203 protein-coding genes, 3 tRNA genes, 3 pseudogenes and 2 other annotated features (1 of these 211 only partly in view) are annotated in these 226,987 nt (G+C 48.2%); of the genes and pseudogenes, 114 read left to right on the forward strand and 95 right to left on the reverse strand.

Annotation, left to right across the window (positions count from 1 at the left end; translation table 11 throughout):
• Positions 1–1,316, forward strand: partial view of a sigma-54-dependent transcriptional regulator gene (locus tag Q365_RS0120030; protein ID WP_028025023.1) — the 3' portion only. The gene continues 76 nt to the left of window position 1, outside the view; only the last 1,316 of its 1,392 coding nucleotides appear in the window; its start codon lies beyond the left edge, outside the window; it ends in the stop codon at positions 1,314–1,316.
• A gap of 45 nt (positions 1,317–1,361) precedes the next feature.
• On the forward strand, positions 1,362–3,407 hold the full coding sequence (locus Q365_RS0120035) for a sensor histidine kinase (RefSeq protein WP_028025024.1): 2,046 nt from the start codon (positions 1,362–1,364) through the stop codon (positions 3,405–3,407).
• 13 nt (positions 3,408–3,420) lie between these two features.
• Here Q365_RS0120035 and Q365_RS0120040 read toward each other — a convergent pair whose 3' ends face one another.
• Entirely contained in the window at positions 3,421–4,320 is a 900-nt protein-coding gene (locus Q365_RS0120040) for a helix-turn-helix transcriptional regulator (RefSeq protein ID WP_028025025.1), read from the reverse strand.
• A complete protein-coding gene (locus tag Q365_RS0120045; RefSeq protein ID WP_028025026.1) occupies positions 4,313–5,143 on the reverse strand; it encodes a formate dehydrogenase accessory sulfurtransferase FdhD in 831 nt (276 codons plus the stop codon). The genes Q365_RS0120040 and Q365_RS0120045 overlap by 8 nt, the downstream gene beginning before the upstream one ends.
• Positions 5,144–5,342: 199 nt before the next feature.
• On the opposite strand from Q365_RS0120045, the gene Q365_RS0120050 reads away from it, so the two are divergent.
• The 9 genes from Q365_RS0120050 (at position 5,343) to Q365_RS0120090 (ending at position 14,800) form a co-directional block, all read left to right on the forward strand.
• On the forward strand, positions 5,343–5,795 hold the full coding sequence (locus Q365_RS0120050; protein WP_028025027.1) for a DUF3305 domain-containing protein: 453 nt from the start codon (positions 5,343–5,345) through the stop codon (positions 5,793–5,795).
• Positions 5,785–6,471 (forward strand): DUF3306 domain-containing protein, encoded by a 687-nt coding sequence (locus Q365_RS0120055; RefSeq protein WP_028025028.1) that lies wholly within the window; start codon positions 5,785–5,787, stop codon positions 6,469–6,471. Before Q365_RS0120050 ends, Q365_RS0120055 begins: the two co-directional genes overlap by 11 nt.
• 226 nt (positions 6,472–6,697) lie before the next feature.
• A complete protein-coding gene (locus tag Q365_RS0120060; protein ID WP_028025029.1) occupies positions 6,698–8,401 on the forward strand; it encodes a 4Fe-4S dicluster domain-containing protein in 1,704 nt (567 codons plus the stop codon).
• A 9-nt stretch (positions 8,402–8,410) separates the two neighbouring features.
• Positions 8,411–9,022 carry a TorD/DmsD family molecular chaperone gene (locus Q365_RS0120065; RefSeq protein WP_028025030.1) on the forward strand — a complete coding sequence of 204 codons (612 nt, stop codon included), beginning with the start codon at positions 8,411–8,413 and terminating at the stop codon, positions 9,020–9,022.
• A gap of 48 nt (positions 9,023–9,070) precedes the next feature.
• Entirely contained in the window at positions 9,071–9,280 is a 210-nt protein-coding gene (locus Q365_RS0120070) for a twin-arginine translocation signal domain-containing protein (RefSeq protein ID WP_028025031.1), read from the forward strand.
• 25 nt (positions 9,281–9,305) lie between these two features.
• The gene (locus tag Q365_RS0120075) at positions 9,306–12,161 is read left to right on the forward strand and encodes a formate dehydrogenase subunit alpha (protein ID WP_028025032.1); all 2,856 of its coding nucleotides are present in this window, start codon (positions 9,306–9,308) and stop codon (positions 12,159–12,161) included.
• A gap of 15 nt (positions 12,162–12,176) precedes the next feature.
• Entirely contained in the window at positions 12,177–12,782 is a 606-nt protein-coding gene (gene fdh3B, locus Q365_RS0120080; protein WP_028025033.1) for a formate dehydrogenase FDH3 subunit beta, read from the forward strand.
• Positions 12,783–12,829: 47 nt separating this feature from the next.
• Positions 12,830–13,831: a formate dehydrogenase subunit gamma gene (locus Q365_RS0120085; RefSeq protein ID WP_028025034.1), complete on the forward strand. Its 1,002-nt coding sequence runs from the start codon at positions 12,830–12,832 to the stop codon at positions 13,829–13,831.
• Between the two features lie 207 nt (positions 13,832–14,038).
• On the forward strand, positions 14,039–14,800 hold the full coding sequence (locus Q365_RS0120090; RefSeq protein WP_028025035.1) for a 5'-methylthioadenosine/adenosylhomocysteine nucleosidase: 762 nt from the start codon (positions 14,039–14,041) through the stop codon (positions 14,798–14,800).
• 59 nt (positions 14,801–14,859) lie between these two features.
• Here Q365_RS0120090 and pseI read toward each other — a convergent pair whose 3' ends face one another.
• From pseI to Q365_RS0120175, 17 genes are all read right to left on the reverse strand, one after another.
• Entirely contained in the window at positions 14,860–15,909 is a 1,050-nt protein-coding gene (pseI, locus tag Q365_RS0120095) for a pseudaminic acid synthase (protein WP_028025036.1), read from the reverse strand.
• Positions 15,906–16,478: a UDP-4-amino-4,6-dideoxy-N-acetyl-beta-L-altrosamine N-acetyltransferase gene (gene pseH / locus Q365_RS0120100; RefSeq protein WP_028025037.1), complete on the reverse strand. Its 573-nt coding sequence runs from the start codon at positions 16,476–16,478 to the stop codon at positions 15,906–15,908. Before pseH ends, pseI begins: the two co-directional genes overlap by 4 nt.
• A complete protein-coding gene (gene pseG / locus Q365_RS0120105; RefSeq protein ID WP_028025038.1) occupies positions 16,478–17,545 on the reverse strand; it encodes a UDP-2,4-diacetamido-2,4,6-trideoxy-beta-L-altropyranose hydrolase in 1,068 nt (355 codons plus the stop codon). Before pseG ends, pseH begins: the two co-directional genes overlap by 1 nt.
• Positions 17,542–18,243, reverse strand: coding sequence for a pseudaminic acid cytidylyltransferase (gene pseF, locus Q365_RS0120110; protein ID WP_028025039.1), 702 nt, complete (start codon positions 18,241–18,243; stop codon positions 17,542–17,544). Before pseF ends, pseG begins: the two co-directional genes overlap by 4 nt.
• A 9-nt stretch (positions 18,244–18,252) precedes the next feature.
• Positions 18,253–19,419 carry a UDP-4-amino-4,6-dideoxy-N-acetyl-beta-L-altrosamine transaminase gene (pseC, locus tag Q365_RS0120115; RefSeq protein ID WP_028025040.1) on the reverse strand — a complete coding sequence of 389 codons (1,167 nt, stop codon included), beginning with the start codon at positions 19,417–19,419 and terminating at the stop codon, positions 18,253–18,255.
• Positions 19,416–20,411 (reverse strand): UDP-N-acetylglucosamine 4,6-dehydratase (inverting), encoded by a 996-nt coding sequence (gene pseB, locus Q365_RS0120120; RefSeq protein ID WP_028025041.1) that lies wholly within the window; start codon positions 20,409–20,411, stop codon positions 19,416–19,418. The genes pseC and pseB overlap by 4 nt, the downstream gene beginning before the upstream one ends.
• A gap of 149 nt (positions 20,412–20,560) precedes the next feature.
• Positions 20,561–21,193 (reverse strand): bifunctional phosphoribosyl-AMP cyclohydrolase/phosphoribosyl-ATP diphosphatase HisIE, encoded by a 633-nt coding sequence (hisIE, locus tag Q365_RS0120125; protein WP_017008888.1) that lies wholly within the window; start codon positions 21,191–21,193, stop codon positions 20,561–20,563.
• The gene (gene hisF / locus Q365_RS0120130) at positions 21,190–21,963 is read right to left on the reverse strand and encodes an imidazole glycerol phosphate synthase subunit HisF (RefSeq protein ID WP_028025042.1); all 774 of its coding nucleotides are present in this window, start codon (positions 21,961–21,963) and stop codon (positions 21,190–21,192) included. The genes hisIE and hisF overlap by 4 nt, the downstream gene beginning before the upstream one ends.
• Positions 21,945–22,682: a 1-(5-phosphoribosyl)-5-[(5-phosphoribosylamino)methylideneamino]imidazole-4-carboxamide isomerase gene (hisA, locus tag Q365_RS0120135; protein WP_028025043.1), complete on the reverse strand. Its 738-nt coding sequence runs from the start codon at positions 22,680–22,682 to the stop codon at positions 21,945–21,947. The genes hisF and hisA overlap by 19 nt, the downstream gene beginning before the upstream one ends.
• A gap of 6 nt (positions 22,683–22,688) precedes the next feature.
• Positions 22,689–23,285, reverse strand: coding sequence for an imidazole glycerol phosphate synthase subunit HisH (hisH, locus tag Q365_RS0120140; protein ID WP_028025044.1), 597 nt, complete (start codon positions 23,283–23,285; stop codon positions 22,689–22,691).
• 10 nt (positions 23,286–23,295) lie between these two features.
• The gene (gene hisB, locus Q365_RS0120145) at positions 23,296–24,363 is read right to left on the reverse strand and encodes a bifunctional histidinol-phosphatase/imidazoleglycerol-phosphate dehydratase HisB (protein ID WP_028025045.1); all 1,068 of its coding nucleotides are present in this window, start codon (positions 24,361–24,363) and stop codon (positions 23,296–23,298) included.
• Positions 24,364–24,400: 37 nt separating this feature from the next.
• Positions 24,401–25,441 carry a histidinol-phosphate transaminase gene (gene hisC / locus Q365_RS0120150; RefSeq protein WP_028025046.1) on the reverse strand — a complete coding sequence of 347 codons (1,041 nt, stop codon included), beginning with the start codon at positions 25,439–25,441 and terminating at the stop codon, positions 24,401–24,403.
• A gap of 20 nt (positions 25,442–25,461) precedes the next feature.
• Positions 25,462–26,754: a histidinol dehydrogenase gene (gene hisD, locus Q365_RS0120155; protein WP_028025047.1), complete on the reverse strand. Its 1,293-nt coding sequence runs from the start codon at positions 26,752–26,754 to the stop codon at positions 25,462–25,464.
• A 3-nt stretch (positions 26,755–26,757) separates the two neighbouring features.
• Positions 26,758–27,654, reverse strand: a complete 897-nt coding sequence (hisG, locus tag Q365_RS0120160; RefSeq protein ID WP_028025048.1) for an ATP phosphoribosyltransferase — start codon at positions 27,652–27,654, stop codon at positions 26,758–26,760.
• 87 nt (positions 27,655–27,741) lie between these two features.
• Positions 27,742–27,881, reverse strand: a sequence feature (His leader region).
• A gap of 259 nt (positions 27,882–28,140) precedes the next feature.
• A complete protein-coding gene (locus Q365_RS0120165) occupies positions 28,141–28,329 on the reverse strand; it encodes a hypothetical protein (RefSeq protein WP_051563838.1) in 189 nt (62 codons plus the stop codon).
• A gap of 60 nt (positions 28,330–28,389) precedes the next feature.
• Positions 28,390–28,890, reverse strand: a complete 501-nt coding sequence (locus Q365_RS0120170) for a YchJ family metal-binding protein (RefSeq protein WP_051563839.1) — start codon at positions 28,888–28,890, stop codon at positions 28,390–28,392.
• A 109-nt stretch (positions 28,891–28,999) separates the two neighbouring features.
• Positions 29,000–30,409 carry a glutamine synthetase family protein gene (locus Q365_RS0120175; protein WP_245621582.1) on the reverse strand — a complete coding sequence of 470 codons (1,410 nt, stop codon included), beginning with the start codon at positions 30,407–30,409 and terminating at the stop codon, positions 29,000–29,002.
• 317 nt (positions 30,410–30,726) lie between these two features.
• On the opposite strand from Q365_RS0120175, the gene Q365_RS0120180 reads away from it, so the two are divergent.
• The 8 genes from Q365_RS0120180 (at position 30,727) to Q365_RS0120215 (ending at position 40,081) form a co-directional block, all read left to right on the forward strand.
• Entirely contained in the window at positions 30,727–31,506 is a 780-nt protein-coding gene (locus Q365_RS0120180) for a gamma-glutamyl-gamma-aminobutyrate hydrolase family protein (RefSeq protein WP_028025052.1), read from the forward strand.
• Positions 31,493–32,839: a glutamine synthetase family protein gene (locus Q365_RS0120185; RefSeq protein WP_028025053.1), complete on the forward strand. Its 1,347-nt coding sequence runs from the start codon at positions 31,493–31,495 to the stop codon at positions 32,837–32,839. Before Q365_RS0120180 ends, Q365_RS0120185 begins: the two co-directional genes overlap by 14 nt.
• 132 nt (positions 32,840–32,971) lie before the next feature.
• Positions 32,972–34,360: an aspartate aminotransferase family protein gene (locus Q365_RS0120190; protein WP_028025054.1), complete on the forward strand. Its 1,389-nt coding sequence runs from the start codon at positions 32,972–32,974 to the stop codon at positions 34,358–34,360.
• Between the two features lie 140 nt (positions 34,361–34,500).
• Positions 34,501–35,619, forward strand: a complete 1,119-nt coding sequence (locus Q365_RS0120195) for a polyamine ABC transporter substrate-binding protein (protein WP_028025055.1) — start codon at positions 34,501–34,503, stop codon at positions 35,617–35,619.
• Between the two features lie 182 nt (positions 35,620–35,801).
• On the forward strand, positions 35,802–36,953 hold the full coding sequence (gene potA, locus Q365_RS0120200; RefSeq protein WP_028025056.1) for a polyamine ABC transporter ATP-binding protein: 1,152 nt from the start codon (positions 35,802–35,804) through the stop codon (positions 36,951–36,953).
• Entirely contained in the window at positions 36,950–37,900 is a 951-nt protein-coding gene (locus Q365_RS0120205; RefSeq protein WP_035025417.1) for an ABC transporter permease subunit, read from the forward strand. The genes potA and Q365_RS0120205 overlap by 4 nt, the downstream gene beginning before the upstream one ends.
• Positions 37,897–38,739 carry an ABC transporter permease subunit gene (locus tag Q365_RS0120210; protein WP_028025058.1) on the forward strand — a complete coding sequence of 281 codons (843 nt, stop codon included), beginning with the start codon at positions 37,897–37,899 and terminating at the stop codon, positions 38,737–38,739. Before Q365_RS0120205 ends, Q365_RS0120210 begins: the two co-directional genes overlap by 4 nt.
• Before the next feature lie 13 nt (positions 38,740–38,752).
• A complete protein-coding gene (locus tag Q365_RS0120215; RefSeq protein WP_081796323.1) occupies positions 38,753–40,081 on the forward strand; it encodes an NAD(P)/FAD-dependent oxidoreductase in 1,329 nt (442 codons plus the stop codon).
• A gap of 63 nt (positions 40,082–40,144) precedes the next feature.
• On the opposite strand, the gene Q365_RS0120220 is transcribed toward Q365_RS0120215, so the two are convergent.
• The gene (locus Q365_RS0120220) at positions 40,145–40,693 is read right to left on the reverse strand and encodes a cupin domain-containing protein (protein WP_028025060.1); all 549 of its coding nucleotides are present in this window, start codon (positions 40,691–40,693) and stop codon (positions 40,145–40,147) included.
• A 334-nt stretch (positions 40,694–41,027) separates the two neighbouring features.
• Here Q365_RS0120220 and Q365_RS0120225 point away from each other — a divergent pair, with 334 nt between their 5' ends.
• Entirely contained in the window at positions 41,028–42,332 is a 1,305-nt protein-coding gene (locus Q365_RS0120225) for an NAD(P)/FAD-dependent oxidoreductase (protein ID WP_028025061.1), read from the forward strand.
• A gap of 509 nt (positions 42,333–42,841) precedes the next feature.
• Positions 42,842–44,059: a bifunctional alpha/beta hydrolase/OsmC family protein gene (locus Q365_RS0120230; protein ID WP_028025062.1), complete on the forward strand. Its 1,218-nt coding sequence runs from the start codon at positions 42,842–42,844 to the stop codon at positions 44,057–44,059.
• A gap of 157 nt (positions 44,060–44,216) precedes the next feature.
• Here the strand turns inward: Q365_RS0120230 and Q365_RS0120240 are convergent, their stop codons facing one another.
• Positions 44,217–45,713, reverse strand: a complete 1,497-nt coding sequence (locus tag Q365_RS0120240; RefSeq protein WP_028025063.1) for an aldehyde dehydrogenase — start codon at positions 45,711–45,713, stop codon at positions 44,217–44,219.
• Positions 45,714–45,914: 201 nt separating this feature from the next.
• Between Q365_RS0120240 and Q365_RS0120245 the strand changes: the two genes are divergently transcribed.
• Complete coding sequence (locus tag Q365_RS0120245; protein ID WP_028025064.1) at positions 45,915–47,249, forward strand: aspartate aminotransferase family protein; 1,335 nt, start codon at positions 45,915–45,917, stop codon at positions 47,247–47,249.
• Between the two features lie 22 nt (positions 47,250–47,271).
• A complete protein-coding gene (locus tag Q365_RS0120250) occupies positions 47,272–48,756 on the forward strand; it encodes a CoA-acylating methylmalonate-semialdehyde dehydrogenase (protein ID WP_028025065.1) in 1,485 nt (494 codons plus the stop codon).
• 141 nt (positions 48,757–48,897) lie between these two features.
• Here Q365_RS0120250 and Q365_RS0120255 read toward each other — a convergent pair whose 3' ends face one another.
• From Q365_RS0120255 to Q365_RS0120265, 3 genes are all read right to left on the reverse strand, one after another.
• The gene (locus Q365_RS0120255) at positions 48,898–49,506 is read right to left on the reverse strand and encodes an EAL and HDOD domain-containing protein (RefSeq protein WP_028025066.1); all 609 of its coding nucleotides are present in this window, start codon (positions 49,504–49,506) and stop codon (positions 48,898–48,900) included.
• A 173-nt stretch (positions 49,507–49,679) separates the two neighbouring features.
• A complete protein-coding gene (lpxH, locus tag Q365_RS0120260; RefSeq protein ID WP_028025067.1) occupies positions 49,680–50,408 on the reverse strand; it encodes a UDP-2,3-diacylglucosamine diphosphatase in 729 nt (242 codons plus the stop codon).
• Between the two features lie 41 nt (positions 50,409–50,449).
• Positions 50,450–50,947 carry a peptidylprolyl isomerase gene (locus tag Q365_RS0120265; protein WP_028025068.1) on the reverse strand — a complete coding sequence of 166 codons (498 nt, stop codon included), beginning with the start codon at positions 50,945–50,947 and terminating at the stop codon, positions 50,450–50,452.
• A gap of 236 nt (positions 50,948–51,183) precedes the next feature.
• On the opposite strand from Q365_RS0120265, the gene cysS reads away from it, so the two are divergent.
• Positions 51,184–52,569 carry a cysteine--tRNA ligase gene (cysS, locus tag Q365_RS0120270; protein WP_028025069.1) on the forward strand — a complete coding sequence of 462 codons (1,386 nt, stop codon included), beginning with the start codon at positions 51,184–51,186 and terminating at the stop codon, positions 52,567–52,569.
• Positions 52,570–53,247: 678 nt separating this feature from the next.
• Complete coding sequence (locus tag Q365_RS0120275) at positions 53,248–54,207, forward strand: porin (protein ID WP_028025070.1); 960 nt, start codon at positions 53,248–53,250, stop codon at positions 54,205–54,207.
• A 95-nt stretch (positions 54,208–54,302) separates the two neighbouring features.
• Here Q365_RS0120275 and Q365_RS0120280 read toward each other — a convergent pair whose 3' ends face one another.
• Positions 54,303–54,941, reverse strand: coding sequence for a YchE family NAAT transporter (locus Q365_RS0120280; protein WP_028025071.1), 639 nt, complete (start codon positions 54,939–54,941; stop codon positions 54,303–54,305).
• Between the two features lie 604 nt (positions 54,942–55,545).
• On the opposite strand from Q365_RS0120280, the gene adhE reads away from it, so the two are divergent.
• Positions 55,546–58,248: a bifunctional acetaldehyde-CoA/alcohol dehydrogenase gene (gene adhE / locus Q365_RS0120285; RefSeq protein ID WP_028025072.1), complete on the forward strand. Its 2,703-nt coding sequence runs from the start codon at positions 55,546–55,548 to the stop codon at positions 58,246–58,248.
• A gap of 167 nt (positions 58,249–58,415) precedes the next feature.
• On the opposite strand, the gene Q365_RS0120290 is transcribed toward adhE, so the two are convergent.
• The 5 genes from Q365_RS0120290 to Q365_RS0120310 form a co-directional block, all read right to left on the reverse strand.
• Positions 58,416–59,090, reverse strand: a complete 675-nt coding sequence (locus Q365_RS0120290) for an SDR family NAD(P)-dependent oxidoreductase (RefSeq protein WP_028025073.1) — start codon at positions 59,088–59,090, stop codon at positions 58,416–58,418.
• Positions 59,091–59,357: 267 nt separating this feature from the next.
• Entirely contained in the window at positions 59,358–59,867 is a 510-nt protein-coding gene (locus Q365_RS0120295; RefSeq protein WP_028025074.1) for a VC2046/SO_2500 family protein, read from the reverse strand.
• Between the two features lie 152 nt (positions 59,868–60,019).
• On the reverse strand, positions 60,020–61,288 hold the full coding sequence (locus tag Q365_RS0120300) for an O-acetylhomoserine aminocarboxypropyltransferase/cysteine synthase family protein (RefSeq protein WP_028025075.1): 1,269 nt from the start codon (positions 61,286–61,288) through the stop codon (positions 60,020–60,022).
• 209 nt (positions 61,289–61,497) lie between these two features.
• A complete protein-coding gene (locus tag Q365_RS0120305) occupies positions 61,498–62,169 on the reverse strand; it encodes a YoaK family protein (protein WP_028025076.1) in 672 nt (223 codons plus the stop codon).
• A 191-nt stretch (positions 62,170–62,360) separates the two neighbouring features.
• Positions 62,361–62,645 carry a 2Fe-2S iron-sulfur cluster-binding protein gene (locus Q365_RS0120310; protein WP_028025077.1) on the reverse strand — a complete coding sequence of 95 codons (285 nt, stop codon included), beginning with the start codon at positions 62,643–62,645 and terminating at the stop codon, positions 62,361–62,363.
• Between the two features lie 256 nt (positions 62,646–62,901).
• On the opposite strand from Q365_RS0120310, the gene Q365_RS0120315 reads away from it, so the two are divergent.
• Together Q365_RS0120315 and Q365_RS0120320 are read left to right on the forward strand one after the other, a co-directional pair.
• Positions 62,902–64,026 carry a GGDEF domain-containing protein gene (locus Q365_RS0120315; protein ID WP_028025078.1) on the forward strand — a complete coding sequence of 375 codons (1,125 nt, stop codon included), beginning with the start codon at positions 62,902–62,904 and terminating at the stop codon, positions 64,024–64,026.
• 80 nt (positions 64,027–64,106) lie between these two features.
• Positions 64,107–65,171: a sensor domain-containing diguanylate cyclase gene (locus Q365_RS0120320; RefSeq protein ID WP_245621584.1), complete on the forward strand. Its 1,065-nt coding sequence runs from the start codon at positions 64,107–64,109 to the stop codon at positions 65,169–65,171.
• Between the two features lie 22 nt (positions 65,172–65,193).
• Here the strand turns inward: Q365_RS0120320 and Q365_RS0120325 are convergent, their stop codons facing one another.
• Positions 65,194–65,706: a hypothetical protein gene (locus Q365_RS0120325; RefSeq protein ID WP_035025487.1), complete on the reverse strand. Its 513-nt coding sequence runs from the start codon at positions 65,704–65,706 to the stop codon at positions 65,194–65,196.
• A gap of 410 nt (positions 65,707–66,116) precedes the next feature.
• On the opposite strand from Q365_RS0120325, the gene Q365_RS0120335 reads away from it, so the two are divergent.
• The 5 genes from Q365_RS0120335 to Q365_RS27350 all read left to right on the forward strand — a co-directional run bounded on the left by Q365_RS0120335 (position 66,117) and on the right by Q365_RS27350 (position 71,100).
• Entirely contained in the window at positions 66,117–67,157 is a 1,041-nt protein-coding gene (locus Q365_RS0120335) for a substrate-binding domain-containing protein (protein WP_028025081.1), read from the forward strand.
• A 69-nt stretch (positions 67,158–67,226) separates the two neighbouring features.
• Positions 67,227–68,609, forward strand: a complete 1,383-nt coding sequence (pstC, locus tag Q365_RS0120340; protein ID WP_028025082.1) for a phosphate ABC transporter permease subunit PstC — start codon at positions 67,227–67,229, stop codon at positions 68,607–68,609.
• Positions 68,602–69,903: a phosphate ABC transporter permease PstA gene (gene pstA / locus Q365_RS0120345; RefSeq protein ID WP_028025083.1), complete on the forward strand. Its 1,302-nt coding sequence runs from the start codon at positions 68,602–68,604 to the stop codon at positions 69,901–69,903. The genes pstC and pstA overlap by 8 nt, the downstream gene beginning before the upstream one ends.
• A 139-nt stretch (positions 69,904–70,042) precedes the next feature.
• A complete protein-coding gene (pstB, locus tag Q365_RS0120350) occupies positions 70,043–70,795 on the forward strand; it encodes a phosphate ABC transporter ATP-binding protein PstB (RefSeq protein WP_245621593.1) in 753 nt (250 codons plus the stop codon).
• 173 nt (positions 70,796–70,968) lie between these two features.
• Positions 70,969–71,100: a hypothetical protein gene (locus Q365_RS27350; protein ID WP_281173702.1), complete on the forward strand. Its 132-nt coding sequence runs from the start codon at positions 70,969–70,971 to the stop codon at positions 71,098–71,100.
• A gap of 119 nt (positions 71,101–71,219) precedes the next feature.
• Here the strand turns inward: Q365_RS27350 and Q365_RS0120360 are convergent, their stop codons facing one another.
• The 7 genes from Q365_RS0120360 to Q365_RS0120390 form a co-directional block, all read right to left on the reverse strand.
• The gene (locus Q365_RS0120360) at positions 71,220–72,452 is read right to left on the reverse strand and encodes a carbohydrate porin (protein WP_245621585.1); all 1,233 of its coding nucleotides are present in this window, start codon (positions 72,450–72,452) and stop codon (positions 71,220–71,222) included.
• Between the two features lie 30 nt (positions 72,453–72,482).
• Positions 72,483–73,022 carry a hypothetical protein gene (locus Q365_RS0120365; RefSeq protein WP_155859029.1) on the reverse strand — a complete coding sequence of 180 codons (540 nt, stop codon included), beginning with the start codon at positions 73,020–73,022 and terminating at the stop codon, positions 72,483–72,485.
• A 672-nt stretch (positions 73,023–73,694) separates the two neighbouring features.
• Positions 73,695–74,258: a hypothetical protein gene (locus tag Q365_RS0120370; RefSeq protein WP_028025087.1), complete on the reverse strand. Its 564-nt coding sequence runs from the start codon at positions 74,256–74,258 to the stop codon at positions 73,695–73,697.
• On the reverse strand, positions 74,234–74,962 hold the full coding sequence (locus tag Q365_RS0120375; RefSeq protein ID WP_028025088.1) for a winged helix-turn-helix domain-containing protein: 729 nt from the start codon (positions 74,960–74,962) through the stop codon (positions 74,234–74,236). Before Q365_RS0120375 ends, Q365_RS0120370 begins: the two co-directional genes overlap by 25 nt.
• Before the next feature lie 47 nt (positions 74,963–75,009).
• Positions 75,010–75,189: a hypothetical protein gene (locus tag Q365_RS0120380; protein WP_028025089.1), complete on the reverse strand. Its 180-nt coding sequence runs from the start codon at positions 75,187–75,189 to the stop codon at positions 75,010–75,012.
• 96 nt (positions 75,190–75,285) lie between these two features.
• On the reverse strand, positions 75,286–76,248 hold the full coding sequence (locus tag Q365_RS0120385) for a hypothetical protein (RefSeq protein ID WP_155859030.1): 963 nt from the start codon (positions 76,246–76,248) through the stop codon (positions 75,286–75,288).
• 29 nt (positions 76,249–76,277) lie between these two features.
• Positions 76,278–76,508 (reverse strand): cold shock domain-containing protein, encoded by a 231-nt coding sequence (locus Q365_RS0120390; RefSeq protein WP_028025091.1) that lies wholly within the window; start codon positions 76,506–76,508, stop codon positions 76,278–76,280.
• 256 nt (positions 76,509–76,764) lie between these two features.
• Here Q365_RS0120390 and Q365_RS0120395 point away from each other — a divergent pair, with 256 nt between their 5' ends.
• The 7 genes from Q365_RS0120395 to Q365_RS0120425 all read left to right on the forward strand — a co-directional run bounded on the left by Q365_RS0120395 (position 76,765) and on the right by Q365_RS0120425 (position 85,465).
• Positions 76,765–78,123 carry a TolC family outer membrane protein gene (locus Q365_RS0120395; RefSeq protein WP_028025092.1) on the forward strand — a complete coding sequence of 453 codons (1,359 nt, stop codon included), beginning with the start codon at positions 76,765–76,767 and terminating at the stop codon, positions 78,121–78,123.
• A 62-nt stretch (positions 78,124–78,185) separates the two neighbouring features.
• Positions 78,186–79,265, forward strand: a complete 1,080-nt coding sequence (locus tag Q365_RS0120400; protein ID WP_028025093.1) for an efflux RND transporter periplasmic adaptor subunit — start codon at positions 78,186–78,188, stop codon at positions 79,263–79,265.
• Positions 79,266–79,271: 6 nt separating this feature from the next.
• A complete protein-coding gene (locus Q365_RS0120405; protein WP_028025094.1) occupies positions 79,272–82,391 on the forward strand; it encodes an efflux RND transporter permease subunit in 3,120 nt (1,039 codons plus the stop codon).
• Between the two features lie 178 nt (positions 82,392–82,569).
• A complete protein-coding gene (locus Q365_RS0120410; RefSeq protein WP_028025095.1) occupies positions 82,570–83,337 on the forward strand; it encodes a hypothetical protein in 768 nt (255 codons plus the stop codon).
• A 187-nt stretch (positions 83,338–83,524) separates the two neighbouring features.
• Positions 83,525–83,615 (forward strand) — tRNA-Ser (locus Q365_RS0120415).
• A 417-nt stretch (positions 83,616–84,032) separates the two neighbouring features.
• Positions 84,033–84,647, forward strand: a complete 615-nt coding sequence (locus Q365_RS0120420; protein WP_028025096.1) for a LysE family translocator — start codon at positions 84,033–84,035, stop codon at positions 84,645–84,647.
• 221 nt (positions 84,648–84,868) lie between these two features.
• Positions 84,869–85,465: a glutathione S-transferase family protein gene (locus Q365_RS0120425; RefSeq protein WP_028025097.1), complete on the forward strand. Its 597-nt coding sequence runs from the start codon at positions 84,869–84,871 to the stop codon at positions 85,463–85,465.
• 50 nt (positions 85,466–85,515) lie between these two features.
• Here Q365_RS0120425 and Q365_RS0120430 read toward each other — a convergent pair whose 3' ends face one another.
• From Q365_RS0120430 to Q365_RS0120440, 3 genes are all read right to left on the reverse strand, one after another.
• The gene (locus Q365_RS0120430; protein ID WP_028025098.1) at positions 85,516–85,851 is read right to left on the reverse strand and encodes a PepSY domain-containing protein; all 336 of its coding nucleotides are present in this window, start codon (positions 85,849–85,851) and stop codon (positions 85,516–85,518) included.
• A 203-nt stretch (positions 85,852–86,054) separates the two neighbouring features.
• On the reverse strand, positions 86,055–87,326 hold the full coding sequence (locus Q365_RS0120435; protein ID WP_028025099.1) for a sensor histidine kinase: 1,272 nt from the start codon (positions 87,324–87,326) through the stop codon (positions 86,055–86,057).
• Positions 87,323–88,009, reverse strand: a complete 687-nt coding sequence (locus Q365_RS0120440) for a response regulator transcription factor (protein WP_028025100.1) — start codon at positions 88,007–88,009, stop codon at positions 87,323–87,325. Before Q365_RS0120440 ends, Q365_RS0120435 begins: the two co-directional genes overlap by 4 nt.
• A 125-nt stretch (positions 88,010–88,134) precedes the next feature.
• Here Q365_RS0120440 and Q365_RS0120445 point away from each other — a divergent pair, with 125 nt between their 5' ends.
• Together Q365_RS0120445 and Q365_RS0120450 are read left to right on the forward strand one after the other, a co-directional pair.
• On the forward strand, positions 88,135–89,238 hold the full coding sequence (locus tag Q365_RS0120445) for a glycosyltransferase family 2 protein (RefSeq protein WP_028025101.1): 1,104 nt from the start codon (positions 88,135–88,137) through the stop codon (positions 89,236–89,238).
• The gene (locus Q365_RS0120450) at positions 89,235–90,680 is read left to right on the forward strand and encodes an ArnT family glycosyltransferase (RefSeq protein ID WP_028025102.1); all 1,446 of its coding nucleotides are present in this window, start codon (positions 89,235–89,237) and stop codon (positions 90,678–90,680) included. Before Q365_RS0120445 ends, Q365_RS0120450 begins: the two co-directional genes overlap by 4 nt.
• Before the next feature lie 184 nt (positions 90,681–90,864).
• Here the strand turns inward: Q365_RS0120450 and Q365_RS0120455 are convergent, their stop codons facing one another.
• Positions 90,865–91,854 (reverse strand): zinc-dependent alcohol dehydrogenase family protein, encoded by a 990-nt coding sequence (locus Q365_RS0120455; RefSeq protein ID WP_028025103.1) that lies wholly within the window; start codon positions 91,852–91,854, stop codon positions 90,865–90,867.
• A gap of 461 nt (positions 91,855–92,315) precedes the next feature.
• On the opposite strand from Q365_RS0120455, the gene Q365_RS0120460 reads away from it, so the two are divergent.
• Both Q365_RS0120460 and Q365_RS0120465 read left to right on the forward strand, forming a co-directional pair.
• A complete protein-coding gene (locus Q365_RS0120460) occupies positions 92,316–93,155 on the forward strand; it encodes a hypothetical protein (protein ID WP_028025104.1) in 840 nt (279 codons plus the stop codon).
• 99 nt (positions 93,156–93,254) lie between these two features.
• Entirely contained in the window at positions 93,255–93,605 is a 351-nt protein-coding gene (locus tag Q365_RS0120465) for a hypothetical protein (RefSeq protein ID WP_028025105.1), read from the forward strand.
• A gap of 119 nt (positions 93,606–93,724) precedes the next feature.
• Here the strand turns inward: Q365_RS0120465 and Q365_RS0120470 are convergent, their stop codons facing one another.
• From Q365_RS0120470 to Q365_RS0120480, 3 genes are all read right to left on the reverse strand, one after another.
• Positions 93,725–94,570, reverse strand: a complete 846-nt coding sequence (locus Q365_RS0120470) for an enoyl-CoA hydratase/isomerase family protein (protein WP_028025106.1) — start codon at positions 94,568–94,570, stop codon at positions 93,725–93,727.
• Between the two features lie 83 nt (positions 94,571–94,653).
• Positions 94,654–95,439 carry a CmcJ/NvfI family oxidoreductase gene (locus Q365_RS0120475; RefSeq protein ID WP_211254271.1) on the reverse strand — a complete coding sequence of 262 codons (786 nt, stop codon included), beginning with the start codon at positions 95,437–95,439 and terminating at the stop codon, positions 94,654–94,656.
• A gap of 345 nt (positions 95,440–95,784) precedes the next feature.
• Positions 95,785–96,702 (reverse strand): IS5 family transposase, encoded by a 918-nt coding sequence (locus tag Q365_RS0120480; protein ID WP_028025108.1) that lies wholly within the window; start codon positions 96,700–96,702, stop codon positions 95,785–95,787.
• A gap of 90 nt (positions 96,703–96,792) precedes the next feature.
• Here Q365_RS0120480 and Q365_RS25920 point away from each other — a divergent pair, with 90 nt between their 5' ends.
• Entirely contained in the window at positions 96,793–97,908 is a 1,116-nt protein-coding gene (locus Q365_RS25920) for a M24 family metallopeptidase (RefSeq protein ID WP_035025422.1), read from the forward strand.
• Positions 97,909–98,142: 234 nt separating this feature from the next.
• On the opposite strand, the pseudogene Q365_RS25925 reads toward Q365_RS25920, so the two are convergent.
• Positions 98,143–99,516: pseudogene (locus Q365_RS25925) on the reverse strand (MFS transporter); the annotation flags it as partial.
• On the opposite strand from Q365_RS25925, the pseudogene Q365_RS25930 reads away from it, so the two are divergent.
• Positions 99,503–99,939: pseudogene (locus tag Q365_RS25930) on the forward strand (MFS transporter); the annotation flags it as partial. The pseudogenes Q365_RS25925 and Q365_RS25930 sit on opposite strands and share 14 nt — an antisense overlap.
• Before the next feature lie 128 nt (positions 99,940–100,067).
• Here Q365_RS25930 and Q365_RS0120505 read toward each other — a convergent pair.
• The 3 genes from Q365_RS0120505 to Q365_RS0120515 all read right to left on the reverse strand — a co-directional run bounded on the left by Q365_RS0120505 (position 100,068) and on the right by Q365_RS0120515 (position 104,243).
• Complete coding sequence (locus Q365_RS0120505) at positions 100,068–102,398, reverse strand: calcium-binding protein (RefSeq protein WP_028025110.1); 2,331 nt, start codon at positions 102,396–102,398, stop codon at positions 100,068–100,070.
• A 249-nt stretch (positions 102,399–102,647) separates the two neighbouring features.
• A complete protein-coding gene (locus Q365_RS0120510) occupies positions 102,648–103,022 on the reverse strand; it encodes a zinc-binding dehydrogenase (RefSeq protein ID WP_028025111.1) in 375 nt (124 codons plus the stop codon).
• A gap of 321 nt (positions 103,023–103,343) precedes the next feature.
• Positions 103,344–104,243 (reverse strand): LysR family transcriptional regulator, encoded by a 900-nt coding sequence (locus tag Q365_RS0120515; RefSeq protein WP_028025112.1) that lies wholly within the window; start codon positions 104,241–104,243, stop codon positions 103,344–103,346.
• A gap of 174 nt (positions 104,244–104,417) precedes the next feature.
• Here Q365_RS0120515 and Q365_RS0120520 point away from each other — a divergent pair, with 174 nt between their 5' ends.
• A complete protein-coding gene (locus Q365_RS0120520; protein WP_028025113.1) occupies positions 104,418–104,843 on the forward strand; it encodes a PACE efflux transporter in 426 nt (141 codons plus the stop codon).
• Between the two features lie 144 nt (positions 104,844–104,987).
• On the opposite strand, the gene ppsA is transcribed toward Q365_RS0120520, so the two are convergent.
• On the reverse strand, positions 104,988–107,357 hold the full coding sequence (gene ppsA, locus Q365_RS0120525) for a phosphoenolpyruvate synthase (protein WP_028025114.1): 2,370 nt from the start codon (positions 107,355–107,357) through the stop codon (positions 104,988–104,990).
• A gap of 175 nt (positions 107,358–107,532) precedes the next feature.
• Between ppsA and ppsR the strand changes: the two genes are divergently transcribed.
• The 3 genes from ppsR (at position 107,533) to Q365_RS0120540 (ending at position 110,734) form a co-directional block, all read left to right on the forward strand.
• On the forward strand, positions 107,533–108,366 hold the full coding sequence (gene ppsR / locus Q365_RS0120530; RefSeq protein WP_028025115.1) for a posphoenolpyruvate synthetase regulatory kinase/phosphorylase PpsR: 834 nt from the start codon (positions 107,533–107,535) through the stop codon (positions 108,364–108,366).
• Positions 108,367–108,576: 210 nt separating this feature from the next.
• Positions 108,577–109,281, forward strand: a complete 705-nt coding sequence (locus Q365_RS0120535; RefSeq protein ID WP_028025116.1) for a VC0807 family protein — start codon at positions 108,577–108,579, stop codon at positions 109,279–109,281.
• A 559-nt stretch (positions 109,282–109,840) separates the two neighbouring features.
• Positions 109,841–110,734, forward strand: a complete 894-nt coding sequence (locus Q365_RS0120540) for a hypothetical protein (RefSeq protein ID WP_245621586.1) — start codon at positions 109,841–109,843, stop codon at positions 110,732–110,734.
• A gap of 695 nt (positions 110,735–111,429) precedes the next feature.
• On the opposite strand, the gene Q365_RS0120550 is transcribed toward Q365_RS0120540, so the two are convergent.
• Positions 111,430–111,897 carry a hypothetical protein gene (locus Q365_RS0120550; RefSeq protein WP_028025119.1) on the reverse strand — a complete coding sequence of 156 codons (468 nt, stop codon included), beginning with the start codon at positions 111,895–111,897 and terminating at the stop codon, positions 111,430–111,432.
• Positions 111,898–112,271: 374 nt separating this feature from the next.
• Here Q365_RS0120550 and Q365_RS0120555 point away from each other — a divergent pair, with 374 nt between their 5' ends.
• Both Q365_RS0120555 and galK read left to right on the forward strand, forming a co-directional pair.
• Positions 112,272–113,327: a UDP-glucose--hexose-1-phosphate uridylyltransferase gene (locus Q365_RS0120555; RefSeq protein WP_028025120.1), complete on the forward strand. Its 1,056-nt coding sequence runs from the start codon at positions 112,272–112,274 to the stop codon at positions 113,325–113,327.
• A gap of 83 nt (positions 113,328–113,410) precedes the next feature.
• Positions 113,411–114,571, forward strand: a complete 1,161-nt coding sequence (gene galK / locus Q365_RS0120560; protein ID WP_028025121.1) for a galactokinase — start codon at positions 113,411–113,413, stop codon at positions 114,569–114,571.
• 140 nt (positions 114,572–114,711) lie between these two features.
• Here the strand turns inward: galK and Q365_RS0120565 are convergent, their stop codons facing one another.
• The 5 genes from Q365_RS0120565 to Q365_RS0120585 form a co-directional block, all read right to left on the reverse strand.
• Positions 114,712–115,719 (reverse strand): substrate-binding domain-containing protein, encoded by a 1,008-nt coding sequence (locus Q365_RS0120565; protein WP_028025122.1) that lies wholly within the window; start codon positions 115,717–115,719, stop codon positions 114,712–114,714.
• 201 nt (positions 115,720–115,920) lie between these two features.
• On the reverse strand, positions 115,921–117,021 hold the full coding sequence (locus tag Q365_RS0120570; RefSeq protein WP_028025123.1) for an alkene reductase: 1,101 nt from the start codon (positions 117,019–117,021) through the stop codon (positions 115,921–115,923).
• Between the two features lie 293 nt (positions 117,022–117,314).
• Complete coding sequence (locus Q365_RS0120575; protein WP_028025124.1) at positions 117,315–120,755, reverse strand: M66 family metalloprotease; 3,441 nt, start codon at positions 120,753–120,755, stop codon at positions 117,315–117,317.
• 243 nt (positions 120,756–120,998) lie between these two features.
• On the reverse strand, positions 120,999–121,610 hold the full coding sequence (locus Q365_RS0120580) for a response regulator transcription factor (protein WP_028025125.1): 612 nt from the start codon (positions 121,608–121,610) through the stop codon (positions 120,999–121,001).
• The gene (locus Q365_RS0120585) at positions 121,610–123,313 is read right to left on the reverse strand and encodes a sensor histidine kinase (RefSeq protein WP_245621587.1); all 1,704 of its coding nucleotides are present in this window, start codon (positions 123,311–123,313) and stop codon (positions 121,610–121,612) included. Before Q365_RS0120585 ends, Q365_RS0120580 begins: the two co-directional genes overlap by 1 nt.
• 414 nt (positions 123,314–123,727) lie before the next feature.
• On the opposite strand from Q365_RS0120585, the gene Q365_RS0120590 reads away from it, so the two are divergent.
• The 9 genes from Q365_RS0120590 to trmY all read left to right on the forward strand — a co-directional run bounded on the left by Q365_RS0120590 (position 123,728) and on the right by trmY (position 133,290).
• Complete coding sequence (locus Q365_RS0120590) at positions 123,728–124,711, forward strand: sulfurtransferase (protein WP_028025127.1); 984 nt, start codon at positions 123,728–123,730, stop codon at positions 124,709–124,711.
• Between the two features lie 132 nt (positions 124,712–124,843).
• Positions 124,844–126,640, forward strand: a complete 1,797-nt coding sequence (locus tag Q365_RS0120595; protein ID WP_028025128.1) for an FAD-dependent oxidoreductase — start codon at positions 124,844–124,846, stop codon at positions 126,638–126,640.
• Complete coding sequence (locus tag Q365_RS0120600) at positions 126,637–127,407, forward strand: (Fe-S)-binding protein (RefSeq protein WP_028025129.1); 771 nt, start codon at positions 126,637–126,639, stop codon at positions 127,405–127,407. The genes Q365_RS0120595 and Q365_RS0120600 overlap by 4 nt, the downstream gene beginning before the upstream one ends.
• A 160-nt stretch (positions 127,408–127,567) precedes the next feature.
• Positions 127,568–128,245 carry a TVP38/TMEM64 family protein gene (locus Q365_RS0120605; RefSeq protein WP_028025130.1) on the forward strand — a complete coding sequence of 226 codons (678 nt, stop codon included), beginning with the start codon at positions 127,568–127,570 and terminating at the stop codon, positions 128,243–128,245.
• A gap of 169 nt (positions 128,246–128,414) precedes the next feature.
• Positions 128,415–129,599 carry an ABC transporter substrate-binding protein gene (locus Q365_RS0120610; protein WP_028025131.1) on the forward strand — a complete coding sequence of 395 codons (1,185 nt, stop codon included), beginning with the start codon at positions 128,415–128,417 and terminating at the stop codon, positions 129,597–129,599.
• Between the two features lie 5 nt (positions 129,600–129,604).
• Positions 129,605–131,314 carry an ABC transporter permease gene (locus Q365_RS0120615; RefSeq protein WP_028025132.1) on the forward strand — a complete coding sequence of 570 codons (1,710 nt, stop codon included), beginning with the start codon at positions 129,605–129,607 and terminating at the stop codon, positions 131,312–131,314.
• Positions 131,280–131,942 carry an ATP-binding cassette domain-containing protein gene (locus tag Q365_RS0120620; protein WP_028025133.1) on the forward strand — a complete coding sequence of 221 codons (663 nt, stop codon included), beginning with the start codon at positions 131,280–131,282 and terminating at the stop codon, positions 131,940–131,942. The genes Q365_RS0120615 and Q365_RS0120620 overlap by 35 nt, the downstream gene beginning before the upstream one ends.
• A complete protein-coding gene (locus tag Q365_RS0120625; protein ID WP_028025134.1) occupies positions 131,935–132,552 on the forward strand; it encodes a CDP-alcohol phosphatidyltransferase family protein in 618 nt (205 codons plus the stop codon). The genes Q365_RS0120620 and Q365_RS0120625 overlap by 8 nt, the downstream gene beginning before the upstream one ends.
• A gap of 141 nt (positions 132,553–132,693) precedes the next feature.
• The gene (trmY, locus tag Q365_RS0120630) at positions 132,694–133,290 is read left to right on the forward strand and encodes a tRNA (pseudouridine(54)-N(1))-methyltransferase TrmY (protein ID WP_028025135.1); all 597 of its coding nucleotides are present in this window, start codon (positions 132,694–132,696) and stop codon (positions 133,288–133,290) included.
• A 161-nt stretch (positions 133,291–133,451) separates the two neighbouring features.
• Here the strand turns inward: trmY and Q365_RS0120635 are convergent, their stop codons facing one another.
• Complete coding sequence (locus Q365_RS0120635) at positions 133,452–133,697, reverse strand: YdcH family protein (RefSeq protein ID WP_028025136.1); 246 nt, start codon at positions 133,695–133,697, stop codon at positions 133,452–133,454.
• Between the two features lie 240 nt (positions 133,698–133,937).
• Entirely contained in the window at positions 133,938–134,561 is a 624-nt protein-coding gene (locus tag Q365_RS0120640; protein WP_028025137.1) for a cytochrome b/b6 domain-containing protein, read from the reverse strand.
• A gap of 211 nt (positions 134,562–134,772) precedes the next feature.
• Between Q365_RS0120640 and Q365_RS0120645 the strand changes: the two genes are divergently transcribed.
• Positions 134,773–135,228 carry a c-type cytochrome gene (locus Q365_RS0120645; RefSeq protein ID WP_028025138.1) on the forward strand — a complete coding sequence of 152 codons (456 nt, stop codon included), beginning with the start codon at positions 134,773–134,775 and terminating at the stop codon, positions 135,226–135,228.
• 91 nt (positions 135,229–135,319) lie between these two features.
• Here the strand turns inward: Q365_RS0120645 and Q365_RS0120650 are convergent, their stop codons facing one another.
• The 8 genes from Q365_RS0120650 to cmoA all read right to left on the reverse strand — a co-directional run bounded on the left by Q365_RS0120650 (position 135,320) and on the right by cmoA (position 145,405).
• The gene (locus tag Q365_RS0120650) at positions 135,320–137,392 is read right to left on the reverse strand and encodes an EAL domain-containing protein (RefSeq protein ID WP_028025139.1); all 2,073 of its coding nucleotides are present in this window, start codon (positions 137,390–137,392) and stop codon (positions 135,320–135,322) included.
• The gene (locus tag Q365_RS0120655) at positions 137,389–138,693 is read right to left on the reverse strand and encodes a GGDEF domain-containing protein (protein ID WP_035025425.1); all 1,305 of its coding nucleotides are present in this window, start codon (positions 138,691–138,693) and stop codon (positions 137,389–137,391) included. The genes Q365_RS0120650 and Q365_RS0120655 overlap by 4 nt, the downstream gene beginning before the upstream one ends.
• Before the next feature lie 256 nt (positions 138,694–138,949).
• A complete protein-coding gene (locus tag Q365_RS0120665; protein WP_028025142.1) occupies positions 138,950–140,113 on the reverse strand; it encodes a MalY/PatB family protein in 1,164 nt (387 codons plus the stop codon).
• 128 nt (positions 140,114–140,241) lie between these two features.
• Positions 140,242–141,222 (reverse strand): alpha-L-glutamate ligase-like protein, encoded by a 981-nt coding sequence (locus tag Q365_RS0120670; protein WP_028025143.1) that lies wholly within the window; start codon positions 141,220–141,222, stop codon positions 140,242–140,244.
• Positions 141,223–141,226: 4 nt separating this feature from the next.
• Complete coding sequence (locus tag Q365_RS0120675) at positions 141,227–142,732, reverse strand: inactive transglutaminase family protein (protein WP_028025144.1); 1,506 nt, start codon at positions 142,730–142,732, stop codon at positions 141,227–141,229.
• Positions 142,733–142,774: 42 nt separating this feature from the next.
• The gene (locus tag Q365_RS0120680) at positions 142,775–143,536 is read right to left on the reverse strand and encodes an ATP-dependent zinc protease family protein (protein WP_028025145.1); all 762 of its coding nucleotides are present in this window, start codon (positions 143,534–143,536) and stop codon (positions 142,775–142,777) included.
• 92 nt (positions 143,537–143,628) lie between these two features.
• Positions 143,629–144,600: a tRNA 5-methoxyuridine(34)/uridine 5-oxyacetic acid(34) synthase CmoB gene (gene cmoB / locus Q365_RS0120685; protein WP_028025146.1), complete on the reverse strand. Its 972-nt coding sequence runs from the start codon at positions 144,598–144,600 to the stop codon at positions 143,629–143,631.
• 76 nt (positions 144,601–144,676) lie between these two features.
• Positions 144,677–145,405, reverse strand: coding sequence for a carboxy-S-adenosyl-L-methionine synthase CmoA (gene cmoA / locus Q365_RS0120690; RefSeq protein ID WP_028025147.1), 729 nt, complete (start codon positions 145,403–145,405; stop codon positions 144,677–144,679).
• 346 nt (positions 145,406–145,751) lie between these two features.
• Between cmoA and Q365_RS0120695 the strand changes: the two genes are divergently transcribed.
• The 10 genes from Q365_RS0120695 (at position 145,752) to Q365_RS0120740 (ending at position 156,659) form a co-directional block, all read left to right on the forward strand.
• The gene (locus tag Q365_RS0120695) at positions 145,752–146,768 is read left to right on the forward strand and encodes a polysaccharide deacetylase family protein (RefSeq protein ID WP_028025148.1); all 1,017 of its coding nucleotides are present in this window, start codon (positions 145,752–145,754) and stop codon (positions 146,766–146,768) included.
• Positions 146,769–146,800: 32 nt separating this feature from the next.
• Positions 146,801–148,600, forward strand: a complete 1,800-nt coding sequence (locus Q365_RS0120700) for an HAD-IIIC family phosphatase (protein ID WP_028025149.1) — start codon at positions 146,801–146,803, stop codon at positions 148,598–148,600.
• 120 nt (positions 148,601–148,720) lie between these two features.
• Positions 148,721–148,969, forward strand: a complete 249-nt coding sequence (locus tag Q365_RS0120705) for an acyl carrier protein (RefSeq protein WP_028025150.1) — start codon at positions 148,721–148,723, stop codon at positions 148,967–148,969.
• A gap of 14 nt (positions 148,970–148,983) precedes the next feature.
• Positions 148,984–149,406: a MaoC family dehydratase gene (locus Q365_RS0120710; RefSeq protein ID WP_028025151.1), complete on the forward strand. Its 423-nt coding sequence runs from the start codon at positions 148,984–148,986 to the stop codon at positions 149,404–149,406.
• Positions 149,407–149,409: 3 nt separating this feature from the next.
• Positions 149,410–150,141, forward strand: coding sequence for an SDR family NAD(P)-dependent oxidoreductase (locus tag Q365_RS0120715; RefSeq protein WP_028025152.1), 732 nt, complete (start codon positions 149,410–149,412; stop codon positions 150,139–150,141).
• On the forward strand, positions 150,138–151,121 hold the full coding sequence (locus tag Q365_RS25935) for a hypothetical protein (RefSeq protein ID WP_051563841.1): 984 nt from the start codon (positions 150,138–150,140) through the stop codon (positions 151,119–151,121). Before Q365_RS0120715 ends, Q365_RS25935 begins: the two co-directional genes overlap by 4 nt.
• Positions 151,122–151,295: 174 nt before the next feature.
• The gene (locus Q365_RS0120725; protein WP_028025153.1) at positions 151,296–152,066 is read left to right on the forward strand and encodes a TetR/AcrR family transcriptional regulator; all 771 of its coding nucleotides are present in this window, start codon (positions 151,296–151,298) and stop codon (positions 152,064–152,066) included.
• Positions 152,067–152,330: 264 nt separating this feature from the next.
• Positions 152,331–154,673, forward strand: coding sequence for an efflux RND transporter permease subunit (locus tag Q365_RS0120730; RefSeq protein ID WP_028025154.1), 2,343 nt, complete (start codon positions 152,331–152,333; stop codon positions 154,671–154,673).
• A gap of 19 nt (positions 154,674–154,692) precedes the next feature.
• Positions 154,693–155,487 carry an outer membrane lipoprotein-sorting protein gene (locus tag Q365_RS0120735; protein ID WP_028025155.1) on the forward strand — a complete coding sequence of 265 codons (795 nt, stop codon included), beginning with the start codon at positions 154,693–154,695 and terminating at the stop codon, positions 155,485–155,487.
• Positions 155,488–155,495: 8 nt separating this feature from the next.
• Positions 155,496–156,659: a hypothetical protein gene (locus Q365_RS0120740; RefSeq protein WP_028025156.1), complete on the forward strand. Its 1,164-nt coding sequence runs from the start codon at positions 155,496–155,498 to the stop codon at positions 156,657–156,659.
• Positions 156,660–156,706: 47 nt separating this feature from the next.
• On the opposite strand, the gene Q365_RS0120745 is transcribed toward Q365_RS0120740, so the two are convergent.
• Entirely contained in the window at positions 156,707–157,609 is a 903-nt protein-coding gene (locus tag Q365_RS0120745; RefSeq protein ID WP_035025427.1) for a DUF72 domain-containing protein, read from the reverse strand.
• 270 nt (positions 157,610–157,879) lie between these two features.
• On the opposite strand from Q365_RS0120745, the gene aspS reads away from it, so the two are divergent.
• The 3 genes from aspS to ruvC all read left to right on the forward strand — a co-directional run bounded on the left by aspS (position 157,880) and on the right by ruvC (position 161,130).
• A complete protein-coding gene (aspS, locus tag Q365_RS0120755; protein ID WP_028025158.1) occupies positions 157,880–159,667 on the forward strand; it encodes an aspartate--tRNA ligase in 1,788 nt (595 codons plus the stop codon).
• Between the two features lie 188 nt (positions 159,668–159,855).
• Positions 159,856–160,602, forward strand: a complete 747-nt coding sequence (locus Q365_RS0120760; protein ID WP_028025159.1) for a YebC/PmpR family DNA-binding transcriptional regulator — start codon at positions 159,856–159,858, stop codon at positions 160,600–160,602.
• Between the two features lie 6 nt (positions 160,603–160,608).
• Positions 160,609–161,130 (forward strand): crossover junction endodeoxyribonuclease RuvC, encoded by a 522-nt coding sequence (gene ruvC, locus Q365_RS0120765; protein WP_028025160.1) that lies wholly within the window; start codon positions 160,609–160,611, stop codon positions 161,128–161,130.
• A 52-nt stretch (positions 161,131–161,182) separates the two neighbouring features.
• Here the strand turns inward: ruvC and Q365_RS0120770 are convergent, their stop codons facing one another.
• A complete protein-coding gene (locus Q365_RS0120770; RefSeq protein WP_028025161.1) occupies positions 161,183–162,397 on the reverse strand; it encodes a leucine-rich repeat domain-containing protein in 1,215 nt (404 codons plus the stop codon).
• 237 nt (positions 162,398–162,634) lie between these two features.
• Here Q365_RS0120770 and Q365_RS0120775 point away from each other — a divergent pair, with 237 nt between their 5' ends.
• The 22 genes from Q365_RS0120775 (at position 162,635) to Q365_RS0120880 (ending at position 181,850) form a co-directional block, all read left to right on the forward strand.
• The gene (locus Q365_RS0120775) at positions 162,635–163,060 is read left to right on the forward strand and encodes a membrane protein (protein ID WP_028025162.1); all 426 of its coding nucleotides are present in this window, start codon (positions 162,635–162,637) and stop codon (positions 163,058–163,060) included.
• A gap of 141 nt (positions 163,061–163,201) precedes the next feature.
• The gene (locus Q365_RS0120780; RefSeq protein ID WP_028025163.1) at positions 163,202–163,645 is read left to right on the forward strand and encodes a hypothetical protein; all 444 of its coding nucleotides are present in this window, start codon (positions 163,202–163,204) and stop codon (positions 163,643–163,645) included.
• 127 nt (positions 163,646–163,772) lie between these two features.
• Positions 163,773–165,572 (forward strand): ABC transporter transmembrane domain-containing protein, encoded by a 1,800-nt coding sequence (locus tag Q365_RS0120785; protein ID WP_028025164.1) that lies wholly within the window; start codon positions 163,773–163,775, stop codon positions 165,570–165,572.
• A gap of 213 nt (positions 165,573–165,785) precedes the next feature.
• A complete protein-coding gene (locus Q365_RS26545) occupies positions 165,786–165,944 on the forward strand; it encodes a DUF3012 domain-containing protein (RefSeq protein ID WP_081796329.1) in 159 nt (52 codons plus the stop codon).
• A gap of 247 nt (positions 165,945–166,191) precedes the next feature.
• On the forward strand, positions 166,192–167,631 hold the full coding sequence (locus Q365_RS0120795) for a cytochrome ubiquinol oxidase subunit I (RefSeq protein WP_028025165.1): 1,440 nt from the start codon (positions 166,192–166,194) through the stop codon (positions 167,629–167,631).
• A complete protein-coding gene (cydB, locus tag Q365_RS0120800; protein ID WP_028025166.1) occupies positions 167,631–168,629 on the forward strand; it encodes a cytochrome d ubiquinol oxidase subunit II in 999 nt (332 codons plus the stop codon). Before Q365_RS0120795 ends, cydB (Q365_RS0120800) begins: the two co-directional genes overlap by 1 nt.
• Positions 168,622–168,741: a DUF2474 domain-containing protein gene (locus Q365_RS26775; RefSeq protein WP_155859031.1), complete on the forward strand. Its 120-nt coding sequence runs from the start codon at positions 168,622–168,624 to the stop codon at positions 168,739–168,741. Before cydB (Q365_RS0120800) ends, Q365_RS26775 begins: the two co-directional genes overlap by 8 nt.
• Positions 168,742–168,843: 102 nt before the next feature.
• Positions 168,844–169,473 carry a Holliday junction branch migration protein RuvA gene (gene ruvA, locus Q365_RS0120810; protein WP_028025167.1) on the forward strand — a complete coding sequence of 210 codons (630 nt, stop codon included), beginning with the start codon at positions 168,844–168,846 and terminating at the stop codon, positions 169,471–169,473.
• Positions 169,474–169,486: 13 nt separating this feature from the next.
• Positions 169,487–170,494, forward strand: coding sequence for a Holliday junction branch migration DNA helicase RuvB (gene ruvB, locus Q365_RS0120815; RefSeq protein ID WP_028025168.1), 1,008 nt, complete (start codon positions 169,487–169,489; stop codon positions 170,492–170,494).
• Between the two features lie 455 nt (positions 170,495–170,949).
• The gene (gene cydA / locus Q365_RS0120820; protein WP_028025169.1) at positions 170,950–172,536 is read left to right on the forward strand and encodes a cytochrome ubiquinol oxidase subunit I; all 1,587 of its coding nucleotides are present in this window, start codon (positions 170,950–170,952) and stop codon (positions 172,534–172,536) included.
• Positions 172,537–172,550: 14 nt separating this feature from the next.
• Positions 172,551–173,687 (forward strand): cytochrome d ubiquinol oxidase subunit II, encoded by a 1,137-nt coding sequence (gene cydB, locus Q365_RS0120825; RefSeq protein ID WP_028025170.1) that lies wholly within the window; start codon positions 172,551–172,553, stop codon positions 173,685–173,687.
• A 15-nt stretch (positions 173,688–173,702) separates the two neighbouring features.
• Positions 173,703–173,813 (forward strand): cytochrome bd-I oxidase subunit CydX, encoded by a 111-nt coding sequence (cydX, locus tag Q365_RS26550; protein ID WP_028025171.1) that lies wholly within the window; start codon positions 173,703–173,705, stop codon positions 173,811–173,813.
• Between the two features lie 10 nt (positions 173,814–173,823).
• Positions 173,824–174,108, forward strand: coding sequence for a cyd operon YbgE family protein (locus tag Q365_RS0120835; protein ID WP_028025172.1), 285 nt, complete (start codon positions 173,824–173,826; stop codon positions 174,106–174,108).
• 168 nt (positions 174,109–174,276) lie between these two features.
• Complete coding sequence (gene ybgC, locus Q365_RS0120840) at positions 174,277–174,690, forward strand: tol-pal system-associated acyl-CoA thioesterase (protein WP_035025429.1); 414 nt, start codon at positions 174,277–174,279, stop codon at positions 174,688–174,690.
• On the forward strand, positions 174,680–175,366 hold the full coding sequence (tolQ, locus tag Q365_RS0120845) for a protein TolQ (RefSeq protein WP_028025174.1): 687 nt from the start codon (positions 174,680–174,682) through the stop codon (positions 175,364–175,366). Before ybgC ends, tolQ begins: the two co-directional genes overlap by 11 nt.
• A gap of 3 nt (positions 175,367–175,369) precedes the next feature.
• Complete coding sequence (tolR, locus tag Q365_RS0120850) at positions 175,370–175,816, forward strand: protein TolR (RefSeq protein WP_028025175.1); 447 nt, start codon at positions 175,370–175,372, stop codon at positions 175,814–175,816.
• A 13-nt stretch (positions 175,817–175,829) separates the two neighbouring features.
• Positions 175,830–176,924, forward strand: coding sequence for a cell envelope integrity protein TolA (gene tolA, locus Q365_RS0120855; RefSeq protein ID WP_028025176.1), 1,095 nt, complete (start codon positions 175,830–175,832; stop codon positions 176,922–176,924).
• 12 nt (positions 176,925–176,936) lie between these two features.
• Positions 176,937–178,289, forward strand: a complete 1,353-nt coding sequence (tolB, locus tag Q365_RS0120860; protein ID WP_028025177.1) for a Tol-Pal system beta propeller repeat protein TolB — start codon at positions 176,937–176,939, stop codon at positions 178,287–178,289.
• A gap of 33 nt (positions 178,290–178,322) precedes the next feature.
• A complete protein-coding gene (gene pal, locus Q365_RS0120865) occupies positions 178,323–178,844 on the forward strand; it encodes a peptidoglycan-associated lipoprotein Pal (protein WP_028025178.1) in 522 nt (173 codons plus the stop codon).
• 16 nt (positions 178,845–178,860) lie between these two features.
• Complete coding sequence (gene ybgF, locus Q365_RS0120870; RefSeq protein ID WP_028025179.1) at positions 178,861–179,589, forward strand: tol-pal system protein YbgF; 729 nt, start codon at positions 178,861–178,863, stop codon at positions 179,587–179,589.
• Positions 179,590–179,843: 254 nt separating this feature from the next.
• Positions 179,844–180,905, forward strand: coding sequence for a quinolinate synthase NadA (nadA, locus tag Q365_RS0120875; protein ID WP_028025180.1), 1,062 nt, complete (start codon positions 179,844–179,846; stop codon positions 180,903–180,905).
• 90 nt (positions 180,906–180,995) lie between these two features.
• Complete coding sequence (locus Q365_RS0120880) at positions 180,996–181,850, forward strand: bile acid:sodium symporter family protein (protein ID WP_028025181.1); 855 nt, start codon at positions 180,996–180,998, stop codon at positions 181,848–181,850.
• A 74-nt stretch (positions 181,851–181,924) separates the two neighbouring features.
• On the opposite strand, the gene dbpA is transcribed toward Q365_RS0120880, so the two are convergent.
• Positions 181,925–183,310, reverse strand: a complete 1,386-nt coding sequence (gene dbpA, locus Q365_RS0120885) for an ATP-dependent RNA helicase DbpA (protein ID WP_028025182.1) — start codon at positions 183,308–183,310, stop codon at positions 181,925–181,927.
• A gap of 193 nt (positions 183,311–183,503) precedes the next feature.
• Positions 183,504–184,079 (reverse strand): UPF0149 family protein, encoded by a 576-nt coding sequence (locus Q365_RS0120890; protein WP_028025183.1) that lies wholly within the window; start codon positions 184,077–184,079, stop codon positions 183,504–183,506.
• 201 nt (positions 184,080–184,280) lie between these two features.
• Here Q365_RS0120890 and Q365_RS0120895 point away from each other — a divergent pair.
• Positions 184,281–184,368 (forward strand) — tRNA-Ser (locus tag Q365_RS0120895).
• Between the two features lie 245 nt (positions 184,369–184,613).
• Positions 184,614–184,701: transfer RNA gene (locus Q365_RS0120900), tRNA-Ser, on the forward strand.
• Between the two features lie 514 nt (positions 184,702–185,215).
• Here Q365_RS0120900 and Q365_RS0120905 read toward each other — a convergent pair.
• The 7 genes from Q365_RS0120905 to cls form a co-directional block, all read right to left on the reverse strand.
• Positions 185,216–186,136 carry a manganese-dependent inorganic pyrophosphatase gene (locus Q365_RS0120905; RefSeq protein WP_028025184.1) on the reverse strand — a complete coding sequence of 307 codons (921 nt, stop codon included), beginning with the start codon at positions 186,134–186,136 and terminating at the stop codon, positions 185,216–185,218.
• Between the two features lie 142 nt (positions 186,137–186,278).
• On the reverse strand, positions 186,279–186,770 hold the full coding sequence (locus Q365_RS0120910; protein WP_028025185.1) for a hypothetical protein: 492 nt from the start codon (positions 186,768–186,770) through the stop codon (positions 186,279–186,281).
• A 24-nt stretch (positions 186,771–186,794) separates the two neighbouring features.
• Complete coding sequence (locus Q365_RS0120915; protein WP_028025186.1) at positions 186,795–187,355, reverse strand: porin family protein; 561 nt, start codon at positions 187,353–187,355, stop codon at positions 186,795–186,797.
• A 390-nt stretch (positions 187,356–187,745) separates the two neighbouring features.
• Complete coding sequence (locus Q365_RS0120920; protein WP_028025187.1) at positions 187,746–188,672, reverse strand: LysR family transcriptional regulator; 927 nt, start codon at positions 188,670–188,672, stop codon at positions 187,746–187,748.
• A 128-nt stretch (positions 188,673–188,800) separates the two neighbouring features.
• Complete coding sequence (locus tag Q365_RS0120925; RefSeq protein WP_028025188.1) at positions 188,801–189,103, reverse strand: hypothetical protein; 303 nt, start codon at positions 189,101–189,103, stop codon at positions 188,801–188,803.
• 290 nt (positions 189,104–189,393) lie between these two features.
• Complete coding sequence (locus Q365_RS0120930; protein WP_028025189.1) at positions 189,394–189,822, reverse strand: MarR family winged helix-turn-helix transcriptional regulator; 429 nt, start codon at positions 189,820–189,822, stop codon at positions 189,394–189,396.
• 381 nt (positions 189,823–190,203) lie between these two features.
• The gene (gene cls, locus Q365_RS0120935) at positions 190,204–191,664 is read right to left on the reverse strand and encodes a cardiolipin synthase (RefSeq protein ID WP_028025190.1); all 1,461 of its coding nucleotides are present in this window, start codon (positions 191,662–191,664) and stop codon (positions 190,204–190,206) included.
• Positions 191,665–192,052: 388 nt separating this feature from the next.
• On the opposite strand from cls, the gene Q365_RS0120940 reads away from it, so the two are divergent.
• The 4 genes from Q365_RS0120940 to Q365_RS0120960 all read left to right on the forward strand — a co-directional run bounded on the left by Q365_RS0120940 (position 192,053) and on the right by Q365_RS0120960 (position 195,689).
• Entirely contained in the window at positions 192,053–193,399 is a 1,347-nt protein-coding gene (locus Q365_RS0120940) for a sodium-dependent transporter (RefSeq protein WP_028025191.1), read from the forward strand.
• Between the two features lie 145 nt (positions 193,400–193,544).
• On the forward strand, positions 193,545–194,216 hold the full coding sequence (locus tag Q365_RS0120945; RefSeq protein WP_028025192.1) for a TIGR01621 family pseudouridine synthase: 672 nt from the start codon (positions 193,545–193,547) through the stop codon (positions 194,214–194,216).
• Between the two features lie 261 nt (positions 194,217–194,477).
• The gene (locus Q365_RS0120955) at positions 194,478–195,422 is read left to right on the forward strand and encodes a class I SAM-dependent methyltransferase (RefSeq protein WP_407637605.1); all 945 of its coding nucleotides are present in this window, start codon (positions 194,478–194,480) and stop codon (positions 195,420–195,422) included.
• 15 nt (positions 195,423–195,437) lie between these two features.
• Entirely contained in the window at positions 195,438–195,689 is a 252-nt protein-coding gene (locus tag Q365_RS0120960; RefSeq protein ID WP_028025195.1) for a hypothetical protein, read from the forward strand.
• A 122-nt stretch (positions 195,690–195,811) separates the two neighbouring features.
• Here Q365_RS0120960 and gspS2 read toward each other — a convergent pair whose 3' ends face one another.
• The 11 genes from gspS2 to aroF form a co-directional block, all read right to left on the reverse strand.
• Positions 195,812–196,210, reverse strand: coding sequence for a type II secretion system pilot lipoprotein GspS-beta (gene gspS2 / locus Q365_RS0120965; protein ID WP_028025196.1), 399 nt, complete (start codon positions 196,208–196,210; stop codon positions 195,812–195,814).
• Positions 196,211–196,241: 31 nt separating this feature from the next.
• Positions 196,242–196,544, reverse strand: a complete 303-nt coding sequence (locus Q365_RS0120970; protein ID WP_028025197.1) for a YciI family protein — start codon at positions 196,542–196,544, stop codon at positions 196,242–196,244.
• Between the two features lie 87 nt (positions 196,545–196,631).
• A complete protein-coding gene (yciA, locus tag Q365_RS0120975; protein WP_028025198.1) occupies positions 196,632–197,030 on the reverse strand; it encodes an acyl-CoA thioester hydrolase YciA in 399 nt (132 codons plus the stop codon).
• A gap of 80 nt (positions 197,031–197,110) precedes the next feature.
• On the reverse strand, positions 197,111–197,650 hold the full coding sequence (locus Q365_RS0120980; protein ID WP_028025199.1) for a septation protein A: 540 nt from the start codon (positions 197,648–197,650) through the stop codon (positions 197,111–197,113).
• A gap of 214 nt (positions 197,651–197,864) precedes the next feature.
• Positions 197,865–198,686, reverse strand: coding sequence for a tryptophan synthase subunit alpha (trpA, locus tag Q365_RS0120985; protein ID WP_028025200.1), 822 nt, complete (start codon positions 198,684–198,686; stop codon positions 197,865–197,867).
• On the reverse strand, positions 198,686–199,876 hold the full coding sequence (trpB, locus tag Q365_RS0120990; RefSeq protein WP_028025201.1) for a tryptophan synthase subunit beta: 1,191 nt from the start codon (positions 199,874–199,876) through the stop codon (positions 198,686–198,688). The genes trpA and trpB overlap by 1 nt, the downstream gene beginning before the upstream one ends.
• 9 nt (positions 199,877–199,885) lie before the next feature.
• Positions 199,886–201,253 (reverse strand): bifunctional indole-3-glycerol-phosphate synthase TrpC/phosphoribosylanthranilate isomerase TrpF, encoded by a 1,368-nt coding sequence (trpCF, locus tag Q365_RS0120995; protein WP_028025202.1) that lies wholly within the window; start codon positions 201,251–201,253, stop codon positions 199,886–199,888.
• Positions 201,253–202,254: an anthranilate phosphoribosyltransferase gene (gene trpD, locus Q365_RS0121000; RefSeq protein WP_028025203.1), complete on the reverse strand. Its 1,002-nt coding sequence runs from the start codon at positions 202,252–202,254 to the stop codon at positions 201,253–201,255. The genes trpCF and trpD overlap by 1 nt, the downstream gene beginning before the upstream one ends.
• Positions 202,255–202,280: 26 nt before the next feature.
• Positions 202,281–202,880, reverse strand: a complete 600-nt coding sequence (locus tag Q365_RS0121005; RefSeq protein WP_028025204.1) for an aminodeoxychorismate/anthranilate synthase component II — start codon at positions 202,878–202,880, stop codon at positions 202,281–202,283.
• A complete protein-coding gene (locus Q365_RS0121010; protein ID WP_028025205.1) occupies positions 202,877–204,460 on the reverse strand; it encodes an anthranilate synthase component 1 in 1,584 nt (527 codons plus the stop codon). Before Q365_RS0121010 ends, Q365_RS0121005 begins: the two co-directional genes overlap by 4 nt.
• Positions 204,457–205,470, reverse strand: a complete 1,014-nt coding sequence (gene aroF / locus Q365_RS0121015; RefSeq protein WP_028025206.1) for a 3-deoxy-7-phosphoheptulonate synthase — start codon at positions 205,468–205,470, stop codon at positions 204,457–204,459. The genes Q365_RS0121010 and aroF overlap by 4 nt, the downstream gene beginning before the upstream one ends.
• Before the next feature lie 71 nt (positions 205,471–205,541).
• Positions 205,542–205,633: a sequence feature (Trp leader region), on the reverse strand.
• Between the two features lie 125 nt (positions 205,634–205,758).
• Here aroF and rnm point away from each other — a divergent pair.
• The 3 genes from rnm to rluB all read left to right on the forward strand — a co-directional run bounded on the left by rnm (position 205,759) and on the right by rluB (position 208,542).
• Positions 205,759–206,628 (forward strand): RNase RNM, encoded by an 870-nt coding sequence (gene rnm, locus Q365_RS0121020; RefSeq protein WP_028025207.1) that lies wholly within the window; start codon positions 205,759–205,761, stop codon positions 206,626–206,628.
• The gene (locus tag Q365_RS0121025; protein ID WP_028025208.1) at positions 206,625–207,248 is read left to right on the forward strand and encodes an L-threonylcarbamoyladenylate synthase; all 624 of its coding nucleotides are present in this window, start codon (positions 206,625–206,627) and stop codon (positions 207,246–207,248) included. Before rnm ends, Q365_RS0121025 begins: the two co-directional genes overlap by 4 nt.
• A 196-nt stretch (positions 207,249–207,444) precedes the next feature.
• The gene (gene rluB / locus Q365_RS0121030) at positions 207,445–208,542 is read left to right on the forward strand and encodes a 23S rRNA pseudouridine(2605) synthase RluB (RefSeq protein ID WP_028025209.1); all 1,098 of its coding nucleotides are present in this window, start codon (positions 207,445–207,447) and stop codon (positions 208,540–208,542) included.
• 74 nt (positions 208,543–208,616) lie between these two features.
• Here rluB and Q365_RS0121035 read toward each other — a convergent pair whose 3' ends face one another.
• Entirely contained in the window at positions 208,617–209,357 is a 741-nt protein-coding gene (locus Q365_RS0121035) for a YciK family oxidoreductase (protein WP_028025210.1), read from the reverse strand.
• Between the two features lie 217 nt (positions 209,358–209,574).
• Between Q365_RS0121035 and sohB the strand changes: the two genes are divergently transcribed.
• Entirely contained in the window at positions 209,575–210,633 is a 1,059-nt protein-coding gene (gene sohB, locus Q365_RS0121040; RefSeq protein WP_028025211.1) for a protease SohB, read from the forward strand.
• A gap of 8 nt (positions 210,634–210,641) precedes the next feature.
• Positions 210,642–211,058 carry a DUF805 domain-containing protein gene (locus Q365_RS0121045; RefSeq protein ID WP_028025212.1) on the forward strand — a complete coding sequence of 139 codons (417 nt, stop codon included), beginning with the start codon at positions 210,642–210,644 and terminating at the stop codon, positions 211,056–211,058.
• An 87-nt stretch (positions 211,059–211,145) separates the two neighbouring features.
• On the opposite strand, the gene Q365_RS0121050 is transcribed toward Q365_RS0121045, so the two are convergent.
• A complete protein-coding gene (locus Q365_RS0121050; protein ID WP_028025213.1) occupies positions 211,146–211,391 on the reverse strand; it encodes a YciN family protein in 246 nt (81 codons plus the stop codon).
• A 402-nt stretch (positions 211,392–211,793) separates the two neighbouring features.
• Here Q365_RS0121050 and topA point away from each other — a divergent pair, with 402 nt between their 5' ends.
• The gene (gene topA, locus Q365_RS0121055; RefSeq protein ID WP_028025214.1) at positions 211,794–214,415 is read left to right on the forward strand and encodes a type I DNA topoisomerase; all 2,622 of its coding nucleotides are present in this window, start codon (positions 211,794–211,796) and stop codon (positions 214,413–214,415) included.
• A 112-nt stretch (positions 214,416–214,527) separates the two neighbouring features.
• On the opposite strand, the gene Q365_RS0121060 is transcribed toward topA, so the two are convergent.
• Positions 214,528–217,248, reverse strand: a complete 2,721-nt coding sequence (locus Q365_RS0121060) for a nitrate reductase (RefSeq protein WP_051563842.1) — start codon at positions 217,246–217,248, stop codon at positions 214,528–214,530.
• A gap of 457 nt (positions 217,249–217,705) precedes the next feature.
• Between Q365_RS0121060 and cobA the strand changes: the two genes are divergently transcribed.
• From cobA to Q365_RS0121085, 5 genes are all read left to right on the forward strand, one after another.
• Complete coding sequence (gene cobA / locus Q365_RS0121065) at positions 217,706–218,638, forward strand: uroporphyrinogen-III C-methyltransferase (protein WP_028025216.1); 933 nt, start codon at positions 217,706–217,708, stop codon at positions 218,636–218,638.
• Between the two features lie 10 nt (positions 218,639–218,648).
• A complete protein-coding gene (gene nirB / locus Q365_RS0121070; protein ID WP_028025217.1) occupies positions 218,649–221,225 on the forward strand; it encodes a nitrite reductase large subunit NirB in 2,577 nt (858 codons plus the stop codon).
• Positions 221,226–221,235: 10 nt separating this feature from the next.
• On the forward strand, positions 221,236–221,574 hold the full coding sequence (gene nirD / locus Q365_RS0121075) for a nitrite reductase small subunit NirD (protein WP_028025218.1): 339 nt from the start codon (positions 221,236–221,238) through the stop codon (positions 221,572–221,574).
• A gap of 260 nt (positions 221,575–221,834) precedes the next feature.
• Positions 221,835–223,310: a NarK family nitrate/nitrite MFS transporter gene (locus tag Q365_RS0121080; protein ID WP_028025219.1), complete on the forward strand. Its 1,476-nt coding sequence runs from the start codon at positions 221,835–221,837 to the stop codon at positions 223,308–223,310.
• Positions 223,311–223,312: 2 nt separating this feature from the next.
• Positions 223,313–225,112, forward strand: coding sequence for a bifunctional protein-serine/threonine kinase/phosphatase (locus Q365_RS0121085; protein WP_028025220.1), 1,800 nt, complete (start codon positions 223,313–223,315; stop codon positions 225,110–225,112).
• Here the strand turns inward: Q365_RS0121085 and Q365_RS0121090 are convergent.
• The 4 genes and pseudogenes from Q365_RS0121090 to Q365_RS0121105 form a co-directional block, all read right to left on the reverse strand.
• Positions 225,109–225,729: a LysE family translocator gene (locus Q365_RS0121090; RefSeq protein ID WP_028025221.1), complete on the reverse strand. Its 621-nt coding sequence runs from the start codon at positions 225,727–225,729 to the stop codon at positions 225,109–225,111. The genes Q365_RS0121085 and Q365_RS0121090 overlap by 4 nt on opposite strands.
• A 121-nt stretch (positions 225,730–225,850) precedes the next feature.
• Complete coding sequence (locus tag Q365_RS0121095; protein ID WP_028025222.1) at positions 225,851–226,099, reverse strand: hypothetical protein; 249 nt, start codon at positions 226,097–226,099, stop codon at positions 225,851–225,853.
• Between the two features lie 222 nt (positions 226,100–226,321).
• Positions 226,322–226,585, reverse strand: coding sequence for a hypothetical protein (locus tag Q365_RS0121100; protein ID WP_028025223.1), 264 nt, complete (start codon positions 226,583–226,585; stop codon positions 226,322–226,324).
• 84 nt (positions 226,586–226,669) lie between these two features.
• Positions 226,670–226,987 (reverse strand): annotated as a pseudogene (locus Q365_RS0121105) (hypothetical protein); the annotation flags it as partial.

The following is a 226,987-nucleotide window of genomic DNA, read 5'->3' on the forward strand; positions in this document are numbered from 1 at the left end:
ACAAAGCGTTGTCGAAGAAGCTGACTCAGGTAGAAACTGCATCGTCTTTGGAAGAAGCAGAAGCCCTGCGCAAGCGGAATCATTTTGATTTGCTTATCGTCGATATTAATTTGCCCGGTCGGTCTGGCATTGATTGGCACGAAGCGTTTGACGACGATGAACGGCGCAGCGATATCATTTTCATGACAGGCTATGCCGAAATGGAAACCGCCATTAAGGCGCTTCGAGCAGGCGCCTCCGATTTCATCCTCAAGCCATTTAACCTCGAACAGATGCTTCAGTCGGTGCAACGTTGTCTCGATAAACGCATGATTGAGCGCCAAAATATCGCACTTCAACGTGACGTTGCCCGATCGTTTCCCATCGATATTATTGGCGAAGCCCCGAAAACACTCGCGATGCGCGAAGTTATTTCTCGTCTTGCACCGTCACCTGCCGCTGTATTAATTGAAGGTGAATCAGGTACAGGCAAAGAACTCGTTGCCCGCGCACTGCATGGTATGAGCGGCCGAACAGGGCCTTTTGTTCCCCTTAACTGCGGCGCGATTGCCCCTGAACTGTTAGAAAGTGAACTGTTTGGCCATGTGTCCGGCGCGTTTACTGGCGCGCGGAAAAACAAAGATGGCCTTTTTAGAGTCGCTGACAAAGGCACGCTGTTTCTTGATGAGATTGGCGAGATGCCGCTGGCGATGCAAGCTTCACTGCTGAGAACCTTAGAGCAAAAAACCATACGTCCTGTTGGTGCTGAGCGTGAAGTCAGCGTCGATGTGCGAATCGTGGCGGCGACCAATCGAAACCTGCACGATGAAGTTGGCGAGGGGCGTTTTCGAAAAGACCTTTTCTATCGTTTGAATGTACTGTCTGTGGAATTGCCACCACTGCGAGAGCGTGTTGATGATATCGGATTGCTTCTCAATCATTTCTCCGATGTTTTGGCTCGAGATTTAGGGCTAAAACCGGTTGTGTGGTCTGAACAAGAACTGGCAGCAATGCGATATTACGATTGGCCTGGCAACATTCGAGAACTGAAAAATACTGTGGAGCGGGCAATATTGCTGGGTAAGCCTGACCTTCGCCATTGGCAAGGTGAGTCGGCATTATCGTCATGTGAAAACACTGAGTCTGATCAAGCACACGCCAGTGATGAACGTCATGAAGACGGTTACCCGTTGGGTTGGCCTTTGAAAGACGTTGAACGGGCTCACATAGAGAAAGTGGTTGGTGCGCATGAAGGCAACAAATCTGCCGCAGCTAGGCAACTTGGCGTAGCGCGAAAAACCTTAGAACGAAAATTTAAAGAGTGGCTTGATGAATAGGGTTGTCCTTAATTTAGGGCGATGGGGTATCGAGGAGAGCCAGCCATGAGCCTGATTAACAAGTGGCGACAGCGTTTTCGCACCATGGTGCGCTACCGTCTGTTGGTGCTGACTTCCGTGCCTATCATCATTACCTTGCTTGCACTTATTGCGTTGACCATGTACTGGACGGTCGCCTATTCATGGACCAATGCCTTGTCTGGCGTAAAAGCAGACCTTGCGGTCGCCAGCAACAGTATGGAAGTGCTGCAACGAGAACAACGCAGCCAACTGCATGCCATTGCCGATTCTTATGACTTTCAAACGCAAATTACTCAAATTGCCGACGAACCAGAGAAGATATTGAGTTGGGCGCAATCGCGAGCGGATAAGTATGGAGTGGACTTTCTTGCTGTCTACCCCGCCAGTGATATTGACCGATTACCGCAAAGCTTGAGACAACGGATTTTGAACGGCAAAGAGCAGACATTTTTTCAAGTGATGTCAGCTATCGAACTGGATTCGATTTCTCCTGATATGTCTGCCCGCGCCGAAATTCCGCTTTTGCAGGAAAATATCAAGGAATCTCGCGGGTTAATCAGCCGTACTTTGCTGCCACTTTATGATGAAAACGGACGATTAGAATGGATTGTTGATGGGGGCTTACTTCTCAACAACAGCACTGTCTTGGTCGATAGGATCCGCGACCTTGTGTTTCCGCCCGGAAAACTGCCCGAAGCCAGCGTGGGAACTGTTACCCTGTTCATGGATGACATCCGTGTGAGTACCAATGTCCCGTTAGACAGCGACAATCGCTTTGGGCGGGCCATAGGCACGCGGGTATCAGACGAAGTGCGCAATACGGTGTTGTTAGACGGCGATGAGTGGGTTAACCGCGCTTACGTTTATGATGCGTGGTACATCTCTGCTTACAAGCCCATCCGAGACTTCAATAATACCGTCATTGGTATGCTCTATACGGGCTATCTTGAATGGCCGTTGATCAGCCGTTATCTCACCAACCTCATTGAACTTGGGATAGGCGTTTTGTTGACGCTTCTGCTCTCGGGGTTGCTGGTCTATCGTGGGGCGAAAGACTTGTTCCGACCGATCGAGCGCATACACCGTGTGGTTCACCTTATGCGATTCGAGCAAGATGCAAGGATCGGCAAATTGGGCTTAGATCCTCAGCACGAATTGGCGATTCTCGCTCGACAGTTCGATAGCATGCTCGATCAGTTAAAAAAGCAAAACGAGGCGATTCGACAAAGTGCGCTTGAGTTAGAAGATAAAGTCAAAGAGCGAACCGCCAGCTTGCATGAAAAAACGGAAGAGCTAGAGCTAAACATTAGCTTGTTAGAGCAAACCCGAAACAAACTCTTATTGAACGAAAAACTTGCCGCATTGGGAGAGCTTACGGCGGGTATTGCCCATGAAATTAACAACCCTACCGCGGTTATTTTAGGCAATATCGAGCTGATGGAATACGAACTTGGTAAGCACAGCGGCCTTGTTTCGGAGGAAATGAATACGGTGCTGGCGCAGATTGACCGTATTCGAAACATCACCCGTAGCTTGTTGCAATACAGCCGCCAAGGCGGCGTTCAAGATACTGTTACCTGGCAACATGTGAACCCCGTGATTGAAGAAAGTGTGGTGCTGGTAAGTTCGGGTACCAAGAAGCAAGACGTTGAAATCGAGACAGAACTCAATGCTAAGTGCTGTGTGGAAATCAACCGTCATCAGCTATTGCAAGTGTTGGTTAATTTACAAATGAATGGCATTCACGCCATGAACGACAAAGGTAAGCTCATTGTTCGCTCAGACGATTGGGTGGATGTTCATGGAGTTACACAGGGTGCGAAAATATCGGTTCAGGACTTTGGCTGCGGCATCGCTAATGAAAACATCACAAAAATCTTTGATCCCTTCTTTACCACGCGGCGCTCTGGCACAGGGCTCGGCTTGGCGGTGACACAAGGGATTGTTAGTGGTTTAGGTGGTGAAATCAAAGTGGATTCACGATTAGGAGAGGGCACGACATTCACGCTTTATTTGCGAGAGAAAATTCAGATGGATGATGAAATTACCTCGTTGAATGTTATTGAGTAAACCGCAGAGCGGTCTACTCTGACGCCCACATTTGCTTACCCGTTTGACTAAAATCATAACCGCCAAACTGTTCACTCTGCTTGAGCACAGCGGCGTCATCCAAGTGATGAACAAGCTGCTGAACCAATGCGCGAAAGTAAATGTTCTTTGGGATCACAAGCTCAAATGCCTCGTTAGCAATCGGGTGAAAGGCGAGACCAAATTCTCCAGCGCCACTTTGGCTTCCAAAGCCAATATCAGCCTCACCACGCGCGATGGCAGAGCCGAGTTCTCGTTCGCTCAAGCACTCAACCACTGTGTTTAATTGATCGCGAGTGGTGCCGTTTCGAAACAGCCATTCGTCCATTGCACGTGCGCTGCCAGCGCCATCTTGACGGCCTGCCCAACGCCATTGTTGGTCAATAAAGTGGTGTGGGTCTTCAAATTTCTCACGCAATTCAGGTCGCATGATCAATCCTTGCTGGCGTTCAAACGCATGTAGCAACACCCAATTGCGATGCCCAGAATACTGCTGGATCAGCGCGGGGTGGCGCAGTTTCGCTTCTTCGGCATTTCCCCAGTGAATCGCGCAGATATCAACGTGGCCTTTTTCTAGCATGGCGAGCCCTTGCTTTGTGCCGGTTGCGGTATAGCCAACCAGCGCCGTGCTGCCGAGTGCCGCGGCCATTTTGCTCACAATGTGTTGAAGCAAAGGATCGTCGGAACCCGCGATGAGCAATCGGTCGTTGAAGACACCATTGTGGCTAGATTCAATCAACCAGCGATCAAGGAGACTTTTGGGGAACAACCATTTTCCTGTGACCTTGGTGGCAGGTAACACACCATCGTTCGCCAAGCTGTAGACTTTCTTCTCGTTCAAATCGAGGTATTCCGCCACCTGACGTGCATTCATAAAGGCGGGAAACTCATCCATTACGCTCACCTTTCACATCAAACTCTATATTGTCGGCGCCATTGAACACTTGGAAGCGATGCCCTTTGGCGCGCGCGATCATGGTAATACCCAGCTGTTTGGCAAGGTCGAGACCCATCTGTGTCACACCAGAACGTGACAGCAACACGGGAATACCCATTTGCGCCACTTTGATGACCATCTCCGAGGTGAGTCTCCCCGTCGTATAAAAGACTTTGTCGTCCCCCGTTTCTCCTTCAAGCCACATTTCCCCCGTTAAGGTATCAACGGCGTTGTGTCGGCCTATGTCTTCGACAAATGAGAGGATCTCTGTGTTTCTGCACACGGCACAGCCATGCACGGCGCCCGCGGCTTTGTAGGTGTCATTGTGGTGAGTGAGGGCTTCGAGTAAGCCATACAACATAGATTGCTTGATGTGGGGGCGAGGAAGCTGGAGGTTTTCCAATTTCTTCATCACGTTACCAAACATGGTGCCTTGGCCACATCCTGAGGTAACTGTTTTCTTCGATAACGTTTCTCCTAAGTCTTCTTTCTGTTCTCTCGTGACCACAGCGGCAGATTGGGTTTGCCAATCGATAATGACGGAATCAAGCGCGCTGGCATCTTCAATCAACCCCTGATTTTTCAAATAGCCGAGCACCAACATGTCGGGGCGAGCGCCGAGCGTCATCAACGTCACTATCTCTCTCCAATTGAGATAAACCGTTAACGCCCGCTCGCATGCGATTTGCTTGGTCATGGTTTCCCCATACTCATCATGAACGGTGACATCGATGGTCTGGGGGATTTCAGATTGCGTGGTAATGATTTTTGGATGAGGCATCGAGCCGTGTTCCTTTTGCTGGATGGAGATAATGCTCGGCTTCATGCACCTAGTGCAAATGCCAGTGATAACTACGATTAGCAAAACCTGTTCCAATCCTTCTGACTGGTATGTGTTTTGCTTTATTGGGGGTAATCAAAATCGCAGCGTTGATAGAAATTCAATGGGAATGTGCTGCGTCGATGACAAGGAGTGATGTGTGCCTGCAACAATAAAAGACCCTCAATACTGGCTCATGCAATTTGATCTGGCATCGCAAGACGTTGATGTCGGCCGCTGGAAAACCAAGCGTTGGTCAGTCATCAATTTGCATCTTCCCCGTGAAGAAGCAGAACGAAAAGACGGTCAGATTTCTATGCCCTTAGAGCTTTTTAAGGACGAACGAACCGATTACCGATTCAACCTCAGTTCTCGTGATCCCCAGCTGTTTTTTATTTTTGAAGTTCAAGATGATGAATCCATTAAACCGCTAAAAGTGACGGCGGCGCAATCCAGTGCAGCCAGCTTTATGGACGGTGACTACTTGGTGTTATCTGAGCCTATGCCGTTACCCATTCAAGCTTGGATGGAAGCGTTTATTGGCCGTCACGGAGAGTTACTGGAAGTGCGGAAGAAGAAGCGTCGTGGCGCGGGGAGGGCGAGTGGCAACTGATTCCTTTTTGCACCGATGGAATAAGCGTAAGCAAGCCATTGCGGAGGACGAATCTCGTGAGCTCAATACCGACACAGCACTGAGTGACCATGCCTCCGTGAGTGGCGCTAACACTGACAATCTGCCAGCCAGTATTTCCGCTGAAGCCCTTGACGTTGATACGCATCATCATCCAATTGAAGAGCTTGGTGAAGGCCAAGAGGAAGCACAAGACGAAACGGTCATCATCCCTGATATGGAAGACGTTGCGCGTTTGAAGCAAGGGGATTCTGCTGCGTCTTTTCTGGTGAAAGGCGTGTCTGCCGAAATCAAGAAAGCCGCGCTGAGGAAGCTGTTTCACAGCGACGCCTACAACGTGCTTGATGGCATGAATGATTACGATCTTGATTACTCAAACAAAGCGTCGTTGAGCGCTGAAGTGGCGGCAAGCTTGCGTAAGTGGACGAAAGAGCAAGTCGACGATTTACCTGACGAAGCGCCAGAACAGCTCGATGCTGAACGTCATCCTCATCAAACAGTGATGGAGGAAGAGCAACAGCCTCAAGAAGACGCTGAGAAAACTTCCGCTGACGGTGAGACAAATAGTACCCATGGTGAAAATGGGGACAAATTGTCCAATGGCACGGGACAAAATGTCCCATTAAATAATGTGGATAATAATTCAGACGGATCCTGACTCCTTATTCGTCATTTTATTTCCTTCAAAACTGGTTCACTACTTGCTCTATCAATCAGGTCACAGGCAATGGATGTGCTAACCCCTTGTCTGACAACGCCTTACCACATTGGCAACGGCCTTAAGTTCGAAACGCATTGATACCGCCGATGTAGGAAATCAGTCCACGAGGTACTAACCAGGATGGTTAGTCACCATGGCATTCGAGACGATGGCTAAGAAGACAATGTCGACAGAAAATACTATAACAACATTGAATCAACTCGTTGAAATGACCGCGGATGCGAACGGACGTGCAAGGCAACGCGCACTGACGGCAACCGTGACCTTGGGTAACTTAATCCCTCCAACGGTTACATTTGTAAGCCAAGGCTTGGCCTTGGTTATTGGTGATGGTGCCGCAGTGGCAGCGTTCGCCAAGCAATTGTCCGCAAACTCTGCTGCTTTGGCGCTTACCGACCAAGTTGCAGACAAGGTGGTACTGGTTTGTACCGACGACACCTCTCCTGAACTTCCTGATGGGATGGCATTTTTCTATGCGCGAGAAGCCGAGATAAACGGCTTCTTGGGTGAGTTTGATGTGTCCATCACTCACACCATGACAAAGCAAAATCTCGCCAAAATCACAAGAGGTCGAGAGCATTTCGACTTGGTGATCGACGTGTCGCAGAGCGGATTCCATTTCGCAGAATTACCACCGTTGGGTTACTACGCAGTGGGGCGCGGTTTGTCGACGGCAGCGGAGGCCTGTGATGCGTTATCAGACATGGTGGGCACGTTTGATAAGCCTAAATTCTTTCGTTTAGACACAGACAAATGTGCACATTCCGCTCGTGGCCTAGAAGGATGCACGCGCTGTATCGAGGCATGTCCTGCCGATGCATTGAGTTCGGTGGAGCAAGCCATTGCCATCAATCCTTACCTTTGTCAGGGAATGGGTTCATGCGCGACGGCGTGTCCAACAGAAGCGATAAGCTATGCGTTACCCGACCCAGATAATACGCAACATTTTGTGTTCCAGCTCATCACTCAATATCGCGAGCAAGGCGGAAAGTCTCCCATCATTCTGTTTTATGCAGAAGCCACTGAAGCGGAACTTGCTCAGCAAATGGCAGTGCTTCCAAGCCGTGTGATCCCGGTTCGCTTGGAAGAATTAGCGTCTGTCGGGCTTGATACGTGGTTCAGCGCCTTGGCTTACGGTGCCTCTCAAGTGCTGCTTGTTTCTTCTCCGTCACTGCCCCCTAAAACTCAGGCTGTGCTAACGCAAGAAGTGGCAGTGGCATCTGCGTTTCTAAAAGCATTGAACCAAGGCGAAGAACGTATCGCGTTAACGCCGCTTGCATCCCTTACCCAACAACCTCTCCTTGATGATGCGCTGCTCGAACACAGCGAAAAGCTGTTAGGTACTAAGCGAGAGAAATTGGCGAAGGCTCTCGATCTGCTGGCAGCCAACGTCGTGACGGATTCAACCATGAGCGCGGTTCCCGATGGCGCACCGTATGGACGTATTGATGTGGCGACCTCTGATTGCACCTTGTGTATGGGCTGTGTCGCGGTGTGCCCAACCGACGCGTTGAAATCAATGGGAGATCGCCCTGGTATCACGTTTAGAGAACAAGATTGTGTGCAATGCGGTCTTTGTGAAAAAGCCTGTCCGGAATCGGTGATTTCGCTAAGCCCTGGCTACAACTGGGATACCGAAGCTCGCCAGCAACGCCAAGTTGTTCATGAAGAACCCGCGGCTGAGTGCATCAGCTGTGGTAAGGCTTATGCGCCTGTTTCCATGATCAATATGTTGATTGAGAAGCTACAAAATCATAGCCATTTTCAAGATGACGCCATCAAACGTTTGTCGATGTGCGAAGACTGCCGTGTTCGCGACATTGTCTCCGACATGATTGATAACCCAGACAAACAGATGAAGGTGTAGGAGGCAGATATGGCTATGCAAGATATCGCATTTGAAGACGTCACTAACGAAGAAAACCAAATCCGCCAAAGCATCTACAGCCTGTTGGCGCATCTATTTCGACAAGCACCGGATGAAGAATCGCTGCATTGGTTGTCCACGCTGGAAACCGAGGGGGATGAGCAATCAGCCGGCATGGCAGCGGCTTGGTCGGTGTTGAAGCTCACTGCTAGCAACACCACGCCCGTGCAAGCCGCTGATGAATATCAGCTGATGTTTATTGGTGTCGGCCGAGGTGAAGTGGTGCCGTTTGGTTCGTGGTACTTAACGGGCTCACTGATGGAATTGCCATTGGCGCTACTTCGTGAAGATCTGCGCCGACTCGGTTACGAGCGCCAAGAAGACATCAAGGAGCCGGAAGATCATTTTGCGGCTTTGCTTGAAGTGATGGCCATGTTGGTGGAAGAAGCCGACGAAGAACAGCAAGCCTATTTCTTTAATCGACACATCGCCGCCTGGTTTGAACGGCTGTGTGATGACACAAAACGCGCAGGTGCATCGGTATTTTATGCTGCTGTGGCTGAGCTCGCACAACGATTTCTCGTGATTGAAAAAACTCGTTTTACCCAACGTCCATGGTGATAGCCCTACATCAACCTGACGTGGCATAAAAAGAATAAGGAGCTAGCAATGTCTGAAAAGCAAAAAGATCCAGAACTGCAGATCACCAATCGGCGTCAGTTTCTCACTGGCTTAGGTGTGGCTGCCGCTGCGGGGGCTGTGGCAACCGTAGCCACGGGCGCAGCGCAAGCTGAGACGGTAGTAAAAACACCGGAGCAAGAAAAAGCATCAGGTTATCGCGAAACTCAACATATTCGTGATTACTACGATTCCCTATAACCCAGCGTGAAGATGGAGTTTGACAATGAAACTAACCAAACGCTCTGATTCGGTCATCAAGGATGAAAAGCAGCTGGGTGTGTCGCGCCGTACGTTTATGCGTAACACGTCTTTGGCTACTGCCGGTGGTATTGCCGCGGCGGGTATGTTTGCGCCGGGCATGATGAAAAAAGCGTCCGCAAAGGATGCGGACCCGAGTAAACCGGTTGAACAAAAACGTACCATTTGTTCACACTGTTCGGTCGGCTGTGGTGTCTATGCCGAAGTGCAAGATGGCGTATGGACAGGGCAAGAGCCTGCGTTCGATCACCCTTTCAACCTTGGCGGCCACTGCGCCAAAGGGGCCGCACTGCGCGAACATGGTCATGGCGAACGCCGTTTGAAATACCCGATGAAACTGGTCGATGGCAAATGGCAAAAAATAAGCTGGGATACCGCACTGAATGAAATCGGTGATCAGGTGCTTGATATCCGTGAGCAGTCTGGCCCTGATGCGGTGTACTTCTTAGGTTCAGCCAAGCACAGCAATGAACAAGCCTACATGTTCCGCAAGATGGCCTCGCTTTGGGGAACCAATAACGTTGACCACCAGGCGCGAATTTGTCACTCCACCACGGTAGCGGGGGTAGCCAATACATGGGGCTACGGGGCAATGACCAACTCCTTCAACGACATGCACAATTGTAGGTCGATCCTTTTTGTTGGCTCCAACCCTGCCGAAGCTCACCCTGTTGCGATGCAGCATATTCTCATCGCTAAAGAGAAAAACGGTTGTAAGATCGTGGTTGCAGACCCTCGCCGCACTCGTACCGCGGCAAAAGGAGACCACTATGTGTCGCTGCGTCCGGGGACTGACATAGCCTTTATCTGGGGGCTGTTGTGGCATATCTTCGACAACAAATGGGAAGACCAAGAATACATTAACCAGCGTGTGTTCGGTCTCGACGAAATTCGCGCAGAAGTGGCGAATTGGACACCAGAAGAAGTGGAGCGTGTCTCCGGTGTAGGTCGAGACGACATGTACCAAGCGGCGAAAATTCTCTCGGAAAACCGACCGGGCAGTGTGGTTTGGTGTATGGGCGGAACGCAGCACACCACAGGTAACAACAATACTCGTGCTTACTGTGTACTTGAGTTAGCGCTGGGTAATATTGGTAAATCTGGCGGTGGTGCGAATATCTTCCGTGGTCACGATAACGTGCAAGGCGCGACAGATTTAGGCGTGCTTTCCCACACTCTCCCTGGTTACTACGGTCTTTCTGACGGGGCATGGAAGCACTGGTCGAAAGTGTGGGATGTTGATCATCAGTGGATACAGAATCGCTTCGATCCGGCGGAATACAATGGTTCAAAACCGATCAATAGCAACGGTATTCCCGTGTCTCGTTGGATAGATGGCGTACTGGAAGACAAAGACAAGATTGCTCAGAAATCGAATATCCGTGCCATGTTCTACTGGGGACATGCGGTTAACTCGCAAACCCGCGGTCCAGAAATGCGCAAAGCGATGGAAAAATTGGATTTGATGGTCATCGTCGACCCATATCCAACCGTGGCTGCGGTCATGAACAATCGTCAAAATGGCGTTTACTTGCTTCCGGCGACGACCCAGTTTGAAACCACTGGGTCGGTGACGGCTTCAAACCGCTCTTTGCAGTGGCGTGACAAGGTGATTGAGCCGCTCTTTGACTCTAAACCTGATCACACCATCATGTACTTGTTGTCGAAAAAACTCGGATTTTCAGATCAATTGTTCAAACACATTGAAGTGAAAAACGATGAGCCAGTGGTCGAGGATATCACTCGCGAGTTCAACAAAGGCATGTGGACCATTGGTTACACAGGGCAAAGTCCAGAACGTATTAAAGAACACCAGAAGAACTGGCACACCTTTAACACCACCACACTCGAAGCACAGGGCGGTCCTGTTAATGGCGAGACCTACGGCCTGCCATGGCCGTGCTGGGGAACGCCAGAAATGAAGCACCCTGGTACGCATATCCTTTACGATACATCGAAAGAAGTGGCGCGTGGCGGGGGTAACTTCCGTGCTCGCTTTGGTGTGGAGTTTGAAGGTAAGAGCCTGTTGGCTGTTGATAGCTACTCGAAAGGGTGTGAGCTTGAAGATGGCTACCCTGAATTTACCGACAAGATGCTTAAGCAGCTTGGCTGGTGGGACGATCTGACAGCCGAAGAGAAAGCCGCTGCCGAAGGCAAAAACTGGAAAACCGACCTGTCTGGTGGTATTCAGCGCGTTGCCATCGATCATGGCTGTATGCCGTTCGGTAACGCGAAAGCCCGTGCGATCGTATGGACCTTCCCTGACCGTGTGCCCCTTCACCGCGAACCGCTTTATACACCACGCCGAGACCTGCTCCCTGAGTATGCAACGTGGGACGATAAAGAGGACATCTATCGTCTTCCTACGTTGTATAAATCCATTCAAGACGTTGATACCGCCAAAGACTACCCGATTGTTCTTACCTCAGGTCGTTTGGTCGAATATGAAGGGGGCGGTGAAGAGACGCGCTCAAATCCTTGGCTTGCCGTGCTTCAGCAAGAGATGTTTGTCGAAATCAACATTGTTGATGCCAACAACCTCGGCATTGTTGATGGGCAAGATGTGTGGGTAGAAGGCGCAGACAAGGGACGCGTGAAGGTCAAAGCCATGATCACGCCACGGGTTTACGCAGGGTTGGCGTTTATGCCATTCCACTTTGGTGGCGTGTACCAAGGGGAAAGCTTACTTGATAAGTACCCTGAAGGTGCAGACCCGTATGTGATCGGTGAGTCGGCCAACACGGCAACCACCTATGGTTATGACCCGGTAACTGTCATGCAGGAAACCAAAGTCACCCTTTGTAAGATCATTCCAGCGTAATAGGGAGCATACACGATGGCCGATATGAAATTTATGTGTGATACCAAACGCTGCATTGAGTGCAATGGGTGTGTCACCGCATGTAGTAACGCGAACTCCGAGGTGGTTACTTGGGGTATTCAACGTCGCCGAGTCGTCACATTAAATGACGGTGAGAAAGGCGAGAACTCAATCTCTGTATCTTGCATGCATTGCGCTGATGCGCCTTGCATGGCGGTATGCCCAGCAGATTGTTTTTACCGTACCGAAGATGGCATTGTCCTGCACAACAAAGAAACCTGTATTGGTTGCGGATATTGCCTGTTTGCCTGTCCATTTGGTGCACCCCAATTCCCGAAAACCGCTGCCTTTGGCGAGCGCGGGAAAATGGATAAATGTACCTTCTGTGCAGGTGGCCCTGAGCCTGATGGTTCCGCCAAAGAGCGAGAACTCTACGGTGCTAACCGCATCGCGGAAGGCAAGCTGCCTCTTTGCGCAGAAATGTGTTCAACCAAGGCATTGCTAGCGGGAGACGCAGAAAAAATATCTGCGGTTTTCCGTCAGCGTGTGGTTGAACGCGGTGCAAAAGGCGCAGGTTGGACAAACGGTAATGATTTGGCCTATGACGCATCAAAAAGCTGATGAGCATGGAAAGCTGCTGGAAATATCCAGCAGCATGAGGAGGGGATATGTTTAGAACATTGCTCGCCATGCTGATGGTGATCGCAGCCTTCGCCGTGCCTACATCGTTTGCGGAAACCGCTGAAAAAGCCGATCCGCAAAAAGAAATGGTGCAATTGGCTGGGCCAGAGTTTTGGCGAGAAGTACGGTCTGGCGAAAAAGGGTTTACGGTCGCTAACGGCACGGAAGCGGGTCAGCTCATCAATGTTGATGGACAGCGTTGGCGGGAAGTGCGGAACCAATGGATAAGTCCGATTGGCTTGATTTTCCTTGGGGCATCAGCGGGCAGTTTGCTGCTGTTCTACCTCTGGGCGGGACGTATCGAGTTAGCCAATAAGCGGTCTGGGAAGAAGGTCAAGCGATGGACGCCGTTTGAACGTGCCATGCATTGGTTTACTGCGATTAACTTTCTGATATTGGGCTTTTCGGGCATTGTCTTGCTCTACGGCCGACATTTCATTAAGCCGGTCGCACCCGATGCCATTTGGGGGAGCATCATTTACGCGGCGAAGGTGTCGCATAACTACTTGGGCCCTCTGTTTGTACTCGGTCTACTTTGCATGTTGGTGAAATGGTTCAAGAACAACATCATCAACAAAGTCGACATTGAATGGTTTAAGCAAGGCGGCGGTATTTTACCTAACGGTAAACACCCAGATGCGGGCTTTTGTAATGGCGGTGAGAAAATCTGGTTCTGGCTCCTAGCCACGGTTGGTGTGGTGGTTTGCGTGACAGGGCTAGTGATGGATTTTCCGATTTTCGGTCAAACTCGGGCAGATATGCAAATCGCTAACGTTATCCATGGCATCGCTTCGTTGGGCTTGCTGGCGGCCGCATTTGGTCATATTTATATCGGTACTGTGGGTACAGAAGGCGCACTTGAAGGCATGGCAACAGGCTATGTCGACGAGACGTGGGCCAAACAACACCACAAGCTTTGGCTAGATGAAGTCCAAAACGCACCGGAATCAGCAGCGAAAACATCGACCACGGACGAACAAAAAGCCTAGTGTGTTTGGCTTGGAAATCTCCAGTATTGTCGACATGTTGTTTATACAGTGTTACGAGTCAAAGGCTTGCTTCGGCAAGCCTTTTTATTTGGTGATGAATAAATCGCAGTGAGTCGGTTACTGTGTGCGCAAACGATTGCCTTGGTCTTTTCTTTCTCCGCGTTTTCGCTATGATGCGCGTCTCTCAACTGCTTGGAATGTTCCAATATGCGTAAGTTCTCCTTGGCGTGTTCGCTTTTCCTGTCCCTGATTTCGTTTAATGCTTTCGCAGCTCAACCCATTGCCATCATGGGCGCAATGGACGCTGAAATCGAAAAACTATTGCCTGAAATTCAGCACCGAAAGACGCACACTGTATCTGCCAATACGTATTACACTGGCGAAATTGCAGGAAAACCTGTGGTGGTAACTCGCTCTGGTGTGGGCAAAGTGAATGCTGCTATTACAACGTACGTGCTGATTAATCACTTTGACGCTGACCAAATCATTTTTACCGGCATTGCAGGTGCTGCCAGTCCTGAACTCAATGTGGCGGACGTCGTGGTTTCTTCGGCGTTAGTGCAGCACGACGTTGACCTTACGGTATTTGGTGCGCCAAAAGGCCAGCTAAGTGGTTACGATGACAGATTCTTTTATGCCGACCAAACGCTTCAGCAATTGGCACTAGACGCGGCGAAAGAGTCGATTGGCGAGAAGCGTGTACATTCTGGTGTCATTGCTACGGGTGATCAATTCATTGCTGACAAAGGCGTTGTGAAAATGCTGCGCGAAGAGTTTGATGCCATGGCGGTTGAAATGGAAGGTGCTGCCGTGGCGCAAGTCACCGACATGTTTGATATCCCGCTAGTGGTTATTCGCACCATCTCCGACAAGGCTGATGGCTCAGCACACATGGTGTATGCAGAGGCGAAGCAAGTGACTGCGGACAATTCTGTGGCGATTACGTTGAAGATGATGAATAAGCTGTAAGCACAAAAAAGCGCGGGGTTTCGCCCGCGCTGATTTCTCTGATTAAATGAATATAACAGCTAACCAATCAAATCCCAGTTAAGCGCGGTACCGAACGGAATGTCCGTTTTAGCTGTTTTGCCAATAACATCATCATAGAATTTCGGCGCGAGGCCAAATCCTGGTCTGACGCTGCGCACGTTATCCGCGGTGAAAGTGTCACCTGCTTTCATTGACTGGCTGACATACAGCGATCGTCGAAACTGCTTATTCCCTTTTTCGGCCTCTTTGAGCTGATACCCTGCGTGCCCCAGGGCTTGCCATGCGGTGTCAGTATCAAGGCATAGCGTCGCGAGTTCATCTGGCTCTAACGAGAAGGTTGAATCTGGCCCTGGGTCGTTTCGGCTCAAGGTGACATGCTTTTCGATCACCGACGCCCCAAGTGCAACGGCGGTGACAGACACGGTTGTGCCGAGCGTATGATCGGAAAGGCCAGTAATGACACCAAAGCGTTCTGCTAAATCTGGGATGGTGCGTAAATGGCTTTGCGAAGCAGGTGCAGGGTAGGCGCTGATGCAATGCAGCAACACCAATTCTTGGCATCCATTGTCTTTCGCGGCAGCAACGGCTTCAGCGATTTCTTCATCGTCTGCCATGCCCGTTGAAATGATCATGGGTTTGCCCGTCTGTGCCACGTAACGAATCAGCGGCAAATCAATGGCTTCGAAAGAGGCAATTTTATACGCAGGCGCGTTGAGGTCTTCGAGCAGATCAACGGCAGTAAAATCGAACGGCGAGGAAAACAGCGTAATGCCCAGTTCGCGTGCTTTATCAAACAGCGGTTTGTGCCAATCGAATGGGGTATGCGCTTCTTGGTACAAATCAAAAAGCGAGCGACCATCCCAGAGCCCGCCGTGAATTTGAAATTCGTCAGTGCTGCAATTCAAGGTAATGGTATCAGCGGTGTAAGACTGCATTTTTACCGCATCTGCCCCCGCGTGTTTCGCCATGGCTAAGGTTTCAAATGCGCGCTCCAGCGAGCCATTATGGTTCGCAGACATTTCAGCAATGATGTAAGGCTTATGGTCTGGGCCAATTTTGCGCCCTTCGATAGTGATAAATTGCGTCATAGTGTCTTGCTCTGCTGCGAGGAGGATTGGCGTTGTTCTTTGATGCTTGGCTCGCATGAATGCCAAGCGTCGATGGTTAACGCAAAATCGACGTAAGGGATGGCGTTCTCATCTGCGTCGTATGCAATGGCTTCGCCAACTTGGGTAAAGCCGAGTTTGTTGTGCAAGTGCAGCACTTTCGGATTGATGGCTAACACGCGGCTATCAACTTGCTTCAAACCCAGTGTGTCAAAGGCATGATTCAATGCGGCATGCAGCATGACAAGCCCTACGCCTGCAGGCGCATTAGGGGTTTTATAGAATCCCCATTCAGCGCGCCCGTTTTCTTGGTTTATGTCCGTGAACGACACCATGCCGATATCTTTACCTTCAATACTCACCACGTAAAAGCGCTTCGTTTTATCAAGCTGAACACGTTCAAACCAAGCTGCATGCTCGTCGGGTGTGATCTCGTGGGTGGTGAACATTTTCTCACGGGTTTCTGGGGCGTTTCGCCATTGACGCACAACATCGAGATCGTCTTTGGTCATGGGGCGGAGCGACACCGCCACTGAGGGATTTAGCTGCATTAGGACGCGGCCTCCATGGCATCAACAACGCGGTTCGCACCGTCACCATCAATGTCTGATTCGGGCAATCGCCAAGGCAAGGTGTCCCAATGTTCCGCAAGCCAAGCGAGCTCATTGGTGTAGTAAGCAGGCGTGGTTGCGTCGCTAACGCCGAGGTAGCGATAACGCCCAGATTTCGCAAGGTGCTCAGCCATTTCACGCTGGTTCTCTGCCACGGACACTAGCGTACTTGGCAATCGCAAACAGGTGCGTTCGATAGCACTGACCCCTGCGCCGCCAAAGGCATAGCGAGAGTGCGCCAGTTCAGCTTCAAATGCAGGCAAGCTTTTCACCAAGGTGACAAAGGCGGGTAACGGTTTTTCGAGCAATTGTGCTTCCCTTGGGTTCGACATGCCGTAAACCAGCACCATACGAAATGGCAAGCTCGGGATCTGTTGGCAAGCTGAGAGAAGTTTCAAACACTCGCCAGTGGGATCCGTGCCGCTGAAAAACGCGATGACTTGGTTCTTGATGTCTTCGTGGCGTGTTTCTCTGAGGGAGGCGAAGCTATCGCGCAGTAACGCGAACTTTGGGCCAAGCAATTGCAGACTCGATGCAGGCACCAGAGCGTGATAGCGATTTTCGAAATCAGGCCAAGGGTTGTGGTCGAAGAGAATGTCACAGTTATGCTCACGATTGGCGAGATCATCAATGGCGAAGATCTTTGCACCTTGGCGTTTCATCAACGATTGCCACTGGGTATCCAGCGCATAGTGATCGAACACAACCCAATCAAAAGGTGTGTCTTTTAGAGCAGCAAGGCACTGATTCGCGTCTTCCTCTTGGCTTACGCCCAACCAGTGTTGGTAGTCATTGCGGTCAGAGCTGTCTATATCTTCTATCGCGGGCAAGGCAATAACGGCGATGCCTTGTTGACGGCAATACTCAATCAGGTTGCCCGTTAATTCGCGACTCAACATGGTGACGGTGTGCTGGCGTTCAAGAAGTTTTTTTGCCAGCACCAAGCAGCGCATCACATGGCCTGTACCAATTTGGTTGGAGGCATCAACACGGATTACGACGTTCACAGCTCGCCTCGTTGCGAGAGAATTTCGTAAAGCATTTCGGCGCGCACCCAATCATCGGGCTCGTCGATATCTTGAACACGAAAGTGCGGGATCTGAACCGATTTAGAGTGCGGAGCAAAAATGGGTAACCCAGAGACAAAGGCGCTTGGTTTGCCCCAATAGAACATGCCCGCGTCATGGAACGCTGGCTCTAAATCCTGTGAGCGGGTGGAAAAATGCTCCGGCCAGAACATCTCGACATTGCCTTCTTGGTTCATGCGAATGCTGCGCTGAATTGGGAAGGAAAAGCGTGTACTGGCAAAGGTATATTGGGTGTCGTTTTCAGCCAGTAAGGCCAACCCTTCTTCAAGATCAGAAGGGCGTGTAAACGGCACGGTCGCATAAAGACAGCACACCGCACTGATGGCGCGCTCGTCATTGCCTTCCAGCCACTCAATCGCATGCTTAATAACGTCCAGCGTTGTGGCGTGGTCGTTGGCGATATCGGCTGGGCGAACGAAGGGGATTTCAGCGCCGTATTCTTGCGCGACGTTGGCGATTTCATCGCTGTCTGTCGAGACGATGATGCGATCGAATAGGCCCGATTTTTTAGCCACATCAATGGCATAAGCGATGATCGGCTGACCGATGAAGGTCTTCAGGTTTTTTCCTGGAATACGCTTGCTGCCACCGCGGGCAGGGATAATACAGACTTTCATATTGTCCTTTTAGCTGACATTCAGCGCCGACGAGATAGTGTCGGAAAGCGCTGCAACCACTTGATCTTGTTCGTCTTCCGTCATGTCGAAGAACAAAGGCAAACTGAGTGCGGCATGGTAATACGCTTCGGCGACGGGGAATTGCCCCCAATCGAATCCCAACGCTTGATAATACGGCTGGGTATGAACGGGAATGTAATGAACGTGCACACCAATGCCTTGTTCCCGCATCGCATCGAACACACGACGGCGGCAAGAAGGATCCTCAAGTTGAATCACATACAAATGCCATGCCGACTTACAATCGGTGAGCAATATCGGTGTGGTGAGCGCGAGAGACGCCAGTTTTTCGTTGTAGCGCTGGGCTAGCTGATTGCGCCGTTCAACAAACTCATCAAGGCGGGTTAATTGGGACACGCCTAGCGCGGCTTGCAGGTCTGTCATGCGATAGTTAAATCCAAGGGCGTGTTGCTCGTAATACCAAGCGCCTTGGTTAACGTCTTTCAACTCTGCGGGGTCGCGGGTGATCCCGTGGCTGCGCAGGTTTTCCATGGCTTTCGCCAATTTCGCATCGTTGGTCACCGCCATGCCACCTTCTGCGGTGGTGACGATTTTTACGGGGTGAAAGCTGAATACTGTGATGTCGCTGTATCGGCAATTACCGACATACTCACCGTGGTATTTTCCGCCAATGGCATGGGAGGCATCTTCAATCACGCGAAAGCCATATTGTTTGGCTAAGCGGCCAATGGCTGCCATGTCGCAGCTTTGCCCGCACATGTGCACGGCAACCAACACATCAGGAAGCTGGTTGTTGTGCTCGGCGGCGATCAGTTTCTCTTCGAGCTTATTTGGGCACAGGTTGTAAGTGGCAGGGTCGATATCGACGAAATCGACCTCAGCGCCACAGTACAAGCCACAATTCGCAGACGCGACAAAGGTATTTGGTGACGTCCATAAACGCTTGCCTGCGCTCAATCCCAGCGCGAGACACGCCAAATGCAGACTCGATGTGGCACTATTTGCCGCCACGCCAAATGCCGCGCCGACTTTGTTGGCAACCGCTTGTTCAAATTCACCGACCTTTGGGCCTTGGGTAATGAAGTCTGATGACAACGCATCAACAACGGCATCAATGTCGGCTTGGCTGATGGTTTGTTTACCGTAAGGGGTCATGATTGCTGCTCAAATTCCAAAATCTGTTCAACATTCAAAAACTCTGGGTTGCTGCCCGAATGGTATTCGAACCCTTCAGGCACAGGCGTGCCTGTTTCACCCAACGGATTGTGTGAATAGTCATAATCCGCCGAATAGAACTTAATGGTCGGGCGCATCACGTAGTGATCATCAAACTCTAGTGTGAGGTGAGAATCGTCACTCGGGCACATGATTTCATGCATTTTCTCGCCCGGGCGAATCCCGACTTCTTTAATCGGTAAGCCGTTACCATAAGCGGTGGCCAAATCGATGAGGCGAACCGATGGGATTTTCGGCACGAAGATTTCCCCGCCTTGCATGCGAGAGAAGTTCTTCAGGACGAAATCGACACCTTGCTGCAAGGTGATCCAGAAGCGCGTCATATCGGGATGCGTCACAGGCAGAGATTCTGCGCCTTCTGCCGCCAGCTTTTTGAAAAACGGCACGACTGAACCGCGAGAGCCGACGACGTTTCCATAACGCACAACCGCAAATTGGGTTTGGCTTTCACCGCGCATGTTATTGGCAGCCACAAAAAGCTTGTCTGAACAGAGCTTGGTCGCGCCATAGAGGTTATTGGGGCTGGCTGCTTTGTCAGTGGAAAGCGCAATGACTTTGGCTACGTTATTCGTAATGGCTGCTCGAATGATGTTTTCCGCACCATGAACGTTGGTCTTAATACACTCCATCGGATTGTATTCAGCCGCAGGCACCTGTTTTAACGCCGCAGCGTGAATGACGAAATCAACGCCGTTCATGGCCTGCATCATTCTGTCGCTGTCTCTCACATCGCCGATAAAATAGCGCATGCAGGGGTCATTAAACTCTTGCTGCATTTCAAATTGCTTGAGTTCATCGCGAGAGAGAATGATAAGACGCTTAGGCTTGTAACGAGCAAGGATAGTGCGGGTATATTTCTTTCCAAAGGATCCGGTTCCACCGGTGATCAAAATCGACTTGCCGTTAAACATTTCAATCCTTAAGCATTAGTCTCAGTATTTAAAGTAATTTTAACTGATAGCGTCGGATTTCGTTGGAGAAAAATGCATACACCGTGATTGTCAGGGTAAAAAAAAGGCAACCCACGTTGGATTGCCCTGATATTCGATGCGTTTGGTGCTTATTTGTGGCGTTCTTTCAGCTTATTCGCCACGTCTTCTAGCGAGAAACCTTGGTCTTGTAGAAGCACCATCAAGTGGTACATCAGGTCGGCGGATTCATTGATCAATTCCTCCTTATCGCCCGACGTCGCTGCAAGCGCGACTTCGACGCCTTCTTCGCCCACTTTCTGCGAAATACGCTTGGTACCCTTAGCGTAAAGTGACGCAGTGTAAGATGTAGAAGGATCGGATCCTCGACGGGATGCCAGCACTTGCTCCAATTGATGAAGGAACACCAAGGAAGGTTTGTTAGCGTCGTCTTCGCCGAAGCAGCTTTCTGTGCCAAGGTGGCAGGTTGGGCCGATAGGGTCGACTTGTACAAGCAAGGTGTCTTGGTCGCAATCAAGGTCGATGTGCTTGAGTTGCAGCACGTTGCCAGAGGTTTCGCCTTTGGTCCAAAGACGTTCCTTGGTGCGCGACCAGAATGTCACTTGCTCGGTTTCTAGGGTTTTTGCTAGGGCATCTTGGTTCATGTAGCCCAGCATGAGCATCTGTCCGCTTTTAGCATTTTGAACAACGGCAGGCACCAGCCCATCCACTTTGTCCCAATCAATGCGTTCAGCCAGTGCTGCGTTTCCTTCTGTCTGGCTCATAAGCGAATCTCCACATTTTGTTGTTTTAGGTATTGTTTCAAATCACCAATGTTGATGACTTGTTTATGGAAAACAGAGGCGGCCAAAGCACCGTCGACGTTGGCTTTTTCAAATGCATCTTTAAAGTGAATCATTTCACCGGCACCGCCAGAGGCAATCAGCGGCACGTGACACACTTCGCGAACCATGTTGAGTTGGTCGAGGTCGTAACCGTTACGTACGCCGTCTTGGTTCATCATGTTCAACACGATTTCGCCCGCACCACGTTTTTGCACTTCCTGCACCCAATCGCGGGTTTCCCATTTTGTCGCTTTGGTGCGTGCTTCATCGCCAGTGAATTGATACACCTGATACTTACCTGTTTCGCTGTCGAAATAGGAATCGACACCGACAACGATACATTGCACGCCAAATTTTTCGGCAAGCTCAGTGATCAGTTCAGGGTTGGCGAGAGCCGGGGAGTTGATGGAGATTTTATCCGCTCCGAACTCTAGAATGCGCTTGGCATCTTCTGCCGTTTTGATGCCGCCCGCGACACAGAAAGGAATGTCGATGACTTCTGCAACACGTGCGACCCAGCTTTTGTCGACAACACGGCCATCGCTTGATGCGGTGATATCGTAAAACACCAGTTCGTCTGCGCCTTCAGCCGCATAACGCGCGGCAAGCGGCACGATGTCGCCGATGATTTCGTGGTTACGGAATTGAACGCCTTTCACCACTTGACCATCACGAACATCAAGACACGGAATTATTCTTCTTGCCAGCATGCGAATGCCTCCTCAGCGGTGAACTTCTCGTCCAGCAGTGCACGACCGACGATAACACCCGCCACGCCAGAGCCTTTTAAGGCTTCAATGTCTGCCAGTGAACCGATACCACCGGATGATTGGAATTGAACGCTTGGGTAAGCCGCGCAAAGGTCTTTGTAGAGCTCAACGTTTGAACCTGCCAGTGTGCCGTCACGCGAAATGTCGGTGCACAGCACATGCTTTAAGCCAACCTTCAAGAAATCTTCAAGCAGCGCTTCGATGGTCACGCCTGAATCTTCTTGCCAGCCAGATACCGCGACGATGCGATTGCCTTTGTCATCGATGTTAATGTCCAGCGCCAACACAATTTGTTCTGGGCCGTATTTTTCCATCCAACTCTTCACGATTTCAGGCTGCTTCACGGCGGTTGAGCCGATAACAACGCGCTTTGCGCCTGCGCGAAGCAGTTCTACCACGTCGCTTTCTTTGCGAACGCCACCACCGATTTGAATGTTCGCGGGCGTGCTTTCAATCAAGCTGCTGATCATGGAGATTTGACGGGCAGAGGTATCTTTCGCACCGGTCAAATCAACAAGGTGAAGCCAGTTAGCACCTGCTTTGTGATAAAGCGCGAATTGCTCACTTGGGTTAACTTTGTATTCGGTAACTTGTCCGTAGTCACCTTGATAAAGACGAACCACTTGTCCGTCGATCAAATCTAACGCTGGAATAATCATCCCTAATTACATCTCCAAGAAGTTTTTGATTAACTGCGCACCGGCTTTGCTTGAACGCTCAGGGTGGAATTGCACACCATAGTAATTACCGCTTTGCACTGCGGCGCTGAATGTATGGCCGTAATCGCAACGGCCGATGGTGTAATCACCTTCCGGCATGGCGTAGCTGTGTACAAAGTAGAAATAGCTGTTTTCAGGAATGTCTTTAAACAGCGGGTGGTTATCAACAGGTGTCACTGTGTTCCAACCCATATGAGGCAAAGGCAAGTCGCCTGTGTCCATCAATGAGGTGCTGGCAGGAACGTGGCCGAGACAACTCACGTCAGACTTACCTTCTTGGGATGATGTACCCAGAAGTTGCATGCCGAGACAAATGCCAAGTAGAGGCTGTTTCACCTGCTGAACAAGCGCAATCAGGTCGCGCTCTTCTAGGTTTTTCATCGCCTCAGTTGCTGTGCCTACACCTGGCAAAAACAGCTTGTCTGCATCCAAGACAACCGCAGGATCACGACTGATGGTCACGTCGTAGCCCAAACGCTCAATGGCAAAACGCACTGAGCTTACGTTGGCGCATCCGGTATCGATAATGACAATTTTGCTCATATCTTTCTCCTTAGAGGACGCCTTTGCTGCTTGGCAGTTCATTGCCATCAACGCGGATAGCCTGACGCAAAGTACGACCGTAGGCTTTGAACAAGCTTTCCACGATGTGGTGCGTGTTCTCGCCATCTGAAGACAGGTGCAGCGTGCACGCCATGGTGTCAGTCAATGAACGGAAGAAGTGCTCGACCATTTCTGTTGAAAGATCACCGACTTTCTCTTGAGAGAAGCTGGCTTCAAATTTCAGGTAAGGACGGCCAGATAAATCCAACGCACATTGCGCAAGGCATTCATCCATTGGCAGGCTGAAACCGAAACGGCCAATGCCACGCTTGTTACCGAGCGCTTCTTTTAGCGCTTGGCCCAACGCCAATGCAGTGTCTTCAACCGTGTGGTGATCGTCGATGTGCAGATCGCCTTCCACCGCCACTTCCATACGGAAACCGCCGTGCGTCGCAATTTGATCCAGCATGTGGTCGAAGAAACCCAAACCGGTACTGATGCTATTGCCGCCAGTTTCATCCAAGTTCACCGTAATATTAATGTCGGTTTCTTTGGTGGTACGGGTCACGGAAGCGACACGCGGGCTGGTGGTCAAATCTTTCAGGATTTGCTTCCAACCCAAGGTTTCTGGGTTGTACTGAATACCACGGATTGCCATGTTCTCTGCCAGTTGGATGTCGGTTTGACGATCGCCAATCACTGCAGAGGTTTTGAAATCAACACGGCCTTGTTGAAGGTAGTCTTTCACCAAACCCAGTTTAGGTTTGCGGCAGCTACAGCCTTCGTGGTCGAAGTGCGGGCAAATCAGCACATCAGCAAACTTCACGCCTTGAGATTCGAAAATCTCCATCATCATGTTGTGTGGCGCATCGAAATCCGCTTGCGGATAGCTGTCAGTGCCTAAGCCGTCTTGGTTAGTCACCATCACCAGCTTATAGCCCGCGTCTTGCAGTGCAAGAAGTGCTGGGATCACGAAAGGTTCGAACTTGAGTTTGTCGAGGCGGTCGACTTGGAAGTCTACAGGCGGCTCAACAATCAAGGTGCCATCGCGGTCAATAAAGAGAATTTTTTCTTTCACATTGCTTTCCTTAACAATACGTCCTTTGCTTCCTGCTTCACGCCAATTGTTGGCGGATAAAGGTCAGGGTTTTTTCGCACTCTTCTCGGTTACCAACGCTAATGCGAATGCAGCCTTCAATTGGTGAGCGTCTTAGGATGATGCCGTTATCCCACAGGGCGGTAAACAGCAGTTCCGCGTCTTCAAATTTCACTAAAAGGTAGTTGCCGTAGCCATCAAACACCTGAACCCCCGGCAGCATAGAAAGGCCTGCTTGCAGGTATGCGCGGTTGGCGTTGAGATCAAGCACTTGGTATTTCATACGAGCAAGGCCCATTTCTGACAGTGCTTGGCAAGCAATCTCTGTCACAGGCACTGGCACAGGATAAGGCGCGATCACCTTCAACATCAGTTGGATAACTTGCGGATTTGCCAGCGTGTAGCCACAACGTAGACCCGCAAGGGCAAAGGCCTTCGACATGGTGCGCAAAATCGCGAGGTTCGGGTAACGAACCAGTAGATCGACCGTTGACGCTTCAGGGCAGAAATCGATATATGCTTCATCGACAACGACCAGCGCTTTACCTGCCGTCATCTCAAGCAATGCTTCGATGTCGTCGCGGTTCAGCAGGTTGCCGGTTGGGTTGTTTGGGCTACAAACGAACACCAATTTAACGCCATCAAGTTGCTTCGTGATTTCTGGCATATTGAGTTGCCAGTCTTCCGTCAGTGGCACGGTCTTACGCGCGATACCAAAGGTTTCGGCGCTGATGGCATACATGCCGTATGTCGGTGGACAATATAGAATCGAATCTTCACCCGCTTCACAGAAAGTGCGGATCAGCAGTTCAATACTTTCGTCGGCACCGCGTGAAGTCAGTACTTGGTCTGGTCGCACACCTGCATACTCTGCGTAAGCGCGAATCAAAGGTTCGGGCTGGCATTCGCTGTAGCGGTTTAGGCTATTTCCGTTGACCACATATTCATTGTTGAATGGTGATTCGTTGGCGTTAAGCCAAACGTCACCTTGTCCGCCCAAGCGGCGAGCAGACAGGTAAGGGGTCAATGCTTGAACGTCCTTACGGGCTAACTTCTCAATATCCATAACAACCCCTAAAATTAAGCTTTGTTGAGTTTTTCAACGCGAAGCGTGACAGCATTTCTGTGTGCGTCTAACCCTTCAGCGTTGGCCATGGCTACCACTGTCGGTGCCAGTGCTTGTAGGCCATCGGCTGACAACTCTTGCACGGTCATACGTTTGCTGAAATCCGCAAGTCCAAGACTTGAATAGGTACGCGTAAAACCATAGGTTGGCAGCACGTGGTTGGTGCCTGACGCATAATCGCCCACAGACTCTGGTGACCAAGCGCCAAGGAAAATCGAGCCAGCATTATCAAGCAGTGGCAGCGATTCACGTGGATTCTTGGTTTGCACGATTAAGTGCTCAGGGCCGTAGTTGTTCGAAATAGCAATACATTGCGGCAGACTGTCGGCAATGATAATCAGGCTAGAACCCAGGGCTTTGCTGGCGATGTCTGCGCGGCTCAAGGTTTCCAGTTGGCGCTGAACAGCGTCTGCCACTTTCTCTGCCAATACCGGAGAAGGTGTTACCAGAACGACTTGCGAATCAGGGCCGTGTTCTGCTTGGCTTAGCAAATCTGCTGCAACAAAATCTGCATCGGCTTCTTCATCTGCAATAACAAGCACTTCAGAAGGGCCTGCCGGCATATCAATGGCTGCGCCTTTGAAATCATTACTGACTTGGCGTTTTGCTTCGGTCACGAAGGCGTTGCCAGGGCCGAAAATCTTGTCCACTTTACTCACGGTTTCAGTGCCGTAAGCCATGGCAGCAACCGCTTGGGCACCGCCAAGGTTATAGACTTCGTCGATACCGCAAAGCTTGGCGACATAAAGGATTTCATCTGCAATGGGTGGTGGAGAACTCAACACCACTTTACGACAACCTGCGATTTGTGAAGGAACACCTAGCATCAATACGGTGGAAGGCAAGGGCGCACTGCCACCCGGGATGTACAAACCAACACGGTTGATAGGACGAGTAACCAATTCACAAACCACGCCCGGCATGGTTTCAACCGTCAGCGGTTGTGCTTTTTGCGCTTTGTGGAAACAGGCAATGTTTGCATAGGCTTGCTTCAGAGCTTGTTTGATTTCATCGCCTAAACGACCTTCTGCGCCATCAATGTCGCTTTGGCTAACACGGATGGACTCAGGCACAACTTTATCGAATTTTTCGGTAAGGGCTTTGAGTGCTGCATCGCCACCTTCGCGTACATCGCGAAGCACGCTAGTGACCGCATCGGTAATGGAAGCGCTGTCGCTGATTGCTGGGCGTTCCAGCAATGCATCGCGTTGTTCTTCGCTGAGAGATTTCCAAACCACCGTTTTCATGGCTTACTCCATCATTTTCTCAATTGGCAGCACCAGAATGGAGCTCGCACCCAAGTCCTTCAATTTTTCCATGGTTTCCCAGAACAGGTTTTCTGTGCTGACAAGATGTACCGCGACGCGTTGCTTGTCGTGCGCCAAAGGTAGGATGGTTGGATCTTCTGCACCCGGCAGAAGCTCAACGATTTTTTCCAACGTTTCGCTTGGTGCATGAAGCATGATGTATTTGGATTCTTTGGCTTTAATGACGCCGTTGATGCGGGTAAGAAGGCGCTCAATCAATGCCTCTTTGTCTGACGCAAAATCGCCAGTGCGTTGGATAAGCACGGCTTTTGAACGGAAGATAACTTCAGCTTCTTTCAGGCCGTTTGCTTCGAGGGTTGCGCCGGTTGATACCAGGTCACAGATCGCATCAGCAAGACCCGCACGCGGTGCAACTTCAACAGAGCCGTTGAGCATACAGGTGCTGAATTTAACGTCTTGCTTATCAAGGTATGATTTCAGGATGTTTGGATAGGTCGTCGCAATGCGTTTGCCAGCGAGATCTTGAGGGCCGTTGTAGTCTTGGTCTTTTTCGATAGCGACAGACAAACGACAGCCACCGAAGTCTAGGCGGCGCAATTTGTTGTATTCGCTAGGCTCGCCCACTTTAACGCGTTCTAGGCGAACTTCTTCCAGTTCGTTTTCACCGATAACACCAAGGTCAACCACACCATCCATGATGAGGCCTGGGATATCGTCATCGCGCACCAACAGTAGGTCGATAGGCATGTTTTCAGCGTGCGCCACGAGACGGTCGCCAGAAACATTAATTTTAACGCCACAACGTTTTAGCAGCTCAAAGCACTCTTTTGCTAGGCGGCCTTTCTTTTGTATTGCGATTCTTAAGCGTTCAGTTTGCATGATCTAATCCCTGTATCTGTAATGCGTTTGCCTGCAATCCTTGAGGGCTAACTTGCTGGCATCAGCATAAATTTTAAAATCCTAAAAAGTAAAAAACCCCCGGAAGGTTCGCTTCCGGAGGTCTGAATCTTGTATTCACTATAATGACCGTTGGAAGAACCTAAATCCTTGTCTTCCAGTCGAAACCAATCTACCCGAAAGACTACTCAGGATGATGATGGTGATGAATGGTCATTAGTGTATTTTGCATGGTCTATCTCAATTACCGTGTCTATCTCTGAAATATGTAAACGTTTTAACGTTTCCTTGGCATAAACACTAACAAAATGGATAAATAATGCAACTGATTATTTCAATGAAAAACGGTCTGATAATGAACGAAATACAATTGGCGAGAATTTAACAAAAGAAATTGGGCGGGGTGGAATGAACTTCATACATTGGCAGGGATAAAGAGGGTTTAGCTAACGCTGAACCAACAGGGAATTAGACGTAAAGGTCTAAAAGACTATCATTGTCTTTCTTCTTTTCGCTCGATGGTTCGTCAGTCTCTTTCTCTGTAGTATTTTGCCCTTCAATGCTGGGGTGTTTTTGTTGTTCGGTCGGATCTTGTTTCAAGATCGTAGCGACTTTCTTGAGTGGTGATTCTGTTAATTTGGGGAACCAAGTCATCATTCATCCTCATGATCTGCTCCCCCATGTTATCGGCGTTAATTTATTTGACTTGAGTGTTTTTTAACCGCAGCACTTTTTGTGTTTTTTGCCACTGCCACATGGGCAGGGATCATTTCGGCCCACTTTGTCTGCTTTTGGGTACTCACCGTCGATGTAATACCAAAGCGTTTTCCCGTCTTTATCTTCCGCAACAAAACGCGATTTTTCATGCAAGCAGAACGGCGTGCCATCTTCCACGTAATGCGCTTTGAACTCGACAAAGCCTTGTTGTCCATTGTCTTCCACTGAACTCGACAGAACTTGAAGCATTTGCCATTTGCTCTTCACTGAATTCGCAATGGCATCGCGATGCGATTCAGCGTGACAAGAGGCGTGATAGGTATCAACAACGAAGTCCACCAAGCCCACTACATGAGCGCTGTAACGAGCGCGCATGAGCTTTTCTGGGTGATCGGCTTTGCTGTGGTCACGGTGAATAGGCTCACAGCAATCACCATATGGCTGTTGGCTAGCACAAGGGCAAGGTGCGGTGGTGGAAAATGTAGAAAGCTTTGCTGTCATGAAAATGAACCGAATTAATGAAATCCGGCTCATTTTCGAAGGCTAATTGGAAAGAGTCAACATCGAAGATGGGTGAGTGACACAAAGCGAGTCTGGTTGCTGGCTAGAATCAAAAAGCGTGAAGGTACCAGTCATACTCCAAATTGGTGATATGTTGTTCAAACTCCTCCAGTTCTTTTTCTTTACAGGTGACAAACACATCAACGAAGTCAGTACCCAAAAACTGACGCATCACCTCAGAAGACGATAATGCTCTAAGCGCATCACGAAGATTGGTTGGTAAAGGCGTGGTATCCACATCATAGGCGTTGCCGACAATGGGCTCGCAAGGTTCTATCTTGTTATCAATGCCATGCATGATTGACGCGAGGAAGGCGCTCATCATCAAGTAAGGGTTCGCATCTGTCCCGGCAACGCGGTGCTCAATTCTCGTTGCTTCGGGCATATCACCAGGGATACGAAGGGCGGTAGTACGGTTTTCCAATCCCCATGTCGCGGCGTTGGGAACATAGAACTCAGGGCTAAAGCGACGGTACGAATTAATGTTCGGGCACAATATGGAAAAATACTGTGGCATCAATTCAAGTAGCCCACCGAGTGCATAGCGCATCGTATCGGTAACTTGACCCTCTTCTTCAGGTTGGAAAACGTTGTTCCCTTGTTCATCGAGCAAACTGATGTGCAGATGCATCCCATTGCCAGCTTGATCGGCGTATGGCTTGGCCATGAAAGTGATGTCGAGGTCGTGGTCATGAGCGACTTGCTTAATGACGCGCTTGAGCAATATGGAATGGTCACAAGCGGCAAGTGCATCATCGGTATGTTTTAGATTAATTTCAAACTGACCGGGGGCAGACTCGGCGACAATGGTGTCTGCGGGTAACCCTTGTTCTCGGGCCGCATCGATAATGTCGGTAAGAAGGTCAGCATATTCGTCGAGGTCGTCCAATGAATACACTTGGGTGTTTTCAGGACGTTTCCCCGTGATAGGTGAGATCGGCGGCTGCGGAGCTTTGTCTGGTGATTTGCTGTCGATGAGATAAAACTCAAGCTCGAACGCTGAGACCGGGTTGAATCCTCGTTCCTGCATCTGACGTAGCACGCGACGAAGAATCATACGCGGGTCACCAAAGAATGGCGTATCGCTCTTCTCATACATTTCAAGCATCACCTGAGCAATAGGACGTTTCTGCCAAGGCTGACGGGTGAGCGACCCTGTGACTGGAAAACAGATAGCATCAGATTCTCCTATCTCAAGTCCCAACCCAGTTTCTTCAACGGGGTTGCCTTTAATGTTCATCCCATAGATAGATATAGGTAAGGCGATACCTTGCTCGTAGGCTTTGGGTAGTTTGTCCTTTTCAATGCGCTTGCCACGCACAATGCCGTTCATATCAAGCAATAACAAATCAACAAATTCAATGTCGGGGTTGGCATTGAGGAACGCAATGGCTTCTTGCGCATCCGGCAGATTTGTATCTTTAGCCGTGAACATTTCCCTGTCTGTTTGATATCGCATTAAACACCTACCTGAGTGTAAATTATATTAACCACCTCCGTGGATATCTCTGAGTGAATAGTAAACACACACTAATGTCAACTACGTCGCATGTCACATAACGCTTATTATTCCTTCAAATCAATGCGATAAGGTTGGATAAATCAGTCGATTAGCTTTGTTATGGAAATGATAAATAAATCCTCAAATTTTGTTACCTTGGTCTCTTGCGTAATTTATTTTTAACGTGTAGCGTGTGAAAAAACGAACGGGTAAGTGGCAAATACGTCATCGAAGTCTCCCTCAGTATGGGCATAGCGAACGAGCAAAGGATGGTTATGCGTGGTTCAACAACTCCATTAGTCGGCGTCACCGCGTGCAGTACTCAGTTAGGATTGCATCCTTTCCATATTGCCGGTGAGAAGTACGTTAACGCAGTCGTTGATGGGGCGGGTTGCTGTCCACTTATTATTCCTGCCTTGGGCGACGCACTGCCAATGCGACAACTTCTTTCTTCTTTGGATGGCCTGATGTTCACAGGGTCTCCGTCAAACATTGAGCCTCACCATTATCAGGGCGATCCTAGTGATCTCGGTACCGATCACGATCCTAAACGCGATGCGACAACCTTGCCGCTAATGAAACTGGCGTTGGAAATGGGTGTGCCAGTACTGGCCATTTGTCGCGGATTTCAGGAAATGAATGTGGTGATGGGCGGCTCTTTGCATCAGAAATTGCACGAGGTGGGTGGTTTCATTGAACACCGTGAAGACAAGACCGCCAGTGTTGACATTCAATACGGCATTTCTCACACCGTGACCCTTGAACCTGGGGGCCTTCTCTGCGAGGCGTGGGGTCGCACCTCTGCCGATGTTAATTCTGTTCATACTCAAGGAATTAATCAGTTAGGTAAGGGCTTGCGACCAGAAGCGACTGCACCAGATGGGTTGATAGAGGCTTTCTCTGTCATTGATGCAAAAAATTTCGCATTAGGGGTTCAGTGGCATCCTGAGTGGATGGTCACAAAAAATCCTTTTTATTCAGCTATCTTCGAAGTATTCGGGGATGCCTGCAGAAGAAGAGCGAAATCGCGTGAGAAAGAATATGAGCAAGCTTAAAAAATGGTTAAAAGATAATGAAATCACAGAGGTAGAGTGTGTTGTCGGTGATCTTTCTGGTATTGCACGAGGAAAGATAGCGCCTGTCGATAAGTTCATCAACGAAGGTGAAATGCGCCTACCAGAGAGTGTATTGCTGCAAACTGTGACCGGTGACTATGTCGACGATGACATTTATTACGCGTTGTTGGATGAAGCGGATATCGACTTCATTTGTAAACCTGATGAAGACGCCGTGTATCTCCTACCATGGACGATAGAAAAAACCGCACAAATCATTCACGACACCTTCGACAAAATGGGAAACCCCATTGATTTGACGCCACGAAACGTGCTCAAAAAAGTCCTCAAGCTTTATGAGCAGCACGGCTGGCAGCCCGTCGTCGCGCCAGAGATGGAGTTTTATCTCACGGCTCGAAGTGCGGATCCTGATTTGCCGCTAGAGCCACCCATCGGGCGTTCTGGTCGTGTCGAAACCGGACGCCAGTCATTTTCTATTGATGCCGCCAACGAATTCGACCCACTTTTCGAAGACATGTATGACTGGTGTGAAACTCAAGGGTTGTCCATTGATACCTTGATCCATGAGGAAGGTGTTGCCCAGATGGAAATCAATTTCCGTCATGGCGATCCACTCGTTCTTGCAGACCAAGTATTTGTGTTTAAACGCACCTTGAGAGAGGCCGCGCTCAAGCACAATGTGGTCGCCACCTTTATGTCCAAGCCCATCACGGATGAACCCGGCAGTGCCATGCATTTGCACCAAAGTATTTTGGATGTGAAGACAGGCAAGAATGTGTTTACCAACGAAGACGGCACAAGCTCCTCGCTGTTTTATGGACACATCGCCGGATTACAACAGTTCATTCCTCAAATGTTGCCTTTGTTTGCGCCGAATGTGAATTCGTTCCGCCGTTTCTTACCTGATACCTCCGCACCAGTGAATGTGGAGTGGGGGGAAGAGAATCGTACATGTGGTTTACGAGTACCGAGTTGTTCACCGCAAAATCGCCGCGTTGAAAACCGCCTTCCGGGAGCGGATGCCAATAGCTATTTGGCGATTGCCGCGAGTCTGTTGTGTGGCTATATCGGTATGGTGAGAGAGCTAAAACCGACGCCACCTGCACAAGGCCGTGGTTACGAAATAAAAAGCCCAACACTGCCGTACACACTCGAAAGCGCATTGGAGTGCATGGAGAGCTGTGATGAGGTTTCGGAATATTTAAGCGAAGCGTTCGCCAAAGGCTACATCGCAGTGAAACGCAAAGAGCAAGAAAACTTCAAGCGAGTGATCAGCTCTTGGGAGCGAGAATTCTTGCTGCTAACGGTGTAAGTATTCCAATCATTAAAGCTAGCTATTAGCAGACTAAAGAAAAGCACGAGAGCAGCGATGATAAAGACGTGACAACCTGCGCGGTATAAACGCGGGTTGTCGATAATAAACCAACATGGATGTGGAGGTCGTATGACACACGCCGTGCAAAATCCAGATACACAAACCCTACAAGCATTAGACAACGCACATTATCTTCACCCTTTCAGCGATCACAAATCGCTCCGAGAGAAGGGCGCAAGAATGATAGTGCGTGCAGAGGGGGTATACATTTGGGATAGCGACGGAAACCGCATCCTCGACGGTATGGCGGGTCTTTGGTGTACCAATATTGGCTATGGCGAAAAGCGCTTGGCCGATGCTGCACAGCGTCAAATGCTCGAACTTCCTTACTACAACAGCTTTTTCCAATGCGCACATCCACCGGTGGTGGAGCTTGCCAAAGAGATTGCTGATCTTGCCCCTGACCACATGAATCAGGTGTTCTTTACAGGGTCGGGGTCGGAGTCTAACGACACGGTTCTGCGAATGGTGCGCCATTATTGGACACTGAAAGGACAACCTGAAAAATTCACCATTATTGGTCGTCACAACGGTTACCACGGCTCGACGGTTGCAGGTGCGAGTCTTGGTGGAATGAAAGCCATGCACAAGCAAGGTGGCTTACCTATCCCAGGTATTCATCACATTCCTCAGCCTTATTGGTATGGAGAAGGCGGAGACCTTTCTCCTGAAGCCTTCGGCATTCAAGTCGCACAAGAGCTTGAAAAAGCCATTCTTGAACTTGGCGAAGACAAGGTCGCGGCCTTTATTGCTGAACCATTCCAAGGTGCAGGTGGCGTGGTGATTCCCCCTTCTACCTATTGGCCGGAAATAAACCGAATTCTGGAGAAATACGACATTCTGATGATCGCTGACGAAGTGATCTGCGGTTTTGGTCGAACCGGCGAATGGTTCGGCAGTCAGCACTTTGGCATCAAGCCAGATTTCATGCCGATCGCCAAAGGAATGACCTCAGGTTACATCCCCATGGGCGGCGTGATTGTCAGCGACAGAGTGGCGAATACTTTTGAAGAAAAGGGCGGTGATTTTAACCATGGTTACACCTATTCGGGTCACCCTGTTTCTGCCGCTGTGGCGCTAGAAAATCTGCGCGTAATGAAAGAAAAGAATCTGGTTCAGTATGTCAAAGAAGACATCGGCCCTTATCTGCAAAGCCAATGGCAAACACTCGCAGACCACCCGCTGGTGGGAGAAGCTCGTGGCCTCGGACTTGTCGCCGCGATTGAACTGGTAAAAGACAAAACTACGCGATCGCGATTCGACGAATCTGTCGGCATTGGCGAAATATGTCGCGACCTAAGTGTCGATAATGGCCTAGTTATGCGGGCTTGCGGCGACACCATGATTATCAGCCCACCGCTTGTGATCACTCATTCGGAAGTGGATGAACTTGTTGAAAAAGCACGTTTAGCGTTGGATCTCACCTTCGAGCAACTTCAAGTGCTTGGCGCGGTGTAGCGTTAATAGTATGGGTGATTGAGATGCGTGTGCTTCGGCAGATGCATCCCGATCAGACCAGAAAGGAAATACGTGGCAGGGAGACAGGGATGTGGCAGTGCGCTCTCTCTCCTAAATAGAAAGGACCCTATGGAGAACACATGAAAATGGCTACTAGAAATAAGACCAAAGTAATGACCCTCGCGGGGCTATTGGCATCATCAGGATTAATGTTGTCGACCAGCGTTCAAGCGGAAGAAATTCTTCGTATCTACAACTGGAGCGATTACATCGCCGAAGACACGATAGAGAACTTCGAAAAAGAAACGGGCATCAAAGTCACCTACGACGTTTACGACAGTAATGACGTACTCGAAGCCAAATTGCTATCAGGCAATTCGGGCTATGACTTAGTGGTGCCTTCCAGTAACTTTTTGGCTAAGCAAATCCAAGCGGGTGCATTCCAGAAACTGGATAAAGCGCTGTTGACCAACAGTGGAAACTTAGATGCTGCGATGATGCAGCGCCTAGAAATGGCGGATCCTGGCAACCAATATGCGATCCCATACCTTTGGGGAACTAACGGAATTGGTTATAACGTCGAGAAAGTCAAAGCAGCGTTAGGTGGACCGTTACCAGAAAACAAATTGGATCTGTTATTGGATCCGAAATACGCAGCCAAACTCAAAGACTGTGGCATTGCAGTGGTGGACTCGGCAGACGAAGTCATGCCGCAAGTACTGCAATATTTGGGTAAAGATCCAAATTCAACCAACAAGAAAGATTACAAAGCAGTGGGTGAAGCGCTGGCAGAAATCCGCCCTTACGTGACGTATTTCCACTCTTCTCGTTACATCACCGACCTTGCGAATGGAGATATCTGTTTAGCTTACGGCTTCTCTGGCGATATTTTCCAAGCGGCAGACCGTGCAGATGAAGCAGGAAACGGACAAGTTATCGACTACGCCATTCCAAGCGAAGGTGCACAGCTTTGGTTCGATATGATGGCCATTCCTGCCGATGCAAAAAATGCCAAAAATGCACTGGCGTTTATGAACTACTTGCTGCGTCCTGAAGTGATCGCACCGATCACAGATTATGTGGTGTATGCGAACCCGAACCCTGCCTCCAATGATCTGATAGAGAAAGAGATCTTGGAGAACCCGTCGATCTACCCGACGCCAGAAGTGATGGATCGACTGTTCATTTCTGAAGTCCTCCCTCTGAAAATCAATCGCGTACGAACGCGCATTTGGACCCGCATGAAAACGGGGCAATAGCGACGCCTTGTCGCAGGTGTTACGCCGCGCTTATCCGCAGATTTAGCGCGGCGTGTTTCTATACCAAATGTATCGCTCGAAGGAGAGCCACTTAGTGAGATTAGCTGCCTAAGCATGTCGCATGTTAGGTGGTTGTCCTTCCAGAGCAGTGACCGCGATTGCAGCAGTAAGTAGGAGGTCTTATGACGACCAGTAATCCGCAACCCAGTGATTTGCACCGAGGCGCAGGGCAGGGCGCGGCGAAAAAAGAGCCGCTGTTAAAAATCGATCGTGTCAGCAAGTTATTTGGCGATGTACGTGCCGTTGATGATGTGTCGTTAACTATCGATCGCGGCGAGATATTCTCGTTACTTGGCGGTTCAGGTTCGGGTAAATCGACCTTGCTGCGCATGCTGGCCGGTTTCGAGAAACCGTCCAGCGGTCGCATTTATCTTGATGGGGAAGACATTACTGATATCCCTCCCTACGATCGACCGATCAACATGATGTTTCAGTCTTATGCATTGTTTCCCCATATGACTGTGGCACAGAACATTGCGTTTGGACTCAAGCAAGACAAGATGAAGAAAGACGAGATCAAACTTCACGTAGAAGAAATGCTACGTCTTGTTCGCATGGAAGCCTTTGCCAACCGTAAACCCCATCAGTTATCAGGCGGTCAACGCCAGCGTGTGGCCTTGGCGCGTTCACTCGCCAAACGGCCGAAGCTATTGCTTCTTGATGAGCCCATGGGCGCATTGGATAAAAAACTGCGGACGCAAATGCAGCTAGAAGTGGTGGAGATTCTGGAGCGTGTAGGTGTGACCTGCGTGATGGTAACCCACGACCAAGAAGAAGCCATGACCATGGCAGGGCGTATTTCGATCATGCATGAAGGGTGGATAGCGCAAACGGGCACGCCAACCGATATTTATGAAAGCCCGAACAGCCGAATGATTGCTGAATTTATTGGCTCGGTTAACTTGTTCGAAGGCGAGATTGTCACTGACGAAGCTGACCATTGCATTATTGAATCACAAGAAACGCCGCAGCCAATGTTCGTCGGTTACGGTGTCGCCACCAACCTTGAAGACAAGAAAGTGTGGCTAGCGGTTAGGCCAGAAAAAGCGCTGATTGGACGAGAGAAGCCGGATGATCAATACAACTGGGCAAAGGGCATCGTTCACGATATTGCGTATTTGGGTGGCACTTCAGTGTATTACGTCAAACTGCCATCTAACAAGATTGTTATGTGTAGCATGGCCAATATTACGCGTCGCCAAGACAGACCCACATGGGACGATGAAGTCTTCATCAGCTGGGAGGCCACCAGTGGTGTGGTGTTACGCGTATGACCCATTCAACTTCTGCCGCCAAACCGAGCGCCGGTGCAGCAGCCCCGCATAAATCACGGATCCTGTTTCCTAAAGGCCGATATGCCACCATGGGCTTTCCGTTTTTCTGGCTACTACTGTTCTTTGCGCTGCCGTTTGCCATCGTTTTAAAAATCAGTTTTTCAACGGCAGCCATTGCGATTCCGCCTTATGAAGCCATTGCGCAGTACGCGGATGAGGTGCTCGAGATTGTTATCAACCTAGAAAACTATATTCGTATTCTTGATGACGATTTGTATTACCTCGCGTATTTGAGTTCTCTCAAAATCGCGTTCTTCTCGACATTGGGCTGTTTGTTCTTAGGTTACCCGATGGCGTATGCCATTGCCCGTGCGCCGGCACGAATGCAAACCGTGCTGTTGTTGCTGATCATGCTGCCGTCATGGACGTCGTTTTTGATTCGGGTTTATGCATGGATGGGGCTGTTGAGTAACACCGGCATTATTAATAGTTCCTTGATATGGCTGGGGGTGATCACCGATCCCATTCAAATACTCAATACCAATGTCGCGGTGTATATCGGCATTGTTTATACCTATTTGCCGTTCATGGTACTGCCGCTTTATGCCACGTTAGTGAAGCTGGACGGGAGTTTGCTCGAAGCGGCGTCCGATCTCGGTTCACGTAACTTCAATACCTTTTGGAATGTAACCTTGCCGTTGTCAAAAGGCGGCATCATTGCTGGCTCCATGTTGGTGTTTATCCCAGTCGTGGGTGAGTTCGTGATCCCTGAACTGTTAGGCGGCCCTGAAACCTTGATGATAGGGAAAGTGCTGTGGCAGGAATTCTTTAACAACCGAGACTGGCCAGTTGCATCAGCATTGGCGATCGTGATGTTGTTGTTATTGATCATTCCGATCACCCTGTTCCATCACTATCAATCCAAAGACATGGAGGCTGACCGATGAAACGTTGGCAATTTTCTACCGTGATGCTCTGGGTCGGGTTGGTGTTTCTTTATCTGCCCATGTTGATCTTGGTGATCTACTCATTTAACGCGTCCAAGCTCGTGACCGTTTGGGGAGGTTTCTCTCCAAAGTGGTATGCCGAGCTGTTTAAAGATGAGCAGATCTTACAAGCGGTCTGGACGAGCCTACGCATCGCGTTCTATAGCTCCACCATGGCGGTAATTATCGGCACGCTGGCGGCATTTGTGATGACGCGATTCAAACGATCATGGGGACGACTTAGCTTGTCGAATATGATCACAGCGCCTCTGGTGATGCCTGATGTGATCATCGGTTTGTCGCTGTTGCTCTTGTTCGTGCAAATGGGCGAGCTGTTTGGCTGGCCAGCAGAGCGCGGCATGACAACGGTGTGGATCGCGCACTCGACGTTTTGTGCTGCTTATGTGGCGGTGGTGGTGTCATCGCGATTGCGGGAACTCGACTTTTCCATCGAAGAGGCGGGCATGGATTTAGGCGCGACGCCGCTGAAAGTCTTCTTTGTGATAACGGTACCTATGATATCTCCTGCGCTGGTGGCGGGTTGGCTGTTGAGTTTTAGTTTGTCGTTAGACGATTTGGTGATAGCGAGCTTTGTCTCTGGGCCGGGATCAACCACCTTACCCATGGTGGTGTTTTCTTCGGTGCGCCTTGGTGTGTCACCCAAGATCAATGCCCTCGCTACGTTGATTATTCTGGTTGTGTCTTTGTTTGCTTTCTTGTCTTGGTATGTCGCCCGTCGAGCGGATCGCAAGTCGCAAGAAGAGATGAAAAAACTCAGTTTGGAATCAGAGCAACATTAGGAAGCCGACCATCATGCAGGAACACGCAGGCTCACAAGGAGCGTCACAATCTATGCAAAATCCGCCGATAGAGCATGCTGCCTCTTATTACGCAGCATCAGCCAATGCGTCAGCACAAAGAGATGTGCTGAACGAAGATATTACCACTGACGTGTGTATTATCGGCGCGGGCTATACCGGTTTGTCCTCCGCGTTGCATCTGCTAGAAGCGGGATTCAACGTCATTGTGCTGGAAGCCGCAAAAGTGGGTTGGGGGGCGTCTGGTCGTAATGGCGGGCAGATAGTGAATAGCTACAGCCGTGATATCGACGTGATAGAGAAAACGGTCGGTGCAGAAAGCGCGAAGCTGTTTGGTGAAATGGCGTTTGAAGGCGGCAAGATCATTCGTGAACGTGTTGAAAAATACAACATTCAATGTGATTTGAAAAACGGTGGTGTATTCGCCGCGTTGAATGCGAAACAGATGCGAGAACTGGAGCATCAAAAGGCGTTGTGGGAACGCCATGGTAACAATCAACTGGAACTGTTGGATACGACTGAAGTTCGCAGTGTGGTTGATACCCAGAGTTATGTGGGTGGTCTGCTCGATAAGTCGGGTGGGCATATTCATCCGCTCAACTTGGCATTGGGCGAAGCGGCGGCAGTAGAGAGCTTGGGCGGAAAAATCTACGAGCATTCTGCCGCGATCCGTATTGAGCGTGGTGAACCTGTCAAAGTGTTTACCGATAAAGGCTCGGTAACGGCATCATTCTTGATTGTGGCAGGCAACGCCTATTTGGGTGGACTGATGCCAGAACTTCGCGCCAAATCGATGCCATGCGGGACACAAGTGATTGCTACTGAGCCATTGACCGACACTCAAGCCAAGAGCTTGTTACCACAAGATTACTGCGTAGAAGATTGTAACTACTTACTGGATTACTTCCGGTTATCTGGCGACAACCGCCTGATTTACGGTGGTGGTGTGGTTTATGGCGCAAGAGATCCCGCCGACATCGATGCGATTATACGTCCCAAAATGCTCCAAACGTTTCCTCAGTTGAGTCACGTTAAAGTTGATTATCGTTGGACGGGCAATTTCTTAATGACCTTGTCGCGACTACCGCAGATGGGACGGATTGGTAGCAACATCTACTACTCACAGGGGTGTAGCGGTCACGGTGTCACTTATACCCATTTGGCGGGACGGTTGATATCGGAAATGATGCGTGGTCAGGCCGAGCGTTTTGATGCATTTGCCAGCTTGCCTCACCTTCCGTTTCCTGGCGGACATAAACTGAGCGTGCCTTTCTCTGCGTTAGGCGCTTGGTATTACACAGTCAGAGATAAGTTTGGGATATAGCGATAGAAACACAAAGCGCCCATGTTGGGGCGCTTTACTGGTTCGAATGATATGTTTTTGTGCTTAGAAGTTTGCTGGTGTCGTTGCACTGAAGATTCGGCATTCCTCTTCGAATGGATTCGCAAAGCGGTGAGGGCGATTGCTGTCGAAGTAATAGCTATCTCCGACCTCTAACACATAAATATCATCGCCAACCGTGAGTTCCAGTTTTCCTTCAATCACAAGGCCAGCTTCTTCACCTTCATGCTGAAGCATGTCTTCACCTGAGTTTGTGCCTGATGGATAGATTTCAGACAAGATAGACAAGGCGCGATTGGGGAAGGCTTTGCCAACCACTTTCATTGAAACGCCATTAGAACCAATCTCAAGCAGATCTTCTTGTCGATAGATAACCGGTGTGGATTCGCTTTGGCTGATATCAGTAGAGAAAAACTCAACCAGAGACATTGGGATGCCAGACAGCACTTTTTTGAGAGAGCTTACGGATGGGCTGACACTGTTTTTCTCAATCATTGAAATAGTGCTGTTGGTTACGCCTGCACGTTTCGCTAACTCGCGCTGAGATAATCCTCGGTTTTTACGAACGGCCTTGAGGTTTGCACCAATATCCAATGTCCCACTCTCCTTTGACTCAGTAACACATTTTACTACTGTAATAGATTTTGAACGTGCGATCCTACTTGGTGGGCTGTGATAAGCAAGTATTTTGTGATGGTGTCGTCACAACGTAAAAAATATTCACCAAACTATGATAGAGGAGTTTGAGGTTTTAACGGGTTGCTGAGACGGAAAAACCCCTAATTTACGCCAGATTTCATATACACGTCATTGAGTGATCTGAGCCAGAAGATTATCAATCAAATGCTCAATATGTATATTTTTCGCTTCACCTCGCTGTGGTGAATACGTTAATCTTTGTTGATTATATTTTACACGGGTGCTGGTCATGAGTTCTACATCATCAAAACTTGCGCATACACAGTCCTATTACGCTGCGACGGCTAAATATAGCCAGCGTTACCCTGAACTGACAGAGTCGGTAACGACGGATGTCTGTATTATTGGCGGCGGATTTAGTGGGGTGAACAGTGCGATAGAACTTGCGTTGCGTGGGTATTCGGTGGTGTTGTTGGAAGCCAACAAAATTGGCTGGGGCGCATCGGGGCGAAACGGTGGAGAGCTTATTCGCGGTATTGGCCATGGTGTTGAGCAGTTCACCCAGCAGATTGGCAAAGAGGGCGTTGATGCGATAAACCGCATGGGCATAGAGGCGGTAGAGATCGTCAAAAATCGGGTCGAAACATTTAACATCGACTGTGATCTGACGATGGGTTACTGCGATCTCGCGCTAAAACCCGCGCACATGAAAGAGCTAGAGGAAGACTTCAGTGGTTTGAAACAAGCTGGCTATGAGCACGAAATCCGCATGCTAACGAAAGATTCGCTGACGGAAGTGATTGGTTCAGATCGCTACATTGGCGGCATGTTGGACATGGGAAGTGGGCATCTCCATCCCTTGAATCTCGCCACAGGCGAAGCGGCTGTGGCTGCCAGCCTTGGTGTTCAATTGTTCGAAGATAGCGCCGCGCTAGAAATTGTTAAGGGAAGTAAGCCTCTCGTAAAAACCGAGAGAGGGCAGGTGAGTTGTCAGTATGTTCTGTTGGCGGGCAATGCTTATATTGGTCACAAGTTAGAACCCTATGTTGGGGGTAAAGTCTTACCGGCAGGCAGTTACATTATTGCCACTGAGCCGTTAACGGATGCTCAGGTAGATAGCATTATTCCGAAAAACATGGCGTTTGCCGACCTGAGTATGGCGCTGGATTACTACCACCTTTCAGGTGATAACAGACTGCTGTTTGGTGGGCTTTGTACCTATTCAGGGAAAGATCCTAAAGATATCACAGCGGCATTGTTACCCAATTTGGAGCGTGTTTTCCCTCAACTCAAAGGGGTGAAAATTGATTTCGAATGGGGCGGGATGATAGGTATTGGTGCAAATCGCCTTCCGCAAATCGGCCGACTTCCGGATGCGCCGAATATCTTCTATGCACAGGCTTACTCAGGCCATGGCGTGAACGCGACGCACATGGCAGGAAAAGTCATTGCTGAAGCCATATCAGGCACCGCGGAACGTTTTGATGTATTTGCTAAAGTGAAACATATGACCTTCCCTGGTGGCCCATTGCTTCGTTCGCCTCTGCTCGCTATCGGCATGACCTATCATCGAATCAAAGAAGCACTTCAGTAACGCAAGTGCTTATACCCAAGCAACCTGAAGATGCTCGATTTCAGAGGCCATCAGAGTGTTCAATTCAAGGCAAATTCTTGTAGGGATAGTCACTCTATTTCAAGGGAATTTAACGATGAAGTGGACACTCTGAGGGCCTCCCTTCGGGCGAGTTTACTGACGCCATGCTCGGTGTTGTCCCTTTTTGATGGAACTCACTACATCGGCAAAGGGACGCCTTGATCATAACGTCAGTAAAGCTCGCTCAATCCTGCATCTTCAGGTTGCTTGGGTATACACAGCTCTTGATTTCTTTAAATAATAAATTCAGCCACTTAGCGTCTCAAAAATAAGCTTGAGGCGCGTTGTCATACTTTTCTAGTTTTCCGGTCTATTAACTATCCGAGTAATCTGAAAATACGCATGGTTAGATGTTGCTTTGATCACTCAAAGCTAGCTAACTCTGCAATACTTTTCTAATGCAACGAGGGAAGTGTCTTAACTGGGCGCTTGTTAATCAGGAGAAAGAAATGGCTGGAAAACGTAACAAAGTGACCTTCACGAGTGGCGGGCTAGAGTTGGCTGGGTTGCTGGAAACCCCAGAACAGAACGTTCGTGGCTATGCGTTGTTCGCTCACTGTTTTACCTGTGGCAAAGATGTGGCGGCGGCTTCGCGTATTTCTCGCGCCTTGGTCAATATTGGTTTCGCTGTTTTTCGATTCGATTTCACTGGCCTTGGTGGAAGTGACGGGGATTTCGAAAACACGAACTTTTCATCCAATGTTGACGATCTTGTTGCTGCGGCTGATTTCTTACGTGACAACTACGAAGCGCCATTACTCCTAATCGGTCATAGCCTTGGTGGTCGCGCCGTGTTGTCGGCATCACGTCGTATCCCTGAAGTGGCGGCCGTTGCGACAGTGGGTGCGCCTGCGGATGCCGATCATGTTTCTAAGCAGTTCGCAGCACACGTAGAAGATATTGATGCAAATGGGCAAGCGGAAGTGAGCCTCGCGGGTCGTCCGTTTACCATCAAAAAACAATTCCTTGATGACATTCGCGCCGAGAACGATGACATCGAAAACTTGCGTGTTCCGTTGTTGGTCATGCACTCGCCCATCGATAAAATTGTTCTGATCAAAGAAGCAGAGAAAATCTACACCCGCGCCAAGCACCCGAAAAGCTTCGTCACGTTAGATACAGCAGACCATTTGCTAACCAACAAAGACGACGCCCAATACGTGGCCGAATTGATTGCGGCTTGGTCTCAGCGCTATATCGACAAAGCCTCGCCAATCAAAGAGGCTGAAGTCGGTGTGACGCGTGGTGAAGTGCTGGTGAGTGAACACAACAAAGCCTTTACGCGCACTATTCAGACTGACCATCACCAATGGTTTGCTGATGAACCGATTGATTTCGGGGGTGACAACCTTGGCCCTGATCCTTATGAGCACTTGTTGGCTGGTTTAGGCGCATGTACGTCCATGACCATTCGTATGTATGCCAATCGAAAGAAGCTTGCCTTGGATGACGTAAAAGTCACGTTGTCGCATTCTCGCCAACATGGCGCAGATTGCGAGCATTGCGATGAAGAACATTCCAAAGTCGAAGTGCTTGCTCGTACGATCGAGTTGGTGGGGAATTTGACGGAAGAAGAACGCCAGCGCTTACTTGAAATCGCGGATAAGTGTCCGGTACACAAAACCTTGGAAAGCAAGATTGTGATCACCACGGCGTTGGCGGACTAAAAGATAGATCCTAGGGAGAGCAGGTCCTAGGAAGAGCAAAAGCATGACAGTGCTTCCTATCTTCAAAGAACCGTTGCAGTACCCAGTACCTTCTTCCCTCCAAACCAAAACGGGCAGTGAATATCACTGCCCGTTTTTTATTGAGATGTTGTTGACGTTATAACGCTATCCATGTCGCTTTCACTTCGGTGTATTTCTCAAACGCATGAAGTGATTTATCGCGGCCGTTGCCGGATTGTTTATAGCCACCAAACGGTGCGGTCATGTCGCCGCCGTCGTAGTGGTTAATCCATACCATGCCGGTGCGCAGCGCCTTCGCTGTTTTGTGTGCTTTGGAGATATCAGATGTCCATACCGCAGCAGCAAGGCCATAATCGGTATCATTGGCGATAGCGACCGCTTGCTCAGGTGTATCAAAGGTAATGACTGACAGCACGGGGCCGAAAATTTCTTCTCGGGCGATAGGCATTTCATTGTTCACATTATCAAACACCGTGGGCTCAACGAACAAACCGCCTGTCTCTGGCATGACTCGACGCCCTCCACAGACCATGGTTGCACCACTTTGTGCCCCTTTTTCGATATAACCCAATACGGTATCCAGTTGTTGCTTATCGACCACTGCGCCCACTTGCGTGTCTGGGTCTAGAGGATGACCGGGTTGCCAGTCCTTGAGATGTTCAACGACCTTCGCAACAAAAGCATCTTTGATTGACGCCTCAACTAACAAGCGAGAGCCTGCAGTACATACTTCCCCTTGGTTGAACGCAATCGCAGAGGCTGCAGATGCCGCTGCAGCATCAAGGTCGGGTGCATCAGCGAATACAATGTTTGGGCTTTTGCCGCCAGCTTCTAGCCAGACGCGTTTCATGTTGGATTCGCCCGCATAGATCATTAGCTGTTTAGCAATCTTGGTCGAGCCAGTAAAGACGAGGGTGTCTACATCCATATGAAGGGCGAGTGCTTTGCCGACGGTATGACCGTAACCGGGTAAGACGTTTAATACGCCTTTTGGCATACCCGCTTCAATGGCGAGCTCACCTAATCTGATTGCGGACAGCGGCGATTTTTCAGACGGTTTCAATATCACTGAATTGCCAGACGCTAAGGCTGGGCCCAGTTTCCAACACGCCATCAGCATCGGGAAGTTCCAAGGAACGATAGCAGCAACGACTCCAATAGGCTCGCGAGTGATCATCCCTATTTCATTATGCGGTGTTGGGGCGAGCTCATCATAGATTTTGTCGACGGCTTCACCCGACCAGCGAATGGCGCGGGCAGCACCGTTTACATCTACGGCTTTGGAATAACGAATGGGCTTGCCCATATCCAACGTTTCCAGAATGGCTAGCTCGTCACTGTTTTCTTCAATCAGCTCGGCAAAGCGAATGACGATTTTTTTACGTTCTGCAGGGGGTAAATGTGCCCACACACCGGATTCAAATGTTGCTCTGGCGTTGGCGACGGCCACGTTAGCATCTGCCAGATCGCAACTGGCTACCTCGGCCAATGCGCGTCCATCTATTGGGCTAATGCAAGAAAACGTAGCGCCGGAAGCGGCATCTTGGTGTTCGCCATTGATAAATGCTTGTCCTTTGATAACCAGTGAATCGGCGAACGATTCCCAGTCTTGACGTGACGTGCGAGATGTCATATCTGCCCCTTTAGTCCATGTGAAATGCTGATATTTTGCCACTGTGCCCTATTTCAAAATATTTTACAAATAGTGCTGTAAATTGTTTTTATATTGAACATAGGCCATTTACTGTTCGTTATATTTGACATAGTATTGCAAATATTGCTCAGCTAGCAACAACTCATTAACAACAATGACGGCATGGAAGGATACCTGACTATGGCAGTGCAAAAACCACACAATGAGGGCGTGACTCTAGATAATTTCTGGATGCCTTTCACCGCAAATCGCCAATACAAAGAAACGCCTCGTTTGCTCGCGAAAGCGAAAGGGATGTATTACGAGGACATTGACGGAAATCCTGTTCTTGATGCGACCGCGGGTCTTTGGTGTTGTAACGCTGGGCATAGTCGACGAGAAATTTCTGAGGCGGTGAGCCATCAAATTTGTGAATTGGATTATGCGCCGACGTTTCAGATGGGGCATCCATTGCCGTTTGAGTTAGCACAGCGCCTTGCTGAGATGGCACCTGGCGATCTCAACCGTGTCTTTTTTACCAATTCCGGATCGGAATCAGGCGATACGGCACTGAAAATTGCGCTGGCCTATCAGCGAGCGCGAGGTCACGCTAACCGCACCATGTTTATTGGTCGCGAATTGGGCTATCACGGTACAGGGTTCGGTGGTATTTCAGTGGGTGGCATGGTGAATAACCGTAAAGCGTTTAACGGTCAGCTTTTACCAAGTGTTGCGCATCTTCCTCATACCTTAGATATGGAACGAAATGCGTTTTCAAGAGGATTGCCAGAGCACGGTATTGAAAAAGCTGATGCCTTGGAGCAACTGATTGCTTTGCATGGCGCAGAGAATATTGCCGCTGTGATGGTCGAGCCAATGTCTGGCTCGGGCGGTGTAGTGTTACCGCCAGTGGGTTATCTGAAACGCCTTCGCGAAATTACCCTTAAGCATGACATCTTGTTGATTTTTGATGAAGTGATCACAGGTTTTGGTCGTGTCGGTGATGCCTTCGCCGCGCAACGTTGGGATGTGACGCCGGATATCATTACCACCGCAAAAGCGTTGACCAATGGTGCAATTCCAATGGGAGCCGTGTTGGCGAGCGAACGAATTTATGATGCTTGCATGCAAGCACCCGAAGATACCATCGAACTGTTCCATGGTTACACCTATTCAGGGCATCCGGTTGCGGCAGCAGCGGCATTGGCGTCGTTGAATATCTATCGTGATGAAAAACTGTTTGAGCATGCCCGAGAAATGGAAACCGAATGGCAAGACGCCGTGCATTCTCTGGCGAGCCACCCCAACGTGATTGATGTGAGAAACACAGGACTTATCGCGGGTATTCAACTTGCTCCAAGTGATAAAGGAGCAGGAAAGCGTGGTTATGATGTCTTTACTCGCTGTTTCCATGATGGGGTGCTGGTGCGAGGGTCAGGCGACATCATCGCTATGTCACCGCCGTTGATTTTGGAATCTACACATATTGATCAGATGGTGAGCACGCTGGAACGCGCCATCAAAAACGCGTTATGAGTTAATTAAGGAAGATATGGATATGTCTGTAACACACTACATTGATGGTAAATACACAGCGGCGAGTGAAAGAACGCAATCCTTGTTTAACCCAGCAACGGGAAAGGCATCTGGTGAAGTATCACTGGCGTCGGTGTCTGAAACCGAAGCTGCCATCGCATCGGCGAAAGCGGCGTTTCCAGCATGGTCTGAAACCTCACCGCTGCGTCGTGCGCGTGTGATGTTCAAGTTCAAAGCGCTCGTTGAAGAACACATTGACGAACTGGCTGCACTCATCACCAAAGAACACGGCAAAGTGCTGGATGATGCGAAAGGTGAGCTGACTCGTGGTTTAGAAGTGGTGGAATTCGCCTGTGGGATCCCACACCTATTAAAAGGTGAAATGACGGAGCAGATTGGCTCTGGCATTGATGCATGGTCGCTTAACCAGCCACTGGGCGTTGTTACAGGGATCTCGCCGTTTAACTTTCCCATTATGGTCCCCATGTGGATGTTCCCCATCGCGATTGCGTGTGGAAATACCTTCGTGATGAAACCCTCGGAGAAAGATCCTAGCTCGACGCTGCGTATTGCCGAACTGTTAACAGAAGCGGGGCTGCCAGATGGTGTGTTTAACGTTGTTAACGGTGATAAAGAAGCCGTCGACGTACTGTTGACTCATCCTGACGTGCAAGCTGTGAGCTTTGTGGGCTCAACACCCATCGCAGAATATATCTACAGCACCGCCTCGGCACACGGTAAACGTGTTCAAGCATTGGGTGGCGCAAAGAACCACATGGTGGTGATGCCAGATGCTGATCTTGACCAAGCCGTTGCTGCGTTAATGGGCGCTGCATATGGGTCGGCGGGCGAACGATGCATGGCGATTTCTGTTGCCGTTGCCGTGGGCAATGTCGCAGACACCTTGATCGAAAAGCTAACTCCGAAAGTCAAAGAGCTTCGGGTCGGAAATGGCGAGATTGAAGGCATGGAAATGGGCCCGTTGGTCACGGCTGAACACCTTAAGAAAGTAGAAGGTTATGTGGCGACAGGTGTCGCTGAAGGCGCAACGCTGGTGGTTGATGGTCGCGGCGTCACACCTGAAGGTGGTGATGGCTTCTTCTTAGGGGGATGCTTGTTCGACAACGTCACAGAAGACATGACCATTTATCGCGATGAGATCTTTGGCCCTGTACTGGCAATCGTACGTGTGCCAGATTACGCCACGGCAGTTCAACTCATCAATGACCATGAGTTTGGCAATGGCACAGCGATATTTACTCAAAACGGCGATGCCGCACGACAGTTCTGCCATGAAATACAAGTGGGTATGGTTGGCGTGAATGTTCCCATACCCGTGCCGATGGCTTTCCATAGTTTTGGTGGTTGGAAGCGTTCTCTGTTTGGACCTCTGCATATGCATGGCCCTGATGGTGTGCGTTTTTACACGCGTCGAAAAGCGATTACGGCGAGGTGGCCGACAGGTATTCGAGCAAATGCAGATTTTGTCATGCCAACCATGAAGTAGCGCTGATATTGCCCCTCAATGACGAAGGCACGTGTGCAGTGAGACAAAAACAAGAAGGAGCCGTTAGCGGCTCCTTCTTTTTTGTATGGTCAGTTTCACTGTTTGGCTTGTCAGATTCTTTCTGAGTTAGCCTCGCACAAGTTATGCGACGAATGGGTATTCGAGTCGTTCTGGCTTACTGAGTTGGTAGCCTTGGAAAAGATCAAAGCCTAGCTTGCGCGCAAAGAGATACTCTTCTTTGGTTTCGATTTTCTCAGCGAGGAGCTGAAAGTTGAAGGCTTGGCCATATTCCTGCACGAACTGGGTGATGGAATCTAACGACAGGGCACGAAAATCAATTTTGATGATATCGGCAAGTGCGAGAAAAGGGATCCAATCATTCGAAGGAACGAAGTCATCGAGGGCGATGCGGTATCCTTTACCTTTCAAATCAGCGAGTTTTTCATAAAGTGCTTTGTCAGCCGTACAGTCTTCAAGCACCTCTATAACAAGGTTTTCGGCAGGGTACTGCAGGGCGATATCACTGAGTAAACTGTCGTAGCAGAAATTCACAAAGCACGGCAGACCGTTAGAAATTGCTTCATCAGACAAATTTCCTTCCATAAAAAGGTCGTCGAGTATGCTTTGTGTGGCTATGTTGGCATCAATGCAAGGAAACGCGTCTCGAAGTCCATCTCGAAACAAAAACTCATATGCGACAAGATCTTTTTGCGCATCATAGATCGCTTGTCTTGCAAGGTTCAAACTCATAGAAAGACACAATACCTTCAACTAATGGGTGTAAAACTAAGTGTATATCACGTCTCAAATGTAAGAGAATGAGTTAAGACTGATATTTCGCGATGAGAAATAAAGAAGCGAACATGACTAACCAGATGCTGATAGCTCAGCATCACGTCAAAAAGTCATCAACGAGTTTTCGATTAGTTTTCGAATTTCCGAGTTTCTAGCGTGCAGCCCGTCGGGGTGCATGAAAGTACGGACCCTTGAGTGTACCAATCGCCAAGCACAATTCGTTGAGCAGGATCATTCTCGACAGACAAAGTATGGATCATCGGTCGATGCGTGTGCCCGTGAATAAGTTGTTTTACCCCATAGGCTTGCATGACTCGGATAACTTCGTCTGAGTCCACGTCCATGATGTCTTGAGGCTTTACTTGATTGTTTGATGTGCTGCTAGATCGGATCTTCAAACCAATCTTCTGGCGTGTCGACAAAGGCAATCGACGGAACAACCACTGAGCAAACTTGTTGTGAACTTTCTTGCGGTAGCGTTGGTAGCCTTCGTCCTGAATGCACAGGGTATCGCCATGCATGATCAGTGTCGGTTCGCCAAATAGGTCGATAACATGATGCTCGGGAAGCAGCGTCATGCCCGCGGATTTCGCGAAGCGCTTTCCAATCATGAAATCGCGGTTACCGTGAATGAAATAGATAGGTACACCTTTGTCATTCAACGTTTTGAAGGCATTGGCCACATCGCATTGTAGCGGCGTATTTTCATCGTCACCGATCCATGATTCAAACAAATCTCCAAGCACATAAAGCGCGCTGGCAGACGGCGCTTCTTGTTCCATAAAACGGAAGAAGCAAGCAGTAATGTCTGGATGAGTTGGACTGAGGTGGAGGTCTGCAATAAATAGTACGGTCATAAATAAAAGGGCAGTGGTTAAAACCACCGCCCATTGCCACCTTATTCTTCGATGGTTACGCTGTTGATCATCACTTCTTCAACAGGCACATCTTGGTGCACGTAGCCCCAATTGCCAGTTGCAACGTCTTTGATCTTGTTAACCACGTCCATGCCTTCAACTACTTCGCCGAATACACAGTAACCCCAACCGTCCATTGACTCAGATTTGTGGTCTAGGAAAGTGTTATTACCCACGTTGATGAAAAACTGTGAGCTTGCTGAATGCGGTTCCATAGTACGCGCCATTGCTAGCGTACCAATTTTGTTGCTAAGACCGTTGTTCGCTTCGTTTTTGATTGGCGAACGCGATTCTTTTTCTTCCATGCCAGAGGTCATGCCGCCGCCTTGGATCATGAAACCATCGATCACACGGTGGAACAGAGTGCCGTTGTAGAAACCGTCACGGCAGTATTGCAGGAAGTTTTCTGCCGTTGCCGGTGCTTTTTCTGCATTTAGTTGGATTTTGATGTCGCCAAAATTGGTATGAAGCGTAACCATGTTGTGTTCCTCAAAAGAGCATTTAGCTTTAGATAAATGATTCTATCCCAACGGGCGTCACATTCAACCGATTGCGACAGAAAAAACCTTAGAGTGAGGACAGGTGAGTGCATATTGTTCTGAATTCCAACATCCTTAAATCGCTTAGGTATATAGCCTTGCCTTAAATGAAAGGAAAAGGTGTAATATGCAGTTCTTGAATGACGTTAATTACTGGAATGGGTAACCCGACAGCCATGTTGAAAATTTACAACTCCCTCACGAAGAAAAAAGAAGAATTCAAACCAATTGAGCCAGGCAAAGTTGGCATGTATGTGTGTGGGGTTACCATCTACGATTTGTGTCACATCGGTCATGGTCGTACGTTTGTTTCCTTCGATGTTGTGTCGCGTTACTTACGCTTTTCGGGTTATGACCTGAAATTTGTCCGCAACATCACTGACATTGACGACAAGATCATTAAACGTGCCGCCGAAAATGGTGAGAGCTGTGATTCGCTGACCAATCGTTTGATCGGCGAAATGCATGCGGACTTTGATGCATTGAACATGAAGCGCCCAGATGTGGAACCTCGCGCGACAGAGTTCATTGCTGAAATCATCGAGTTGGTTGAACGTCTTATTGAACGTGGCTTTGCTTACGTGGCATCAAATGGTGACGTACTGTTCGAAGTGGCGAAGTTTGACGATTACGGCAAGCTTTCTCGTCAAGATTTGGATCAGCTTCAAGCCGGTGCTCGCGTTAATGTTGAAGAAGCGAAAAAGAGCCCGCTTGATTTCGTGCTTTGGAAAATGTCGAAGCCGGGTGAGCCTACGTGGGAATCACCATGGGGCGCAGGTCGTCCAGGTTGGCACATTGAGTGTTCTGCAATGAACTCAGCAATCTTGGGTAATCATTTTGATATTCATGGTGGTGGTTCAGATTTGACCTTCCCGCACCATGAAAACGAAATCGCGCAATCTTGCTGTGCGCATGATACCCAGTACGTGAATACGTGGATGCACAGCGGCATGGTAATGGTTGACCGTGAGAAGATGTCCAAATCACTGGGTAATTTCTTTACGATTCGCGATGTATTGGGTCATTACGACGCTGAAACGGTTCGCTACTTCTTGATGTCAGGCCACTACCGTAGCCAACTGAACTACAGTGAAGAAAACCTCAAACAGGCACGTTCTGCCGTTGAGCGTCTTTACACCTCACTGCGCGGTTTGGATTTGTCGGTTGCTGCTGAAGGCGGTGAAGCATTCGTTGAGCGTTTCAGAGCAGCAATGGATGATGACTTCAATACACCTGAAGCGTACTCAGTGTTGTTTGACATGGCGCGTGAAATTAACCGTCTAAAAGCAGAAGATGAGTCATCAGCTGCGAAGCTTGCCGCGTGTATGCGTGAACTTGCTGACGTGCTTGGTCTATTGGGCCAAGAGCCAGAAGCATTCTTGCAAGGTAATGCGCAGGGGGGTGATGACGAAGTGGCTGAAATTGAAGCGCTGATCAAAGCACGTAATGATGCACGCGCAAGCAAGGATTGGGCAGCAGCCGATGCTGCTCGTGATGCATTGGCAGCCTTGAATGTCGTACTGGAAGACGGTGCTGGTGGCACCACTTGGCGTCGTAAGTAAATACGACACCCAAACCATGAATAACTAGACGGAGCTTTGGCTCCGTTTTTTTTTTCTGAAGATGATGGAAAAGCAAGCCAATTGAAAAATATCAGTGTGGAAAGGGAAAAGTGAAACACACCAAGTAAAGGCTCATTAACAGATCACTATCGCCATTGAAGGGCATTTATTGGCGTTATAAAACGGATATCATTTCATGCCATCAGCGTTTTCGACTTTAACTCTATGAAAAATTTAGAATGACCAAATTTCTGTGCATTTTAAATACAGAAAACACGCCATTATCTTAAATTTAATACAAGAAAAATCCCTGTTTATTCCATGATGTCGGTAGACAACGTAAAAGGTTATGCGCCTCATTGAAGTGGCCAGATGGGGTTTAGTGGTGAAGCTGTACATGGACTTTTTATGTTGCTCTATAGGGTCTGTTGATCTTTGGTGGTTAAATTTTGTTCTAGTTAAAAGCATAAAACACTTTTGGCACGGGACGCGCAGTTGAACCCTTCGGGCAGCGTTTTTAGCGACTTTCTCCTGCGTTATCGACTTCTCATGTAGGCCAGCTACATATCGAAGTCTCTGCCTTGTATAAAGCCGCTACAAACAGCGGCAAAACACATCACCAAAGATCAACAGACCCTAGGAAAAGAGATTAACGATAAATATGTAAGGACAGCAGCAATGAACAAATTAATTTTTTCAACAACACTACTGAGCACGCTCATTTCTACTTCTTCAATTGCCTATGAGGTCTACTCCAACAACGATTCATCGCTTCTTCTTGGCGGCAGGATCGAACCCCGTTTTAATGTTTCCGATGCAAACGAAGTTAATCCCGGGGACAGTTCATTTGAAGATATTAGCCGAGCGCGCATCTATGTTGATGGCACTACCCGCGTTAATGACGATGTGTCTGTGTTTGGTTACTACAACGGAGAGTTTACTTCTGGCAGTTCTGACATCGAGAATCGCTATATGTACGCAGGTATAGCGACTGGCTTTGGCGCACTCTCATACGGTAAGCAAGATTCTTCACAGGTCATTCTGACCGACGTTACCGACATCATGGAAACGTTTGGTGGTAGCGCCGCAGATCTCGTGACGGGAAACGAAGATAAACGTGAAAACAACTTTGTTTACAAGCTAGAGATCCCATTTGGTGTGACGGCGACGGCTAACTATGTCGCGTCTGATCAAGAGGACAATGACAGCGCCGGTATCTCGCTCATGTATAACGACCCGATAGGATTCGCCTTTGGTGCGGGCTATGTGGGAGGCAAGCAAGGGGCTGTAGGGAGTCAGGTTGATGCTGACCAGATGAACTTCGTTGCCTCTTACACCTTGGGTGATTTCTACATTGGTGGTGTTTACGTGAACGGTGAAATCGACGACGTGGATGTAGACGGTTATGAGATCGCAGCGGCCTATACATTAGGTGATGCGATTTTCCGTTATGTATATAACAACCGCGACACTGACAATGATGCGAAGATCACTAACTATCTCGTTGATTACCATGCAATCGAAGGGGTTTATAACCTAACCACAAACTTTGTTGGCTACATGGGTTATGAGTTCAATCGTCTGGATGGCAAAGTCAATGATGACCAGTTGCAAGCTGGTATGCGTTATAGCTTCTAACGGTTAATCATCTAATAGATGAAATAGAAAAGGAGCCGTTCAGGCTCCTTTTCGTATTTTGGAAGGGACGAGTATCGCCCTGTCCCCGAAATTGCTTAGTTAAGACCAGGGAAGAGCGCACGCATACCGTTCGCGATGAACTCAATACCTAGCGCACCAAGGATAAGACCCATAATACGCGTGATGACGTTGATACCGGTTTGGCCAAGGAATTTCACGATGGCTGGCGCGAGACGAAACAGTCCCCAAATACCTGCGGTGAACACGCAAATCGTGATGATTAAGCCAACAGTATCGACAGACGTTGGGTAGCGGCTCGAATAAACAATGGTAGAGCTAATCGCACCAGGGCCAGCGAGAAGCGGCATAGCGAGAGGCACAACGCCGATTTGTTCACGGCTGATGGACTCAGACTGTTCTTGTTTGTTTTGTTTATCCTCGCCGAGCTTACCATTCATCATGGTAAAAGCGATGCTGACCAGCAGCATACCGCCCGCTACTCTGAACGAATCCAGCGAAATACTGAATACATCTAACAGCAGCTGGCCAGCAAGCAGAGACACCACAAGAATCGCTGCAACCGCAATACTGGCGGTGTAAGCGGTTTTGTTGCGCTCGGCACGGTCTAAGTGGGCGGTGAGTGAGACAAAGATAGGCATAATGCCAAGAGGGTTTACCGCAGCAAACAACCCAATGAAAAACTGAAAAAATATTACAAGCTCGATGCTATTCATTTCCAATCACTCGGTCGGTGAATAAGGGAGGTATGATATCGATCGCAAAATGGCGATCGCGGGCGCTAGTATAGCGTTGAAATAACAAATGCCAATCAGTAGATAACGACAAAGAACGTTGCACAGAAGTAAGAGGAATTGTTGGCGTTAAATTCACGTAAATTACGCTAAGTGTACTAAATGTAATCGGAAAATTTAGTGTGGCAACTTATCAATACGCATGTCGCTTAATTTGTATGTGTGATCGTGGTCACATATGAAAATCTTGCTCTCCTTTTACGATGAAAAGGCGTTATACATATGTGTGAGACACAATGCACATGTGTTACATTCACGTAGTTTGTTTGTGGAATTACGCTTTCAAAACAGCGATTGTAGAGTGTTTTGATTAGAAAGTGAGCGGAAAGTGAAAAACTTTATGAAAGTTTACTACACATGATCCGGATCAACTTTCTGCTTCTCTGAAAATCTATAATCAGTTTTGAAAGTTATTTACTAAATGCTTGCTAAGGCTCATAGGACGACGTGAGTTACTTAGTTCTCTAATCAAATGAGCATGTAGTTACTAAATAATTTTTGAACTTTAGGTATGTAGGAGACAACTATGCCTGTAACTAACGTAGCCGAACTCAATGCAATGGTTGAGCGTGTAAAGAAAGCGCAGAAAGAATTTGCCACTTACTCACAAGAGCAAGTAGACAAGATTTTCCGTGCTGCATCTCTGGCTGCTAACAATGCCCGAATTCCTCTAGCCCAGCAGGCTGTTGCCGAATCTGGTATGGGTATTGTCGAAGACAAAGTGATCAAGAACCACTTCGCTTCTGAATTTATCTACAACAAATACAAAGATGAAAAAACCTGCGGCATTTTGGAAGAGAACGACGAGTTCGGTACTTTCACTATCGCTGAGCCAGTGGGCATCATCTGCGGTATCGTCCCAACAACCAACCCAACTTCAACCGCTATCTTCAAATCTCTTATCTCTTTGAAGACGCGTAACGGTATTATCTTCTCGCCACACCCACGTGCTAAAAACTCAACGAACGACGCAGCTAAGCTGGTTCTTGATGCTGCAGTTGCAGCGGGCGCACCAAAAGACATCATCAGCTGGATTGATGAGCCATCTGTAGAACTATCTAACGCACTGATGAAGCACGACGACATCAACCTTATCCTTGCAACTGGTGGTCCAGGCATGGTTAAAGCGGCTTATTCTTCTGGTAAACCAGCAATCGGTGTAGGTGCGGGTAACGTTCCAGTTGTTATCGATGAAACCGCAGACATTAAGCGCGCAGTTGCTTCTATCCTGATGTCTAAAACATTCGATAACGGTGTTGTTTGTGCATCTGAGCAAGCGGCGATTGTTGTAGATTCAGTGTATGACGAAGTGAAAGAGCGTTTTGCTTCTCACAAAGCACATGTACTGAACAAAGCTGACGCGGTGAAAGTACGTAAAGTACTTTTGATTGACGGCGCACTAAACGCGAAAATCGTTGGTCAGCCAGCGGTTAAGATTGCTGAAATGGCAGGCGTTACCGTTCCTGCAGACACGAAAGTGCTTATCGGCGAAGGCCTAGGCAAAGTATCTTACGACGACGAGTTCGCTCACGAGAAACTGTCTCCAACACTGGGTCTGTTCCGCGCTGATGATTTCGAAGATGCTGTTGCACAAGCAGTTACCATGGTTGAAATCGGCGGTATCGGCCACACCTCTGGCCTGTACACTGACCAAGACGTAAACCAAGATCGCATCCGTTACTTCGGTGACAAGATGAAAACTGCACGTATTCTTATCAACATCCCAACCACTCACGGTGGTATCGGTGACCTGTACAACTTTAACGTTGCACCATCACTGACTCTGGGTTGTGGTTCTTGGGGCGGTAACTCAATCTCTGAGAACGTTGGTCCTAAGCACCTTATCAACAAGAAGACTGTAGCGAAGCGAGCTGAGAATATGCTGTGGCACAAACTACCTAAATCTATCTACTTCCGTCGTGGTAGCTTGCCAATCGCACTAAGCGATTTGGAAGGCAAAAAACGCGCGATGATCGTGACTGACCGCTTCCTGTTCAACAACGGTTACTCTGATGAAATCGTTGCGTTGCTTAAAGCACAAGGCATGGAAGTTCAAACGTTCTTCGAAGTAGAAGCAGACCCAACACTGTCTGTTGTAGAGAAAGGTGCTGCAGCAATGCAGAGCTTCCAACCTGACGTAATCATCGCACTAGGCGGCGGTTCACCGATGGATGCAGCGAAAATCATGTGGGTAATGTACGAGCACCCAGAAACGCATTTCGAAGAACTAGCAATGCGCTTCATGGACATCCGTAAACGTATCTACAAGTTCCCTAAAATGGGTAAAAAAGCCGAATTGGTATGTATCACTACCACGTCTGGTACGGGTTCAGAAGTGACACCTTTCGCGGTTGTTACTGACGACAAGACTGGCGCAAAATACCCACTGGCTGACTACGAATTGACACCACAAATGGCAATCGTAGATGCAAACCTAGTGATGAATATGCCTAAGTCGCTAACTGCTTTCGGTGGTTACGATGCAGTGACTCACGCACTAGAAGCTTACGTTTCTGTTCTTGCGAACGAGTACTCTGATGGTCAAGCGCTTCAAGCTCTGAAGATGCTGAAAGAATACCTACCATCAAGCTACGCGAACGGTGCAACTGACCCAATCGCTCGTGAGAAAGTGCACAATGCAGCGACCATCGCAGGTATCGCGTTTGCGAACGCATTCCTAGGTGTTTGTCACTCAATGGCACACAAAATTGGTGCTGAGTTCCACCTACCACACGGTTTGGCGAACGCACTACTGATTTCAAACGTTGTTCGTTACAACGCAAACGACAACCCAACGAAACAAACAGCTTTCTCTCAGTACGACCGCCCACAAGCACGTCGTCGCTATGCAGAAGTTGCTGAGCACTTGGGTCTTGCGAAACCAACTGACCGTACAGCTCAAAAAATTGAGCGTCTACTAGCTTGGTTGGAAGAACTGAAACTGAACCTAGATATCCCACTGTCTATCCAGGCGGCAGGTGTCTCTGAGAATGATTTCCTAGCGAAACTTGATGAGCTAGCGGTTGAAGCGTTCGATGACCAATGTACTGGTGCGAACCCACGTTACCCGCTTATCACTGAGCTGAAAGAAGTACTAGTGGCTTCTTACTACGGTACAGCGTTTGTTGAAGGTGAAACTTTCGAAGGTACGACTGTTATCAAGAAGAGAGAAGACCGCGACACTGCTAAGCCAGCTGAAAAAGCGAAGAAAGAATCAGCGAAAGCGTAATGATTTGAAGTAAAAAGAAAAAGCCCGCGAAAGCGGGCTTTTTTATTGGCAGTGGCAATACCCTTTGAACTAACAAAAGTCCGACAACGAACGTGAGTGCATTGCCTGATTTGGGTCATTTCAATGAAAAGGGCACAGAAGCGGCTACGGCGAAATTCACCTGCCGATTAACTTGCTGCTTCTAAGATCCGGCCGGTGAAACTGTCGTTTTCAACGATATATGCAGCGCCATCAATCATGTCGAAATTAATCGCAGGATGGTGGTGAACGCTACCATTGTCATAATGACGCATACGTGGCAATACCCCACCAACACGTATGTTTGCATGTTCTAATTCTTCCGCCCAGCTGCGGGTTAAGCCCCGGATGACAGCATTTGAACTGTCGAGACTTTGCTCTTTTCCTATTTCAGCTTGAACGCCGGGAATATTCACAATCACGCCTTTGCGACCTCTATCAAGCATGTTGAACGCCGCACCACGTCCAAATAAATACAGATTAGAGGCAATATCAGCAATAGTGTGGTCAACGGTATCGTTGCTCGCCAATAAGCTAGGAAGGCTGCTGGCTTGCCAGTAGTTGATTAACACGTCCACCGCACCCATCTCGCGATTAATCTCCTCAAACAGAAAGGAAATATTTTCAACGCTTCGATTGGCAAGGGAGAAGGAATAGCAAATACCACCCGTTCTCATGCACGAATCGTAGGTTGTCTGCAGCTTTTGGCGTTCAGTATCGACCAATGCAACACGTGCATTAAGCTTGCAGAAATATTCAGCCATTGCACGTCCTGTTGGCGTGCCTGCTGCAGTAATCACAATGACGGATTTTGCGATATCCATTGTTTGACCTTTCTCGATTAATGACGACTTATTCCATTGTTATACGACATTCATTAACAACTTATACCCAGCTTTTTCAGAGGTGGATAACAATCTTGGACCATGATCTGAGAAAGTGTTACTAAATTGTTTAAAAAAGGGTGTGCAAGCTGTGTGCAAAATGATTTTTTTAGTAAGTGATCACAGTTATGTTTTTTGAGGTGGAAGAAGTTGTCTTGGTGGGTTACTTGTGGTAGGCGTGTATTTATTTCTTTTTAAATCAGAAGGTTAAGCTTTTGCGTTGAGCTCTTGATAGCGTTTGGCGAGTACAAGCTGATTGTATAAGTTTACCGGATCGAGTTCGGTAGTTTTAGGATTTTCAGCAGCAAGCTGTCTTCTCTGGTGTCCCGAGAGATTATGATACACATCTTCGCCCAGATTGTGCGTTCCAGAGGCAGGAAAATGTAGTGCTGACGGGGTCACACAGTGATTGAACCTTGCGCTTGCTATGCCTGCCTTGTGGAATGCATCAGCTTGCGTTCCGCATAGCTCGTAATCTTTTTCTTCTGCCACCAAGCGAGTTGGCTCTGGTAAATTTAATGCATAACGAAGATCAGATTCCGTCGCTTTTTCTGGAAAAGGAGGATTGAGCGGTGTGGTTTCTGTGGCATCCCCAGAGAGCAATGCCAGCATCAATGCAAAATCCGAACGACGCCCCTGCGTAACAGCATGACTTAGGTGGTCACCTAGCTGTACATCAGTTATCAGTTGGGCTTTGTCGAGCGCGTGGATTTGCATCATTCTCTTTCGTTCTTCTGGGTACCTTCTGTTTATCGACAACAGAACGAAAAGCTTTAACTGTTTTTTTGTTTTTTATCCAAGTGTTAGAAACAAAAAAAGCCCGCCAAGGCGAGCTTTATAAAACGTCATTGTTGAGCAGGCGTTAGGCGTTAGGCGTTAAGTGCTTGTTCCAGATCGGCAATAATATCGTCAATATGCTCGATACCAACCGACAGCCGAATCATTTCTGGTGAAACGCCTGCTTGCGCCTGTTCATCTTCGCTCATCTGACGGTGCGTGGTTGAAGCGGGGTGACACGCCAGTGATTTCGCATCACCAATGTTAACCAAACGCTTGAACAAGGCCAACGCATCATAGAAACGCACACCCGCTTCATAACCGTCTTTCATGCCAAATGAAAGAATGGCAGAAGGCTGACCCTTCATGTATTTCTGCGCAAGTGCATGGTGCTCAGAATCTGGTAAACCTGCATAGCTCACCCAGCTGACTTTCTCATGCCCTTGTAGGTACTCAGCAACCTTCAAGGCATTTTCAACATGGCGTTCCATACGCAATGACAGCGTTTCCAATCCTTGCATCAACATGAAGGCATTCATTGGAGATAGTGCGGCACCTGTGTTCCTTAGCGGCACGGTACGGGCACGCCCTATGAAGGCCGCATCGCCAAATGCTTCGGTGTAGACTACGCCGTGGTAAGCCGCTTCCGGTTGGTTGAATACAGGGAATCGTGCTTTGTGCTGTGCCCAAGGGAACTTCCCTGAATCAACAATCACGCCACCCAAGGTAGTGCCATGCCCGCCAATGTATTTGGTTAGCGAGTGAACAACGATATCAGCACCATGCTCGATAGGTTTGCACAGCACAGGTGTAGCAACCGTGTTATCCACAATCACTGGCACGCCTTGCGCGTGGGCAAGCTCAGCCACTTTCGCTAAATCGACGATGTTACCCGCAGGGTTACCGATACTTTCGCAATAAACCGCTTTTGTTTTTTCATCAATCAAAGCCGCGAGGCTTTCAGGCTTGTCATCTTTTGCGAAGCGAACTTCAATGCCTTGCTTTGGCAGCATGTGCGCAAACAAGGTGTATGTGCCGCCGTAAAGCTGTGGTGTAGAGACAATATTGTCTCCAATTTCCGCCAAGGTTTGAATGGCGTAATTGATAGCCGCACTGCCTGCACTGACCACCAGACCAGCAATACCGCCTTCCAATGCTGCCATGCGTTGCTCAAGCACATCATTGGTTGGGTTCATAATGCGAGTATAAATGTTGCCAGGAACAGCCAGATTGAACAGGTCGGCACCGTGCTGGGCGCTATCAAATTCATAAGCAACAGTTTGGTAGATTGGGGTCGCAACAGATTTCGTGGTTGGGTCAGTTTCGTACCCAGCATGAATGGAAAGGGTTTCGTCTTTCATCGTTCTTCCTTGAAACAAACACAGATTCGGTAATATGACAGAAAGCCTAGGCGGTAAAGTTGCACCTGCTCAAGTTTTTCACCTGTGTTTTGAGGCAAGGGTTGGCAGTATCACTATTGAAATGTTTAGGACGAGGGGTAAATGGAGACACTGCGCCTGTTATCGACTCAGTGTCATGGGTGTCATCGTTTGGGCACGTAATGATTCGGCTAGCGAAGGCGAACGCTAATTTGTCTCATGTGTATGCGATAGATAATTGCAAGCAGTAAGCACACAGCTGCGGGCGCAGCGAAAGACCAAGCGCCGAGCAAAGGGAAAATGAACGCACTCACCGTTCCTCCCAATATGAAGCCGATAGCAATAACGCCAAAGAGAACCAACTTACGACGGTTAATAGGCTGCCCTCGTAACTTGGCGCCAAACATCAATCCCAAATCTGTAATGATGCCCGTGATGTGTGTGGTTCGAACAATGGCCCCGCTATAGCTTGTCACCAATCCATTTTGAATACCGCATGCAGCGGCGGCTAAGTAAAGTCCATAAACCGCGTTTTGTTGCATGGGATAGACAGCGCCAAACAGCAACGCAGCTTCGACCAGTAGAAGCACGTCGTAACGTCGACCTAGAGCCAGCGTGCCATCTTTCAAAATGAAACCTGAAAGCAACGCACCACCGAAGAAGCCAGCAAGAATACTGGATAAGTGAACAAGTTGGGCTGGGTGGCTGTTGATCAAATCCGTGCCGATCAATGTGGCGGTACCGGAGAGGTGAGAAATGGCTTGATGCTCAAATCCGAGCAATCCAATGCCATTAACGCAACCTGCAGTGAGGGCAAGAACAAATGCCCCATACTCAACCCATTTGGGAAGCTTGGATATCACGGGTGAACCTATATTAACGTGAGGAGTCGGAAGAGTTGCTCGGCATGAGGCCGATTAACAGAGGGAAGATTTTACATCAAACCGCGTGCGATCACGCGGTTTAGATCAAAAGCTCGAGCAGAAAGCGGTGAGAGGCTCAGGTGCAAGACAGCCACTCACACCAACAATGCACCAAAGCCAAAGAGGAACGATCAGTTAACCGGAATGATGGTGATGTCACCATACACGCTGCACTGGCACGCCAAGCGACGCTTGTCACCGTCCATGTCTAAGGTATCCAGCAGATCAATCTCTTCTTCGTTTTTTGGGCTTAGGTTATTCATACCGGACGTCACATCAATCGCACATGTTCCGCACGCCGCTGACCGACAACCAAAAGGCACTTCGCTTTGCCCAGCATCTTCTAAATCAATCAGCGAACCTCCGCTAGAAAGTTGTACTGAATGTCCTGTGTGACCGAATGTAACGGTTGGCATGGCGATACTCCTAAAGCATGGCAGAGACTGATTTGTGTAAAAAGTCGTTTAAAAAAAGCCGTTTAAAAAAGCTTAGTTGTTGAATGTAAAAATGTCTTGGTACTGATCACGCTCCATTCACACTAGAACACGTTCATGCGTTGTGCATTTATCGCTATAAAAGCTGATTTAGACGAGAAGATAGCAACTGAGAAAAACACGTCTCGAACTTCTGTGCTATTCCTCTTAATACACATATCTCAAAAAGGACACGCCTATGATCTCCGATATTGAACTGTCAGGTCGCAGAGCGCCGCTCGATACCTTGTTGACACATTTGCAGCAATTGAGCCGACGCCGTGATGTGACCTTCTCAGCGTGGGCGGCGGAATTGCTGGAGATCGGGGTGAGCTACTTTGCGGCAACGGCAGGGAAATTAACGCGCGTCGGAGATCAAGAATTGCAGGTTGTTGAGCGTTTTTTCAAGACAGAAGATCGCAGTGGGCGTTGCGCGATGTTCGAAGCGGGAGATACCGCGCCGCTATCGACCTCGTTTTGCGGCATCACAGTGGGCGAGAAAACCCCCATACTTGCGCCTGATACGCGCGTGCATGACAAGCTGAAGGGGCATCTATTTATTAAAAGTTTGCCCGTTGCATACTGGGGCGTCGCCATACACTTTAATGGCATCGTGTGGGGAACGTTGAGTTTTTGTGGCGAGGAAATAGGGGAGGCGCATCCGCTTGATGAAGAAGCCTTGTTGCTCATGGCTGGGCTACTCGAATTAAAGCTAGAAAACGAAGAGTACCGAGAGGAAGTGCGGGGAGCGCGCGAGTCTTATCAGGTGCTGAGTCAAAGACTAGAGAAAATTCAACATATAGATGCATTAACAGAGCTGCCGAATCGCGGCGCGTTGTTTGATTATTTACATCGCGAAGTGAACCAGCTTATTCGTCGAGATGGCGAGGGGGCGATTGCGTTAGTCGATATCGATTTTTTCCATATGTTTAACGAACAACATGGGCATGAAGAGGGCGACCGCATCCTCAAGGGCGTTTCGGTGGCGCTTAGACAAGCGGTGAGAAACTATGATTACGTCGCACGCTATAGTGGCGAACAATTTCTGGTGTGGTTCCCTGATACCTTGCAATCAGAGGTCGCCAAGGTATGTGAACGCATGGCTGAACATGTGGCACAGTGCGAAGTGGACGGGACGCCAGTGACCATCAGTGTCGGTTATTGCGCATTTCGCAGTGACAGCGAAGAGAAGATCCCTTTCTCCAAGGCGCTAGATAAGCTTATCAACCTCGCTCATAGCGCGTTGGTGGAAGCGAAAGGGAAAGGGCGTAACTGCGCAATGTCCGCATCGAAGCGCCCTGTGACCATTACATCATTGTCTTAACACTTTGGGCATCTTATAGAGTTATAAGTCAACAAGTTGTATATGATGATGTAAATGTCTCAATTTTGGGAATTGAAATCATGAGTATGTCTGAAAGTGAAAAAGTGATTCGCCGAATTTATGAGATAACGAATGACTACGAAAAAGGCTTGGACTATCAAATCGATGCGTTAATTCGTATGGGGCTTGAACGCTTCAACCTCGATATTGGCATCCTCTCCATTATTGATGGTGACCACTATGAAATTCGTCATGTGGTCTGCCCTGACGATATACCGATAAAACAAGGCGACTCTTTTCCATATGACATGTCGTATTGCTGGGTGACGTTAGAAGCAGACGGCCCGATAGCCATGGAGCAAGTCGGCAAAACCGATGTTCTCGGCAACCATCCGGCTTATCAAGCGTTTGGCCTTGAGTCGTATATCGGTATTCCCATTCGAGTCAACAACAAGGTGCAGGGCACACTGAATTTCACCAGTCCTAATCCTTATCCGCGCGAGTTTAAGGAAATTGATCTCGATTCACTGTGTTTGATGGCGACTTGGCTTGAAGTAGAGTACGCGCGTCGTTTGCAGCAAGACGAGTTGGAAAAACTCAATGCACGATTGGAGGAGTTAGTTCGGACTGATCCGCTGACAGGGCTTTCAAATCGTCGCCATATGTTTGATCAAATTGATGCCAGCATTAACATCATTAGACGTAAGAAATTGAATGGCGCCGTTATGCTTTTGGATTTGGACCATTTTAAACGGGTCAATGATCAGTTCGGCCATCAAAAGGGCGATGAAGTCCTGGTTGCCGTGTCAGATGCGTTGAAAAGTGCGCTGAGAAATTATGACTGCGTCGGTCGCTATGGAGGCGAAGAATTTATCATTTGGCTCGAAGATGTTGAGCTCTCGCAAGTTAACACTGTGTGCAAACGCATCCGAAAATCACTGTCAAAACTCTCCATTGATTCGCTCAAAGTCACCTGCAGTATTGGTGTTCATTACTTTACGCATGATGAGGTGATCCCGTTTGATAAGGAAAGCGTGATCAATAGGTTGATCAAGAAAGCCGACAGTGCGCTTTTTGAGTCTAAAAACTCCGGGCGAGACCGTGTCACGTTTTTTGATGATTCAGCAAAAATGACTATATCGTAAGCGTAGCGCTAACCATGCAGTGCTAACGATAAAGATACACAGACAGAAAGTAGTTAATTTGATCGTTGATGTATTTGATCGCGGTGTGTCTATCCGCACTATTTCTATCGACGCCAAAGCTGCTTGGAATTTCTCCGCCTTCCGTGACATCCCAAGGAATAAACTTTGCGTATTCGGGCAGAGGCTTGCCGGATTGCACGGAGGAAGGGGACAAAGCGATGAGGTAATCCACATACGTCGCTTTATAAGCTTCTATCTTCGATAAATATTGATCGCTACACGTGATGTTGTACTGGCGCAGCGCTTGGCATGCTGAGGCAACATTGCACGTGTTGCTGGTATACGCACTGAACCCTCTGAAGTAACTGTCCGCCTTATGCGTCAGTATCGACTGAGCAACCAACGAATACCCATCTTCACCATCACAAAGAAATAAAACACTGGGCTTTGCTTTATCACGGTCAGACAAGCCAATAGTCTCTTTTTCGGTCAACCCTTCTTCTCTGTATGAAGTGGATTCGCTTCCTCTCGTCATAAATTTCTTCCTGTTTCCCGTCAACTCAAAGTGAATCGAGTTGATTGCTGTCTTGTGCGCTTTTTGACTATCGCGACAAACAAACACAGCAATGAGAGGCACATGATTAGCCTTAAGATCGCGTGTTCTGCGAGAAAAAACGTAGATATCCCCAAACTGAATGGCGTTGAGTCGTGGTACTTCAATGAGGAATGGGGAAACAACCTAAGCGCGAAACATTTCAATCGTGTGAAGTATTGATTGAATAAATGTTTCACTGGGAATTCGTTGTCGCTGTAATGGAATGTTCACATTTCGTTAAGGTAAGCGTCACATTAGAGCTCTAACTTCTACATCAGTTTTAAACCGAAATCGAAAGCAGTTAGCCCTTTGCGCTGCTTCAACGAATAAATATCGACTTGGAGGTTGATGTGAAACTTAAGACTCTGATTGCGGCATCTACAGTATGCCTGTCAACGTTCGCAGCAGGTAACGCAGCGGCAGCAACACGTGACTACATTAGTATTGTTGGTTCTTCAACAGTGTATCCTTTTGCGACAGTCGTAGCGGAGCGCTTCGGTCGTACATCAGAATTTGCGGTACCAAAAATTGAATCTACCGGTTCAGGCGGCGGCTTGAAGCTGTTCTGTGCAGGTGTTGGCGAAAACACGCCAGACATTACTAACGCTTCTCGCAAAATCAAAAGTTCTGAAGTTGAGCTTTGTGCGAAGAACGGCGTGAAAGACATTGTTGAAGTGAAAGTGGGCTATGACGGCATCGCATTCGCAAACTCTAAGAAATCGCAGCAGTTCGACATCACTTTGAAAGACCTTTTCACTGCGCTCGCGAAAGTCGTGCCAGATGCAAACGGCAACCTTATCGAAAACCCGAACAAAACATGGAAAGACGTAAACGCGTCATTACCAGCAATGAAAATTGAAGTGCTTGGTCCACCACCAACGTCTGGTACTCGCGATGCATTCGTTGAGCTAGCAATGGAAGGCGGTTGTAAGCAGTACCCAGCATTGAAAGCGATGAAAAAAGCAGACAAGAAGAAGTACAAAGCAGTGTGTCACGGTATTCGTGAAGACGGTGCATTCATCGAAGCGGGCGAGAACGACAACCTGATCGTTCAGAAGCTAGACGCTAACCCAAATGCGTTCGGCATCTTCGGTTACAGCTTCCTTGAGCAAAACTCAGACAAAGTACAAGGCGCGAAAATTGCCGGCGTAGTACCAACATTCGATGCTATCGGTGACGGTTCTTACCCTGTTTCTCGTTCACTGTACTTCTACGTGAAAAAAGCGCACTCAGACGTAATCCCTGGCCTTCAAGAGTATGTTGCGGCATTTACATCTGAAGATGCGATTGGTGACGAAGGTTACCTGACTGATCGTGGTCTGATTCCACTATCAGCACGTGATTGGAAACTGGTTCGCAACAGTGCAGTAGATTTAACGCCAAATCTGTAAGTTGTAACCCTTGAGTGGTGGGCCGAAAGGCACACCACTTTTGCTGTATCAGGGATTTAAGGAATAGGGATGACGACATCCACATTGATGGTGATATTAGTGCTGCTTACGTTTAGCGCCTATCTCCTCGCCAAAAAACGCTCCCGAGATGTTGCTACCGTGAACGGTGGTTTGAATACGCTTCACTCTCGGCCTGTGTATTACGGCTCATTTGCTGCCATTCTTGCGGCAATTCCGAGTTTTATATTGCTGGTGATCTGGCAAGCCGTCGAGCCAAGTCTGGTTGAATCTTTGGTCATGGCGCAAGTGCCACAAGCGACCCTTGACTCGCACCAGAATATCCAACTGCTATATAGCCAAATTATCCATATTGCTAGCGGTGTTCTTCAAACAGAAGACCCAATCCTATTGGCAGCAGCAGGACACTATCAACACCTAGAAGGCATCGGCCAGACCTTGCGTTTTGTCGCCGTTGCAGCCTTATCTCTCATGGGGTTGGCATTGGGTTGGCGTATCGTTAAGCCGAAACTGAAAGCAAGACACTATGTGGAAAAATGCCTTCAAATTTTTCTCATGTTTTGTTCAACACTGGCGATTTTGACTACCTTAGGTATCGTCCTTTCCGTGTTGTTTGAAGCCATTCGCTTCTTCCAAATTATTCCAGTGACCGATTTTTTGTTCGGTACTGAATGGTCTCCTCAAATTGCGCTTCGTGCTGACCAGCAAGGTGCAAGTGGCGCATTCGGCGCAATTCCGCTCTTTACCGGTACATTGATGATCTCGTTGATCGCGATGTGTATCGCTGCCCCTATTGGCCTGATGAGTGCGATTTACTTGGCGGAATACGCGTCTCCACGAGTGCGTAATATCGTTAAGCCGATTTTGGAAATCCTCGCGGGTATCCCAACCGTGGTTTATGGCTTCTTTGCAGCATTAACTGCAGCGCCATTCATCCGCGACATCGCGCATTCTATTGGCCTGAGCGGTGCATCTTCAGAGAGCGCGCTTGCCGCGGGAGCCGTCATGGGCGTCATGATTATCCCGTTTGTGTCTTCACTGTCTGATGACGTGATCACCGCCGTTCCTCAAACGCTGCGCGATGGGTCGCTAGGCTTAGGCGCTACGCGTTCAGAAACCATTAAAAGTGTGGTTCTCCCAGCAGCGCTACCCGGCATTGTCGGTGGGTTGTTGCTCGCCGTTTCCCGCGCCATCGGTGAAACCATGATTGTTGTGATGGCCGCAGGCCTTTCAGCGAACCTCACCGCGAATCCACTCGATTCTGTTACCACAGTCACCGTTCAAATCGTGACCTTGCTGGTGGGCGACCAAGAGTTCGATAGCCCGAAAACACTTGCCGCATTCGCACTGGGTTTGACTTTGTTTGTCGTGACCTTAGCGCTTAACTTTGTCGCACTTCGAATCGTGAAGAAATATCGAGAGCAGTATGACTGATAGATTATTGAAAATCGCTGAAACCAAGCGAGCGAAAGTCAAAGCCGGCGTTGCACGTCGTCGCGCCAAAGAAAAGCGTTTCCGCTTTTATGGTGTTGCCTCCATTTCCATGGCCTTTGCTTTCTTGATCGTGTTGATGACGACCATTGTCTCTGACGGCTACACCGCTTTCTACACCACGGAAATCAAACTGACCGTGGATTTGTCTGAAAGCGCGTTAGGCATTGATGGGCAAGACATCAACAAAAAGACATTGATGAATGCCAGCTTCCGCAAAGTGGTACGCAAAGCCATTCTTCAAGAAATCCCTGTTGATGGTCGTAAGAACAAGCGTGCGCTGTATTCGTTTTTATCGAACGGTGCAGAATACGATTTACGCGACATGGTGATTGCCGACCCATCTTTAATTGGACAGAAGATCGAGTACTGGGCGCAAGCCGGCGATAACTTCAACCAATACAACAAGGGCAACATCAAAGCCAGCACCCCTGAAGATGGCCGTCAGTTCAAGAACCAACAAATTGAGTGGTATGACGAACTGGAGCGTGAAGGCAATGTGCGCACAGTCTTCAACAAGAACTTCTTCACCAATGGCGATAGCCGAGATGCAGAACTTGCGGGTATTTGGGGCGCAACCGTTGGCTCGTTTTATACCTTGTTAGTTACGCTAGCCTTGAGCTTCCCAATCGGTATTTCCGCAGCGATTTACCTCGAAGAGTTTGCGCCGCGCAATCGTGCGACTGAGCTGATTGAAATCAACATCAACAACCTCGCAGCGGTTCCTTCGATTGTGTTTGGTTTGTTGGGTTTGGCCGTGTTCTTGAATGTGGCGGATTTACCTCGCTCTGCGCCGGTCGTGGGTGGTTTGGTGCTGACATTGATGACACTGCCAACCATCATTATTTCAAGCCGCGCCGCGATCAAAGCCGTGCCGCCGTCAGTGCGTGATGCTGCATTGGGTGTAGGCGCATCAAAAATGCAAATGGTCATGCACCACGTATTGCCTTTGGCAATGCCGGGCATGCTAACAGGCACCATCATCGGCATGGCCCAAGCGTTGGGTGAAACCGCGCCGCTGCTGATGATTGGTATGGTTGCCTTCATCGTCGAAGTGCCTTCAGGCCCACTCGATGCGGCAACGGCGTTACCTGTACAAATTTATCTCTGGGCAGAAAACCCAGAAAAAGGTTTTGTTGAGAATACATCTGGCGCAATTATGGTGCTGCTAGCGTTCTTGGCATTTATGAACGCATGTGCCGTTATCATGCGTAAGCGCTTAGAGCGCAGATGGTAGGAGTATGGAAATGACAACCACGACCACAACTGCAATGACACACGTTGGCGAATTCCCGCAGAAAAAGAAAATGGACGCGGCTGAGCACACGGCAGCCCCGAAAGAAACCTGTGGTGTCCCGTTTGTAGACGCACCAAGAATGACTGCGAGAGACGTCAGCGTGAGCTACGAAGCGGGCGCAAAGTCAGCCATTCGTAACATCAATCTCGATATTGGTGAGAAGCAAGTACTTGCCATGATTGGCCCTTCAGGCTGTGGTAAATCCACGTTTCTGCGTTGCTTAAACCGCATGAACGACACGGTGCCTGGCTGTGAAGTGAAAGGTGAGATCTTGTTGGATGGCCATAATATCTATGCCAAAGAGCAAGAAATCGTTGAGCTGCGTTCACAAGTCGGCATGGTGTTCCAACGTCCGAACCCATTCCCGAAATCCATCTATGACAACGTGGCTTACGGCCCACGTATTCATGGCTTGGTTGATAGCAAAGACGAGCTAGACGGCGTGATTGAAGAATCACTGCGCCGCGCAGGTTTATGGGATGAAGTAGCATCGCGCTTGGACCAACCAGCAACCGGTTTGTCTGGCGGTCAGCAACAGCGCCTTTGTATTGCACGAAGCATCGCGATTGCACCGGAAGTTATTTTGATGGATGAGCCGTGTTCAGCGCTTGACCCAATCGCAACGGGCATCATTGAAGATCTTATCGAAGAGCTGAAAGAAAACTTTAGCATCGTGATGGTCACGCACTCAATGTCTCAAGCAAAGCGCGTCTCAGACCGCACTGCTTACTTCCACTTAGGCGACTTGGTGGAGTTGAACACCACAGATAACGTGTTTAACAACCCTGAGCACAAATTGACGCGTGATTACATTAGCGGTCGATTTGGTTAATCTTTGTTTCTAAAGAAAAAAGGCGGACATGATGTCCGCCTTTTTTGTGTCATCAGCACAGTCGTTATAACGTTGTTGACTCTATTGTCAGCGCTGGATGATAAGACGTTGACGTTGACGTTGACGTTGACGTTGATCGTTAAAGCGTAAAATAGTGGTATATCGTAAATGTGGTGATGCTGAAAGAACTGCCCAAAAGCAAAATGATTGGCTTGAATGTATTTTTCGCCATTGGAAAAGATAACCAAAAGGTGTTTGCCGACATCATTGATTGGTTTGTCGAAGAAGGCCAATTATTAGGATAAAAAGGGGCAAGCCGGAAGGAGAGAACACTTTGGGTATATTGGTGCAATCGGAGAAACATCAATATACCCATGGCTTGCCCAAAGGTGTGAAGCGTGTTTTGGAGAGATAAGCGGCTTAATTAAAAACGAATATTCGTTCTTAGCCCAAACAGCAGGGCTTTATCTTCTGTTGATACCATGGATTCCACATACTGAAGATCCGCAGTAAAGGTCAACCAAGGTGTCGCTTGATAGGCGTAATATGCTTCAACGCCTTGTTCATTCCTCATGCGAGCATCAAGAGGCAAATTGCCCACATCAAGAATGCCATTAACGGTATCTTTTAAATCGTTGGACAGGGTGAGGTGGTAGTAACCAAGCCCCCAGCTATCTTGTGGGCGATCAAAGAACAGTGCTTGGCCGCCTAAGCCACCAGCAAATGTTGCGTCCAGAATGTTTGGGTTACCATCGGCGACAGAACCACGTAGATAGAGCCCCCAAGCCTCTCGAGGATTTCCTTCATTTTCAGCAATGTTGTGCGTGAACTGCAATCGGGTGTTGTACTTGTACTTGGCGGTTTCAGGTGGCACTTCCCAGTTCATGCCTTCTTCCGTACTGTAGGTATATGAACCGCCTAAGGTTGTCATCCGCCCTGCCCATAGGGTGGTATACGTGGCTGAAACAGCTAAATTAATGCCATCTTCAAATGCATCATCGAGTCGTACTTTCTCGGTATAGCGATTTTTTGGATCGTATGCCATGCCAGTAAAACGCCAAGGTCCTTCAGTATGGTTGACGATAGCGCCTAGAAAAGCAGGGGGTGTGACGCCGCTTGGCGGTGCAGCAAAAGCGACATTCATAAATCCGTGACGTGTTGCGCCGCCGTAAAATGGCGCATGACGCAGTAATTCAAAGGCATCGATTTGACCAATGAGGGCATTGGTCGATGGCGAAAAGCGATGCATGTAATACAAGCCAGAGATAAAGGCGCGCTCGTCATCTTCGTAGCCATAAAACCCAGTGTTAGGCACAGAAAGGCCGTTGATGCCGAGGTTGTTTGCCTCGCCATCTCGGTAAATCAATTGGGTGTGGAAACTGCCACCTTGCCAGAGACCTAGCTTTTCAGTGTCAGCCCCCACGAGCAAATCTAGTCGGTGTGAAGTGTTGCTGGGGCTGCCGTCTACGCCAGATTGCGCAGACTGATAGGTGTTGGTGTATTCCCCTTCAAAGGTGAGGCCTGCATCTTGAATCGTAGAGCGTGCTCCTGCCCAATCGCCAGTGAGTGTGTCTTGCGTGTATACGCTTGTTGCTGCAAGTGCGGCTGGTGATGCCAACATGACAGCAATTGGGATGATTTTTAGTGTTGTTTTCATTATTTGTATGCTTCTTGTTGTTTGCCGTTTTTATGCGGCTTGTCCCTGAGTAAAGGCTCGAGCTTGTGCCAGATGACAAAGCTGGAGCTGACGTTGGCAGCGCATGGATGCAGAAATCGCATCGGAGGCTTCTGGCAACGTGAGATAGCCCCGCTTGAATGCATCAACAACGGTGGCGACATTGCCGGACTCCAGTTCTTGCCAGCTAGTGATGAGCCCTTTGTGTTTTAAGTAGAGATAAAACACGTGGGTGTCGCTGTGCTCTGAATGTTCGTTGGCCTGCAACAAACGCACTATCTCCGCTTTTGCTTTTTCAATGCTTTGCGCCAGAGCGTGGTAGCGCTCTAGATTGACGGACACTGCCATTCGAGAAAAACACGCCTGTAGCGATTGCAATGGGCCGTCTAGGTTTTCATCGTTAGCGATGGTGAAATCCAGCGCATTGATTGTTGTTAATATCGCGTTTCTCTCTGCGGGTAGAATCGCGATGTTGTCATCCATGACGAATGTTTTTACTTCCTTGCATCGCACCAGCAGCGATTGGCGTGCGTCGTGTATGCAGCTAAACATTGTCGTCACCTTTGTGATTCAGGCAGTACAAATACTAGGGATCAGAAGCTAAAAAGAACTAAAATCACCGAAAATCAAAAACCAACTAACTAGTTGTAAATAATGGTTTTTCATGTGAATTCATCGGTTATCACATAGGTTTCAGTGCTGCTTTGACGCCGGGGCTGAAGGTGATGAACGTTTTTCTGCATCGTCATCGATTGCTGTAGGGAGGAGAGTTTGTTTTTGGTGGAAATTGCTGGTGTCGATGTGGCTCGCTGCTGTGAATTTTGAAAGCGAAAGGCCAAGTCCTCTGCAGTTTTGCTGTCGTTTGATTGTCTGTCTGGGAACGGCTTTAACGCTTTGTCCTTCGCTGTCGCGATAGCGTAGCTTCTTAGCTTCTTAGCTTCTTAGCTTCTTAGCTTCTTAGCTTCTTAGCTTCTTAGCTTCTTAGCCCAAAGCCCAAAGCCCAAAGCCCAAAGCCCAAAGCCCAAAGCCCAAAGCACAAAGCCCAAAGCATAAGAAACGGTTTACTGGGTTTGTTTTGTGGTTGGCATGATCAAAGTGCCAAGGCAGAGATGACGGCTCTCATGATGGGAAGTATTGGATAAGCTCGGGAGGCGAGAGGTAAAAAGCAAGAAGCAAGAAGCCTACACCACGAGGCTATAGGCCAGATTAAAAACAGAGAGAAGATTAAAGGCTGGAATTGATGATTTTAGCCTCAGAGGTTGGATGCACCCTGACAATGCCCATGTAGGGGATTTCCATGATGGCTTCGGTGTTGGATATCGAAATGATATTTCGCTGACCTTGATACATATCATGCAGCAGATCGTCGAGATATGGCTGGAACGTCGCCAAATCAAATCCTTCCGAGTGCTCGGTGATGGCAGCGGTGCGTTTATCCACCTCGAGCTTCAAACGGTTACCGCCGTTCACTTGAATACCCGCATCAAATTGCAACGTCACGAAGCCCATTAATCCCTCCGAATCAAACAGCTTCATCCTGACGGCAATGGTGGCATCACCGCCTTCTTTCACTGCCGTTTCAATTTCAGATTCAACGACACGAAGTCCCCAATGATGGCTGAGAAAACCAAACTGGTTTGGGTAACCCCGATGCTTGAGATACCACACTTTATTTTCAGCCATGACTTCTGGATGATTAACGATGGAATGATGATGGTTAATGCCCCAAGCCCCCATCGCGGCAAGGAGTAATAGCGCCGTGATTACTCGGTGGAAGACAGATGGCATAGCAGCACCTTTTTGTTGTCGTCAGCCCACGTTAGGCTTGGCAGTCTTTGGGGGGGAGTCAGCGCCGAGACCTCAATCTGGTTGAGGCGATGTGTCGCTCGCGCATCAGAAAGCAGTGATTCACACGCGGTGTAATTCAGCGCATCTTGTCCGAGTGATCCTTTGATCACCATTGGCTGCCATTCTGTTGGTATTTCTCGTGTTGGCAGCCAGCTATCAAACATACCGTGCTGAAACATGGAAGAAAGGCTGAACAACAAACTCACTGCGCACACAACATTGATGGCGTAAAGCATCAGGGAACCACGGCGCTTCAAGCACCACTGAGCGGCCTTGGTTTGTGTGGAGCGGTGTTTTCGTAGTGTCGATTTAAGCTCGCTTTCATCAAGCAGCGCCACATCTGCAATCAAGGCATAGCCTTTCATGACCTGAGTTTGGATAAAACGTGGCGTATCCGCTGAGTCCCCCAGCAGTTTGCGCAGGTTTTTTATCGACGTGGCAACACTGGATTTCGCGCGTTTGCCGTCCCATACCGAATTGAGAATGTGGTCGGCAGAAATATCGATGCCCGGATTGGCAACGAACAAGTGCAGCAATTTCCATTCATTGGATTTAAGTTGCTGGGTTTCCTTTTGATGAACATGAACAATCTTCCCTGATGCGTTATCAAAAACAATGTCCTGGTTAATCAGGTAATAGGTCATATTTGAACGCTATGATTGCCAGTAATATTGAAATGACGCCGTGGGCGCTACTTCGGCGTGAGGATAAAATCGTAGAGGTTATTAACACCTTGCTGATGCAGAACGTCACTCTCATAAAGGTAGTGTTCAACCACTTGGTTGCTTTGCTGCAGTGAAGCGAAGGCAAACATCAGCATGAGGCTGACCGTTGCGGTTAAGATGATTGTTGCCAACATGTATTTGCTCATAAGTCACCTCCCGATCTTGAATATCACGGTATCAGTCGGCGATTATTTGCACCAATCAGTTATGTTAGGGAAAACCCATCAAACCGTGGAAAGGGGCTATGAATGCTGACGGAGTGTGTTTTCCAAAGTGGCGATTTTTTCCAACAAACGGGCTTTCTTTATTTCTAAAGGAATTGGCTTTCTTCCTCGTTGGTTTCTAAGGGTTGGTTCTTCTTGCGCACTTTGCGCATTGGTAAGCTTATCAAGCTCGCGCTTTGCGTGATTTAGTGCTTTTTGCCATTGCTGTACGTTACTCAGCGCAGGTCTTCCCGCCCGTTTTTGGTTGATGTTTTTCGCGTGCGTTTGCCACACCTTCTGTGGTGATGAGGTTTTGTATTGCGATGCCTTCCACCGTTCGCAAAGCTCAAAATAGGCGTCAATCATGGCTTGTTCTGCGCGAACAAACTGCACGGGTAACGGAATGGCAGGTCGCCCAGTTCGCGATTGTTGCTCCGGTGGGTAGACCAATGACATCCGGTAATGAATCACAAACAACATTGCCTGTCTGATGTTAGTTCTTAGCCCTTGAAGCCAAGCTTTGTTTGGGCTGATTGAAGTATCAAGTTGTGCCATCAGCTCGTCCGCCACTTGTTTGAGGCAAAGGGTTTGAGTGGAAATGTCAGCGTTGGCGAGCTGCGCAAAGTCAGCGTCAAAGTCTTGAATAAAAGAGACAGAGCGCGGGGTGAAATTTTGCGTCGAAAGGTAGAGCTGATAAAACCCAGAGAGCTGCCCAAGTAGCGCGTGAATGTGTTGCCCGTGTTCGGTAAAGGCGTTTGAGAAATTGGGGTTTCGCTGCACGCCTAGCAGCAGATTTTCAGCGTCTGCCCATAGCCGGAACTCTTCGCTGACCGCGAATAGCGTTTGGCTAAGTTGTGCTCGCTGGTGGTCGTCAAGAGAAGGGTGGAACGCCGTCATTGATGCCATAACCTGTTGATAGAGGATTCTTTTCTTTTCAAACAGGCGAGCAACCAAGCGTTCTTGGCGAAGGATGGGGCATTCAGTCGGACGTCCTCTTGGCATTATCTTTGTCTCAGGCTTTGGGTATATGTTTAGTCAAGTGGCAGAATATGAGTGGCTGAATAACCACCGCTGCTTTGCTGCGTGATTTCCATATAAACGCGTTGTTCGTGGCGAAGCGTAATCGGGTCATCACAATGGATTGAAGACAAGTCAAAAAGGACATCGACTCCCATGCCATCAGGCACCGCGAAACCAAACCCTTTCTCTGCGTTAAACCATTTTATGCTGCCTTTTAGGCATAGCGTTGTGTGTGATTTCACAGCCTTTTTCTCCATGTGGCACGAAGTCGCTTTATCCAAATCCTACCTCAATCATCGAATTAATAGGTAATAAATTAATTCGATAGTTTTCCTGAGTGACACCACAAAACCAGATCAAGATCACACCAAAAACTGATCTGGAACAAGAATGTTAACGCCTCTCCCTACTGTGTTTTTTCGAAGTTAAGTACAAAGCCCCTAAACCGTCCTGCCGCTTCAACGTGGCAGGTTGATTATTTATCAGCGGGCTTAAACCATGAAAAAAAAAATTTATATTCCAATGACTTTACTCGGCATGTTGATGAGCGCGGCTGTGGTGGCAAAACCTGTTTCGCTGGAAGCCTTGTATCACGACACCTTGAACAATAACCCCCAGCTTGCTTATTCACAGTTGGAAACCCAGCGTGCTGCGGAACAAAAAACACAAGCGAGCGCACTGTATCAACCTCAAATTGACGCGTCCGTTTCGTATGGCGCACTGCGTAATGATTGGACCACCCTAACGGAAACCGATGGGCAGGGGGCTGAGGCTAAATTGTCTGTCGGTCAGAATCTTTTTAGCCAAGAACTGAACGAAGCCAACAAATTGGCAGAACATCAGGTTGCGTTGTCATCAGTCACGCATCAAGTGGCGATTGAAGGGCTGACGCTGCAAGTTGCCAATCGCTATTTTTCTGCTTTGCGTATGCAAGAAGCCTTAAAGCAGACCGAAGCGACATTCAATGCCATCGCTGAGCACCTCAAACAAACACAGCACCGTTTCAATAACGGCTTGATCGCCGAGAACGATGTTAAGGAAACCCAAGCGCAATACGATTTGGCAAAGGCGGCGGTGATCTTTGCGCAAAATGATGTTGAGAAAGCGCTGGATGATCTTTATGCCTTATCGGGCAAGTCTTACACCGGCGTGCAGCCTTTTGACCTTTCTGCAGTAGAAGCCAATACGCCAACGCCAGCGGGCTTTTCATCATGGGAAGAAAAAGCGCAAACCCATAGTCCGCAAATGCGTGTTCAACAGCACGTCATCTCGCTTTCAAAAGCGCAAATCTCTCTGGCGGAAGCGGGACATTTACCCACTCTGGGGCTGTTGGCGGAATATCGATACGCCTTTGGAGCCAAATCTCGCATCAAACCTATGGTTGGTGACGCAGGCGCATGGGGCGATTTAGACAACAATGCCACCACTTTTGCCGGTGTTGCGATGACGCTGCCGCTTTATCGTGGCGGTGCAACAAACTCCAAGGTCGAACAGGCCAAAGTGCAATATCAGCAAGCGCTTGAATTACGCGAGCAAACTTGGCGCGACGTGACCCGCGATGTGCGAAGCACTGAGAAAAACTTGAGTGCGTTATCAAGCGCTAATCGTGCCTATCAACAAGCGGTTATCTCAGCAGAAGCGGCACTTGCTGCCACTGAACAAGGCTTTGACATCGGAAGTCGCACCATTGTCGATGTCCTCAATGCCACTCACCAACTTTATGCCGCTAGACAGCAACAGTCAGAAGCAGAAATCAATTACTTGCTGGCAGCGCTCAACCTCAAATTTCTCGGCGGCGAACTCTCCGAACACGACATCACAGCCATTAACAGCCTTTCCCTGCGAGGCGAAGGATGAATGTGCTCGGTTTGAAACCTCAAAACAGAATTCGTGACGACATAACCAGAAAGAGAACTGACATGAAAAAAGTATCGTTATCACTCGTGGCTTCAGCCCTATTGCTTGCAGGATGCAGTGCAGAAAAAGAGAACAATGCTTCTGCTGCGCCGGCGGCAACAGCAGTGACCGTGGCAGAAGCGGTGGAGGCAAATCACGCGCCTGTAAGCTTCTATGTTGGACGCATCCAAGCGATGGAATCTGCCAAGTTAACGCCGAGAACCACGGGCTATTTGTTGAGTAAGAATTTTGAAGATGGTGCACTCGTCGAGAAAGGCGATGTGCTGTTCGATATCGATCCTACCTCTTACCAAGCGGCCTTGGATGCCGCCGAAGCGCTGTTGGTTGAAGCGACATCGGCGCTTGAGTTGTCAACGCTAAACCACAATCGCAGCAAGAACATGCTGTCTACAGGTGGCCTTTCGCAAGCTCAGTTTGACCTTAGTCTCGCAGAGTTGACGATGGCGCAATCACGTGTTGAATCCGCCAAGGCGAACGTCACTGTTCAGCAAGATAACCTTGAACAGACCAAGGTGCGCGCGCCGTATTCAGGTCGTATAGGCAAAAGCAATTTCTCTATTGGCGATATGGTAGGACCAAGCTTTGGCGCCCTGACTGACATCATTCAAGTGTCTCCGATTGAGGCAAGCTTCTCGGTGAACGAGAACACGTTGGCGCAATACAACTTTGAGAAAAATAGCCAAACCCCTTTCACCCTCGAAATTAACGGACAAGCAACTGGCCACATTGGTTCGCTGTCATTCGTTGATAACAAAGTAAACGCAACGAGCGGCACCATCGCGATTGCGGCTGAATTTGATAACGCTGCGGGAGAGCTGATCCCGAATCAGTTCGTGCGTGTCGGCGTCACGAGCGGCGAACTGCAAGGTCAAATGATCCCTCACAAAGCGATTCATCAGGACGTCGATACCCACTATGTGATGACGATTGTTGATGGCGTTGCGACACGTAAAGACGTGGACGTTGCCTCACGGATTGGGCAAGACGTGTTTGTCACGGAAGGACTGGAATCAGGCGAGTCTGTGATTGTTGGCGGACTCCAACGCATCCGTGCGGGTGCACCTGTAGTTGCAGCGGAGTAACGAATTATGCTCAGTCAATTTTTTATCAGCCGACCTAAGTTTGCCTTTGTCATTTCTATCTTCCTGACGTTGATTGGCTTGATTGCGATTAAAACCATGCCGATCTCTGAATACCCTAGCATCACACCGCCGCAAGTACGGGTGGTGGCGTTTATGCCGGGCGCAAGTGCAGAGACCGTCAAAGAAGTAATTGGCAACCCGATTGAAACGGAAGTAAACGGTGTCGAAGGCATGGTGTACATGCAGTCACGCTCATCAAATGATGGCCGCTATTTCTTGAATATTACGTTTGAAAACGGTATCGACGCGGACATGGCAATGGTGAATGTCTCTAACCGTGTCGCGACTGCAGAAAACCTGTTGCCGTTTGAAGTACGCGCTCGCGGGGTGAGGATCCGTAAAGCGTCGCCGGACGATCTGATGGCGATAGCTTTCTATTCTCCGCAAGGCACCATGGATGAGTTGGCACTCAATAGCTGGGTGGAAGCCAACTTTATGGAGCGATTGGCACGTGTACCTGGGCTTGCGACCTCCGATTTGGTCGGTGCCACCTTCGGCATGCGCGTCTGGACAGATATCGATCGTATGGCGAGCTTGGGCGTGAGCACGCTAGATGTGAAAAATGCGATTCGCGAGCAGAACGCTGTTGTGCCAGCGGGCCGAATCGGGCAGGGGCCGAGTCGCGAAAATACCGCGATGCAGTATAACTTGATCACGCAAGGGCGATTAAGCAGTGCGGAAGAGTTTCAACAAATCATCGTTAAAACCAACGCTGACGGAAGCCAGATTTACCTTGGTGATGTCGCGAAAGTCGAGATTGAACGCCAGTTCTTTGATGCCTACGCGACCTACAATGGACAACCTGCGGCGCTGGTAACAACCTCACTGGCACCGGGTGCCAATGCGCTTGACGCTGGCGCAGCCACAATGGAAATCCTCAAAGAGATAGAAACGCTGCTGCCTGAAGGCGTGGTATACAGCGTGCCTTATGACACCACGGTGTCGGTAGAAGTCTCCATCAAAGAAATCGTGAAAACCCTCTTTGTCGCGGTGTTTTTGGTTGTTCTCGTGACATACCTGTTCTTGGGTAACCTTCGTTCTACATTAGCGCCAGTGGTCGCCATTCCCGTGTCCTTGATTGGTACGTTCGCTTTCATGCAAATGGGCGGCTTTACCATCAACACAGTCACGCTGTTTGGTCTGATCCTCGCGATAGGCATCGTGGTCGATAATGCCATTCTCGTGGTGGAAAACGTTGAGCGTATCCTGAATGAAAATGAAGAGATCTCCGCAACCGACGCCACCATTAAAGCCATGTCAGAAGTCACGGGTCCTATTGTTGCTTCCACCTTGGTCATGCTGGCGGTATTCATCCCTGTCGCCATGTTACCGGGCATTACTGGCCTCATGTTCGCGCAGTTCTCGATCACGATTTGTATCGCCTTAGTACTCTCTGCAATCAACGCACTGACCTTGTCTCCAGCGCTTTGCGCTTTGGTGATGAAACGTAACACTCAACCAGCCGCGTGGTTTGTGGCGTTCAATCGACTGTTCGACAAAGTCACGGCGGGCTACAGCAAGGTCGTGACCCTGTTCGTGCGCAAAACGGCGGTATTGCTGGTGGCGTTTGCCATCGCAATTGTGGCCATGGTTCAGATGGGTAACAAGGTTCCTACTGCCTTTGTGCCTTCAGAAGATAAGGGCGTGTTAGCTGTCGCGATGTTCTTGCCAGACAACGCATCGAAAGCCCGTACGCACGAAATTGTTTCTCAGGCAGAGGCGATTCTGGCGAAGGATCCCGCGATTGAAGACTTTGCTGCGGCTGTCGGTTTCAATGCCTTATCGGGTGGTTTGTCATCCAATGCAGCGGCATTGTTCGTGAACCTCAAAGACTGGGATGCACGCTTGGCAATGGACGGCGATCACTCTCAACAAGCGGTTGCTCAACGATTGAACATGCAACTTTATGGCATCGACAAAGCCATGAGTATTGCCATGGGCCTGCCGCCCATCCCAGGAATTGGTATTGGTGATGCGTTGGAAGTCATGGTGCAGGACAACGAAGGCCGCAGCGCCCAAGAGTTAGCGAGCGTCACGTATTCGTTGATGGCGGCCGCGAACAACGCGCCAGAAATCATCAATGCGATGACCACGTACCGCGCCAATGTTCCGCACTACAACGTCGAAATTGACCGCGAAAAAGCACGTCACTTGGGCGTGCCCGTGGGCGTGATTAATGATGCGCTGGCAACCCATTTAGCCTCGGCATACGTCAACGATTTCGCGATGGATGGACGTAGCTATCGCGTGTTTGTTCAAGCCAAAGGCGAGCAGCGTGACGATCTACAAGATGTGCTTCGCATTCATGTGCCGTCTGCAACAGGAGAGCAGGTTCCACTATCGGCGGTTGCCACTATCGAGCCAACCATGGAACCCGATATGGTCACCAGCTACAACATGCTCACGTCGGCGCGCCTGCAAATGAACCCAGCACCGGGCTATTCATCGGGTGAAGCGATTGCTGCATTGGAGCGAGTGGCGGCAGAGGTACTTACCGATGGCTACACCATTGACTGGACCAACATGGCCTATCAAGAAAAGTTGTCAGGCAATGCTGCGCAAATCGCGATGGCACTGGCGCTGGTCTTCATCTATCTGTTCTTGGTTGCTCAGTATGAATCATGGGCGCTGCCTGCTGCCATCATCATGGTTGCCCCGTTGGCTGCCGTCGGGACATTTGCGGCATTGCTGCTTGGCGGACAAGCGCTCTCGATTTACGGCCAGATTGGCATGATCTTACTGATATCCCTTGCAGCGAAAAACGCCATCCTGATGGTTGAGTTCTCTCGGATCAAACGCGAACAAGAAGGGCTACCCATCGAAGACGCTGCGATTCAAGGCGGCAAGATGCGCTTCCGCGCCGTCAATATGACGTCTTGGTCATTCATTCTTGGCATATTGCCTCTGGTCTTTGCAAGTGGTGCAGGTGCCGTTGCACAGAACACCACGGGCCTTGCACTGCTCGGTGGCATGTTAGTTGTGCTCTGCATCGGCGCCATGATGACCCCAGGTTTCTATGCGTTATTCCAGCGACTGCGTGAGAAGGTCAAAGCCACTGCGAACTAGCACCATCACCACCATGGGTGAGCCGTTATTTGGCTCACCCTAATGAACGGAAAACCCCCTCAAATGTGATTTTTTGAAACGCTATTGTCCGTCGATAATGGCGTTAATGATTATTGAATGACTTCGCCACCGGGAAGGGACGCTAGGCAGAGCGATGAACTTTAAAAAGGAAAACACCATGAAAAGAACACTTATTGCCAGCACTCTGATCGCCGCAACGTCTTTACCAACTTTCGCGGAAGAGAGCAAAGTGATTGACCCTTCAGACCTTACTCAAGTCTACACTCAGGCCGCCGTGTTTGTGACGTCAGATGCGGATGTGCGCGTGTCTGGTATGTTGACGGGTGCGTGGAATGAAAACACGCAATTTGCCGGTTTCCTTGAAGGTAACTTTGGCGACTCAGATGCCAAGCAGGGTAAAGATTCGATGGGGGCGGACTACCTAGGAAGCCGCGGTCAGTACTTTCAAGTGCATGCAATTGATAACGATTTGATGCCTCGTGTCGGCTTCATGACAGATATCATTCATCAAAAGAATGCTGGGCTAGATGACAACTTGCTGTTTTCAGCAGGCGCGATTGGGTTGATTAACCCTAAGTACACGGGCGGCGCGATGGTGTTCCCTAATGTGAACTATACGGTTGGCGAAGTGTTTGGAGAGTCTGCTGACGGTTACATGCTCAATCTGTTTACGACTGTGCCAGTGGGCGATTCCGGTGCTTTTTTTCAGGCGTGGCCGGAATACGTGAAAGTGACGGGCGATGTGGTCGAAATGGAATCGACGGCTTTTAACATGATGTTCAATGCGCCGATTAAAAGCGATCGCACACAGTGGCTAATGACTAAACTCGCCTACGCTTCGGCAGATGTGGTGCTGCCAAACGGCTGGGAAGTAGAAAATGAATATGAACTGAAAGCAGAAATCGGTGTGAAGTGGTTTTTCTAACCGCGCGTATCACCAGTTGATGTCCGCGTTTTGGAACGTATTCCATCTTTTATCCGTTTCTGTGCGATGAGAAAATCATCAAACTGACGAACAAACCCTCGAACTGTTTAAAGGCTGCGCAAACAAACAAGTTTCAGTAAATTCAGGCTTTACAAGCACGCGAGGGCTTTGTAATATTCGCGGCACTGGAGAGATGGCTGAGTGGTTTAAAGCACCGGTCTTGAAAACCGGCGTGGGTTTATAGCCCACCTAGGGTTCAAATCCCTATCTCTCCGCCAAATCAGATTAAGCCCGCTCAGTGAGCGGGCTTTTTCGTATTTAAATTATACATCCTGAGATAGGGTGCAGAAGCCTAGTCAGGGTTCAGCCGAGCGAAGCGAGACAACGTTGCCCCGACGTAGTCGGATTAGGCGACGGCCCGAAGGGCGTGAGCAAAGCGAACAGTAAATCCAGTTTTCGTTTTTCTCATGGCTCCGCCAAATTAGAAAAGCCCGCTTGCTCTTGTTAACAGGAGCGAGCGGGCTTTTTCGTATCTGGGATATGCTTTCTTCAACCGTATTAATTCCCCATATACTCAACCCATCAATGAGGTAGCCGACGCTCGGCATTCTTGGATCGCATGGGGTAAGTGTCTATAGTGGTTCAATTCATTAGCGATAATTGCTCGCAACCACGGCTTTGTGTAGGGAGATAACGTGGAAATTTGGACGCTGCTTTTCTTTATACCGGCATGCTTTGCGTTGAACATGACGCCGGGGCCGAATAATCTGCTTTCCATGAACAATGCGCGTTGCTATGGGTTTAAATCTGCGTTTATTGCTGGGTTAGGCCGTATTACCGCGTTTGCTGTCATGATTGCGTTGGCAGCGTCGGGCTTAGCTGTGGTGCTGTATGCGTCCGAAACGCTGTTCTTTGCGGTCAAACTGTTTGGTGCTCTTTACTTGCTTTGGATTGCCGTTAGCCTATGGCGTTCAGAATCAAGCCCTGTGTCTGAAATCGACACGAATCAAAGCCGATTTGGGCTTGCGAAGCAGGAATTCATTTTGGCGTCTGGTAACCCCAAAGCGATTTTGATCTTCACCGCTTTTCTTCCTCAATTTGTGGATGTTTCCGCAAACGTTCACCAGCAATTTTTCGTATTAGGTTGCACGTTCTTAGCACTAGAAATGACGGCAATATCTATCTATGCCGTGTTTGGCATCTACCTCAGGCAATGGTTCGCTAATCCCCGAATGGCAAAACGTTTCAATAAAGCATGTGCTGCCTTCTTAGCGTTTTCTGGTCTCAACCTCTTACTTAGTCGTCAGTAATTCAGCACGGTGTTTCTTTGGTCATTCTTGCTGAACTTGCCTTGAATTGAACGCACTGATGGCCTCTGAAAACGAGCACCTTCAGGTTGTTTGGGGACATATCAATGCCCGGTAGGCTGCATCTAGAGACACCTCGCAAGCTAAGGATCATAATTCACTGATTCATTCGCTATATATGGTAGGTTGCGTAGGTATAGACCTATTCGTCAAGGAGGGCGGAAATGAAAGTATATGGTGACCTGCAATCAGGCAACTGCTTAAAAGTGAAGATGTTACTGTCTTTTTTGGATATTAAACATGAGTGGATTCATGTGAACATTTTAGACGGTGAAACGAAAACAGATGAATTCTTATCTAAATACCCAAATGGGAAAATCCCGGCGGTAGAATTAGATGACGGTCGCTATCTAACTGAATCAAATGCCATTCTAGGGTACTTTTCAGAGAATACTGCATTCCTCCCAACAGACACTTACTTGAAAGCAAAAATGTATGAATGGCTATTCTTTGAGCAATACAGTCATGAGCCTTTTATTGCCGTGGCTCGCTTCATTCAAAAGTACTTAGGTATGCCAGAAGAAAGAGTTGCCGAGTATCATTCTCTTCAAGAAGGAGGCCATAAAGCCCTTCAGCTAATGGAAAGCCAGCTAACGAAGACGAAGTTTCTCGCTGGGAATGAAATGACGATTGCTGACATTTCACTTTATGCCTACACCCATGTTGCCGATGAAGGTGGTTTTGATTTAACGCGTTACTCAGCTATTCAAGATTGGTGTCATCGCATTCAATCAACGTCAGGTTATGTCGGTATGGCGTAAGTCGTATTGATGCCCACCCTGAGTCAAACTCTCAGGGTGGGTTAATAGAATCACTTATCAACGTCACCGATCACGCCTTCATGGGAAAGGTCGCCAGAAAGCTCAGCCTTAATTTCGGCAAGACTCTCTTCTTCAGCTGCAACGATTTTGCCGCTTACTGCATCGACTTCTACTTCATACGCTTTCTTTCCGGACTTAACGAACACATCCCACTGCGTGTCTGGTTCGTCAAAACGGATGCCAAGCACTTCGACACCGACTTCTGCAAGTGCCGCTTTGATTGCGTCTTGCTCGCTGATAATGTTGGCGTCCTTTGTTGCGAAGCTTGGAACACTGAATGTGCTTAACGCCGCCAATACAACACCACCTAGGATTAATTTTTTCATCTGTCTTTCCTTAACATCACTTTGTTTGCGTACATTGGAACGCTATAAACTCGATATGTATCGAGTCTAAGAGCGCTTTTGCTGTCAGTAGATGTAGCGTAAGAGACGGGATGTCGAAAAAATGTGAATAGGAAAATATTGGTCGGTTTACATATGAATTCACGCGAGTTAACCGAAAGATAGGTAGAAAAAATGTCGACGCGCTACTTGAGCCCTTCGTTATCTAACCCTGTGACGCTAGCCGTGCATCCTCCTGCTTCATTTGTGTTTAGGTCTATCTGCCAGCCATATTTTCGTGCAATGTCTTGTGCGATTACCAAGCCCAATCCATAGCCTTGATTCGCTTTACTGTCGTTCTCTAGGCCAACGCCGGTGTCTTCTATCACGACGGCATTTGAGGAAACATGAATAGAGATGTGACCTTGTTCGGTGTAAGCGAAGGCATTCTTAATCAGGTTACCAATTAAAATGCCAACAGCTTTGTGAGACACACGCAAGCACGGCGCGTGTTCAATGTTGACCGATACCTCAATGTTTTTTTCTTCCACCAACAGTTGAAAATGCGAAAGCAGGGTCTCGATTTCGGTGTTGTCTAACTTCCACGGTGTAACTGTCTCTTCTTTCTCTCGCGTCAGTGATAACAAGGTTTCGACATAGTCTTGCATCGCTTCCACTGCGGTTGTCATTCGCACCCGTTGCTTATCCACGAATTGAGGATCGTTCGAGTGTTCAAGCAGGGATAAACTGCCGCGCAATACCATAAGCGGTGTGCGTAATTCATGACTAGCAAAGCGGTTGAACGCACGCTCTCTTTCGAGCATGTCAGCGATTTGAGATTGATAGGTGTTGATGCTTTCAGTCAGGGTCACAAGCTCAACGGTTTTACCCGCCACTGGCAATGTTAGAGGCGATAAATCCCCTTTGGTTTTTGCACTCAATTGGTTTGCGAGTGATGCGTAAGGCTTGGTTAGCCTAGAGGCAATTTGCAGCACCACTAACAAACTCAAAATCAGCAAGCCGAAGGATAAAAGCAGTTGATTGGTCTGTGAATTCAGCGCTTGCTCTTCGCTTAATTCAAAGATGGGATCGTTGTTGACGATGAAGGCATCCAGCATTTGGCCGTTGACCATCACGGCAGTTTTCATCACAAAGTAATCTGTTTCTTGATCGACTCTCCCTGCCTTGTAGATTTCTACGACGCTATTGGGCGTGAGTTGGCGACTAATTTCTAGTGAGTCAGGTAAAGCATCATAGCCAATATAGGCGGTTGAAAAATTGTCGAGTACGACTTCATCGCTTTGAATATCAATGTTTTTTAAGCTGTTTGCCAACAGTTCTAAACGATGCTGAGCGGTGAAATGTTCGAGGTTTTCAACGGTGCTTTCCAATACCGAAAAGTGGATGGTGATAATGGCAAACGCCACGATCGAAAAATAGGTGAATGTCAGCTGTTTGGCGGACTTAATCTTACTCATTCTGCGCTACTCGGTTTATCGACCAATTGATAACCAATCTTCGGAACGGTGCGGATATACCCATACTCAAACGGTTTATCAATGAGGTTTCTGAGTTGATAGACGTGGCTGCGTAACACGTTTCCTTCGGGTTCATCATCGCCCCATAACGCAGTGGTCAGTTCTTCTTTTGTCACCACTTGCGGTGCACGTGCCATGAGCAATTTGAGCACAGTAAACAACGAAGGATTTAAGGTGAACTGGCATTCACGGCGCACCGCAGTGTGTGACGTCAAAGATAAACTCAACTCGCCGAAAGTCAGTTCGCGGACTGACACTTGCCCCGTTCGACGACGATTTAGCGCTGACACGCGTGCTTCAAGGATCTTCAAATCAAATGGCTTGACCAAGTAATCATCTGCGCCATGCTCAAAGCCAGACAGAATGTCTTCCCGTTCACCCATGGCTGTCAGCATGAGTACAGGGGTGTCTACGCCATTTTCACGCAGTTTTTTGCACACCGTCATCCCGTCCATTTTGGGTAACATGACGTCCAAAATGACGACGTCATAATGATTATCTTCCACCAAGTTTAGGGCTTGAGTGCCGGATAAAGCATGGTCCATGGTGTGACCAAGCAATTCAAAGTAATCGAAGATAACACCCGCAATATCTGCATGATCTTCAACGAGTAATATTTTCATTTTCACTAAACCTGACAGACGAACTCCTCTTTATTCTTGCACAGAAAACATAAAAAAAAAGTGAACGACCTTTCTTTCACTTCTCTCCTCGTAATGTGGCTCTCACTGACGTAGGAGGTCCCATTTTGACAGTGATTCGATATTTCCCAGTTCAGCCAACCTCGCACACCCCGCCGTACATTTCGGTGGTGGTGCCGTTTTATAACGAACAAGCCGTTCTCATGGCCTGTCATCAGCGCATTTTGTCTGTGCTCGATACGCTTAACGCCCGATGCGAAATTATCTATGTCGATGATGGTAGTAAGGACAACAGCGCCAATATCGCCAGTGAGTTTGATGCAGAGCACCATGATGTCACTTTGATTCGGCTCAGTCGGAATTTTGGCAAAGAGGCGGCCATGTCCGCAGGGCTTAAAGCCACGCGAGGTGACGCTGTCATATTGCTGGATGCCGACCTTCAAGACCCGCCCGAGCTTATGCCAGACATGATTGAAGCTTGGCGGTCAGGCTACGAGGTTGTGGACATGCAGCGGAAATCTCGCTTGGGCGAAAGTGCGTTCAAGCGGTTCACCGCGCGCATGTTTTATACCTTGTTGAACCGACTGAGTGACGTGCCGATTCCTGAAAACGTGGGGGATTTTCGGCTTTTGGACAAGCGGGTTGTTGAAACTGTCAATGCCCTTCCAGAACGCACGCGTTTTATGAAGGGCTTGTTTGCATGGCCTGGTTTTCAGCGCACCGTCCTTCAATTTGACCGTGACCCTCGCTTCGCGGGCACCACCAAATGGAATACGTCACAGCTGTTTAACCTTGCTGCGGAAGGCATTACCTCGTTCAGCACCAAGCCTCTTCGACTCGCGACGTATGCAGGACTATTAACGGGGATCAGCGCGCTGTGTATTGCAGTGGCTATCGTGTTTAAAACCCTGATATGGGGAGATCCGGTCGCGGGTTATCCCAGCTTGATGCTCACCGTGCTGACATTGGGCAGCGTCCAGTTGCTCTCCATTGGTTTGTTGGGGGAATACCTCGGTCGCTTGTTTATTGAAGCTAAACAACGCCCGCTCTTTTTGGTGAATACCACGCTCACCAAAGCGGCAAAAACGTCATCACTTCGACCCTCAACGTCGACAACAGCATCCGTATTAACATCCGCCAAAGCCAAAACCTGCGCCAAAACTTCCGTCAAAACGACAACTTCCGCTGTATCTGAGAACCCTACGCCATGAACCGTTTACGATCTTTCGTCTCACGCCTTTCGTTGACCCAATTAGCTCTTGCAACCTTGATTATATCGTTGGGCATTCGCCTTATCACTTTGCCGATGTATTCCCTCATGGACACGACAGAAGCTCGCTATGGTGAAATGGCGCGCATCATGTTCGAAACCCAAAACTGGATCACCCCGATGTTCGATTACGGTGTGCCTTTCTGGGGAAAACCGCCGTTGTTTGCTTGGTTAAGTGCAGGAGGGATTAGTGTGTTCGGCAATAATGAGTTTGCCGTTCGGGTACCGCATCTTTTTGTGGGCGTGCTTATCTTGACGATCACTTATCAGTTTTGTGTTCGCGCTGGGAAGTCGGTGCAAGAGGCCATGCTGTCAGTCGCGGTTTTGGCGACGAGCACTGCGTTCATTGTCATTTCTGGTGCCGTCATGACCGACACTGCGTTGGCTCTCGGAATCACGCTTAGCATGGCGAGTTTCTGGTTCGCGTTTCAGCATCAATCCAGATTGGCGGGCTACTTGTTTTTCGTCGGTCTTGGAATTGGCATACTCGCCAAAGGCCCTCTCACGCTGGTATTGATTGGCATCAGCCTCTTTTGCTGGATAGCGCTTGATGGTCGCTGGCGACGAGTGCTGCACGCGCTTCCTTGGGTGAGCGGTACCTTGCTGATGCTGGCTATTTCCCTGCCTTGGTACATGCTGGCAGAATTCAAAACCCCGGGGTTTCTGAACTATTTCTTGGTGGGTGAGCACTTTATGCGCTTTGTGGTTTCTGGCTGGGAAGGCGACTTGTATGGCACTGCGCACAATGAACCGCGCGGCACGATTTGGTTATATGCCGCGATCGCTGCACTGCCATGGACGCCATTGTTCTTCTGGCAATTGATCAAGCGCTTTCGACAAGGTAAAGAAAGTGTCACGAATGCGTACGCACAGTACCTGTGGTGCTGGATGCTGTCGCCTTTGGTGCTGTTTACCTTCGCAGGTAATATTCTCGCTAGTTACGTTTTACCCGGGCTACCGGCCTTTGCATTGCTGATTGCCTTGTATCAGTCAGAAAACCCACTCAACACTCGCGCCTATTTAACCGGTTTAACCACGCCCGTGCTGATCTTGTTTGCTGCGCTCGCCTTAAATTTTAACCTGACTGGGAAAACGGCGGAAAACGCGTTGCTGACACTTTGGGAGAAACAACCGGAAGCCCGTTTCGTTGATCTTTACTATGTAGGGAGTCGCCCGTTTTCCGCGCAATATTATTCGAATGGAAAAGCAAAACGCGTATCGACGGATCTGCAAAGTACGATCACAGACCTCGAACAGCCCGCGTTCATTGTTCACGCCCATGCGCACTCAGACGACAATGCTGATAGGTCGTTGGCGCAATGCCAGCAGAGAGCAGAGAGTAAAAAACGCGTGCTTCTGTATTGCGTGCCGAACCACGGATAATAACCTTGCTGGATTAGCAAAGGTGAAAAATGCAGGAAGCTGTGGGAATCAAGAAAACAAAGGGGAGTGTTGATTCTTGCGGCTGGAAATATCGGCCTCAAAGTCAGAGATTTTCGACATTAGCGGAAGCGAGTGGTATGTAGGCTTAAACCAACAATTAGGGTTTAAGCCTACACCGATGAAATTAATCTACTGAAACGACCACTTTGCCGATGGCTTGCCCACTTGCTAGGCGCTCATGCGCTTGGCTAACTTGAGACAGGTTGAAGTTGGTGTCATCCAAAATGGCTTTCAGGGCACCAGATTCTGCAATCTCCGCCATTTCTTTCAAAATAGCGCCATGCACTTCGCGGCCTTGGTTATGCAGCATAGGAATCAACATAAACACAACGTGCAGTGACAGGCCTTTAAAGTGAACCGTGCTCAAGTCGATCTCCAACAAAGACACTGTTGACGAGACGTGACCATTCAATGCGGCGGCTTCAAAAGAATTCAGCATGTTCATGCCACCCACCGTGTCAAAAACCATATCAAACCCACGACCATTGGTGTGTTGATTTACGTAATTTTCCACTGTCTCAGACGTGTAATCGATAGGTGTCGCGCCCAAGCTTTCAATCAACGCGAGTTTCGATTCGCCAGAGCCGGTTGAAAAGACATTGGCACCCAAATGGCGAGCCAATTGGATGGCAATATGACCCACGCCGCCAGCGCCGCCATGAATCAATACGTTTTGGCCTTCGCTAACATTGGCGCGCTTGAGCCCTTCATAGGCCGTAATGCCAACAAGCGGCAAGGCTGCGGCTTCTTCCATGGAGAAGTTTTTTGGCTTGAGGGCAATTAGGTTTGCGTCAGCGACCATATACTCGGCCAATGTGCCAGGCAGATCAGCAAGTCCGCCTGCACAGCCATATACTTCATCGCCCACGTTAAATGTGCCGACACCTTCACCGACTTCTTCGATGATGCCAGCGAAATCCATACCTAGAATGGCGGGCGCTGGGGGAGACAACGGTAAGTCAGGCCCCATTTGTCGGATCATGGTATCCACGGTGTTGACACTCGTTGCTGCGATTTTTACCAGCACATGGCCTTGCTTTACAGCGGGTTTCGCGACGTCCGATGCTTCAAATACCTCCGGCCCACCGAAGTTGTTCACAATCATTGCCTTCATAACTTTCTCCTTTCAGAACATGAGAAGAGTGTATTAGATGTTCTGTGGGAAATAATCAGGCTAAATTCGAATTCAGTTTTTAGATTGTGAAGATAATAAAAACCATTCAGATACTTGAAAGGACGGTGGAGTAGGCGCAGTGGCAGAGTGAAACGATAAATGGAGCCTATGAAACATAGACTCCATGGTCGAGATTGCCTTATCTGTAGAGCCATCTACTCAATGTGCTTTCGCTTTGTTAGTAAGGTAGTGCACGTTAATTCTCTTCAATGGTTTTGTCTTAAGGCTCGCAGTTGAATAGGAGAAATGAAGCGTTCATTTGTTGGTCGGCGCTAAAGCGACGATAGTATGAAAGTTAGGCGATTAATACATCCATCAATGAGATAGCTTACCAATTTCGATGTGTTCTTGGGTATAAGCGCAGCGCCCGTGGTTTCAACGTTAGCACTTAGGAGGATTCTTTGAAGTTTGCGAAATATTGGAAGAAGCATGATGTCACCGTCGATAGCGATATTTTTGGCCGTGAAAAGCTATCGATTTGGGGGGCATCAAATACCAGTGAAAATGACGCTGGGGTAAATGCAGAAAAACGTTTAGCCGCAATGCGCGCTTTTCTTCAAGGGAATTTTTCAAAGGAAGACGAGTACGAGTATTGGGTCGACTTTGTTAAAGAGGAAATACTCGAAGAAGTTAACGCGACAGACGGAGGCCTACTTGCAGTTCTTAGTCGCAATGGCTATGGCGCGAGGGTACTGAATACTGACCGTGTTGTGTTTGGCGACATTGATATCCAACCGGCGGGATTTCTTGAACGAATAATGCACCGGTTTGGTCGCCCAAAAAAGGATAAGCAGTTCGTCATCAAACAGATCGAGACCTATCAACGTCTTCATCCATCATTGTCTTTTCGTGTCTATGAAACGCACTCTGGTATCCGATTTATTCTGACAAACCAACATTATTCCCCTGGCGACGCAGATGTTGAGACGATTTTCCAAGCGCTAAATGTTGATCCGCTGTATACGACATTGTGTAAGCGCCAAGATTGCTTCAGGGCGCGTTTGACGCCTAAGCCTTGGAGAGTGGGCTTATCGAGGCCGAGCAGTCGTTACCCGCGTTCAACTGACGAAGAGCAGCACGAGTTTCAGCGATGGATTAGAGACTATGAATCGGCTTCTGCCCCTTATACGGCGACAAAGCATCTCGCGTCGTTTGGAGAGGCAAAAGTCAGTGCTGATATACAAAAAGTGATAGATATCCATGACGGACGTCATTCGAAGGCTTCAGCGAATCTCGCTTAAATCGAAATAGAGCGGAAACATCGCGCTTTGCGGAGTCGGGACTCGCAGAAAATGAACATAAAAGGGATTTTTTATTGGCACATTTAAAAGGAGATAATTGTGAATAAAATTGGGAAATATATAGGGATCGTATTGATAGCATTTGGGGTGATTACCCTCATGCAGTTGCTTTTCAACCTTCCTGACTATCTAAGGGATTTCCCGAATAACCCGATTTATGAGTACATTGTGGGCACTGACGAGAAGTCTTACTTTGCCACACTTGAAGGCTCCGAAGTGGTCATCTCCAATGACATCATGCGAATTGTTGCCCTGTTTTTTGGCTTTATGATTTTGAAAATATGGATAACAGTAGGCTCAACCTTGATCAATGCGGGTCGAAGTTTACTTATCGATGACATGGAAAACGTAAAAGGGCTTTTGAATACACTGATAAACAAAAAAGAGTAGCGTTGAGTTTATTGAGCTTAGATAGGACAAGCGGCTCATACCACACTTTAGCGAGGCTAGTGAAAAATGGAGCCTATGAAACATAGACTCCATGGCCGAGATTACCGTGTTCGTGCGGCTTATTTGATGTCTTGCACGTTCATCACCAGTTCATTCCACTTGCGCTGGTTTTCGATGTCATGCTGAAGGCCTTGGTCATCGGCAATGGTGAAGCGTTTTAGCGCAGGTGTTTTGCTGGTTGCTTGGTACAGCCAGTAAGCTTCTGCTTTAAGGGCTTCATCGATTGGCTTGTCGATAGACTCATAAACCGCCTGTTTACACGCATTGATCGATTCTGCAGGGAATTGCGCGATACGGTTCGCTAGGTTATCAACGTATTCACCGATCTCTTCAGGATCAAGCGCTAGGTTGATGGTGCCCATTCGTTCTGCTTCATCAGCATCAAAGTCACGTGCGCTAAGGATGATTTCCAATGCACGGCCAAGGCCAGTTTGACGAGCCATGCGTGACGCTCCGCCACCACAAGGCAAGATGCCCATACCCACTTCCATTTGCATGAACTTGAATTTGCCTCGTGCAGCGAAACGCATGTCCAGAGCAAGTGCCAACTCATGGCCGCCTCCACGAGCAAAACCTTCTAGCTTCGCGATGGTGGCTTGTGGAACCTTGCTGATGCGCTCACAAACTGATTGCAGGTCTAGAAGCTGAGCTTCGTCGCGAGACACTGCTTCATCAGACATGTCTTTGAGCAGTTCAGTATCATAGTGGCATACCCAAATTTCTGGATTTGCCGACTGAAACACGACGACTTTTGTGTTTCGGTCACGCTCTAGGCGCATTGCGAGGCTGTTAAGGTCCGCCAGCATTTCTTGCCCTTGAACGTTCACAGTGCCGAAGTCAAACGTGACGGTAAGAATGCCGTTGTTCTGCTCGGTGGTGAAGGTGGTAAAGCCTGCGTATTTCATAATTACATCCTTTTTATTAGCGTTATTGTTTTTGGTGTTACACCTAGTTGTGTTGAGCCACTTAGGTTTTCGTCGAGCGAAACTTACGCATATCTCACGAGGGTTCGGGTTTCTATGCTCATCCGCGGTGCGCTTACATCGGATTGACCGACAATATCTAGCGCACTGTGCGCAAGATAAGGGCGACCTTGATTGTCGTAAACGTTGAAAATCACCACCTCATCGGAACGCATGTTGGATTGATAAAACCACTCGTGCTTGGGGTTTGCAGCAACGCCGAGAATTTCACCTCGGCGGTCGGGATAGACTAAATCGATGGTCATCCAATCGTCGGTGTCCATGGATTTGGGATGGATAAAACCGAGGGGCGACGTTGTGATAACGGCACTTATCGGACGCCACACATTGATGAACGCAAACTCGCCTCGTTGAAATTCCTGCGCCCGTTGCTCGCCCACTAAGTTGACCAAGCGTTGGTTTGCGCCTTCAGGGCTGTAATCGTTGTGAACATTTCTAGCGGGTTGACGCGCTGAATTCTGGTCATCAATTCTGACGGTGTGGTCAAACACAATGACTTCCTGCGCATCTAATTGCTGTGTGAGCAGCGCTTGAATTTCTTGGTCATAAGCAGGTTGCCATGCACGGTCTTCGCCAAATTCAGTCACAGCAGAAGGAGTAGTCACAAACGTGATGCCGTCGTTGGCAAAGTTCACGTTGCTGGCGTCATCTCTGTTGTCTCTGACATTGACTTGCGTGGGCACCAACTCTGGCACGATTAAATTGCCAGTGATGCCATCGACATCAAACTGAAAGGCTTGCGCTTCGTCGCTTTGCACGTGGTAATTCACAGAGGCTTTGAGGGTCATCATTCAGGTCTCCACACCATGGTTATGCGGTAAAAATCCGTCGCCGCAAGGTATGGAATAAAGCTTAATCATTTAGCTAAGGCTAATAAATGACCAGTAAAATGAATCAGAATTCGGGTTTTAAATATAATCAAGTCAGATCAGAGTCAGCGTCGAGGCCGATGAGAGATCACTCGTGCTCTGTTGGTGCGTGTTCTGCTGATGCCCAGTGCTTTGTAAAAACACGATGGGCAAGGCTGGGCATTCTGATGTGGCAGGCAGGAGAGGTAGATAGGAGCATTAGCTAGGGGAGGCCTTGTTGATCAAATCGTTCAGCTAATGGATTGATCCTGTTTTAGTTTTAATGGCCTAACCCGTTGATTTTCTAGCAGGTATACCGAGTCTTATGATTTTGTTCATTGCCTTGACGTTCGCTAACGCTTCTCCGACTTGTGCGTTGTAATCTCTTAACGTCAGTTTTGGACTGAGTAGCTGCTTATAGCGGTACATCGCCGTTTCTGACAATGACCGTTTATGATAGCCACTGTCCTGTTTCCACGCGGTAAGTTCGCCCGATTTTAGCGCTCTTACCGCGGTGTTTCGAGGATGCCCTTCCTCCCAAAAACCTGCGTTACTTCTCGGAGGAATGGTGGGTGTTATCCCCTTATTTTTCAACACACAATGGCACGCTTTGGTATCATAAGCACCGTCAGCGCTCACTTGTTTAATCTTTCGACGAAGCGGGTTCAACAACGTCGGTAAGACTTCATTATCACCAACACTATCCAAGCTCACTTCAGCAGCGATGGTCTCGTGCGTAGCGGCATCAATAGCGAGATGCAACTTACGCCATACTCGGCGTTTTTCTTTACCATGCTTACGCATTTTCCATTCACCTTCCCCATACACTTTTAGACCAGTGGCATCGATGACGACATGAACGATAGGCCCGCGGCTTGGAGAACGGTAGTGAACTTCGACGGTTTTTGCTCGCTTGCTAATACAACTATAAGAAGGCGACTTCAGCGGTACATCCATGAGCATAAACAGCGAGTTAATAAATCCTTCGAGTGCGCGCAAAGGGAGCTTGAAAACCCCTTTAATCATCAATGCCGTCTCGATCGATACATCACTGAATTGAAAACCCCGACCGCGCTTCCCATGGTGTTTATTGCAGCGCCAAGATTTGATGGCAGCAGCATCAATCCAAAAAGTGACCGAGCCACGATTTTTCAGGGCTTGGTTGTATTCTTTCCAGTTGCTGATCTTGTGCTTGGATTTGCCCATCATCATCTACCTGTTTGAGGTCCTGATGATCTGATCGCTGCTATTAGGATTAGTTCAATGATTTAGGAAACAACGCCGATCAGAACTGTTATGGCAGCGCAAAAAGCCTCTGTCGCGGTATTGTTCAGCCCAGTCAGTATGCGCTATGCCGCGAATTTCGATGAATATCAGCTGTTCCAATCCCACATTCCCACAACCATGATGATTGTACCAATAGAAGGGCCCGTTGCAGTTTTCGGCGCAAGTCAGCGGCATCATCCAAATATCGACATCTATCAGCCCTCTCGAATGGCGACTCCTTTCGACGGTGGCCTCGATTTTACCGAGAGCTGTCGAGCCATTGTTGAAGACATTGAACAAACACTTAAACAAAACAACCTTTCGGATGCAGGCTTTCATATTGCACTAGAACGAACCTCACCAATACTTAGCCGCTTACTGATTGAAAAGGGCTACTCATTAATTGATGGCGAAGCCTTGGTTGAATCTGCGCGCATGATAAAGCACCCGACGGAAATACAATGCCTTCGACATACCATCGATGTTGCACAGCATGGAATGGATAAAATGCGGGAATATCTTCGACCGGGCCTCACTGAATTGCAGGTATGGTCGATATTACATCAGGTTAACATTGCGCATGGCGGTGATTGGATAGATGGCCGGATGCTCGCATCTGGCCCAAGAACCAATCCATGGCTTCAGGAGGCAACGCACCGCAAAATTGCGCCGGGAGATACCGTTGCTTTCGATTCAGATATGGTCGGACCGAATGGCTATCTTGCTGATATTTCGAGAACCTGGGTATGCGGCGGAGGGAATGGCAGCCAATCGCAAAGAGAAGCTTATCGACATTCATACGACGAAATTCATCACAACATGTCCTTGTTAAAACCAGGCGTGGGGTTTGCAGAGCTGACCGAGCGTGCCTTTAAAAGAGCCGAAAAGTTCAGAGATAGACGTTATGTCTGTGCATTTCATGGTGTCGGGTTGTGCGATGAATTTCCCAAGATCTACTACCCCGAAGATGCACGCTATAACAATTGCCCCGGTGAACTGCAGGAAAATATGGTTTTATCGGTAGAAAGTTACTCAGGCGCCGAAGGCGAGCCCGACGGCGTAAAATTGGAAGAAATGGTCTTGATAACGGCGACAGGTTTTGAGCGTTTGTCGACCTATCCATTCGAAACAGAGTTGTTAGCTTAATCCACCCCTTTACTACACCCTCATGCCCCAAGCTTTTTGTATACTCTCGCTTTAGGTTGTAAAGCAAACCCCAAACTCAAAAGACCGCCAACTCTTATACAAAGAGCCGACGGCCTTTGTCGTATCTAGAATCAGCTAGTTCAGCAACAATCCCTGCACCTGCGCTTTCGCCACATGGCGGTCTACCGTATCTGAGTTCATTGATTCACCAATATTCACTTCAAGTTTTGACCAAAAGCGCGCGGGGCGGTTAGAAGCGCCCATTATGATCAGCGCATCAACATAACTGACGTGGTTCGCGACAATCAGAGCGGCACCTTCTGTGGGAATGTGTTGGCGACCCTTTACGGATACGCGGTACATGCAATGGCTCAACAAGTAGCTGATAAAACGTTGCGTAAATTCGGGTACTTGGCGGTAAACAATCAAGGCGACGATAAAGTTGCCCACTGCCATGAAGGCAAACAACTCCACAATTGAAAAGCCCAATACGCTCAACACCAGAATAGAAACCACGGCAGAGGCCACCATAAACAGTGCATTCATGATGTTGTTTGCTGCGATAGATTGCGCGCATTCGCCTTCCGCAGAGCGTGATTGAATGAAAGCATACAAAGGCACAATAAACACACCGCCACTCACACCCACAAAGAACAGATCAATCATCACTCTGTGATGCATGGATTGCGCTAAGAACTCCTGAACATTGTAAAATTGAGCGGGAAACGATTCGATGCTCGGGACTGCCCACAACAAATCGCCTGTGAACAAGGTTAACCCTAAAATACCAAAGGGAAGCACACCCAGCTCGACTTGGTTGAACGACAACTTTTCACACAACCATGAACCAGATGCAACACCTATTGAGAACAGCGCCAGTAGCAATGAGACCACGGTGCTGTCTGCATGCAGATGTTCACGCGCAAAATTCGGGAACTGCGTTAAGTAGGTTGCGCCTATAAACCAGAACCAACTGATGGCGAGAATAGCCATCCAGATCCCACGCTGTTTGGTGGAAATCCTCAGTGTTTTCTTTAGCCCTGATATCGGATCGAAACTTACTGTTCTAGGCTGTTTACTTGCCATGGAAGGAATACGCAGGCTGCTTATTAATCCCAAAACAGAAAGCGCAATGACAATGCAAGAGGCGAAGAATACACCGTTGGGAACGGCAAGCAGAAGACCCGCACTCAGTGTGCCGATAAGAATAGAAAGGAACGTGCCCATCTCGACCCACGCATTGCCTTTTACTAGCTCGTCCGGTTTCAACGCTTGAGGCAGCAGTGCGTATTTTACGGGGCCAAAGTACGCGGATTGTGTGCCAGTCATGAATAGTAGGGCCAGCATAAGCAAGACACTCTGTGTCATGATCGCCACTGCCGCACACATCATAATAACCAACTCAACCATTTTCAAACGGCGTATGAGCGTGGCTTTGTCCATGCTGTCTGCCACGGCTCCTGCATGCGCAGAAAATAAAAAGAAAGGAAGAATGAAAAGGCCAGCGGCTAAGTTAATGAAGAGGTCAACAGGCATTGGCAGTGCGTCGATCTGGCTGTAGGTCACCATCAACAACAGCACGTTTTTGTAGATGTTGTCATTGAGTGCGGCCCAGTTTGGTTACAGCGGGGCAGTGTTGGGCGTGGGGACTTTGCTAGGTAGTGCCTTAAGTAAAATGTTGATCGCTCGCAACGTGTCGCAACTTTATCTGCTTTGGGGATCGGTATTGCTTTTAACGGCAGGCGCATTTGGAGTGCATGCTTTGCTGGATTCCATTTGGTTTTTGGCACCCATGACACTGGTTGTGATGGCTTTTGGCATCGCGATTCCAAACGTACTGAGTGTCGCTTTGATTGAGTATAAGCAACAGGCTGGCAGCGCGGGTGCTGTGTTTGGCTTGATGTTTACTTGATGATCGGCTGTGGTTTAGCGTTGGCAGGGGCAATCCAACACTTGGGCGCTGTGCTGATTGCATGCAGTATTATAGCGGTGTTCGTAACCTTGTCTTGTTGGAAAGGTGGCGAGCGCTGATGCTTTGAATCGAAAGGTCAAAGGCAGGCAATGTAGATATAGCCAATACATAGCGAGTGTAGGCCAAATTTGCCACCAAGCCAGAAGGCTTGGTGGGCGGTCTTCACGCAATGGGTAAAACGTTACCGTCAAACGAACGTGAAGTGGTCTTCTGTGATGTTTGCTGCGTCTGTGTTATTCAGTGTGATGGTAAACGGTCCTTCATCGAAAAAGGTGTTGCCTACAGTAGCTTCAATGACAGTATCGTCACCTTGTTGAGTGATTTGCAGCTGGCTGTAACTTAACGTCGCATCATGTAAGTTGAACGCAATCGTGTCATTGTTCACTTCGAAGTCTGTAATGGTGTCGTGCCCGAAGTCATTGTTGAGTCGTTCAGTATAGGTCCCACTCCAATCATAGAATTGGAACAAGAAGGTGTCACTGCCTTCACCGCCAGTCAAAGTGTCATTGCCTCTTTGTCCTTGGAGCGTATCGTTTCCTTTACCGCCGTCTAGCGCAATTCCATCGCTTTTCAGACCTTCGATATGGTCGTTGAAATCTGTGCCTACAACGTCTGCACCTTTCAGAATGAATTCTACATTTTCTGCATTGAACTCAGATGCCTCGGTATTTTTCAGCGTGAAAGTATGTGCGTCATCGATGCTAAGTACGACATTGGAACCAGACTGAGTAAATTGCAGCGATGACAGGTCAAGATCTTCGGAACCGAAGACTCGATGCGAAATGACGAGCGCATCTTCGGCGGCATTGAAATCTCGGATCGTATGGTCGTAATCACCAAAAACGGCGTTATTGTTGACGACAAGCTGTTCGTGATAAACGCCTTCGGTATAGGCAAACCAGTCACCGATGTAGAAGGTATCTGAACCTTGTCCACCAATTAACAGGTCGCTTCCTAACCCTGCGTAGAGTTGGTCGTCACCGTTACCACCATTCAATATGTCTTTGTTAAACTCATCGGCATCATCCTGCCCTGCGATAAGAATGTCGTTTCCATCTTCCCCTTTCAGAACATCCCCGTGTTCTCCCCCGATAAGTATGTCATCTCCTTTTCCGCCGCTGAGCTTGTCATTTCCTTTTCGGCCAATCAGAGTGTCATCACCATCTCCTCCAACGAACACTTCGTGATCGATATCTCGAAAGTTTGCAGTGTGTATGCTGAAGGAAATGTCGTTGGCAATTGAAATATCAGCCGCATTGACATCCAGCAGGATCATCGTGCGGCCATTGATGGTGACTATCGTATTATCACCGTCTTGGGCGATATCAACATCATATGCTGAGGCATCAATGTTTAGACCCTCGCGCGCTACTTCAACTGCAACCCTCAGATTGTCGACGCCGACTTGATAGTCGGTGATATACCGTGGGGTTGAGCCGTAAGTTTGAAAAACAAAAATGTCTTCGCCAGCACCGCCTGTGGAAACGCCCGTAACAATAACGGTGTCATCTCCGTCGCCGCCCCCTGTGTATTTAAATTCTCTGATCCCCCAGCTTTCGACGATCTGATCGTCGGCTGAGCTAAACCCGAGGCGTTTATCAATGGATTGAGGGGAGAAGCTAAACGAACTGCTGTGCTCGGTCGAGGCATCAAACGAAAAGTGCGCAGAGGTGAGAGAGGCAGCATCTGTGTTGTTCAGGGTGATGGTTGAATCTTCTGCGAGTGTTATGACCGTGGTACTGCCCACTTGCTCTATCGACAGTTCGCTGAAATTAGACGCAAGCCGCGTATCAATGCTTATCACATCGTTATCAAGTTCAAAATCAACTATGCGGTCGTGACCCGTCCTGACTGTTTCAACCAAATCTGAGTATCGGAATAGGACATTGGCGCCAAAGAAGAATGTATCACTTCCAGTGCCACCAAAGAGCATTTGATCGTTGTGGTTACCCGCCAGCAAGTCATTGCCATCGCCGCCCAACAAGCGAGTACCTTGGCCAAGGCTACCAACAACCACTAATGTGTCATCACCGACGCCACCTAACACGCTGTCATGGTTGCCGAGACTGATCAGCATGTCATTTCCCGAGCCGCCACGAAGCGTATCGTTTCCATACCCTTCGATCCAATCGTTGCCTTTTCCTCCAATCAGGGTGTATGTCGTATCGACATTGCCGATAAGGGTGTCATTACCCGCACCACCGACCGCTCTTTCACTGTTTGTAATGAAGTCGTTTCCGCTGCCGCCAAAGGCTTGGTCAACACCAGTGCCACCTTGGATCGTATCGTTCCCACTGCCACCAGATATAAAATCATTTCCGCCATTGCCATACAGCTTGTCGCTCCCGCCAAGTCCGTACAGAAAATCGTTGCCATCTGTACCTTCTAGCTTGTCGTAACCTTCTGTGCCAGTTTGGGTTAGTTCGGTTTCTGCTGAATAAAGAAATTGAGGTTGAGTCGGTAGTTCGGTGTCAATAGGGGATGAATCGTCCATAAAATGCGCATCATTTGATGACATGGCTTACTCCATAAATACTCTATTGTTGAGGGCAATACGAGCTGTTTTGCCTAGTGCTAGCAAACATTAAATCGTGCATAGGTAGGTAGCGTTGTCTCAAATTCTAGATATATAGAAGTTTGCTGAAACGCATGAGTAAATGACGAAAATGAGGACGAACAAAAACGGAGTCTAGGTGAGTAGACTCCGTCTTTTGAATGGCAGTGAGTTTGCGCTTAACACAACGCCTGCCAGTTTTGTTTGCTGTGCTTAATCGACGGTGACGACAACTTTTCCGATTGCCTTACCGCTGGCTAGGCGTTCATGCGCTTGGCCTACTTGAGAGAGGTTAAACGTACCATCGTCTAGAAGTGGCTTCAGGCCGCCAGACTCAGCAATCGCAGTCATCTCTTTCAAAATGTTGCCATGCACTTCTCGACCTTGATTGTGTAGCATCGGCAATAGCATAAACACGACGTGCAACGACAAGCCTTTAAAGTGCATAGTGGTGAGGTCAATTTCTAGCAGAGAAACTGTCGAAGATACATGCATTAAATTACCCGTGATGCCATCGACATCAAACTGAAAGGCTTGCGCTTCATCGCTTTGCACGTGGTAATTCACAGAGGCTTTGAGGGTCATCATTCAGGTCTCCACACCATGGTTATGCGGTAAAAATCCGTCGCCGCAAGGTATGGAATAAAGCTTAATCATTTAGCTAAGGCTAATAAATGATCAGTAAAATGAATCAGAATTCGGATTTTAAATATAATCAAGTCAGATCAGAGTCAGCGTCGAGGCCGATGAGAGATCACTCGTGCTCTGTTGATGCGTGTTCTGCTGATGCCCAGTGCTTTGTAAGAACACGATGCGCAAGGCTGAGCATTTTGACGTGGCAGGCAGAAGAGGTAGATAGGAGCAGTAGACAGGAGAAGCACTGACGAGAAATAGGCAGAAGAGCGCTACTCATTGCTCCCAATGATCATTGATAAAACTGGCACCTTGAAGCGATTGAATCACGGTTTCCAACACAGGGCCTACGGCGTGGCGACGGGAAACCAAGCAGCCTACCGAGGTCATCCAACCGCTGTATTCATGGGCAACGGGTAGGGCGATCACGTCGCCTTTTTCTATGAAGGATTTCGCCGAAAGCTCGGGCACGTTCGCCCATCCCACGCCTTTACTGACTAGCTCAACCAAGGTTTGGTGGGTATTGGCGTACCACATTTTTGAACTGATGCCGTAGCTGAACCAAAGCTCCTTGTGCTCTGCGCTGCGGTGCACGCATTGGCGATACCGCTTTAAATCTGCGTCATGAACAACAGGCAGTGTCGCCAATTCATGATGAGATGCTGCAATGGTCAAAAACCGCGCTTGTCCGAGCAAAAAGAAATCCATATCCACTTTCAATTCACCATCCGCGTAGATGATCCCCACATGAGCTTTGCCTTCTCGCACTAAGTCTTCCACATCAAACGTAGAGGCGGTGATGATATCGAAATGCGTGATAGGAAAGGCGTCTGACAGCGGCGCAAGAATGGCTAAGAGATTCGCGTCGATCAGGCTTTCATCAACGGCAATCACTACCTCATGCTCGTGTTCTTGGGTTAGGGATTCGACTTTCTGATCGAAGTACTTTTGTTGATGAAGAATGGATTGGGCGATGGGTAATAGCGCCTTGCCATTATCGGTCAGCACGGGGGTGTTTTTCTCGCGATTAAACAGCTCCTGATCAATGGCGATTTCAAGGTTCGCGATGGCTTGGCTCACACCAGATTGGGCGCGTTTCAATTTGCGAGCGGCGGCAGAGAAGGAGCCGCTTTCGCAGACCGTCACGAATATCTTTAATTGTTCGAAGCTGTACATGATGACACCACGGAAGAAGGCTATGCATTTTAACTAGGTAATGCATTCAAACTAAGTTCTCAAGCTAAGTACTCAAGCTATCACTAATCGTGATGGCTGTTAACTTTGTTTATTGTTTTTTCCTGCCATAATCGCCACCTCGCAATCTTGGCTATCTTTCTTTTTGAGTTACCTATGACCACCTTAGAACGCATTTTTCATTCTGTTTTATTCGAAGCACTCGCTATCACTTTCTCGGTGATTGGTTTGTCTATCTTTACCGATCACGATCTGAAAGCACTATCAGGAACCATGATAGTTGTGGCGACCATCGCCATGATTTGGAATTATTTCTTCAACCTGACGTTCGATCACTTCGTGAAAGGCGAGAAAACGGAACGCTCATTTGGCACTCGGGTTTCCCATGTCTTGCTGTTTGAAGGCGGGTTGTTGTTTTTCACCATCCCTGTGATGGCGTACTTGTTGAACGTGAACCTGTGGGATGCGTTCATCATGGACATTGTCGTGACCATCTTCATTACGATTTACGCGTTTTTGTTCAACCTGACTTATGACCATGCTCGTGTGTTCATTCTTCAGCAACGTCAAGTGAGCGTGTAACGTTTACGGACATTGAAACGAGAAAAAGCCCATCGCGTTGTTAACGGAAAATCGTTAACCAGCGGCGGGCTTTTTTGTCTTTGCTAGGCTCGTGACTGTTTTAGAAGACCAGTTCGAGAAAGACCAGCTAGCTACAGACCTTTATTACTTCGCGACTTTCCCGAGCTTCGTCCAGGTATCAACCACAGTATCTGGGTTCAACGATACAGAGCTAATGCCTTGCGCCATTAGCCACTCTGCTAGGTCGTCATGATCTGACGGGCCTTGACCGCAAATGCCGACGTATTTGCCAGCGCGTGTTGCCGCATCAATCGCCATTTTCAGCATGGCTTTCACTGCCGGGTTACGCTCATCAAACAAGTGCGCGACATCGCCTGAATCGCGATCCAAGCCCAGTGTTAGCTGTGTCATGTCGTTTGAACCAATCGAGAAGCCGTCAAAGTACTTCAAGAAGTCATCCGCCAGCACGGCGTTTGATGGCAGTTCACACATCATGATGACTTTCAGACCTTGTTCGCCACGGCGGAGATCGAACTTCGCCAGCAAGTCATTTACTTCTGCCGCTTCGCCCGTGGTGCGAACGAATGGGATCATGATTTCAACGTTCTTGAGTGCCATCTCATTGCGCACGCGCTTGATGGCTTGCGTTTCCAACTCGAAGCAATCTTCAAACACGGGCGAGATGTAACGCGACGCGCCGCGGAAGCCCAACATCGGGTTTTCTTCATGCGGTTCAAACTTACTGCCGCCAATAAGGTTGCTGTATTCGTTCGATTTGAAATCTGACATACGCACGATGACGCGCTTCGGCCAGAATGCGGCTGCGATGGTGGCGATCCCTTCCGTCAGTTTGCTCACGTAGAAATCGACAGGATCTTTGTAGCCGCGAATGCGTTCATTGATTTGCGCTTTCAGCTCGTCACTTTGCGCGTCAAAGTTCAACAGGGCTTTCGGGTGAATACCGATCATTTTGTTGATGATGAACTCTAAGCGCGCAAGGCCAACGCCTTCGTTTGGAATTTGCGCAAAGTCGAAGGCGCGGTCAGGATTACCAACATTCATCATCACTTTGGTGGGCAACAATGGCAGTTCATCAACCGCGGATTGACGCACCACGAAGTCGAGCTTGCCGTCGTAGACATAACCGGTTTCGCCTTCAGCACACGAAATGGTGACTTCCGCGCCGTCGCTCAGTTTGCTGGTGGCATCGCCACAACCCACGATGGCAGGAATGCCCAACTCACGAGCAATGATCGCAGCGTGACATGTGCGGCCGCCGCGATTGGTGACGATTGCTGCGGCTTTCTTCATCACAGGTTCCCAATCAGGGTCTGTCATGTCGGTGACGAGCACGTCGCCTTCTTCCACTAACGACATTTCATCCAGCGAGGCGACAACGCGCACGCCGCCACTGCCGATGCGTTGGCCAATGGCGCGGCCTTCAACTAGCACACCCGCTTTGTCGTTCAGCTCGTAGCGCTCGATGATGTTGCCGTTCTTTTGCGAACATACGGTTTCAGGGCGCGCTTGTACGATGTAAAGCTTGCCGTCGATGCCGTCTTTCGCCCACTCAATGTCCATCGCACGTTGGTAGTGCTTTTCGATGATCATGGCTTGTTTGGCAAGTTCTGCGATTTCATCGTCAGTGAGTGAGAATTGGTTTTGTTCTTCTGGAGAGGTATCAACGATCTCGACTTGCTTGCCAATTACCTGGCTGTCGGCATAAATCATCTTGATAAGTTTCGAGCCAAAAGTGCGCTTAACCACCGCGGGCGTGCCGGCTTCTAGCAGCGGCTTGTGCACGTAAAACTCATCAGGGTTCACTGCGCCTTGTACGACCATCTCGCCCAATCCCCATGACGAGGTAATGAACACCACTTGGTCGAAGCCCGATTCCGTATCTAGCGTGAACATCACGCCGGAAGAGGCTTGGTCAGAACGCACCATGCGTTGAATACCCGCAGAGAGCGAGATACCGCGGTGGTCAAACCCTTGGTGAACGCGATAAGAAATCGCGCGGTCATTAAACAGTGACGCGAAAACGTGTTTAGTGGCTTCCAGTACCGCATCAATGCCTTTCACATTGAGGAAGGTTTCTTGCTGGCCTGCGAAAGACGCATCTGGTAAATCTTCGGCGGTGGCAGAGGAACGTACAGCGACAGAAAGCTCCGAATTTCCATCAACTAACGTTTCATAGTTATCACGAATATCCTGCTCGAGATCCGCAGGGAAGGGGGCATCTAAAACCCATTGGCGAATAGTAGCGCCGGCTTTGCGCAGTGCATCGACGTCTTCAACATCGAGTTCATCAAGGATCTGATGAATGCGTTCGTCTAGCCCTTCAAAATCAAGAAACTGGTTAAACGCATACGAGGTGGTTGCATACCCGTTTGGCACAGATACGCCCGCGTTGGCGAGGTTTGACACCATTTCGCCGAGGGACGCATTCTTGCCGCCGACTTTGTCGACATCATCCATTGATAGGGAATCGAACCACAGGGTGTTCTTTTGCATTTCTTTCTCCAGAAATAGTGCAGCAATTGGGATTTTAGTGACAATCTTGGCCTCTCAAACAATAAAACCATGATGAGTTTTAAAAGCTGTGGAGAGGCACATAGCTTGCCGAGTGTCGTTATTGTTATCGTTGTGTTTATATCCTATGAAAAAATTGCGAGAAGATTAACCATCTATGCACAAAGAAATTCAAAGTCGAGACGTCTTCTATGTTTCGGATGGGACAGCCATCACATGTGAGACATTAGGGCATGTCGTTTTGGGGCAATTCGCGTTTAAGGCGAATGAACAAACCTTTCCGTTTGTGGAAACCGAAGACAAGGTGTGCGAACTGCTAAAACGCATTCAGCACTCTTACGAACGTGATGGAGTGAAGCCGCTGGTTTTCTTTTCGATGGTGATCCCAGAGATCCGCGAGCGCCTGATGGAGGCCCCTGCATTTTTCTATGATGTACTCGAAAGTATGGTGCAACGGGTCGCGGAAGATACGCAGTTAGAGCCAAAGCCAAAATTGCAGCGCTCTCGCAGTGTAGGAAAGGATTCAGATACCTATTTCGATCGTATTTCTGCCATTGAATACACCTTGGCGCATGATGACGGGGTGTCGCTGAGAGATCTCGAACATGCCGACATCATCTTACTGGGCGTGTCTCGCAGCGGGAAAACGCCCACCAGTTTGTACATGGCCATGCAGTTTGGCCTGCGGGTCGTGAATTACCCGTTTATTGCGGAAGACATGAAGTTACTGCGCTTGTTACCTGAATTTGAATTTCATCGACACAAGCTGTTTGGATTGACCATAGACGCAGAGCGATTGACTCAGATACGCGAGAACCGTCTGTCTGGCAGCGAATACGCCAGTACAGAACAGTGTGAGCAGGAAGTGAGTACCATTGAATCACTGTTTCGCCGCGAAGCAATTTCTTACATCAACACCACGGCGCTGTCGGTCGAAGAAATCACCACGCGTGTGCTGGAAAAAACAGGGCTGAAACGGCGCTTGTTCTGATGTATTGGTGCTTTAGTAAAGGCAATTTTCGGTGCTCACGCGGGGTGATTAAGTCTTTCGCTAGCCTTCTAACATGCGTCTACGCCATGGCTGAACATTGCATTCAGACACGTCTTCGTACAAAAAAAGGGGACGTAGAAACTACCCATTGAATTCTCCATTCGATAGTATTGATAAAGCATTCGAATATAGTCTGGAAACAACGTAATTATGAACAGTGCTCCAACACATAAACCACGCCCGATGGTCGACCTTGTCGTCAGCATCGTGATCCCTGCTTTTGTTCTCATGAAGATGAGTGGCGAAAATGAACTAGGTGCGAGCGGTGGTTTGATTTTAGCGCTTAGCTTCCCGCTAGGCTGGGGGCTTTTCGAGTTAGTAAAGTATAAGAAATTCAACTTCATCGCGTTATTGGGTTTGGCAAACGTTCTGCTGACTGGCGGTATTGGCTTACTTGAGCTTGATACCAAATGGTTAGCGATCAAAGAAGCGGCTATTCCCGCCGCCATTGGTCTTGCCGTGCTCGGTTCAACCTTTACATCTTCGCCACTGGTGAAGGCATTGCTTTTCAACCCAAGCGTGATGGACGTGGACAAAATCAATCAGCAATTGCAGCAGCGCAACAGCATGGCCGCGTTTGAACGCCGATTACTGAAAGCCACATATCTGGTAGCGTGCTCTTTTGCATTCTCTGCAACCATGAACTTTATCCTCGCCAAGTGGATTGTAACTAGCCCTGCAGGAACGCCAGAATTTAACGAGCAATTGGGCCAATTAACGCTTTATAGCTACCCGATGATTGCATTGCCATCTACCGTGATGATGATGGGTATCTTCTACTACCTATGGCGCACCATTCACGATCTGACAGGATTAAAACTGGAAGAAGTGTTAGCGAACAGTTCGTCGAAATAAGTCCTCAAAAGGCGAGGGGTCAAGTGCGGCCTCTCGCTTTCTAGTAACAACATTCATTACCTCAACGTCTTCGCTTTTTCCTGCATTCTTTCCTCCTATGAAACCGCACTAATAAAAAGCTGTATTTTAGTTCGTGATGTCCTCAATCAAAAAGCCACTTTGAAACATGATTAATGTGAATCTGTGGACGCAGGTTCATCAACGAGTGGTAATGATACAGCTATAGAAGGCCACGCTATTGGTGAGGGTTGAATGTAACGGAGTTGATTAACATCTAGCTCACTTTTGCCCCAAAACGTGTTAGTAAAAGAAAATAAGGAAACTCTCACATCGAGAGCTTTCGATGAAATTACTAATCCTAAATATGTGGTGTGCAGAAATTCCCATCTTGTCGTACTTTCTTGTTCGTTATTTCATGAAATGTGATTATAATCGTTTAAAAACATAAAGTTATTGAATAGTCTGGTGTTGTTAGATGTGTGCGGAATCCTAAAGAAGGGAAATTTACAACCCTACTTTGGGAGCTAATAAGTTGTTATAAATTTTAAAGGAGTCATGAGTGGCAAGCTCAGGAACATATTATTTAGGTCGAGTATTGAAACTTGGTACTCTCGATCAAGAAAAGTTAATGAATGCAATCAAAGAGCCAGTTTCCTTATCTTATAGAGGTTCATCTTGGACATTCATTGACGTCCGAGAAGTTAAAGGCAACGGGGAACATTATATTTTTGGTCGCCTAAGCAAATACAAGCCATTAGGTGAGGTTACTGTCGTAGATACTCATCGAAGAACAGAAGAAACACAAATTGAACCTAACTTGAAAGTTGCCTCTAGCCCCTTTGTGTATATCCCCTCCCACTCAGGCATTGCGTTTCTTAACACATATAATCACATAGAACAAAAAGCTTTTGTTAATCGTTTTTGTTCTATTATCGAGGAAACTTATCAACGTTTTTTCGTTGATTGTGACATTGAGTTGGTCTCAGACTTACGTTCTTTTGCTGCAAAAGTATCTTCATTGGATGGTATCTATCATGTTAATGCGAAAATATCTCCTCCAAACCCAATGTTTGGCTGCCTTTGGGCAGAGCTAAAAGACTACCTAATCAAGCGAAATACTGACCGTATGACTATCGTTGAAGATGCTCCAGAAAGTCAGCCACTAAATACAGATTTGCCATATCACATTGAAAGAGCAGCTAACCAGACGGCAGATGATCAGTATGTATCAGAAGAGCCTCTTCCGATCGGTGACGCTGCGATACTTATGGCAGCAGATGGCTATGGCCACGGAACAGTCAAAGGGAAAAGAGACAATGAAGTTATAACTATTAAAACATCCGAGACTGTAAAAAACTTTTCCTTCGATAAAAATCCAGAGCCCGAAGCCCTCTATCACAAAGCTCTTGAAATATTTGATGAAATCAAAGAAAAAAGGCACTTAGGTCACTGATGAATCGAATTCTAGATATTTTTCGCTTTACTATTATATCTCCAGAGTTTGTTGTTATTCTTTTGACGACCGTAATGACATATGGTTATCCGGAAGTATTTGTACTTATAGGTGGGAAAATTAAAGGCAATGCTGAACTTTGGAAGTTTATACCCTCACTCCCAGTCATCTTTACTGGCGTGACCTTTAAAGTAGCTCAAAAAGTCCATGCACCTTTAGAAAATACGTCCAACAAGCAACTTTACGAATGGACCTCGTTCAATAAGATCTCTGATCGTATAATGGCATCTTACTTGATTTGTATATTGTGTTGCGCTGCTAGTTTTACAATTTGGTTCTTTATGTCTGAGTTGAGTGAACTAATGTTAGGCTCAATTTTATTGAGCTCAATCCTCATCTCTGGATTAACTACGTTCCAAATTATCTTGGCAGCTCAAAAAATCAGGCAAGTCATAGAGCAATACACATAAAATTTATAACACATATGAGCCCTTCTCAGGTAAATAGGTAATAGCATTCTTTTGGCTGCGTTAGCAGCCGCTGCTCTCGAACAACTAAGCTCTCTACTCCACTTTCCCATATCTGAAGTTATCCGAACTGGGTGGTCACAAACGCAATTCCTAACTCGAAATTATCCAAAAATGCTTTAGGGCGTCACCCTAAACCACCTTCGTCTAAAAACACTTCATACCAATCTAAATCGCCGCCGCCCTCAACAGCTCTACGACACGATGATGTAAGCCCTCAGGTTTGGGAAATAGACGCTTTGAATACAGCCAGCTGGTGTGACTGCCAATGGAGATGAGGCCGCTGTTTATCTTGATGCCGGGGCTGACGTAAATGTCACCGTTTTGCAGTATGTTCCGCGCCATGTCGGGCGAAAGTGTCCAACGGTGACCACTGCGTTTGTTTGGGCGTCGGTCATCCAAATGGCACTCAATGCCGTTGACGGTTTTCTTTAACCATGTGGTTTGGTTGGTGGTTTCAAACAGCTTAATGTCTTCGACATTGGGGTCGATAGGCGCATTCTCGTCCACGACTTCTGATTCCTGATTATCTTCTTTTAAGAACGCTTGCCATGCCAGCCAAGCGCCAAACCCTGCGATGCCAGTTTGTGCGAGCTTGGAAAGTAGGTCGACGGTTTCCATTAACACTTGCCACATGATGTTGCTCCCTCATTCACAACGTTCCTACAAAAGATTGGATGAAAATCAGCGAGTAAGGTGTCCGTTAATTTAGACGCGATGCAGGAAGACAACGAAGTCGGGCTTTCTCACTATGAAGCACCTAGTGAGTCTGTTTGTCGTATGCGTGGTTTTTGGTTCAAACCGATAGGATGATGATGAAAAGGTCGCACGACTTGTTTCATGTATTATACTGCTAGTGGTGGAAACGTTTACATGACTGTATGTCTGCTCATGGAAGCAACGATAGATGGATTGCTAGACGGTTGTTTACGCGAGGAATCTAATCGATGAAATGCTGTCTAGGGTGGAGCAGTCTTGGTTGGGTATACATGGAATGATGAGTAACTAAGATGTCGAACGTTGAATTTAACCCAGTTGATCATGCGCACCGTCGTTATAACCCTCTGACGGGGCAATGGATATTGGTGTCCCCGCATCGTGCCAAACGACCGTGGAGTGGGCAGGATGAAAAGCCTGCTGCACAAACGTTACCGAGCTACGACAAGCAGTGTTTCTTGTGTCCGACCAACGAGCGCGTATCTGGCGATATCAATCCTGATTACCCCGGCACCTATGTTTTCAATAATGACTTTGCTGCGTTAATGGTGGAATCACCCAATGCGCCTGAATCGGACAATCCTTTGTTCAAAACGCAAGGCGTGCGTGGGTTAAGCCGCGTCATCTGCTTCTCGCCCGATCACAGCAAAACTTTGCCTGAACTGTCACTTGCGAGCATTCGTGGCGTGATTGATACATGGAATAGCCAAATTGAAGAACTCGGTAAAGATTACGTGTGGGTACAGGCTTTCGAAAACAAAGGCGAGACCATGGGGTGCTCACAGCCACACCCGCATGGGCAGATTTGGGCAAACAGCTTTTTGCCGAACGAGATAGCCCGTAAAGAAGATAACCTGCGGGCGTATTACCAACAGCAAGGCTCGAACTTGCTGGTGGATTATGTGAAGGCGGAGCTAAAAGACGGTTCGCGTGTGGTGGTGGATACCGAGCATTGGGTTGCGGTTGTCCCGTATTGGGCAGCATGGCCGTTTGAAACCATGTTGCTGCCGAAAACGCACATTCGCCGTATGAGCGAGTTGAGCGATGAACAGCGTGATGATTTGGCGATTGCCATTAAGAAACTGACCAGTCGCTACGACAATTTGTTCCAATGTTCGTTTCCCTATTCCATGGGCTGGCATTACGCACCGTTCTTTGAAGAAGGTACGGATATTGAACATTGGCAACTGCATGCGCTTTTCTACCCGCCACTGCTTCGCAGTGCGTCGGTACGCAAGTTTATGGTGGGTTATGAGATGTTGGCAGAGAGCCAGCGTGACTTAACTGCCGAACAAGCGGCGCAGCGTCTGCGAGAAGTCAGTGACGTTCACTACAAAGAAAACGTGTGAGCACAGTGCGAAAATGCATTCAGAAGCATGGCCTCACGGTGGCCATTTTTCTCCCGATTTGAATATAACCAAGAGCGATAGATATGTCTGATCTCATTCAAAATGTGAAAGCGTCTTTTGAGAAGGTATTTCACTACCCGCCCACGCACTTTGTGCAAGCACCGGGGCGCGTGAATTTGATTGGCGAGCATACAGATTACAACGATGGTTTTGTGCTGCCATGTGCCATTAACTATCAAACCATGATTGCAGCAGCAAAGCGTGATGACAATATAGTACGCGTGGTTTCGGTCGATTTTGGCAACGCCGTGGACGAGTTTGATCTTACCCAAGACATCACCTTTCAAGAAAAAAAAATGTGGGCGAACTACATTCGCGGCGTCGTGAAATGCTTGCTCGAACGCGGCTTTGTGTTCAAAGGCGCTGACATTTCAGTGAGCGGCAACGTGCCGCAAGGTGCGGGCTTGAGTTCTTCCGCCGCGCTAGAAGTGGTGGTCGGGCAAACGTTTAAAGAGTTATATCAGCTGGATATTTCTCAGGCTGAGATTGCGTTAAATGGTCAGCAGGCAGAAAACCAATTCGTGGGGTGTAATTGCGGCATTATGGACCAGATGATTTCTGCAGAAGGCCGAGAGAATAACGCCATGTTGCTAGATTGCCGCACGTTGGAAACCCAATTAGTCTCGATGCCAGAAGACGTGGCGGTGGTGATCATCAATTCCAATAAGAAACGCGGCTTGGTGGATAGCGAATACAACACGCGTCGTGAACAATGCGAAGAAGCGGCGCGTATTTTTGGTGTGAAAGCGCTGCGTGATGTGAGTATCGAGCAATTTAACGCTCGGGTCGGCGATCTTGATGAGCTCGTTGCTAAACGTGCTCGCCATGTGATCACCGAAAATGACCGAACGTTATCAGCGACGGATGCCCTTCGAAACGGTGATATGAAGCAATTGAGCGAGTTGATGGCCGCGTCTCATGCGTCAATGCGTGATGATTTTGAAATCACGGTGAAAGAAGTGAATGCTTTGGTGGATATTGTGCAAGGTGTGATTGGCGATCAAGGCGGCGTTCGTATGACGGGTGGCGGCTTTGGTGGCTGTATTGTTGCGCTAATCCCTCCGACGCTGGTCGATGACGTGAAAGCGGCGGTCGAGGCAAACTATGAAGCGCAGACGGGTCTGAAAGAATCTATTTACGTTTGCCAAGTGCATGACGGCGCGGGCTTGGTGAAAATGCCATAACCGCCGTTAAACACATAACCACTGTTAAACACATAGCCGCTGTTTAACGGCGGTGCTTTTTGAAACAGCCGTGCCTTTGGAAACAGCCGTGCCTCTAAGCCATTTCCTTTGGCATAAGCATTGGGTGTTGCTCATTGAACTTAGCGTTTGTTGGTGTGTGCCACAGAATTTCGATGCACAAGGGTCGGCGCGAAAATGGCGGATTCATTGTCAGCATGTTCTGAGCTAGCAAGTGCAAGAGCCAAACGCGCAGCTTTATCTGCCATGATTTGAATCGGGTAGCGCACCGTACTGAGGCGAGGGTAGATATATCGCGCGATTAACCCATCATCAAACCCCATTATCGATACCTGCTCAGGCACCTTAATGTTGTTTTCGTCTAGTACCGACAACGCACCCGCAGCCATGTAATCGTTGTAAGCAACGATACCTGTGGCATCAAGTGATTTCGTCAGAAGATTGGCCATGGCCAATTCGCCACCATCGCCGTTGGGTTCACCGTATTCGATATAGCTGTTTGGCAGCGAGATGTCATGGTCGCGCAGTGCAGCCAAGTAGCCTTCAATTCGCTGAGAAGCATCTTCGATCTTATGTGTTGAGGCAATGCACGCAATCTTGGTGTGGCCATGTTGGATAAGATATTCCGTCGCCAGATAGGCACCCTGATAGTTATCAAGCGAAATGCACCGTTCAGCCAACTCAGGAATGTATCGGTTGATGAGCACCATTCCTTTCACTTCCTTGGCAAAGCCGATCAGTTCTTCATCGGACAAGCCTTTTGAGTGGATAACCAGCGAATCACAACGGTTGTTGATCAGAAGTTCAATCGCATTGCGCTCTTCTTCCGCACGGTGATAACCATTGCCAATCAAGATGTGTTTGCCGTGTTCATGGGCCACGCTGTCCACGGCCTTCACCAAGGTTCCAAAGAAGGAATCAGACACATCGCTGACAAGCACCCCAATGGTATTGGTGTTTTGGCTGACTAACGCGCGTGCCGCGGCGTTCGGACGATAGCCCAGTTTGCTCATCGCGTGGGTGACAGCTTCAATCGATGAGTCGCTTGCCTTGGGCGATTTGTTAATCACTCGAGATACCGTCGCGACAGAGACACCTGCTACCTTTGCCACATCCTTGATTGTTGCCATGTATTACCTCTCAATTTTCTGACGTCATTTAACACCGATTACTTCATTGGCGCAATTGAGGGCCGGGTTTCATTGAGGTGGATGTGATGTTTACTGGCTGTTCAATCAATATTTGGGCGTATTTGGCGTCAACAAAAAGCCCGCGCTTATCGATGAAGATAAGCGCGGGCTGGTATTTGTATCCAATGAAACGGACGGCAATCAGCTAGCTTGGTACGCTGGATAATCCGTCAAGCCTTTCTCTTGACCACCGAACAGGGTGTTTGGATCGTGTTGTGCCATCGGATAACCATGACGCAAACGATCAGGTAAGTCTGGATTGGCAACAAATGGGCGTCCGAATGCAATCATATCGCCAAGCCCTTCATTGATGGCAATGTCTGCTTTGTCACTGTTGTAGCGTCCGGCATAAATGATCACGCCGTTGTACACTTCACGAAGCGCATGCTTGAACATGATTGGGGTGTCAGGTGCGTCGTCCCAATCTACTTCTGCGATGTGAATGTAAACAACGTTCAAGGTGTTCAACAGCGCTGCTGCCGCAACATAGGTTTCCACTGGCGAGCTATCGACCGTGCCATTCAGCGATGTAAAGGGTGCAAGGCGCACACCAACGCGATCTGCACCAATCGCATCCGTCATGGCTTCGATCACTTCTTTTAGGAAGCGCAAACGGTTTTCGATGCTGCCACCGTATTCGTCTGTGCGGTTGTTGGCTTCAGAGTCGATGAACTGATTCACCAAGTAGCCATTGGCAGCGTGAAGTTCAATGCCATCAAATCCGGCTTCTATTGCGTTCAGTGCCGCTTGTCGGTACTCCCCAATCACGTGCTTGATGTCGTCTTTCGACATTTCACGCGGTTCGACTACATCCACAAAACCCGTTGCGTCTGTACCGTTGTCGATGAACACTTTCACGTTTTCTGCTTTCAACGCAGAGGATGAAATCGGCTGCTTCCCGCCAATGTTATCAGGGTGCGTAACACGGCCTACATGCCAAACTTGCGCGAATATCACGCCGTCTTTCTCATGCACGGCATCGGTGACTTTTCGCCATCCTGCAATTTGTTCTTGGCTGTAAATGCCTGGTGTCCACGCATAGCCTTGACCCATTTCAGAAATTTGCGTGCCTTCGGCAACGATCAAACCGGCACTGGCACGCTGGGCGTAGTAGGTCGCCATGATGTCGTTTGCGGCATTGCCCGGTTGGCTAGCGCGTGAGCGAGTCATTGGAGGCATCACAATACGGTTTTTTAGAGAAAGCGAACCGAGTTGGATCGGTTGAAATAATGCATTGGTCATGTCGGACTCCTATAACTGAATGACAGTGAGAATACGCAGGATTGATGCTTGGTTGAAATTATCGATTTTTATGAAATGAATAATTTTATGTTATGAAGAAATGAAAAGCGTTGAGGTTTGAAGTAGTGAAGCAGAGTGAGAGAAAAAACGGGCGACCGTCGATTCGCTCAGAAGGAGAAACATCCCACCCACTGACACGGAAAGGTCTGTGGGTGGGATGCGTGTTTTTGCTTATTGTCGCTTATCGATAAAGCTTAGCGACAAAGATTAGCGACAAAGATTAGCGATAAACATTATTGGTAACTGTAAGAACCGTGTCGGCTTGAGAAAATCCATTGGTTGCCATTTGACCAATACACTTCAGGTTCTTGAACACATTGACCGCCTTCGTTCAAAAAGCCTGCGCCGTAGAACTCGCCGCCGCTGGTTAGGCTACATAGCACCGCATCGCTGCCAGCTTTGGCTTTGACGCGCTCACCAAGCTCAGCGGGGTTGTTCAATGATAGCCATTCAAACTGGTTAACGGTCGATAGAACCGGGCGCTCACCTTCTGAATCTCGTACCGTAATGTCATCCCCGCCTGTACATTGGAATTCACCATTGCCTAGGTCTTCAACATAACCGTGCAGCGTTTTTTCTGCGCCACTCACCGTCATTGGGAATCGACAAATATATGGATATTCATTACCCAAACGTAATGTCGCCAGATTGTTTAGGTCTGCTTTCGATAGATCTGCAGGTTTAAAGGTCTCCGTGTGTGCGAACCAGCTTGGTGGCATGGCAGTTTCAAAGTCCTCATAGCCATGTTCTTGACCGATGATTACTGGGCCTACCAAATCATTCACCGCTGGGTTGCGTGGCGTCTCTTGGCTATCCAAAATACTGATAGAACCATCTGCGCTTGAACAACTTAGGGTGATACGCTCTGGGTGGTTTTCCATTGGCAAGTTGATGTGGAACTTGTTGCTTTCACCGCTGTTATAGCGGGTGCTTGCAAGGGCAATACGCTGTACTGAGCCATTCTCGCCTTCAACCGTCAACTCACACTGTTTTTGGGACTGCAAAGTATATTGAGCAATGCCACCTTGGTGTGAGGCATATGACCATCTTGCGCCATTTACATGTTTGACGTTATCAATTTGCTGACATTTCCCGTCGGCAATAAATCCAGCGCCATCGTGAGAAGTGCCTGATTTGTCGAGGCTACATAGGGTTTGTTCACCCAAGGCAGCAGTAGGTGTGTAAGTGACGGCACCAAGGTGATCACCTTTGACCGATAGCAATTGATAATCCATTGACTGAGAAACAGGGTTCTCGCGCTGTCCGTTAACCGCCCAATACATTTCAGGCGCCGTGCGACACACGTTGTCATTGGCATCTTCATAACCGACGAAGTTGGCTTGCTCGCCGTTTGCGTTGGTATAACTGAACTGACAAACAGGCAACTGCGTGTTATCAATTTTCAGGGTTTGCCACTCTGTGCTCAGGCGATCAGATGCGCTTAGATCGCTCACCGATTGCCAGCCTTCTAATTGCGTTTCGATATAGCTCGGCGCAGGAAGGTCGTACAGGTTGCCGTAGTTTGAGTAAATCAGCGGGTAGACTTGGCTCGCGTTCTGTTCTGCTGGGTCGTAAATACCCAACATAGTGATCACCGGAACGCCTTTTGATTCAGGCTTGGTAAAGTCTGAATCTACCTCAACATATTGCTGCGAGATCTGATCCCACTGCGAGAATCCGGTCGTGCTGTTCATGTCTAGGTTGTTTGATCGGTTAAACCAATCCTGTGTGACACGTGATGCAATTGGATGCTCAAGCGTGTAGTGGCTAATCAAGCCTGTTCTTGCGAATTCACCGCCGCCCATGGCTTCACGCATGAAGCGGAACTCGCCCGCAAATGGAGGAACTGACTCCCCACTGGTTGGGTTTTCAACAGTAATCGGATCTGCCGTCCAGTGGAGGTTACCAATGAAGCGCTTGTAGCGGGCATCCCAACCCCAACCGGATTCCATATCATGAATGGAGTAGCCCTTAGGATGGTGTCCGCGGCCAAAATTGTGGCCGAGTTCGTGAGACCATTCGTTACCTCGTGTTGCATCCAACGTGACGATACCGCCACCACCGCTTCCGCCGTGTTGGACAACTTTAGAGCTAATCACGCCTGTGTCAGCATCTTTGGCTAAGTATCGTCCGCGGCTGTTGTGCGAGGTAATGTGGCTAAATGGACGTGGCCAGCTTGCGTTACCGCCCGCGGTATCCGTCACACCGAAGTTGGCGTTATTGATACCGATTGAGAATAGGCGCTTACCGACATATTCACGCATATCGCCGCCGTGCCATCCTGGCGTCTCAAACTCACTGGCTTTGGTGTATACCTTGCCGTTTGGTAGGGTGACTTTTTTCAAATGAATCGGGGTGTAATCCGCCATCACCAGTTTAGAAACGGGGATTTTCTGGAAGTAGTCGGTTGCTAGTTTTGGCATTTGCTTGATCATGTCGTAGCGATCACGCGGCTCAACCAGCATGCCGATATCGATATTTTGGATCACCATTTCTGGTGCACCACCAAATACTAAGCTGTCACTAGTCAGGTCGCCTTCACGGCCGCGGTTGTCGCTGAATCGTAGTGATAGACCCGGTTTCATCCATTCCCAGCTTAACGGGAAGCTCCATGCATGGTGAGAGAACACCACTTTGCTGCGGTCAGTTTTCACCTGATCCGTGTCTGCCAATGCGCTTGGTGGCTGCATTGGGAAACGTCCCATGCTGACGCCATCAACTTCTACATCGACCCACAATTGGTTGATGCCGTATTGTGCGGGTGTTACCAGCAACTGCGCTTCACGGGACATCACAAGGTTAGGGTGGCGAATGTCGTCGTTACCGGTTGGCATCACACTGGTGTGTGTTTGCGCGAAGTTCACGTGTGCACGCAGGTTGCCTTGTAGGTGGTTTTGCGCGTCACGGCTGTCGTTGTAACTGAGGCGTGCTGGTAAGGTGGTGAAGCTAAAGGTCTCGGTGTCACAACTTAACGTCGTGCAGCCTTTTAGCTCAACGTCATACGTGGTGTCGGGTTCTAGATCGCCAATGTAGAAGTGTGAACCTGTTGCGTTGTAGTTGAAGGTGATCGATGACTCACCTTCAGGGTACACGGTCAGCGCAATGGCATATTCTGCGTCTTCGCTGGTGGATTTCCATGCCAACTCTACGCCTTTGTCAGAAACGGACGCCGCTTGAAGTTCAGTGATCTCAGGTTGGGTTTGTGCGCCGCAGTCAGACATCACGGTGCGCAGGATCAAATCTCGCTCCCAAATGTAATTGCCTTCGTCGTCTTTCGAGCCACGCGCTGCTGGCATGTACTCGACATAACAACCCGTATCGTCTGGGGTCATGACACCCCATTCACGGTGCATGAGGTAGAAGCCACCGTTGTAGGGTTCATATTCCCAGTCGGCTTCTACAAACGGAAACGCGGTGCTGTATTCGCCGTTGGTGTCATTAAGCGGAAATTTTGGGTGGTTTTCGTGGTTTACCCAGTACTCTTTGCCTTCAAATTTTAGGAAACGGCGGCCATCGCGTTCGACAATGTTGGCGGGATCTTGTGCCAGTCGCTGCATGTTTTCCAACGCAGCGCGGGTTTGTTCACCCAGCGCTGCCAATGTGGTGGTTTCAGCAACCGAGGGAAGGCTGACGAGTGCGCTTCCTATGAGCAAAGCTAAGACTGATAACTTCATGTATTGTCCTTGAAAACTGTAATTAGAATTATGTGACTCGGATCTAATTTTCTTTCAAGAATCAATAATAATCAGCTGGTTAACGTCAATTCATAGATCTTGGTGCAAAGTGATTATTCAAGACTTTGACATTACTTCCATGGTGGTCGTGATATAACCAATGAATTAACTAAAAAATAAGCTGTAAATCAGTTAATTAGGTGTATTTTCTTTACTGGTTAATGGGCTCAATATCCCAAAAAATCATAAACGGTTCTGTTGAATTAGGGTGCTGAGTCGTAATACCAAGTCAGCCACGTTGCTGGACTCAAACTTCTTCATCATGTTGCCTCGGTGCACCTCAATGGTTCGCACTGAAACGCACAGCGTTTTCGCCATTTGCTGATTGGTTTGGCTTTTCAATACCAGCTTGAGTACCTCTTTTTCACGTTCCGTGAGGCTGGCGTATTTTTTCTCGACGCAAGCATGGCCTTGGCGTTGATAGGAGTGGGCAAGTGCTTTGTCGATGGCTTTCGCCAATTTGTCACCGTCGACGGGCTTTTGAAAGAAGTCGACTGCGCCGTCTTTGAGGGCATCTACCGCCATTGGCACGTCGCCGTGTCCTGTCAGAAAGATAATCGAAAGTGGGCTTCTAGCGTCGTTGAGCAGTGCTTGAAGCTCTTGCCCGCGCATTTCGGGCATCCGGCTATCTAGTACGATGCATCCAGGTTCGTGAATATCGACCTTCTCAAGAAATTCTGGGCCAGAGCTAAAATCTTGAATCTTGAATCCATAGGTTTCGAGCATGAAAACTAACGATTCTCTTACCGCTTCTTCATCGTCAACGACATAGACGGGACCAGTATTTGTCATCATTATTCTTGTTCTCTTTTAATGGGGATAATTACCGTGACTTCACAGCCTTTAGGTCGGGCAGGTTGAATAATAAAGTGACCATGGTGCGCATCAATCACGTCGCGGCAAATGGCCAGCCCTAGGCCAAGTCCGTCTTGTTTGGTGGTAAAGAAAGGTTCTTTTAAGGTTTGTTCGTTGGCTTCTAAACCAATGCCATTGTCAGCAACACGAATCACGATGTCATTCTCGCCATACAAGAGTTCAACGCTGACACCTGACGACGCATCCCATTCGAGATCAGCTAAGCAAGCCTCTTTGGCATTGCGCAGTAAATTGAGCATCACTTGTTGCATGCCAATGTAATCAAATTCGCCTTGTATCGGTGTGCCTTCTGCGGAGAACTTCAAACCGATTTTCAATGCTTGGAAATCAAACTCAATAAGCTCGATAGATTCCTTGATAAAAGCCGCAGGGTCGCAAATCACACGTTCACTCGGGGTACGTTTGATAAGGCTTCGTAAGCGCTGAACGATATCGCCAGCCACGCCAACTTGCTGGTGGATCTTGCCTAAAAAAGGCGCAAGCTCTTCGGCAGTCATCCCTTGAGCTAGCCGTCGCTGAATACCTTCGGAATAATTTTTAATGGTGCTTAAAGGCTGATTGATTTCGTGTGCAATGCTGCTGCCTAACTCGCCGACAATCATGGTGCGTTGAGCATGCTCCAGCATGGTGTTTTTCTCTTTGAGATCGAACAGTGTGCGTTCTAAATCCTTCTTGCTTCGATTGAAGTGATATTCAAGCCAGAAGTGATAAACGTTGAGAATGATGAGAAAGAGCACGATGCCAAACGTAATCAGTTGGTTTTTGGTGAGCCATTTGAAGAGACCTTCTTGCCAGCTCTCTTGCAAGGGGTGCATATCAAGGTGCTGAAATACTTGGTCTACGCGAACGGAACTGGCCGGCAAGGTCCAACCAATGTTGCCTGCCGCTGCTGCCGCTATTGAATACTCCGGCATAGACAATAAGGCCTGCGTGACTTTTTTCCCAATTTCGTTGGACGCACGTTCGGTTTTGGCCAGCGTCCAGTTGGGGTACAAGGCGGTGGTAACAGCACACACGGAGTTATGATGGTGTTTTCGGTCAAGTACTCGCAGTTGGTTGCGTTTCAACAAACCTTCTTTGGCCATGTTTTCCAATGTGCAAGCGGGGACAATAGCGACGTCTAACGATTTATCGAGCACGTCGAGCAGCAATTTATCGGTCGGCGGCCCTGTAAAAGTGATGTTGTTGTAGAACGCGCTACCAAACAGATCGAGTTTGTCGAGTTCGTAGCGTAAGGCAAGAAACCCACCAAAGGCTTTTTCGGAGACTGCTGCGACAGACGCATACTCAATGTCTTGCAGCGTTTGATAGGGCGAATCTTCACGCACGACGACCACAGAGGCGATGGAATGTGTTGTGTTATTGCTGTAGGCCGTTTTCTGCGTCGCTAACCAGTTCAGATGATATTGGCGGGCAATTTTGGTGGCTTGTCCGGGGCTGGTCAGCAGGAAGTCGAGTTGGTTGTGTCGAAACGCTTCGTCAAGTTCGTCGAAGTCATAGGTGTGCATTTCAAAGGTGGTGTTTGGAATTTGGGATTCCAACCAGTTCAGTGTGGGTAACCACGAACGATTGGCGTGATCATCCCCGCGTAATGCCAATACACCGACATCGTAGTGCTGCATCACTTCGGCTCTGACGGGACACGAACAAAAACAACTGATACTGACGACAAAGAGAAAAGCCGCCTTGATGCTAAAGAGGGGCACTAGGCGTACGAAAAATCCAGACAAAAGAGAGTTCTACTCGGTACAACATTGACTGGCGCGAATCATACCTGATTAAACCCTATTATTTATGTTGTTTTAGATCAAATTACTGACAATATTGTGGTTTACCACAATATCCTCCCTTCCTGTAAAAACGCACAATCCGTGCTACTGGCTCATTAGCAGCTATATCCGAATTTATAACATGATGCTTTTCAACGTGTTGGCACTAAAAAATAATCATAAAGCCTTCCACAAGCCTCATGTCTCCGATTTCAATCAGCTCAGTGATGAGCGATAAATTTTTAATGTTTTTTGGGAAGTGATGTGATGAAGAAATCGACGATCGCAATCGGGGTAATCGCGGCGGTAATGGCAGCAGGTTATGTTGGCTATACCTCAATGTTTGGTGCAAAAGCGGTTCAAGTAAGTGCAGACGTATTGAACGAAAAGTTCAATGAGTATGCGAACCCAGAAGCGTTCATTTCTGCTCAAGATTTGAAAAACATGATGGGCACAGATGCTGATGTGGTTGTCATTGGTGCACTAAACCCAGTGAAACCAGACGCGCCAATCGAAGGCTCTTTCTCCATGTGGCGTAACGATTACTCAGCGGCTGACGGCGATTACGCGTTCGATGGCATGCGTAATTCTGTTGACGAAATGGAAGCGATTCTTAGTCAGTACGGCGCAACGCCTTCTTCTACCATTGTTGTTTACGCAGCAAACTCTCATCACGATGCCGCTCGCCTTTTCTGGCAAATCAAAAACCTTGGTCATGACGACGTTCGCTACCTAGATGGCGGTTTGAACGCGTGGATGGGCGAAGGCTTCGCAACCGGTAACGCAAACCCAACTGTGGCTGCAACTAACTATGTTGCTCCAGCGCCACAAGTCGAAGCTGATGGCCTTGCGACACTAGAAATGGTGATCGACGCACAATCGTCTGAAGATTGGGTGATTTTGGATACGCGTGGCACCAACGAATTTGATGGTTCAACCACAGTTTCTGGCGCATTCGGCCCAGGTACCATTCCTGGCAGCGTTCATATCAACTGGACTCAAGCCCTTAACGAAGACAGCACGCTGAAATCAGCGGAAGAGCTGCAAGCGCTGTATGGCGACGTTATCAAAGGCAAAAAAGTTATCGCATATTGCCAGTCTGGTGTTCGTTCAGCACACACTCAAATGGTGCTGGAAGAAGTGCTAGGTGCAGAAGGCATCTACAACTATGACGGCTCTTGGATTGAATACAGCTACGCCCACTACGAGCAAACACGCTCTGAAGTCAAAGTACAAAACGGCAAAAGCTAATCATCCAAACCCGTTGCTTGGCCAATGAGCCAATGAACAAATGAGTAAGACAGTGGGTCAGTGTGTTGCTGACCCCTGCATCATGTGACGGATAACAAAAAGAATTCAACTTCTACTGGAAGCATAAAAATAATGAGCAATGTAATCTTTAGCCAAAAAATCTATGACGCGGCACAACGCGTAGTAGATGGCTGTATGGGCGATGCGGATCCTGCATGTCAAACAGCATGTCCAATGCACACTGATGTTAAGCAGTACGTGCGTCTGGCCGGTGAAGGTAAATATCAAGAAGCACTTGATACCATTCGCGGAAAGTTATTCCTGCCACAAACACTGGGCCGCATTTGTGCGCACCCATGTGAAGCAGCATGTCGTCGTAACACGGAATACGGTCAAGCGATCAGTGTTGCTGGCATCAAACGCTTTGTTGCCGAAAAAATGGATAACAAAGAAAACTGGGATCTTGCTGTTCTTAACCCTACGGGCAAGAAAATCGCAATCATCGGTGCTGGCCCTGCGGGTGCACAGGCTGCGATTGAACTTCGCCGTAAAGGTCACAGTGTCACTATTTTTGAAAAGCTGAACGTATATGGCGGCATGATGCGCGTCGGTATCCCTGAGTACCGTCTGCCACGCAACGTGATCGATTTCGAATACAGCTACCTAGATATGCTTGGCATCGAAACCAAATTCGGTGTGGAGATCGGCAAAGACATCACCTTCGCTGAATTGCGTGAAACCCATGACGCTGTTGTTCTGGCGCACGGTGCACACGTTGGTTCTATCATTCCGCTTCCAGGCCACAAAGCAGAAGGCGTTTTCTCTGCAGTTGAGTACCTGAAAGAAATTTCTGAAACCCGCGCGTTCCCACGTGCAGGTAAGCGCGTCATGGTGATTGGCGGCGGCGACGTTGCGATGGACTGTGCGCGTTCTTCATGGCGCATCGGCGCAGACGAAGTGCACCAGTGTTCACTGGAAGGCATGGACAAACTGCCAGCAAGCCACGTTGAAATTGAAGAATCGCTGGAAGAAGGCGTATCGTTCAATGCAGGTTGGGGCCCTATCTCTATCGAAGAGAAAAACGGCAAAGTGTTCTCAATTACATTGAAGCGCGTTATCTCAATCTTGGATGAAAACGGCAACTTTGCACCAAGCTATGCAGATGAAACACGCATTGTTGAAGTGGATACCGTGGTATTTGCAACCGGTCAGGTTGTTGCTGACATCACTGATGGTGCGCTTGAGCAAACCCGTGGCGGTCGTTACGTGGTTGATAAGAACACCATGGCGACTTCGGTTGAAGGCGTTTACGTAGCAGGCGATGCATGCGGCGGTAACATCGTGATTGAAGCGATGGCGCTAGGTCGTAAAGCGGCAATGAGCATTGAGCGTCAATTCGCGGGTCGTCCTTTGGAAGAAGGTCGTGATTTCCAAGACGAATACAGCTACGCATCTCGTCTAGACATCCCATTGCCAAAAGGCACGGTTGATGTTCCGCGTCTGCACGGTGAGCTACGTGATGCTGAAGAGCGCAAGCGTGACTTCGCCCAAGTTGATTTCGGATTTACCCAAGAGCAAGTGAAGCAAGAGTCCACGCGCTGTCTGCAATGTACGTGCAAACTGTGTATGAGCGAGTGCGTCATGATGAACGACTTCGGTGACTGTCCGAAGACCCTGTTCAACGACTTTGTGACCAAGAAAGAGATGGATCCACTGTTGGCTTACTCATGTAACGCCTGTGACCAGTGCACCATCGTGTGTCCGAAAGATTACCCAATGAAGGAAATCTTCCTAGGTGCTCGTGTTGATTTCGTTAACTCGAACAACGGTGAGTCACCAATGAAAGGGCACAAAGCGATCAACATGCACCAGAAGCTTGGCTTCTCGAAACTCTTCACTATGGCTAAACGCGCGGTAACCACAAAATGACCAATAAAGTATTTATGCCAGGATGCAGCCTGCCATCCTACTCTCCAGAAGGCGTTGCCGCGATGGCTGCGCACCTGAAAAACGTATTCCCAGAGATGGGTGCGGTTCAAAAATGTTGTGGTAAGCCTACGGCGGCAATTGGTCAGGCTGACAAATTTAAAGAGCGTTATGGCCAGCTTCAGGCTGACTTTGACTCGCTACAAGCTGAAGAAGTGATCGTGGCGTGCCAAAGCTGCTACGGCATGATCAAAAAATCTGGCGGTACCCAGAAGCCTTTGTCGCTTTGGAAACTGCTGCCAACTATCGGTCTGCCAAAAGAACTTGTTGGCAAAGCAAAAGACAGTGATGTGGTCTTCACCATTCACGATTCTTGCTCAACCCGCTACGAGAAAGAGCTGCAAGACGGTATCCGTTGGATCATGACTGAGCTGGGCTACAAAATCGTTGAGCCTGAGTACACCCGTGAGAACACACGTTGCTGTGGCTTCGGTGGCATGGTTGTGCCAGCGAACCCTGACGTAGCAAACCGTGTTGTTCAGCGTCGTGTTGACGAGTTCCAAAGTGACCACGTTGTTGTGTACTGCGCAGCATGTCGTGCTTCCATGATGGGTGTGGGTCAAAACGCTTGGCACATTCTGGACCTGATGTTTGGCCCTGTGGTGATGAAAGATTCTCCAGCGCCAGTGAACGTTTTGGCTAACCCGATGAAAGCGTGGTTCAACCGCTACAAATCACGTTCTGCGCTGATCAAGTGCGTGTCACTGTAATCGCTCAGTACGTTTAATTTTGGTCACGTTAGCGTGTAACACCCTCATGAGCTTCCGGTTCCCCCGAGTGTGTTGATGGTGCTTCCACGCTAACTGTCCGACCAAGTGCTTGCTCATACGGCAAGACGTTATCGAATTCGTTTTTATCAGGTAACTCAAAATGAAATTTGTCAAAATTGGTTTGTTCGCGCTGGCAATCGCCGCGATTATCTTCGTTGCAAAACAAACGGGTATTCTTGAAATCATCACTGATATTAAGAGCCTGCAAGACTGGATCGCGGGCTTCGGTGCGCTAGGTTATGTTGTGTTTGTTGCAGCATTCGTTTTTGCCTGTGTGTTCTTGCTGCCGGGCAGTGCGTTTACCATTGTTGCGGGCATCGTATTTGGCCCAATCAAAGGTGGTGTTCTGGCACTGTTCTCTGCAACGCTAGGTGCGGTAGTGGCTTTCGTGGTTGCGCGCTTCTTGCTTCGTAACACCATCATGAAGAAGTTTGGCGATAACCCAATCTTCAAGAAAATCGATGACGGTGTGGCGCAAAATGGTACTAGCTTCTTGATCCTGACTCGCCTTGTTCCTGTTTTCCCATTCAGCCTACAAAACTACGCTTACGGCCTAACCAGTCTGAACCTAGGCACTTACGCGCTAGTTTCTCTGATCACGATGGCTCCGGGCGCGTTCATCTTCGCTTACATGGCCGGTGATATCGCAACGAACGGTGTGTCTGCGATGCTACTTGTTAAGTTTGCGGGTGCAGGTTTAGTGCTTTTCGGTATGTCTCTTATCCCGAAATACATTGCCAAGAAAAAAGGCATCAACATGGCAGATCTAGCGAAATAACTTGCGCTCTTTTCTGAAGTGAATATTGTGTCGTCCCTTGCGTCATGTAAGGGACGATTTTTGCGTTTATGTCAGTCATACCCAAACACATTCGTGTTGAATCATCAGCGTGAGGTTGCTTGGTTATGAAGAATGCAAACTGCCTAATAAAATAATAAGACCGAATTCGATGAAAAGACTGATTTCAGCCATTGCTTTGTTGACTGCCTCGTTCGCAGTCCTTGCCACCGACCAGTTTGCTAACGAGCCGCTTGCTACAGGCGCAGACATCCCTAACTGGGAGCGCGTTGAAGCCGAAGCCTCAGGACAAGATGTCTATTTCCACGCTTGGGGTGGGAATCAAGAAATAAACCGCTATCTGCAATGGGCAAAGAAAGAAGTTCAGCGTCGTTATGGTGTGACCTTGCATCATGTCAAAGTCGCCGACATCACCGAAACCACCACGCGATTGATTGCTGAAAAAGCGGCCGGTAAAACACAGGGCGGCAGCGTCGATTTAATGTGGATCAATGGCGAGAATTTCAAATCGCTCAAAGACAACCAATTGTTGTTTGGCCCGTTTGTTGATGCGCTACCGAGTTGGCAATATGTTGACCAAGCGTTACCCGTCACCGTGGATTTTTCAGAACCGACTGAAGGCTTAGAAGCACCCTGGGGCATGGGCCAACTGGTGTTTGTGCATGATACGGAAGAGCTGGAAAATCCGCCTCGTTCGTTCGCAGAAATGCTTCGCTACGCACAATCCAATCCAAATCGAATCACGTATCCGAGACCGCCAGAATTTCACGGAACCAGCTTTTTGAAAGCGCTGTTGATTGACCTTTCTGGCAATGACGCTCGCTTGCAAAACCCTGTTTCTGACGCTGACTATGCTGATGTCACTCAGCCGCTTTGGACGTATTTAGATGCCTTACATCGCGTGGCGTGGCGTGGCGGAAAACAGTTCCCCGCTGGCACGGCAGAAACATTTCAGTTGCTTGATGATGGGCAGATAGACCTCGCCATCACTTTTAACCCGAACGCGGTATATGCCGCACATGCGTCAGGTAACTTAGCGGAATCAACTCGCGCCTATGCGATGGATTCTGGCGCGCTCTCGAACATTCACTACCTTGCTGTGCCTTGGAACGCGAATGCAAAAGCCGCGGCGTTAGTGGTCACTAACTTTTTGCTGTGCCCAGAAGCGCAGTCGCGCAAAGGAAATATCGAAATCTGGGGCGACCCGTCGGTATTGAAAAGCGAGCACTTGTTTGGTTCAGCCAAAGACAACAAACCGTTTAAATCCGTTTCTGAAACTCACCCGAGCTGGCAAAGCGCCATCGAGAAAGAGTGGCTGAAACGCTACGGAAGTTAGGTCTGATGTTACGCGCGTTCTATTTGTTAATTCTTATTTGCTGTGTGCTGCCTACCGGATGCGGGTTGCTGGGTGTGTCATTGTCGTCATTCGGCTACATTCCGCCATTGGGGATGCACCACCCGTCGCTTGATGGCTTTGCGATGGTATTTGAGTGGCAGGGCGTTTGGCGCTCGATTGCGATGACGGTTTACTCTGCTGTTGCCAGCACCTACCTTGCCTGTCTCATTACGTTTGCCATTTTGCAGGCGAGTTGGGGCACGTCGTTTTGGCGCAAAATTGAAGTCTCTTTGTCGCCGCTTTTGGCGGTTCCTCATGTCGCGTTTGCCATCGGTTTTGCGTTCTTGTTTGCACCGACAGGCATGGGTGCTCGCATCATGCGTGAGTGGTTTGCGTATGACACGTCAGGGCAGAGTGGGGCAGATCTCGCGCTGGTGATCAACGACCCTCATGCGCTGGGTATGATCCTGATGTTGGCGCTGAAAGAAGTGCCGTTTCTCTTGCTGATGAGCATTTCAATCTTGCAGCAAGTGAACGTCAATCAAATCGAAAAAGTTTCAGCATCACTGGGCTATAGCCGTGCGCAAGCATGGTGGAAGTGCGTGCTTCCGCAATGGCTCACTAAGCTACGTTTCCCGATGCTGGCTGTCATGGCCTACGGTTTGTCGGTTGTGGATGTGGCGATGATCATCGGCCCAACCAACCCGCCAACGTTTGCTGTCTTGGTATGGCAATGGTTTAACGACCCAGATTTAACCTTGTTGCCACGCGCGTCGGCGGGTGCGGTCGTTCTGTTCATTATTTCCTTACTGCTGATTGGCCTTGCCCGCGCGTTAGAGTGGTCACTCACCAAGGGATTTAGAACGTGGCAGTTTTCAGGGCGGCGTGGCATTGCGCTTCCTGGCAGACCAGTGTTTTTGGGCTTGCTTGCCATGTCGGTTTCGATGATGCCGTTGATGCTGCTGTGGAGTGTGGCTCAGCGTTGGCGATTCCCTGATTTGCTGCCAAGTCGCTACAGCTTGCGTTTTTGGGAGTACGAATGGGCGTCGATTCTTAGCACGATTGAGCAGAGCATGATCATTGCAGTCATTTCTGCCACCACCGCGCTTGTGATGGCCTTGCTAGCCCATGAGTATCGCCTGCGATATCGGCTGCAAGTGCCGGGATACATCATTGCGATTCCTATGCTGATCCCGCAGCTTTCTATTTTGTTTGGTATGCAGGTGGCGACCTTATACCTCAGCAGTGATGCCCATTTCTTCTGGGTGTGTTGGGCGCATGTATTCTTTGCCTTTCCGTATGTCTACTTGTCTTTAGATGGCCCTTGGCGCAGTTACAACGAAGGCTTCACCCGTGTTGCGTTAAGCCTTGGTAAATCGCCTATCCGTGTTTGGCTGAGCGTAAAACTGCCCATTTTGCTTCCGGCGATTGTGTTTGCATGGGCGATTGGCATCAGTGTCAGCCTTGCGCAGTACTTACCGACGTTGGTGTTGGGGGCAGGGCGGATCAGCACATTGACAACGGAAGCGGTGGCCTTGTCGAGTGGCTTTGACCGTCGCGTTACCGCCATTTATGCCATTTGGCAGGCACTATTGCCGCTGTTGTTTTTCTCGTTCGCGATATTGATTAGCCATTTGCAGGTGAAATATCGTCGATTATCAATCAAAGGGTTACTGCCAGATGAGTATCTGTCTCGAAAACCTCGCCATTCGTAAAACGACAGGCGAGACCTTGTTTTCGTCGCTCAATATGTGTGTCGATAAAGGCGAAGTTCTTTGTCTTATGGGACCAAGTGGGTGCGGAAAATCTACCTTGCTTGATGCCATTGCAGGGCACCTTTCCGGTGAGTTTTGTTATAGCGGTAGCATTAAGTTAAATGGCGAACTCCTCGATGATTTGCCGCCACACCAGCGAGATGTCGGGATTTTGTTTCAGGACGATTTGCTGTTTCCGCATTTGCGGATTTGGGAAAACCTCGCGTTTGCCTTACCGGATTCCATCAAGGGCCAAGAGCGAAAAGAGCGCGCCATGCAGGCGTTGAAACATATCGCGCTGGTGAAGTTAGCGGATTCATTTCCCGATCAAATTTCAGGCGGTCAACGCGCACGCATCAGTTTGACGCGAATGTTGCTCGCCAAGCCCAAGGTGGCGTTGTTGGATGAACCCTTTAGTAAGTTGGATAACGACCTTCGTACGCAGTTTCGCGACTGGGTAGTAGAGCAATTGAAAGAAGCCAACATTCCGGCACTGATGGTCACCCACGATGTCGCTGATATCCCACCGGGCAGCCAACTGCTGACTTGGCCGTGGAACATGGAACAAAAGGAACAAACAAATGCTTGATAGCATGGGAATTAGAGCCGTACGTTGGCCGCTGGCGAGAATCGCTGAGATGGTGGATGAACTGGGCGTGGGCGCGAATCAAACCACTGTGGCGGGCTTTGCTATTGGTCTGCTTGCGTTGCCAGCATTGGCGTTTGAACAATACGGTTTGGCGCTGTTGTTTATTTTGCTCAATCGTATGATGGATGGCTTAGACGGCGCACTCGCGCGTATTCAAGGCGTGACAGATGCGGGTGGCTTCCTCGATATCAGCCTCGATTTTCTGTTCTATTCATTAGTGCCGTTTGGCTTTGTGTTGGCAAACCCTGATCAAAACGCATTGGCAGGCGCATTTCTGATTTTCTCGTTTATTGGCACCGGAAGCAGCTTCTTGGCGTTTGCCATTATGGCGGGCAAGCAAGGCATCGATGATCCTGTCTATAAGAATAAATCGCTTTACTACATGACGGGTCTCACCGAAGGCTCAGAAACTATTCTCTGTTTTGTGTTGATGTGTGTGTTCCCGGCGCACTTTGTCGAGATAGCCTGCGTGTTTGGCGCTATGTGCTGGTTTACCACGTCATCACGTATTTACAACGGATTCCAGACGCTTAATAAGACAATTGCTTAATCCTCTGCATCGACGAGGCGATTTCTTAGTTACATGCTCGCGCAAAGCTGGGAGAATGTCGCGCTCAAACTTATGACACCGATTCTCCGTGCTGATTGCGTAACGCAAGCGGCACGGTTTAACTCTTCAGGAACATCTTCTATGCGTGCTTTTGTATTACGTGCCCGATCTACCTCTGTCGATAGTCAGCAAGTGCTGGCGTCTGTGGGTCAGGAAGCTCACACCGAGATTTTGGCTCACACTCTTATGAATGCCATTTTTGTGGCGCAATCTCACCGCGAAGATGTTGTTGTGTACTTGGTGCTGGAGAAGACGCAAGACTACTCTCGCACTATCCGTTTTAAGGCCAATGATCTGACCAACGTGGGTGGTTTTCACGAGCAAGCTCTGCTAGCTAAAGTGGCTCGTGCGTTGGATTGCTCAAAGGGAATGGGTAAAGAACAAGAGCGTGAGGTAGAGCTGGGTATTACCGTGCGCACGGTGAGCTTTGAAAAGTTGATTACTGAGCTGTCGGAAGATTACCAATTGTTCATGATGGACAAAAAAGGCACGCCTATTCGCGAGCAAAAGTTCCCAGCCAATTCATGTTTCTTGCTGACCGACCACCTTCCTATGCCGAAGAAAAGCTTCAACAGCTTGAAGCGTCTGGGTACTGAAAAAATCAGCCTTGGGCCGAAAATGATCTTCGCTTCTCAGTGTGTTGTGTTGATTCACAATGAACTGGATCTTGCTGAATAAAAGACCCTGCTGAATTAGTCATTCCGCATTCGAGCAGTTGCCATGCCAGCTCGCTAAGGCTGGCGAGACAATGCGAACATGCTGATTGAGCAACAATAACGCCGCGGATCATATTCAAGATTCGCGGCGTTATTTTTTGGTTTGGGGGATTTGGGTGAGAATTATTCGCCGGCGGCAGCAATTCGCTGATAAAGAGAGTCTTTCATCACTGATCGTTGATGTTTGAGTTGATGCATTGCATCGTCTCCGATCGGGCCATTATTTAGCTCTAGTGTTCTAATTTCTTTGTCTAAGGCGTTGTATTTTTTGTTATCAGCCGCAAACGTTGAGTCTGCTTCGATAAGTGCATTGATACGGCTTTCTAGCTCGGGAAAATCGTCCAACAGTGAGTGTTTTTCACCTAACATACCAACTCCTTTTGAGTGAGATTAACGCAATACTTGCAAGCACTAACAGGGTGCTCTAACCGAAAGTTTAGCAGGCTATCTCATTGTGTTTCTAACCTTAGGGCGGGGTTATTCAATGTTCTTACTTAATTTCCCATGAAAGAGACCGATTGCGGGAGTCATCGCAGGGGTCTATACCCAAGTCATGTGAGCCCCGCATCTGCAAGCTACTTGGCAGTAGTGGGTAAGTAAGACGTGAACTCAGATGCTGACACTCAAATATAGTTCAACCAATCCCGCGAGGCCTGCGAGTAAAATGGCTGCCCGCATGTTAGAACGAAACGATATGCTTAAAGAGTTGGTAAGGGTTGTCTGTGTACCTGTGATCATGGCTTTGACTAGCGGCTTTCCGCGAAGGTTGTAAACCATGATGGCGCTAAGATGCAGGGCGACTAATCCGAGTAGGGTGTAGGCAAACGCGACGTGCAAGGTGATCAGTAGATCCATGTCATACAAGATGCTGTCATCGTGAAGGTAGGCATCAAAATATCCACCCATCGACAAGCCTATAAAACATTGCGTGATAAGCAACGCAAGCATGATGATCACCATCCAACCACCTGCAGGGTTATGCCCAATGCCATTGTGCTCTTGTTCGCCTTTTATATAGCGAACAACAGATTTCGGCGAGCGTATAAACTGACGAAATCGACTGGTTTCACTACCAACAAACCCCCAGATAATTCGCCATGCCAATAGCGTTGCCAGTAAGAGCCCGAATTTTTCGTGGGGGCCTACAGCGAAGAAACCGCTCATTGCCAGACAGGTGAACAGTAATGCTTGTAGCCAGTGGTAAATGCGAGTTGGCAGATCCCATATCTTCATGTTTTATATCCGGTTATTATATCGCGCTAATGGTTTTGACCATGTTAATAAACCAAGAAAAGGCAGCATACGGGGCAAACAGCCAGCTAAGGCCGCTTTGATTTGGGCTTTGATATGCCTATGTCTTGTCGATAAAGCGCTTTGAGATTACTGCTAAGCGATTTATTCGGCAATAAAAACATATTGTTACAATAATTTAAGGATGTAATAAATGCGTAAATTAAGCGCCTCGAAAACGTTACTTTCGGTGTTTTCTGCTGGCCTTTTAATGACAGCAAGCGCAATGGCGGGCGATTTCGCCCAGCAAATCGATGCTCGTCAAGATGGTTTTCTATCGTTTGCGGACAGTTTAAAAACCATGAAGAAGTTGGAAGACGGTCGTGATTCTGATTGGGAAGCAATACGTGCGCTGGCGATTAAAAACAGCGAAACATTGGCGACGTTGCCGACATTGTTCCCTGAAGGCAGTGACACAGGCAGCCGCAGTCGCAGCACTGTGTGGACAAAATGGGATAAGTTCGAGAGCGACTTATCTAAGCTAAACGGTCAGTTTGTTGATATGGCTTCAGCGGCAGAAGCACAAGATGCAAAAGCCTTAACCAAAGCATTTAAAGCTGCAGAACGCAGCTGTAAAAGTTGTCATCGTGGGTTTCGAGTGAAGCGCTAATTGAGTGCATCGTGCTTGATGTCTTGTAAAACAGCACCTTTGGGTGCTGTTTTACGTTGTCACAATCAACGCAGCCAAGGCTTACGACACTTTATTGAACCCACTCCACCGCAGTTGGTTTGTGAATCAAATAGCCTTGCAGATAACCAATTCCCAGTGCCTTCAAATATGACGCTTCTTCGTCCGTTTCCACACATTCTGCAACGACATTGATTTTTAGCGTATCGGCCACGGCTTTTAGGTTTTCAATGATCTTGCATTTGATAGGGTCATGAATGCAATTTCGTACCAAGGAGCCGTCAATTTTCACGGAATCGACAGGCATGGTGAGCAGTTGGTTATACGTCGCATGACCTGCGCCAAAATCATCAAGAGCAAGTTTGAACCCGCTGCTTTTCAATGTATTGAGGTTGTCAAAAAGTAGGTTCTGATTCTCGATTTCACCAGACTCGACAATTTCGATGACCACTTTTTGCGTGTTTATCTCATGCTCTTTCACCCACTGCACTAGCGTATCGACAGCTCGTGTGTCGCAAAGAAACTCTGGTGTTAGGTTAATGGAGCCTGTGTCGTAGGAGCTTTCATCCAATGAACCTAGATACCCAAGTTGTTTATACAACAACATGTTTTCTAGCGTATCGAGGTAACCCAATCGTTGTGCGAACTGAAATACCGCCGCAGTATTGAGTATTTTCCCGTCGATGGAGAATTGGCTCAGTAGCTCGAAACTCTGTTTATCGGGATGTGCCAGATTTAGATAGCTTTGTTTTAGTAGGCGTATGTTGTCGAAACTGAGTTCGTCCAGCAGGGTGATGTAATCATCCATCGCGGTTTCGTCGCAGTTAATCACAGTGGCGCCCATGTGCTTGTCCGCCAAGCGCATATTCACGTTCAGCCGGTTGACTGCAGGCTTTATGCGAATGCCTTTTTGGCATCGGCAATAGTAAATTCGATCCGGCCGGTAGTTGATGCTTCGACGCTGTAAGTATTGATCCAAATGCTCTGGGATACTCTCCAGTTGTTCCACCGAATCAGGGGTGTTTTTGACGATGAACACTAAGGAGGAAACGTCATAAAGCATGAAGCTTAAGTCGTAAACTGCCGTGTTGTGTTTAAAGAAATACGCGATTTGACGCAATATCGCATCTCGCTTTTCAAGCGGGTACTTAAACGCTGGCCTCAAATCTAGCGCGCACACGAGAAAATCATTCATATCTAATGTTAGTGCGTTGAGTTTTTGGAAAGTGCCAAAGTGACTCTGAGCATCGTTATAGAGGTTCTTCGTGTTTTTCTCTATCTGCCGCTTTAGGGTCAGTTTGTATTCCAGCATGATGTAAATGATCACACAGAACATGGAAAAAACGGCCAGCTTGGTATTCAACGCAGCGAGATCATTGGGGTCTTTGGTTTGGAAAAGAAAACTATAGCCAATGATCATCAGCGCCACCTGTGCTAACTCCGAAAAGTTAAACACGGCGAGTATAACCAGAGGCGCGAGCAGCAAGTATGTCAGGTAGCGATGGTAAACAATGGCGCTTTCGACATTCAATACTAGCAAAATGCTGCCAATGAGAAGGAGCTTATAAATCCATTCAGTGGCAGAGACGTTAACGAACGATCGCGTAAATGTTCGGAAAGAATCGTGATGATAAACGCAGTGCAGCGCTAGCACGATAATTGGTGTCGTAATCAGCACACCAATGGAATCGGTGAGGTACAAATTGAGCGACGCTTCAAGAGAAAAAGCGTCGGGTGCAAATAGGGCAAGTGACAGTGCCCCCAACCCTGGCGTGAAGAAAACGTAATAGCTAAACGCGGCACGGTTAGCGTAAGCATGGTGTCGGTACTTTTCAAAAATACGCACTGATGCGGATAGTGCAACGGTTACTACCAAGGTATAGAGCAACCCGACACCACTCGGAATTGGGTTGAACAGGTAATATGAAATCAGTGCTAAGAACGCACCTAATACGCCGCTTCGCCCATAAACACACGTGACAGCGACCATTGCGCCCGTGGTAACGGAGAGCAATAAGTTGTTGGCGATTTCTTCTTTGGCGAACCATGACACTTTCGTGCTGATTAAAACCAGTAGAAATGAGAGTAAGACATGCTTGACGTAGTCAGCGTGTGACCGCTCAGAAATTTGAAGATAGTATTTCACAAGATGGTTACTCTATTTCGTCCACGATGTTTAGATTCATACAGTGCGGTATCAGCGATTTTGTAGGTGTCTGCAAATGCTGTTTGGTGTGTAGTCACGCCCCCAATGGACACGGTGACATCCAGCCCAGCTATTTTCTCATTGGCAATGGCAAGACGAATTTGCTCCGCTTTTTCAAATAAGATGCCTTGATGCATATTTTTGAAAACAATAACGAATTCTTCCCCTCCCCAGCGTATGGCGGCATCACCAGCACGGATTTGAGATGAAATAATTCGAGCACATTTCGCCAGTACTTCATCGCCTTTTGCATGGCCATGACCATCGTTAATTTGCTTAAAATGGTCGATATCAAGAACCAGCAATGAAAAGCTGGTCATGCGCTTTAGTTTTGGCTCGTAGTAATCGCGACGGTAGAGGTTGGTCATTTCGTCGGTTCTAATTGAGCGGCCTTGTTTCCGTAATACGCGTGAGCCGAACTGATATAACACCGCTAACAGTAATGAAGGCCACACGGCTTTCATGATGATGTCCGTGAAAGAAAATCCGATACTAAATGCCATCTCATTTGAGCACGGAAAAAGCGCGGTTGTCGTGAACGCATTGTGCTCACCATCTATGTTTAGCGCGGTGTAATGCCGTTTGTTATAAGCTTCAATCTGATCTTGAATGTAGCTTTCCTTTAAATCGACCGAGACGAGAGCATCCAAAGATCGGCGATTGTGGATTGGGTAATACACGGTTCTAATGAATGCGTCTGTGCCATTTTCGATATACGGCTCAGTCATTTGCACATTGCAACCGTAGAACTCTTGGTAGGTGTGATTCAATTGTTGTCGGACTACCACGCGCTCAATCACATCGTTTAAACGATATTGCTCAAACGCGACGCTGTATTGTTTTCGCAAAGGGAGAAAGTGCGCATAGAGACTCGGATTTTCGAGCACGGCAACGGTCCATACACTATTGGGGGCGAGTTCTTCGACTTGTGCGTGTAATTTCATTATCCCCGGCGAGAGATCTTTGACGGACATGTTGTTTTGACGCACGAGCAAACTTACACCGTTATTCTCATGAATGCCTTTAGCCAGCAGAACGTTAGGTGTGTTGTTGTAGTAAGAACCAAAGCGGCGAATGGTTTCAAAAATGCTATGGAAGTTGGTTTGCAACTGACGAACCAAATCCTGCGTATGAGCCATATTAAAAAGCTGAAGCGCCGTTGACGTCACCAACAACGACAATATGAATACGCGAATGAACGAATAGGGAAGAAAACGATTCACGTTTGAAGAAATATGCATGGTCAATCGCTAGGGTCAGTTAAAAACAATAAGGTCAACTGTGTGACGTGTGTCGAATTTTTCCGGCAGTGTATTCGATTTGTCTATTTATTCAACTGTTTTATTTTGTCGCTTGGTTCGAAGTTTTTGATGGTGTTGTTTGTTGCGGATGATGCGGAGGTGTTGGCGGGTTATGTCATTGGGAGATAAGTTGCTCACTGATGTCGTGAGCAACTTAGGTTATTGATGTTAAAGCGGCTATTTGTTCGGCGTGAATTTACAGATCAAGCGTCGCTATTGCGGCTTTCATCCTGCGCAGCGCTTCTTCTAGGGTTTTTCTGGTACAGCCAAAATTCAGCCTGACAAACTTTCTGTTGCCGAAATCTAATCCCGGTGACAAACCGACGCCTGCTTTTTCAAAGAAGCTGAAAGGATTCTCGACAGGTAGTTCGCTGCAGTCGATCCATGCGAGGTATGTAGCTTCGATTTGTTCGAGTTTCATTCCGGGCAGGGCGTTAATTTCCTGCATCAAATAGTCACGATGGCTAGCCAAATACTTGAGTTGAGCCTGAAGCCAATCTTCACCGTGTTGATAAGCCGCTTCCGCAGCAGTAAACGCGAGCAGGTTGACGCCAGGGACAATACCGCGTTTGACGCGATTGAACCGAGCGCGAATATCGGCATTCGGAATGATAGCAATAGAGGCACCGAGCCCAGCAATGTTGAAGGTTTTACTGGGCGCCATAAGCGTCACACTGCGTTGTGCTGCACTGTCATTCAAGCTCGCGAAAGGGATGTGCTGGCAATCATTGTCCAGAATCAGGTCACAGTGGATTTCATCGCTGCACACGAGCAGATTGTGCTTTTCAGCAAATGCCAGTGTGGCGTCTAGTTCTTCACGTCGATAAACCGTGCCGCCTGGGTTCAGCGGATTGCACATTTGTAGTAACCCACCTTGCTCGGTCAACTGATCGTCAATGTGAGTGAGGTCAGGCAGCCACCGGCCATTTTCTAGCTTAACAGGCGCTTTAACTAATGGACGCTCTGCGAATTTGGCTGAAGAAATAAAGGGGGGATAAATGGGGCTAGGGCTGACGATGGCTTGCCCTTGTTCCGTTAACGCGCGTGCCGCAATGTTCAATCCGCACACCAAGCCGGGAAGGTAGACCACCCATTCTGGTTGAATGTGCCAATTGTAGCGCTCAGCCATGCGTGAAACGAAGATGTCAGTCAGAGATTCAGACGCATGCGTGTAACCAAATACACCGTGGGCAATACGGTCTTGAAGCGCATTGATGACCGCAGGCGGAGATTGGAAGTCACTGTCCGCAACCCACATCGGCAGTATGTCTTTGCCTTTGTACTTGTTCCATTTGTCACTGTCGGTAGCAGTGCGGTCGATTTCCTTGTCAAAATCAAATGAAGGCTGATTGACGTCCATTTCGCTTCCTTTCGTCTCGGTGTGTTTTGAGGATTCAGCTTACTTAATCGGCTGTTTAGGGGTAAAGGTAAATCGGTTTTAAGATATTGATGCTTTTAATGAAAAAAAACGGGCAATCGCCCGTTTTATTACTGCTTGTTCAGTTTGTCGCTAAAATGCTCTCTGGCATAGGCAACACGCTCTTTCGGCGTCATGGGTGTTGCTGAGGTGCCAAGGTGTTCGATATGGCGCAACCTAGGCAGCAGACCACAGCCGTTGGCAATTTGAATGGCTAAGCCAGGGCGAGCATTGAGCTCCAACACCATGGGGCCTTGTTCTTTATCAAGCACCATGTCGGTACCGATATAGCCAAGCCCTGTCATTTCCCAAGCACTGGCAGCGAGTTCGAGAAGTTGCTCCCAATGGGGAACGTTAAGCTCGCTTAGCAGTCGTCCCGTGTCTGGGTGTTGCTCAATCGGACGATTGAACTGAACGGCGCGAACCGCTTTGCCCGTTCCGATATCAATACCGACACCAACCGCACCTTGGTGAAGGTTGGCTTTGCCGTCAGATGCAGCGGTCGACAAGCGCATCATTGCCATGACGGGGTAACCTTTGAACACGATAACGCGAATATCGGGCACACCCTCGAAGCTAAACCCTTCAAACACATCATCAAATTGAATCAGGTTTTCTACCACGGCGACATCGTTTTTACCGCCCAAAGAGAACAATCCAGCCAAGGTGTTGGTGATATGACGTTCCACCTCACTTTTGCTCACTTCGGCACCGGACGGCTTTTTGTAGACGCCGTCTTTGTTGGACGTAACAACCAAGATCCCTTTACCACCAGACCCCTGAGCGGGTTTGATAACAAAGCCCGGCCAGTTTTCTACCATTTTGTGGATAGAAGGGACGCTGTGCTGCTCGTTAATCACGCCAATAAGCTCAGGAACCGTGGCCCCTGCGTGTTGAGCGAGGTGCTTGGTTTTAAGTTTGTTGTCCACCAAGGGAAAAAGTCTGCGCTGGTTGTAGCGGCCGATGTAACTGATGTTACGACGGTTCATGCCCATTATCCCAGCACGGTCTAACTTAAACGGCGACGTGTATTTCTTTAACCATCCCAGCATGCACTTAGTCCTTCACGAGTGGCTTGAAGCGCTTCAATTCACTGAGGCGATAGCCCGTGTAGTTACCTAGCATCAGTATCAGCGCCAAGATCACCAATTGAATACCGATGAAGTTGAAAGTGATGTGTCGAACGAAATCATTGGTCATGGCTAGGTAAACCAGCACAGCTGTCAGCAAAGAGCCGCCGCCTTGCACCAAGACTTCTTTCGGGCCTTCTTCTTCCCAGATAATCGACATACGTTCGATGGTCCATGAAAGGATAATCATAGGGAAGAAGGTGATGCTGAGGCCTTCAACCAATCCAATCTTAAACGCGACAACGGTAAACACGGAGATAATCAAGATCACCGTGATGATCACTGCTGATATTCGGGCGACGAGGAGCAAGTTAAGCCGTGATAAGTAGCTACGAATGATTAGTCCTGTGCCCACAATCAACAGGAAGCCCACGATACCTGGAACAAGTTGTGTTTGTACAAACGCGACCGCGATAAGGACAGGCATGAAGGTGCCGGATGTTTTGAGGCCAACCAATACACGCAGTAGCACAACAATCAGCGCGCCAATAGGCACAAGCATGATGGTTTTGAACATAGCCTGTTCTTCGATAGGTAGGCTGTGAATAGAGAAGTTCAGCAGGCTTTCAGCTTGAATTTTCTCGTCAGTGGCTTGTTTCGGGCTGATGTCTTGCGAAATGATGGAGAAGCTGACCTGACTGTTGGTGCCGCCGGTAACTTCTAGCATTGGCGTGCCTTTCTCATTCCAAAGCATCAAATCTTGTGACAGATCTTTCACGCCAGTGTCGAGGTTAAATAGCTGCCAGTGTTCACCGTCCCATATTTCGACCATCGGGATGATGTTCTGACGACGTCGACCGTCTTCCAATTGCAGCGCGCCAACCACGCGAGCATGGACATTTTCGAGTGAAAGTATGGCGACGATAGCATCACCTTTACTCATCTCTTTGGTCAGCAAGGACGCGTTTTGGCTTTCGCTATCATTGAACTGCTTGATGATTTCTCGCGTGAGCGTGCTGTTATCTGCAGAGCGCTGAATGGCTTGCGTCAGAATCGCATCAGCCGCAGTTTTAACAGGACCATCAAGGGCAATAGGGGCGACATTACCCAGCGGTGGCTCATTGGGGAATTTTGCGTTTTCATCCACCAACATTTGGTTTTTGAAGTACAAGATTTGCTGACCACTTGCTTCGCGTTTTGTCCATTCAGCGCGGCGGCCATTTTCAGTATTCACCAGCGCAAATCCGTAGCCCGGAGAACTGGTGTTTTCGTTAATAAGGGTAAAGCCGGATTGCGTATCAGGTGTTGCCAAAGAGACTTTAACCGGATCACCTTTCGCTTCAAATTCAACGCGGGCTTCAACTTCCCATACTTGGTGTTTCTGTCCGGCTGTCCATGGCACGCCGTAGACATCATGGCGATACATACTCATGCCGATACCAACAATCACGAGTAGGCTGATGAGCATGTAAAATGGGATGCGTGAAGTCATTTTTTCCTCTTTCGCTTAACTGACAATAACAGTCAGAAGCCGTTACTTATTTTCAGCGACAAATTTTGGATGTACATATGACTGACTGACATCAACCACGGCAATGTCTTTGAAGAACTCTCTTCCCAGCAATACAGGGAATTCCATTTGAGAGCGATCCGCCAGTGTGAATTGGGCTTTCTCATGCAGATTGCCCAGTCTGACTCGCAATTCCACGACAGGTCTGCGTTCTAGCTCGTCTGCCGACGCTTGGCGGATTTTCACCCAGCGCTTTACTTGCGCTTCAATGGTGACGGGCGCAACGTCTTCTTCACTTTCTGATTTCGCGTGCGCTAAATTAAAGCGTACCCAAGTTTTTCCATCGCGCTCGAAATCTTGAATATCGGTAGCGTTGATGGATGAGGTGGTAGCGCCGGTATCAACTCGGGCTTTGAAATTGTCGCCTGCGGCATCAATCCACACCCACTCTTGCTCACCCAATATCGTTTTGTCTTGCGCCGCGGGAACAGGCACTTCTTTCTCAACATAAACCACTTTTGGCTCTGGACGGTTCGCTTCGGTGCGAGCCTGCGTTTGTCTTAGCACTTTGAGTGTGTCAGACATCGAAAGAAGCTGCTGTTCTAGGGTTGCGATCTGAGTTTGCTGTGCAATGGCATTTTGATTAATCGCGGTTAAATCGGTTTGGATATTGGTTTCGATGTCGTTGATGGCGTCCAATGTCTGCTGATGCTGTTCTTGAGAAGTCAGGCTACAGCCTGAAAGAACAGTGAGAATAAACATCAGCAATCCGCTGCGAATTAGCATGACAAGCTCCGTGCTGGGTGATTAACGAGTTCAATTTAGGTGACTTAGTTTACATTGAAAAAAAGGACGCGAGAAGCGTCCTTTGTCATGGGTTAGTCAGGATTTTTTGCTACTAAAATCGCGCGCTTAGGAGCGGGGTAGCCTTCTATCGTTTTCGATGGGTCGTCTGGATTTAAGTATTCAGGCAGTGAATTATGCGTCATCCATTCGGTGGAACGTTGTTCGTCGGTGGTGGTTGTACACTCATCAACGATGCGCACATCAACAAAACCGACTTTTTCTAGCCAAACCTTGAGCGCTTTCGCCGATGGGAAAAAGTAAACATTGCGCATTTGGGCGTAGCGGTCGATAGGAACAAGCACTGCGTTTTCGTCGCCTTCGATCACCAGCGTTTCTAAAACCAATTCGCCATTCTTCACCAATTGATTTTTTAGTTGGATTAAATGATCTAATGGAGAACGGCGGTGATACAGCACGCCCATGCTGAATACGGTATCAAATGCTTTCAGTTCAGGTAGGCGCTCAATACCCAGTGGCAACAAATGTGCACGTTGATCGTTGCCCATTAAGCGACGCATGGCTTCAAACTGCACCAAGAACAGTTCAGAGGGGTCAATACCCACGGTGAGTTCTGCACCTTCACCTAACATGCGCCACATGTGGTAGCCATTACCGCAACCAACATCTAAAACATAACGGCCTTTCAGCGGCGAAATGTGTGGAAGCACACGATCCCATTTCCAGTCTGAGCGCCACTCGGTATCAATGTTGATGCCGTGCACTTCATACGGGCCTTTACGCCACGGGTGGAAGGTACGAAGCAGATTTTCTAATTTCGCACGTTGCCCTTCAGGCAGTTCGCTATCTGAACCAATTGCCACGCGATCTTTGAGTTCCACTGTTGACGGTGCGTCAGTCGGGATTTTTTTCAGTACGCGCATCCACTTTGGCATATCGCCATGTGGTTGGTCTTGCCATTCTGCAAGCTGCGCTGGCAATACGTTTAGCCAGTTTTGCAGGCGGTTTTTGGCAATCAATTGGTAGAAATCAGAAAAATCGAACATGGCTTATTGGTCTGTCAGTTATGAGTCTATAAAAGTGTTGTTATGCGATGCGAGTGGTCACAAACCTGAGCTTTGGTTATTTGATCGCAAACATCGAACCGAAGTTAAAGCATTGGAACCATACCGCGATGCTGCTAAAGCCAATCTCGCTCAAACGTTGTTTGTGGCAATCAATGGTGTCTGGCTTCATCACGTTTTCTAAGGCGCTGCGCTTTTGGCTGATTTCCAGCTCGCTATAGCCATTCGCACGTTTGAAGTCATGGTGCAAATCGATAAGCAACTCGTGGGCGGTCTCATCAGCAAAGCTGTATTTTTCAGACAAAATCAAAATGCCACCTGGCTTGAGGCCCGCATAGATTTTTTTGAGCAGCTTGACGCGATCGTCTGGGTTCAGAAACTGCAGCGTGAAGTTTAGAACAACCACGGAAGCGTTCTGAATATCGACGTTACGAATGTCTTCTTCAATCACGTTAACGTCGGTGTCTGAACGATAGGCATTCACGTGCAACTTGCAGCGTTCGACCATGGCGGGTGAGTTATCAACGGCAATAATGTTGCAGTTTTCTGCTTTGATATGGCGACGCATTGATAAGGTCGCAGCACCCAGCGAACAGCCTAGGTCGTAAACGGTTGAACCGTCTGAGGCGTAGCGTTCAGCGAGCATGCCGATGGCAGATATGATGTTGCTGTAACCGGGTACAGAACGTTGAATCATATCGGGAAAAACTTCAGCGACGTTTTCATCGAATGTGAAATCGCCCAGCTTTTCAATTGGCGCAGCAAAAATGTTATCGCGATTGGCCATCTGAACCTGCCTTGAGAGTACCAACAGCCGGACATCTTTTCCGACATGCTGTGTTAATTCGTCTAAATGTGTGGAATTCCGTCCCGCACCGAGAGGGCGCGTATTGTAGAGAATTTTGCCCGAGTTGTCTCTATGCGTAGAGAATCGTCTTGTCGCTTTTCGGTATTCCATGAATTGCAAAAGGGGCGAGCTTTCTGGGTCGCTCTGTCCTTTTCTCTCATTATTCAATTGTTTGATCCAATTTTAAAACACGCTTCTATACTTTAAGGCATGCATGTAAACACTTTTTTGCCGACTTCGCGTTAACGCGTTTTACGTTGGCGAATTTTTAATTTTGAGGGATGGAATGCGAAAGTTGAGGGAGGCGGTATATACGTTTTTTGTTCGAACTGGCATTGCCAGAGCCCTGTCATATTTCCATCGCGATAAGTTAGTCATCCTTTGTTTTCATTCGATGTCTTTGAAGGACGAGCATCAATTCTGGCCGGGTGTCTTCATCTCAAAAGAAAAGCTCCATGAGTTGCTGAATTATCTTCAACGGTCGCACTTCAACGTGATTAGCCTAGACGACGCAGAACGCCATTTAAACGGGGAAGTTCAGTTCAAGTATCCCGTTGTGATTACGGTCGATGATGGTTGGCGATCCAGTATCACTGACCTTGTACCTAACTTTCAGGCGTATCAGTTTCCCTCAACCGTTTATGTGACCACGTATTACTGCGATCACCAAATCCCTGTGGTGAATGTTTTGCTCCAATATTGGCTATGGCACAAGCCTAGTGATGCGTTTGACGTGGAGTATCAAGGCCAATGCTATTCGTTTGCTGGTAGCGTGCCTGAGATCGTGAAAGCGGTTGAAACGATCATGGTGTCTTTCGATGACGAGCAAAAAAACGACTTTTTGACGGCGATAGCAGGCGCACTCGGTGTGAGTGACGATGCAATATCATCAAAACGCTTCCACAATGCGAACTACGAAGAATTGAAGTCGGCGATGGCTTCACCACTCACCAACATTCAACTGCATACCCATACACATAAGTTGCCCACTGACAGTGACGCAATCCACCATGAAATTCAAACCAATCGACAGGTGTTAGCCACCCAGCTTTCTTCGGAAAAAGCGCTGACGCATTTCTGTTACCCCAGTGGGATTTGGTCGCCCGAGCACATTGCTGATTTGCAGGCGCTAGGGATACGAACCGCGACCACCTTGGATGAAGGACTCAATGCGACGACTGAGCACCCGCTGAAGCTGAAACGCAATTTGGTGATGAACTCTCGCTCGTTGAATCAATTTATTGTCACGATTTCAGGCGTGACAGACACCCTACGTTGGATGATGGGTAAAACACGGACTTAGGCGCGAGAGCATGCGCGGCAATGAGGAAGGCAATGACGGAATCAGCGAATTTTCGAATCACTTACCCGTTAGACGTGGCGCTGTTGCAGCGTCGCCAAAAAAAACTGCGCAGAACGTTAAAAACGTCTCTTAACGCAACGCCTTTGCGTCTTGCCATTTTGGGAGGCTCAACAACGTCTGAAGTGGCGAATTACATTGAGCTGTTCTTGTTAAATGCGGGTGTGAATGTCGAGATCTACCAGTCGGATTACAACCGTTTCTATCAAGAAGCGGTGTTTGAAAACGAGGCGTTGGATGCGTTTAACCCTCAAGTGATTTATCTCCATACCAGCACGGTTAACCTCACGTCATGGCCGCAACCGACAGACAATCATGTGGAAGCCGCCGACAAAGTGGCAGAGACCTACAATGACTTCCATGCAATTTGGCAGGCGCTACACGGTAAGTATCAGGCCACCATTATTCAGAATAATTTTGAGTTACCGTTTTCTCGCCCGCTCGGCAATATCGATGCATCGGCGAATGGGGGGAAGACGCGTTTCACCCACGCGATAAACGCGAAATTTGCAGAGTATGCGGCGCAAAACGCCAACTTCATTTTGCATGATCTGAACTATCTTTCGGCATGGTTTGGTTTAGAGCGCTGGTTTAACAAAACCCAGTGGTACGCCTACAAGTACGCGATGTGCAGCGATGCGTTTCCTGAGTTGGGGTACAGCATTGCCAATCAGGTGTTGGCCGTTTTGGGGTTAAGCAAAAAAGCGCTGGTGTGCGATTTGGATAACACCTTGTGGGGTGGCGTTATTGGTGATGACGGCGTCAGTGATATCCAAATCGGTCAAGAGACGGCAGAAGCGCAGGCCTATACCGAGCTACAGCAATACCTCAAAGCCTTGCATCAACGAGGTGTGTTGCTAACGGTGTGCAGCAAGAATGACGTAGAGAATGCAAAGCAAGGCTTTTCACACCCTGACTCGGTACTGAATCTGACGGACTTTAGTGAGTTCATTGCTAACTGGGTCAACAAAGATCAGAACATTGAGCAAATTGCTGACGCATTGAATATTGGCTTAGATTCCCTCGCTTTTCTTGATGACAATGCGAGCGAACGTGAGCTTGTTTCCAGCAACCTACCGCAAGTCGCTGTTCCCAATATTGGTCAGGACATTACTCAATACATTACAGCGTTGGATAAAGCCGGGTTGTTTGAATTGGTGTCTCTGAGCGCTGAAGATGCAGAACGAGCCAGCATGTATGCGCACAATCAAGAGCGTAAGCAATTGCAGCGCGAGTTTGAAAACTATGACGATTACCTGCGTTCGCTCGACATGCAGGCTGCGATCACTCCTTTTGATGAGGTGGCCTTACCGCGCATCACCCAGCTCACCAACAAAACCAATCAGTTTAACGTCACCACTCAACGCTATAGCGCCGCTGAAATGACGTCGTTTATGCACTCGCCCAAGCATGTCGCTTTGTATGGACGGCTGCGGGATAAGTTTGGCGATAACGGCATTGTGTCTGTGATTGTGGGTGAGGAACATGAAAACACCCTGATGATTGATTTGTGGTTGATGAGTTGTCGTGTGTTTAAGCGAAAAATGGAATGGGCGATGTTTGAAGAATTAGTTCGCCACGCAAAAGCTCGCCATATTCAAAAATTGGTGGGGCGATATGTGCCCAGCAAAAAGAACGCTTTGGTTAGCCATCACTATCAGTTATTGGGTTTTCAATGTTTGTCAGAAGATGAAGACGGCGTCAGCCATTGGGAGTATGCCATTGATGAACATCAAGGTGTGGATGACCTGCCTTTAACGATTGTTTGCGAATGATTGTGGGCGAATGATTAGGCGTAAATTACTGTGTCTCGCTCATGGTTGAGCACACCCGATTTAATTCACTACACGGTGTGAATCGAAGCAGTATCACCCCACCACGAAAAAGGAGTTTTTATGGATATTCTAAACGCGATTTCTCAGATTATTTCTGATGTGTTGGATGAAGACGATTTGGTCGTGTCGCGAGAGACGACCGCCGATGATGCGGAAGATTGGGATTCCTTGGCACAGATACAAATCATCGATGCCATTGAAAAAGAGCTGACGATCAAGTTTAGCCTGCTGGAAATTGAGCAACTTAATCAGGCGGGTAACGTGGGTGACACGGTCGATTTGATCACTCGAAAATTGAAAGCGGCATGATCGGAATAAAATGAATGAAGCACTACCGCATTGATGACATTGACGTTGGGCTGAAGCACCAATTTTCAGCTGATATCACCAAAGAAAAACTAGACGCGTTTACCCTGGTGAGTGGTGATATTAACCCGCTGCATACGGATAAAGAGCATGCCAAAAGGCGAGGGCATCCTGACGTTGTGGTTTACGGCATGATGACAGCCTCTTTGTATTCCACGCTGGTGGGCGTGTATTTACCTGGCGAGAATGCGTTGCTGCAGGATATTCAAACGCGCTTCAACCGGCCGGTGTTTGTTGGGGATGTGTTGACCGTTGAAGGAACCGTCGTGGAAGTTCACACCACGTTAAAGCGAATAGAAATTAAAGCGACGATCCGAAATCAACATGGACAAGTGGTCTCGAAAGCACGGATCCATTCTGGGATTGATGAGGGTGAATAGGCCATGAGTAAAACCAGCTTAATTGTGGGCGCGAGTTCGGACATTGGGAAAGCGGTGATGGAGAAGCTGGACGGTGCAGGCAATCGTATTATCGCCCATGGTTGCAACAATCTGGCAGCGCTAGAAAGCATGCAAGCCTGTTTGCAAAGCGATCTGCATCCTCTTCGCGCAGATTTAAGCGACCCAGACAGTTGTGACGTATTCATTCAAAAAGCGGTGGCCTTGTGTGCGAACCCTGATCATCTTGTTTTTGCGCAAGCGCCGAGACTGACACTGACGCGTTTGAAAAAGCTATCGCGCCAGCAGGTGATGGAGCAGCTAGAGGTTCAGATGGTCAGCAGCATGACGATAGCAAAAGCGTTTCTTCCTGCAATGGTCAAACGGGGAAATGGACGTGTCGTATTTGTGCTGAGTAGTGTCACCTTAGGCATGCCGCCAGCCGCCATGGCAGATTACAACATCGCCAAGTACGCTCAGTTGGGATTGATGCGGTCGTTGGCCGCGGAATTTGGCACAAAGGGCGTGCGTGTTAATGCAGTGTCGCCCTCAATGGTCGATACGCCGTTCTTGCAAGATATTCCCGACAACATGGTGATTCAAAACGCCGCGGCTCACCCGATGAGGCGCAATGCAACATCCGAAGAAGTGGCTTCCGCGGTGGTATTCATGCTCTCTGACGGGGCGGAGTACATTAATGGCGTTAATCTTTCCGTCACGGGAGGAGAATGTGTATGAGCTTGCAAACACTGCTCGGTGAGTTACGAGAGCTGATTGAAAACCGATTGGATGGCAAGGGCGTGAACCTGCCTGAAGTGCGCCAACAATACGTCTCTTTTGTGCAGGATCAGATGCCAGGTCGTGCTTACTCTCACTTTCCCGATGATATGGATCGTTGGTTTGAACAATTGTTTGACACGCTTAGCGCTGAGATGATGGCTGATGTTCATCAACTGGCGCTGGTTGATCTCATGCTGAGTAGTTTGCGCTCGCTTGACTCACAGCGTCCTGAAGACAACAGCGTTTGTGTGAATACGCTACCGATGGTTGTTATTGAGTCAGTCAAAGAATGGTTTACCTATTTGGCAGACAGTATGGCAGCAGGGGATTATGAGCCTGATGTGACAAGCGATTTATTCAGAAAAGACTTGGCCATTAGTGCATTGAATATGTGGCCGAGTGGCTCAATTTGCCATTATGAGCCTAGGGCATTGCCACGACGGTTTCTCACCGCAAATGGTATTACACAGTTCGTTTCTGCAGCGGATATGTTGCTGAGAAAAATCAAAGACAGACAGCAGATGTACGAGCTTCATATGGAAGATCGAAGAACGAACCCTCACTTTCTTGAAGCGGGTTGGCGAGAGTTTTATCTGGAAATTGCACAGCGCATGAAATCGGAACCGCAGATTTCAGGCATATTTGCGCAAAGCTGGTTTTGGGATGCTGAGGTGATACAAGCATCGTCAAAAATGGCCTATTTACGCAATCTCCCAGAATCCGGAGGTGCGTCGTTTTATCTGCTTGAGGCGTGTGATGATGCAGAACATGTCGCATTACAGAACAAAAAACGTCGACGGTTATTCGAAGAAGGGAAATACACCCCAAAAAGCTACCTGATGATTTGGCCGCGTGAAGCCTTGCTGCGCTGGGCTAAAGGTCAGCAACCTATTCAAACAACGCTTACTGATTGTCATCACTCCGTTCAGTCTAAGTAGGGCAAAATTGGCCAATTTTGCCGTGGGCGTTTTTCTAATTGCATCAAATTAAAGCAGTATTTGATTCGATGAATGAGACAATTTTTGATCGTGTCATGCTAGAAAGTGAGTGAAGACTGCCACTCTAATTCTTATTTATGCTATAAAAGTAAGGATCTTTTGAGGGTATTCACAATGTTAGAGCAAGCAGTATCAAATTTAATCAGTGATGACGCGACGTTGAGCCGTAAACAAGTGGCTATGCGTGATCGCGAGAATGAGTTACTGCAAATTGCATGTGGCATTGTAGAAAGGGAAGGGTTTGCACAACTTAATATGGATAAAGTTGCGGCCGCCAGTTCGTATTCCAAAGGAACGATATATAACCACTTCAACAGCAAAGAAGACTTGTTCGCTGCACTCGCGATACAAGCCTTGAGTAAAAAAATCCCGCTATTTCAACGTGCTCTCGACTTTGAAGGCTCAAGCCGCGAAAAGTTGATTGCTATGCATGCGGGTATGCATCTTTTCTCGAAACTCTCTCCCATTCTAGCTATGTGTGCTTTGGTTAGCCGCACGCCTGCCGTCACTGAAAAGAGTGCCCCAGAGCGCTTAGAAAAACTCAACACCTTAGAAGATTTAGTGGTGTCGTTTGGCGATAAATTCATCGAGCTTGGTCAAAGCTCTGGTGACATCATCCTCGCACCGGGCATTACGAGCGACAGTATTGTGTTTGCAAATTGGGCTATGGCATTTGGCACCAGTTCATTGGTCAACAATGCAACCCAAAGCAGTTGTGTTTCCCGTCAAAGTGATACCAACATTGTGCTACAGAATATTAACTTCCTTCTAGACGGTATGCGTTGGATGCCTTTGTCTTGCGATTTTGATTACCAGAAAACGTGGGATCGTGCTGAAAAAGACCTATTTGATAAAGAAGTTGCCCTCCTAAATAGCCAATCATAACGCTGACAAATGAATCATTATTGACGATTCGTCATAATTTGGTTGCAACTGTTAATTTCTTGTACTAAATTGACGTTTCGTCACTAGTTGACGAAGCGTCAGTTTTTTATCTGGCGATAATCTGTAATTTTAACCATGCGAACGCGTATTTTCATTTTGCTTGAATGAGGTGAGTGACATAAGCCTTTATTCAGGAAGTATTAAGCCATAGAAGTGGCTTTTTAAAGCAGAGAATTTGACGAATCGTCACAAACGGAGTGTGTGATGAAAACAGAACTTTATCGAATGCCAACGGCACGACCTTGGCTATTCTTGATACTCAGTGTTTTGCTTGCTGTTGTTGCGGCGATGGGTAGCCAGAACTTGTATTTCCGAGGTGATTACCAAATCTTCTTTGATAAAGGAAATCCGCAGCTACAATCGTTCAAAGAACTCGAAGCGACATTCAATAAAACCGACACCCTTGCCATTGTGGTTGCGCCACATAACAACGACGTGTTTACGAAAGATAACCTTTCATTGATCCAACAGCTTACTGATCAAGCTTGGCTCACCCCATATGCAAGCCGTGTTGATTCCATCACGAATTATCAACACACCTCCGCTGAAGACGACGACCTCCTGGTTGAAGATCTCGCGCCAGATTATTACGAACTCGATGATGCGCGAATCGAATACATTAAAGGTGTCGCCCTTAATGAACCTCGTTTGGTCAACGCTATCGTAGGTCAAACTGCGCAAGCTGCCATCGTGAATATTACATTTCAACTGCCTGATGGTGACCAAACGGCACAAGTGCAGGAAGTCGCTAATTTTACGAAAGATGTCCTAGCGAAAGCGCACGAAACCTATCCGAATGTAGATTTCCATCTGGCTGGCATCATTGCCATGAATAAAGCCTTTGCGGATGCTGCGCAAGCAGATAGCCAAACACTGGTGCCAATGATGTTTTTGGTAGTACTGGTGTTCCTTGGCATTATGTTGCGATCGTGGAAGTTTGTTGTCGCAACACTGATCGTGATTGTGCTGACGATTGCCGCCACCATGGGAATGCTTGGCTGGGTAGGCCACTACCTGAATAACGGTACGGTGACCGTGCCGACCTTGGTAATGACACTCGCCGTCGCCGACTGTGTCCATCTGATCACGTCCTATGTGCATGCGCTACGTGAAGGCAAAGACAAAACGGAAGCCATTAACTACGCACTTAAACTCAATTTCCTCGCGCTGCTGATCACGTCAGTCACCACTTCGATTGGTTTCTTAATGATGAATGCGTCGGATTCTCCTGTGTTGAGAGATATGGGTAACCTCGCCGCGCTGGGTGTGATGATCGCGTTTGTATTGTCGGTCACGCTATTGCCAGCATTGCTTCAGTTGATGCCGTTCAAGGTAAAACCCGCCCGTAAAAACAGCAACAAAGCGATGGGATGGGTGGCAGATACGGTGATTGCTAACCACAAGAAAATTCTACCGGTCAGCGTCATTGTTGTAGCATTAAGCGCGGTGTTGTTGGTGCAAAACCATGCCAACGACAATGCGGTTGAGTACTTCGATTCTAGTAACGCCTTCCGTCAGGCCGCGGATTACATGGAAGAGACGGTCAGTGGCACAACGGCCATCAGTATTTCCATTAAGTCAGGCCAGCCTCAAGGGATTACGCACCCTGAGTTCTTGAATGCCGTTGAAGGCTTCACTGAGTGGCTGCGTACGCAACCAGAAACTGACCATGTGGCTTCAATCTCGGACACGTTTAAACGTCTGAACATGAACATGCATGGTGAAGACAAAACCTATTACACCTTGCCTCAAGACCCTGAACTCGCGGCGCAGTATCTGTTGCTGTATGAAATGTCATTGCCGTACGGCCTAGATCTGAACAACGAAGTGAACATTGATAAGTCTGCCGTCAAATTAGTGCTAACCACTGACAACCTCGGCAGTGTGGATTTGATTGCACTTGAAGATCGCATGGATGCATGGTTCCAAGTCAATGCTCCTGAGTACGAAATGGCATCGTCCGGCCCGAACCTTATGTTCGCGCACATTGGTGAAACGAACATAGCCAGCATGTTGAAAACCTTGCCAATTGCATTGGTGCTGATCTCTGGATTGTTGGTGTTCGCATTGCGTTCATGGCGTCTTGGTGCCATCAGTCTGGTGCCAAACTTGGTTCCCGCCATTTTGGGCTTTGGACTATGGGCGGTGGTGTCGGGTGAAATCAACCTGGGTCTGTCAGTCGTTATCACTTTGACCTTGGGTGTAGTGGTCGATGACACGGTGCATTTCCTGACGAAATATCGCCATGCACGTTTGCAGGGGCGCAATGTGGAAGACGGTATCCGTTATGCGTTTGATTCAGTGGGTCGCGCACTATGGATTACTACCGTCGTGCTAGTTGCGGGTTTCAGTGTGTTAGCAACATCCGGTTTCCGCTTGAATAGCGACATGGGGCTGCTCAGTGCCATCGTGATATTCATTGCCCTCATTGTGGACTTTATTCTTCTGCCTGCTGTGCTGCTGGTGGCGGATAGAAAATCCTATGCCAATGATTCGAAGCCGTTGGCCAATGAATCCAAGATTCTGAATAAAGAAGCAACGCAGTAATACATTCAAGGAGAGAAGAATGAAAACAATAAGAGAATTATCAAAAGCCGTTGTGATTGCATTTAGCATGATGGCGATAGCAGCGCCTGTGGTTGCCGATGAAGTAAAAGGATTGGAAATCGCCAAAGAGCGTAAAGTACGAGACCAAGGCTGGGGAGACAGCGTTGCTGAAATGACCATGCTGCTTGAAAACGCAAATGGTGACACCAGCGATCGCAAACTGCGTATCAAAACACTTGAAGTTGAAAGCGATGGTGATAAAGGCTTAACCATCTTTGATGAACCTCGCGATGTACGTGGCACGGTGTTTCTGAATTACTCGCACATTACGGGTGCTGACGATCAGTGGCTGTACCTTCCTGCGTTGAAGCGTGTGAAACGTATTGCCTCGCGCAACAAGTCTGGTCCGTTCATGGGCAGTGAGTTTGCTTACGAAGATCTAAGTTCTTTCGAACTTGAAAAGTACACCTTTGACTTGGTGGGTGAAGAAGATATTGATGGTCAAAACACCTATGTGATTGTGCAAACGCCAACTGACAAATACTCGGGCTACACCAGCCAGAAAGTGTGGGTTGATCAAGTTCATTACCGTCCGCTGAAAACCGAGTTTTATGATCGTCGTCAGTCATTACTGAAAACACTGACTTTCAGTGATTACAAACAATATCTCGATCAATACTGGCGTGCGCACACCCTGATGATGGTGAACCACCAGACAGGCAAATCGACCAAACTGACCACCACTGAGTTGGCGTTTAAGACTGGTTTGGATGAAGGCGACTTCTCTAAATCTAGCTTGAAGCGCGCTCGCTAGGAGTCAGGATGAATAAACAACTGTCATTGGCGGCGCTGCTTGCGCTGCCACTTTTCCTCTCGCCGAGCCATGCTTTTGAATTTGAAGGCGAGCTGACCTTTCAACAACGTCAGTTTGCACAGACTGGCGCTCAAGGTCAGGATAAAAGCCAAACCTCTATCGCCATCGAACCAGAGCTTTACTGGGAAAGTGAAGAAGGGAATACGAGTTTTACTTTTTCGCCCTTTTTCCGTTGGGATTCAATGGATGACGAGCGTACTCATGGTGATGTGCGCGAAGCCTTGCTGATGCACTATGAAGATAACTACGAACTGCGCTTCGGATTAGGTATTGTCTTTTGGGGCGTGACAGAGTCACAGCATCTTGTCGATGTGATCAATCAAACTGATGCGGTCGAAGCGATTGATGGCGAAGTGAAATTGGGTCAGCCCATGATGAGTCTAGGGCTTGAACTAGAATCTGGCTTGTTGGATTTGTATCTGCTGCCCTATTTCCGAGAGCGTACGTTTGCGAGCTACGATGGCCGTTTAGCGGTTCCGGGGGCGGGCGATGCGAATGCACAGTATGAATCTCGACATGAAGAGTTCTACCCAGATGTCGCTGCGCGTTATGGCACTATGTTTGACGAGTGGGATGTGGGTTTAAGTGTGTTTCATGGCACTAACAGAGACCCTTATTTCCTCAACAGCTTGGCACCCTATTATGCGCTGATGACGCAAGTTGGTCTTGATTTACAAGCTATCTATGGTGATTGGTTGTGGAAAGCTGAGGCTATCCGTCGTTATAGCTTGGACTCGAACACGGCCTTTACCGGTGGGTTTGAATACACCTATGTGGGGGTCAACGAAGGCATTACCGATCTGGGCTTCTTAGTGGAATATCTCTACGACAGCCGAGGTGAAGACGCACCTGTAGCGGGTCAAAATGATGTGTTCGCAGGGCTTCGTTGGGTGCTTAACGATCACGATGGTACTGAGTTCTTGCTTGGTGGGACGCTTGACTTAGATGACACTGATTCCATGACGGTGCGTCTAGAATCAAGCGGTCGTTTTTCCAATGATTGGAGCTGGACAGTCACAGGTTGGATGTTCAATTCAGATCGTGTCACTGACCCGGTTTATTCGTTAAAACGTGATGACTTTATTGAAGCGGAAGTGAGTTGGTATTTTTAGGAGGTATTAAAATTTAGGTCCTAGGAAGAGCAGGTCCTAGATCTGCTCTACAGCAAACTCATTTGACTTGAAATATCTTCCGGAAACAAAGGTGCCAGAGGCGGCAGGGCGATTTGCTGAGTGAGTAACTCATAAAAATGCGCCGCTAACTCTGGCGCTTGATCGTTGTTTGCTGTGTGTATCATCAAATACGGCGTTTTTCCTTCCTCAATCCACTGCGGTATCTTTTTCTGCCAATTCGCAAAGAACGTATCGTTTCGCTCAAGCGTCGGGTCACCAATGAATCTCACCATAGGCTTAGTGCTTGTTGAGATGGCATGCACAGGCACACACGGCTTTTTCTGCTGTGCATCGAGTAAGGCATCCGTGTCAGGTTGGACAGCAAACACTGGGCGACTGTCCATAATGATGCGATCCGCACTATGTTCGATCAGCAAGCTGTTCAACGCGCGTTCTTCATCACCTTTGGCAAAAAAGGCGGGATGACGAACCTCGACGCCGACGTTATATGCTTTTGGCATCGCAGTTAAAAAGCGCTCTAAGTCAGGCAAATACTGCGGGCCAAACGCCGCGGGCAGTTGAATTTTCCACAGCCCAATGCGCTCATGCAGCGGTTGCATCAAGGTCATGAACTCAGAGACCATGGCATCTGAATGTCGCAACATCATTTGATGCGTGATGGGCTGAGGGAATTTGAAGGTAAACCGAAATGCGTCGCTGGTGGCGGCTTTCCAGTTGGCGACAGTGGCGTGAGAAGGGCTGGCGTAAAACGTCGTATTGCCTTCAACGGTATTAAACACTTCGGCGTAACGCGCCAAACGTTCCCCGCTTTTCGTTCCCGACGGGTAAAATTTGCGTTGCCATGCATTGTGTGACCATTGGGTCATGCCTAATCGCAGTGGAGGGGAAGTCATTTGTGAAAGCGGAGTTTGCAACGGATATTCCTTCATGTCGTCGAACGCCTATTGTGGGCGCGTTGCGTTGTTAGCGTCAATCCTTGCTGCTTTTTTGCGCGATTGCGATCTTTTCTGGCTTTCATCTCGCTACGATTTCCCGCAACGCTATTTTTTCCTTTATAATGCTGCGTCATTTTGAGGTATTTTTACTTTGGCGTGAGTGAAGACTCAGGCGGAAGTTTGCAGAATTGTCTGCACAACCATATTTGTAGCTTTGCGCTTGATAGCGCAATAGGACAGTCAGTAACAGATCGGGAAATTCATATGCGCACCCAATATTGTGGTCACCTGAACAAAGCCCTTGCAGGGCAAACTGTAGAACTTTGCGGCTGGGTAAACCGTCGCCGTGATTTAGGCGGTCTTATCTTCATTGATATGCGTGACCGTGAAGGCGTGGTTCAGGTGGTGGTTGATCCGGATATGAAAGACATATTCGAGGTTGCTAACAAACTGCGTAACGAATTCTGTATCAAGATCACCGGTGAAGTTCGCGAACGTCCTGAAAGCCAAGTAAACAAAGACATGGCAACAGGCGAAGTGGAAGTGCTAGCGAAAGGTTTGGAAATCATCAACCGCGCTGAGCCACTGCCATTGGACTTCAACCAAAACAACTCTGAAGAGCAGCGCCTGAAGCACCGCTACCTTGACCTACGTCGTCCAGAAATGAGCGACCGCATCAAGCTACGTGCAAAAGCATCAAGCTTTGTTCGTCGTTTTCTTGATGACAACGGCTTCCTAGACATCGAAACACCAGTGCTGACAAAAGCAACGCCAGAAGGCGCTCGCGACTACTTGGTACCAAGCCGTGTTCACAAAGGCAGCTTCTACGCGTTGCCACAATCACCACAGCTGTTCAAACAGCTTCTGATGATGTCTGGCTTTGACCGTTACTACCAAATCGTTAAGTGCTTCCGTGATGAAGACTTGCGTGCCGACCGTCAGCCTGAATTTACCCAAATCGATATCGAAACCTCATTCATGACCGCTGATCAAGTGCGTGAAGTGACTGAAAACATGGTTCGCGATATGTGGAAAGAATTGCTGAACGTGGACCTGGGTCAATTCCCAATCATGTCGTTTGAAGAAGCGGCGCGCCGTTTTGGTTCAGACAAACCTGATCTGCGTAACCCACTAGAAATGGTGGACGTTGCTGATCTTCTGAAAGACGTGGAATTCAAAGTATTCTCTGGCCCTGCAAACGACGAAAAAGGTCGCGTAGCGGTTATTCGTGTACCGGGTGGTGCTGAGCTTTCTCGTAAGCAAATCGACGACTACACCAAGTTCGTTGGTATTTACGGCGCGAAAGGTCTGGCATGGATGAAGGTTAACGACCGTGCTGCAGGCATGGAAGGTGTTCAATCACCGGTTGCTAAGTTCCTGAACGAAGACGTTGTTAACGGCATTCTTGAGCGCACTGGCGCGGAGTCTGGCGATATCATCTTGTTTGGTGCTGACAGCAAGAAAGTGGTTACTGAAGCAATGGGCGCATTGCGTCTGAAGCTAGGTACTGATTTGGGTCTGACTGACAAATCGAAGTGGGCACCACTTTGGGTTGTTGATTTCCCAATGTTTGAAGAAGACGACGAAGGTAACCTGCACGCGATGCACCACCCATTCACGTCTCCTTTGGGCATGACAGCAGAAGAGCTAAAAGCGAACCCTGCATCAGCGATTTCAAACGCATACGACATGGTACTAAACGGCTATGAAGTGGGCGGCGGTTCTGTTCGTATTCACAATACTGATATGCAGACGGTTGTGTTTGATATTCTGGGTATTGAATCAGGCGAGCAGAAAGAAAAATTCGGCTTCCTGCTAGAAGCATTGAAGTACGGTACGCCACCACACGCAGGTCTGGCATTCGGTCTTGACCGTCTTGTTATGCTGCTATGTGGTACTGATAACATTCGTGATGTTATTGCGTTCCCGAAAACCACCGCAGCAGCATGTTTGTTGACGGATGCGCCAAGCCTAGCTAACCCAGCAGCGCTTGAAGAGCTTGCAATTGCAGTTACCGCTGCAGCGAAGAAGAACGAAGAAAACGACGCATAAGTCGAACACCTCTTCTAACAATAAGGCCAGATTATCTGGCCTTATTTGTTTCCAAAACCTAGAAATAAATTGGTTGCATTCAATCAGATATGGGTGTTGTCTCAAACCTATCCGCTCTGTTTTGCTATAAACCCAACAAGAAATGAATAAATCAGTGACGACATGTCGCTGACAAAAAGGAGTGAGAAATGGCAGGTCATAGTAAGTTCGCCAACATCAAACACCGCAAAGCTGCGCAAGATGCTAAGCGCGGCAAAATCTTCACCAAACTTATCCGTGAAATCACCGTTGCAGCCAAAGAGGGTGGCCCTGAACCAGAGAACAACCCGCGCCTGCGTGCTGCTATTGATAAAGCGCTGTCGAACAACATGACGCGTGACACCGTAAACCGCGCTGTAACGCGTGGTGCTGGTGGTGAAGGCGATGAAGGTATGGAAACCGTTATCTATGAAGGTTACGGCCCAGCAGGCACTGCGGTGATGGTTGAATGCATGACAGACAACCGCAATCGCACGGTGTCTGGTGTTCGTCACGCGTTCGCTAAGTCTGGTGGTAACTTAGGTACCGACGGCAGCGTTAATTACTTGTTCGACAAGAAAGGGGTCATTTCTTACGCGTCGGGCTTGGACGAAGACGAAGTGATGGAAGCGGCGCTAGAAGGCGGTGCTGACGACGTTGAGACACATGAAGATGGCTCAATGGACGTTTACACCACGCCAGCTGAATTCGGTGCCGTGAAAGATGCACTGGACGCTGCGGGCTTTGAAGCACAGAACGCAGAAGTCACGCTTGTTCCTTCAACTAAAGCAGATCTAGACGAAACCACAGCACCAAAGCTGCTTCGTTTGATTGATGCCCTTGAAGATTTGGATGACGTACAAGAGGTTTACCACAACGGCGAAATCTCTGACGAAGTCGCAGCAACATTGGAATAACTATTCGTGGCAATTATTCTCGGGATTGACCCGGGCTCGCGGATCACAGGCTACGGCGTGATCCGCCATCAAGGTAGACACCTCGAATACCTAGGCAGCGGTTGTATTCGCACAGACTCTGAAGATTTGGCGGGGCGACTTGGCCAAATCTACGCAGGGGTGACTGAAGTCATCACTCAATTTCAGCCAGACACGTTTGCGATTGAGCAGGTGTTCATGGCGCGAAATGCCGACTCGGCGCTAAAGCTGGGGCAAGCGCGTGGCGCTGCCATGGTTGCAGCGGTCAACGCTAGCTTGCCTGTTAGCGAGTATGCAGCGCGTCTTATCAAGCAATCTGTTGTCGGCAATGGCGGTGCCGATAAGAAGCAAGTTCAGCACATGGTCGTACACATGCTGAAATTGCCATCTACACCACAAGCCGATGCCGCCGATGCGCTTGCAGTTGCTATCTGTCATGCCCATACCAACCACACGCTGGTGGCCATGGCAGGCAAAGCAACCAGCGCACGGCGTGGGCGTTATCGCTAAGATATCAGTGGAATGAAAAAGCAGCATTTGGCTGCTTTTTTTGCATTACGGTTTAGTAACTTACCGTAACCCCGTTGCTTTTGAGTGTATCAAGATGCGCCTTTGTATCGTCATTCAAAGGGTTATTGAACAGTCCAATTGAATTTATTTTTTGGTTTGATGTAAAACTTATGGATGTGATTTGATTTGACCACCCAGTGAAGTATTCAAGTTGTGGGTTGTTACTTAAATCAACAGATGTTAATTGGTTATAGTCTGCACTGAGCCAGATCAATTTTGGATTGCTTGAAAGATCGATGCTAGTAAGTTGGTTACTTAAGACTGTTAGTGAATAGATTTTTGGGTTATTTGATATGTCAATATTGGTCGCTGAAGTGTTTGAAACGTCGAGTATTTCCAATAGCGTGTTTTGGCTTAAATCAATATTCCCAACCGAATTTCCTGAAATGTCTAAAAAGTCCAAATTTGGAAGTGTGGAGACGTCCAATGATGAAAGGTTGTTGTCAGACAAGGTTAAGTTAGTAACCTGTGTGTTTTGGCTTAGATCAATGCTTGATAGTTGATTATTGGCAAGGAATACGCTGTCCAGAGTATTGCTGTTTGGTTCGGTAATTGTCGAAATCTTGTTCGAGTGCGCATAGACAGAAATTAGTGCAGTATTCGACGATAGGTCTAAATCAGATATTTGGTTCTCGTTAACATTCAGTTCTTTTAGTTGAGGGTTGCGTGAAAGATCAAAGGTACTGATATCGTTATTATCTAGGGTTAGCGTTTCTAGTTTTGAATTCGCTGAAAGGTCGATGCTACTGAGGGAATTGCTTTCTGCATTGAACACTGACAGTTCAGGGGATGAAGTCACATCAATATGCGTCAATAAGTTATTGCCTAAACCAATATACTGCAGTGCAGTGGATTGCGGCAAAGAGACACTCTCTAGCAAGTTGTTTGTCGCGTATATTGAAGAGAGCTTAGTCATGCCTGATAAGTCTAACGCACTCAATTCATTGTCTGATATATCAAGTATGTACATACTTGTCAGCGCTTCAATGCCGCTGAGATCTTTGATTCCTCTACCTTGGCACTCCAGCGCCACAATGCTCTCGAGACTGGCAGCGCCAGTGTCTGAAACACAAGCTGCGAGCGCAGCATCAGAAAATGAAGCGGTTGATAGAGAAGTGGTTGTATCTGAAGCGGAGGAACCACCTCCACCTCCACAACCGATTAAAATTAGGGAAATGGCTGTAGGTAAAAATCCTTTAATTATCATCGTATTATTCCTTTGCTCGGTCATTGCTGTTCACATTCTAATTACGCAGACTTAGGAATCTCTATTGAGTGATTGTGATGCGATGCGGATAACCTTGTACTTTGCCAAAAGTCGAGCAAGCGCATGTTTTTCAATTGGCAATAAATGAAAAAAGTACGAGTTTCTCTTGGCAATGAAATTGAAACTCTCTAATGACAATCTATTGTTAATAAGAGAATTTATATTAAAGGGAAAATCATGAAATACTTAAAAGTGGGCTTGTGCATCTTCATCGCGTTTGTGTTTGTTCAATCGCTGTTCTTCAAGTTTACAGGTTCACCAGAAACCACATTTATATTTGGCACATTGGGTGAATGGTCAGGGCTTGCATGGTTTGGTCAGTACGGCGCTTACATGGTTGGGACGGTTGAGCTTATTGCATCAATACTCTTGTTTACACGCTTGCATGCGCTAGGTGCGTTGATGGCGGTCGGCACCATGACCGGCGCGATTTTCTTCCACCTGTTTACGCCTATTGGCGTTGCGCAGCCTGCGTTTAATGAAGTAGGTGAAGTTGTCGGTAATGACGGTGGTACGCTGTTTGTGATGGCGTGTTTGGTCTGGTTATCAGCCGCTTTCTTGCTTTACCAATCACGCAATGGCGATCAAGAGCAGGTTGATTAAGTGAAGGCAAATGCTGTAACAACATAGAGTTTTCAGTGATGTTGATAGCGTAGTTTTCCATAACAATCGGTTTTTAAAAGTAAAAGTGTTTCACTTGTCCCTTTGACGTTTGTTTAGCTGCAGACACTTAGGGACAAGAAAATGCTCAAATTTATTACTTCTCTACTCGCACTCTTCCTTCTCTTCGTTTCCTCACTCTCTGTTTACGCGTCTGATGACGTGATGAATTACGACTCCGAATATAAGAACATAAAAGTCGGACACTCGACGCTACAATCGTTAAAACACCATCATGGAAAGGCGGCTCGGGTGGTCGAGTTAGATGGCTTCACGAAATATCGCTACAAACAATTCGATGCAACGGTTAATCATTCAGACGGAAAAGTAAGATCCATCATCATTTTTGATCGTAGATATAAAGATGCCAATTATCTATCGATTGGCGAGAGTAGAAACAAGGTCGAGCGCACCCTCAGAACCAGCAAGTCGACGAAGCATCTAGTGGATAAAGAAAACGGCATCGTATATTGGTTCTCTGACGGAAAAGTATCGAAAATCGTTCTCGCCCATCAATTGCGCCGTTAAGCATTCTTGCGACAACGCTAGATTAGGGGCTCACAGTAGAAAGTGCTCGGCGCGTATATTCAGGTTTCTTGGGTATATTCAGGGAGTTTGGGTATAGTAAGTCAATCATTCGTAGAAAGGACTCGCCGTGCCAACGTCCAATTCATCTTCCCCTCAAAGTACGCGTTCTGTTTTGACATGGATTGCGAGCTTTCTTGCGCCTTACCGTTCGCGTGTTATTGGCGCGGTTATCTTCCTCATGCTCGGATCCCTCAGCTGGCTTGCGCTAGGCCAAGGCGTCAAGCTCATTGTTGATGATGGGTTCCTGACGGGTAACGCTTCGCGCCTCGATCAGATGATGCTGGTGATTCTCGCCATTACCTTTGTCAGCGGTATTGCGACCTTCTTCCGTTTTTACCTGATGAGTTGGTTGGGCGAGCGAGTCAGTGCGGATATTCGCATTAAGGTCTATCAACAACTTCTGCATTTATCCCCGACGTTTTACGCCAAAGAGCGCACGGGCGAAGTGATCAGCCGATTTACGGCAGATACAACGCTACTTCAAACCGTGGTGGGGTCGAGTCTGTCGATGGCACTGCGATCGGCGGTGTCCGTCACGGGTGGCTTGATCATGATGGCAGTCACCAGCCTGACGCTAACGGGGTTGGTGCTGCTGGCTGTGCCTGTCGTGCTGGTTCCTATTGGTGTGTTGGGGCGTAAAGTGCGCCAGTTAGCCAGAGTCAGCCAAGACAAAGTGGCTGATCTCGGCTCGCACGTTGATGAGACCCTTCACGAAATACGTACGGTTCAATCTTACGGCCATGAAGAGGCCGATTCGGTGCATTTTTCTTCTCGGGTTGAAGCTGTCATGGATGCTGCGAGATTACGTATTCGTTATCGTGCCTCTTTAATGGCTTCTGTGGTACTGCTCAGTATTGTCGCGATCATTCTTGTGACTTGGGTTGGGGCATTAAACGTACTGGATGGTTCGCTGACAGCGGGCCAGCTATCCGCTTTTATGTTTTATGCCTTGCTAGTAGCTGGGGGCGTGGCCACCATCAGTGAAGTCATTGGTGACATTCAACGCGCGGCGGGCGCAACGGAGCGCTTGATAGAGCTTTCGCGTATGCAATCTGATATTAAAGACCCGGAATCACCCGTCGATTTTCCCGCTCATTCGAAAGGCAACGTGACCTTCTCTGATGTTTCATTTACTTACCCGGGTGATGACAATCTTCCTGTCTTTTCGTCGTTATCGTTTGATGTAAAAGCCGGTGAGCGAGTCGCCTTAGTTGGGCCGAGTGGGGCAGGGAAAAGCTCAGTGTTTACTTTGCTTCAGCGCTTTTTCGACATTCAACAAGGTCAAACCTTGTTAGATGGCGTTCCGATCAAAGATATGTCGTTAAAGACGCTTCGTGATCAGTTTGCATTGGTGCCACAAGAGTCAGTGATCTTCGCAACTAACGTCTTAGAAAACGTGCGCTATGGCGCGCCAGAGGCGAGTGAAGAAAAAGTGATTGAAGCGTGCAAAGCGGCACGTGCTCATGAATTTATTGAAGCCTTACCTCACGGTTACCAAACGGAATTGGGTGAACGGGGTGTGCGTTTGTCTGGTGGACAGAAACAGCGCATTTCGATTGCTCGCGCCATCTTGGCGGACCGTCCTATTTTGCTGTTGGATGAAGCAACCAGCGCATTGGATGCGGTGAGTGAACATCAGGTCAAACAAGCATTGGATACCTTGATGGATGGGAAGACTTCGTTAGTGATTGCTCACCGCCTCGCTACTGTGGTGAATGCTGACCGTATTTTGGTACTCGATGATGGGCAGTTGGTGGCAAGTGGTTCTCATCAAGAGTTAATGGAAACTAACGCCTTGTACCGTGAGTTTGCGTCGCTGCAACTTGTTGCTTCAGAAGCGAACGTGATATCGCAGTCTGCGAGCTAGCTGAACTCAGTATTGTGATGGACAGTAATGGTGACTTTTTCGCAATGAGATATGCGCCAGAATGCACTACCGTGACTTTGTTGTATCTTATTGAGTCTTGCAGTAGCGAAGGGCGTGCAGCGTTGGTTTATTCCCGCATTGGCACACGATAAATTAGTGGTGACTCGTCATCACTGTTCACGAAACGTTAAGATGAAATACAAGGAAAGTAACATGAAGAAAATGTTCGCTATGTTAGCGGTCGTATTTTTTGTCGCGGGTTGTTCGCCGGAAGTTGGCAGTGATGATTGGTGCAAAGAGCTAAAAGAAAAACCAAAAGGTGATTGGTCCGCCAATGAAGTAACAGATTTCGCAAAGCACTGTGTGTTCTAAGCGTGACGTTTTCGGTAATGCAAAAGGTAGGGTTTTTATCCTGCCTTTTTTTATTTTCCCGCCCCGATTTTTTTGATTAGAACGCGTTTGATTAGAGCGCGATACAGACCTGTAATAGCCCCGAACACAGATTGAGACTCTACTGATAACAGAGTCATTAAATTTGATGTTTAGTGATCGTGAATGCGGTTAACCCCGTTACAACCTAGAACCGTGTCCCCCTATGACACAGATTTAGGAGGCGAGAATGTCAGAACTCGCGATAGACCTTGCTCGGATACAATTCGCATTTACTGTGTCCTTTCACATTATCTTCCCCGCCTTTTCTATTGGGCTTGCCAGTTACATCACTGTGCTTGAAGCGCTGCACCTAAAAACCCGCGACCACCAATATCTCGAACTATCAAAATATTGGACCAAGATTTTCGCGGTGACCTTCGGCATGGGGGTCGTCAGCGGCATTGTCATGAGCTATCAATTCGGCACCAACTGGGGCGTATTCTCTGACAAAACTGGCCCAGTACTCGGCCCCTTAATGGGGTATGAAGTGCTAACGGCATTCTTCTTAGAAGCGGGCTTTCTCGGCATCATGTTATTTGGTCGAAATCGGGTGGGGGAAAAGCTGCACTTTCTGGCGACCGCCACTGTCGCTTTCGGCACATTACTTTCGGCGACATGGATTCTTGCGGTGAACAGCTGGATGCAAACGCCAGCTGGATTTGCCTATAACGAGCTGGGCCAATTCGTTGTGACTTCTTGGTATGAGGTGATTTTCAACCCTTCCTTTCCGTATCGACTAGTTCATATGGTTATCGCCGCGTATTTGACCACTGCCTTTGTTGTTGCTGGCGTAGGGGCGTGGCATCTGTTGAAGGCGCCGCACAATGCATTAGCGCGTGTCAGCTTTTCTATGGGCATGTGGATGGCGGTACTGGTGACACCGATTCAAATCGTCGCCGGTGATTTGCATGGGTTGAACACGTTAGAACACCAGCCAATGAAAGTGGCGGCGATGGAAGGCCATTTCGACACGCAAAAAGGCGCACCACTGATTCTGTTCGGCTTGCCCAATGAGGAAACAGAAACTATCGATTACAAGGTCGCGATTCCCTACCTCGGCAGCCTTATTCTGACACACAAAATTGACGGTGAGATCAAAGGCCTGAAGTCGGTACCCAAAGAGGAAAGGCCGCCAGTCGCCATCGTCTTTTGGAGCTTTCGTATTATGGTGGCAATTGGCTTTTTGATGCTGACGATTGGTGTGATTTCGGTGTGGTTGAGACGCAAGAAAACCTTGTATGAAACGCCTTGGTTTTTGAAACTCTGTGTGTGGAGTGCACCGTGCGGGTTTGTTGCATTGTTGTCAGGCTGGATCACCACCGAAGTAGGGCGGCAGCCATATACGGTATATGGACTCCTCACCACGGCAGAATCTGTGTCTCCGATCGATGCCAGTGCGGTCGGTACGTCTTTGGCTGTGTTTGTGGTGGTGTATTTCGCGATTTTTGGGGCGGGTATCTATTACTTACTCAAACTCATGCGCAAATCCCCGAGCAAGTATGAACAGGACATGGATGTACGTGTGGTGACACGTTTGTCACATGGGCAACTAGGTAAGGATAAAGACGGTAATCCTCTTGCTGCTCCCCTAGGGCCTGAGAATCCACATTCAGGAGGGGAGAGATAATGGATTATGCATTGCTTTGGGCTGGCATTATCGCCATTGCCGTTCTTCTCTACGTCATCCTGGATGGATTCGATTTGGGTGTGGGCATCTTGTTCCCCACACTGAACGGTTCAGAAAAAGACGCCGCCATGAATTCCATCGCACCCATCTGGGATGGCAATGAAACATGGCTAGTGCTGGGCGGTGGCGGCCTGTTTGCCGTTTTTCCCCTCGCGTATTCCGTCATCATGCCCGCAGTGTACGCCCCCATTATTGCTATGTTGATTGGGCTTATTTTCCGCGGCGTTGCATTTGAATATCGCTATCGCACCAAGGCAGGACGCTACCTGTGGGATTGGTCGTTCTTTGGCGGTTCGTTCGTCGCGACGTTCTCTCAAGGCATGATCCTCGGGGCGTTATTGCAGGGCATTAGCGTAGAGGGCAGGCAATATGCAGGTGGTTGGTTTGATTGGTTAACACCTTTCACCGTATTTTGCGGTGTCGCCGTGACCTTTGGTTACACTCTGCTAGGTGGATGTTGGTTGCTGATCAAGACATCGGGTTCGATCGAACAGAAGCTCTATGCCCGGTGCAAAAAACTGACCTTGGCATTTCTTGGTTCGGTCGGGCTAGTCAGCATTTGGCTCCCGTTTATCTCTCAAGAGATCGCAGCACGTTGGTTTACCTTCCCTAACGCCGCTGCATTCTTCCTGATTCCCATCATCTCAGCGTTTGCGGCGTTTAAACTGTGGCGCTCGCTGCACAGCGAAAAACCACTCAGCGCCTACTGTTGGACCTTGGTCATTTACCTCATGGCATTTGCAGGTTTTGCCATCAGTATCTTCCCGTACATGGTGCCAAGAGCCTTTACCTTGTGGGAGGCAGCAGCGCCAGAAAATAGCCTCAAGTTCTTGTTTGCTGGCGCGGCGTTTTTGCTGCCCATCATCATGATTTATACCGCGTACTCATACTGGGTGTTCCGTGGAAAAGTGAAAGCAGACGAGGGATACCATGAGTAAACAAACAACCTCATTGCTCTGGTTTATCGGCTTATGGCTGGTGGGTGTCATCAGTGTTTCTCTGCTGGCATACTTCATTAAGTGGACAATGCGACTGGTGAATTTGGCTTGATCGCGCTGGCATTTCTGTTGGCGCTTCGGGATTAAAACTGGATATCTATCCAGTTGTTTATTATCCTAACGGCAATTAACACCAAAAATACGAGTCCACACTGTGATTGGTCGATTACGCGGAATCCTGCTTGAAAAACAACCCCCTGAAATCCTTTTAGAAGTGAACGGCATTGGCTATGAAGTTAGCATGCCGATGAGTTGCTTTTATGAGCTTCCAGATGCGGGCGAAGAAGCCATTGTCTATACCCACTTTGTGGTGCGTGAAGATGCCCAGCTGCTTTATGGTTTTAACACAACGGTAGAACGGGCGTTGTTCCGTGAAGTGATCAAAGCCAACGGTGTTGGGCCTAAATTGGGTCTCGCGATTTTGTCTGGCATGACAGCGACTCAGTTTGTTGACAGTGTAGAGCGTGAAGACGTATCAACATTGGTGAAAATCCCGGGTGTGGGCAAGAAAACGGCCGAGCGTCTGGTCATTGAAATGCGTGATCGTTTGAAGAACTGGCATGCCTTTGATTTACTCACCCCACATGCTGATGCCGCAGCGCGTCGTGACAGCAGCACAAGCACCGTGGTAGCAGCGTCAACAAACCCTAAAGATGAAGCTATGAGTGCATTGATTGCGCTTGGCTACAAAGCAGCACAAGCTGAGAAAGTCGTTAAGCAAGTTGCCCACGATGGCATGACCAGCGAAGCCATCATCCGCGACGCACTGCGTTCGATGGTGTAATGGAGCCGATGAGATGATTGAAGCTGATCGCCTAATAAGCTCAGTACCGCCAATGAAAGAAGATGAGATCATTGACCGTGCTATTCGACCTAAGATGTTGGAAGACTACAAAGGTCAGGATCATGTGCGCAGTCAAATGGAAATCTTTATTCATGCGGCGAGAAAGCGTGAAGAAGCCCTCGACCACTTGCTGATTTTCGGCCCGCCAGGTTTGGGTAAAACCACCTTAGCTAACATTGTTGCCAATGAGATGGACGTGAACATCCGCACCACCTCAGGCCCAGTGCTTGAAAAAGCGGGTGATTTGGCGGCATTGCTGACGAACCTTGAACCTCACGATGTACTTTTCATTGATGAAATTCACCGCCTCAGCCCTGTGGTTGAAGAGGTGCTGTATCCAGCGATGGAAGACTATCAACTGGATATTATGATCGGTGAAGGGCCTGCTGCTCGTTCCATCAAGATTGATTTGCCGCCGTTCACGCTGGTGGGTGCAACCACCCGCGCTGGTTCACTAACCTCACCACTGCGGGATCGATTTGGTATCACGCAGCGTCTTGAGTATTACAACGTTGCCGATCTGAAAGGCATTGTTCAACGCAGCGCAAACTGTTTGAACTTGGTAATCGATGAAGAGGGTGCCTACGAGATTGCGAAACGTGCTCGCGGTACACCGCGTATTGCAAACCGCCTTCTGCGCCGCGTGCGTGATTATGCCGAAGTCAAAGCCGATGGCGAGATCAATGCCGATATTGCTTCTAAAGCCTTGGACATGTTGGATGTTGATAATCGTGGCTTTGACTACATGGACAGAAAGCTACTGAAATCGATCATTGAAAAGTTCGATGGCGGCCCAGTGGGTCTTGATAACCTAGCCGCAGCGATTGGTGAAGCCAAAGACACGATAGAAGATGTGTTGGAGCCTTACTTGATTCAACAAGGTTATCTGCAACGTACCCCGCGTGGTCGTATTGCCAGTCAACGAGCCTACCTACACTTTGGTTTTGATTTGCCAGAGTAAGCAACATTTTCGCAAACCGACTCTTAAGGCCAGCATTTATGCTGGCCTTTTCTATTGCCGATTTCTTACCTCATACTCTCTAGTGCGCAAAATACGTGCTAGAAATGTGTGTCTGTTGTGCAATTTAGACGTTGAACTTGATCAGGATCTAACAATGGGTCGATTTGATAAGCCGAAAATTGATTAATTTGACAGCAGTCAAAGAGTGAAAGGCCCAAATGCTTTGAAGCGACTCCACATAATGATTAGTATTAGCTGTCACTATATTAGGAGTTGCTTAACAAAATCCTAACCAGTGAAAAACATACATGCAACATAAAAAAGGAGAGCCGTTCACACGGCTCCCGTAAGGAAGCTCGGTTAAGCGCGTCTCACAAGGCGTGCATGTGTTTAAGCATTTACTTATCGATACGAAAGTATCGCGCGTCAGTCAGCCTGACGAGGAAGGAGTTACTATGTTAACTGATATTGTGGATCTGTCGCGGTTCCAATTTGCTCTCACCGCGATGTATCACTTCTTATTTGTCCCACTGACTCTGGGTATGGCATTCCTGCTTGCCATTATGGAGTCGCTTTACGTCATGACCGACAAGCAAATCTACAAGGACATGACCAAGTTCTGGGGTAAGCTTTTCGGTATCAACTTTGCACTAGGCGTGGCTACAGGCCTAACGATGGAATTCCAGTTTGGTACAAACTGGGCATACTACTCTCATTACGTCGGCGACATTTTTGGTGCCCCTCTAGCGATTGAAGCCCTCATGGCTTTCTTCCTCGAATCGACGCTTGTGGGTATGTTCTTCTTTGGTTGGGACCGTCTGACCAAGCGCCAACACCTTACTGTTACTTGGTTAATGGCTATCGGCTCAAACTTCTCTGCGCTATGGATTCTGGTGGCTAACGGTTGGATGCAAAACCCAATCGGCGCTGAATTCAATTTCGAAAGCATGCGTATGGAAATGGTGAGCTTTGCTGAAGTGGTCCTTAACCCAGTCGCTCAGGTGAAGTTTGTACACACCGTTGCTGCGGGTTACACCACAGGTGCGATGTTCGTACTGGGTATCAGTGCTTACTACCTACTGAAAGGCCGTGACCTTGCGTTTGCTCGCCGTTCATTTGCGATTGCCGCATCGTTTGGTATGGCTGGCATTCTGTCGACAATCATTCTGGGTGATGAATCAGGCTATGAGCTTGGTGACGTACAGCGCGTTAAGCTTGCAGCGATTGAAGCAGAATGGCACACAGAACCTGCTCCAGCAGCATTTACGCTGTTCGGTTTCCCTAACCAAGAAACCATGGAAACCGACTACGCCATCAAAATTCCATACGTGATGGGCATTATTGCTACACGTTCGTTTGATAAAGAAGTGACCGGTTTGCGCGATCTGATCGACGAGCATGAAGTACGTATCCGTAACGGTATGATTGCCTACGGTCTGCTTGAGAAACTTCGTTCTGGTGATAAATCTGCTGAGAACGTTGCTGCATTTGACGATGTGAAGAAAGATCTGGGCTATGGCTTGTTGCTGAAAGAGCATACCGACAGTGTGGTTGATGCGACAGAAGCGCAAATCAAACAAGCAGCTAAAGATTCAATCCCGCAGGTGGCTCCATTGTTCTGGAGTTTCCGCATCATGGTGGCTTGTGGCTTCGCAATGCTGTTTATCTTCGGCATGGCGTTCTACCAAACTTGTCGCCAGAAGATCGACGAAAAGCCTTGGCTTCTAAAACTGGCGCTGATCGGTATTCCATTGCCTTGGATTGCCTGTGAAGCAGGTTGGTTCGTTGCAGAGTATGGCCGTCAGCCATGGGCTGTGGGTGAAATTCTACCGGTACATATGGCGGCATCTAACTTGCCAGCCTCTGAGATTATTACCTCACTGGTTGCGATTGTGCTGTTGTACACCGTATTCCTTATCGCCGAAGTTTACCTGATGGTTAAGTTCGCACGTAAAGGACCAAGCAGCTTGAAGACAGGCCGTTATCACTTTGAACAGCAAAAGTCTCCGGAAACGGATCTTGCGCGTCAACTTGAAGCATAAGGAGAGCTTGAGCGATGTTTGATTACGAAATTCTACGTTTAATCTGGTGGCTACTGATCGGTGTTCTACTGATCGGTTTCGCCGTGACAGATGGTTTTGACATGGGTGTGGGCGCACTAGTGCCAGTTATCGGTAAAACCGACAACGAACGCCGTGTCATGATTAACTCGATTGCCCCACACTGGGATGGCAACCAAGTTTGGTTGATCACCGCAGGTGGTGCATTGTTCGCAGCATGGCCTTTGGTTTATGCCGTGTCTTTTTCTGGTTTCTACCTAGCGATGATCTTAACGTTGGCGGCACTTTGGTTCCGTCCAATTGGTTTTGATTACCGTTCTAAGATTGAAGACCCACGCTGGCGTAAAACCTGGGACTGGGGCATCTTCATCGGTAGCTTCGTTCCACCAATCATCTTTGGTGTGGCGTTTGGTAACTTGCTTCAGGGCGTACCGTTTGAACTAAGTGAATTCTTGGTTCCAACCTACAGAGGTGGCTTCTTTGGCCTGCTTAACCCATTTGCCATTCTTTGTGGCTTGGTTAGTTTGTTCATGATTCTTACCCAAGGCGCTACGTACTTGCAGATGAAAACCACTGATGCATTGCACACACGTGCGCGCACTGTGGCGCAAATTACGTCTGTGCTGACTGCGGTATGTTTTGCACTGGCAGGCGTTTGGGCGCAGAGCATTGAAGGCTATGTGATCATCAGCGAAATCGTGACAAACGCGACGTCTAACCCGCTGAATAAAGAAGTGGTGACTTTAACGGGCGCATTGTTCAATAACTTCAACGCTTACCCAATGCTATGGGCTGCACCAGCGTTAGCGGTATTTATGCCACTTCTGGTAGCGGTTTGTGCACGATTCGAACGTGATGGTTTTGCTTTCTTGTTTAACAGCCTTGCGATTGCGGGCGTTATCTTGACGGCAGGCTTCGCCATGTTCCCATTCGTGATGCCATCAAGCCTAGTGCCTTCGCACAGCTTGACCATGTGGGATGCTACCTCGAGTGAATTGACACTGAACATCATGACAGGCGTCGCCTTTGTGATGGTGCCAATCATTCTTGCTTACACCGCTTGGTGTTACTACAAAATGTTTGGTCGTCTGGATGACAAGTTCATCGAAGACAACAAAACCTCACTGTACTAAGAGAAGGAGTTAACCATGTGGTATTTCGCTTGGATTCTAGGTGTATTGCTGGCGTGCTCGTTCGGTATTATCAATGCGCTTTGGTTGGAACACACTGAAGCCATGGATCACGACAGTGAAAAATAAATTCACAATGATGTTGGACGGTCTTCATGATCGTCTTCTTCAACGTGTATTGATGTTGTTTTCACTGGTGTTGGCGGTGACATGCGCAGGTCTTGTGATATGGGATCCCCAGTCATTTGCGGACAAAATTGGCGGGTTCAATCTCTCCAATTCCCCTGCATTGATTTGGGCAACATGTACTGGGTTCATTCACGGTATGGGATTTAAGCCGCGCTTTTGGCTGTGGCAATTGGTGTTTTTCCCTCCGTTTGCCTGGATCGTGATGATTCTAATCCTATCGAGTGCATTCATTTAAAGACCCAGTGACTGGTCATCTATGCAGCAGCCTGAGAGCCTTTGGCCTCAGGCTGTTTTATTTTGCGCCATTCGTGACCTACTACGTTGCTTCGTGCTTTCAATATCTTGAGTAAGTCAGTTATAGTATTTCGCTAAACCTTAATATGGATTTCAGGTAATTATCCGGATGAGCACTCGCCCTCCATTCTGTTGGCCAATTCGCGTCTACTATGAAGACACAGACACGGGTGGACTTGTATATCATGCGAACTATATCAAGTACTTCGAACGTGCAAGAACCGAACTATTGCGTAGTATCGGTGTCAATCAACAGACACTGTTTGAAGAACATACGGCATTTGTGGTTCGTCACATGGATATGGACTTTTTTAAAGGCGCAACACTTGATGAGGCGCTGACTGTTCAAACAACGGTGTCAGAGCTCCGTCGAGTGAGCATGACATTCTGTCAAGATTTGGTGAATTCAAACGGCGATGTGTTGTGTCAAGCTACGGTTAAGGTAGCCTGTATCGACCCTGAAAAAAAGAAACCTAAATCTATTCCTACATCGATTCAATCGGAGATTTTAAGTGAGCGCTGAACTGTCAATTCTTGATCTGTTCTTACAGGCCAGTCTGCTGGTAAAAGCAGTGATGTTGGTACTGCTAGGCATGTCTGTCATGTCTTGGGCCATGATCATCAAACGTTCTCAAGTGCTTTCACAAGCGGTCAGTAAAGCGGAACGCTTTGAAGATCGTTTTTGGTCAGGCATGGATTTGTCGCAACTTTTTCAAGAAGTTCAGGCACGCAAAGACTCGTTGTCTGGAAGTGAGCAAATCTTCTATGCAGGGTTTAAAGAATTCGCCCGTTTGCACCGCAATAACGGCAAAGTGCCTGATGCAGTGATGGAAGGGACGTCACGCGCTATGCGTGTTTCGTTGTCGAAAGAGGTGGAATCACTCGAAACCAACCTGCCGTTTTTGGCCACTGTGGGTTCAATTAGTCCATACATCGGTCTGTTCGGTACTGTTTGGGGCATCATGCACGCATTCATTGCGTTAGGTGCAGTGAAGCAAGCAACACTTGCGATGGTTGCACCAGGTATCGCGGAAGCGCTAGTGGCAACCGCAATGGGCCTGTTCGCAGCAATTCCAGCGGTAATGGCATACAACAAGCTGACATCTAAAGTTGGTAAACTCGAAAATAACTATGTGAACTTCATGGAAGAGTTTTCGAGCATTTTGCACCGTCAGGCGTTTGCAGCACCTAAGGAGTAAGCCATGGCTTATCAACCTAAACGTAGGAAGATGACGGCGGAAATCAATGTGGTGCCTTACATTGATGTCATGTTGGTGTTGCTGATTATCTTTATGGTGACAGCACCCTTTGTGACACAAGGTGTGGATGTTGATTTACCACAGACATCGACGGCGAAAACTGCCGCAGAACTCGCGAAAGAAGAAGACAGTGGTGCTTTCATTATCGTTGAAGTCGACCAAAATGGCGGCTTAGGCTTGAGCGTTAACAACGGTGATATGGCTCGTGGTCTTTCTATGCAAGACATACTGGTACGCGTAAAAGCTGAATTGGAAATCAACCCAAAATCCCCCGTATTAGTGGGAGGGGACGGACGCGTACCTTATTCAGAAATCATTTTAACATTGGACGCATTGAGTAGTGCGGGAGTCTCATCCGTGGGGCTAATGACCGAACCGTACAGCTCATGAAATGAGAAACTGAATGAAGAATAACGATAAGAAAGGATATACAGGCGCAACGGTCATATCTGTATTGCTGCATACCGCGCTTTTCGTGGGCCTGCTATGGGGTGCAGATTTCACCAAAGTCTCACAGCAGCCGTCAGGGCAAAGCATTGAAGCTGTGGTGATAGACCCAAGTGTAGTCAGCGAACAAGCCCGTAAGATCAGACAGCAACGCGATGAAGCTAAACGCCAAGAAGACGATCGTTTACGTCGATTGGAGCAGCAAGCTGATTTGCTGGAAAAGCAGCGTGAGCAAGAAGAAAAACGCTTACGTGAGCTGAGAGCTGAAAAGCTGACGGCAGAGAAAGCCGCACGCGAAGCAGAAACAGAACGTAAACGTAATGCTGAAGCTCGCCAGAAAGCCGCAGAAGAGCAGCGTAAGGCCGAAGAAGCAACTCGCATCGCGCAAGAAAAATCTGCTGCCGCAGAAGCTGAACGTAAGCGCCAAGTGGCTGAGCAGCGTAAAGCCGAAGAAGCCGCGAAGAAAGCTGAAGCAGAACGTGTTCGTGCTGAGCAAGAACGCAAAAAAGCGGAAGAAGAACGCGAACGCCAGATAGCTGAGAAAAAACGTGCTGAAGAAGAGGCTCGCAAGGCTGAAGAAGCGCGTAAGCAAAAAATCGCAGAGCAGAAAAAAGCGGAAGAGGCAGCACGCAAAGCAGAAGCTGCACGTGTAGAAGCAGAACGTAAGGCTGAAGCTGCACGTAAGAAGCAGGCAGAGCAGGAGGCTGCGCTCAACGAGCTTTTTAGCGGTCTCGAGTCCGAATCCGAAAATCGAGGTTCGGCTCGAGGGCGATTTATTAGCGACGAAGTTTCAAGATACGGCGCAATATACACACAAATGATTCGCCAGAATTTGTTGGTAGATAACAGCTTTCTTGGTCAAGAGTGTGTGGTGAAAATGCGGATAGCCAGCAGTGGTTTATTGTTAGACGTGACAGAAGTGGGTGGCAATTCGTCACTGTGTCGTGCTACTAAAACCGCAGTATTGAAAGTGTCATCCTTCCCAATGCCGGAAGATAAAGATGTCGCGGCTCAGCTTCAGAATATTGAGCTGACTGTGAAACCAGAGTAAGAGGGATTCTTCATGTTGAAACGCGTATTCTTCGGTGTGATTACGCTAGTGCTTGCGGCCATTCAACCCGCGCAAGCTGAGCTAAAGCTGGTCATCACTGAAGGGGTAAACTCAGCACGTCCTATCGCTATCATCCCTTTTCAATGGGAAGGCGAGGGTAAGCTACCCACGGATGTGTCGTCTGTGATTGCATCTGACCTGCAGCGCAGTGGTAAATTTAGCCCAGTGCCAACCGATAAAATGCCACAAACGCCTTACAGCGAAGAGAGCGTGGACTTCAATGATTGGACCGCGATGGGGGTTGATGCCCTAGTCACCGGGAAAATCAGCCCAACACCAGATGGCAAATACCTGATTGAGTACCAGCTTATCGATGTGGTTCGTGGTCAGCTGACTGGCGGACAAAGCAAAGGGCTGTCGACATCTGGCGAGTTGATTCTGACCAAAGATCACCTTCTTCTTAATAACCGTAAGACCGTCGCGGCTAATCAGCTTCGTCAATATGCACACCGCATTTCAGATCTTGTGTACGAGAAACTGACAGGCGAGAAAGGTGCATTTTTGACGCGTATTGCCTATGTCGTTATTGATGATAAAGCTGAACATCCCTATCAGCTTCGTATCGCCGATTATGATGGCTACAACGAGCTATTGGTGCTGCGTTCAAAGCAACCATTGATGTCACCATCATGGTCGCCAGACGGCAAGCAACTCGCCTACGTGAGTTTCGAAAACGGTCAGGCACAGATTTTCATTATGAATATCTATACGGGGGAGCGCGAATTGCTTTCCTCGTTCCCGCGTCACAATGGTTCGCCTCGCTTCTCACCTGACGGCAACAAACTCGCTTTAGTGCTGTCAAAAACCGGTAGTTTGCAAATATACGTGTTGGATCTGAAAACGCGCAAAATGGAACAAATTACCAAAGGACGAGCGAATAACACTGAGCCTTTCTGGGATCCGGACGGGAAGTCTTTGATCTTTACGTCAGACCGGGGTGGTAAACCACAGATTTATCGAGTAAATTTAGCCGATGGTTCTGCTAACCGAATTACTTGGCAAGGCAGCCAGAATCTCGGTGGTCAACTGACTCCGGACGGTAGATACCTTGTCATGGTTCATCGCTCGGACTCAGGCTACAACATTGCAAAACAAGATTTGCAGTCGGGTGCGGTAGAAATTCTAACGAAGACAATGTTGGATGAATCTCCGAGCCTTGCCCCAAATGGCAGCATGGTAATTTACAGCTCGGTTTACGGACGTAATAACGTACTTTCATTGGTTTCTATTGATGGACGATTTAAAGCACGTTTGCCAGCTACAAATGGTCGGGTGAGAGCACCAGCGTGGTCCCCGTACCAATAATATTTGCGCTTATTTGATATAAAGGAAAACAAGATGCAACTTAACAAAGTACTTAAGGGTTTGGCTGTAGCGCTGCCTATGTTTACACTGGCAGCATGTAGCTCAAGCGACAGCTCTACAGACAGCACCGGCTCTGAAACTAACAAAGGTTCAGAAACCACCATCGTAACGCCAGTAGATGGCGGTCAAGGTAGCCTGACTGAGCAAGAAATTCGTAACAACGAATTGCGTCAGTCACAAACCGTTTACTTTGGCTTCGATGACTACTCAGTATTGCCACAGTTTGAAGACATGCTTGATGCACACGCAGTATTCCTGCGCGCAAATGCAGACATCAAAGTGGTTGTTGAAGGTCACGCGGATGAGCGCGGTACGCCTGAGTACAACATCGCGTTGGGCGAGCGCCGTGCAAACGCAGTCGCTAAATACTTGCAAGCACTGGGTGTTCCTTCATCTCAAATTGCTATCGTAAGCTACGGCGAAGAAAAACCTTTGGTTCTTGGCCAAGGTGAAGAAGCTTACGCTAAGAACCGTCGTGCGGTTCTGGTTTACTAATTAGAAGGTAAATCCTATGAACAGTAACACTTTGCGTTCTCTTTCGCTGGCGTTACTGGTCAGTGTGGCAGCCCCTGTGGCTGCTGCACCTGCTCCGGTGACTGAGTTGGGTAGTAATAGCTCTGTAGAGCGGTTGGAGCGATTGTTAGAAGCGCGCAATCAAATGCAGATTGATATGCAAAATCAGCTAGAGCTCATGGCGAGCGAGCTCGATGAATTACGCGGTAATGTTGAAAGAAACAGCTACGAATTAACACAGATGTTGGAACGTCAGCGTGAGCTCTATCGTGAGTTGGACACGGTGAGAAATGCAAAACCAGCACCTGTCGCGGTAACCAAACCGGAAGACTCCGCATCAAAAGAGTCATATTCTTCAGACCAATCTGAAAATGCACAATACGATGCAGCCGTAAATCTCATTTTAAAAGAGAAAAATTACGCGGGTGCGACCGACGCTTTCAATGCATTCCTTGCGAAATATCCAGAGTCGATTTACAAGCCAAATGCCCATTACTGGCTAGGTCAGTTGTACTTCTCTAAAAGTGACCTCGCGGCGGCTAAGACGCATTTCACTGCGGTGAGCCAGGTTGCGAAGTCTAGCAAGCGTGCTGATGCAATGTTGAAGTTAGGCATGATCGCTGAGAAACAAGGCGATGCGGCTACTGCGAAAAGTTTATTTAGCGCAGTCGTCAAAGAATACCCTGGCACAACAACGGCCAATCAAGCTGAGAAGAAGCTGAAATAACCGTCACTGAACCAATTTTTGAAAACCGGCTTTTTGCCGGTTTTCTTTTTTCTAGTGTTTACGAATAGCGTTTATACCCAAGCAACCTGAATCCTGCATCTTCAGGTTACTTGGGTATACATCTTCAATCGATTATCAGCCATGGCAGCTAGGGTGTTTGTCGCAAACATCTTGAACTCGAGCAGCATAAAGGATGAAAATCTCGTCTTAAGCTGGGTATAATACTCGAATTGCTAGTAAATCTGAGTAAGTCGATGAGCCAGATTATTAATACCGCCGAGACGGTATACCCTTTCCCTCCGAAACCAGAAGTGTTGTCTGCCAAGCAAAAAGCAGACTACATTGAAAGCATCAAACAACTGCTAATTGAAAAAGACGCAGTGATGATTGCCCACTATTACACCGACCCTGAAATCCAAGCGCTGGCCGAAGAAACAGGCGGCTTTGTTGGTGATTCTCTTGAAATGGCGAAGTTTGGTAACAAACACCCAGCGAAGACACTGCTAATTGCTGGTGTTCGTTTTATGGGTGAAAGTGCAAAAATTCTGACGCCAGAAAAGAACGTGATCATGCCGACGCTGGAAGCGGAATGTTCGCTAGACCTAGGTTGTCCGGAAGACAGATTCTCTGCGTTTTGCGATGCTCATCCTGATCATACTGTGGTGGTTTACGCCAATACTTCGGCAGCGGTAAAAGCGCGCGCGGATTGGGTCGTCACGTCATCGATTGCACTAGAAATCGTCGAGCACCTTGATGAACAAGACAAGAAGATCATTTGGGGTCCAGATCGCCACCTAGGCGCCTATATTGCAGAAAAAACGGGCGCTGATATGCTGTTGTGGCAAGGCGAATGTGTCGTGCATGACGAGTTCTCTGCAAAAGCACTTCGCGACATGAAAGCCGTTTATCCAGACGCTGCAATTTTGGTTCACCCTGAGTCACCAGCAAGCGTGGTACAACTGGCAGATGCAGTGGGCTCAACGAGCCAGCTGATTAAAGCGGCAAAAGAGCTTCCTCAGCAGAAAATGATTGTCGCGACGGACAAAGGCATTTTCTTCAAAATGCAGCAAGTCGTGCCAGACAAAGAACTGATTGAAGCGCCAACCGCAGGTGCAGGTGCAACTTGTCGAAGCTGTGCACACTGTCCATGGATGGCAATGAATGGTTTGAAAGCCATTGAAACCGCGTTAAGAGATGGCGGCCAAGATCACGAGATTTTTGTGGATGAAGCGATTCGCGTAAAATCCCTGATCCCGTTGAATCGCATGCTAGCTTTCGCAGCCGAACTGCAATTGCAAGTTAAAGGCAATGCGTAACGCGCAGCGACAATGATCCGAAAGAAGGCGAGCGAATTGTTCGCCTTTTTTGATCAGCTTTTTGAGTGAATAAAATAGAAAGGAGCGGGCATGAGCCAAATGATGCTCACCATCGGCCTTCCCATCGCGTTGGCTTGGATGATGTTTTGTGTCGGGTTGACGCTTTCCATCACCGACTTCAAACGTGTTCTTCAATACCCTACTAAGGTCGCCGCAGGATTGGCAGCGCAGTTGATTGGGCTTCCGGTCATTGCTTATGCACTTGTCATCGTTTTGGATTTACCATCCGTCGTCGCTGTTGGGCTGTGGATACTTGCATTAGCGCCGGGTGGCGCGTCATCGAACGCAATCTGCCACCTCGCAGGAGGGGATTCTGCATTGTCTATCACGATGACGGCGATAAGCAGCTTAATCATCCCTTTTAGCTTGCCCTTGTTACTCCCACTCATGCTGCCAGATGTTGCTGCCACGTTGCCTGTTAAAACTGCCATTTTGCAGTTGGTTGCAGTGACCCTTGTCCCTACGTTGTTGGGCATGGCATTTAATCGATATGTTCGTGCAGCGTGGTCTGAGACGTTTACTCAGTTTGCGGGGCGCTCTGCGCTGTGGGCGCTATTTTTTACCGTCGCGATAACATTGGCTGCGAACACCAAGGTGTTTTACCAGATGTTCTCGGTGGCATCAGTGGCGGTTATGCTGTTGTGTTTGTTGGGAATGGGGCTCGGCGCATTGGTGGCAAGAGGGTTTGGACGGGATCCGACGCTAACGAAAACGTTCTCGATTGAAGTGGGTATACAAAACGCAGGGACGGCTATATTTGTTGCTGTGGTGCAGCTTAACCAACCTGAACTCGCGTTAACCCCGTTGCTTTATGGCATTTTGATGAATATTCCGGTGGTGATATTGATCAGCCGTTATCGAAGACGTTTGTCCCACGCAGCTTGAATCCATATTTCCTGAACATAAAAAAATGCCGCTCGTTTGAGCGGCATTTTTATTGTCTATTCTATCTCTCGAGTTTAGCGTAATTGCCAAACGCGGTAGGTACGGCCTTTGATTTTGCCTGATGACAGCTTATTCAATGCATGTTTAACCACATTGCGTTTCACTGCCACGTATGAGCGGTAATCGGTGACTTTGATTTTGCCAACGTCACAGCCTTGAATGCCGTCATCGCCAGTCAATGCACCCAAAATGTCGCCTGGGCGAACTTTGTTTTTCTTGCCAGCTTCGATGTGCAATGTCGTCATCAAAGGGGTGCGTGGCATGTTGTTCATGGCCGAATCGTCTGGAAGCGCTTCGCCTTTGATATCGTGGTTGAGGTAATCTTCCAGCAATGCAATCTTGTAACCATCGTCGTTGCCGAAGAAGGTGTAAGCTGCGCCTTCACTTCCTGCGCGACCAGTACGGCCAATACGGTGAATATGGACTTCAGTATCAAAGGCCATGTCGTAGTTGATTACTGCGTCCAGCGCTTCAATATCCAAGCCACGTGCCGCAACGTCAGTTGCAACCATAACCGTCACGCTCTTGTTAGCGAACTTAAGCAGCATTTGGTCACGGTCACGCTGTTCTAGGTCACCATGAAGGGCAACCACAGAGAAACCTTCGTTATCGAGTACTGCTGCTACATCTTTAACGTCACGTTTGGTATTACAAAATACCACGGCGCTTTCTGGTTGGTGCTTAAGTAACAACAGTTGAAGGGCATGCATTTTATCTTTGTTGTTTTTGCACTCATAAAAGTGCTGAGAAATGCTGCTGCTGTCGTGGTTTGACTCGACTTTAACCATCACTGGTGCTGTCATGATTTGACGGCTGATGCTTTGGATTTGTGTTGGGAACGTCGCACTGAAAAGCAGTGTTTGACGGTTCGCAGGCACGTCTTGGAAAATCGCATCCAATGCTGGTTGGAAACCCATCTCAAGCATTCTGTCAGCTTCATCAAGAACCAGTGTGTTCACTTCTTCTAGTGACAAACGGCCTTTATCAAGGTGATCAAGAATACGGCCTGGCGTACCGACAATAATGTGAGCGCCGTGCTCAAGCGAGCCGATCTGTGGTCCCATTGGAACACCACCACACAGTGTCAGTATTTTAATGTTGTGGATGCCACGCGCTAACTTGCGAAGTTCAATAGCAACTTGATCTGCCAGTTCGCGTGTTGGACACAAAACCAGTGACTGAACGCGGAAGCGTTTTACATTAAGGCGATTGAGCAAGCCAAGGCCAAATGCAGCAGTTTTACCTGAGCCTGTTTTACCCTGACCAATAACATCTTTCCCTTCAATAATGGCTGGAAGGCTTTGTGCTTGGATCGGCGTCATTTCCGTGTAGCCAATATCGGTAAGTGTAGAAAGCAATTCGGCTTTCAACGGTAGGGTAGAGAATGCTTGTGTGGTCACAGGAAAATTCCAGAATGTAATGCCAGGGTAATGGCGGATGAAAACAGGGGCAGGACTATATCAGGAATGTTGGCAAACTGCGCAAATTTTATGACTGCCTACTTAATCTGAATAGTATAAAGCGGCCCGGGCCGCTCTATTATTGGTGCCGTCCGTCAATGTGAGTCATTGCCGTTAGCGATTAGGTTTAAGCTTATAGCTGCTCTACCATTTGGTATCCACGCATGGTCAAACCGCATAGCATGACCGGCATACCGTTGAAGATTTCTTCAAACTGAGCGAGTTCTGCGGCGCCCAACTCATCCATAGTCGCTAGCGCAGACTCTGGGTCAAACAGTAGGCTGATAGAAAGAAGCACACCACCAAGCAATGCATTTTCAGGCGACTCTTCCGGCATGATGGTTTCCCAATCATCACGGGCTAACGTCCAGCCTTGAAGCATGCCTTCGCAGTACTCGCGAGTCGCTTGGTTCACAATCTCCGCTTCGCTTAATGCACAGGCTTCTGGCCACGTCCACTCGTTCGCAAGCAAGGCTTGGCGTTGAGCGTTCCACATGTCAACAATGATACCTGCGTATGCTTCAAGTTGTTCAGGGTTATTGAACGGCGCTTCATCTTCGCCGCCCCACATAAATGCAAGCCACTCGCTTGGGTCAATCAGGTTAGGCGCTGCAGCCATGGCGGTGACAAACCCTTCAGTTTGCTCAGCTGACAGTACAAAAGCCTCTAATCCGTTTTCAGTGATAAATTGCGCTAGCGAGTTAGTCATGATTCGTTCTCTGTTCCAGTTTTGGGCAATATTCTATCAGCCTGAATGATAATGCGAGAGCAAAATGCGTAACGGAACGTTAAAACGACGTAAAGTCGATGGAAAGTTAAACACTTGCGCTCAATTTCACGATTTATCGTTGACCTGATTAGTGTGCTTGCCTATAGTAGCGCCCCGTTGAGACGATAAGTCCAACAAAACGGTGAGTTGTCCGAGTGGCTGAAGGAGCACGCCTGGAAAGTGTGTATACGGCAACGTATCGAGAGTTCGAATCTCTCACTCACCGCCACATTTTAAAACCCGAGCAGAAATGCTCGGGTTTTTTCGTTATGAGCGATCACTGCCTCGACCTGATATGCGGACGCTGATTTGTTGGCTTTCTGTGAGTCGAATACATTGTGATGTTTTGATGCTGATCGTTATTGACCAAATGCCGAGCGAATGAACAATAGATACCGTTCAAAGCATTGACGCTGAAAGGGTAAATAATTATAGTAGCGCTCCGTTGAGACAATAAGTTCAACGACAAAATACGGTGAGTTGTCCGAGTGGCTGAAGGAGCACGCCTGGAAAGTGTGTATACGGCAACGTATCGAGAGTTCGAATCTCTCACTCACCGCCACATTCAAAACCCTAGCAGAAATGCTGGGGTTTTCTCGTTTTGGGCTGTGCAGTTTGCGATAGACCGTCGTCCGTCAGTGAGCTGGTTCGTTGAAATGTCTCTGAGTCAAAAACGCAAAAACCCAAGCTTTATGGCTTGGGTTTTGATTTCAGTCTCTTAATACGACAGCGCATCAATCACTGAATGGTATTGAACCAATAAGTGGGTTCACTGCGTCTTAAAGAACGCCGCCCCAGTACATTGCATTCAACATAGAAAAAGCGACAGTCACGCCCATTAGAACGAAAAGTGGGGTGTACTTTGACAATTTAGCGATGATCTTGTTTGACACAGGTTTATCCTATTGGTGAAAATTTGTGCAAAGTATGCATTTTTCTGTGATGTTCATCAATAGTGGTTTTACGAATATTTCACTGAAAAGTGGAAAGAGAAATGCACAATAAAAAACATCGTTCAAAATTAAGATGTTAAAAAAGGGCGAAGCCGCCCTTTATTCTTAATCTAAGAAAAAAACTTAGTTGAAGCTGTCTTGAAGCGGCGGAACAACCTGCTTCTTGCGGCTCAATACACCGTCAAGCCATACACGGCCATTCTCAGTGTCTTGACCGTAAGCGCGTTCAATAATGGTAACATCATCAGAAACAACCAGAAGCTCAGAGCCTTCTTTCATGATGTCTGTGAGTAGAAGCATCACAGAGTGACGTTGGCCTTCTTCTTTTAGTGCTGCGATATCAGCTTCCAATTCTGCTTTGATTTCGTCAAACACAGACAGGTCAACCACTTCAAGTTGGCCGATACCGACAAGGTTACCGTTCATGTTGAAGTCTTTGAAATCACGCATAACAAGGTCACGCGCAGGCGTGCCAGCTACAGCAGATTTCACATTGAACATATCCATGCCAAGTGCTTGCACGTCTTCGATGCCTGCGATTTTCGCAAGATCTTCAACACAACGGATGTCTGCAGTGGTGCAGGTTGGTGATTTGAAGATCACGGTGTCGCTTAGGATTGCGCAAAGCATAATGCCAGCGATATCTTTTGGAATAGCAACGCCGTAGAAGTCATACATCATTTTGATGACGGTGTTTGAACAGCCTACTGGGCGAATCCAACACTCTAGTGGGGTAGACGTCGTAAGGTCACCCAGTTTGTGGTGATCAACGATACCGACAATGGTTGCTTCCGCAATATCGTCAGGTGCTTGAGTCAGTTCAGAGTGGTCAACGATGTAAACCTCTTCGCCCGCGTAGCTAAGTTTTAGCTCAGGTGCTTCAAAGCCAAAGCGCTCTAGGATAAACGCGGTTTCAGGTGAAAGTTCACCTAAACGTGCAGCGATAGCTGGCTCATCAATTTGGTTTTTCAGGTACGCAAGTGCAATGGCACCGCAGATTGAATCTGAATCAGGGATTTTATGTCCCACAACATACATTGGCATAGTTGGCTCTCGTCATGCTCACATTTGAATTTTTGCGCATTTTACCAGAGTGTCCCTAAATGTACATTGGCCCTTTGGGATAGAAAGATGGCAAAAGGCTAATGTTCATAAAAGGTTGAAGTCGGCGCACAATTATTATGTATTAAAGTGGGAGAATGATGCCGACATTGATCTGAGGGGCCAAACCGCTTGGCAAGTAGGTCTCTTGATGTCGAAAGTAATTCAGCTCAAGCCCATATCTCACTTTGATCGGTAAGTTGTAGTCAAACACCAGCGCAGCAGCCACGCTCGGTCCATAGGCTTTGAGATCTTCACGATCTCTACTGAAGTAATTGCGGCTCCCTTTATATTCAGCGAGGCCTGCCTCCATTTGCACAGAATATGCCTGATGCTTCTTCTCTTCATATTGAACGCCGACGCGATAGTGTTTGATGGATTCCTTGTCAGAAAACCAGTGAGAGTCTGAAATTCCAAAGCTGCCATAAACGGCCTCAAAGCCCATGACATCTTGGACACCCAGCTGTGCGCCAATCCCCCACTGCATGCCTAATTTGAGGTCAGGAGAAAAGTGAACATCTGCTGTGGCTGCGCTGCTCGCTAACAGGGCCATTGCACAAAGTGATTTTTTTATCATTAGGTCATTCCTGAAAGCTGAGGGTTAAAACTTATAGCCAACGGTGAAAGAGAACTGATCGGTATACGCGTCATCAAGCAGGTAATCGAGTCGCAGGTCGGCATAGAGGCCTTGAGCTAATGTTCCTCTGACACCGAAGCCAAAGTAAGGCGTTGATTCTTTGTAGGAGTGAGATGACGTGTTGCCATCACCGAGATGGATATCGAGCTTATCTTTGTAACTCGCAAAACCTAGGGCGCCATAAGGCTTAATAGCAAAATTGTTCTGCTGGAAGGTGTATCCAATGTCAGTGTCAAATTTGAATGTATTCGTGCTGATATCTGCGCCAACGCGTTGTGAATTGAAGTAGTGCTGAACACCGTCACTGGTGTTGCTATAGGAAAGGTTTACGCCAACAATTTTGTTGATATCGTAGCCGTACTCAAGTTTGAAGCCAGACCCCCAATCAACACGCTCTCCCTGTGTATTTTCGATGTCGGTCGACACAAAACCGATGCCAACGCGATGACCTGAAAAATCATCAGCGACAACGGTGAAAGGAAGTAGAACTAGGGAAAGGGTTGTGGCGATTAGTTTACGTTTCATGAGTGCTCTCTATTCGTTAAAGAGCGTCCCTGCTGTTTATATACCCAAGTAACCTGAAGATGCAGGATTCAGCGAGCTTTACTGACGTTATGATCAAGGCGTCCCTTTGCCGATGTAGTGATCTCCATCAAAAAGGGACAACACCGAGCATGGCGTCAGTAAACTCGCCCGAAGGGAGGCCATCAGAGCGTCCACTTCATCGTCAAATTCCTGTGAAATAGAATGACTATTCCTACAAGAATTTGCCTCGAATTGAACACTCTGATGGCCTCTGAAATCGAGCATCTTCAGGTTGCTTGGGTATACGCCTTTTCCTGTTGGCAAAGCAATATTAGAGATGTTGACTCATGAGGTGTAATTAGGGCTGTTTATCTCCGCAATAAGCGTTGCTTATTGGATGATTTGTTTGAGTTCCTCCTCAATAAGACCGTTAATCCATTGAGTTAGCGAATCGTTGCTATTGCGTTGATGAATATAGCTCTTGAGCGCGTAATTAAGTTCAAAGTCTTGTGTGTCGATATTTATGCGCCGAAGTGAGGGATAGTTACTAAAGGGGAATAAGTTACTTGTTGCAAAGAACATGTCGGTTTTTTGAATAACATCCACAATGGCCATGGGGTAGGCTGAACGAAATCCGATTTTGTAGGGAAGTGATAGAGCCTGCATTTTTTTAGCGGCTAAAGGCATATCTTCGCTCCAGCCTGGAATGATCAAAGAGGCTAATTCATAGGCGGAATATTCTTGCGGTGTTGCAGAGTCACCTTGGAGTGGGTGGTCGCGTCTAACAGCACAACAAGCAGTGACGCTTGCGATTTCAATCGCCCTGATGTGTTTTGGTATTCGCTCATCCACGTATGAAATACCTGCAAGCAGAAGGCCGCTTTCGATGTCTTCGAATGTTGTCGAGGACCAATTGACGATTTCTACTTCTAGGTTGGGTGCTTTCTTTTGTAGTTCGAGAATGAATGTACCAGCAAGGCTGATCATGACGAGTGGAGCGAGGGCAATTCGAACTTTCTTGGTTTCAGTTAGAGGGTCAAAATTATCTAATTCATTCAGTGCTGATTGCATGCTGTTCAAAGAGGGAATCACTTTCTTTGCGATTTCTTCTGCAACCGGGGTAGGTTGTAAACCCGCAGGGACTTTGACGAAAAGATCATCTTTGAAGAAATGGCGCAGTTTCTTGAGGTTCTGACTGATTGCAGGTTGAGTGACATAGAGCCTTTCAGCTGCTTTTCTGGTATTTCGCTCTTGAAATAACACGAGGAAAACACGCAGTAGATTCAAGTCAATAGTGTTGAAAATATCTCGAGACATGCTGGCTCTTAGTCGCTGAATTAACTAATGCCATTATGTAGAACAATAGAGATATGCTCCAGAGTAACAACAAAAAAAATGCGCTGCCAAGGCAGCGCTGGAAGAGGCATGGCTATTGCTACTTTTTGTTATAAATCTCTCATGAGTATTTCTAGTTCTTCTGTTGCTTGCTCTATGAGGTTTTCTAACTCTTGTGCATCATCGTTGGCAAGCGGCAGTTGCCAGTGGACGGGTTTACCATTTGACGTGTGTTTGCCAACCAATTTGGTCACTCTTCCGCTGCGTTCAAATCTAAGGTGTTCAAACTCTGCAGCGTGACATTGGTGTTTTTCTACGATTTCCACTTCGAGTGTTCCTGTTGGGATTACATGAACATTTGCGTGAAGTTGTTTAGTGTCTTTCAATAGGTAGTTTCTGCGTCTTGCCAACATGTGTTGTCCCTCTGTGCGTCATCTCCTCACCACTCATTGAGTGTAGACAACAAGATGCATAAAGATCGAAGCGCTTTTGCCAAAAAGTACTAAAAATGAGGCAAAACTATGATGCGTAAATGAAACTTTTTTCACGTATTTAATACGGTATTGTTAAGCAGGTGATGAAGGCGAGAACCACATTGTTTGATGCATTGGGTTGCATTTTGGTCGGAACAGAAACGGAAGGCTTTGGCTATTTTCGCTAGTGAGATAAAAGAAAGCCTGACGTAAAGTCAGGCTTGTATGCGTTACATCACGCTGGCAATTCTCTGCAGTGATGTCTGTATCGTGTACATTTCTTCTTGCGAAAATAGATTGCTAACGAGTTCTCTATTGAAGTGTTCTGTCTGCTCTAATTGTTCTGACATTGATAGACCTTTATCTGTCAATGTTAGGATTTTTGAACGTCGGTCATTCAAGTCATCGCGTCGTAGGATGTAACCTTCCATTACGAGACTTTGAACAATGCGGCTGACTTTCGATTTCTCACTCGCTAGATACGGCATGCCCATCAAATCACCTTGGCGAAGCTCGTTCTCTTTGGAGATAGCCATGATGGTGATTGCTTGCTCAGAACTGATACAAATACCTTTGCTCTCAAGCCAGTCTTGCGCTCGTTTTTCAGATTTAAGGGCAATAAGCCGGCATAAAGAGCTGAGCTCCGATTGAATATACACGATAGTCACTATCTAAAAATGTGTGGTAAGAGGCGCGCATATTACCGCTGACGTTAAGAAAAAGTCTAACCTGCTAGACACTCTCTAAGTGAGAGTGTGTGGCGGTGACGATTTACAATTATTTTAGTCTAATTGGCTGAATTAAAAGAGGTTTCAATGCAGGCAGAAAATCGATTGTCTTAAGGGTGAGATGGCTTGTATATATCCTCGCCAGCTTTGCTATCGTTAGCGGTGAAATATCGGCCTCATGTCAACCGAACAGAATGTCTGTCGTGTACTTAAATAATTGTAAATAAATATAAATCGTGATGTGGGTAACACTTTCATTGGGTTTAGAATCAAAATCAACCCGACAAAAGGTGGAAGCAAGATCAATATTTTCTACAGTAGAGGGCTAAACATGTAGAAAAATTGCTCGATGGGTCGGTTGAATATTGAGCGCTTTGACCATTGTTCCAGACTCACAATGGTGGAGTCGGAGATGTAAGACTGTTGTAAAGCAATCATCTCTTCACAAAAGTCTGGGTCGTCAACACACAGAGTGAGTTCGAAATTTAGCCACAAGCTGCGCATGTCGAGATTGACCGTGCCCATCAGACAGAAATTGTCATCGACCATGACTGACTTTGTATGCAGCAAACCGCCGTTGAATCGGTAGATATTAATACCAGCACGCAGCAAATCATTAAAAAATGAACGACTCGCCCAATCGACCATCAAGCTATCGTTTTTCGCAGGAATAATGATGTTCACCGTCACGCCTCGTTGAGCTGTGGTTTGTAGGGCGCTCATCAGGCTTTCACTGGGCACTAGGTAAGGTGTAGTTATCGTGAGGCTTTTTTTCGCTTGGTGGATCGCCAACATGAGAACTTGCTGGATGATCCCATCAGGCATGCCGGGGCCAGAAGGAGCAACCTGCACAGAATGGTTCGCGTGTTGATGTTGTTCAATAAGGCTACATTCTGGCAGATCGGGTAGATAGCGAAGACCAGTTTCAAACTCCCAATCCCACGCAAAAATACTGTTCAGAATTGGTACTGACGGACCGTCGACTTTCACCATGATATCCACCCATTGACCTACGCCCGCATCTTGCTTGAAGAAGCGTGGGTCGACCATGTTCATGGAGCCGGTGAATGCGATTTTATTGTCGATAATGACAATTTTTCGATGTTGGCGAATGTCCAAGCGGCGCAAAAACATACGGGCTGGACTTACCGCCAGTGCTTCGATGAGCTCGACACCGGCTTTACGCATCGAATCCGGCCAGTGGCTCTTAAAGAATGCTTTGCTGCCTGCAGAATCAAGCAAAACTCGAACAGTGACACCACGCTTTGCTGCAGAACAAATCGCGTGAGCGACATCATCAGCATGGCCACCTGGATGCCAAATATAGAAAACCATATTAATGGAAGACTTAGCTTGCTTAACCTCTTGGGCGATGTTTCTCAGAATATCGTTGGTTTGATTGAGCAAAGACAGTTGGTTGCCAGCAAGCGCCGGGATGCCCGCTCTGCGTAAACATAAATCGTGGACTGGCCTTGCTAGAAAACTATGGTGGTGGGGGCGATGCGCTTCACATTGATTGAGGGTTTCAAGCCAGTTGAGGTAGGGCGCAAACATGGCTTTGGCACGCTCTGCGCGCTTTCTTCCTAAGTTGAGTTCACCAAAGAGTAAATAGAGAATTACCCCAACAATAGGAATGATGTAGATGATCATCAGCCAAGCAATAGACACACCCAAAGCACGACGCTTAAGTACAACACGTATAGTCACACCGGCGATGAGCAACCAATAGAGGAAAACACTTGCCCAAACAAGGATCTGATAAATCTGTTCCATATCAATCTATTTAGCTCAACACGTTACCCAATATAGAGTGAAGACTCTCACTATGCACTGTATTTAGTGTCTCGATGTAGCAAACGTGAATGAATACGTAGCGAGTGTGAATGCGTAAAGGTAAATGTTAATTATTTGTGGGTTTTTGTGGTTTATAAAGTAACGAGGATGGTGATGTATTTAGAGGTATATATCGCCTGTGAGAAAAATATAGCGCGAACGCTTCAAATTTTAATTTAGAACTGGTTTACTTGCCATGCCTGTTTGAAAAACGGGTCACCTGTCTCCTGTAATGATAAGTTTACACGGCTGACTGGGGTAGTGCCATGGACTGGCAGTAAACGCTGGGTATGGATATCAACATCATCGTTTGTAGTAGAGAGTGCGTATGGCAAGCAGTAACAGAGCCCAGTTTTCTTCCCGACTAGGATTCATATTGGCGGCGGCGGGATCGGCCGTTGGTCTTGGTAATATTTGGGGTTTTCCCACGCAGGCGGCCAGCAACGGCGGTGCTGTATTTTTAATGACTTATTTGGCCATGGTTTTCATCTTGGCTTACCCATTGTTGGTGGCAGAGCTAACGATTGGTCGATTTGGTGCATCTAACCCTATTCGTTCTTTAATTTCTGTTGCACCTAAGAACAAAGCCTTGGGCTCAACCGTTGGTATAGCTGGCATGTTAGGTGTCAGTGGGATTTTGAGTTTCTACGCCATTGTTGCAGGCTGGTTCTTTGGTTTTCTGATCGGCCCACTATTGAGTGTTGCTGGTTTCGAAAGCGCTGCAGCTTGGCTTGAAGGGTTTAGCACCGAGCGAAACCTGGTACTGATGGCTGTATTCATGGTGCTGACCATCTTGGTGGTGCGCAATGGCGTCGCTGACGGTATCGAAAAGTGGTCAACCCGTTTGATGCCAATCCTATTTGTGCTGTTCATTGCCATGGTTGGCTATACCTTGTTCCAACCGGGTGCGATTGATGGCCTGAAAATGTACCTCGTCCCTGACACGTCGCATTTCTCCCCAGACTTGATGGTGAGCGCGATGGGACAAGCATTCTTCTCGCTCTCCATCGGTGTATGTACCATGATGGTGTACGGTTCTTACTTGCGCAAAGATGCGGATATTCCCAAGACAGCCGCGCAAGTCGCGCTGCTTGATACCGGCGTGGCATTTGTCGCGGGCTTATTGATTCTGCCTGCCATGTTTGTGGCGCAAAAGAATGGCGTACAAATCTATAGTGAAAGCGGCGCATTGTTAGACGGTGATACCTTGGTATTCAATGTCCTCCCAGCCATGTTCGATACCATGGGCAGTGCAGGGCTGATTGTGGGTGTTGCCTTCTTTGCTTTGATGGTGATTGCAGCATTGACGTCGTCCATTTCCATGCTTGAAGTGCCTGTTGCATGTTTGTCAGAGGAACTTAACAAAGACCGTAAAAGCGTGTCTTGGTGGGTGGGCGGTGCCATTGCACTATTCTCGGCACTGATCATTTTCAACTTTGGCAGCATGTTCGGCACCGTGATCAGCGTGACAACCGAATATATGCAGCCGATTTTGGGTGTGATTATGGCGCTGATTGCTGGCTGGATTTGGAAGCGCAACCAAGTGCTAGAAGAGTTAAGCCAAGGCAACCCTGAATTGGCAACGAGCTGGTTCTGGAAAGTGTGGCCGACCTACGTAAGAATCGTCTGCCCTCTATTGATGGCGCTGGTATTCTTCTGGCCTTTGCTGAAATAAATACGATTGCCAATAAAATCCCCGGCATGCTGGGGATTTTGTCTTTCTACTGCCTGTGACTTCTCCCCGAGCGCCATTCCGTTTACACTCGGCGCTGATTCAATTACTCACAACAATTCTATGACTCACAATAATGGGATTAGACATGTTTAGTCTGGTCTTTCAAAACAAAGACTTTCTTGTCATCGACAAGCATCCGGGGATCAGTGTCCATAAAGACGACAATGAGCAGCCACTGCTTGCGGAAATCGCAAAGCAAACGGGTGATAAGCAACTCTATTTGATCCATCGCCTCGATAAAATGACTTCAGGGCTTTTGTTGCTTGGTCGGCATCAAGCTGCTGCATCTTCGCTTTCTCAAATGTTTGCGGAAAAGACAGTACAGAAATTTTATGTGGCGGTGTCTGCCAAGAAGCCAACCAAAAAGCAGGGCATCATCATTGGCGACATGGCGAAAAGCCGTCGTTCAATGTGGAAATTATTGCCAAGTAAAACCAATCCTGCTGTTACCCAGTTTTTTTCAACTGCGGGTGAGGAAGGTCGTCGGGTATTTCTGTGTAAACCACATACAGGCAAAACTCATCAGATTCGCGTGGCGTTAAAAAGTGTTGGCGCCACCATTCTGGGTGATGACATATACGGTGGCGCAGCGGCAGATCGCGGTTACTTGCATGCCTATGGGTTGCAGTTTGACCACGCAGGAGAGCGCTATGAGTTTCTCTTGCCTCCGTCAATCGGTGAACAATGGTCGACACTGCCTGAAGGCTGGTCAACCCCGCAAGCCTTACCTTGGCCGAAACTACCGAATCAAAAATAATCGTGTTGGCCTGAGTCTCTCAAGCCAAAGATCTCCATGGACGGAGAGCATTGGAGATAAGCATGCAGCATGCACGCAGCAAAAATCGTAGCTTGAAACAATCGCGCCTATGGGCGTTGGCGAATATTAGACGGCAACATAAAAAGAAAGTCGCACGCACGCGCACTCGTCGTAACTGTGAATTCTATAACCTCCAGATGAGCGGCGCTCCGGTCGAACTCTCTAGTATCATTCACGATGAGCCAAAGGAAACCAACCATGATGAATCCTGATGCACTAGGCACTTTCTTTGACGTTATTTCTGAGCGTATTAAAGCGTGTGGAAATGAAGTAAGGCGTGTTTTTCATGGTCGTGGGCGCTGTTATGAAGGTCTTGAGCAAATCACTGCAGATTGGCTTGGACAAGGCGTGTTGCAAATCGCGATATTTAAAGAAGCCGAGCCTGCGTTCTATCAAGCACTTCGTGAAGGTATCGAACAATTCTGCCAAAGTGACACGTGGATAAATGCGGGTGGGACAACGGTGGTTCTACAACACCGTGATCGCGAAGGCGCTGAAACAGAAACTTTAGTGGGTGAGCAGCCTCAGCAGATCAATGTCGTTGAAAATGGCCTTACCTATAAGTTGGACTTGGGCAAACGCCAAAACAATGGCTTATTTCTAGATATGCGTTTGGGCCGAGAGTGGGTGCAAAACAACGCAAAACATAAACGTGTGTTGAATCTATTCGCTTACACGTGCGGTTTCTCAGTGGCAGCGGTGGAAGGTAAGGCTGACCAAGTGGTCAACTTGGATATGGCGAAATCGTCATTGTCCCGTGGTCGAGAGAACCATCAGCTAAATGGTCACAACCTTAATCAAGTGGCGTTCTTGGGGCATGAGCTCTTTAAATCATGGGGCAAAGTTAAAAAATATGGCCCTTATGATCTGGTCATTATCGATCCGCCTTCGTTCCAGAAAGGCAGCTTCGTGTTGACCAAGGATTACGCCAAGATTCTGCGCCGTTTGCCTGATCTTGTTGAAGAAGGCGGTGATGTGTTGGCATGTGTTAATGCCCCCGATATTCAACCGAGTTTCCTGACTGAGCAGATGGCTGAGTGTGCGCCAGGATTTGAATTTGTTTCTCGTTTAGAGAATCCGCCAGAATTTGAAGATATTGATACAGACAGCGCGCTAAAAGTGATGCACTTTAAACGTCAGATTTAACGACGGAGAGTTCTCATGGACGCATTTCAACGGATCAGTGAGTTAGCGTCAGGTCACCATGAGGTGGTCTACCAGAACGAACGTTGGGGATTGACGGTCAAACGTTATAGCAATGGTCACGCTGTAAAAGTGTTTGCGGAAGCGTTATCAGGGACGGACTTTATCAGCGGTAATCTATATTTGGTCGATGATGTGTGGTCACTCAAACCTTGTGAAATGCCCCGTGAAAAAGTGATGTCATTCATTCTTGGCTTTCAGGCGTCGTGAGTGTATGCACGTGATAGCGATGGAGCGATACGGTTAGGACGATATCCATCTGGGAATCTGAATGTTAGAGTCAAAAAATCCCGCATTGGCGGGATTTTTTATATCGAGAATACGATGAGAACTTATGACGCAGTGCAGTCGTTTTTCGATATCACTCGATCAAACACTGGGCGTCCACGAGCATCTCTTACCAACAGTTTGTAACTCACGCCTTTTTCGAGCAGAGACAAAATCTCGTTGTCTGTGCAGTAGGTCTTTTTCAGTTTTTCGACCAGAGCAGCTGGCGCAACGTCACCGCTTTCAGCGTAAAGTAAGGTGAGTTCGATCTCAGAGCCGTTGGCTTTAGCACGGACCAAGTTATAACCGTTCATGTTCACTGGAACAATTTTGCTGAGTATGTCGGCACGTTGCTCCGCGAACGATTCAGCGATTTCTTGATCTGAGGTAGTCGAACAAGCAGATAGCATGAGTGCAACGGCACCAGCTAAAGCGATTCGACCTGTTGTTGAAAATTTTCGCATTACGGGGTCCTATGCGTTTGCTGGCAGCCAGTTAGGCTGGAAGCACTTTCTTGAAAGGTTTAACGATAACGTCTTTGTAGACGCCAGCGTCGATATAAGGGTCAGCATCCGCCCATGCTTTTGCATCGTCGAGGCTATCAAACTTTGCGATAACGGTTGAACCTGTGAATCCCGCTTCGCCTGGGTCTTCACTGTCGATAGCAGGGTTAGGGCCAGCAACTAATAAGCGCCCCTGTGAATCCAATTCGTGCAATCGTGCTAAGTGTTGCTCTCTTACCTGTAGACGTAATGGCAAACTGTTTTCAACATCTTGTGAAAAAATGACGTACCACATCCGTGTTCTCTCCGCGTTAATTCGTTTCTTGTTTCATTGGCCTATTGTAAGCAAGGCTAAAGATTCATGCTGACGCTATTGTCTGATTTATGACTTATTTATCGCTCTTGGGCGGCCGTCACCATCAATCGCCACATAATTGAATGTTGCTTCGCAGACTTTCTTTCTCTGGCCAACGCCATCGGTTGCGACAGGCTTGATCCATACCTCAAGGCTAACACTCATAGATGTACGGCCAATGCGGGTGCATTCACCGTAACAGCATACGACATCACCGACCGATACTGGGGTTTTGAATACAATCTCTTCGACAGAGACAGTGACGACTCGACCATGGGAGACTTCTTTTGCCAAAATGGCACCCGCTAAATCCAATTGAGACATGATCCAACCGCCAAAAATGTCGCCATTGGCATTGGTGTCAGCGGGCATCGCCAGTGTGCGCAGTAACAGTTGACCGCGTGGGCAATTATTTATTTCTGACATCTTACTACTTCCGAGATGAGGTGTTTAAATCGCAAAATCTATATACCCAAGCAACTTCAGTTTGCTTGGGTATATTGTCATTATTCTGAATCGGTATCTTTGGGCAGATGCTTATAGATATATACGCCTGTTGCCATTGTATAGGCCAGCGTGATGGCCATTAAGCCAAACACCTTGAAGTTCACCCACACATCTAAAGGCAGGGTGTAGGCAATATAAACGTTAAGCACAGCGAGTACGGCAAAGAAGGCCACCCAAGCATTGTTAATATTGCGCCATACGGCTTCAGGTAAGGTGATCTCTTTCCCAAGCATGCCTTTGATCAGCGGCTTGCCCATGATTTGTGAAACAATCAGGCCGATAGAAAACAGCATATAGACGATGGTTACTTTCCATTTGATGAAATTGTCATCGTGAAAAAAGAGGGTCATGCCACCAAACACGGCGACCAAGGCTGCAGTGACGATCTGCATTTTCTCTACTTTCTTGTAAAGCACCCACGTTAAGATCACCTGAATGATGGTAGCGACAATCAGTGCGCCTGTGGCGGTATAGATGTCGTACATCTTGTAGAGCGCAAAGAAGATAATGAGTGGGATAAAGTCGAGGAGCTGTTTCATTCAGACACGTGTCCTTGTTCGCCCCCAAAGGCAATTTGCGTGGGGTGCGTTTATATAGAGTTGAAGTTTACCGAAATCTTATTCTGATTGGTATATGGTCACGAGGGGAGACTTGAATTGAAAAGGTCAGCAGAAATGCTGACCTTTTGGATAGTATTCATCCAATGCGTAAAATCGCGTTGGAAGCTGATAAACGATTAATTGTCGTTGCCCGTTATTTGATGGTTGCCGCTTTAAGGTTCACAACAAACTCACCGAGTTCTTTGAGCATGGTGGCTTCATCATTCACATTACGTTCAATGATTTTAACCACGGCAGAGCCTGAAATGGCACCCGCAGCTCCGGCTGCAATGGCTTCTTTCACCTGTGAGGGCTCAGAAATACCGAAACCAAGCAGTGGGCGTGGCGCTCCGTAATCGCTAAGTTTCTTCAACAAATGATCAATCGGCTGACCCGCTTTGGTTTCTGCACCCGTTACGCCAGCGCGTGATAGCAAGTAAGTGTAACCGCCGCCAAGCTCTGAAATGGTTTTCAGTGTGTCTTCATTGGCATTCGGTGGCGCAATGAAGATGGCGTGAACACCATGTTTAGCCGCTGAATCACGAAACTCTTTGGATTCGCCCGCTGGAACGTCAGCAATGAGAACCGAATCCACACCTGCATCTGCGCATTTGGCGTAGAAGTTGTCGATACCGTTCGCGAACACCAAGTTGGCGTACATCAACAGACCCATAGGGATCTCAGGGTGGTTTTCACGCACTTGACGCAGAATATCAAAGCAGTTGTCAGGTGTGGTGCCAGAATCCAATGCGCGGATTGCTGCGCCTTGAATTGTTGGGCCATCTGCCAATGGGTCAGAAAAAGGAATACCCAGTTCGAGAGCGTCAGCGCCGTTAGCCACTAACGTTTCGATGATTTTTAGTGATTGCTCAGGGTTTGGATCGCCAATGGTCACGAAAGGAACGAAGGCACCTTCGCCTTTGGCATCGAGTTTTTCAAACATCGCTTCATAGCGGTGAGACAAGGTCGCAGCCATTACATCACTCCTTTTTCTTTCAAAATATCGTGCACGGTGAAGATGTCTTTGTCTCCACGACCTGACAAGTTAACCACTAACAATTGCTCTTTCTCTGGGTTCTCGCGCGCCATTTTCAGTGCGTAAGCCAAGGCGTGAGCAGACTCCAGCGCAGGAATAATCCCTTCATGGCGAGCCAATTCTTGGAATGCGTCGAGCGCTTCATCATCGGTAATGGCAACGTATTCGGCGCGACCAATCGAGTTCAAGTGCGCGTGTTGAGGGCCAACAGATGGGAAATCGAGGCCCGCAGAGACAGAGTATGACTCTTCAACCTGACCATTCGGGTCTTGCATCAGTGGCGATTTCATTCCAAAGAAAATACCCAGCTTGCCGTGTTTAAGTGGCGCGCCATGTTGGTCTGTGTCCAAGCCTAAACCTGCTGGCTCAACGCCAATCAAGCCCACATCAGATTCTTCGATGAAATCTGCAAACATACCAATGGCGTTTGAACCGCCGCCGACACAGGCAATCACGCTATCAGGCAAGCGACCTTCGCGTTCCAAAATCTGTTGCTTGGTTTCTTCACCAATCATTTTCTGGAATTCACGCACAATGGTCGGGAAGGGGTGAGGACCCGCTGCCGTGCCTAAAAGATAATGCGCTTCATCATAGCTTGCAGACCAGTCGCGTAGCGCTTCGTTACACGCATCTTTCAGGGTTGAAGAACCAGAGTGAACAGGAATCACTTCAGCGCCCATCAACTTCATGCGGAAAACATTCGGGCTTTGACGTTCTACGTCTTTTGCACCCATGTAAACGCGGCATTTCAAATCAAGCAGTGCACAAGCCAGTGCGGTTGCTACACCGTGCTGACCCGCGCCTGTTTCAGCGATGATCTCTTTCTTGCCCATGCGTTTCGCGAGCAGTGCCTGACCTAAAACCTGATTGGTTTTGTGCGCACCACCGTGAAGTAGGTCTTCACGCTTTAGGTACAGCTTGGTCTTGGTGCCTTTGGTAAGGTTGCGCGTTAGCGTCAATGCGGTTGGGCGACCTGCGTATTCTTCCAAAAGGCCAATAAATTCCTTTTGAAATTCTGGGTCACTTTGCGCATCAATAAACGCTTGTTCTAGCTGGTCCAGTGCTGGAACCAAGATCTGTGGTACGTATTGACCACCAAATTCGCCGAAGTAGGCATTCAACTTAGTCATAACTGTCCTTTAGTAATCTCTAAGCGCTGAGAATGCAGCGTCCAATTTTTGTTTATCTTTAATACCCGGCGCACTTTCGACGCCAGAGTTAAAATCGAGTCCTGCGCAGCCCAGTTGTGCTGCGTCTTTTGCGTTTTCTTGCGAAAGGCCACCTGCGATCATCACGGTGTCTTTGCGATCATCTGGAATAAGGGACCAATCAAACGCTTTGCCTGTTCCGCCGCTTTGTGTTCCCACACGGCTGTCGAAAAGATTTCTGTCAGCGTTGGCTTCCAAAGCAGGAGCGGTATCGCTTACGCCGTGGGCTTTCCAAATTTGGGTACTGCTTGGCAAGGCTTCACGTAACGCTTTCACATAGTCGCCATCTTCATTGCCGTGCAACTGAACCGCTGACAGTGAGAGTGCGTTTGCTGTCTCAGCAACCTCTGACAGTTCATGGTTTTGGAACACGCCCACGTAAGCGAGAGGTGCGCCTTCCATGACTTTTCGAGCCGCTTCCACATCCACAAAGCGCGGTGACTTCTCAACAAAAATCAGGCCGCCGTAGTTGGCATAGGCGTCGTAAGCGGCTTTTGCGTCTTCTGCACGTGTTAAACCGCAGACTTTGTTGTCACCGTAAAGCACGCGGCGCACGGCACGTTCCACATCGTCTTCAGACATTAACGAGCTACCAATCAAAAAGCCGTTGGCGAAAGGTGCAAGCTCACGCACTTGTTGATGGGTATAGATGCCTGATTCTGAAATCACGATGGTGTCTTCAGACAAACGCGGTGCGAGTTCTTTCGTACGGTTTAAGTCGATGCTTAGATCGCGCAGGTTACGGTTATTAATACCAACAACCTTGGCTTTTAGCGCAATGGCACGTTCCAGTTCTTCCTCGTTACTGACTTCGGTCAGTACACCAAGATTAAGTTCATGCGCGAGTGCCGACAGTTCACGGTATTCATCGTCGTTCAGCACAGACAGCATCAACAAAATGGCATCGGCTTGATGAAAACGCGCGAGGTAGACTTGGTAGGTGTCCACCATGAAATCTTTACACAGCACAGGGCAAGGCACTTGACCGCGCACTTGTGGCAGAAAGTCGAAATTACCTTGGAAGTACTTTTCATCTGTCAGGACAGAAATCGCTGCGGCATGGTTGCCGTACACGCTGGCGATGTAATCCAAGTCGAAGTCATCGCGGATCAAACCTTTTGATGGCGAGGCCTTTTTGCACTCCAAGATAAACTTGGCGGGCTTGCCTGAAAGCGCATCGTAAAAGCTGCGATCACTTGGTACGACCTCGTTGATGAAGCTGTCTAGCGGCTGTGCCGCCTTGCGCGCTTCAATCCAAATGCGTTTATCCGCAACAATTTTTGCTAGTACCGTTTCCATTAGTTGCTCCGTGACGCAAGTTGCTGAACGAGTTCGAAGGGCTTTCCGCTGCTCATCACGTCCAACGCTTTTTGCGTGTTGGCTTTCAGATCTTCCTGTCCGAAGAGGCGAAGCAGAAGTGCAACGTTAACGGCAACAGCGCTTTGCTGTGCTTCGGTTCCTTTGCCTTGCAAGATCTGTGTGATGATTTCTCGGTTTTCTTCCGGCGTGCCCCCTTCAATGGATTTGAGAGGGTGGGTGTTAACGCCGAAATCTTCCGGTGTCAGTGTGTATTCGGTGATCACGCCATCTTTAATTTCAGCCACGGTGGTTTCACCGTGAATCGCGACTTCATCAAGTCCGCTGCCGTGAACAACTGCAGCGCGCTTTAGACCAAGGGTTTTGATGGTTTCTGCAATCGGCCTTACTAAGGCTTTGTCGTACACACCCATCAATTCCAGTGTCGGTTTTGCTGGGTTAATCAATGGGCCTAACAAATTAAAGATGGTGCGCGTTTTCATGGTTTGACGAACAGGCATCGCGTGGCGAACACCGCTGTGATATTGCGGGGCAAACAAGAAGCACACGCCCAAGTCGTCTAATGCGCCACGTGCCGTTTCAGGGCTCATGGCTAAATCAATACCAAACGCAGCAAGCAAGTCGGAAGAGCCAGATTTGCTCGAAACACCACGGTTACCGTGTTTGGCGACTTTTACACCACAGGCCGCGGCTACAAAGGCGGCGGTGGTAGAAATGTTGATAGAATTTGAGCCGTCACCGCCAGTGCCAACAATGTCAGCGAAATCATAATCAGGCGATGGGAATGGGTTTGCATTTGCCGTTAATGCAGACGCAGCACCTGCGATTTCTTCTGGCGTTTCGCCTTTGATTTTGAGCGACGTTAATGTCGCAGCCAACAGAATAGGATCCAATTCACCTTTGATGATGGTGTCGAACAGCTGATGGCTTTCTTCACGAGACAGAGATTCTTGTTCGTAAAGCTTATTGATAATTGCGTCCATGTTTACTCTCCTTGTCTAGTGATCCATCAGCGCGGCTGAGTCGCCCAGTTGATTGTATTTGTCAGAAGGTCTGCGCCTTTCGTTGTTAAAATTGACTCTGGGTGGAATTGAAAACCAACCACGCGATCGGCGTCGTTCACCACGGCCATGACTAAGCCTTCCACATCCGCAATCACATCCAGTGAATCGGGTACCTTGGTCGCGACCAACGAGTGGTAACGCGCAATGGTGAGTGGGCTTTCAATGTTGCCAAACACGGCATGGGCATTGTGGGTCATTTGCGACGCTTTGCCGTGAACGATTTCCCCAGCGCCAGCAACCACACCGCCGTAGGCTTCTGTGATGGCTTGTTGACCGAGACAAATACCAATCATCGGTACTTTGCCTTTCAATTTCAGGATCAGCGCTGGCATGCAGCCCGCTTCAGACGGAGCGCCCGGGCCAGGTGACAACACGACAACTGGGTTAGTCAGCTCGCTCACCGCATGCTCGATTTGGTCTGCCGACAAGCTGTTGCGGTAAATGGTGACCGGATAGCCCAGTGATCGAAATTGATCGACCAAGTTGTAAGTGAAAGAATCGAAGTTATCGATCAGCACGATGTGTGCATTCATGGCTTGGCTCATTGTGCACCTCCTGAGTGTGCTGCTCGAATTGCAGTTAACACCGCTTGGGCTTTTCCGCGTGTTTCATCAGCTTCAGCTTGAGGGACAGAATCAAATACCACACCAGCGCCAGCTTGAATTTGAGCAATGCCGTTTTCCACGTAAGCGGAACGAATCACGATGCAGGTGTCCATGTCACCATGTCCCGTGATGTAACCTACCGCGCCACCGTAACTGCCGCGACGGCTTTGTTCAAATTGGCGAATAAGCTGCATGGCACGAATTTTCGGTGCGCCGGTTAATGTGCCCATGTTCATGCACGCTTGGTAAGCGTGAAGAGCATCCAGATCGTTACGCAGTTGCCCTACAACGCGGGAAACAAGGTGCATGACGTGGCTATAGCGGTCTACTTTCAGCAGGTCTGCAACATAACGAGTACCAGGCTCACTAATGCGTGCCACGTCATTACGCGCCAAATCAACCAGCATCATGTGCTCGGCGTTTTCTTTGGTGTCGTTACGCAGTTCAAGTTCGATACGGCCGTCTAAATCCAAGTTGATCGAACCGTTTGGATTCTTACCACGAGGACGTGTGCCCGCAATCGGGTAAATCTCGACTTGGTTGGTATCTTTGCTGTATTTCAGGGCACTTTCTGGCGATGCACCAAATAAGGTGAAATCGGTGTCATGCATGTAGAACATGTAAGGACTTGGGTTGCCTTGTTTGAGCTTCAAATACGCATTCAGCGGGGAAGGGCAAGGCAGTGTGAATCGGCGACTTGGGACAACCTGAAACACATCGCCTTTGACGACGTAGTGCTTAAGCTCATCAACCGCAGCGCAGAAATCTTCGTCACTGACAGAAATCTCGAGGTTAGACGTATCGACGACTTCTGCTTTTGGCATTGGAATAGGGTTCAAGCAGCTTTCTTTGATAGCTTGCAGTCGACGACTAAGGTCGAAGTAAGTCTCGGTGTTTTCTGCGCCGCCAAATTGTGTACCCTGAAGCGTTGCATGACGTCGTTGGTGGTCAATCACCAACAAGGTTTCAGCGACGTAGAACAGGTAGTCTGGACATTGATTGCCCGACTCAACGTCTGGCAATGGCTCAAACTGCGCAACGAGATCGTAGGCGAATAAGCCACCAATCATTAGCGCTTGTTCTGGAAGGCCATCCAATTTGAATGCGTGTTGAACCAGACGCAGTGCATCAAACGGAGAAGGTTGGCGTAGACGCGCATCCTCATCCAGCACTCGGTTTTCTTGAGAGAAATGAAGTGTCAGCAAATCGTCGGTACGTTGCGATTCGATAGCCAGACCTTGCTTTGATAGCTCGGCTTCAACAGCACTCAGAACATTTCTACCATTTTTTGTTTTGGCTTCGAGTTCTACGGTTCTGTCACGGCATACGATACGCACGGCGGCATCGATGAGCATCAAGCTTTTCAAGTCTTGCTTGGAATCCACCTCTGCGGATTCCAGCAGTAGGCTATAAGGACGGTCTTGGCAGACCGCCGCATACAATTCTGTCGGAGCGGCGACGTACGGCACATCCAGGCTAAGTACGTCGAGTTCGCCTTGTTCTAAAGCGTGGTTTTTCACAGCGTTCTCCCTGCTGCTTCTACAAAGGGTTTTAGTTCCTGCATGAGTTGCGCGAACATATCTCCGGTGAGCGCTTGATGTCCGTCAGACAGCGCTTCTGCTGGATTGAGGTGGCTTTCAACGATGATGCCGTCGGCGCCTACCGCTGCGGCCGCACGAGAGAGTGGGATAACAAGCTCGCGAACCCCTGTGCCGTGGCTAGGGTCAACCACCACCGGAAGGTGGCTGCGTTGCTTTATATAAGCGACTGCATTTAAATCCAACGTGTTGCGGGTTGCCGTTTCAAACGTGCGAATGCCGCGCTCACACAAAATAATGTTCGGGTTGCCAGCATCATAGATATATTCTGCCGCTAGCAACAGTTCCTCGATAGTGGCGGAAAGTCCTCGTTTTAACAAGACCGGTTTGCCACTTTCGCCAACTGCTTTTAACAATCCGTAATTTTGCATATTTCTAGCGCCGATTTGAAGGCAATCAATGTATTCACAGAGTGAATCCACCTGACCCACTTCCATCACTTCGGAGACCGTGGGTAAGCCTGTCGCGTCGCTGGCTTGTTTCAACAATTTCAGCCCTTCAATGCCCATGCCTTGGAAATCATAAGGACTGGTGCGTGGTTTATAGGCACCGCCTCGCAATGCGCCAGCGCCATGACTTTTTACAACATCAGCCACGGACAGTAATTGCTGTTCGGACTCGACGGAGCATGGGCCCGCGATCACGGCGAATTTATTACCACCCACAGCCATGTTACCAATGCGAACTACCGTATTGTGGGCCTGTACCTCACGGGAGACCATTTTGTATTTGGACAAGATGGGCTTCACTTCTTCTACCAAGGGGTCGCTTTCTAGGTGGAGTTTCTGCAACACACGCTCATCGCCCAATGCGCCAAGAACAATGCGCTCTACACCAGGCATATAAAGCGGTTTAAGTCCCGCTTGTTCGATTTTGCCCAGAATAGCTTTTGCTTGCAGCTCAGTCGCTTGGGGTTTTAATACGATAATCATGTCAAAAGTCCTTTTGGGTGCCGCCACCTTCAATAAGGTGCTCAATGCATTCTGGGCGGTAAAAATTGGGTATAAAAAAACCCGCGTTATGCGGGCTTGGTGACGTCTATCTATTGGCTATCACTCATCACACCGCCCGCTATTGGGAGTGCCACCACCAGTTAATCAGTGCTGTTTGTTGGATGAGGTTATGCTGTACCATGAAGACGTAATCCATTTGAGTTAGTAATCGTGTACTAGTTAACTAGTGTATGGCGGCAAAGTCAAGCAACGAATTGAAGAAAATTAATGCTATTTGATTTACACAGCCACACCACAGCGTCTGACGGACGCTTTAGCCCAGAAGAATTGGTGAAACGCGCCGTTGATTTTCGTGTCAACGTGCTTGCGATTACCGATCACGACACCCTTGCGGGCATCGCACCGGCGAAACAAGCCGTGACTGATCTTGAGCTTCCTCTGCATATCGTCAATGGAATTGAGATTTCTACGGTTTGGCAAAATAAAGATATTCATATTGTGGGATTGAATATTGACCTTGATTCGCCAGAACTTCTCGCCTTGATCGACGCGCAGGCTATTCGCCGAGAAGCGCGAGCTGAGCTGATTGCTGAGCGATTAGACAAACAAGGCATGCCGGGTGCGTTAGAAGGCGCAAAAGCCCTCGCGGGAGACGTACCTCTCACTCGAGCACATTTTGCTCGCTGGATGGTTGAACAAGGTTATGTGAAAACCATGCAGGCGGTGTTTAAGAAATACCTAACCCGTGGTAATCCCGGTTATGTGCCACCAAATTGGTGCACCATAGAAGAAGCGGTTGACGTTATTCACAAAGCGGGTGGTCAAGCGGTGATTGCGCATCCCGGTCGGTATAAACTCACGGCCAAGTGGTTGAAACGCTTACTTCAGACTTTTGCCGACGCGGGTGGGGATGGGATGGAAGTTGCTCAACCTCAACAAGCACCGAATGAACGTCGCCTTTTAGGTGATTATGCGATTCAATTTGGGCTTGCAGGCTCCCAAGGTTCTGATTTTCATTACCCTTCTCCCTGGCTAGAGCTAGGTCGTAACTTATACTTACCGAAAGGGTGCAAGGAAATCTGGGAAACTTGGACGTTGCCGACATTGGAAGTAGTGCCCTTACAGGAGGAAGTATGAGCCAGTTTTTTTATGTACATCCTGAGAATCCGCAAACGCGTTTAATCACGCAGGCCGTTGCCATTGTGAGAAATGGTGGCGTCATTATCTATCCAACGGACTCAGGTTATGCTCTCGGTTGCCAGCTTGAAAATAAGTCGGCGCTAGAGAAGATTTGTCGTATTCGACGACTAGACGACAAGCATAATTTCACCTTGTTGTGCAGAGACTTATCTGAGATTTCTGTCTATGCGCGTGTCGATAACACAGCTTATCGCTTGATCAAAAACAACACGCCAGGGCCGTACACTTTCATTCTAAAAGCGACAAAAGAAGTGCCACGTCGTTTGATGAACCCTAAGCGTAAAACGATCGGTATTCGCGTACCTGACAACCGTATCGCGCTCGATTTGTTAGAAGCGCTCGGTGAGCCAATGATGTCGACGTCTCTGATTCTGCCGGGAAATGATTATACCGAGTCTGATCCCGAATCGATCCGTGATCAGCTGGAACACACGGTAGATGTTATCCTGAACGGCGGCTATCTCGGTGAGCAACCGACAACCGTGGTTGACTTCAGTGACGACGGCGAACCCGTGATTCTCCGTCATGGTACAGGCGATACCAGTCCTTTCGAATAAACTTAACGTTGCATGATTAAAATGGAGGCGGAAACTTTCCGCCTCTGCAACGCTAAATTTCCATTGATGTCGTGAGTGTTTTTCTAAATGAAATGGTGTATTTGAGCCAATTTAGGCATAATACGCTGTTGCCTCTTTTTTGGGGCGTTTCTTTCCGACATCGACGCCTGTGAAGGCGACAGTAAGGTAAACGTAAATGAGCGAAAAATTACAGAAGGTGTTAGCCCGTGCAGGTCTTGGTTCTCGTCGTGAGATCGAATCCCTGATACAAGAGGGTCGCGTCAGTATCAATGGCATTGTTGCCAAACTGGGTGATCGTCTTGATGATGTCAATGCTAACATTCGTGTTGACGGGCACAGTGTACAAGTTGCTGCGCCTTCTGAAGTTGTGTGCCGTGTAATGGCATACAACAAACCAGAAGGCGAGTTGTGCACACGCAGCGACCCTGAAGGTCGTCGTACCGTTTTTGATCGCCTCCCTCGTCTCAACGGTGCCCGCTGGGTCGCTGTAGGTCGTTTGGATGCGAATACGTCAGGTTTGATGCTGTTCACCACAGATGGTGAGTTGGCTAACCGCTTGATGCACCCAAGCCGTCAAGTAGAACGTGAATACATGGTTCGCGTGTTTGGCGAAGTGAATGAGCAGATGGTGAAAAACCTCGTCCGTGGCGTAACACTTGAAGACGGCGAAGCCCGTTTTGAAGATGTTGTTTACGCGGGCGGCGAAGGCATGAACCACACTTTCTATGTTGTGATCACTGAAGGTCGTAACCGCGAAGTCCGTCGTATGTGGGAATCACAGGGTGTAACGGTAAGCCGTCTTAAGCGTGTGCGTTACGGCAATCTGTATCTAAACAAAGAGCTACCTCGTGGTGGCTGGATGGAACTGGAACTGGAAGATGTGAACTACTTGCGTGAGTTGGTAGAGTTGCGTCCAGAGAAAGAAACCATGATTACGGTTGAAGCGCAGAAACGTAAAGCGCGTGGCCAGAAAATCCGTCGTGCGGTACGTCGTCACGAAGAGCGTGTTGAATCGGGTGAAGCTCGTAAACCGCGCCGTGGCGGTCAGCAAAGTAAGCCTGCTGCTCAGGGTAAACCTGCACAAGGCAAACCTGGCCAAGGTAAGCCAGCTCAGGGCAAACCTGCACAAGGTAAGCCTGCGCACGGAAAACCAAGTGGTAGACCAGCTCAAGGCAAACGTGGTGCCGGTCGCACTGGTAACTCGGGTCCAAACCGTGGCGGCCAATCGTCTTCTCGTCAAAAGCCGCAAGGTGATAAGCGCCAAGGGCGTTAAGCACCAAACGGAAATGAAAAAAGCCAGCAGAAATGCTGGCTTTTTTTTGTTGTCTATCTTGAGCTTAGCGACGTTTACTTTGGTTGTGCATCGATACATTGTCCGCTTACGCTAACCCCTTCTGGCGCCATTAGGTATAAATATAACGGCATGATATCCAGTGGGGTTTTCAGTTTGCTTGCTTCCTCAGCTGGGAAAGCAGAGGCGCGCATTTTAGTGCGAGTACCACCAGGATTAATGGCATTGACTTTTACGCTGGTGTTACTTAATTCGTCAGACAGCACTTGCATCATGCCTTCTGTCGCAAATTTCGACATGGCATAGGTGCCCCAGAAGGCGCGACCAGCATGACCCACGGTTGAAGATGTAAAGACCAGTCGAGCGTCATCTGATTTCTGTAATAGCGGTAACAAAGCTTGTGTCATCAAGAACGTGGCTTTCACATTAACTTGCATGACTTCATCAAACGCTTTCTCTTCAATCTGATCGAAAGGGCTCAAGACACCCAGCATGCCTGCATTGTGCAACACACCGTCAAGGCGACCAAATTGTTGCTCAATAGTATCTGCCATGTCCAAGTAGTGTTGGCGAGTGGCACCCAGCATATCAAGAGGTACAATGGCAGGTTGCGTGCAACCAGCGGCTTCTATCTCGTCGTAAACGCTTTCTAATTTCTTAACTGTGCGTCCTAGCAGAATAACGGTTGCACCGTGTTGTGCGTAACTGAGGGCGGCTTGTCGTCCAATACCATCTCCAGCACCCGTCACCAAAATGACCTTGCCGTCTAATGCGTTGGCTGCTACTTGATACTCCACGTTACAATATTCCTTTTTATCTTCGGCATTTCAGCCTGTTAATCTCAACGCCCACTTACTGAAACACTGAGGTGTTTCATCGCGGCTACAAGCCATTGTAAGGTGCTGAACCTCAATTAAACAACTGGCGAATACAAAGAAAACGACACGACACTTGCACTTTGCGGGTCGATGTTTAGTAGAATGGGCGTATATAACTATAAATGAGGAATACAGTTTGGAATTCTTGCTTGATTATGGCCTGTTCCTAGCAAAGATATTGACCTTTGCTGTGGCAGTCATCGCAGTACTGATTATCGCAAAAAGCGCGGGTGGCAAACAGGGTCAGAAAGGGGAGCTAGAAGTAACGAACCTGACTGAAAAACATAAGGATTTGATTCATTCCATGGAGTCTTATCTTTATGATGAAGCGGCACTAAAAGCCCGCGACAAAGCCGAGAAGAAAGCGGAAAAAGCCAAGGCTAAAGAAGCCAAAGCAGACGCTAAGAAAATGACCGACACCGTGTCATTGGAATCTAGCCGTAAGCCTCACGTTTTCGTTTTGGATTTTAAAGGCAGCATTGATGCCCGAGAAGTGACTGCATTGCGTGAAGAAGTCACCGCCGTGCTAGCGGTAGCCAAAGAAGGTGATGAAGTGTTGATTCGCCTCGAGAGTGGCGGCGGCATGGTGCACGCTTATGGCCTTGCTTCGTCGCAGCTAGACCGCATTAAGCAAGCTGGCATTCCGCTAACAGTTTCTGTTGATAAAGTTGCCGCAAGTGGCGGTTACATGATGGCGTGTGTGGCAGACAAAATTATTGCTGCTCCGTTTGCGGTTGTCGGTTCAATTGGCGTGATTGCGCAATTGCCAAATTTCAATAAATTGCTTAAAAAACATGATATTGAATTTGAGCAAATCACTGCAGGTGAGTTCAAACGTACTCTCACGATGTTTGGTGAAAACACCGACAAAGCGCGTGAGAAATTCATGACTGAATTAGAAGAAACGCACACCTTGTTTAAAGATTTTATTGCTGATCATCGTCCTTCGTTGGAACTTGAAAAAGTCGCGACAGGCGAGCATTGGTTTGGTAATCAGGCGTTGCCGTTGGGTTTGATCGACAAGATTGGAACCAGTGATGACTACTTGGTGTCTGCAGTAAAAGAGAAAGACGTTCTGGGCGTTCGTTACGTTCAGCGCAAAAAGCTCGCTGAGAAATTGGCAGGAGCATCAGCAGAAGCGGCAGATCGCCTACTGTTGAAGTGGATCAGCCGCGGTCAGCGACCAATCGTTTAGGAGTTTACATGAACAACCAAAAGTGGGCGTTGTTTTCATTCCAAGGTCGAATGAGACGCCGTGATTATTGGCTATATAGCTTGCCTGTATTGGTCATGGTATTGCCAACTTTGTTTTATCAAGGCGGAAACGTCCTGCTTGATGCACTTTCAATTGCGATTTCGATGTTTGCGATTTATGCCTCAATTGCACTAAACATCAAGCGTTTGAAAGATAGAAACAAGAGCCCTTGGTGGCTTGTTGTGACTTTCATACCATTGGTGGGTCCTATCTTTGCTTTGGTTGAATTGGGTATTCTCGATGGCACCCCAGGTCCAAATCAGTTTGGCCCAGATCCGAAAGGGCGTGGCGGAGACAAATCTGATCAGGGCGGTAACTCAATTCGCGAAGACAAAGAAAAAGACACCGCGGTGTTTGAGGGCTAAGCCCAAAATTTGGACAAAAAATGCCACCGCTGAGGTGGCATTTTTCTGGTAGGTATTGACGCTTATGATAGGGTCAATTACGCCAACTTACTGCAAGGTATACTGTTTCGAAAGCTGGTGGGCAAGATACTTGAACATATTGAAAACAGCGGTGGTTTTTGGCGTAGGCAGTCCGTTTTCATCCAAAAAATATTCGCCTTTAAAAACCATGACACCCGCTTTTTCATCGACGGAACTGGCCAGCATACCGTCTAGGTAAGCATCGTGGTCTTTGATCATTTGATTGGCGATGGTTAGCAACTCTTCGGCGCTAATCGGTGTTTTCTCAGACATACTTTTCTCGGGTAAATTGAAAAAGAGCGCCTATTATAGCGTGAGCGTCTATAAAAGAGGACATGGTTACGATTCCTTCGAATTGATCGTTACTCATGTAGCTAACTGTGAGCCAAGCCAGAAAAATTCGAAGTGAAATGGTAAATAGGTTGCGGTCAATGGTAATGATTAGCGCGCTTGCAAAAGTGAGACGACGCTAACCCTCCGGAAAAACCAGTTTGTTGTTTACAAGCACGTAACAACTGCGGGAGCTGCGACCAATCGGGGGGATTTAGAAAGAAACTGGTTGATATTCAGATCGACTCGCTCAATATTGTAAATAGCGTCAGTCACCATGGCATCACTGATTTTGCCATCTGGACTGACAGATTGAATTTTTAACGCGAGGGCGTATTGGTCATTATGGGTAAATCTCTCGTTATCGTGGAGTCCCCGGCAAAGGCAAAAACGATTAATAAATACCTGGGCAAAGACTTCATCGTTAAATCAAGCGTTGGTCATGTTCGGGATCTGCCTACCGGTGCTTCTCAAGGCGGCAAGAAAGCAGCGCCTATCTCAACCAAAGGGTTGAGTCCGGAAGAAAAAGAACGCATCAAGAAAGAAAAAGAGAAAAACTCGCTCATCAACAAAATGGGTGTTGACCCTTACCAAAATTGGAAAGCAAAGTACCAAGTGCTCCCAGGTAAGGAAAAAGTGGTTTCAGAGCTACAAGCGTTAGCAGAAAAAGCAGATTTTGTTTATCTCGCAACGGATTTGGACCGCGAAGGGGAAGCCATTGCTTGGCACCTGCGGGAACTGATCGGCGGTGATGAAAGCCGTTTTAAGCGCGTTGTCTTTAACGAAATTACTCAAAATGCTATCCAGCAAGCGTTCCAAGCGCCTGGTGAGTTGAACATGGATGGCGTGAATGCACAGCAAGCACGCCGCTTCCTGGATCGCGTTGTGGGCTTTATGGTGTCGCCGCTTCTTTGGAAGAAGGTTGCACGTGGTTTGTCAGCCGGTCGTGTTCAGTCAGTAGCTGTTAAGCTGCTTGTCGAACGCGAACATGAGATCAAGGCGTTTATCCCGCAAGAATATTGGGATATTCACGCTGATACCACAACGGCAAGCCAAAATGCGCTGCGCCTAGTGGTTGCTCAGCAAAACAGTGAAGCGTTCAAACCATTGAACGAAGCGCAAGCGATGGCCGCGACCGATGCATTGCAAAAAGCGACTTACAAAGTTGTGGATCGTGAAGACCGTCCGACGTCCAGTAAGCCGTCTGCACCGTTTATTACCTCGACGCTACAACAAGCGGCGAGTACGCGTATGGGCTTCGGCGTTAAGAAGACCATGATGTTGGCGCAGCGTCTGTACGAAGGTGGTTATATCACCTACATGCGTACCGACTCGACCAACTTGAGCCAAGAAGCGGTTGAATCTGCTCGTGAATATATTAACGGCGAGTATGGCGATAAGTATTTGCCATCATCACCGATAAAATACGGTTCGAAAGGCAATGCTCAAGAAGCGCACGAAGCGATTCGTCCTTCAAGCGTTGATGTGAAAGCCGATGATCTGCAGGGCATGGACCCAGATGCACATCGTCTGTATGACTTGATTTGGCGTCAGTTTGTTGCGTGTCAAATGACACCAGCGAAATACGATTCAGGCACGATCAGCGTAAAAGCGGGTGAATTTACCCTGAAAGCGAAAGGTCGTACCTTGCGTTTTGATGGTTGGACTCGCGTTCAACGTCCAATGGGCAAGAACGAAGATACAACGCTTCCACACGTTGATGTGGGCGAGATCTTGACGCTTGATAAGGTTGACCCTAAACAACACTTCACCAAGCCACCAGCACGCTTTACAGAAGCTGCATTGGTTAAAGAACTTGAGAAGCGTGGCATCGGTCGTCCTTCTACGTATGCATCGATCATTTCAACGATTCAAGATCGTGGTTATGTGCGCACCGAGCAACGTCGTTTCTATGCTGAAAAGATGGGCGAGATTGTTACCGACCGTCTCGACGACAGCTTTGCAGACTTGATGGACTATGACTTCACTGCGCGAATGGAGGGCAACCTCGATAAGATCGCAATGGGCAGTGAAGACTGGAAACAAGTACTGAACAACTTCTTCAAAGCGTTTACTGACGACTTGGGCAAGGCAGAGCTCGAAGAAACTGAAGGCGGAATGAAGCCTAACAGTATCGTCATGACGGATATTGACTGTCCAACCTGTGGTCGCAAGATGGGTATCCGTACCGCATCAACAGGCGTATTCCTAGGTTGTTCTGGTTACCAGTTGCCACCGAAAGAGCGATGCAAAACCACCATCAACTTGATGGATGAAGAAGGCATCGTTAACGTACTGGAAGAAGACGTTGAAACCGCCGCGCTGCGAGCGAAGAAACGTTGTCCGAAGTGCGAAACTGCAATGGACGCGTATCTGATTGACCAAGATCGTAAACTGCACGTTTGTGGTAACAACCCAAGCTGTGATGGTTACCTGATCGAAAAAGGCGAATTCAAGCTGAAAGGCTATGAAGGGCCGATGGTTGAGTGTGACAAATGTGGTTCTGACATGGTGCTGAAAAACGGCCGTTTCGGTAAGTACATGGGTTGTACCAACGAAACCTGTAAGAACACGCGTAAGATTTTGAAGAACGGTGAAATTGCGCCACCAAAAGAAGATCCGGTGCATTTCCCTGAGCTACCTTGTGAAAACTCAGACGCATACTTTGTGCTTCGCGATGGTGCATCAGGCTTGTTCTTTGCGGCGAGTAACTTCCCTAAATCACGCGAAACTCGCGCGCCTTTGGTTGAAGAGCTTGCTCGCTTTAAAGATCGCATCCCAGAGAAATATCAGTATCTGGCCGATGCCCCAGCGCAAGACCCTGATGGTCGCAAAGCTGTGGTTCGCTTTAGCCGTAAGAGCAAAGAGAACTACGTGCGTACCGAAGAAGAAGGTAAGCCATCCGGTTGGACTGGTTTACTTATCGACGGTAAATGGGAAATCACAGATAAGCGCAAGAAGAAGTAATTCTTTGATGTGACAATGGAAAAGGCAGCCAGTTGGCTGCCTTTTTTTGTGCTGGCGATAGCGGTACAAAAGCAGAATTGAGCGACGCTCCGTCGTACGTTTTTCTCGCTTCTTATCCCACCTTTCTTTGCGCTAACTTCCGCGCACAGACGCGATCGACAATGTTGCCTATTTCTGCCGTGCAACTGCCGCACCCTGTTCCCGCTTGTGTTCGTTCGCTTACCTCTTTAATGCTTTCCGCTTTGCCTTCAGTCAAGGCGATTTCAATGGTGTCCAGTGAGACCTGTTTACAGGCGCAAATGATCGGAGAGCGTGCTGCCAACGAACCAGACAAAAAGGCATGAATGTCTTGGCTATCGAACTGGCTAGCAAGCAGTTGTGATATATCGGGTTGTTGGCTTTCTTGTTTTAAGGTGAAGACCGAGAAGGCAAATAACGGTGTTTTGTCTTGGTAAACCACGACACGACGACCATGCTCTGCATTTCCGTGAACGAGGAAAGGGCTTTCGGGAGAGGCTAATGCCCTAAGCTTAGATGATACTGATGCGCAGCTTTCTTTGAATTGGAAGTGGTACAGATAACCTCCCTCGATGGCCTGAAGCACCCAATAGTCGGCATCAAATGTTTGGAGCTGCTGTTTAGTCAGCCGAGTTTGCGTGACCAAGCTGGCCGCACTTTGCATCTTCAAAGGTTTGATCGAAACTGGCGTGGCTTTAAATTCGGGCTGACCTGAAATAGGATCGGTGTGTGCGGGGATCACCGCCGTTACCTTGCCACCTGAGCAATTCATCTTGTTCCAATGAATTGGCCCGAAGCTTTGCCCGGGGGTGACGCGATTGGTCACGTGAGCTTTGAATACCTGTTCTCCTACCTGGCTAATCACATTGACCAATTGGCCTTCTTTGATGCCCCTGTCGGTCGCGTCAAAGGGATTGATCTCGATAATAGGTTCGATGGTGTGGGAATTTAATGCCGCAGACAGCCCTGTACGCGTCATGGTGTGCCATTGGTCTCTAATTCGCCCAGAGTTAAGGATCATGCTGTATTGCTGTGTGATAGGGCTTACAGGCGCTTTGTGATTAACCGCGATAAACCGCGCTTTTCCGTCAGGCGTGGAAAAGTCGCCTTTCGCAAAAAGTCTTCCTGATGTGCGTTCTTCCTCGGTAATCGGCCAACGCATTGGGGAGAAGGTGTGATAGTCTTCCACGGTTATAGCGTCTAATGCAGAAAGATTCAGCTTCCGTTTTGTCGTATCGCCCTCATGATTTCCGATCATCGTCATGGCCACATACTCTTGGAAAATATGAGCTTCCGTTGGGTAATCGAAGGCGTGATGAAACCCCATTCGTTTGCCCACTTCACTCACTATCCACCAATCGGGTTTACCTTCTCCCGGCGTTGGCAGTAATCGACGCTGACGAGAAATCATGCGTTCTGAATTGGTTACCGTGCCCGATTTCTCACTCCAACCTTGCGCGGGTAGCTTCACCTCGGCGTAATCCAAGGTCTCCGACGTTGAAACACAATCAGACACAATGACCAGTGGGCATTTCTCCAAAATTTTCGCGATTCGGTCACTTTCAGGCAGGCTGACTGCAGGGTTTGTTGCCATGACCCACAACGCTTTTATTTTGCCGCTTTCAATGGCGTCGAACATGTCGATGGCTTTCAAGCCTTGTTGTGTCGCCAATCTGTCGGTTTGCCAAAAATCACTGACCAATGCCGAGTGCGCGTCATTGCCAAATTCCAAATGTGCCGCAAGCGTATTTGCAAGCCCGCCAACTTCTCGTCCTCCCATGGCGTTAGGCTGGCCGGTAATTGAAAACGGCGTGCTGCCGGGAAGGCCAACGCGCCCAGTCGCTAAGTGGCAGTTAATAATGCTGTTGGCATTGTCAGTGCCGCTGGTGGATTGATTCACGCCTTGAGAAAACATAGTGACGGTTCTGACGTGTTGGCGAAACAAACGATAAAAGGTTTCAATGTCCGCCAGTTTCAATCCCGTTGCTGAAGCGACGGCTGCCACTGTATCAAATCGCTGGGCTTGAATAAGGGCCTCGTCTAATCCTGTCGTATGGTTGGCAATGTAACTTTGATTTAGCTGTCCATGCTTGGAGAGATCGGCCAGCAAGCCGTTGAATAGCGCAATATCACTACCGGGAGAGAGTGGCAGGTGCAGATCGGCGATTTCGCATGTACTGGTTCTGCGCGGGTCGATAACCACGACTTTGGTGCCGCGTTGTTCCTTTGCCGCTTTCAAGCGTTGATATAAAACGGGGTGACACCAAGCGAGGTTAGAGCCCACAAGTACCACCAGATCGGCAATCTCTAAATCCTCATACGTGCCCGGTACGCAATCTTCTCCAAAGGCGCGTTTATGTCCTGCCACCGCAGACGCCATGCAAAGACGAGAGTTTGTATCGATGTTGGCCGAACCAATAAAGCCTTTCATCAACTTGTTAACGACGTAATAGTCTTCTGTGAGTAATTGCCCAGACACATAAAACGCGACCGCATCGGGGCCATGCTCTTGAATGATATTGTTGAATGATGTCGCAACGTGCTCCAACGCTGTGTTCCAAGTTGTCGCTTTCCCGTCGATTGACGGGACGAGAAGTCGATCTTTATCCGTGACGGTGTCACCGAGTGATAATCCTTTGGAGCAGAGTCGCCCAAAATTGGCAGGGTGAGATTCATCACCTCTAACGTCGAGCTTACCGGATGCATTAGCCCTAGCTTCGATGCCACAACCGACACCGCAATACGCACACGTAGACTTGATCCATTCGCTTTTGTTTTTCTCGGCCTTTATTTGGATATTTTCCACGTCACCCACCCATTGCTAACTTCATTATTAATATCTCCAGTTTTACTGAGCAATATATGCGCCAGCTTTGAATTTAATGGATGGCTAAATAAATTATTTGGCTGGCCTAATGATTTTCTAAGTGAAAAGAATGAACTATTTATGGTTTTCATCTTGCGCCAATAGGGTGCGAAGGCGTGAATGTTCCACATGGGCCTGTTTATTCTGGTGCAATGTAATGAAGTGGTGCACGTAAAAAGGGCAGAGATAAAACATTTTGTAGGAAGTGAGAACGGCAGGCTCTAATGCGGGTTTTGAAAATAAACCAATAAAACCAGATATCTGTGTTTTATTTTTCGATTGGCTTCTGTGCTGGCACTCAATTTGCTCTATTGATAGAAAAATAGAAAGCGACAAGTTCATAAACGTAAATGTGAAAACTTTCTTCGTTTGTTAATTATCGTATGGGAGCAATGGTGAGGTCAGGATGGCAAATGAAAAATATTCAGTGACGCCGAAAAGACAAAGTTTGAAACGCGAAGAGGTTTTAAAGGAAACACGAGTTTCTGCTATTACGTCTTGTGATTTTAGTGGCATTAAAACGAAAAAAACTATAACGAAAGAAAGCCACAGAACAAATGGGACTGTCTTTCTGGTTGGTGCGGGCCCAGGCGACCCAGATTTATTGACCATTAAAGCGTTGCGTTGCATTCAACAGGCCGATGTTGTCGTGTATGACCGACTCGTCAGCGCCGAGATTCTCTCGCTCATTCCTTCAGACAAAGACATTTTCTACGTCGGTAAAGCCAAAGGTGCACACAGTGTCCCCCAGAATGATACCAACGCCTTGTTGGTTGAATTGGCGCGGCGTGGCAAGGATGTGTGTCGATTAAAAGGAGGAGACGCCTTTGTCTTTGGCCGAGGCGGGGAAGAAATGCAAACCCTGCATCAGGAAGACATTCAGGTCGAAGTCATTCCCGGAATCACAGCCGCATCCGGCTGCACCAGTTATGCAGGTATTCCTCTTACTCATCGCGGTTTATCACAAGGCTGCACCTTGGTGACAGCGCACGCCGAAAAAGATTTGTCAGTGAATTGGAAAGCACTCGCCGCGTTGGATCACACCTTGGTGTTCTACATGGGGCTGTCGAAGCTGGCCCTCATCAGCGAAGAACTCTCTCAAGCCGGTTTGCCTTTAACAACGCCTGTCGCGGTGATTGAAAAAGGGTGTACCGCGGACCAGCGCGTATTTATCAGCGACCTCGCCACGATCAAGGATGCCATCAAGCATGAAGCGGTGGTGTCACCGTCATTGATTGTCGTGGGCAAGGTTGTCTCGCTGGCAAAAGAATTGGATTGGTTTATTACGCAGACCACAGCACATCTCGATATCGATCATATTGAAAAGCTTTCTGCATAAGGATTTAACAATGGAAAAGAAACGTATTGTCGTTATCGGCAACGGCATGGTGGGGCATCGATTCATCGATGAATTGTCCCAGAAAAACAGCGACGCTCAGTTTGAGATCATTACCTTTTCAGAAGAACCGCGCTTAGCGTATGACCGCGTTCAACTCAGCAGCTTTTTTAGCGGCAAAGATGCCGACGATCTCATGCTGACCAGCGAAAACGAATACAAAGAGAAAGGCATCACGTACTTCTTGAACGAGAAAGTGGTGTCAATTCAGCGCGAGAATAAATTGGTGGTGACAGACCAAGGTCGAGAGATTGCTTACGACAGCTTGGTGCTCGCCACTGGCTCATACCCGTTTGTCCCACCCATTCCTGGTAACGAGCAGCCGCATTGCCACGTGTATCGTACCATCGAAGATTTAGAAGCCATTCGCGCTTCAGGTGACAGCAGCAAAGTTGGCGTCGTCATTGGTGGTGGTTTGTTGGGATTAGAAGCCGCAAACGCCATTCAAAACATGGGGCTCGAAACCCATGTGGTTGAGTTTGCTCCACGTTTGATGGCGGTGCAATTGGACGATGGCGGCGGCGAGCTGTTGAAACAAAAAATCACGGCATTAGGCGTGAATGTTCACACCGAAAAAGCCACGACAAACATCGCTCAAGGTGATTCTAGTCGTTACAAGTTAACGTTTGCAGATGGCTCTGAGCTTGAAACTGACATGGTGGTGTTCTCTGCGGGTATTCGCCCTCAAGATGAACTCGCCAAAGCCCATGATCTGCCCTTGGGTGAACGCGGTGGCATCGTCATCAATAACCAATGCCAAACCAACGATAGCGACATATACGCCATTGGTGAATGTGCACTTTGGGAAGGGAAAATCTTTGGCTTAGTCGCGCCGGGATACCAAATGGCGAAGGTCGCGGTCGCATCAATTTGCGGCACCGAAGCCGAGTTCAAAGGTGCTGACATGAGCACCAAGCTCAAATTGTTGGGTGTGGATGTTGCCAGTATCGGTGATGCGCAAGGTTCAACGCCGGGTGCGCAGTCTTACACATTCTCGGACGGAATCGAGCAAGTCTACAAACGCATCATCGTTTCTGAAGATGGAAAAACCTTGCTAGGCGCGGTGCTGGTCGGTGACGTTGAAAGCTACCCGAACCTGCTGCAAACCATGCTTAACGGTTTACCACTGCCTGAGTTCCCGTCGGTGCTGCTCTTGTCTAATGGCGCGGCTGACAGTGATTCTGGGGCGGCGGGTTTGTCGAACTTACCCGATGAAGCGCAGATTTGTTCGTGTTACGACGTGAGTAAAGGCTGCATCAAAACAGCGGTTGCGTCGGGTTGCACCAGCATGGCGGATTTGAAAGCGGAAACCAAAGCCTCGACAGGCTGTGGTGGCTGTGCGGCGCTGACCAAACAAGTGATGGATGCGGAACTTGCTGCGCTCGGCCACGAGGTGAATAACAACCTGTGTGAGCACTTTGAATACACGCGCCAAGAATTGGCGGACATTGTCCGTATCAAGAAAATCAAAACCTTTGATGAGCTGCTCGAAAGCCACGGTAAGGGATTGGGCTGTGATGTGTGTAAGCCGACTGTCGCGTCGATCTTGGCATCATTCTGGAACGACTATGTGCTGAAAAACGAGCACATGGGGCTGCAAGACACCAACGACATTTACCTCGGTAACATGCAAAAAGACGGCACCTATTCTGTCGTGCCACGCGTGGCTGGCGGCGAAATCACCCCCGACAAATTGATTGTGCTAGGGCAGGTCGCGAAAGACTACAACCTCTATACCAAAGTGACGGGTGGTCAGCGCATTGACTTGTTTGGCGCGCAGTTACATGAATTGCCGGAAATTTGGAAGATTCTCGTCGATGCAGGGTTTGAAACCGGGCATGCCTACGGGAAATCGGTTCGAACGGTGAAATCCTGTGTCGGTTCTACATGGTGTCGCTATGGCGTGGATGACAGCGTGGGCTTCGCCATCAACATCGAAGATCGCTACAAAGGGCTTCGCTCTCCGCACAAACTGAAATTTGCTGTGTCAGGCTGTACGCGCGAATGTGCCGAAGCTCAATCGAAAGACATTGGCATTATCGCGACAGAAAACGGCTGGAACTTGTATGTCTGTGGTAATGGCGGCATGCGCCCGCGTCATGCTGATTTGTTTGCTTCCGACCTTGATCGTGAAACTCTGATCAAATACATCGACCGTATCTTGATGTTCTACATCCGCACCGCAGACCGTTTACAGCGTACCTCTGTGTGGCTGGAAAACCTTGAAGGCGGATTGGACTACCTGAAGCAAGTGGTGATTGAAGACAAACTCGCCATTGGCGAAGAGTTGGAAGCAGAGATGGCAGGCAGCCTGGGTCAGTACCAATGTGAATGGAAAACCACCATCGAATCACCAGAAAAGCTCAAGCGCTTTAAACACTTCGTCAACAGCGACCAAGCTGACAGTGGTTTGAAATATATCACTGAGCGAGGGCAGCGTGTCCCTGCTCCCACTGTGCAAATTGTAGAGCCTTCTGCGGTGGCGGTTGAACCAGAAAAACGCATTGATGTTGTAGAGATTGAAGGGTAGGAGAGACGACATGTATCAGTGGCAAACCATTTGCGATAAGACAGATTTGGTAGAGAACACGGGCATCTGTGCGCTGTTTAATGAAAAGCAGGTCGCCATCTTTCTCTGCGGAAAAACCGACACGCTTTACGCTATCGACAACTTCGACCCGATTGGGAAAGCAAACGTGCTTTCGCGCGGGCTGCTTGGGTCCATTGGCGAAAAAACCGTGATTGCCTCTCCGCTGTATAAGCAGCACTTTTGCCTCACCAGTGGAGAGTGCATTGAGGACGAATCTGTGTCAGTCATTACCTATCCCGTTCGACAGCATGAAGGTGCTGTTCAATTAGGAATGACGACTATCGATTAAACCGATGCATAAATTAACAGTGCGGGCTTTTGCCGCGTAATTGGGTGAACCCGCTCTGTTTCCAATCCTCAATTGGAAACGTGCTTTTAGAAACGGTTTTTTAAAACCAGTTTTGAAATCCGAGCTTTGGCGCTTTCAGCGCAAGCGAGGGTTGGACAAGTGCGTTCAAAATAAGGGAATGATGAAAAACCAAAGATATTAAAACTACAGAAATAAAACGTTGTAGTTCAAAGGATTATTTATTGACGAGGACAGGAATTATGTCAGGTAGCGAGAAGTTCAACATACTCTCCTTTACAGGGAAAATGAAAATACTTCATTTAAGTTGGTTCGCCTTTTTTATTACCTTTGTGGTGTGGTTTAACTTTGCCCCATTGCTGCAATCGGTAAAGGAATCATTAGGATTAACCACTGCAGAAATTAAAACACTCCTTATTCTTAACGTCGCCTTTACCATACCTGCACGGGTGGTTGTTGGCATGCTCACCGACAAATACGGGCCGCGCTTGGTTTACTCACTTTTGCTCGCGATTTGTTCTATTCCCTGTTTCGTGTTCGCCCTCTCCGATAACTTTGTTCAAGCCGCGATTGCGCGCTTTGCTCTGGGTTTGATCGGTGCAGGTTTCGTTATCGGTATTCGCTTGGTATCAGAGTGGTTCCCACATAACGAATTGGGCACGGCAGAAGGCATTTACGGCGGTTGGGGTAACTTTGGTTCAGCAGCCGCTGCATTCACCCTTCCAACGGTTGCAGTGATGTTTGGTGGTGAAGACGGCTGGCGTTACGCCATGGGTATTACAGGCCTGATGAGTTTGTTCTTCTCGGTTATTTTCTACCGCAGCGTCACCGATACGCCGAAAGGCGCGACCTACTACAAGCCGAAAAATGGCGGCGCAATGGAAGTGACCTCTAAGAGTGACTTCTACTTGTTGCTGCTGATGAAAATGCCGATGTATGGAGCACTCGCTTTGCTAGCGTGGAAACTGTCGCCATCAGGCATTGGTATGTTCTCAGACTCGGTGGTGATCGCTATCTATGTGTCTCTTGCGCTGATCTATGCGTTCGATACCGCCCAAGTGTGGAAAGTGAACAAGCATGTGTTTGTAGAGCCTGTGCCCGAAATCCATCAGTACAAGTTTAAGCAAGTTGCGGTACTAAACGTACTCTACTTCGCGACTTTCGGTTCTGAGCTGGCGGTAGTTTCCATGTTGCCGCTGTTCTTTGCTGACACGTTCGAACTGACCCCTGTTATTGCGGGTATGGTCGCATCGGCATACGCCTTCATGAACTTGATGTCTCGCCCGGGTGGCGGTTGGTTGTCGGATAAATTTGGTCGAAAACCGACCCTGCTTATCCTGACGGCTGGCTTGGCAGTGGGTTACTTTGTGATGGGACAAGTTGATGGCGCATGGCCTGTATGGCTGGCGGTTGTCGCAGCAATGGGTTGTTCGTTCTTCGTGCAATCGGGCGAAGGGGCAGTATTTGCAGCCGTGCCATTGATCAAACGTCGCATGACAGGCCAAATTGCAGGCATGACAGGCGCATACGGCAACGTGGGTGCTGTTGTATATCTCACCGTGTTGTCGCTGGTGGATTACAGCACTTTCTTCTTAATCATTGCCGGAACAGCGGTACTTGGTTTTATCACGCTACTCTTTATGGAAGAGCCTTCAGGCCAGATTGCTGAAGTGAACGAGGATGGTTCGATCACCATGATTGACGTAGCGAAAGCCTAAGTATGAAACCCGAGGTATTGTCCACGCCTTACATGGCGTCTCATGCCGCGAAAGAGTCCGAGAAGCTTGCTTCTCGGCTCGTCGTTCGTGCCGGAGGGTGTTCTGTTGCGGGGCGAAAGCCCCCAAATCAAGATGCTTTCGCCGTTAAAATTCCCACTAACTTGAGTGAACTCAAACACAAAGGCGTGGTGGCAACCATTGCCGATGGCGTGAGCTCAAGCGAGGTCAGCCAAAAAGCCAGTGAAACCAGTGTGACGGAATTCATTAATGACTATATGGATACGCCGAACACCTGGTCTGTTAAAGACTCGGCAGGGGCGGTACTTAAATCCATCAACCATTGGCTTTTCCATCACGCAAAACAAGATGGCGAGAAATCCAATGCCATGGTCGCGGCATTTACGGGCGTTGTCGTTAAATCCAACACCGCACATCTCTTTCACATGGGTGACTGTCGTGTTTACCTTCTTCGAGATAAAACGCTCACTCAGCTAACTCAAGACCACCGCCGCTACACGAGCAAAACACAGCACCACTTAACGCGTGCACTCGGCATTGATAGCCATTTGGAAGTCGACTACAAGTTGTCAGCCGTCCAAGCCGGTGATGTGTTGCTGATGACCACAGACGGCATTCATGATGCCTTGCCAGAAAACGATATTCTCTCGTTCTTAAACGAGAGTTTAGGTCGCGACAATGAAGATCTTGAAGCCATCGCAAGCAAACTGGTGGACGGTGCGCTGGCGGCGGGCAGTGATGACAATATATCCTGCCTATTTCTCGCCATTGATGAATTACCGAAAGCAGCCTTTGATGAGGCGTTTCGTCATCGCGCTGAACAAGTCATTCCTCCCGTGTTGTCAGAAGGGCAACAGATCGACCATTTCCAGATCAAACGCGTTATATACAGCGGCAGCCGAAGCCATTTGTACTTAGCGAGAAGCACGAAAGACGATAAGCAATACGTATTGAAAATGCCGTCTCAAAATTTCGCAGATGATGAGGTGTATCTTTCTGGATTTATTCGAGAAGGGTGGATCGGAGAACAAGTTCGAAAACGGGGCGTGATGAAGATTCACACACAAACTTGGCAATCGCGTTTTCTTTATCATGTTTGTGATTTCGTGGAGGGTATGACGCTCAGGCAATGGATGTTGGATAACCCGACACCCATGCTCTCTCAAATTCGACCATTAGCCAAAGGCGCGATTCGTTCGATGCGAGTCTTACAACGCATGGCAGTGGTGCATCGCGACATCAAGCCGGACAACTTGATGGTGGATAAGGACATGAACGTTGTATTGATTGATTACGGCACAGCACAAGCGCAAGGGTTAGAGGAACTGTCAGGGCATGTGGAAGAAAGCTACCCCGTTGGCGATTTAAATTATGCCGCACCTGAGTATTTGAAGGGCAACAAAGCCACCTTGTCGTCAGACGTCTATTCACTCGGCGTGACCTTCTACGAAATGCTCACTGGGCATTTGCCGTATAAGCCTGTGAATGCGTCAAACCCACGAGTATCAAATCGACAAACCTACACCCCTGCAGTGGTGTTTCGGCCTGACGTGCCTGATTGGTTCGATGCGGCGCTGAAAAAGGCGTGCCATTCCATTCCAGCTGCGCGGTATGACGTGCTGTCAGAGTTTGAGCAAGATTTGCTGACCCCTAATCGGGAGCTAGAAAAGGCGAGCCAACAGCGCGCGATGATCGAAAAAGACCCCGTGCGCTTTTGGAAAGGATTATCCGTGGTGTTGTTTTCGATGGTGGTGTTGCTTACGGCGCTGCTTGTTCAGGCTTAGCGTTGCGCGGTTAACGCAAGCATGACACCCACGCCCATGAACGTGCCGCCAAATGTACGTGGCAACCATTTCGAATTAGCAAGGCGCTTGGAGCGCGTGAAGGCTTTCACGCCCCAATAGCCATACCCGCACAGACAGGTGATTGAACAGCACATGAGCGTGATTACCAGCAAAGAAAACTGAGGCAATAGCGCTTCGTTGATATTGATAAACTGCGGAAACAATGCCGTGGTAAAGACGATGGCTTTCGGGTTGGTAAGGGCAACCAGCACGCCTTGTAAGTAGTAGCTTTTGGTATTCACCGCTTTAGGTGCATCATCCAATGAAATCGCCATGCCGTTTCGCCACGTTTTTATCCCGAGGTAAAACAGGTAGCACGCCCCCAGCACTTTGATCACCAAAAACGCGGTGGCGGAGCTCAATACCAAGGCACTCAGCCCCAAGACTGAAAACGAAGACATCAGAAATAGCCCCGTGACATTCCCCAAAATCGTGAACACCGCTTTTTTCAACCCCGAACGAAGCGAATGCGTCATCACCAGTAAGATTGCAGGCCCTGGAGAAAGCGCTGCTAAAAAAGCAATTGTCAGAAAAGCGAGCCAGGTTTCGAACGTCATTGTTGCCATCCTTGATGTGTTGTTGTCAGTGTTTCGAAGTCATGCTCCGTCGAAGGCTGTGGCGGTTTCGTCCGTCCTCGATGATGCAGTTGGTCGTTATCTTTCAGCACACGATATATGCTTACCTTACAATATCTTCAATTTCTAATTCAGTAAGTTCTCTTTCTAGTAAATCAGATTTTTCAGATATTCTTCTATCTTCCTCACTAGCAGTGTAAGCTTCAGAAAAATCCTCTCCACGGCGTATTATGTCTCTGATTCTATCCATAACGAAGCCGTCATACAGTGGATGTGAACCGAAGTGTTTGGCAAGTCCTAAAAGCTGTGAGTCTGCATGATTTTTTGATGGTAAAGGAATGTGATTTGTCATCACATCTCGGTGATTATACCCAAGTAACCTGAAGATGCAGGATTCAGTAAACTCGCCCGAAGGGAGGCCATCAGAGCGTCCACTTCATCGTTAAATCCCTGTGAAATAGAATGACTATTCCTACAAGAATTTGCCTCGAATTGAACACTCTGATGGCCTCTGAAATCGAGCATCTTCAGGTTGCTTGGGTATATATGTGTAATTTTCCGCATTTGAAATTGTTTAAAAGTAATCCGCGAACTCTACGCTCTTGTATACATTACTTGGGGTGAGATGATGTTCTTGAAGCACATGACCAAATTCGCTTCTTGCACCCTTGCCTTTAATATGTGGCGAAATAAACCAATAATCAATCTCACCTACTTCGTCACCATTTCTTTCCCTTGTTACCATGGCAAGGTGAGGCGAAGTATTATATGTAAGAGTGATTTTTTCGAAACCGGTATTGTCGGGATCGTAATTACTTTTGTATGCAATAATATCCATCTATGTCACCACAACTTTTATATAACACGAGAAAATCATAGGCTATGTAATACGCAGCCTTAATGTTTGTAAACGTCAATCTCTTTATTTTTCTATCAGAACATTTACAAACATCACATCTACATTAGAAAAATCATTTTTCTTTACAATATCTAACAGACGATCTGAAATTATTTTCCTGGCCCCTAATCTCATATCATACCAAGCGGCTTTTCCTAAAACTCTATCCGCATAAAGATTGATATTTTCGGTGTAGGTATAAGTAAGAGCAGAGTCTTCCATAATTTCCAAGCCTGCCACAGGTTTAATTCCTCCTGAATCAAGCCTTATTGCGTCTACAACGTTAAGTATTTTCCAAAAAAATGCATCTCCTAGCTTTTTTGATTCTGTATTGAAAATTTC

It is taken from the genome of Enterovibrio calviensis DSM 14347, assembly GCF_000621165.1.
Classification (GTDB): domain Bacteria; phylum Pseudomonadota; class Gammaproteobacteria; order Enterobacterales; family Vibrionaceae; genus Enterovibrio; species Enterovibrio calviensis.

What these genes read in the sequence shown, in the direction of transcription:
- aspS (WP_028025158.1), top strand. Translation starts at nt 157,880, where the DNA reads ATGCGCACCCAATATTGTGGTCACCTGAACAAAGCCCTTGCAGGGCAA.
- Q365_RS0120835 (WP_028025172.1), top strand. Translation starts at nt 173,824, where the DNA reads ATGTTGGACGGTCTTCATGATCGTCTTCTTCAACGTGTATTGATGTTG.
- Q365_RS0120375 (WP_028025088.1), bottom strand. Translation starts at nt 74,962, where the DNA reads ATGACCTATTACCTGATTAACCAGGACATTGTTTTTGATAACGCATCA.
- Q365_RS0120595 (WP_028025128.1), top strand. Translation starts at nt 124,844, where the DNA reads ATGAGCAATGTAATCTTTAGCCAAAAAATCTATGACGCGGCACAACGC.
- pseC (WP_028025040.1), bottom strand. Translation starts at nt 19,419, where the DNA reads ATGACCCCTTACGGTAAACAAACCATCAGCCAAGCCGACATTGATGCC.
- ruvB (WP_028025168.1), top strand. Translation starts at nt 169,487, where the DNA reads ATGATTGAAGCTGATCGCCTAATAAGCTCAGTACCGCCAATGAAAGAA.
- cmoA (WP_028025147.1), bottom strand. Translation starts at nt 145,405, where the DNA reads ATGGCCAATCGCGATAACATTTTTGCTGCGCCAATTGAAAAGCTGGGC.
- cydX (WP_028025171.1), top strand. Translation starts at nt 173,703, where the DNA reads ATGTGGTATTTCGCTTGGATTCTAGGTGTATTGCTGGCGTGCTCGTTC.
- Q365_RS0120210 (WP_028025058.1), top strand. Translation starts at nt 37,897, where the DNA reads ATGAAACGTTGGCAATTTTCTACCGTGATGCTCTGGGTCGGGTTGGTG.
- Q365_RS0120795 (WP_028025165.1), top strand. Translation starts at nt 166,192, where the DNA reads ATGTCAGAACTCGCGATAGACCTTGCTCGGATACAATTCGCATTTACT.
- Q365_RS0120645 (WP_028025138.1), top strand. Translation starts at nt 134,773, where the DNA reads ATGCGTAAATTAAGCGCCTCGAAAACGTTACTTTCGGTGTTTTCTGCT.
- Q365_RS0121100 (WP_028025223.1), bottom strand. Translation starts at nt 226,585, where the DNA reads ATGGATATTATTGCATACAAAAGTAATTACGATCCCGACAATACCGGT.
- Q365_RS0120575 (WP_028025124.1), bottom strand. Translation starts at nt 120,755, where the DNA reads ATGAAGTTATCAGTCTTAGCTTTGCTCATAGGAAGCGCACTCGTCAGC.
- cydA (WP_028025169.1), top strand. Translation starts at nt 170,950, where the DNA reads ATGTTAACTGATATTGTGGATCTGTCGCGGTTCCAATTTGCTCTCACC.
- Q365_RS0120215 (WP_081796323.1), top strand. Translation starts at nt 38,753, where the DNA reads ATGCAGGAACACGCAGGCTCACAAGGAGCGTCACAATCTATGCAAAAT.
- Q365_RS0120280 (WP_028025071.1), bottom strand. Translation starts at nt 54,941, where the DNA reads ATGAATAGCATCGAGCTTGTAATATTTTTTCAGTTTTTCATTGGGTTG.
- Q365_RS0120060 (WP_028025029.1), top strand. Translation starts at nt 6,698, where the DNA reads ATGTCGACAGAAAATACTATAACAACATTGAATCAACTCGTTGAAATG.
- Q365_RS0120195 (WP_028025055.1), top strand. Translation starts at nt 34,501, where the DNA reads ATGAAAATGGCTACTAGAAATAAGACCAAAGTAATGACCCTCGCGGGG.
- Q365_RS0120265 (WP_028025068.1), bottom strand. Translation starts at nt 50,947, where the DNA reads ATGGTTACGCTTCATACCAATTTTGGCGACATCAAAATCCAACTAAAT.
- Q365_RS0120065 (WP_028025030.1), top strand. Translation starts at nt 8,411, where the DNA reads ATGGCTATGCAAGATATCGCATTTGAAGACGTCACTAACGAAGAAAAC.
- Q365_RS0120735 (WP_028025155.1), top strand. Translation starts at nt 154,693, where the DNA reads ATGAAAACAATAAGAGAATTATCAAAAGCCGTTGTGATTGCATTTAGC.
- Q365_RS0120205 (WP_035025417.1), top strand. Translation starts at nt 36,950, where the DNA reads ATGACCCATTCAACTTCTGCCGCCAAACCGAGCGCCGGTGCAGCAGCC.
- tolA (WP_028025176.1), top strand. Translation starts at nt 175,830, where the DNA reads ATGAAGAATAACGATAAGAAAGGATATACAGGCGCAACGGTCATATCT.
- Q365_RS0120175 (WP_245621582.1), bottom strand. Translation starts at nt 30,409, where the DNA reads ATGCGATATCAAACAGACAGGGAAATGTTCACGGCTAAAGATACAAAT.
- adhE (WP_028025072.1), top strand. Translation starts at nt 55,546, where the DNA reads ATGCCTGTAACTAACGTAGCCGAACTCAATGCAATGGTTGAGCGTGTA.
- Q365_RS0120290 (WP_028025073.1), bottom strand. Translation starts at nt 59,090, where the DNA reads ATGGATATCGCAAAATCCGTCATTGTGATTACTGCAGCAGGCACGCCA.
- Q365_RS0120955 (WP_407637605.1), top strand. Translation starts at nt 194,478, where the DNA reads ATGAATCCTGATGCACTAGGCACTTTCTTTGACGTTATTTCTGAGCGT.
- ppsA (WP_028025114.1), bottom strand. Translation starts at nt 107,357, where the DNA reads ATGCAAAAGAACACCCTGTGGTTCGATTCCCTATCAATGGATGATGTC.
- Q365_RS0120240 (WP_028025063.1), bottom strand. Translation starts at nt 45,713, where the DNA reads ATGACATCTCGCACGTCACGTCAAGACTGGGAATCGTTCGCCGATTCA.
- Q365_RS0120480 (WP_028025108.1), bottom strand. Translation starts at nt 96,702, where the DNA reads ATGGGCAAATCCAAGCACAAGATCAGCAACTGGAAAGAATACAACCAA.
- Q365_RS0120740 (WP_028025156.1), top strand. Translation starts at nt 155,496, where the DNA reads ATGAATAAACAACTGTCATTGGCGGCGCTGCTTGCGCTGCCACTTTTC.
- Q365_RS0120325 (WP_035025487.1), bottom strand. Translation starts at nt 65,706, where the DNA reads ATGACGAGAGGAAGCGAATCCACTTCATACAGAGAAGAAGGGTTGACC.
- Q365_RS0120230 (WP_028025062.1), top strand. Translation starts at nt 42,842, where the DNA reads ATGGCTGGAAAACGTAACAAAGTGACCTTCACGAGTGGCGGGCTAGAG.
- Q365_RS0120910 (WP_028025185.1), bottom strand. Translation starts at nt 186,770, where the DNA reads ATGATAAAAAAATCACTTTGTGCAATGGCCCTGTTAGCGAGCAGCGCA.
- pseH (WP_028025037.1), bottom strand. Translation starts at nt 16,478, where the DNA reads ATGCAGCTAAATCCCTCAGTGGCGGTGTCGCTCCGCCCCATGACCAAA.
- Q365_RS0120245 (WP_028025064.1), top strand. Translation starts at nt 45,915, where the DNA reads ATGGCAGTGCAAAAACCACACAATGAGGGCGTGACTCTAGATAATTTC.
- Q365_RS0120535 (WP_028025116.1), top strand. Translation starts at nt 108,577, where the DNA reads ATGAACAGTGCTCCAACACATAAACCACGCCCGATGGTCGACCTTGTC.
- pseB (WP_028025041.1), bottom strand. Translation starts at nt 20,411, where the DNA reads ATGTTTAACGGCAAGTCGATTTTGATCACCGGTGGAACCGGATCCTTT.
- ybgC (WP_035025429.1), top strand. Translation starts at nt 174,277, where the DNA reads ATGAGCACTCGCCCTCCATTCTGTTGGCCAATTCGCGTCTACTATGAA.
- Q365_RS0120710 (WP_028025151.1), top strand. Translation starts at nt 148,984, where the DNA reads ATGAAGCACTACCGCATTGATGACATTGACGTTGGGCTGAAGCACCAA.
- Q365_RS0120455 (WP_028025103.1), bottom strand. Translation starts at nt 91,854, where the DNA reads ATGAAGGCAATGATTGTGAACAACTTCGGTGGGCCGGAGGTATTTGAA.
- Q365_RS0120550 (WP_028025119.1), bottom strand. Translation starts at nt 111,897, where the DNA reads ATGTGGCAAGTGTTAATGGAAACCGTCGACCTACTTTCCAAGCTCGCA.
- Q365_RS0120580 (WP_028025125.1), bottom strand. Translation starts at nt 121,610, where the DNA reads ATGATGACAAATACTGGTCCCGTCTATGTCGTTGACGATGAAGAAGCG.
- Q365_RS0120615 (WP_028025132.1), top strand. Translation starts at nt 129,605, where the DNA reads ATGTTACGCGCGTTCTATTTGTTAATTCTTATTTGCTGTGTGCTGCCT.
- Q365_RS0120980 (WP_028025199.1), bottom strand. Translation starts at nt 197,650, where the DNA reads ATGAAACAGCTCCTCGACTTTATCCCACTCATTATCTTCTTTGCGCTC.
- Q365_RS0120430 (WP_028025098.1), bottom strand. Translation starts at nt 85,851, where the DNA reads ATGAAAAAATTAATCCTAGGTGGTGTTGTATTGGCGGCGTTAAGCACA.
- pseI (WP_028025036.1), bottom strand. Translation starts at nt 15,909, where the DNA reads ATGACGCAATTTATCACTATCGAAGGGCGCAAAATTGGCCCAGACCAT.
- potA (WP_028025056.1), top strand. Translation starts at nt 35,802, where the DNA reads ATGACGACCAGTAATCCGCAACCCAGTGATTTGCACCGAGGCGCAGGG.
- Q365_RS0121095 (WP_028025222.1), bottom strand. Translation starts at nt 226,099, where the DNA reads ATGACAAATCACATTCCTTTACCATCAAAAAATCATGCAGACTCACAG.
- Q365_RS0120655 (WP_035025425.1), bottom strand. Translation starts at nt 138,693, where the DNA reads ATGCATATTTCTTCAAACGTGAATCGTTTTCTTCCCTATTCGTTCATT.
- pstA (WP_028025083.1), top strand. Translation starts at nt 68,602, where the DNA reads ATGACTGATAGATTATTGAAAATCGCTGAAACCAAGCGAGCGAAAGTC.
- Q365_RS0120515 (WP_028025112.1), bottom strand. Translation starts at nt 104,243, where the DNA reads ATGTACAGCTTCGAACAATTAAAGATATTCGTGACGGTCTGCGAAAGC.
- tolB (WP_028025177.1), top strand. Translation starts at nt 176,937, where the DNA reads ATGTTGAAACGCGTATTCTTCGGTGTGATTACGCTAGTGCTTGCGGCC.
- hisD (WP_028025047.1), bottom strand. Translation starts at nt 26,754, where the DNA reads ATGAAAACGGTGGTTTGGAAATCTCTCAGCGAAGAACAACGCGATGCA.
- Q365_RS0120370 (WP_028025087.1), bottom strand. Translation starts at nt 74,258, where the DNA reads ATGCCATCTGTCTTCCACCGAGTAATCACGGCGCTATTACTCCTTGCC.
- galK (WP_028025121.1), top strand. Translation starts at nt 113,411, where the DNA reads ATGTCTGATCTCATTCAAAATGTGAAAGCGTCTTTTGAGAAGGTATTT.
- trmY (WP_028025135.1), top strand. Translation starts at nt 132,694, where the DNA reads ATGCGTGCTTTTGTATTACGTGCCCGATCTACCTCTGTCGATAGTCAG.
- Q365_RS0120385 (WP_155859030.1), bottom strand. Translation starts at nt 76,248, where the DNA reads ATGCCAAGAGGACGTCCGACTGAATGCCCCATCCTTCGCCAAGAACGC.
- Q365_RS0120380 (WP_028025089.1), bottom strand. Translation starts at nt 75,189, where the DNA reads ATGAGCAAATACATGTTGGCAACAATCATCTTAACCGCAACGGTCAGC.
- nirD (WP_028025218.1), top strand. Translation starts at nt 221,236, where the DNA reads ATGTATCAGTGGCAAACCATTTGCGATAAGACAGATTTGGTAGAGAAC.
- cmoB (WP_028025146.1), bottom strand. Translation starts at nt 144,600, where the DNA reads ATGTTCGATTTTTCTGATTTCTACCAATTGATTGCCAAAAACCGCCTG.
- rluB (WP_028025209.1), top strand. Translation starts at nt 207,445, where the DNA reads ATGAGCGAAAAATTACAGAAGGTGTTAGCCCGTGCAGGTCTTGGTTCT.
- Q365_RS0121025 (WP_028025208.1), top strand. Translation starts at nt 206,625, where the DNA reads ATGAGCCAGTTTTTTTATGTACATCCTGAGAATCCGCAAACGCGTTTA.
- Q365_RS0120075 (WP_028025032.1), top strand. Translation starts at nt 9,306, where the DNA reads ATGAAACTAACCAAACGCTCTGATTCGGTCATCAAGGATGAAAAGCAG.
- hisF (WP_028025042.1), bottom strand. Translation starts at nt 21,963, where the DNA reads ATGCTGGCAAGAAGAATAATTCCGTGTCTTGATGTTCGTGATGGTCAA.
- cydB (WP_028025170.1), top strand. Translation starts at nt 172,551, where the DNA reads ATGTTTGATTACGAAATTCTACGTTTAATCTGGTGGCTACTGATCGGT.
- cobA (WP_028025216.1), top strand. Translation starts at nt 217,706, where the DNA reads ATGGCAAATGAAAAATATTCAGTGACGCCGAAAAGACAAAGTTTGAAA.
- Q365_RS0120505 (WP_028025110.1), bottom strand. Translation starts at nt 102,398, where the DNA reads ATGTCATCAAATGATGCGCATTTTATGGACGATTCATCCCCTATTGAC.
- Q365_RS0120675 (WP_028025144.1), bottom strand. Translation starts at nt 142,732, where the DNA reads ATGACTTCACGCATCCCATTTTACATGCTCATCAGCCTACTCGTGATT.
- Q365_RS0120775 (WP_028025162.1), top strand. Translation starts at nt 162,635, where the DNA reads ATGAAATACTTAAAAGTGGGCTTGTGCATCTTCATCGCGTTTGTGTTT.
- Q365_RS0120470 (WP_028025106.1), bottom strand. Translation starts at nt 94,570, where the DNA reads ATGAAATACGCAGGCTTTACCACCTTCACCACCGAGCAGAACAACGGC.
- Q365_RS0120475 (WP_211254271.1), bottom strand. Translation starts at nt 95,439, where the DNA reads ATGATGACCCTCAAAGCCTCTGTGAATTACCACGTGCAAAGCGACGAA.
- Q365_RS0120745 (WP_035025427.1), bottom strand. Translation starts at nt 157,609, where the DNA reads ATGAAGGAATATCCGTTGCAAACTCCGCTTTCACAAATGACTTCCCCT.
- Q365_RS0120165 (WP_051563838.1), bottom strand. Translation starts at nt 28,329, where the DNA reads ATGATGACTTGGTTCCCCAAATTAACAGAATCACCACTCAAGAAAGTC.
- Q365_RS0120880 (WP_028025181.1), top strand. Translation starts at nt 180,996, where the DNA reads ATGAGCCAAATGATGCTCACCATCGGCCTTCCCATCGCGTTGGCTTGG.
- Q365_RS0120275 (WP_028025070.1), top strand. Translation starts at nt 53,248, where the DNA reads ATGAACAAATTAATTTTTTCAACAACACTACTGAGCACGCTCATTTCT.
- Q365_RS0120410 (WP_028025095.1), top strand. Translation starts at nt 82,570, where the DNA reads ATGAAAAGAACACTTATTGCCAGCACTCTGATCGCCGCAACGTCTTTA.
- pstB (WP_245621593.1), top strand. Translation starts at nt 70,043, where the DNA reads ATGACTGCGAGAGACGTCAGCGTGAGCTACGAAGCGGGCGCAAAGTCA.
- Q365_RS0120635 (WP_028025136.1), bottom strand. Translation starts at nt 133,697, where the DNA reads ATGTTAGGTGAAAAACACTCACTGTTGGACGATTTTCCCGAGCTAGAA.
- Q365_RS0120570 (WP_028025123.1), bottom strand. Translation starts at nt 117,021, where the DNA reads ATGACCAATGCATTATTTCAACCGATCCAACTCGGTTCGCTTTCTCTA.
- Q365_RS0120715 (WP_028025152.1), top strand. Translation starts at nt 149,410, where the DNA reads ATGAGTAAAACCAGCTTAATTGTGGGCGCGAGTTCGGACATTGGGAAA.
- Q365_RS0120555 (WP_028025120.1), top strand. Translation starts at nt 112,272, where the DNA reads ATGTCGAACGTTGAATTTAACCCAGTTGATCATGCGCACCGTCGTTAT.
- Q365_RS0120395 (WP_028025092.1), top strand. Translation starts at nt 76,765, where the DNA reads ATGAAAAAAAAAATTTATATTCCAATGACTTTACTCGGCATGTTGATG.
- Q365_RS0120450 (WP_028025102.1), top strand. Translation starts at nt 89,235, where the DNA reads ATGAACCGTTTACGATCTTTCGTCTCACGCCTTTCGTTGACCCAATTA.
- Q365_RS0120040 (WP_028025025.1), bottom strand. Translation starts at nt 4,320, where the DNA reads ATGGATGAGTTTCCCGCCTTTATGAATGCACGTCAGGTGGCGGAATAC.
- Q365_RS0120300 (WP_028025075.1), bottom strand. Translation starts at nt 61,288, where the DNA reads ATGAAAGACGAAACCCTTTCCATTCATGCTGGGTACGAAACTGACCCA.
- fdh3B (WP_028025033.1), top strand. Translation starts at nt 12,177, where the DNA reads ATGGCCGATATGAAATTTATGTGTGATACCAAACGCTGCATTGAGTGC.
- Q365_RS0120035 (WP_028025024.1), top strand. Translation starts at nt 1,362, where the DNA reads ATGAGCCTGATTAACAAGTGGCGACAGCGTTTTCGCACCATGGTGCGC.
- gspS2 (WP_028025196.1), bottom strand. Translation starts at nt 196,210, where the DNA reads ATGCGAAAATTTTCAACAACAGGTCGAATCGCTTTAGCTGGTGCCGTT.
- Q365_RS0120225 (WP_028025061.1), top strand. Translation starts at nt 41,028, where the DNA reads ATGAGTTCTACATCATCAAAACTTGCGCATACACAGTCCTATTACGCT.
- Q365_RS0120180 (WP_028025052.1), top strand. Translation starts at nt 30,727, where the DNA reads ATGCGTGGTTCAACAACTCCATTAGTCGGCGTCACCGCGTGCAGTACT.
- Q365_RS0120590 (WP_028025127.1), top strand. Translation starts at nt 123,728, where the DNA reads ATGAAGAAATCGACGATCGCAATCGGGGTAATCGCGGCGGTAATGGCA.
- Q365_RS0120670 (WP_028025143.1), bottom strand. Translation starts at nt 141,222, where the DNA reads ATGCTGGGATGGTTAAAGAAATACACGTCGCCGTTTAAGTTAGACCGT.
- Q365_RS0120600 (WP_028025129.1), top strand. Translation starts at nt 126,637, where the DNA reads ATGACCAATAAAGTATTTATGCCAGGATGCAGCCTGCCATCCTACTCT.
- Q365_RS0120960 (WP_028025195.1), top strand. Translation starts at nt 195,438, where the DNA reads ATGGACGCATTTCAACGGATCAGTGAGTTAGCGTCAGGTCACCATGAG.
- Q365_RS0120045 (WP_028025026.1), bottom strand. Translation starts at nt 5,143, where the DNA reads ATGCCTCATCCAAAAATCATTACCACGCAATCTGAAATCCCCCAGACC.
- Q365_RS0121085 (WP_028025220.1), top strand. Translation starts at nt 223,313, where the DNA reads ATGAAACCCGAGGTATTGTCCACGCCTTACATGGCGTCTCATGCCGCG.
- Q365_RS0120760 (WP_028025159.1), top strand. Translation starts at nt 159,856, where the DNA reads ATGGCAGGTCATAGTAAGTTCGCCAACATCAAACACCGCAAAGCTGCG.
- Q365_RS0120970 (WP_028025197.1), bottom strand. Translation starts at nt 196,544, where the DNA reads ATGTGGTACGTCATTTTTTCACAAGATGTTGAAAACAGTTTGCCATTA.
- Q365_RS0120695 (WP_028025148.1), top strand. Translation starts at nt 145,752, where the DNA reads ATGCGAAAGTTGAGGGAGGCGGTATATACGTTTTTTGTTCGAACTGGC.
- trpB (WP_028025201.1), bottom strand. Translation starts at nt 199,876, where the DNA reads ATGACTAAGTTGAATGCCTACTTCGGCGAATTTGGTGGTCAATACGTA.
- Q365_RS0121050 (WP_028025213.1), bottom strand. Translation starts at nt 211,391, where the DNA reads ATGTCTGAGAAAACACCGATTAGCGCCGAAGAGTTGCTAACCATCGCC.
- Q365_RS0120905 (WP_028025184.1), bottom strand. Translation starts at nt 186,136, where the DNA reads ATGCCAATGTATGTTGTGGGACATAAAATCCCTGATTCAGATTCAATC.
- trpD (WP_028025203.1), bottom strand. Translation starts at nt 202,254, where the DNA reads ATGGACGCAATTATCAATAAGCTTTACGAACAAGAATCTCTGTCTCGT.
- Q365_RS26775 (WP_155859031.1), top strand. Translation starts at nt 168,622, where the DNA reads ATGAGTAAACAAACAACCTCATTGCTCTGGTTTATCGGCTTATGGCTG.
- Q365_RS25920 (WP_035025422.1), top strand. Translation starts at nt 96,793, where the DNA reads ATGGCAGCGCAAAAAGCCTCTGTCGCGGTATTGTTCAGCCCAGTCAGT.
- Q365_RS0121090 (WP_028025221.1), bottom strand. Translation starts at nt 225,729, where the DNA reads ATGACGTTCGAAACCTGGCTCGCTTTTCTGACAATTGCTTTTTTAGCA.
- Q365_RS0120190 (WP_028025054.1), top strand. Translation starts at nt 32,972, where the DNA reads ATGACACACGCCGTGCAAAATCCAGATACACAAACCCTACAAGCATTA.
- Q365_RS0120070 (WP_028025031.1), top strand. Translation starts at nt 9,071, where the DNA reads ATGTCTGAAAAGCAAAAAGATCCAGAACTGCAGATCACCAATCGGCGT.
- Q365_RS0120090 (WP_028025035.1), top strand. Translation starts at nt 14,039, where the DNA reads ATGCGTAAGTTCTCCTTGGCGTGTTCGCTTTTCCTGTCCCTGATTTCG.
- lpxH (WP_028025067.1), bottom strand. Translation starts at nt 50,408, where the DNA reads ATGACCGTACTATTTATTGCAGACCTCCACCTCAGTCCAACTCATCCA.
- Q365_RS0120170 (WP_051563839.1), bottom strand. Translation starts at nt 28,890, where the DNA reads ATGACAGCAAAGCTTTCTACATTTTCCACCACCGCACCTTGCCCTTGT.
- Q365_RS0120915 (WP_028025186.1), bottom strand. Translation starts at nt 187,355, where the DNA reads ATGAAACGTAAACTAATCGCCACAACCCTTTCCCTAGTTCTACTTCCT.
- Q365_RS25935 (WP_051563841.1), top strand. Translation starts at nt 150,138, where the DNA reads ATGAGCTTGCAAACACTGCTCGGTGAGTTACGAGAGCTGATTGAAAAC.
- Q365_RS0120250 (WP_028025065.1), top strand. Translation starts at nt 47,272, where the DNA reads ATGTCTGTAACACACTACATTGATGGTAAATACACAGCGGCGAGTGAA.
- Q365_RS0120700 (WP_028025149.1), top strand. Translation starts at nt 146,801, where the DNA reads ATGACGGAATCAGCGAATTTTCGAATCACTTACCCGTTAGACGTGGCG.
- Q365_RS0120605 (WP_028025130.1), top strand. Translation starts at nt 127,568, where the DNA reads ATGAAATTTGTCAAAATTGGTTTGTTCGCGCTGGCAATCGCCGCGATT.
- nirB (WP_028025217.1), top strand. Translation starts at nt 218,649, where the DNA reads ATGGAAAAGAAACGTATTGTCGTTATCGGCAACGGCATGGTGGGGCAT.
- Q365_RS0120725 (WP_028025153.1), top strand. Translation starts at nt 151,296, where the DNA reads ATGTTAGAGCAAGCAGTATCAAATTTAATCAGTGATGACGCGACGTTG.
- Q365_RS0120405 (WP_028025094.1), top strand. Translation starts at nt 79,272, where the DNA reads ATGCTCAGTCAATTTTTTATCAGCCGACCTAAGTTTGCCTTTGTCATT.
- Q365_RS0120255 (WP_028025066.1), bottom strand. Translation starts at nt 49,506, where the DNA reads ATGAGTTTGAACCTTGCAAGACAAGCGATCTATGATGCGCAAAAAGAT.
- hisIE (WP_017008888.1), bottom strand. Translation starts at nt 21,193, where the DNA reads ATGAGCCAGACAGAAGGAAACGCAGCACTGGCTGAACGCATTGATTGG.
- Q365_RS0120625 (WP_028025134.1), top strand. Translation starts at nt 131,935, where the DNA reads ATGCTTGATAGCATGGGAATTAGAGCCGTACGTTGGCCGCTGGCGAGA.
- Q365_RS0120920 (WP_028025187.1), bottom strand. Translation starts at nt 188,672, where the DNA reads ATGTCTCGAGATATTTTCAACACTATTGACTTGAATCTACTGCGTGTT.
- Q365_RS0120620 (WP_028025133.1), top strand. Translation starts at nt 131,280, where the DNA reads ATGAGTATCTGTCTCGAAAACCTCGCCATTCGTAAAACGACAGGCGAG.
- trpCF (WP_028025202.1), bottom strand. Translation starts at nt 201,253, where the DNA reads ATGGAAACGGTACTAGCAAAAATTGTTGCGGATAAACGCATTTGGATT.
- Q365_RS0120565 (WP_028025122.1), bottom strand. Translation starts at nt 115,719, where the DNA reads ATGGCAACAATCAAGGATGTGGCAAAGGTAGCAGGTGTCTCTGTCGCG.
- Q365_RS0120315 (WP_028025078.1), top strand. Translation starts at nt 62,902, where the DNA reads ATGATCTCCGATATTGAACTGTCAGGTCGCAGAGCGCCGCTCGATACC.
- nadA (WP_028025180.1), top strand. Translation starts at nt 179,844, where the DNA reads ATGAGCCAGATTATTAATACCGCCGAGACGGTATACCCTTTCCCTCCG.
- pal (WP_028025178.1), top strand. Translation starts at nt 178,323, where the DNA reads ATGCAACTTAACAAAGTACTTAAGGGTTTGGCTGTAGCGCTGCCTATG.
- Q365_RS0120890 (WP_028025183.1), bottom strand. Translation starts at nt 184,079, where the DNA reads ATGACTAACTCGCTAGCGCAATTTATCACTGAAAACGGATTAGAGGCT.
- rnm (WP_028025207.1), top strand. Translation starts at nt 205,759, where the DNA reads ATGCTATTTGATTTACACAGCCACACCACAGCGTCTGACGGACGCTTT.
- Q365_RS26545 (WP_081796329.1), top strand. Translation starts at nt 165,786, where the DNA reads ATGAAGAAAATGTTCGCTATGTTAGCGGTCGTATTTTTTGTCGCGGGT.
- trpA (WP_028025200.1), bottom strand. Translation starts at nt 198,686, where the DNA reads ATGGCTGCGACCTTGTCTCACCGCTATGAAGCGATGTTTGAAAAACTC.
- Q365_RS0121045 (WP_028025212.1), top strand. Translation starts at nt 210,642, where the DNA reads ATGAACAACCAAAAGTGGGCGTTGTTTTCATTCCAAGGTCGAATGAGA.
- Q365_RS0120295 (WP_028025074.1), bottom strand. Translation starts at nt 59,867, where the DNA reads ATGCAAATCCACGCGCTCGACAAAGCCCAACTGATAACTGATGTACAG.
- Q365_RS0120680 (WP_028025145.1), bottom strand. Translation starts at nt 143,536, where the DNA reads ATGCTAATTCGCAGCGGATTGCTGATGTTTATTCTCACTGTTCTTTCA.
- pstC (WP_028025082.1), top strand. Translation starts at nt 67,227, where the DNA reads ATGACGACATCCACATTGATGGTGATATTAGTGCTGCTTACGTTTAGC.
- hisH (WP_028025044.1), bottom strand. Translation starts at nt 23,285, where the DNA reads ATGAGCAAAATTGTCATTATCGATACCGGATGCGCCAACGTAAGCTCA.
- hisG (WP_028025048.1), bottom strand. Translation starts at nt 27,654, where the DNA reads ATGCAAACTGAACGCTTAAGAATCGCAATACAAAAGAAAGGCCGCCTA.
- Q365_RS0120780 (WP_028025163.1), top strand. Translation starts at nt 163,202, where the DNA reads ATGCTCAAATTTATTACTTCTCTACTCGCACTCTTCCTTCTCTTCGTT.
- cls (WP_028025190.1), bottom strand. Translation starts at nt 191,664, where the DNA reads ATGGAACAGATTTATCAGATCCTTGTTTGGGCAAGTGTTTTCCTCTAT.
- Q365_RS0120435 (WP_028025099.1), bottom strand. Translation starts at nt 87,326, where the DNA reads ATGAGTAAGATTAAGTCCGCCAAACAGCTGACATTCACCTATTTTTCG.
- Q365_RS0120705 (WP_028025150.1), top strand. Translation starts at nt 148,721, where the DNA reads ATGGATATTCTAAACGCGATTTCTCAGATTATTTCTGATGTGTTGGAT.
- cysS (WP_028025069.1), top strand. Translation starts at nt 51,184, where the DNA reads ATGTTGAAAATTTACAACTCCCTCACGAAGAAAAAAGAAGAATTCAAA.
- Q365_RS0120185 (WP_028025053.1), top strand. Translation starts at nt 31,493, where the DNA reads ATGAGCAAGCTTAAAAAATGGTTAAAAGATAATGAAATCACAGAGGTA.
- Q365_RS0120440 (WP_028025100.1), bottom strand. Translation starts at nt 88,009, where the DNA reads ATGAAAATATTACTCGTTGAAGATCATGCAGATATTGCGGGTGTTATC.
- Q365_RS0120310 (WP_028025077.1), bottom strand. Translation starts at nt 62,645, where the DNA reads ATGCCAACCGTTACATTCGGTCACACAGGACATTCAGTACAACTTTCT.
- Q365_RS0120425 (WP_028025097.1), top strand. Translation starts at nt 84,869, where the DNA reads ATGAAAGTATATGGTGACCTGCAATCAGGCAACTGCTTAAAAGTGAAG.
- Q365_RS0120085 (WP_028025034.1), top strand. Translation starts at nt 12,830, where the DNA reads ATGTTTAGAACATTGCTCGCCATGCTGATGGTGATCGCAGCCTTCGCC.
- tolR (WP_028025175.1), top strand. Translation starts at nt 175,370, where the DNA reads ATGGCTTATCAACCTAAACGTAGGAAGATGACGGCGGAAATCAATGTG.
- Q365_RS0120585 (WP_245621587.1), bottom strand. Translation starts at nt 123,313, where the DNA reads ATGCAGCACTACGATGTCGGTGTATTGGCATTACGCGGGGATGATCAC.
- Q365_RS0120945 (WP_028025192.1), top strand. Translation starts at nt 193,545, where the DNA reads ATGTTTAGTCTGGTCTTTCAAAACAAAGACTTTCTTGTCATCGACAAG.
- Q365_RS0120360 (WP_245621585.1), bottom strand. Translation starts at nt 72,452, where the DNA reads ATGAAAACAACACTAAAAATCATCCCAATTGCTGTCATGTTGGCATCA.
- yciA (WP_028025198.1), bottom strand. Translation starts at nt 197,030, where the DNA reads ATGTCAGAAATAAATAATTGCCCACGCGGTCAACTGTTACTGCGCACA.
- Q365_RS0120510 (WP_028025111.1), bottom strand. Translation starts at nt 103,022, where the DNA reads ATGATGACCCTCAAAGCCTCTGTGAATTACCACGTGCAAAGCGATGAA.
- hisA (WP_028025043.1), bottom strand. Translation starts at nt 22,682, where the DNA reads ATGATTATTCCAGCGTTAGATTTGATCGACGGACAAGTGGTTCGTCTT.
- aroF (WP_028025206.1), bottom strand. Translation starts at nt 205,470, where the DNA reads ATGATTATCGTATTAAAACCCCAAGCGACTGAGCTGCAAGCAAAAGCT.
- Q365_RS0120665 (WP_028025142.1), bottom strand. Translation starts at nt 140,113, where the DNA reads ATGGACGTCAATCAGCCTTCATTTGATTTTGACAAGGAAATCGACCGC.
- ybgF (WP_028025179.1), top strand. Translation starts at nt 178,861, where the DNA reads ATGAACAGTAACACTTTGCGTTCTCTTTCGCTGGCGTTACTGGTCAGT.
- Q365_RS0120770 (WP_028025161.1), bottom strand. Translation starts at nt 162,397, where the DNA reads ATGATAATTAAAGGATTTTTACCTACAGCCATTTCCCTAATTTTAATC.
- Q365_RS0120610 (WP_028025131.1), top strand. Translation starts at nt 128,415, where the DNA reads ATGAAAAGACTGATTTCAGCCATTGCTTTGTTGACTGCCTCGTTCGCA.
- Q365_RS0120730 (WP_028025154.1), top strand. Translation starts at nt 152,331, where the DNA reads ATGAAAACAGAACTTTATCGAATGCCAACGGCACGACCTTGGCTATTC.
- Q365_RS0121080 (WP_028025219.1), top strand. Translation starts at nt 221,835, where the DNA reads ATGTCAGGTAGCGAGAAGTTCAACATACTCTCCTTTACAGGGAAAATG.
- Q365_RS0120320 (WP_245621584.1), top strand. Translation starts at nt 64,107, where the DNA reads ATGAGTATGTCTGAAAGTGAAAAAGTGATTCGCCGAATTTATGAGATA.
- cydB (WP_028025166.1), top strand. Translation starts at nt 167,631, where the DNA reads ATGGATTATGCATTGCTTTGGGCTGGCATTATCGCCATTGCCGTTCTT.
- Q365_RS0120520 (WP_028025113.1), top strand. Translation starts at nt 104,418, where the DNA reads ATGACCACCTTAGAACGCATTTTTCATTCTGTTTTATTCGAAGCACTC.
- Q365_RS0120400 (WP_028025093.1), top strand. Translation starts at nt 78,186, where the DNA reads ATGAAAAAAGTATCGTTATCACTCGTGGCTTCAGCCCTATTGCTTGCA.
- Q365_RS0121005 (WP_028025204.1), bottom strand. Translation starts at nt 202,880, where the DNA reads ATGAGCCAAGCCATGAATGCACACATCGTGCTGATCGATAACTTCGAT.
- Q365_RS0120640 (WP_028025137.1), bottom strand. Translation starts at nt 134,561, where the DNA reads ATGAAGATATGGGATCTGCCAACTCGCATTTACCACTGGCTACAAGCA.
- Q365_RS0120940 (WP_028025191.1), top strand. Translation starts at nt 192,053, where the DNA reads ATGGCAAGCAGTAACAGAGCCCAGTTTTCTTCCCGACTAGGATTCATA.
- ppsR (WP_028025115.1), top strand. Translation starts at nt 107,533, where the DNA reads ATGCACAAAGAAATTCAAAGTCGAGACGTCTTCTATGTTTCGGATGGG.
- topA (WP_028025214.1), top strand. Translation starts at nt 211,794, where the DNA reads ATGGGTAAATCTCTCGTTATCGTGGAGTCCCCGGCAAAGGCAAAAACG.
- Q365_RS0120925 (WP_028025188.1), bottom strand. Translation starts at nt 189,103, where the DNA reads ATGTTGGCAAGACGCAGAAACTACCTATTGAAAGACACTAAACAACTT.
- pseF (WP_028025039.1), bottom strand. Translation starts at nt 18,243, where the DNA reads ATGAAAGTCTGTATTATCCCTGCCCGCGGTGGCAGCAAGCGTATTCCA.
- Q365_RS0120365 (WP_155859029.1), bottom strand. Translation starts at nt 73,022, where the DNA reads ATGTTTAGCTGCATACACGACGCACGCCAATCGCTGCTGGTGCGATGC.